The organism is Mameliella sp. LZ-28, from assembly GCF_012274245.1.
In the GTDB taxonomy this organism is placed as follows: domain Bacteria; phylum Pseudomonadota; class Alphaproteobacteria; order Rhodobacterales; family Rhodobacteraceae; genus Antarctobacter; species Antarctobacter albus.
The window spans coordinates 55,378-286,063 of record NZ_JAANYX010000022.1 but is presented as its reverse complement, the minus strand read 5'-3'; the positions used below and the strand labels follow the sequence as shown (position 1 = coordinate 286,063).

General features: G+C 65.0%; 207 protein-coding genes, 1 tRNA gene, 1 pseudogene and 1 riboswitch (2 of these 210 running past the window's edge). Of the genes and pseudogenes, 106 read left to right on the top strand and 103 right to left on the bottom strand.

From position 1 onward, the window contains the following. Both G9Q80_RS13865 and G9Q80_RS13860 read left to right on the top strand, forming a co-directional pair. On the top strand, positions 1–1,046 hold the 3' portion of the coding sequence (locus G9Q80_RS13865; protein WP_074622210.1) for a selenium-binding protein SBP56-related protein. The gene continues 355 nt to the left of window position 1, outside the view; 1,046 of the gene's 1,401 nt are visible here — the last part of the coding sequence; its start codon lies off the left edge, out of view; it ends in the stop codon at positions 1,044–1,046. Positions 1,047–1,048: 2 nt separating this feature from the next. Beyond that, positions 1,049–1,711 carry a hypothetical protein gene (locus G9Q80_RS13860; RefSeq protein ID WP_088714355.1) on the top strand — a complete coding sequence of 221 codons (663 nt, stop codon included), beginning with the start codon at positions 1,049–1,051 and terminating at the stop codon, positions 1,709–1,711. A gap of 79 nt (positions 1,712–1,790) precedes the next feature. Here the strand turns inward: G9Q80_RS13860 and G9Q80_RS13855 are convergent, their stop codons facing one another. Beyond that, a complete protein-coding gene (locus G9Q80_RS13855; RefSeq protein WP_043136925.1) occupies positions 1,791–2,681 on the bottom strand; it encodes a LysR family transcriptional regulator in 891 nt (296 codons plus the stop codon). 99 nt (positions 2,682–2,780) lie between these two features. On the opposite strand from G9Q80_RS13855, the gene G9Q80_RS13850 reads away from it, so the two are divergent. Together G9Q80_RS13850 and G9Q80_RS13845 are read left to right on the top strand one after the other, a co-directional pair. Further along, entirely contained in the window at positions 2,781–4,340 is a 1,560-nt protein-coding gene (locus G9Q80_RS13850; RefSeq protein ID WP_088714354.1) for a proton-conducting transporter transmembrane domain-containing protein, read from the top strand. Further along, the gene (locus G9Q80_RS13845) at positions 4,337–6,694 is read left to right on the top strand and encodes a YbcC family protein (protein ID WP_088714353.1); all 2,358 of its coding nucleotides are present in this window, start codon (positions 4,337–4,339) and stop codon (positions 6,692–6,694) included. The genes G9Q80_RS13850 and G9Q80_RS13845 overlap by 4 nt, the downstream gene beginning before the upstream one ends. Before the next feature lie 42 nt (positions 6,695–6,736). Here the strand turns inward: G9Q80_RS13845 and G9Q80_RS13840 are convergent, their stop codons facing one another. The 8 genes from G9Q80_RS13840 to G9Q80_RS13805 all read right to left on the bottom strand — a co-directional run bounded on the left by G9Q80_RS13840 (position 6,737) and on the right by G9Q80_RS13805 (position 15,033). Then, positions 6,737–7,300 (bottom strand): cupin domain-containing protein, encoded by a 564-nt coding sequence (locus tag G9Q80_RS13840; protein WP_088714352.1) that lies wholly within the window; start codon positions 7,298–7,300, stop codon positions 6,737–6,739. 72 nt (positions 7,301–7,372) lie between these two features. After that, on the bottom strand, positions 7,373–8,491 hold the full coding sequence (locus tag G9Q80_RS13835) for a substrate-binding domain-containing protein (protein ID WP_043136934.1): 1,119 nt from the start codon (positions 8,489–8,491) through the stop codon (positions 7,373–7,375). 44 nt (positions 8,492–8,535) lie between these two features. After that, entirely contained in the window at positions 8,536–9,510 is a 975-nt protein-coding gene (locus tag G9Q80_RS13830) for an ABC transporter permease (RefSeq protein ID WP_088714351.1), read from the bottom strand. Further along, positions 9,507–10,493, bottom strand: a complete 987-nt coding sequence (locus tag G9Q80_RS13825; RefSeq protein WP_088714350.1) for an ABC transporter permease — start codon at positions 10,491–10,493, stop codon at positions 9,507–9,509. The genes G9Q80_RS13830 and G9Q80_RS13825 overlap by 4 nt, the downstream gene beginning before the upstream one ends. Then, entirely contained in the window at positions 10,490–12,001 is a 1,512-nt protein-coding gene (locus tag G9Q80_RS13820; RefSeq protein WP_088714349.1) for a sugar ABC transporter ATP-binding protein, read from the bottom strand. Before G9Q80_RS13820 ends, G9Q80_RS13825 begins: the two co-directional genes overlap by 4 nt. Next, a complete protein-coding gene (locus G9Q80_RS13815) occupies positions 11,998–12,846 on the bottom strand; it encodes a sugar phosphate isomerase/epimerase family protein (RefSeq protein WP_088714348.1) in 849 nt (282 codons plus the stop codon). Before G9Q80_RS13815 ends, G9Q80_RS13820 begins: the two co-directional genes overlap by 4 nt. Further along, positions 12,843–13,973: a Gfo/Idh/MocA family protein gene (locus G9Q80_RS13810; RefSeq protein WP_184757115.1), complete on the bottom strand. Its 1,131-nt coding sequence runs from the start codon at positions 13,971–13,973 to the stop codon at positions 12,843–12,845. Before G9Q80_RS13810 ends, G9Q80_RS13815 begins: the two co-directional genes overlap by 4 nt. Next, on the bottom strand, positions 13,966–15,033 hold the full coding sequence (locus G9Q80_RS13805; RefSeq protein ID WP_043136943.1) for a sugar phosphate isomerase/epimerase family protein: 1,068 nt from the start codon (positions 15,031–15,033) through the stop codon (positions 13,966–13,968). The genes G9Q80_RS13810 and G9Q80_RS13805 overlap by 8 nt, the downstream gene beginning before the upstream one ends. 118 nt (positions 15,034–15,151) lie before the next feature. Between G9Q80_RS13805 and G9Q80_RS13800 the strand changes: the two genes are divergently transcribed. Continuing rightward, on the top strand, positions 15,152–16,162 hold the full coding sequence (locus tag G9Q80_RS13800; protein WP_088714347.1) for a LacI family DNA-binding transcriptional regulator: 1,011 nt from the start codon (positions 15,152–15,154) through the stop codon (positions 16,160–16,162). Here the strand turns inward: G9Q80_RS13800 and G9Q80_RS13795 are convergent, their stop codons facing one another. After that, positions 16,163–16,825, bottom strand: a complete 663-nt coding sequence (locus tag G9Q80_RS13795) for a flavin reductase family protein (RefSeq protein ID WP_232786241.1) — start codon at positions 16,823–16,825, stop codon at positions 16,163–16,165. Continuing rightward, the gene (locus tag G9Q80_RS13790; RefSeq protein ID WP_043136946.1) at positions 16,822–17,508 is read right to left on the bottom strand and encodes a GntR family transcriptional regulator; all 687 of its coding nucleotides are present in this window, start codon (positions 17,506–17,508) and stop codon (positions 16,822–16,824) included. Before G9Q80_RS13790 ends, G9Q80_RS13795 begins: the two co-directional genes overlap by 4 nt. A gap of 167 nt (positions 17,509–17,675) precedes the next feature. On the opposite strand from G9Q80_RS13790, the gene G9Q80_RS13785 reads away from it, so the two are divergent. From G9Q80_RS13785 to G9Q80_RS13750, 8 genes are read left to right on the top strand one after another with little or no spacing between them, the layout of a single operon-like run. Continuing rightward, positions 17,676–19,253: an ABC transporter substrate-binding protein gene (locus tag G9Q80_RS13785; protein ID WP_088669359.1), complete on the top strand. Its 1,578-nt coding sequence runs from the start codon at positions 17,676–17,678 to the stop codon at positions 19,251–19,253. Between the two features lie 56 nt (positions 19,254–19,309). Then, the gene (locus G9Q80_RS13780) at positions 19,310–20,302 is read left to right on the top strand and encodes an ABC transporter permease (protein WP_088714346.1); all 993 of its coding nucleotides are present in this window, start codon (positions 19,310–19,312) and stop codon (positions 20,300–20,302) included. After that, on the top strand, positions 20,295–21,272 hold the full coding sequence (locus G9Q80_RS13775; protein WP_232788153.1) for an ABC transporter permease: 978 nt from the start codon (positions 20,295–20,297) through the stop codon (positions 21,270–21,272). The genes G9Q80_RS13780 and G9Q80_RS13775 overlap by 8 nt, the downstream gene beginning before the upstream one ends. Before the next feature lie 4 nt (positions 21,273–21,276). After that, entirely contained in the window at positions 21,277–22,452 is a 1,176-nt protein-coding gene (locus tag G9Q80_RS13770; protein WP_088714345.1) for an amidohydrolase family protein, read from the top strand. Next, positions 22,449–23,879: an amidohydrolase family protein gene (locus tag G9Q80_RS13765; protein WP_232788152.1), complete on the top strand. Its 1,431-nt coding sequence runs from the start codon at positions 22,449–22,451 to the stop codon at positions 23,877–23,879. Before G9Q80_RS13770 ends, G9Q80_RS13765 begins: the two co-directional genes overlap by 4 nt. Further along, a complete protein-coding gene (locus tag G9Q80_RS13760) occupies positions 23,876–24,844 on the top strand; it encodes an ABC transporter ATP-binding protein (protein WP_088714343.1) in 969 nt (322 codons plus the stop codon). The genes G9Q80_RS13765 and G9Q80_RS13760 overlap by 4 nt, the downstream gene beginning before the upstream one ends. Beyond that, positions 24,841–25,803 (top strand): ABC transporter ATP-binding protein, encoded by a 963-nt coding sequence (locus G9Q80_RS13755; protein ID WP_088714342.1) that lies wholly within the window; start codon positions 24,841–24,843, stop codon positions 25,801–25,803. Before G9Q80_RS13760 ends, G9Q80_RS13755 begins: the two co-directional genes overlap by 4 nt. After that, positions 25,796–26,296: a nucleoside deaminase gene (locus G9Q80_RS13750; protein ID WP_074622194.1), complete on the top strand. Its 501-nt coding sequence runs from the start codon at positions 25,796–25,798 to the stop codon at positions 26,294–26,296. The genes G9Q80_RS13755 and G9Q80_RS13750 overlap by 8 nt, the downstream gene beginning before the upstream one ends. A gap of 3 nt (positions 26,297–26,299) precedes the next feature. On the opposite strand, the gene G9Q80_RS13745 is transcribed toward G9Q80_RS13750, so the two are convergent. The 6 genes from G9Q80_RS13745 to G9Q80_RS13720 form a co-directional block, all read right to left on the bottom strand. Beyond that, positions 26,300–27,628, bottom strand: a complete 1,329-nt coding sequence (locus G9Q80_RS13745; RefSeq protein ID WP_088714341.1) for a TRAP transporter large permease — start codon at positions 27,626–27,628, stop codon at positions 26,300–26,302. Then, positions 27,625–28,188 carry a TRAP transporter small permease subunit gene (locus G9Q80_RS13740; RefSeq protein WP_074622193.1) on the bottom strand — a complete coding sequence of 188 codons (564 nt, stop codon included), beginning with the start codon at positions 28,186–28,188 and terminating at the stop codon, positions 27,625–27,627. The genes G9Q80_RS13745 and G9Q80_RS13740 overlap by 4 nt, the downstream gene beginning before the upstream one ends. A gap of 75 nt (positions 28,189–28,263) precedes the next feature. Then, positions 28,264–29,316 (bottom strand): C4-dicarboxylate TRAP transporter substrate-binding protein, encoded by a 1,053-nt coding sequence (locus G9Q80_RS13735; RefSeq protein WP_043136966.1) that lies wholly within the window; start codon positions 29,314–29,316, stop codon positions 28,264–28,266. 42 nt (positions 29,317–29,358) lie between these two features. After that, positions 29,359–31,740, bottom strand: coding sequence for a xanthine dehydrogenase family protein molybdopterin-binding subunit (locus G9Q80_RS13730; protein WP_088714340.1), 2,382 nt, complete (start codon positions 31,738–31,740; stop codon positions 29,359–29,361). After that, positions 31,737–32,237, bottom strand: coding sequence for a (2Fe-2S)-binding protein (locus tag G9Q80_RS13725; RefSeq protein WP_088714339.1), 501 nt, complete (start codon positions 32,235–32,237; stop codon positions 31,737–31,739). Before G9Q80_RS13725 ends, G9Q80_RS13730 begins: the two co-directional genes overlap by 4 nt. After that, positions 32,234–33,067 carry an FAD binding domain-containing protein gene (locus G9Q80_RS13720; protein ID WP_088714338.1) on the bottom strand — a complete coding sequence of 278 codons (834 nt, stop codon included), beginning with the start codon at positions 33,065–33,067 and terminating at the stop codon, positions 32,234–32,236. The genes G9Q80_RS13725 and G9Q80_RS13720 overlap by 4 nt, the downstream gene beginning before the upstream one ends. Before the next feature lie 137 nt (positions 33,068–33,204). On the opposite strand from G9Q80_RS13720, the gene G9Q80_RS13715 reads away from it, so the two are divergent. After that, on the top strand, positions 33,205–33,849 hold the full coding sequence (locus G9Q80_RS13715) for a TetR/AcrR family transcriptional regulator (RefSeq protein ID WP_043136977.1): 645 nt from the start codon (positions 33,205–33,207) through the stop codon (positions 33,847–33,849). A 9-nt stretch (positions 33,850–33,858) separates the two neighbouring features. On the opposite strand, the gene G9Q80_RS13710 is transcribed toward G9Q80_RS13715, so the two are convergent. Next, positions 33,859–34,749: a DMT family transporter gene (locus tag G9Q80_RS13710; RefSeq protein ID WP_069211018.1), complete on the bottom strand. Its 891-nt coding sequence runs from the start codon at positions 34,747–34,749 to the stop codon at positions 33,859–33,861. A gap of 143 nt (positions 34,750–34,892) precedes the next feature. Between G9Q80_RS13710 and G9Q80_RS13705 the strand changes: the two genes are divergently transcribed. The 6 genes from G9Q80_RS13705 (at position 34,893) to G9Q80_RS13680 (ending at position 41,286) form a co-directional block, all read left to right on the top strand. Beyond that, complete coding sequence (locus tag G9Q80_RS13705; RefSeq protein WP_088714337.1) at positions 34,893–35,789, top strand: LysR family transcriptional regulator; 897 nt, start codon at positions 34,893–34,895, stop codon at positions 35,787–35,789. Between the two features lie 151 nt (positions 35,790–35,940). Further along, on the top strand, positions 35,941–36,894 hold the full coding sequence (gene ytfQ, locus G9Q80_RS13700; protein WP_088714529.1) for a galactofuranose ABC transporter, galactofuranose-binding protein YtfQ: 954 nt from the start codon (positions 35,941–35,943) through the stop codon (positions 36,892–36,894). Between the two features lie 105 nt (positions 36,895–36,999). After that, positions 37,000–38,523 (top strand): sugar ABC transporter ATP-binding protein, encoded by a 1,524-nt coding sequence (locus tag G9Q80_RS13695; RefSeq protein ID WP_088714336.1) that lies wholly within the window; start codon positions 37,000–37,002, stop codon positions 38,521–38,523. Next, positions 38,520–39,569 carry an ABC transporter permease gene (locus G9Q80_RS13690; RefSeq protein WP_088714335.1) on the top strand — a complete coding sequence of 350 codons (1,050 nt, stop codon included), beginning with the start codon at positions 38,520–38,522 and terminating at the stop codon, positions 39,567–39,569. Before G9Q80_RS13695 ends, G9Q80_RS13690 begins: the two co-directional genes overlap by 4 nt. After that, a complete protein-coding gene (gene yjfF / locus G9Q80_RS13685) occupies positions 39,566–40,558 on the top strand; it encodes a galactofuranose ABC transporter, permease protein YjfF (protein WP_198544008.1) in 993 nt (330 codons plus the stop codon). The genes G9Q80_RS13690 and yjfF overlap by 4 nt, the downstream gene beginning before the upstream one ends. After that, positions 40,555–41,286: a FadR/GntR family transcriptional regulator gene (locus G9Q80_RS13680; RefSeq protein WP_043136991.1), complete on the top strand. Its 732-nt coding sequence runs from the start codon at positions 40,555–40,557 to the stop codon at positions 41,284–41,286. The genes yjfF and G9Q80_RS13680 overlap by 4 nt, the downstream gene beginning before the upstream one ends. Before the next feature lie 8 nt (positions 41,287–41,294). On the opposite strand, the gene G9Q80_RS13675 is transcribed toward G9Q80_RS13680, so the two are convergent. Next, on the bottom strand, positions 41,295–42,173 hold the full coding sequence (locus G9Q80_RS13675; protein WP_088714334.1) for a MurR/RpiR family transcriptional regulator: 879 nt from the start codon (positions 42,171–42,173) through the stop codon (positions 41,295–41,297). Between the two features lie 150 nt (positions 42,174–42,323). Between G9Q80_RS13675 and G9Q80_RS13670 the strand changes: the two genes are divergently transcribed. The 11 genes from G9Q80_RS13670 to G9Q80_RS13620 all read left to right on the top strand — a co-directional run bounded on the left by G9Q80_RS13670 (position 42,324) and on the right by G9Q80_RS13620 (position 54,186). Continuing rightward, a complete protein-coding gene (locus G9Q80_RS13670; protein WP_069210988.1) occupies positions 42,324–43,088 on the top strand; it encodes an N-formylglutamate amidohydrolase in 765 nt (254 codons plus the stop codon). Beyond that, the gene (locus G9Q80_RS13665; protein ID WP_088714333.1) at positions 43,081–43,677 is read left to right on the top strand and encodes a TRAP transporter small permease subunit; all 597 of its coding nucleotides are present in this window, start codon (positions 43,081–43,083) and stop codon (positions 43,675–43,677) included. The genes G9Q80_RS13670 and G9Q80_RS13665 overlap by 8 nt, the downstream gene beginning before the upstream one ends. Further along, positions 43,677–44,999 carry a TRAP transporter large permease gene (locus G9Q80_RS13660; protein ID WP_088714332.1) on the top strand — a complete coding sequence of 441 codons (1,323 nt, stop codon included), beginning with the start codon at positions 43,677–43,679 and terminating at the stop codon, positions 44,997–44,999. Before G9Q80_RS13665 ends, G9Q80_RS13660 begins: the two co-directional genes overlap by 1 nt. 50 nt (positions 45,000–45,049) lie before the next feature. After that, the gene (locus G9Q80_RS13655; RefSeq protein ID WP_043137003.1) at positions 45,050–46,087 is read left to right on the top strand and encodes a TRAP transporter substrate-binding protein; all 1,038 of its coding nucleotides are present in this window, start codon (positions 45,050–45,052) and stop codon (positions 46,085–46,087) included. A gap of 98 nt (positions 46,088–46,185) precedes the next feature. Beyond that, positions 46,186–47,547, top strand: coding sequence for a glutamine synthetase family protein (locus G9Q80_RS13650; protein ID WP_088714331.1), 1,362 nt, complete (start codon positions 46,186–46,188; stop codon positions 47,545–47,547). Positions 47,548–47,578: 31 nt separating this feature from the next. Continuing rightward, entirely contained in the window at positions 47,579–48,961 is a 1,383-nt protein-coding gene (locus G9Q80_RS13645; protein ID WP_088714330.1) for an aldehyde dehydrogenase family protein, read from the top strand. Continuing rightward, positions 48,958–50,103, top strand: a complete 1,146-nt coding sequence (locus G9Q80_RS13640; protein ID WP_088714329.1) for an iron-containing alcohol dehydrogenase — start codon at positions 48,958–48,960, stop codon at positions 50,101–50,103. Before G9Q80_RS13645 ends, G9Q80_RS13640 begins: the two co-directional genes overlap by 4 nt. A 163-nt stretch (positions 50,104–50,266) precedes the next feature. Next, entirely contained in the window at positions 50,267–51,328 is a 1,062-nt protein-coding gene (locus G9Q80_RS13635; RefSeq protein WP_043137015.1) for an extracellular solute-binding protein, read from the top strand. A gap of 56 nt (positions 51,329–51,384) precedes the next feature. Continuing rightward, positions 51,385–52,476 carry an ABC transporter ATP-binding protein gene (locus tag G9Q80_RS13630; RefSeq protein WP_088714328.1) on the top strand — a complete coding sequence of 364 codons (1,092 nt, stop codon included), beginning with the start codon at positions 51,385–51,387 and terminating at the stop codon, positions 52,474–52,476. Continuing rightward, positions 52,476–53,333, top strand: coding sequence for an ABC transporter permease (locus tag G9Q80_RS13625; RefSeq protein ID WP_088714327.1), 858 nt, complete (start codon positions 52,476–52,478; stop codon positions 53,331–53,333). Before G9Q80_RS13630 ends, G9Q80_RS13625 begins: the two co-directional genes overlap by 1 nt. Before the next feature lie 4 nt (positions 53,334–53,337). Next, positions 53,338–54,186 (top strand): ABC transporter permease, encoded by an 849-nt coding sequence (locus G9Q80_RS13620; protein WP_088714326.1) that lies wholly within the window; start codon positions 53,338–53,340, stop codon positions 54,184–54,186. A 6-nt stretch (positions 54,187–54,192) separates the two neighbouring features. Here G9Q80_RS13620 and G9Q80_RS13615 read toward each other — a convergent pair whose 3' ends face one another. The 11 genes from G9Q80_RS13615 to G9Q80_RS13565 form a co-directional block, all read right to left on the bottom strand. Next, the gene (locus G9Q80_RS13615) at positions 54,193–54,975 is read right to left on the bottom strand and encodes an ABC transporter ATP-binding protein (protein ID WP_088714528.1); all 783 of its coding nucleotides are present in this window, start codon (positions 54,973–54,975) and stop codon (positions 54,193–54,195) included. Continuing rightward, the gene (locus G9Q80_RS13610; protein WP_088714527.1) at positions 54,972–55,910 is read right to left on the bottom strand and encodes a FecCD family ABC transporter permease; all 939 of its coding nucleotides are present in this window, start codon (positions 55,908–55,910) and stop codon (positions 54,972–54,974) included. Before G9Q80_RS13610 ends, G9Q80_RS13615 begins: the two co-directional genes overlap by 4 nt. Before the next feature lie 44 nt (positions 55,911–55,954). Continuing rightward, the gene (locus G9Q80_RS13605; RefSeq protein WP_088714325.1) at positions 55,955–56,983 is read right to left on the bottom strand and encodes an iron ABC transporter substrate-binding protein; all 1,029 of its coding nucleotides are present in this window, start codon (positions 56,981–56,983) and stop codon (positions 55,955–55,957) included. A 27-nt stretch (positions 56,984–57,010) separates the two neighbouring features. Continuing rightward, positions 57,011–57,490: a tRNA (N6-threonylcarbamoyladenosine(37)-N6)-methyltransferase TrmO gene (tsaA, locus tag G9Q80_RS13600; RefSeq protein ID WP_088714324.1), complete on the bottom strand. Its 480-nt coding sequence runs from the start codon at positions 57,488–57,490 to the stop codon at positions 57,011–57,013. Positions 57,491–57,569: 79 nt separating this feature from the next. Then, entirely contained in the window at positions 57,570–57,773 is a 204-nt protein-coding gene (locus G9Q80_RS13595; RefSeq protein ID WP_043137026.1) for a formate dehydrogenase subunit delta, read from the bottom strand. Beyond that, the gene (gene fdhD, locus G9Q80_RS13590) at positions 57,763–58,584 is read right to left on the bottom strand and encodes a formate dehydrogenase accessory sulfurtransferase FdhD (protein ID WP_088714323.1); all 822 of its coding nucleotides are present in this window, start codon (positions 58,582–58,584) and stop codon (positions 57,763–57,765) included. Before fdhD ends, G9Q80_RS13595 begins: the two co-directional genes overlap by 11 nt. Then, on the bottom strand, positions 58,581–61,478 hold the full coding sequence (gene fdhF, locus G9Q80_RS13585) for a formate dehydrogenase subunit alpha (protein WP_088714322.1): 2,898 nt from the start codon (positions 61,476–61,478) through the stop codon (positions 58,581–58,583). The genes fdhD and fdhF overlap by 4 nt, the downstream gene beginning before the upstream one ends. Continuing rightward, on the bottom strand, positions 61,475–62,983 hold the full coding sequence (locus G9Q80_RS13580; protein WP_088714321.1) for an NADH-ubiquinone oxidoreductase-F iron-sulfur binding region domain-containing protein: 1,509 nt from the start codon (positions 62,981–62,983) through the stop codon (positions 61,475–61,477). The genes fdhF and G9Q80_RS13580 overlap by 4 nt, the downstream gene beginning before the upstream one ends. After that, the gene (locus G9Q80_RS13575; RefSeq protein ID WP_088714320.1) at positions 62,980–63,453 is read right to left on the bottom strand and encodes a formate dehydrogenase subunit gamma; all 474 of its coding nucleotides are present in this window, start codon (positions 63,451–63,453) and stop codon (positions 62,980–62,982) included. The genes G9Q80_RS13580 and G9Q80_RS13575 overlap by 4 nt, the downstream gene beginning before the upstream one ends. 89 nt (positions 63,454–63,542) lie before the next feature. Next, complete coding sequence (locus G9Q80_RS13570) at positions 63,543–64,427, bottom strand: LysR family transcriptional regulator (RefSeq protein WP_043137034.1); 885 nt, start codon at positions 64,425–64,427, stop codon at positions 63,543–63,545. Between the two features lie 69 nt (positions 64,428–64,496). Then, complete coding sequence (locus G9Q80_RS13565; RefSeq protein ID WP_043137036.1) at positions 64,497–65,093, bottom strand: TetR/AcrR family transcriptional regulator; 597 nt, start codon at positions 65,091–65,093, stop codon at positions 64,497–64,499. 185 nt (positions 65,094–65,278) lie between these two features. Between G9Q80_RS13565 and G9Q80_RS13560 the strand changes: the two genes are divergently transcribed. The 7 genes from G9Q80_RS13560 (at position 65,279) to G9Q80_RS13530 (ending at position 70,201) form a co-directional block, all read left to right on the top strand. Continuing rightward, the gene (locus tag G9Q80_RS13560) at positions 65,279–65,827 is read left to right on the top strand and encodes a carboxymuconolactone decarboxylase family protein (RefSeq protein ID WP_074622169.1); all 549 of its coding nucleotides are present in this window, start codon (positions 65,279–65,281) and stop codon (positions 65,825–65,827) included. 86 nt (positions 65,828–65,913) lie between these two features. Continuing rightward, entirely contained in the window at positions 65,914–66,378 is a 465-nt protein-coding gene (locus tag G9Q80_RS13555; protein ID WP_069210971.1) for a nuclear transport factor 2 family protein, read from the top strand. 11 nt (positions 66,379–66,389) lie between these two features. After that, the gene (locus G9Q80_RS13550) at positions 66,390–66,986 is read left to right on the top strand and encodes a pyridoxamine 5'-phosphate oxidase family protein (protein WP_088714319.1); all 597 of its coding nucleotides are present in this window, start codon (positions 66,390–66,392) and stop codon (positions 66,984–66,986) included. A gap of 73 nt (positions 66,987–67,059) precedes the next feature. After that, the gene (locus G9Q80_RS13545) at positions 67,060–68,154 is read left to right on the top strand and encodes an AraC family transcriptional regulator (RefSeq protein ID WP_088714318.1); all 1,095 of its coding nucleotides are present in this window, start codon (positions 67,060–67,062) and stop codon (positions 68,152–68,154) included. A 91-nt stretch (positions 68,155–68,245) separates the two neighbouring features. Next, positions 68,246–68,641 (top strand): hypothetical protein, encoded by a 396-nt coding sequence (locus tag G9Q80_RS13540; RefSeq protein ID WP_088714317.1) that lies wholly within the window; start codon positions 68,246–68,248, stop codon positions 68,639–68,641. A 178-nt stretch (positions 68,642–68,819) separates the two neighbouring features. Further along, positions 68,820–69,668: a cysteine hydrolase family protein gene (locus G9Q80_RS13535; RefSeq protein WP_088714316.1), complete on the top strand. Its 849-nt coding sequence runs from the start codon at positions 68,820–68,822 to the stop codon at positions 69,666–69,668. 50 nt (positions 69,669–69,718) lie between these two features. Beyond that, a complete protein-coding gene (locus G9Q80_RS13530) occupies positions 69,719–70,201 on the top strand; it encodes a YHS domain-containing (seleno)protein (RefSeq protein WP_088714315.1) in 483 nt (160 codons plus the stop codon). Positions 70,202–70,263: 62 nt separating this feature from the next. Here the strand turns inward: G9Q80_RS13530 and G9Q80_RS13525 are convergent, their stop codons facing one another. The 10 genes from G9Q80_RS13525 to G9Q80_RS13480 form a co-directional block, all read right to left on the bottom strand. Then, positions 70,264–71,088, bottom strand: coding sequence for a carbohydrate ABC transporter permease (locus G9Q80_RS13525; RefSeq protein WP_088714314.1), 825 nt, complete (start codon positions 71,086–71,088; stop codon positions 70,264–70,266). After that, positions 71,085–71,969, bottom strand: a complete 885-nt coding sequence (locus G9Q80_RS13520) for a carbohydrate ABC transporter permease (protein ID WP_043137058.1) — start codon at positions 71,967–71,969, stop codon at positions 71,085–71,087. The genes G9Q80_RS13525 and G9Q80_RS13520 overlap by 4 nt, the downstream gene beginning before the upstream one ends. Before the next feature lie 66 nt (positions 71,970–72,035). Beyond that, positions 72,036–73,313, bottom strand: coding sequence for an extracellular solute-binding protein (locus tag G9Q80_RS13515; RefSeq protein WP_088714313.1), 1,278 nt, complete (start codon positions 73,311–73,313; stop codon positions 72,036–72,038). A gap of 28 nt (positions 73,314–73,341) precedes the next feature. Next, positions 73,342–74,427, bottom strand: coding sequence for an ABC transporter ATP-binding protein (locus G9Q80_RS13510; protein WP_069210964.1), 1,086 nt, complete (start codon positions 74,425–74,427; stop codon positions 73,342–73,344). A gap of 46 nt (positions 74,428–74,473) precedes the next feature. Continuing rightward, positions 74,474–75,991: an arabinosylfuranosidase ArfA gene (gene arfA, locus G9Q80_RS13505; protein WP_088714312.1), complete on the bottom strand. Its 1,518-nt coding sequence runs from the start codon at positions 75,989–75,991 to the stop codon at positions 74,474–74,476. 60 nt (positions 75,992–76,051) lie between these two features. Next, a complete protein-coding gene (locus tag G9Q80_RS13500; RefSeq protein WP_083342265.1) occupies positions 76,052–77,038 on the bottom strand; it encodes a LysR family transcriptional regulator in 987 nt (328 codons plus the stop codon). Between the two features lie 139 nt (positions 77,039–77,177). Further along, complete coding sequence (locus G9Q80_RS13495) at positions 77,178–78,125, bottom strand: D-ribose ABC transporter substrate-binding protein (RefSeq protein WP_043137067.1); 948 nt, start codon at positions 78,123–78,125, stop codon at positions 77,178–77,180. 101 nt (positions 78,126–78,226) lie between these two features. Then, on the bottom strand, positions 78,227–79,291 hold the full coding sequence (locus G9Q80_RS13490; RefSeq protein ID WP_083242452.1) for an ABC transporter permease: 1,065 nt from the start codon (positions 79,289–79,291) through the stop codon (positions 78,227–78,229). A 16-nt stretch (positions 79,292–79,307) separates the two neighbouring features. Next, on the bottom strand, positions 79,308–81,629 hold the full coding sequence (locus tag G9Q80_RS13485; RefSeq protein ID WP_088714311.1) for a sugar-binding domain-containing protein: 2,322 nt from the start codon (positions 81,627–81,629) through the stop codon (positions 79,308–79,310). After that, a complete protein-coding gene (locus tag G9Q80_RS13480) occupies positions 81,629–82,282 on the bottom strand; it encodes a DUF2291 family protein (protein WP_088714310.1) in 654 nt (217 codons plus the stop codon). Before G9Q80_RS13480 ends, G9Q80_RS13485 begins: the two co-directional genes overlap by 1 nt. A 409-nt stretch (positions 82,283–82,691) precedes the next feature. Here G9Q80_RS13480 and G9Q80_RS13475 point away from each other — a divergent pair, with 409 nt between their 5' ends. The 6 genes from G9Q80_RS13475 (at position 82,692) to G9Q80_RS13450 (ending at position 89,552) form a co-directional block, all read left to right on the top strand. Next, positions 82,692–84,260 (top strand): FGGY-family carbohydrate kinase, encoded by a 1,569-nt coding sequence (locus G9Q80_RS13475; protein WP_088714309.1) that lies wholly within the window; start codon positions 82,692–82,694, stop codon positions 84,258–84,260. A 3-nt stretch (positions 84,261–84,263) separates the two neighbouring features. Then, a complete protein-coding gene (locus G9Q80_RS13470; protein WP_088714308.1) occupies positions 84,264–85,772 on the top strand; it encodes a glycerol-3-phosphate dehydrogenase in 1,509 nt (502 codons plus the stop codon). Position 85,773: 1 nt separating this feature from the next. Then, positions 85,774–86,706 (top strand): sugar phosphate isomerase/epimerase family protein, encoded by a 933-nt coding sequence (locus tag G9Q80_RS13465; RefSeq protein ID WP_088714307.1) that lies wholly within the window; start codon positions 85,774–85,776, stop codon positions 86,704–86,706. Positions 86,707–86,776: 70 nt separating this feature from the next. Then, a riboswitch (FMN riboswitch) is annotated at positions 86,777–86,915 on the top strand. 69 nt (positions 86,916–86,984) lie between these two features. After that, the gene (locus G9Q80_RS13460; RefSeq protein WP_088714306.1) at positions 86,985–87,422 is read left to right on the top strand and encodes a 6,7-dimethyl-8-ribityllumazine synthase; all 438 of its coding nucleotides are present in this window, start codon (positions 86,985–86,987) and stop codon (positions 87,420–87,422) included. 9 nt (positions 87,423–87,431) lie between these two features. Then, positions 87,432–88,571, top strand: a complete 1,140-nt coding sequence (locus G9Q80_RS13455) for an iron-containing alcohol dehydrogenase (protein WP_416045620.1) — start codon at positions 87,432–87,434, stop codon at positions 88,569–88,571. Between the two features lie 24 nt (positions 88,572–88,595). Then, complete coding sequence (locus G9Q80_RS13450; RefSeq protein WP_082024531.1) at positions 88,596–89,552, top strand: sugar-binding transcriptional regulator; 957 nt, start codon at positions 88,596–88,598, stop codon at positions 89,550–89,552. Positions 89,553–89,590: 38 nt separating this feature from the next. Here the strand turns inward: G9Q80_RS13450 and fsa are convergent, their stop codons facing one another. The 4 genes from fsa to tkt are packed head-to-tail and all read right to left on the bottom strand — an operon-like array spanning position 89,591 to position 94,335. Then, positions 89,591–90,244: a fructose-6-phosphate aldolase gene (gene fsa / locus G9Q80_RS13445; RefSeq protein ID WP_088714304.1), complete on the bottom strand. Its 654-nt coding sequence runs from the start codon at positions 90,242–90,244 to the stop codon at positions 89,591–89,593. A 22-nt stretch (positions 90,245–90,266) separates the two neighbouring features. Next, complete coding sequence (fba, locus tag G9Q80_RS13440) at positions 90,267–91,301, bottom strand: class II fructose-bisphosphate aldolase (protein ID WP_088714303.1); 1,035 nt, start codon at positions 91,299–91,301, stop codon at positions 90,267–90,269. A gap of 12 nt (positions 91,302–91,313) precedes the next feature. Beyond that, on the bottom strand, positions 91,314–92,318 hold the full coding sequence (locus G9Q80_RS13435; RefSeq protein WP_088714302.1) for a class 1 fructose-bisphosphatase: 1,005 nt from the start codon (positions 92,316–92,318) through the stop codon (positions 91,314–91,316). A gap of 4 nt (positions 92,319–92,322) precedes the next feature. Then, entirely contained in the window at positions 92,323–94,335 is a 2,013-nt protein-coding gene (tkt, locus tag G9Q80_RS13430; protein WP_088714526.1) for a transketolase, read from the bottom strand. Positions 94,336–94,473: 138 nt separating this feature from the next. On the opposite strand from tkt, the gene G9Q80_RS13425 reads away from it, so the two are divergent. The 8 genes from G9Q80_RS13425 (at position 94,474) to G9Q80_RS13390 (ending at position 104,324) form a co-directional block, all read left to right on the top strand. Next, on the top strand, positions 94,474–95,253 hold the full coding sequence (locus G9Q80_RS13425; RefSeq protein WP_088714301.1) for a DeoR/GlpR family DNA-binding transcription regulator: 780 nt from the start codon (positions 94,474–94,476) through the stop codon (positions 95,251–95,253). Then, a complete protein-coding gene (locus G9Q80_RS13420) occupies positions 95,250–96,017 on the top strand; it encodes a triose-phosphate isomerase (RefSeq protein WP_088714300.1) in 768 nt (255 codons plus the stop codon). Before G9Q80_RS13425 ends, G9Q80_RS13420 begins: the two co-directional genes overlap by 4 nt. A 19-nt stretch (positions 96,018–96,036) precedes the next feature. Then, positions 96,037–96,492, top strand: a complete 456-nt coding sequence (gene derI / locus G9Q80_RS13415) for a D-erythrulose-4-phosphate isomerase (RefSeq protein WP_088714299.1) — start codon at positions 96,037–96,039, stop codon at positions 96,490–96,492. 102 nt (positions 96,493–96,594) lie between these two features. Continuing rightward, complete coding sequence (locus tag G9Q80_RS13410; protein ID WP_088714298.1) at positions 96,595–98,133, top strand: FGGY-family carbohydrate kinase; 1,539 nt, start codon at positions 96,595–96,597, stop codon at positions 98,131–98,133. Further along, the gene (locus tag G9Q80_RS13405; protein ID WP_088714297.1) at positions 98,126–99,796 is read left to right on the top strand and encodes a glycerol-3-phosphate dehydrogenase/oxidase; all 1,671 of its coding nucleotides are present in this window, start codon (positions 98,126–98,128) and stop codon (positions 99,794–99,796) included. The genes G9Q80_RS13410 and G9Q80_RS13405 overlap by 8 nt, the downstream gene beginning before the upstream one ends. Positions 99,797–99,821: 25 nt before the next feature. Further along, on the top strand, positions 99,822–101,558 hold the full coding sequence (gene dhaL, locus G9Q80_RS13400; protein WP_088714296.1) for a dihydroxyacetone kinase subunit DhaL: 1,737 nt from the start codon (positions 99,822–99,824) through the stop codon (positions 101,556–101,558). 77 nt (positions 101,559–101,635) lie between these two features. Continuing rightward, a complete protein-coding gene (locus G9Q80_RS13395; RefSeq protein ID WP_168246488.1) occupies positions 101,636–102,610 on the top strand; it encodes an ABC transporter substrate-binding protein in 975 nt (324 codons plus the stop codon). A gap of 4 nt (positions 102,611–102,614) precedes the next feature. Continuing rightward, positions 102,615–104,324, top strand: a complete 1,710-nt coding sequence (locus tag G9Q80_RS13390) for an ABC transporter permease (protein ID WP_088714294.1) — start codon at positions 102,615–102,617, stop codon at positions 104,322–104,324. Between the two features lie 6 nt (positions 104,325–104,330). On the opposite strand, the gene G9Q80_RS13385 is transcribed toward G9Q80_RS13390, so the two are convergent. From G9Q80_RS13385 to G9Q80_RS13355, 8 genes and pseudogenes are all read right to left on the bottom strand, one after another. Then, the gene (locus G9Q80_RS13385; protein ID WP_088714293.1) at positions 104,331–104,849 is read right to left on the bottom strand and encodes an HD domain-containing protein; all 519 of its coding nucleotides are present in this window, start codon (positions 104,847–104,849) and stop codon (positions 104,331–104,333) included. Then, complete coding sequence (locus G9Q80_RS13380) at positions 104,846–105,877, bottom strand: ABC transporter ATP-binding protein (RefSeq protein ID WP_088714292.1); 1,032 nt, start codon at positions 105,875–105,877, stop codon at positions 104,846–104,848. Before G9Q80_RS13380 ends, G9Q80_RS13385 begins: the two co-directional genes overlap by 4 nt. A gap of 143 nt (positions 105,878–106,020) precedes the next feature. Then, positions 106,021–106,434, bottom strand: a complete 414-nt coding sequence (locus G9Q80_RS28235) for a M10 family metallopeptidase C-terminal domain-containing protein (RefSeq protein WP_088714291.1) — start codon at positions 106,432–106,434, stop codon at positions 106,021–106,023. Positions 106,435–106,465: 31 nt separating this feature from the next. Further along, a pseudogene (locus G9Q80_RS28750) lies at positions 106,466–106,723 on the bottom strand (hypothetical protein); the annotation flags it as partial. Further along, the gene (locus G9Q80_RS13370; RefSeq protein WP_133066365.1) at positions 106,668–107,105 is read right to left on the bottom strand and encodes a hypothetical protein; all 438 of its coding nucleotides are present in this window, start codon (positions 107,103–107,105) and stop codon (positions 106,668–106,670) included. The pseudogene G9Q80_RS28750 and the gene G9Q80_RS13370, both read right to left, overlap by 56 nt. Further along, positions 107,021–107,734: a hypothetical protein gene (locus G9Q80_RS13365; protein WP_088714289.1), complete on the bottom strand. Its 714-nt coding sequence runs from the start codon at positions 107,732–107,734 to the stop codon at positions 107,021–107,023. Before G9Q80_RS13365 ends, G9Q80_RS13370 begins: the two co-directional genes overlap by 85 nt. Before the next feature lie 59 nt (positions 107,735–107,793). Next, on the bottom strand, positions 107,794–108,672 hold the full coding sequence (locus G9Q80_RS13360; protein ID WP_088714288.1) for an SPM autocatalytic domain-containing protein: 879 nt from the start codon (positions 108,670–108,672) through the stop codon (positions 107,794–107,796). A gap of 54 nt (positions 108,673–108,726) precedes the next feature. Next, positions 108,727–108,936, bottom strand: coding sequence for a hypothetical protein (locus G9Q80_RS13355; protein WP_088714287.1), 210 nt, complete (start codon positions 108,934–108,936; stop codon positions 108,727–108,729). A gap of 310 nt (positions 108,937–109,246) precedes the next feature. On the opposite strand from G9Q80_RS13355, the gene G9Q80_RS13350 reads away from it, so the two are divergent. From G9Q80_RS13350 to G9Q80_RS13335, 4 genes are all read left to right on the top strand, one after another. Next, positions 109,247–110,251: an AraC family transcriptional regulator gene (locus tag G9Q80_RS13350; protein ID WP_088669411.1), complete on the top strand. Its 1,005-nt coding sequence runs from the start codon at positions 109,247–109,249 to the stop codon at positions 110,249–110,251. Between the two features lie 105 nt (positions 110,252–110,356). Beyond that, positions 110,357–111,178, top strand: a complete 822-nt coding sequence (locus G9Q80_RS13345; protein ID WP_074622136.1) for an NAD(P)H-binding protein — start codon at positions 110,357–110,359, stop codon at positions 111,176–111,178. A 28-nt stretch (positions 111,179–111,206) separates the two neighbouring features. Beyond that, complete coding sequence (locus tag G9Q80_RS13340; protein ID WP_088714286.1) at positions 111,207–111,638, top strand: DUF4345 domain-containing protein; 432 nt, start codon at positions 111,207–111,209, stop codon at positions 111,636–111,638. 66 nt (positions 111,639–111,704) lie between these two features. Next, positions 111,705–112,202: an anthrone oxygenase family protein gene (locus G9Q80_RS13335; protein ID WP_043137118.1), complete on the top strand. Its 498-nt coding sequence runs from the start codon at positions 111,705–111,707 to the stop codon at positions 112,200–112,202. Here G9Q80_RS13335 and G9Q80_RS13330 read toward each other — a convergent pair. The 9 genes from G9Q80_RS13330 to G9Q80_RS13290 all read right to left on the bottom strand — a co-directional run bounded on the left by G9Q80_RS13330 (position 112,199) and on the right by G9Q80_RS13290 (position 121,408). Beyond that, positions 112,199–112,843, bottom strand: coding sequence for a class I SAM-dependent methyltransferase (locus G9Q80_RS13330; RefSeq protein WP_088714285.1), 645 nt, complete (start codon positions 112,841–112,843; stop codon positions 112,199–112,201). The two genes, G9Q80_RS13335 and G9Q80_RS13330, sit on opposite strands and share 4 nt — an antisense overlap. A 4-nt stretch (positions 112,844–112,847) precedes the next feature. Beyond that, entirely contained in the window at positions 112,848–114,068 is a 1,221-nt protein-coding gene (locus G9Q80_RS13325) for a BtaA family protein (RefSeq protein ID WP_088714284.1), read from the bottom strand. Further along, positions 114,068–114,880: a UDP-2,3-diacylglucosamine diphosphatase gene (locus G9Q80_RS13320; protein ID WP_088714283.1), complete on the bottom strand. Its 813-nt coding sequence runs from the start codon at positions 114,878–114,880 to the stop codon at positions 114,068–114,070. The genes G9Q80_RS13325 and G9Q80_RS13320 overlap by 1 nt, the downstream gene beginning before the upstream one ends. A gap of 204 nt (positions 114,881–115,084) precedes the next feature. Further along, positions 115,085–116,605, bottom strand: a complete 1,521-nt coding sequence (locus tag G9Q80_RS13315) for an AMP-binding protein (protein ID WP_088714282.1) — start codon at positions 116,603–116,605, stop codon at positions 115,085–115,087. A 74-nt stretch (positions 116,606–116,679) separates the two neighbouring features. Beyond that, a complete protein-coding gene (locus G9Q80_RS13310; RefSeq protein WP_043137126.1) occupies positions 116,680–116,922 on the bottom strand; it encodes a MoaD/ThiS family protein in 243 nt (80 codons plus the stop codon). Then, positions 116,922–119,165: a xanthine dehydrogenase family protein molybdopterin-binding subunit gene (locus G9Q80_RS13305; RefSeq protein WP_088714281.1), complete on the bottom strand. Its 2,244-nt coding sequence runs from the start codon at positions 119,163–119,165 to the stop codon at positions 116,922–116,924. Before G9Q80_RS13305 ends, G9Q80_RS13310 begins: the two co-directional genes overlap by 1 nt. After that, a complete protein-coding gene (locus tag G9Q80_RS13300; RefSeq protein WP_088714280.1) occupies positions 119,165–119,647 on the bottom strand; it encodes a (2Fe-2S)-binding protein in 483 nt (160 codons plus the stop codon). Before G9Q80_RS13300 ends, G9Q80_RS13305 begins: the two co-directional genes overlap by 1 nt. Further along, the gene (locus G9Q80_RS13295) at positions 119,644–120,510 is read right to left on the bottom strand and encodes an FAD binding domain-containing protein (protein WP_088714279.1); all 867 of its coding nucleotides are present in this window, start codon (positions 120,508–120,510) and stop codon (positions 119,644–119,646) included. The genes G9Q80_RS13300 and G9Q80_RS13295 overlap by 4 nt, the downstream gene beginning before the upstream one ends. Positions 120,511–120,772: 262 nt before the next feature. Further along, positions 120,773–121,408, bottom strand: a complete 636-nt coding sequence (locus G9Q80_RS13290; RefSeq protein ID WP_083242449.1) for a TetR/AcrR family transcriptional regulator — start codon at positions 121,406–121,408, stop codon at positions 120,773–120,775. Between the two features lie 397 nt (positions 121,409–121,805). Here G9Q80_RS13290 and G9Q80_RS13285 point away from each other — a divergent pair, with 397 nt between their 5' ends. The 8 genes from G9Q80_RS13285 to G9Q80_RS13250 all read left to right on the top strand — a co-directional run bounded on the left by G9Q80_RS13285 (position 121,806) and on the right by G9Q80_RS13250 (position 129,217). Continuing rightward, a complete protein-coding gene (locus G9Q80_RS13285; protein ID WP_198549956.1) occupies positions 121,806–122,651 on the top strand; it encodes an ABC transporter ATP-binding protein in 846 nt (281 codons plus the stop codon). A gap of 36 nt (positions 122,652–122,687) precedes the next feature. Continuing rightward, on the top strand, positions 122,688–123,923 hold the full coding sequence (locus tag G9Q80_RS13280) for an ABC transporter substrate-binding protein (protein ID WP_157903787.1): 1,236 nt from the start codon (positions 122,688–122,690) through the stop codon (positions 123,921–123,923). Then, positions 123,920–124,741 (top strand): ABC transporter permease, encoded by an 822-nt coding sequence (locus tag G9Q80_RS13275; protein WP_198548528.1) that lies wholly within the window; start codon positions 123,920–123,922, stop codon positions 124,739–124,741. The genes G9Q80_RS13280 and G9Q80_RS13275 overlap by 4 nt, the downstream gene beginning before the upstream one ends. Positions 124,742–124,772: 31 nt before the next feature. Continuing rightward, positions 124,773–125,309, top strand: coding sequence for an OsmC family protein (locus G9Q80_RS13270; protein WP_043137138.1), 537 nt, complete (start codon positions 124,773–124,775; stop codon positions 125,307–125,309). Positions 125,310–125,395: 86 nt separating this feature from the next. Then, positions 125,396–126,496, top strand: a complete 1,101-nt coding sequence (locus G9Q80_RS13265) for an acyl-CoA dehydrogenase family protein (RefSeq protein WP_088714277.1) — start codon at positions 125,396–125,398, stop codon at positions 126,494–126,496. Positions 126,497–126,586: 90 nt separating this feature from the next. Further along, entirely contained in the window at positions 126,587–127,444 is an 858-nt protein-coding gene (locus tag G9Q80_RS13260; RefSeq protein WP_069210925.1) for a sulfurtransferase, read from the top strand. A 41-nt stretch (positions 127,445–127,485) separates the two neighbouring features. Continuing rightward, positions 127,486–127,938 (top strand): cyanase, encoded by a 453-nt coding sequence (gene cynS / locus G9Q80_RS13255; RefSeq protein ID WP_069210924.1) that lies wholly within the window; start codon positions 127,486–127,488, stop codon positions 127,936–127,938. 55 nt (positions 127,939–127,993) lie between these two features. After that, positions 127,994–129,217 (top strand): NAD(P)/FAD-dependent oxidoreductase, encoded by a 1,224-nt coding sequence (locus G9Q80_RS13250; protein ID WP_088714276.1) that lies wholly within the window; start codon positions 127,994–127,996, stop codon positions 129,215–129,217. 57 nt (positions 129,218–129,274) lie between these two features. On the opposite strand, the gene G9Q80_RS13245 is transcribed toward G9Q80_RS13250, so the two are convergent. After that, the gene (locus G9Q80_RS13245) at positions 129,275–130,507 is read right to left on the bottom strand and encodes a urate hydroxylase PuuD (protein ID WP_088714275.1); all 1,233 of its coding nucleotides are present in this window, start codon (positions 130,505–130,507) and stop codon (positions 129,275–129,277) included. Between the two features lie 100 nt (positions 130,508–130,607). On the opposite strand from G9Q80_RS13245, the gene G9Q80_RS13240 reads away from it, so the two are divergent. Continuing rightward, complete coding sequence (locus tag G9Q80_RS13240; protein WP_074622122.1) at positions 130,608–131,540, top strand: LysR family transcriptional regulator; 933 nt, start codon at positions 130,608–130,610, stop codon at positions 131,538–131,540. Here the strand turns inward: G9Q80_RS13240 and uraH are convergent. Beyond that, positions 131,525–131,881 (bottom strand): hydroxyisourate hydrolase, encoded by a 357-nt coding sequence (uraH, locus tag G9Q80_RS13235; RefSeq protein WP_088714274.1) that lies wholly within the window; start codon positions 131,879–131,881, stop codon positions 131,525–131,527. The genes G9Q80_RS13240 and uraH overlap by 16 nt on opposite strands. A 146-nt stretch (positions 131,882–132,027) precedes the next feature. On the opposite strand from uraH, the gene puuE reads away from it, so the two are divergent. The 4 genes from puuE (at position 132,028) to G9Q80_RS13215 (ending at position 136,769) form a co-directional block, all read left to right on the top strand. Further along, positions 132,028–133,440, top strand: a complete 1,413-nt coding sequence (gene puuE, locus G9Q80_RS13230; RefSeq protein ID WP_232788149.1) for an allantoinase PuuE — start codon at positions 132,028–132,030, stop codon at positions 133,438–133,440. Next, the gene (locus G9Q80_RS13225; RefSeq protein ID WP_088714272.1) at positions 133,437–133,922 is read left to right on the top strand and encodes an ureidoglycolate lyase; all 486 of its coding nucleotides are present in this window, start codon (positions 133,437–133,439) and stop codon (positions 133,920–133,922) included. The genes puuE and G9Q80_RS13225 overlap by 4 nt, the downstream gene beginning before the upstream one ends. A 50-nt stretch (positions 133,923–133,972) precedes the next feature. Next, complete coding sequence (locus G9Q80_RS13220) at positions 133,973–135,388, top strand: uracil-xanthine permease family protein (protein ID WP_088669427.1); 1,416 nt, start codon at positions 133,973–133,975, stop codon at positions 135,386–135,388. A 199-nt stretch (positions 135,389–135,587) separates the two neighbouring features. Beyond that, positions 135,588–136,769, top strand: a complete 1,182-nt coding sequence (locus G9Q80_RS13215; protein ID WP_088714271.1) for a S41 family peptidase — start codon at positions 135,588–135,590, stop codon at positions 136,767–136,769. Between the two features lie 184 nt (positions 136,770–136,953). Here G9Q80_RS13215 and G9Q80_RS13210 read toward each other — a convergent pair whose 3' ends face one another. From G9Q80_RS13210 to G9Q80_RS13195, 4 genes are all read right to left on the bottom strand, one after another. Beyond that, entirely contained in the window at positions 136,954–137,787 is an 834-nt protein-coding gene (locus G9Q80_RS13210) for a bifunctional allantoicase/(S)-ureidoglycine aminohydrolase (RefSeq protein WP_088714270.1), read from the bottom strand. Positions 137,788–137,961: 174 nt separating this feature from the next. Then, positions 137,962–139,389 (bottom strand): RtcB family protein, encoded by a 1,428-nt coding sequence (locus G9Q80_RS13205; protein WP_232788147.1) that lies wholly within the window; start codon positions 139,387–139,389, stop codon positions 137,962–137,964. A gap of 263 nt (positions 139,390–139,652) precedes the next feature. Beyond that, positions 139,653–139,729 (bottom strand) — tRNA-Pro (locus tag G9Q80_RS13200). Positions 139,730–140,046: 317 nt separating this feature from the next. Beyond that, complete coding sequence (locus tag G9Q80_RS13195) at positions 140,047–141,603, bottom strand: TROVE domain-containing protein (protein WP_088714269.1); 1,557 nt, start codon at positions 141,601–141,603, stop codon at positions 140,047–140,049. Positions 141,604–141,778: 175 nt separating this feature from the next. Between G9Q80_RS13195 and rtcR the strand changes: the two genes are divergently transcribed. After that, complete coding sequence (gene rtcR, locus G9Q80_RS13190; protein ID WP_088714268.1) at positions 141,779–143,353, top strand: RNA repair transcriptional activator RtcR; 1,575 nt, start codon at positions 141,779–141,781, stop codon at positions 143,351–143,353. Positions 143,354–143,362: 9 nt separating this feature from the next. On the opposite strand, the gene G9Q80_RS13185 is transcribed toward rtcR, so the two are convergent. Further along, a complete protein-coding gene (locus G9Q80_RS13185; RefSeq protein ID WP_088714267.1) occupies positions 143,363–144,133 on the bottom strand; it encodes a carbon-nitrogen hydrolase family protein in 771 nt (256 codons plus the stop codon). Positions 144,134–144,138: 5 nt separating this feature from the next. Beyond that, on the bottom strand, positions 144,139–145,404 hold the full coding sequence (locus G9Q80_RS13180; RefSeq protein ID WP_198549955.1) for a flavin-containing monooxygenase: 1,266 nt from the start codon (positions 145,402–145,404) through the stop codon (positions 144,139–144,141). Positions 145,405–145,604: 200 nt separating this feature from the next. Between G9Q80_RS13180 and G9Q80_RS13175 the strand changes: the two genes are divergently transcribed. From G9Q80_RS13175 to G9Q80_RS13130, 10 genes are all read left to right on the top strand, one after another. Then, a complete protein-coding gene (locus G9Q80_RS13175; RefSeq protein ID WP_043137651.1) occupies positions 145,605–146,021 on the top strand; it encodes a RidA family protein in 417 nt (138 codons plus the stop codon). A gap of 48 nt (positions 146,022–146,069) precedes the next feature. Further along, positions 146,070–146,744 carry a DUF1028 domain-containing protein gene (locus G9Q80_RS13170; protein WP_088714266.1) on the top strand — a complete coding sequence of 225 codons (675 nt, stop codon included), beginning with the start codon at positions 146,070–146,072 and terminating at the stop codon, positions 146,742–146,744. Positions 146,745–146,818: 74 nt separating this feature from the next. Then, positions 146,819–147,760, top strand: a complete 942-nt coding sequence (locus G9Q80_RS13165; protein ID WP_043137175.1) for a LysR family transcriptional regulator — start codon at positions 146,819–146,821, stop codon at positions 147,758–147,760. 87 nt (positions 147,761–147,847) lie between these two features. Further along, positions 147,848–149,917 carry an oxidoreductase gene (locus tag G9Q80_RS13160; protein WP_088714521.1) on the top strand — a complete coding sequence of 690 codons (2,070 nt, stop codon included), beginning with the start codon at positions 147,848–147,850 and terminating at the stop codon, positions 149,915–149,917. Beyond that, positions 149,838–151,250 (top strand): pyridoxal phosphate-dependent decarboxylase family protein, encoded by a 1,413-nt coding sequence (locus G9Q80_RS13155; protein ID WP_157903786.1) that lies wholly within the window; start codon positions 149,838–149,840, stop codon positions 151,248–151,250. The genes G9Q80_RS13160 and G9Q80_RS13155 overlap by 80 nt, the downstream gene beginning before the upstream one ends. Further along, positions 151,247–152,377 carry an acetylornithine deacetylase gene (gene argE / locus G9Q80_RS13150; protein ID WP_088714265.1) on the top strand — a complete coding sequence of 377 codons (1,131 nt, stop codon included), beginning with the start codon at positions 151,247–151,249 and terminating at the stop codon, positions 152,375–152,377. The genes G9Q80_RS13155 and argE overlap by 4 nt, the downstream gene beginning before the upstream one ends. A 210-nt stretch (positions 152,378–152,587) precedes the next feature. Next, complete coding sequence (locus tag G9Q80_RS13145) at positions 152,588–153,679, top strand: ABC transporter ATP-binding protein (RefSeq protein WP_088714520.1); 1,092 nt, start codon at positions 152,588–152,590, stop codon at positions 153,677–153,679. Next, on the top strand, positions 153,679–154,599 hold the full coding sequence (locus G9Q80_RS13140) for an ABC transporter permease (RefSeq protein ID WP_088714264.1): 921 nt from the start codon (positions 153,679–153,681) through the stop codon (positions 154,597–154,599). Before G9Q80_RS13145 ends, G9Q80_RS13140 begins: the two co-directional genes overlap by 1 nt. A gap of 2 nt (positions 154,600–154,601) precedes the next feature. Continuing rightward, positions 154,602–155,411, top strand: a complete 810-nt coding sequence (locus G9Q80_RS13135) for an ABC transporter permease (protein WP_074622111.1) — start codon at positions 154,602–154,604, stop codon at positions 155,409–155,411. 20 nt (positions 155,412–155,431) lie between these two features. Continuing rightward, the gene (locus tag G9Q80_RS13130) at positions 155,432–156,460 is read left to right on the top strand and encodes an extracellular solute-binding protein (protein WP_074622110.1); all 1,029 of its coding nucleotides are present in this window, start codon (positions 155,432–155,434) and stop codon (positions 156,458–156,460) included. Between the two features lie 54 nt (positions 156,461–156,514). Here the strand turns inward: G9Q80_RS13130 and G9Q80_RS13125 are convergent, their stop codons facing one another. After that, positions 156,515–157,231: a response regulator transcription factor gene (locus G9Q80_RS13125; RefSeq protein ID WP_157903785.1), complete on the bottom strand. Its 717-nt coding sequence runs from the start codon at positions 157,229–157,231 to the stop codon at positions 156,515–156,517. A 68-nt stretch (positions 157,232–157,299) separates the two neighbouring features. Here G9Q80_RS13125 and G9Q80_RS13120 point away from each other — a divergent pair, with 68 nt between their 5' ends. Next, positions 157,300–158,904, top strand: a complete 1,605-nt coding sequence (locus tag G9Q80_RS13120) for an FAD-dependent monooxygenase (RefSeq protein WP_088714262.1) — start codon at positions 157,300–157,302, stop codon at positions 158,902–158,904. After that, positions 158,901–159,086 (top strand): hypothetical protein, encoded by a 186-nt coding sequence (locus G9Q80_RS13115; protein WP_043137189.1) that lies wholly within the window; start codon positions 158,901–158,903, stop codon positions 159,084–159,086. The genes G9Q80_RS13120 and G9Q80_RS13115 overlap by 4 nt, the downstream gene beginning before the upstream one ends. Before the next feature lie 7 nt (positions 159,087–159,093). Here G9Q80_RS13115 and cysG read toward each other — a convergent pair whose 3' ends face one another. The 23 genes from cysG to G9Q80_RS13000 form a co-directional block, all read right to left on the bottom strand. After that, on the bottom strand, positions 159,094–160,485 hold the full coding sequence (gene cysG, locus G9Q80_RS13110; RefSeq protein ID WP_088714261.1) for a siroheme synthase CysG: 1,392 nt from the start codon (positions 160,483–160,485) through the stop codon (positions 159,094–159,096). A gap of 13 nt (positions 160,486–160,498) precedes the next feature. Beyond that, entirely contained in the window at positions 160,499–161,443 is a 945-nt protein-coding gene (locus G9Q80_RS13105) for a glycosyl transferase family protein (RefSeq protein WP_088714260.1), read from the bottom strand. Beyond that, a complete protein-coding gene (locus G9Q80_RS13100) occupies positions 161,440–164,061 on the bottom strand; it encodes a nitrate reductase (RefSeq protein WP_088714259.1) in 2,622 nt (873 codons plus the stop codon). The genes G9Q80_RS13105 and G9Q80_RS13100 overlap by 4 nt, the downstream gene beginning before the upstream one ends. Then, positions 164,061–164,393, bottom strand: coding sequence for a nitrite reductase small subunit NirD (nirD, locus tag G9Q80_RS13095; RefSeq protein ID WP_043137201.1), 333 nt, complete (start codon positions 164,391–164,393; stop codon positions 164,061–164,063). Before nirD ends, G9Q80_RS13100 begins: the two co-directional genes overlap by 1 nt. Beyond that, positions 164,390–166,822, bottom strand: coding sequence for a nitrite reductase large subunit NirB (gene nirB / locus G9Q80_RS13090; RefSeq protein WP_088714258.1), 2,433 nt, complete (start codon positions 166,820–166,822; stop codon positions 164,390–164,392). Before nirB ends, nirD begins: the two co-directional genes overlap by 4 nt. A gap of 5 nt (positions 166,823–166,827) precedes the next feature. After that, positions 166,828–168,513 carry an ABC transporter ATP-binding protein gene (locus G9Q80_RS13085; protein WP_088714257.1) on the bottom strand — a complete coding sequence of 562 codons (1,686 nt, stop codon included), beginning with the start codon at positions 168,511–168,513 and terminating at the stop codon, positions 166,828–166,830. A gap of 5 nt (positions 168,514–168,518) precedes the next feature. After that, positions 168,519–169,601, bottom strand: a complete 1,083-nt coding sequence (locus G9Q80_RS13080) for an ABC transporter permease (RefSeq protein WP_069210902.1) — start codon at positions 169,599–169,601, stop codon at positions 168,519–168,521. A gap of 103 nt (positions 169,602–169,704) precedes the next feature. Continuing rightward, positions 169,705–171,069: a CmpA/NrtA family ABC transporter substrate-binding protein gene (locus G9Q80_RS13075; protein ID WP_069210901.1), complete on the bottom strand. Its 1,365-nt coding sequence runs from the start codon at positions 171,067–171,069 to the stop codon at positions 169,705–169,707. A 278-nt stretch (positions 171,070–171,347) separates the two neighbouring features. Then, positions 171,348–172,520: an ABC transporter substrate-binding protein gene (locus tag G9Q80_RS13070; protein WP_088714256.1), complete on the bottom strand. Its 1,173-nt coding sequence runs from the start codon at positions 172,518–172,520 to the stop codon at positions 171,348–171,350. After that, complete coding sequence (locus G9Q80_RS13065) at positions 172,517–173,101, bottom strand: ANTAR domain-containing response regulator (protein WP_088714255.1); 585 nt, start codon at positions 173,099–173,101, stop codon at positions 172,517–172,519. The genes G9Q80_RS13070 and G9Q80_RS13065 overlap by 4 nt, the downstream gene beginning before the upstream one ends. Before the next feature lie 186 nt (positions 173,102–173,287). Further along, positions 173,288–174,619: a flagellin N-terminal helical domain-containing protein gene (locus tag G9Q80_RS13060; protein ID WP_088714254.1), complete on the bottom strand. Its 1,332-nt coding sequence runs from the start codon at positions 174,617–174,619 to the stop codon at positions 173,288–173,290. 347 nt (positions 174,620–174,966) lie between these two features. After that, positions 174,967–176,445 (bottom strand): mannitol dehydrogenase family protein, encoded by a 1,479-nt coding sequence (locus G9Q80_RS13055; RefSeq protein ID WP_088714253.1) that lies wholly within the window; start codon positions 176,443–176,445, stop codon positions 174,967–174,969. Further along, positions 176,445–177,215, bottom strand: coding sequence for an L-iditol 2-dehydrogenase (locus G9Q80_RS13050; protein WP_088714252.1), 771 nt, complete (start codon positions 177,213–177,215; stop codon positions 176,445–176,447). The genes G9Q80_RS13055 and G9Q80_RS13050 overlap by 1 nt, the downstream gene beginning before the upstream one ends. Then, on the bottom strand, positions 177,212–178,216 hold the full coding sequence (locus tag G9Q80_RS13045; RefSeq protein ID WP_069210896.1) for an ABC transporter ATP-binding protein: 1,005 nt from the start codon (positions 178,214–178,216) through the stop codon (positions 177,212–177,214). The genes G9Q80_RS13050 and G9Q80_RS13045 overlap by 4 nt, the downstream gene beginning before the upstream one ends. Before the next feature lie 13 nt (positions 178,217–178,229). Further along, positions 178,230–179,060 (bottom strand): carbohydrate ABC transporter permease, encoded by an 831-nt coding sequence (locus tag G9Q80_RS13040; RefSeq protein ID WP_043137225.1) that lies wholly within the window; start codon positions 179,058–179,060, stop codon positions 178,230–178,232. A 90-nt stretch (positions 179,061–179,150) separates the two neighbouring features. Further along, a complete protein-coding gene (locus tag G9Q80_RS13035; protein ID WP_043137227.1) occupies positions 179,151–180,017 on the bottom strand; it encodes a carbohydrate ABC transporter permease in 867 nt (288 codons plus the stop codon). A 105-nt stretch (positions 180,018–180,122) separates the two neighbouring features. Beyond that, positions 180,123–181,427 carry an ABC transporter substrate-binding protein gene (locus G9Q80_RS13030; RefSeq protein ID WP_043137229.1) on the bottom strand — a complete coding sequence of 435 codons (1,305 nt, stop codon included), beginning with the start codon at positions 181,425–181,427 and terminating at the stop codon, positions 180,123–180,125. A 116-nt stretch (positions 181,428–181,543) separates the two neighbouring features. After that, a complete protein-coding gene (locus G9Q80_RS13025; protein WP_043137231.1) occupies positions 181,544–182,575 on the bottom strand; it encodes a LacI family DNA-binding transcriptional regulator in 1,032 nt (343 codons plus the stop codon). 180 nt (positions 182,576–182,755) lie between these two features. Beyond that, complete coding sequence (locus G9Q80_RS13020) at positions 182,756–183,961, bottom strand: efflux RND transporter periplasmic adaptor subunit (protein ID WP_088714251.1); 1,206 nt, start codon at positions 183,959–183,961, stop codon at positions 182,756–182,758. A 4-nt stretch (positions 183,962–183,965) separates the two neighbouring features. After that, positions 183,966–186,326: an ABC transporter permease gene (locus tag G9Q80_RS28450; RefSeq protein ID WP_088714250.1), complete on the bottom strand. Its 2,361-nt coding sequence runs from the start codon at positions 186,324–186,326 to the stop codon at positions 183,966–183,968. Between the two features lie 4 nt (positions 186,327–186,330). Beyond that, on the bottom strand, positions 186,331–187,059 hold the full coding sequence (locus G9Q80_RS13010) for an ABC transporter ATP-binding protein (protein WP_088714249.1): 729 nt from the start codon (positions 187,057–187,059) through the stop codon (positions 186,331–186,333). Between the two features lie 119 nt (positions 187,060–187,178). After that, entirely contained in the window at positions 187,179–188,267 is a 1,089-nt protein-coding gene (locus G9Q80_RS13005) for a Gfo/Idh/MocA family protein (protein ID WP_088714248.1), read from the bottom strand. Continuing rightward, entirely contained in the window at positions 188,264–188,980 is a 717-nt protein-coding gene (locus G9Q80_RS13000) for a GntR family transcriptional regulator (RefSeq protein ID WP_269799294.1), read from the bottom strand. The genes G9Q80_RS13005 and G9Q80_RS13000 overlap by 4 nt, the downstream gene beginning before the upstream one ends. A 129-nt stretch (positions 188,981–189,109) precedes the next feature. Here G9Q80_RS13000 and G9Q80_RS12995 point away from each other — a divergent pair, with 129 nt between their 5' ends. The 7 genes from G9Q80_RS12995 to G9Q80_RS12965 all read left to right on the top strand — a co-directional run bounded on the left by G9Q80_RS12995 (position 189,110) and on the right by G9Q80_RS12965 (position 196,007). Beyond that, positions 189,110–190,264, top strand: coding sequence for an LLM class flavin-dependent oxidoreductase (locus tag G9Q80_RS12995; RefSeq protein WP_043137656.1), 1,155 nt, complete (start codon positions 189,110–189,112; stop codon positions 190,262–190,264). Next, a complete protein-coding gene (locus G9Q80_RS12990; RefSeq protein WP_088714247.1) occupies positions 190,264–191,148 on the top strand; it encodes an aldo/keto reductase in 885 nt (294 codons plus the stop codon). The genes G9Q80_RS12995 and G9Q80_RS12990 overlap by 1 nt, the downstream gene beginning before the upstream one ends. After that, the gene (locus tag G9Q80_RS12985; RefSeq protein WP_416045617.1) at positions 191,148–191,657 is read left to right on the top strand and encodes a flavin reductase family protein; all 510 of its coding nucleotides are present in this window, start codon (positions 191,148–191,150) and stop codon (positions 191,655–191,657) included. Before G9Q80_RS12990 ends, G9Q80_RS12985 begins: the two co-directional genes overlap by 1 nt. Before the next feature lie 77 nt (positions 191,658–191,734). Then, positions 191,735–192,331: a TRAP transporter small permease gene (locus tag G9Q80_RS12980; RefSeq protein WP_043137245.1), complete on the top strand. Its 597-nt coding sequence runs from the start codon at positions 191,735–191,737 to the stop codon at positions 192,329–192,331. Between the two features lies 1 nt (position 192,332). After that, positions 192,333–193,850: a TRAP transporter large permease gene (locus G9Q80_RS12975; RefSeq protein WP_088714246.1), complete on the top strand. Its 1,518-nt coding sequence runs from the start codon at positions 192,333–192,335 to the stop codon at positions 193,848–193,850. Between the two features lie 30 nt (positions 193,851–193,880). After that, positions 193,881–194,939, top strand: coding sequence for a TRAP transporter substrate-binding protein DctP (gene dctP, locus G9Q80_RS12970; RefSeq protein ID WP_088714245.1), 1,059 nt, complete (start codon positions 193,881–193,883; stop codon positions 194,937–194,939). 165 nt (positions 194,940–195,104) lie between these two features. Next, complete coding sequence (locus G9Q80_RS12965) at positions 195,105–196,007, top strand: diguanylate cyclase (RefSeq protein WP_133065660.1); 903 nt, start codon at positions 195,105–195,107, stop codon at positions 196,005–196,007. A 49-nt stretch (positions 196,008–196,056) separates the two neighbouring features. Here G9Q80_RS12965 and G9Q80_RS12960 read toward each other — a convergent pair whose 3' ends face one another. From G9Q80_RS12960 to leuS, 4 genes are read right to left on the bottom strand one after another with little or no spacing between them, the layout of a single operon-like run. Continuing rightward, entirely contained in the window at positions 196,057–196,644 is a 588-nt protein-coding gene (locus G9Q80_RS12960; RefSeq protein WP_088714244.1) for a glutathione S-transferase family protein, read from the bottom strand. Between the two features lie 22 nt (positions 196,645–196,666). Next, entirely contained in the window at positions 196,667–197,692 is a 1,026-nt protein-coding gene (holA, locus tag G9Q80_RS12955; RefSeq protein WP_043137253.1) for a DNA polymerase III subunit delta, read from the bottom strand. After that, positions 197,689–198,156, bottom strand: a complete 468-nt coding sequence (lptE, locus tag G9Q80_RS12950; protein WP_232788146.1) for an LPS assembly lipoprotein LptE — start codon at positions 198,154–198,156, stop codon at positions 197,689–197,691. Before lptE ends, holA begins: the two co-directional genes overlap by 4 nt. 7 nt (positions 198,157–198,163) lie before the next feature. After that, complete coding sequence (gene leuS / locus G9Q80_RS12945) at positions 198,164–200,755, bottom strand: leucine--tRNA ligase (protein ID WP_088714242.1); 2,592 nt, start codon at positions 200,753–200,755, stop codon at positions 198,164–198,166. A 181-nt stretch (positions 200,756–200,936) separates the two neighbouring features. Here leuS and G9Q80_RS12940 point away from each other — a divergent pair, with 181 nt between their 5' ends. Then, positions 200,937–202,196, top strand: coding sequence for a glycosyltransferase (locus G9Q80_RS12940; RefSeq protein WP_043137260.1), 1,260 nt, complete (start codon positions 200,937–200,939; stop codon positions 202,194–202,196). A gap of 95 nt (positions 202,197–202,291) precedes the next feature. On the opposite strand, the gene G9Q80_RS12935 is transcribed toward G9Q80_RS12940, so the two are convergent. Then, a complete protein-coding gene (locus G9Q80_RS12935; protein WP_232788145.1) occupies positions 202,292–202,804 on the bottom strand; it encodes a DUF3576 domain-containing protein in 513 nt (170 codons plus the stop codon). Positions 202,805–203,093: 289 nt separating this feature from the next. Between G9Q80_RS12935 and G9Q80_RS12930 the strand changes: the two genes are divergently transcribed. The 4 genes from G9Q80_RS12930 to pdxR all read left to right on the top strand — a co-directional run bounded on the left by G9Q80_RS12930 (position 203,094) and on the right by pdxR (position 207,979). Then, entirely contained in the window at positions 203,094–204,098 is a 1,005-nt protein-coding gene (locus G9Q80_RS12930; RefSeq protein ID WP_088714241.1) for a porin, read from the top strand. Between the two features lie 94 nt (positions 204,099–204,192). Beyond that, entirely contained in the window at positions 204,193–205,653 is a 1,461-nt protein-coding gene (locus G9Q80_RS12925; protein ID WP_088714240.1) for a tetratricopeptide repeat-containing sulfotransferase family protein, read from the top strand. Further along, a complete protein-coding gene (locus G9Q80_RS12920) occupies positions 205,644–206,297 on the top strand; it encodes a YggS family pyridoxal phosphate-dependent enzyme (protein ID WP_069210880.1) in 654 nt (217 codons plus the stop codon). The genes G9Q80_RS12925 and G9Q80_RS12920 overlap by 10 nt, the downstream gene beginning before the upstream one ends. A 206-nt stretch (positions 206,298–206,503) precedes the next feature. After that, on the top strand, positions 206,504–207,979 hold the full coding sequence (gene pdxR, locus G9Q80_RS12915; protein WP_069210879.1) for a MocR-like pyridoxine biosynthesis transcription factor PdxR: 1,476 nt from the start codon (positions 206,504–206,506) through the stop codon (positions 207,977–207,979). Here the strand turns inward: pdxR and G9Q80_RS12910 are convergent. After that, positions 207,972–208,469, bottom strand: a complete 498-nt coding sequence (locus G9Q80_RS12910) for a tetratricopeptide repeat protein (RefSeq protein WP_052244259.1) — start codon at positions 208,467–208,469, stop codon at positions 207,972–207,974. The genes pdxR and G9Q80_RS12910 overlap by 8 nt on opposite strands. Before the next feature lie 51 nt (positions 208,470–208,520). Between G9Q80_RS12910 and G9Q80_RS12905 the strand changes: the two genes are divergently transcribed. After that, the gene (locus G9Q80_RS12905) at positions 208,521–209,756 is read left to right on the top strand and encodes a cytochrome-c peroxidase (protein ID WP_416045619.1); all 1,236 of its coding nucleotides are present in this window, start codon (positions 208,521–208,523) and stop codon (positions 209,754–209,756) included. Between the two features lie 60 nt (positions 209,757–209,816). On the opposite strand, the gene fcl is transcribed toward G9Q80_RS12905, so the two are convergent. After that, positions 209,817–210,788 (bottom strand): GDP-L-fucose synthase, encoded by a 972-nt coding sequence (gene fcl, locus G9Q80_RS12900; protein ID WP_043137277.1) that lies wholly within the window; start codon positions 210,786–210,788, stop codon positions 209,817–209,819. Between the two features lie 43 nt (positions 210,789–210,831). Continuing rightward, positions 210,832–211,953: a GDP-mannose 4,6-dehydratase gene (gene gmd, locus G9Q80_RS12895; RefSeq protein ID WP_043137280.1), complete on the bottom strand. Its 1,122-nt coding sequence runs from the start codon at positions 211,951–211,953 to the stop codon at positions 210,832–210,834. A 433-nt stretch (positions 211,954–212,386) separates the two neighbouring features. Here gmd and G9Q80_RS12890 point away from each other — a divergent pair, with 433 nt between their 5' ends. The 9 genes from G9Q80_RS12890 (at position 212,387) to G9Q80_RS12850 (ending at position 225,429) form a co-directional block, all read left to right on the top strand. Further along, positions 212,387–213,046, top strand: a complete 660-nt coding sequence (locus G9Q80_RS12890; RefSeq protein ID WP_088714238.1) for a sulfotransferase — start codon at positions 212,387–212,389, stop codon at positions 213,044–213,046. Positions 213,047–213,300: 254 nt separating this feature from the next. Continuing rightward, on the top strand, positions 213,301–215,628 hold the full coding sequence (locus tag G9Q80_RS12885) for a LamG-like jellyroll fold domain-containing protein (RefSeq protein ID WP_043137284.1): 2,328 nt from the start codon (positions 213,301–213,303) through the stop codon (positions 215,626–215,628). Between the two features lie 284 nt (positions 215,629–215,912). Next, on the top strand, positions 215,913–217,778 hold the full coding sequence (locus G9Q80_RS12880; protein ID WP_088714237.1) for an acyltransferase family protein: 1,866 nt from the start codon (positions 215,913–215,915) through the stop codon (positions 217,776–217,778). A gap of 33 nt (positions 217,779–217,811) precedes the next feature. After that, positions 217,812–219,746 carry an acyltransferase family protein gene (locus G9Q80_RS12875; RefSeq protein WP_088714236.1) on the top strand — a complete coding sequence of 645 codons (1,935 nt, stop codon included), beginning with the start codon at positions 217,812–217,814 and terminating at the stop codon, positions 219,744–219,746. A 246-nt stretch (positions 219,747–219,992) separates the two neighbouring features. Then, on the top strand, positions 219,993–220,766 hold the full coding sequence (locus tag G9Q80_RS12870; RefSeq protein ID WP_133066362.1) for a sulfotransferase family 2 domain-containing protein: 774 nt from the start codon (positions 219,993–219,995) through the stop codon (positions 220,764–220,766). Beyond that, the gene (locus G9Q80_RS12865; RefSeq protein ID WP_074622076.1) at positions 220,763–221,995 is read left to right on the top strand and encodes a hypothetical protein; all 1,233 of its coding nucleotides are present in this window, start codon (positions 220,763–220,765) and stop codon (positions 221,993–221,995) included. Before G9Q80_RS12870 ends, G9Q80_RS12865 begins: the two co-directional genes overlap by 4 nt. Further along, positions 221,992–223,233 (top strand): lipopolysaccharide biosynthesis protein, encoded by a 1,242-nt coding sequence (locus tag G9Q80_RS12860; protein WP_088714234.1) that lies wholly within the window; start codon positions 221,992–221,994, stop codon positions 223,231–223,233. Before G9Q80_RS12865 ends, G9Q80_RS12860 begins: the two co-directional genes overlap by 4 nt. A 49-nt stretch (positions 223,234–223,282) precedes the next feature. Further along, positions 223,283–224,470 carry a glycosyltransferase gene (locus tag G9Q80_RS12855; RefSeq protein WP_088714233.1) on the top strand — a complete coding sequence of 396 codons (1,188 nt, stop codon included), beginning with the start codon at positions 223,283–223,285 and terminating at the stop codon, positions 224,468–224,470. Then, positions 224,467–225,429: a sulfotransferase family protein gene (locus G9Q80_RS12850; RefSeq protein ID WP_157903784.1), complete on the top strand. Its 963-nt coding sequence runs from the start codon at positions 224,467–224,469 to the stop codon at positions 225,427–225,429. Before G9Q80_RS12855 ends, G9Q80_RS12850 begins: the two co-directional genes overlap by 4 nt. Here G9Q80_RS12850 and G9Q80_RS28745 read toward each other — a convergent pair. Then, positions 225,353–226,135, bottom strand: a complete 783-nt coding sequence (locus G9Q80_RS28745; RefSeq protein ID WP_157903783.1) for a hypothetical protein — start codon at positions 226,133–226,135, stop codon at positions 225,353–225,355. The genes G9Q80_RS12850 and G9Q80_RS28745 overlap by 77 nt on opposite strands. Positions 226,136–226,662: 527 nt before the next feature. Next, entirely contained in the window at positions 226,663–227,421 is a 759-nt protein-coding gene (locus G9Q80_RS12840) for a metallophosphoesterase (protein ID WP_088714230.1), read from the bottom strand. 268 nt (positions 227,422–227,689) lie between these two features. Here G9Q80_RS12840 and G9Q80_RS12835 point away from each other — a divergent pair, with 268 nt between their 5' ends. Together G9Q80_RS12835 and G9Q80_RS12830 are read left to right on the top strand one after the other, a co-directional pair. Then, positions 227,690–228,736: a calcium-binding protein gene (locus G9Q80_RS12835; protein WP_088714229.1), complete on the top strand. Its 1,047-nt coding sequence runs from the start codon at positions 227,690–227,692 to the stop codon at positions 228,734–228,736. Positions 228,737–228,926: 190 nt separating this feature from the next. Next, a protein-coding gene (locus G9Q80_RS12830; RefSeq protein ID WP_088714228.1) for a DUF4214 domain-containing protein crosses the window boundary here: on the top strand, positions 228,927–230,686 show its 5' portion. Its footprint extends 1,555 nt past the window's final position; only the first 1,760 of its 3,315 coding nucleotides appear in the window; it begins with the start codon at positions 228,927–228,929; its stop codon lies beyond the right edge, outside the window.

Here is a 230,686-nt window from a genome sequence, read left to right as displayed (position 1 = left end):
AGATCATCGAACCCGAAGAGGTTCTGGCCAAGACCGGCTATTCGCGGCCCCATACCATCCACTGCGGCCCCGAAGGCATCTATGTCAGCACCTTGGGAGGCGGTGGCGCGGACGGCACCGACGGCCCTCCGGGCATCTTCATCATGGATTGTGAAACCTTCGAGATCCTGGGCCGCTACGAAATGGACCGGGGCAAGCAGGAAAAGCACTACGATTTCTGGTGGAACCTACCACGCGACTACATGGTCAGCAGCGAATGGGGCCTGCCGCCGCAGTTCGAAAACGGGCTGGTGGCAGAGGACCTTCTGTCGAACAAGTATGGCCACCAGATCCATTTCTGGAACCTGCGGCAGCGCAAGAACGTGCAGACCATCGACCTGGGCGAAAACCACCAGATGGCGCTGGAGATCCGGCCCGCCCATGACCCGGCCAAGGATTACGGGTTCTGCGGCGTCGTGGTGGACACGACAAACCTGCAAGGATCGATCTTCACCTGGTGGCAAAAGGACGACGGCACCTTCGAGGCGAAAAAGACCCTCACCATCGACCCGCGCCCGGAAAAGGCGGAAAATCTGCCCCCGCTGCTGCAAGGCTTCGAGGCGGTGCCGCCCCTGGTGACGGATATCGACCTGAGCCTGGACGACAAGTACCTTTATGTCGCTTGCTGGGGCCTGGGCGAGATGCACCAGTACGATGTCTCGGACCCGATGAACCCGACGCTGGCCGGCAAGGTCGAGATCGGAGGCATCGCGCGCGGCACGGCGCATCCCAACGGCAAACCCTTTGCCTACGGGCCGCAGATGGTCGAGATCAGCCGCGACGGCAAGCGCGTCTACTGGACCAACTCGCTCTATTCCACCTGGGACGACCAGTTCTATCCGGGTGCGAAGGGCGGACAGATGGTCATGGCGCATGTGGGCGAAAACGGCGGCCTGACCCTGGCCGAGGATTTCTACGTGGATTTCCCTGACGGCTATCGCAGTCACCAGATCCGCCTCGAAGGCGGGGACTGTTCGACCGACAGCTTCTGCTATCCCTCCGCCTGAGAATGGACGGACCGACCACCACAACGGCCCTCTGGGGGGCCGTTGTCGCGTCTGGACTATACCACGGGGTCAATCCGGGGATGGGGTGGCCTCTGGCTGTTTCCGCCGCGTTGATGGATCGCAGCCGGCGCAGCCTGTGGCGGGCATTGGGCGCCTTGGCACTGGGGCATTTGTTGGCCATCGTGGCGATCCTGTTGCCCTTCGGCGCGTTGCTTTTCCTGGCCGAATGGCAGCGGAACATCCAGATCGGCGCCGCCTTCCTGGTGATTGGGCTGGGGGTCTACCTGCTGATCAGCCCGCGCCATCCGCGTTTCCTGGCCCGCGTGCCCCCGTCGCGGCTGGCGCTGTGGTCATTTCTTGCGGCGTTGGCGCATGGCGCCGGGCTGATGCTGGTGCCAATCTACCTTGGGATCTGCCGCAGCGTCGAAACCGATACCGGCCATGCTGCGGCGGCGGACCTGATGACGGGCAATACTGGCGTGGCGGTGCTGGTTGCCCTGTCGCACACGGTTGCCATGTCCCTTGCGGGCGGCGCCTTTGCTTTCGCGGTCTATCGCTGGCTTGGCCTGAAGGCGCTGTCGCGAAGCTGGTTCAATCTGGACAAGGTCTGGGCCCTCAGCCTTGTGCTGGTCGGGGGAATTTCCCTGCTAACCCTGCACGGCTGACGTTTCATGGCCCTACGTCGCAAGCACCCTACGCCGGCAAAGGGGCCAAGCGTTCGCCCCCTCCCCTGAAACACGGGATTCAACCCGCTGAGCCATTCTCGGCCCCATCGGCCGGCGCGATCAGCCGTGCGACAAGCGGATGTGGAAAGGTGCGCGGCGCCGTGACCGCGTAAAAACTCTCGACGATGTCGAGTTCAAACGGGGCGCTGACCAGAAGGCCCTGCGCCAGTTCGTCAGCCAGGACAACGGCGGGTGTGATGGCCAGTCCCACGTCGTCGCGGGCCAGCAGCCGGACCATCGCCATGTCATCGACGACAGCCGCGATCCGGGGGGTGACGCCAAGCCGGGCAACCAGGCTGTCAAATCCCGTCCGGATCGAACTTTCGGTCGGCAAGATCACCGGTTCCGCAGACAGAAGCCCGGCCAGCGTCCCGTGACCAAGCCGCCGCGCGGTGCCGTGAATCGCCACGGGCTGTTCGTCGATGCGATGTGCCACGAGGTCCGGAAAGGTGTCGCGCGGCGGCGGGTCCGTCAACAAGACGACATCAAGCGCCAGATCCTCCAGCGCTCGCAACAGCCCCTGGCTGTTGCCGGACGACAGGACCAGGTCGGCGCCCGTCTCGGACAGGATCGGGCGAAGGAACTGCAACTGGAAATTGCGGGACAGGGTCGACAGGGCCCCGACGCGCAAGGGAGCCTTTACCCGGCCGGTCCCGGTCATCGTCGCGACGAGGTCTTCCCCGACATCGAAGATGCGCTCGGCATGGTCCAGTGCGATGCGTCCCGCCTCTGTCAGAATCATTGCGCGGCTGGTGCGTTCAAAAAGGGCGTGCCCGAACCGATCCTCCAGCTGTCGGATCTGGGTGGACAGGGCGGATTGCGACAGGTTCAACCGGGCCGCCGCATGGGTCAGGTTTCCTTCCCGCGCGACGGCCTGAAAGTAGTGCAGATGACGATAGTTCAGGCGCATAGCGTTCTGATTAATCGAACGATGTGATCCAAACAATATAATTTTTATTACGGCGTCAGCCGTCTAGATCGACCGCCGACACAGTTTCGGAGGTCCACGATGAGCTACCTGCTATTACTCTCGCCACTTTCGCTGGCGGCCGCCGCGCTTGCGATGGCCCTTTTTCCGCCTGCCCGCGCGCATTGGCGCCTGCGCCTGCCCGAGATTGCCGCCCTGGTAAGCCTGGGGCTTGCTGTTCTGGCGGCCATTGGCCTTGCGCTGTCGGGCCCCGGCACGACCCTGCTCCTTGGTCTTGGAGGTGTAGGTCTGTCGGCGCGCGTCGACATCGTCAGCGTGGCGATGACCCTGACCGTTGCCTTCGTCGGATGGATCGTCCTGCGCTTCTCGCGCGTGGCACTGGACGGCGAAGCGCGGCAACCCGCCTTCATGGGCTGGATGGCCGCGACCGTGGCCTGCGTCCTGCTGCTGGTTAGCGCGGGCAACGTCGTGCAACTGGTCGTCGGCTGGGTTGCGATCGGGATCACGCTGCACCGCTTGTTGCTGTTCTATCCAGAGCGCCCGCGCGCCCGGCGCGCCGCCCGCAAGAAGGCGACCAGCGGCCTGGTTTCCAGCGCCGCGCTGATCGCGGCCGCTGCCTTGATCGTGGCCAGCTTCGGCACTTCGGACATTGCGACGATCAACGCCGCCGCCCGCGCTGGTGAAGGCACCGGGCCTCTCTGGTTGGCGGCCTTGTTCCTGGCCGCCGCGGCCATCCTGAAATCCGCGTTGCTGCCGACACACGGCTGGCTGACAGAGGTCATGGAGGCGCCGACACCCGTGTCCGCCCTGCTGCATGCGGGTGTCGTGAATGCGGGCGGGTTCCTCTTGATCCGTTTTGCAGATGTGCTGCTGGCGGTGCCCGGGGTGCTGGCCTTCCTGGCCCTTGTCGGTGGTTTCAGCGCGCTGATCGGGGCCGCCGTCGCCCTGACCCAACCCGCCGCCAAGACCGCGCTGGCCTGGTCCACCTGCGCCCAGATGGGATTCATGGTGCTGCAATGCGGGCTTGCGCTCTTCCCGCTGGCATTGCTGCACATCGTGGCGCATTCGCTCTACAAGGCCCACGCCTTCCTGGCCTCGGGCGGTGCCGTGCGCGAGGTGGCCTCGATCCGCCGCCCCGGCCCGGTCGCCGTGCCCGGTCTTGGCGCCGTGACACGCGCGTTCGGCCTTGCGCTTGTGCTCTACCTCCTGGTCGGGCTGGCCTTCGGGATCATGTCGAAACCGCCGCAGACGGTGGCCCTTGGCGCGATCCTGATCTTTGGCGTGGTCTACCTGATGGCCCAGGGCCTGGCCGATCTGGCCCCCCGTGCCCTGACTTGGCGCACCGCCGCCATGTCCGTCACTGCGACTGTCGCCTATTTTGCGCTGCAACATGGCGCCACCTGGCTTTCGGTCGGCACCCTGCCCGCCCCACCCGCCCCCGACGGCCTGGTCTGGGCGACGATCGTCCTGGCCCTGGCAAGCTTTGCACTGGCCGCCGTGGCGCAGACGACCTTTCCGCTCTGGGCCGGGCATCCCGCCACGGCGGGACTGCGCGTGCACCTGATGAACGGCCTTTACCTCAACGCGGTGTCCGACCGGCTGTCCGGCCGCTGGACGCCCAAGCCCGGAGCGACCCAATGAACGCCCATGTCACCTGGCCCGGCCAAACCCTCGCACTCTTTGCCGCCGCAGAAGAGGCAATCCGGCAAATCCCCCCGGCCTTCCCCCTGGAGGCGACAGTGGCCGTCAACCCCTGGCTGGGACAAGCCAAAGAGGACCGCAGGACAGCAGCCGCAAGGCTGGCCCGTGTCGGCGGCGGCCGGATGTTCCTGCCCAGCGAGACCGTGGCCGCGATGATCGACGCGGGTGAGGTCACGGCAGAGGACCTGCGGGCCGCAGAGGCCGCTCACGGGATGGCTGCCGGCACTTTGCAACGGGCAACCCGGCAGGCGACGGCGAAAGTCGCCGTTCTTCCTGCTCTGGCGGACCTGGCGCAGGACCACAGCGGGGTCGACTGGCCTGCCTTCGTCGAGGATCGGATCGGTCTTTGGGCAGCGGCGCATTTCGATCGCGGTCAGGCCTTCTGGCCTGCGCCAGAGGGCAGAGCATGGACATCGTGGCGGACTTTCGCCAGCCGGGACCTGACCCCCGAACTGGCCGGGCTGCCGGGCTTTGCCGCGCGTATCGCGGCGATGCCCACCGATGCACGAGCGGCCTTTGCCGACGCCTGCCTGGCGTTGAACCTGACGCAGGAGGCGGCCCCGGTCTATTTCCACAGGCTGCTGGTGACGCTTGGGGGGTGGGCGCAATATGCACGTCATCTTGGCTGGACCGCCGAGCGCGACGGCGGACGGGACGAGACGCTCTTCGATCTGCTGACAATCCGCCTCACCTGGGAGGTTGCCTTGCTCGAGCAGGCCTCCGCACCGCGGTCGACCGCCTGGGACCAAGCATTGCAGGACTATGCCCGGCCTCTTGTCATCGACGATGACACGGCGCTGGACGCTGCCCTGCAAGAGGCCGTGGACCGAGCAGCGGAACGCCGTCTTGGCAACACGCTTTCGGGACAAACCGTGGCAGATCCCGACGCACGGCCCGCGATCCAGGCGGCCTTTTGTATCGACGTGCGGTCCGAACGCCTGCGCAGGGCGCTGGAGGCCTCGGACCCCGGGCTGCGAACCATCGGCTTTGCGGGCTTCTTTGGCCTTGCAGTCAGGCATCACGCCCATGCCTCCGACATTGTCGAGGCCCGGTCTCCGATCCTGCTGTCCCCCGGCGTCACCAGTGCGACCAGCGGCGACGACATCGGTACCCGCGTCCGCTTGCGGGCGGTCAGGGCCTGGGGCCGGTTCAAGCGTGCGGCGGTATCTGCCTTTGCCTTCGTCGAAGCGGCGGGCCCGCTGTATGTCGGCAAGTTGCTGCGGGACAGCCTGGGTCGCGGAACCCTGCCCCCGGTCGATCCGGCCCCGCACCTTGACCTGCCCTTGCCCGTGCGCATCGACATGGCCGAAAAGACCCTCAAGGCCATGTCGCTGACGTCGGGATTTGCGCGGCTGGTGTTGATCTGCGGGCATGGCGCCACGATCACCAATGCGCCCCACGCCAGCGCCCTGCAATGTGGTGCCTGTGGCGGCCATGCGGGCGACGTGAACGCCCGGCTGGTGGCCTTGCTGCTCAACGATGCCGCCGTCCGCGCGGGCCTGCAGGAGCGGGGGATCGAAATCCCGGAGGACACCCGGTTCGTCGCCGGGCTGCACGACACGGTATCCGACGAGGTCCGGCTGTTCGAAGACGGACTCCCCGCCGCCACCAGAGAAGACCTGGACCGGCTGAATGTCGCCTTGTCACGCGCCGCTGCCCTGGCGCGGGCAGAGCGCGCGGCCTCGTTGCCGCGAGGCAAGGCCGAAACCCTTGCGACGCGGGGCCATGACTGGTCGGAACTGCGCCCCGAATGGGGGTTGGCCGGATGCAGGGCTTTCGTGGCGGCCCCGCGCGCGCGCACCGCAGGGCGCGACCTGGACGGGTCCACCTTCCTGCATGACTACGACTGGCACCAGGATCCCGAGGCCGAGACGCTGGAACTGATCCTGAGCGCGCCCGTGGTGGTCGCAAGCTGGATCGCGCTGCAATACAGCGGCTCGGCGGTCGCGCCCGAGACATTCGGCGCCGGCAACAAGCTGTTGCACAACGTGGTCGGCGGGATCGGCGTGCTGGAAGGCAACGGCGGCGCATTGCGTGTCGGGCTGCCCTGGCAATCGGTGCACGACGGCACCAGGTTGCGCCATGTGCCGAGCCGGCTGGTCGTTGCCGTCGAAGCCCCCGAGGCCATGATCGGCCAGGTCCTGCAGCGGCAACCGGATGTCCGCGCGCTGTTCGACAACGGGTGGCTGACCCTTGTCAGCATCGACGGAGAGACAGGACTCTGCCGGCGCTACGACCGCGGGGCCTGGATTGCCGGCGCCTCGTCCTTGACCTCCGTTGCCATCGCGGCTTGACGCAGCAAACCACCGCGCGGACCATCCGCGCGGTGATCCCTGTCAGCTTGTTGCGTCCAGGCCGTCGCGAAACTCGTTCCAGCCCGCATCCACCGATGAAGGCGTGTCCAGCCATTGGGTCAGCGGCCCACCCGTCACCGGGTCCGTCGCCGGGATCGGCAGGGACATGATCAGTTTCGCGGCGGCCCGGAAATCGTCCTCACTGACGAACGCCTCCTGGATGTTGTCCCAGTCGCGTCCCTCGGGATAGCCGCCGATCACCATCACGTCGTCGGAATTGCCGATCATGGCATGTGACACGCCTGCCGGCATGACGACCACGTCGCCCGCCTCGACCCGGACCTGCGTGCCGCCCTTGCCGAACAGCTCCAACTCCATCCAGCCTGACGCGACGCCAAGGCATTCATGCGTGGTGGAGTGGAAATGGTGGTACAGGTAGATCCCCGGATAATTCCAGTTGTTGAGCCAGCCGGTCTTTTGAAACTGGGCCCGCACCGCGTCCATGCCGCCCCCCGGCACACCGCTGCGATGGATCAGCAGGGGAAAACGGCTGTTGGGCACGCGTCCGTTGGGTTTGGAAAACAGTTCTTCCGTGGGTCCGGTCATCTTGGTCCTCCCTGGTCCGGTTGCCGTTGTGCAAACGAGAAAGGGGCGGCCCGCGCCGCCCCTTCCGAAGGATCAGTTGCCGCCCCAGGCCTGGGGATAGTCGGCCATTTCCTCGCATCCGCACATGGCGTAGTGCAGCGGCGGCATCGCCGGGTTGACGTAGTCGTCCAGGTTTTCCTGCACGATGGCAGGCTGCGGCAGAACCCATTCCGGCCCCGGCAGCGGCTCTCCCTCGATCACCCGCGCGGCCGCAATGACCGCCGTGCGCCACTGGTAGGTGGGATAGGTCGGCGCGATGGCCGTCAGCCCCTCGTCCTGCCACTTGCGCAGGAAGTCCTGCTGGTCCTCGCCCACGAAGACGGGGATGTCATAGCCGGAATCCTCGAAGGCCTCGATCGCGGCGACGGCAGTGGCGCCCGCGTCCATCCAGACCGCGTCGATGCTGCCGCGCATCAGGTAATCCTCGACGATGGATTTTGTCTTGGCATTGTCGCCGTCCGTGAACTCGGCCCCGACGATGTTCATGCCCGCCTCTTCGAGAATGCGGCGCCCGGCGGAATAGCGAGTTTCCAACACGTCGACCCCCGGCAGGATGCGCAGCATCAGCACGTTGGCGCCTTCGTCCAGCTTGCTGGTGATGAACTCTGCGCCCTGGATGCCAAAGCCATAGCCGCCGACAGGGTGGATGAAGGAGACCGGGCAATCGGTGTTCACGCCCCGGTCGAAGACGATGACAGGCATCGCCTCGCAGGCCCGTTCGACCGCAGGCGTCAGCGCCGCCGTGGTGTTGGGCGAGACGATCATCACGTCGCAGTCACCGCCCGCCAGCAGGTCGTCGATATCTGCAATCTGCTTGTCGTCGGAGCCTTCGGCGTCGACATGGATGAAGTCGGCGATAGAGGCGTGGTTCTTCAGCTCTTCGACCATGTTGGTATAGCCCACGACCCGCCAGGGGTTGTTCACACCGGCGTTCGAAAAACAGACCGTCGCCGGGGCCTCCAATCCCAGCGCGGCGGTGTCGACCATGTCGCCACCGATGTACTGCAGCCAGGGCTGGCCTTCGGGGCCCATCGGCTCTGCCTGCAGCTGGTCCCGCTGCTTTGCGAATTCCTGGGGATCGTCGAAGTTCTGGGCGTAGAGCGGCGTCAGGCTGAACGCCAGCGCCCCTGCCGCCATCAGGATATGTTTCATGTCTCTCTCCCTATCGGTTGAAAGGATGCGTTTTCCGCGCCCTTTCAGGTTCCCGTCTGTCTCCTTCGGTGCATGGCGAACGCGACGGCCGCGATCAGGATTAGGCCCTGCACCACCTGCCGGACGGGTTGCGGCAGGCCGAGGAAGTTCAAGAGCGTGAAGATGGCGGTCAGCGCCAGCGCGCCGCCAAGGGCCGCCGGGACCGATCCCCGACCGCCGAGAAGTTGCGCGCCGCCCAGAACGGCGGCGGTGATCGCCTGCAATTCATAGCCCGAGCCGACATCGGTCGAGACACCGGCAAAGCCGCCCAGCAGGATGCCCGCGATGGCCGCAGACAGGCCCGACAGCATGAAGGCGGTGATGCGCACGCGGTTGACGGCCACTCCGGCCAGACGGGCCGCGACCGGGTTGTCGCCGATCGCATGCACCTGGCGGCCAAGGTTGGTGCGATGCATCAGCCAGGCCAGCAGGCCGACGACGACGACCAGCACGATGACCGAGACGGGGATGAACCTGACCAGGGGCACATCTCGGATCAACTCTCTCCCGAAAAAGCGGAAGGTGTCGGGCAGGTAGCCACGCGGGGCGCCGCCCGACCACAGGAAGGCCAGCCCGTTCAGCGTGATCATCATGCCCAGCGTGGCGATCAGCGAGGGCACGCGCAGGAAGCACACGACCAGCCCGTTGACCGCCCCCACGCCCAGCCCCATCGCCAACATCAGCGGGATCACCCAGTAGGTCGCCGTGGGATCGTTGTTGGTCAGCATCGAGGAACCGACGACGACCAGCGTGATCAGCGAACCAACCGACAGGTCGAACCCACCCGAGGTGATGACATAAACCTGCCCCGCGGCCAGGATCGCCAGCGGCGCGGCGCGCTTGAGGAAGTTCATGTAGCCCGTCGGCTCGATGAACCGCGGGTTCATGAAGATGATCGCCACGACCAGCACAGTTAGCAGCACCCAGACCGGGTCGATCTGCGGCAGGCGGCGCTTGGGGGCGGTGGCGCTGTCACTCATGCCACGATCCTCTTTGAACGGATGGCGTAGAAGGCGACGGCGGCCACGATGATGATGCCGCGCAGAACCTGCTTGGCGAAACTGTCGACCCCCGCGATGTTGAAGACGGAGTCGATCAGCGAAAAGATCAGCATCCCCGCCATCGTCCCCCAGACGCCGCCGCGCCCGCCCGCCAGCACCGTGCCGCCGATCACCACGACGGCGATGCTTTCAAGGTCATAAACCCCGTCGGACCCGATCCAGGGCGCGCCCGAGCGCAGCCGCGAAGCAAGGTAGAGCCCCGCAATGGACGCGCAGATCGAACAGATCACATGGCTCAGGATCACCACCCGGCCGGTCTTGATCCCGGCAAAGCGCGCCGCCTCTTCATTGCCGCCGACCGCGTAGATGTCCGATCCGAACTTTGTGAACCGCAGCACCGCCCAGGCCATAACGGCCAGAAGACCCAGGAACAGCAGCGCCACCGGGAAGGGGCCCAGCTCTCCATAAGCGAACATCTGGAAGGCGGCCGGCACCTCGCCCGCAAAATTCGACACGAAGGCCGACAGGCAGCCCTGGATGATCAGGCTCATGCCCAGCGTGGCGATCAGGGGATTGACCTTCAGCCCGCTGACCACCAGCCCGTTGGTCAGCCCGACAAGCCCACCCAACACAATCGCGGCAAGGATTGCGGGCAGGATCATCGCTGGAGACCCGTCCATCACCACAGAGGCCAGGACCGCCGTGGCCGAGATCAGGCTGGCAACGCTAAGGTCGATCGAGGCCACGAGGATGACAAAGGTCTGCCCGATGGCCGTGATGCCCAAGGCAATGGACCGGCCAAGGATGGCGATCAGGTTGTCGAATGTCAGGTACTGGGCCTGTCCGGTGACAAGGGCGACGACGACGTAAATCGCCAGGGCGCCGCCCAGCAGGATCAGCGGGGCCCAGCGTTCGAAACGGAAACCAGCTTTTCGGCGGGGCGTATCCTCGGCGATGCTCATGCGGCCACTCCTGTCTCGCCGGTGGCGGCGTGCATGATGTCCTGTTCCGTGGCGCCGTGGGGGAACTCTGCGGCGATCCTGCCTTCCTGCATGACCAGCACGCGGTCCGCCGCGCCGATCACCTCTGGCAGGTCGGACGAGATCATCAGGATACCGGCCCCCTCGCGGGCAAGGTCGCGCATCAGGTGATAGATGCCGGCCTTGGAATTGACGTCGATGCCTCGGGTGGGTTCGATGAAGATCAACAGCTTGGGCCGCATGGACAGCCAGCGGGCCACGATGGCCTTTTGCTGGTTGCCTCCCGACAACGCGCGAATGTCCTGATCATAGGAGGCCGCGCGGATTTCCATGTGGTTCAGCAGGCCGTCCATGCGCGCCCTGTCGGTAAAGGCGTTCCGGCGGTCACTGGACCAGAGCGGCGCAAAGGCGCGCGAAGTCAGCATGCCGTTGTCGCGTACCGACTGCATCAGCACCAGCCCCTCGCTTTTCCGGTCGCCGGGGAGCAGCCCGATACCGCCGAGGATGGCGCTGCGCGGAGTCTGGAACGAAACGCTCTCTCTGTTGAGGGTCACCTGGCCATGCTCGAACGGGGTTTCGCCGAACAGCGCCATCGCCAGCGCAACACGCCCGGCGCCCTGGATGCCCGCCAGACCGACGATTTCCCCCGCGCGGACGTCAAGGTCGATCTGATGCAACTTGGCGTTGCCCGCGCCGCGCACGGTCAGGACCGGATCACCAATTTCCTCCGGCGTTGCGGGCGGCGCGTAGAAATCGGCGATGTCGCGGCCCACCATCGCGCGGACGATGGCATCCGGCGCGGGGACCTCGTCAAACCGGGCGGCCACCTCGCCGTCTTTCAGTACCGTCACGCGATCCGCCAGCCGCGTGATCTCTCGCATCCGGTGGGTGATGTAGATAATGGCGACGCCGCGCGCGCGCAGCGTGTCCACGGTTGCAAAGAGTTCCTCGCATTCCGCCTCGTTCAGCGCCGCGGTCGGTTCGTCCATCACCACCACGCGGGCACCAGTGGACACCGCCTTGGCGATCTCGACCACCTGCTGCGTGGCCACGTCCAGCTCTCCAACCGTCCGGTCCGGGTCGATCCGGCCCGCCGCAGCGAAGAGCGCCAGAACCTCGCGCGTGTCGGCGCGCATCTTCGCGCTGTCGATCAAACCAAAGCGCGTTCTGGGCTCCCTCCCAAGGAAAAGATTCTGCGCCACGGTTCGTTCCGGAAGCAGCGAAAATTCCTGGTAGATCACCGCGATCCCGGCGCGCAGCGACTCGACCGGATGAACGAAATGCACCGCCTCGCCGTTCATCCGCACCTCGCCGGCGTCGGCCTGGTAAACACCGGAGAGGATCTTGATCAGCGTGGATTTCCCTGCGCCGTTCTCGCCCACCAGCGCCTGCACCTCGCCGGGGCGCACACCGAAACTGACGTCGGACAGGGCGCGGACGCCGGGAAAACTCTTGGTGATGCCCTTCATCTCGATGACAGGGTCGGTCATGCGGCCTCCCACGTCCTGCGGATGAAGTCATGGGACTCCGTGAACAGGGTTTCGAAGTCGGGAAAGAGCGGTCGCCAGACGCGGGTTGCGGCGGCCAGTTCGGGCAGGCCCGCCCCGAATGCCTCGACCACCACATGCCCGTCGAACCCAGCGGCCTTGGCGGCCCGGAACACGGCGGCAAAATCGATCTGCCCCCGCCCCGGCACGCCCCGGTCGTTTTCCGAAACATGCAGCACATGCATCCGATCACCCAGGTGGGCGATGGCCGCGGGCTGATCACGTTCCTCGATATTGGCATGGAACGTGTCGTACATGATGCCAAAGGCTGGATGATCGACCCGGTCGGCATAGGCACGTGCCTGGTCCATCGTGTTCAGGAAGTAGGTTTCGAACCGGTTGAGATGCTCCAACGCCAGCTTGTAGCCGCCTCGCGCGGCACGTTCCGACATGTTTCGATGCGCGCTCACGCCGCGTTCTATTTCGGCCTCTGTCGGCCCCTGCCCGGTGAAATGGCCAATCGGCGCATGGAACGGCCCGCCCACGGTTTCCGATCCCAGAGCTTCGGCGCAATCCTGTATCCAGGACAGGTGATCCAGCCCGCATTGCCGCACCGATGCATCCCCCGACAGCGGGTTGGCATCGACATCCGGCACGATGGAGGTCTGCGCGCGGCCAAGTCCCAGCGCGGCCAGCTGTCCCCCCAGCCAGGCATAGTGATCCGGGCTGCCCCGCATCACCGGCACCTCGACATGGTCAAAACCGATCTCGGCAAGGCGCTGCAAGTACGGCAGGTGACTTTCGTCGATGTGTCCCGCGAGGCACAGCAGGTTGATCCCCAGTTTCATGGCGACACCCAGGCGCTGTCCTTCGACGAAGAACGCACACAGGCCTCGATGAACCGCATGCCCTCCATGCCGTCCTGCAGCGTCGGGAACAGCAGGTCACCCGGCACCGTCTCACCGCGCCTGTGTGCATGGATGGCATGGGCGGCCTCGGTGTAGAGGTTGGAAAAGGCCTCCAGGTAGCCTTCGGGATGGCCGCCGGGCACCCGGCTCATGGCCGTGTTGCCCGTCGTCGCCCCCGCCCCGTTGCGGGTCAGCAGGCGCTTGGGTTCGCCGAAGGGCGTGAACCACAGCTTGTTCGGCTCTTCCTGTTCCCAGTCCAGCCCGCCCTTGTCGCCGTAGACCCGCAGGCGCAGGGCGTTTTCATTTCCCGGGGCCACCTGGCTGCACCAGAGCATCCCCTTGGCGCCGCCCTGCCAGCGCAGCATGACATGGGCATTGTCGTCCAGCGTGCGCCCGGCGCCAAAGGCATCCAGGTCGGCGGCCAGACGGTCCAGCCGCAGCCCCGAGACGAAGCACGCCAGGTTATAGGCGTGGGTGCCGATGTCCCCGATCGATCCGCCCGCGCCAGAGCGCGCGGGATCGACCCGCCATTCGGCCTGCTTGCCCTCGGCAGGGCCGGTCATCCAGTCCTGCACGTATTCCACGTTGACCAGCCGCAAGTTGCCGAGATCCCCGGCCGCGATCATCTCGCGCGCCTGCCGGATCATCGGGTAGCCGGTGTAATTATGCGTCAGCATGAACAGCGCGTCCGAGGACCGCGCCACCTGGGTCAGCCGCTCGGCATCCACCATCGTCGAGGTCAGCGGCTTGTCGCAAATGACGTGGATTCCGCGTTCCAGAAAGGCGATGGCGGCATCGGCATGTACATGGTTGGGGGTCACGATGGCGACCGCCTCGATGCCTTCGTCCCGGTCGGCCTCGGCCCGCGCCATCTCGACATAGCTGTCGTAGCTGCGCGGCAGGCCCAGCGTCTCGGCGCTGGCCCTTGCCTTTACGGGGGTCGCGCTCAACGCGCCGGCGACAAGGGCATAATGCCCGTCCAACCGAGCCGCGATGCGGTGGACACCGCCGATAAAGGCATCCGACCCGCCGCCAACCATGCCCAGCCTGATCGGTGCCTCAGCCATCTCGGCCCTCCAGTCCAAGCATCCGCCGGTTGGCCGCGTCATCCGCGCCGCCATCCGCGAAATCGTCAAAGGCGCGTTCGGTCACGCGGATGATGTGGTCACGCACGAATTGCGCGCCCTCGCGCGCGCCATCCTCGGGGTGTTTCAGCGCGCATTCCCATTCGACAACCGCCCAGCCGTCAAAACCCATCGTCGTCAGCTTGGAAAACACCGCGCCGAAATCCACCTGCCCGTCGCCAAGGCTGCGGAAGCGGCCCGCGCGGTCGGCCCAGGACTGGTAACCGCCATAGACGCCCTGCCTGCCGGTCGGATTGAATTCGGCATCCTTGACGTGGAACATGCCGATCCGCTCGGCGTAGTCGTCGAGGTTGGCGATGTAATCGAGGCATTGCAGCACGTAGTGCGACGGATCGTAAAGCATCCTTGCGCGCGCATGTTGGTCGACCCGGTCAAGGAACATCTCGAAGGTTGCCCCGTCATGCAGGTCTTCGCCTGGATGGATCTCGAAACAGATGTCGACACCCATGTCCTCGGCGTGATCGAGGATCGGACGCCAGCGGGCCGCCAGTTCGTCGAATGCCGCCTCGACCAGCCCCTCGGGGCGTTGTGGCCAGGGGTAGACATAGGGCCAGGCGAGCGCCCCGGAAAAGGCGCCCATGGCATTCAGACCAAGGTTGCGCGATGCCTCCAGCGCCATGCGGACCTGGCGGACCGCCCAGTCCTGCCGGGCCTTGGGATCGCCTTGCACGGAGGCATCGGCGAACCCGTCAAAGGCGATGTCATAGGCCGGGTGAACGGCGACAAGCTGCCCTTGCAGATGGGCCGAAAGCTCTGTCACGGCGATGCCGTTTTCAGCCGCCCGGCCCTTGAAATCGTCGCAATAGTCACGCGATCCCGCCGCAGTTTCGAGGTCGAACAGCCGCTTGTCCCAACTGGGAACCTGGACACCTTCATACCCGCAATCTGCGGCCCAGCCGGTGATATTGCCCCAGTCATTGAACGGGGCATCGTCCGACGCGAATTGCGCCAGGAAAAGGGCCGGGCCCTTGATCGTCTTCATGAGTCCTCCCACGGCGCCGTCCTCCCTGGCGCCTTGTGAAATCGATTACACGTGATTCACGCCGCGTTTGCAATGAAAAATGTAATCGATTAACAAGCTGCAATATCCAGGAGACAAGATGACGGCCCGGACAAGAGTGAAGATCAAGGACGTGGCCACGCTTGCAGGGGTGTCCACGGCCACCGTCAGCCGGGCCCTGTCCGCGCCGGACTCCGTCGGGCCGGCCACGCGCAAGAAGGTCATGGAGGCGGTCAAGGCCACCGGCTACCGGATCAACTCTGCCGCCCGCGACCTGCGCCAGCGCCGCGCGCGGTCCCTGCTGATCCTTGCCCCGAACCTGTCCAACACGTTTTTCAGCCGCATCTTCGCAGCGGTCCAGGAAGAGGCGAGTTCGGTCGGCCTGACCGTCCAGATCTCGGACAGCCGCATCGGGCGCGACCGGCTGTTGTCACTCGGGTATGACGGGCGCGCCGACGGGATCGTTTTGCTGGACGGCGGCCTTGATCCCGAGGTGGTGAATGGATGGCGCCTGCCCCTGATCCAGCTCAGCGAATGGAATGACGCCTATGACGCCCCGCGCCTGGGCATCGACAACCACGCCGCCGCAGGGCTGGCCGTCGATCACCTGGTCGGACTGGGGCATCGCAGCCTCCTGCACGTCAACGGGCCAGAGGAAAACGTGCTGGCGATCACCCGCAGGCAGGGTTTCCTGGACGCCGCATCGCGAAATGGCGCCGAGGCAACCGTGTTCCCCGGCGATTTCACACTCGAGTCCGGGGCAGAGGCCGCCCGGCGGTGGGCAGGGCTGGACAACCGCCCGACCGGGGTGTTCTGCGCCTCGGACGAATGCGCGCTCGGCTTTGTGTCCGAGTGCATTCGCCTTGGCTGCGACGTGCCCGGTGATGTGTCCGTCGTGGGTTTTGACGATATTGATTTCGCGGACCGTTTCGTGCCCTCTCTGACGACCATCCACCAGCCGCGCCTTGAAATGGGGCGCGCGGCCGTCAAGCAGGTCGTGGCGATGATGCAGGGTACGCCGAAGGCCGAGGCTGACGCGACGGGCACCCCGCCCGAACGGATCGAGGCCACGCTGGTCGAGCGCGCCTCGACAGGTCCGGCATCAGCCTGATCAGGCCCGGCGCGCCTTGCGTGCAGACAGGACCTCGGCGGCAGAGGGGGTCGGAAGGTCGAAATAATCCATCGTCCCGGCATATCCGTCGCCCCCCATGCGGCCCAGCGCATCCAGCGCGGTATGGGTCGAATAGTAGGTGTCGAGGTCGATGATGTCCTCGCGGACGTGGGCCATGACGATCTGGCCAAGAATGATCTCGCGCGCCGAACTGATCTCGATCCCCAGGTAGCGGCGGCATTCAAAGGCAACGGGCGCTTCCTTGATCCGCGGACAGGCGACCATCTCGCCGGCTGCCGCCGTCAGGCCCGCCATCTCCAGCTCATCCACCTCGGGCGCAAACCCCGCCGCCGTCACCGACATTGCCTCGACATTGGCGCGGTCGACGATGTTGACGGTGAAACACTCGGTCATGCGGATGTTGAAGGCGGTGTCCTTGAAACTGCGGTCGGGTTTGTTCTCGACGCCCAGCGCAAGGATCGGCGGATCGGCCGACAGGCAGTTGAAGAAGGAATAGGGCGCCGCATTCACCACCCCATCGGGGGAGATTGTCGTCACCCAGGCGATGGGGCGTGGCACGATGGTCCCGATCATGACCTTGTAGGCCTCGCGCGGGGTGAGCTCTGCAAAGTTCAGCGCGTGGTGTATCCGCCTATCCGTCACTGGGCGAGTTCCTTGCCATAGTGAGACAGGATCGAAGAGACGCTGTCCGGTTTCTTTTCCAGCTCGGCCCGACCGGCAACCGCGCCAAGGTGGTGATCCATCAGCGTCATCGCCCTGTCCGCATCCCCCGTCCGGATCGCCTCGATGATCTGGGAATGCTCATCGACGGCACAGTCCGACGAATGGGTCCGGGCATACATCGCCATGATCAGGGAACAGCGCAGAACGACCTCTGACACGTAGCGGGACAGAACCGCATTGCCGGTCAGCTCCGCCAACAAAGTGTGGAATTCACCCGCAAGGCGAATCGACACCGGCCCGTCCTTGCCCTTGACGCTCTGCTCGCTGCGGACATGCGCCTCGAGCTGGTCGAAGCCACTGTCCGGCAGACGCTCGACCAGAATGCGAATCACCTCGCGCTCCAGCGCGCGCCGCACCTCGAATATCTGCTTGGCCTCTTCCAGCGAAGGTTCAGCGACAAAAGCCCCGCGATTGCGCCGCGTGACAACCAGCCCTTCGTTCTGCAACCGCACCAACGCATGACGCACGATCGTGCGCGACACACCGAACTGTTCGCCCACCGTGTCCTCGGGCAGGCGCATGCCTGGCTTCAGGGCCTGCTCGATGATCGCCCGCTTGAGAAGCGTGTGAACGGCATCCGTCAGGGTGGTCTGGTCACTCATGACTCGTCTTCTTGTCTGTTCTTTGTGCAATCCTGATAACGTATCCAAACATCGACGTCAATTGGATACAATTTTCTTGCCAAGTGGGAATCAATCCCGCATCAAGATCACATCGTATCCAATCCTACCGATTCCCAAGTACAATCCAACAACAGGGACCAGACGATATGACGATCAGAAAACTCCTGCTTGCTTCTGCAGCACTTGCCTCTCTCGCGGGCGGTGTGCAGGCCGAGAATGTCCTGAAATGGGGTGCCAACCGCGACATCGGCTCGCTTGACCCTTACTCCTACGGTGACAGCTTTACGATCAACGTGCTGAACCACGTCTACGAGGGCCTCGTGCGCTATGATGCCGACCTCAAGATCGAGCCTGCGCTGGCGGAAAGCTGGGAGATCCTCGAAGACCAGGTGACTTGGCGCTTCAAGCTGCGCGAAGGCGTGACCTTTCACGACGGTGCACCCTTCACCGCCGATGACGTCGTCGCCTCGCTGGAGCGGGTGAGCCACGAGACCTCGCCGCTCAAGGGCAACCTGCCGGCCTATGTGTCTTCGGCCGTGGTGGATGCCCATACCGTCGACATCACCCTGAACGGCACCTATCCTCTGCTGCTCAACGACCTGACGAACATCCATATTTTCGACAAGGAGTGGATGGAGGCAAACGACTCTCTGCTGCCGACGGACATCGGCTCGGGCAAGGAGGGCTTTGCCACCTACAACGCGAACGGCACCGGGCCTTTCATCGTCGAAAGCCGCCAGCCGGACGCCAAGACGGTGTTCGTCGTCAATCCCGCCTGGTGGGACGACCCCCAGCACAACCTCGACCGGATCGAGCTGACTCCGGTGACCTCGGCCGCGACCCGCGTCGCCGCCCTGCTTTCGGGCGAAATCAACTTTACCAATGACGCGCCGGTGCAGGATCTTCCGCGCCTCGAAGCGGCCCCGAACGTGAACGTGCTGGAAGGCGTCGACCTGCGCACCGTGATGATCGGTTTCCCCTTCCGCGACACACTGACGACGGGCGAACCCAACCCGTTCAAGGACAAGGCCGTGCGCGAGGCGCTCTACAAGGCCATCGACCTCGACCTGATCCACCAGCGGGTGATGCGCGGCAAATCCCGGATTGCAGGCGCAACCGTCGCGCCGCCGATCCCCGGCTACGCCGAAGAACTGGATACGGTTCCCGGATACGATCCCGACGCCTCGAAGAAACTGCTGGCCGAGGCCGGTGTGCCCGAGGGGCTGACCTTTGAGTTCAACTGCCTGTCCGACGGGCTGGTGAACGAGGAACAATTCTGCCAGGCCATCGCCTCGATGTGGTCGCGTATCGGGCTGGCGCCCAAGCTGGACGTGGCGCCGCGCGCGGTGCAGACTCCCAAGCGCACCCAGGGCAAGACCGACATCTACACCCTGGGCTGGGCCACCCTGCCGATGCTGGACGCCTATTCGCCGCTGCTGCAGATCTTCCACTCCAAGGAAGGCAACTCCGGCGTGTTCAACTGGGGCGGCTGGTCCTACCCCGAGCTTGACGCCCTGATCCAGCAGGCCGGTATGGAACTGGACCTCGACAAGCGCCTGTCGCTGGAAACCGAGGCCCTGGGGATCGTCAAGGACGAGATGATCATGATCCCGCTGCACCAGCAGCCGATGGCCTGGGCCGTGACCGAAGAAGTGGCCGAGATGCCGCTGTTCCCGGACAACAAGCCGCGGCTCTGGTTCGCCCGCGTCGCCACCGACGACTGATCCGACAGGACCGGCTGCGGGGGTCTCCCCGCAGCCCCCATCAGACCGGAGTTCCCATGCTCGCCTTCCTTATCAAGCGCACCGCCAACGCGGCCTTCGTCATGCTGGCGGTGGCCCTGCTGGCCTTCACCATCTTCCGGTTCTTCGGCGACCCGGTCGAGATGATGGTCAACGAACAGGCGACACAGGCCGACCGCGCGGAACTGCGTGAACGCCTGGGCCTGAACGACGGGTTCATCACGCAATACACCCGCTTCGTGACCAATGCGGTGCAGGGGGATTTCGGCATTTCCTACCGCAACCAGCAGGACGTGATGGTTCTGATCGGAGAGCGGTTTCCCGCAACCTTCGAGCTGGTGCTGGTGGCCACCTTCATTTCCCTCGTCGTGGGCATCCCTCTGGGTGTCATCACCGCCGTGCACCGTAACTCGCCACTGGCCAATGCCTTGCAGCTTGGGTCCATCGTGGGCGTCTCCCTGCCCTCCTTCGTGGTGGGCATCATGTTGATCCTGGCCTTTTCCGTCTCTCTTGGCTGGCTGCCTGCCTTCGGACGCGGAGAGACAGTGGACATCGGATGGTGGTCTACTGGGGTGTTGACCCCTTCGGGCCGGGCCGCACTGGTGCTGCCGGCGATTTCATTGTCGACCTTCCAGATCACCCTTGTCATGCGCCTGGTCCGGGCAGAGATGCTGGAAACCCTGCGCACGGACTACGTCAAGTTCGCCCGCGCGCGCGGCGTGCCCGTCGGGCGGGTCAACTGGGTACATGCGCTGCGCAACTGCCTGATGCCGGTCATCACCCTGACGGGCATGCAGATCGGCAACCTGATCGCCTTCGCGCTTGTCACCGAGACGGTCTTTCAATGGCCGGGCATGGGCCTGCTCTTCATCCAGGCCGTGACCTTCGTCGATATCCCGGTGATGGCCGCCTACCTGATGCTCGTCTCCTTCATCTTCGTCGTCCTCAACACGGTTGTGGACGTGACCTATGCCTGGGTCGACCCGCGCCTGCGCGACGACGCCGCCAAAGCCGGAGGGGCCAATGGCTGACCTGTCCATGACCACCGAGACCGACACAAAGAGCGACACGCCCCCCCTGCCCGCCCGCCGGGCACGCCTGGCGGCGATCCGCGACAGCGACCTGTGGTATTCCTTCCGCACCCACCCCAGCGCGGTCTTCGCTGCCTGCCTGCTGGCACTTGTGGCACTGACGGCGCTCTTTGCCCCCTGGATCACGCCGCAGGACCCCTATGACCTGGCCGCGCTGGAACTCTGGAACTCCGAGATCCCGCCGATCTGGAACGAGGCGGGACAATGGCCCTACATCCTGGGCACCGACACCCAAGGGCGCGACATCCTCTCGGCGATCCTCTACGGCTCGCGCATTTCGCTGATCATCGGCTTTGCCTCTGTCATCGCGGCGCTCTCCGTCGGGCTAAGCCTGGGGTTGATCGCGGGCTATTTCGGCGGCTGGATCGACAACGTGATCATGCGCCTGGGCGATGTCCTGTTGTCGATGCCCTTCATCCTGATCGCCATCCTGATCACCGCCGTAGCCACCGCCTCCTTGCCGACGGGGCTGAAGGACGTGCTCGCCGCACCGATCCTGATCCTTGCCATCGCCGTGCCCAGCTGGGTCCAGTACGCGCGGACTGTCCGCGCCAGCGCGATGGTCGAGCGCAAGAAGGAATACGTGCAGGCCGCGCGGCTGATCCGGGTGAAACCCTGGCGGATCATGCTGCATCACATCCTGCCCAACTGCCTGACCCCGATCCTGGTCGCGGCCACGCTGAACTTTGGCCTGGCGATCCTGTCGGAGGCAACGCTGTCCTTTCTCGGCGTGGGAATGCCGCCGGATCAACCCAGCCTCGGCACGCTCATCCGGATCGGCAACCAGTACCTGTTTTCCGGCCTGTGGTGGATCGTCGTGTTCCCCGCCGTCCAGCTGTGCCTGATCGTGCTATCCGTCAACATGATCGGCGACTGGCTGCGCGATGCCCTCAACCCCAAACTGAGATGACCCCATGAAGACCCTCAAGAACTGCCGCCCGATGGGTGGCCCCGCAACGGACCTGCACATCGCCGACGGCGTTTTCGTCGAAACCGCCCCCGACGGCGCCGAAACCATCGACTGCGGCGGACGCATCCTGATCCCCGGCCTGGTCGAGGCCCATACCCACCTGGACAAGTCCCTGCTGGGCATGCCCTGGTATCGCAACGAGGTCGGCCCGCGCCTGATCGACAAGATCACCAACGAGCGCGAGGTGAAGGTCTCGCTGGGGCTTGACCCGCAGGTGCAATCGGAACGGCAGGCGATCCTGTCGGTCAGCCACGGCACGACACAGATCCGCAGCCATGTCGACGTCGACACCCATCACGGGCTGGCCGGCATCGAAGGCGTCATGGAAACCCGCGACAAGCTGAAGGACATCGTCGACATCGAGATCGTCGCCTTTCCGCAATCCTCGATGATGCCGCGTCCCGGCACTGTCGAGATGATGGACCAGGCGTTGGCCCTGGGGGCCGATATCGTCGGCGGGATCGACCCCTGCGGGATCGAGCGTGACCCCAAGGGGCATCTCGACGCCGTGTTCATGCTCGCGGAAAAGCATGGCAAGCCGGTCGACATCCACCTGCACGAACGCGATGCCCTGGGCGGTTTCTCGATGGAAGAGATCATCGCCCGGACCAAGGCACACGGGATGCAGGGCAAGGTCACGATCAGCCATGCCTTCTGCCTGGGCATGATGGACCGCGCCTATGTGGCCGACCTGCAGGCGCAACTGGCCGAAAACCGCATCCACATCATCACCACCGCTCCCGCCTCTGCCCCGGTCCCGGCGGTCAAGGAGCTGAAGGCGGCGGGCATCCTGACCGGGTCTGGCTCGGACGGCATCCGCGACACCTGGGGCCCCTACGGCAATGCGGACATGCTGGAGCGCGCCATGTTCATCGGTCAGCGCAACAACCTGCGCCGGGATGACGAGGTCGAGCTTGCGCTGGACATCTGCACCTTTGGCGGCGCCGCGATCATGGAAACCGAAGGCTATGGCCTGGGCATTGGCGACCGCGCCGATGCGGTCCTAGTCGAGGGTGAGACACTGGCCGAGGCCGTCGCCCTGCGTGCCCCCCGCAAGATGGTGCTGAAGGCCGGGGCCGTCACGGCGCGGGACGGTGCCTGCGTGGTGGCTGCGCCGTGAGCCGGACCCGTCTTTCCGCGCGCTGGGTCGTCGGGCATCGGGACGGCGCACATGTTGTCTTCGAGAACGGCTGTGTCGTGATCGAGGGCACACGCATCCTGCATGTCGGCGCCAGCTTCGACGGCGATGCAGATGCGCACATCGACTATGGCGAGGCGATCCTGTCGCCCGGATTCATCGACCTCGACGCGCTGTCCGATCTCGACACGACGATCCTGGGCTACGACAACGGCCCGGCCTGGAAAAAGGGGCGGGTCTGGCCGCAAAGCTATGTCGATGCCGGCCCCTACGAGATGTATTCGCCAGAGGAACTGGCCTTCCAGAAACGCTTTGCCTTTGCACAGCTGATCCGCAACGGGATCACCACAGCCCTGCCCATCGCCTCTCTGTTCTACCGCGCGTGGGGGGAAACGGTTACGGAATTCGATGCCGCCGCGGCCGCGGCCGAGGATCTGGGCCTGCGCGCCTACCTTGGCCCGGCCTACCGGACCGGCGGGCAAGTCACCGACGAGACCGGCACCATCCGCGCGACCTATGACGAGGCGCGTGGCCTGCAGGATCTGGCCGAGGCGGCAGACTATGCGCAGAGGATCGACGGCATCGCGGGCGGGCGCATCCGCGCCATGTTCGCCCCTGACCGGATCGAGACCTGCACCGAAAGCCTGCTGCAACGCACCCATGCGATTGCCGCGGAAATGGGCGCCCCCGTGCGCCTGCATTCCTGCCAATCCCCGACCGAGATCAGGTTGGTGCAGGAACAACATGGCACCACGCCCATCGACTGGCTGAATAGCATCGGTGCCATTGGGCCGAACTGGCTGCTGCCGCACGGCACTCAGGCGACGGAACGCGATTTTGCGCTGATGGCCGAACATGGCGCGACGCTGGTGCATTGCCCGCTCGTGGCCGCCCGACATGGCGGCCTGCTGCGGTCCTTTCCGGAATGTCGCGGCAGGGGCATCAACATCGGGCTGGGCACCGACACCTGGCCGCCGGACATGATCCTCAACATGCAACTGGGCATGATGACCGCCCGGTTGGCCAAGGGCATGGACGCGATCCGATCCGAGGCACTATTCGACGCGGCAACCCTTGGCGGCGCGCAGGCGCTTGGCCGGGACGATCTGGGGCGCCTGGCCCCCGGCGCCTGCGCCGACATCACGGTGATCGACCTGCGCGGCACCTTGCAGACGCCGGACCCGATCCAGACCCTGATGACCTCGAGCGCGGGTAGGGACGTGCGGGACGTCTGGATCGACGGGCGCCAGGTCATGGCCGACGGAGAGATCCCCGGGTTCGACGCGGTTTCGGAAACCGCGCGCGCGCAGGCACAGTTCGACGGCCTGATCGCCAAGTACCCCGACCGCACGGTGGACCACCCGCCCGTGACCGAGATTTTCACCCCCAGCTACCGGAGGGCACGATGACCCAACCCGTTCTGGACGTGCAGGGCCTGCGCGTCGAATTCCCGACCCGGCGCGGCACGCTGACCGCGGTCGACGATATCTCGCTGACCATCGGCAGAGGCGAAATCCTGGGCGTCGTCGGAGAATCCGGCGCGGGCAAGTCGATGACCGGCATGGCCATCCTGGGCCTGCTGGAACCGCCGGGCCGGATCGCTGCCGGCAAGATCCTGTTGTCGGGCGACCGGATCGACACCCTGACCGAACAACAGCTTCAGGCCGTGCGCGGGCGCCGGATCGGGGCAATCTTCCAGGACCCGCTGACATCGCTCAACCCCTTGTTCAAGGTCGGCGACCAGCTCGTCGAGACGATCCGCCTGCATACGCCGATGACCCGCGCGCAGGCCCGCAGGCGCGCCATCGAACTGATGCAAGAGGTCGGCATTCCCGCCGTCGAGGAACGCATCGACAACTACCCGCACCAGTTTTCCGGCGGAATGCGCCAGCGCATCGTCATCGCCCTGGCCCTGTGTGCGGAACCGGAACTGATCATCGCGGACGAGCCGACAACCGCGCTTGACGTGTCGATCCAGGCGCAGATCACGGCCCTTTTGAAACGGCTCTGCCGTGAACGCGGCACGGCGGTCATGCTGGTGACGCATGACATGGGCGTCATCGCCGAAACCGCCGACCGCGTGGCGGTGATGTATGCCGGGCGCCTGGCCGAACTGGGCACGGTCGAGGACGTGGTCCGCCGACCGCAACACCCCTACACCGTCGGGCTGATGGGCTCGATCCCCTCGCTGCGCCGGGACGAGAGCGAGCTTCAGATGATCCCTGGCGCCATGCCGCGCCTGAACAGCATTCCCTCGGGCTGCGCCTTCAACCCGCGCTGCGCACAGGCGGGACCGAAATGCAGCCGGGACATCCCGCGCATCCACGGAGAAGGCGCTGCCTGCTGGCTGGCCCTTGAAGGAGCAACCGCATGATCCGCCCCATTCTCGAAGTCGACGCGCTGGAACGGCGTTTCGACGTCTCTGCCCCCTGGCTGAACCGGCTGCTGGAACGCAAGCCGCGCCGCACCCTGCGCGCTGTCGACGGTGTGGATTTCGACATCCTGCCCGGTCAGACATTGGCGCTGGTTGGCGAAAGTGGCTGTGGCAAGTCCACCATCGCCAAGCTGGTCACCGGGCTGCATGCCCCCTCGGACGGCAAGATCCGCTTCAACGGCGATCCGACCAAGATGCAGATGATCTTTCAGGATCCCTTTGCCTCTCTCAATCCGCGCTGGCGCGTGGGACGGATCGTGGCCGAACCCCTGCGCACCCTGTTTCCCGAAACCACCGATGCGCAGGCAGAGGCCCGGGTGGGAGAATTGCTGAAGACCGTCGGCCTGTCGCCCGCCGATGCCGCCAAGTACCCGCATGAGTTTTCGGGCGGCCAGAGGCAGCGTATCTCGATCGCCAGGGCGCTGGCGGGAGAGCCCGAGTTCCTGGTCTGCGACGAACCGACATCCGCGCTGGACGTGTCCGTCCAGGCGCAGGTGCTGAACCTGATGAAACGTCTGCAGCGCGAGATGGGCCTGACCTATCTCTTCATCAGCCACGATCTCAGCGTGGTGCGGCACATGGCCGATGTGATTGCCGTCATGTACCTGGGCCGGATCGTCGAAATCCAGCCGACCGCGGACCTCTTCGCGAACCCGCTGCACCCCTACACGCGGATGCTGCTGGACACGATCCCGGATCTGGAGGCCCCGAAACGCGACCGGGCGCCGATGGGCGGAGAGGTTCCCTCGCCCGTGTCGCCGCCATCGGGCTGCACCTTCCATCCGCGCTGTCCGCTGGCCTTTGACCGATGCAAGCGCGAGCTTCCGAAACGCACCCCAGACGTTCACGACCGACGGGTCGCCTGCTTTGCAGCCGCAGAAGGAAAAACCGATGTATGATCCCGCATTCATGCGCCGCGCGCTGGAGATTTCCGCCGAGGCCCTGACGACCCCCGGAACCGAACCGTTCGGCGCCGTGGTGGTCAAGGACGGCAAGATCGTTGGCGAAGGCATCAACCGGTCGGTGATGAACCACGATCCGACGAGCCACGGAGAGACGGAGGCCATCCGCGATGCCGCCCGCAACCTTGGCACCGTCGATCTGCGCGGAACCGCGCTTTATACCAGTTGCGAGCCCTGCCCCCTGTGCGTGGCCGCCATGCTGATTGCCGGGGTGAGCGAGCTGTACTATGCCGCCGACATGGCGCAGGCCGGGCAGGCGCTGGGTCAGCTGCCGGAAAGCGCCCGTTTTCCCATCGACGTGGACCACATGCTGGCGCAATGCGGCCTGCCCGCGCCGGCGCGCAGCATGGTCAGCGCCCAGCATTCGGCAGAGGACGCCGCCGACATCCTGGAACGCTGGGCCGCCAAGGTGGGCGAACCCGGCGCGTGATGCCTAGAGGAACAGGGTCACGGTCGCCGGAAAGAATGCCACGATCACCAGCACCAGCAGCATCACCGCGATGAATGGCAGCGTGGCGCCGAAAATCTGTTCGACCGAGACCGCCGGATTGTTCAGCGTGTTGTGCACGGTAAAGACCGATATGCCGAACGGGGGCGTCAGCAGGCCGATCTCGACCGCGATGACCGTCACGATCCCGAAATGCATCAGGTCGATCCCCAGGCCCTGCGCGATGGGCGCCGCGATCGGCACCATGATCAGCAGGATGGAGGTACTGTCGAGGATCATGCCCATCAGCAGGATGATCAGGGCATAGAAGAACAGGAACCCCATCGGTCCGAACCCGGACTCGGTGACCAGTCCGGCAATCGCGTTGGGCAGGCCCGCAATGGCCAGCATCCGCGAATAGAAAGAGGCCGCAATCAGGAGCAGCAGGATCGAGACCGAGATCACCCCGGTCTGCTTCATCACCTGCCACAGCTTGTGCCGGTCCAGGCTGCGCCGCGACAGGGCCACCACCAGCGCCCCGAAGGCCCCGACGCCGCCGGCCTCGGTCGGGGTGAAATATCCGGTATACAGCCCGCCCAGGACAAGGATCACCAGAAGGACGATGGGGATCAGCTTGAGCAGCATCCGGTCCAGCGGCATCGGCTTGAACTCGCTGTCCAGCCGCCGCGCCCGGACGCTGTCGGGATCCTCCAGGACAAAGCGCGGGAACAGCATGGTGATGCCAATCAGCATGGCCACGAACCCGCCCGCCAGCATCAGCCCCGGGATGATGCCCGCGATGAACATGCCACCGATGGACACCTCGGCCAGCACGCCGTAGATGATCAGCAGCAGGCTGGGCGGGATCAGCATGCCCAGGACCGAGGACCCCGCAACGGTGCCCGCCGAAAAGGCCGGGCGATAACCGTGGCGCGTCATCTCGGGCACCGCGACCCGGGTAAAGACCGCCGCCGAGGCGATGGACACGCCGGTCACGGCGGCAAAGATCGTGTTGGCGGCCACGGTGGCGACGCCCAGGCCGCAGACCATGCGCCGAAGCAGTTCCTCGGCCACCTCGAAGGTGTCGCGCCCGACGTTGGACACGCTGACCAGCAAGCCCATCAGGACAAAAAGCGGGATCGTGGCAAAGAGGTAATCGGCGATGCCGGAATAGGCCGTCAGCTCCAGCATCCGGAAGGCCAGGCCGATGTTGTCACGGATCAGCCAGATCCCGACAAAGGCGACGCCGAACAGCGCATAGGCGATCTGCATTCCCATCAGAACCAGCAGGACAAGAACGCCGATCAGGACGAAACCGAAAGCAAGCGTGGTCATTTCGTGGCCCCCATGCTGCGCAATTCGACAACCGCCCGATAAAGCGCGGCCAGGACGGCGGTGAAGGCCCCCAGCACGGTGATCGCGCGGAAAGGCCATGTGGGGATGGTCCAGACGCCCTGGACGCCAAAGAACTCGGCGCTGTGCCAGCTCTGGATGAATTTTGGCCAGGAGGCCCAGAGCACCAGCGCAAAGACCACCGCCCCGGCAATGCAAAAGACCGCCTCGAGCACGGACACTGCCGACGGCGAGGCGCGTTCGATCCGACGCACCAGGAAATCGGCCCGTGTCAGGCGCTTTTGCAGGATCGCGGCGGGCACCTGCAGAAAGACGATGGCTACCACGGACCGCGCTGCGATCTCGGCCACGCCGGTGATCGGCATGTTCATGAAGTTGCGCCCGATGACATCGGCCACGATCAGCAGCATTAGTGCGCCAATGGCCGCCGTGCCGACTGCGGACATGGCCGCCGCGACCGCGCCCAACGCTGCGCCCAGCGGCGCCTCGGAAAAGGACGGGACAAACCCGTCGTCGAACTCGGCCGTGTTGTCTTCGCTCATGCCCCGATCCTGCCTTCAAAAGCGCACCCGCCCGGCATCAGATTGCCGGGCGGGTGCCGTGCTGTCACGTTCCGATCAGAGACCTTCGTCCCAGTCCCGCAGCGGTGTTGCCCCGCGTTCGCGCAGGGCCGCGAAATAGGCCTTGAGGACGGTCTTGCCCGCCTCGCCGGTCTGTTCCAGCCAGGGTTCGATGATGTTCGGCAGGCCCTCGACCCACTTGGCCTTTTCTGCATCGGGCAACTGGTGGATGGTCAGCCCGGCTTCCTGCATCTCGTCAAGCGCGCGCGCGGCCAGGTCGGCGACATAGTCGCCATGCGCGATCGAGGTCGCCTGGGCCGCCTCGCGGAAGGCCTCTTGCACCGGGGCGGGCAGCCCTTCGAAGAAGTCCTTGTTGGCCGCGATCCCGCCGAAATACATCGAGCCGATGCCGACGCGGGTCAGTTCCGGGGCCACCTCGTAGACGCGGGTCGGCAGGATGCCCGAGGCAAAGGACAGGGTGCCCTCGGTCACGCCGGTCTGGATGTTGGTGTAATAGGTGGTCAACGCGCCATCGACCGGCGTTGCCCCGGTTTCGCGCAGCCAGTTGGCCGAGGTGCCCGGCGCGTTCAGTTTGCGGTTTTGCAGGTCATCCATCGAGGAGACCGGGAAGGTGGCATAGATGTCGTAGCTGTCGGTGATCAGCGACGACAGGTGCACCATGCCGTTCTGCGCCCAGCTGTCTTTCAGTTCGGGCAGGTTCTCGGACAGGTCATCGAAGATCTCGATGATCATGCGGTGATCTTCGGTGGCGAAGGGGGTGAAATAGGTCACGTTCTGCAGGGGCATGTTGGCCCCTTCCCAGACCGTGCCCACCATGCCCACGTCGACGATGCCGTCCATGACGGCCTCGCGCGTGTCGGTGAACTTGTAGAGCGTGCCCGCGTAGCTCTCGACCCAGTTCACGGTGTATTCGTTGCCTCCCTCGGCCAGGATGCGGTTCACTTCCGGCTGAAAGGTGTTCTTCATCGCGTAGACCCAGATGTTGGCCTCCGGATGCGACGAGCCGATGTTGACGGTGATCGTCTGCTGGGCATAGGCCGTGCCGCCCATCAGGATCGCGGTGGCGGCTGCCATTGCGGTGATCTTCATGTGTTTCCTCCCTTGGTCGAGGCGCCTCCCGCGCCTGCTGGTTCAGTCGTCGATCTTGCCCAGGGCACGCAGGATGCGTTCCGGCGTGAAGGGCATTTCCGTCACCTGCGCGCCAAGCGGACGCAGGGCATCGTTGATGGCATTCATGACGGCCGCGGGGGCGCCGGCGGTGCCGGCCTCTCCGGCCCCTTTCGCGCCCAGTTCGCTTTCGCCGGTGGGCGTCTCGACATGGCCGATCTGCATGTCCGGCATTTCGCCCGCCATCGGCACAAGGTAATCCGCCATCGACCCGTTCAGCAGCTGGCCGTCCTCGTCATAGTGGATCTCCTCGTAGAGCGCGCCGCCCAACCCCTGGACGATGCCGCCCCGGATCTGTTCATCCACAAGCTGCGGGTTGATGACGCGCCCGCAATCCTCGACACACCAGTGTTTCAACAGGGTCACGACGCCGGTGTCTGTGTCCACCTCCAGATAGCTGGCCTGCACACCGTTGGTGAAGGCAAAGGGATAGTCCATCGTGATGAAGTGCCGGGTCTGCACCAGTTCGCGGGGCAGATCCTTGGGCAGGGTGTCGCCCCGGAAATAGACGATGCGGCCCAGTTCCTCGAGCGGCATGCGCTCTTCGCCGCTGTCGGCATCGACCACCTGGCCCGCACGAATGTCTAGCTTGGCCGCATCGGCCTGCAGCATGGACGCCGCCACCTCGAGGATCGAGCCGCGCAATGCGCGCGCCGCCTGCAGCGCCGCCTCGCCGCCAATTCCCGCCCCGCGCGAAGCCCAGGTGCCCCCACCATAGGGTGTCACCTGCGTGTCGCCGGTGATGATGCGCACCTTGTCCGGGGTCACGCCAACACCTTCGGCCACAACCTGGCTCAGCATCGCCTCGGTGCCCTGGCCCTGTTCCGTCACGCCGGACAGCGCCACGACCGAGCCGTCCGGGTCCATCCGAACGGTGCAGCCATCCTGGGCCGAGATCCGCGCCCCGCCGATGCCGTACATGAAGGGCGACGGGTTGGTCAGTTCGATGAAACTGGCGATCCCGATGCCGCGATGCTTGCCCTGCTTGCGCGCCTCTTCCTGGTCGGCACGCAGCGCGTCATAGTCGATCATCTCCATGAGCTTGTTCATCGAAGCGTGGTGCGACAGCCCCTCGAACCGCATTTTGGCGGGCGACGCGACCGGGTAGGCGTCGTCGGCATACATGTTGCGGCGCCGGATCTCGACCGGGTCCATGCCGATGGCGGCCGCAGCCATGTCCACCAGCCCCTCGGTGATCGCCACGGCGATGGGATGGCCCACGGCGCGATACTGGCAGGTCGGCGCCTTGTTCTGAAAGACGACCGTGGTCTGCGCGCGGTAGTTCGCGAAATCGTAGGGTCCGCCGCAGAGGTTCACCACCTGGTTGCCCTCGATGGCCGAGGTCCGCGGATAGACCGAATAGGGGCCGATGCCGGTCCAGTCGTCCACGTCAATGGCCAGGATCTTGCCATCCTCGGCCACGGCAATCTTGGCCTCGATCTCGTGGTCGCGGGCATGGATGTCAGAAGTGAAACTCTCCAGCCGGTCGGCGACGAACTTGACCGGGCGCGCCATGACCCGTGAAATCGCGGCGGTTGCCACCTCGTCGGGGTAGACGTGCACCTTGATCCCGTAGGAGCCCCCCACGTCACCGCAGATCACGCGCACGCGGCTTTCGGGAATGTCGAGATGCGTGGCCAGCACCGTCTGCATCATGTGCGGCGCCTGCGTGGCATGGTACGCGGTCATCTGCCCTTCGGCCGGGTTCCAGTCGACAAGGATCGACCGAGGCTCCAGCGTGACACCGGTATGACGCGCGGTGCGGAACCGGGCAGAGACGACCTTGTGCGCATTGGCCAGCGCGGCGTCCACGTCGCCCTCTTCGTGCAGACGGCGAAAGGCGAGGTTGTCGCCCAGGTCGGGGTGGATCACCGGCGTATCCGCATCCAGCGCCGTCATCGTGTCGGTCACCGCCGGCAGCGGATCATAGTCGACCTCGACCAGCGTTGCGGCCTCTTCGGCCGCGGCGCGTGTCGTGGCAACGACGGCCACCACCGGCTCTCCGACCCAGCAGGCGCGGTCGACGGCCAACGCGTGCTGCGGTGGGGATTTCAGCCCCTTGAGATGCGCCAGCACGCCCACCCAGGGGGTGCAAACCTCGGCCAGGTCGGCGCCGGTAAAGACCCGCAGCACGCCCTTGACCGCCTTGGCCGCCACGGCGTCGATGCCGATGATCCGGGCATGGGCCAGCGGCGCGCGGACAAAGGCCACATGCACCATGCGCGGCAGGGTGATGTCGTCGACATAGCGCCCACGCCCCTGCACCAGTTTCTCCGCGTTGGGACGCGGCACCGTCTTGCCGATGTAGGAATTGGGCCGGTCAGGATTTCCGAATGCGATGGTCATGTCGCCCCCTTTCCGGCGCGCGCCTGCGCCACACCCTCGACCGCGTCCACGATGGCCTCGTAGCCGGTGCAGCGGCAGTAATTGCCCGACAGATGCTCGCGGATTTCGGCGCGCGTGGGCACGCCGCCCCGCGCCAGCAGATCCTCTGCAGCGACGATCATGCCCGGGGTGCAGAACCCGCATTGCAGGGCGTTGCGTGCCACAAAAGCCTGTTGCAGGTCGCGGCTACTGCCCTGTTCGGTCAGCCCCTCGACCGTCCAGACCTCTGCCCCGTCGGCCTGGGCGGCCAGCATCAGGCAGCCGCGCACGGCCTGGCCGTCGACACGCAGGGTGCAGGCGCCACAAACGCCATGTTCGCAAGAGGCATGCGCCCCGGTCAGGCCCAGGGTCTGCCGCAGGAAGTCCACCAGGTGCTGGCCTGCAGGAACGCGGCCCTCGACCGGCTCTCCGTTCACGGTCAGTGCAATGTCCACCTTGTCCGAAAAGACTTTTGTCATGCCTGTTGCTCTCCGATCCGGGCCACGGCCCTGCTCAGCAGAACCCCGGCAAGATGTTTGCGATAAGCCGCGCTGGCCTGCGTGTCCGATGGCGGGTCGAGTGCATCCTTGAGGGCCGCTACGGCCCCATCCATGTCGCCCGCGTCCAAAGCCGTCATCGCATCCGTTGCCAGCAGGGGCGTCGGCCCGACGGAAAACACTGCCAACCGGTGCCCCGCTGACCGTTTGACCAGGCACATTCCCGCCAGCGCATAATCGCCGGACCGGCGCGCGACCTCTTCGAGAACCTGCACCTCGCCCGTTTCCGCCTTGGGGATGGTGACGGCGGTCAGGATCTCGTCCTCTGCCAGGGCCGTCGTGAACACGTCCTGGAAAAAGTCCTCTGCCGCGATCTCGCGCGTTCCCTCCGGGCCTTCGGCGTGCAGCGTGGCGCCCAGCGCAAGGATGCAGGCGGGGAACTCGGCCGCGGGATCGGCGTGGGCCAAGGCCCCGCCGATGGTGCCCCGGTTGCGGATGGCCGCATGGGCGATGTGATCGACAGCGGCGGACAACAGGGGAGCATGCGCCCGGACCAGCGGATCGGCCCCGACATCCGCATGGCGCGTCAGGGCACCGATGCGCAGCACAGCGCCTTCGTCGGTGACGCCGGCCAGCCCGTCTATGCGCGAGATATCGACCAGCATGTCCCCCTCGGACAGGCGCATGTTCATCGCGGCCACCAGGCTTTGTCCGCCCGCCAGGATCCGGCCCATGCCGTCCGACGCGGCCAGCAGGTCAAGCGCGTGCCGCACGTCCCTGGCCCGGGCATATCCGCCCGCCGATGCCTTCATGGCGATCTCCTCCCATCTGGTCCTTGCGCCTCTCCCTGACGCAATTGAGCAGTTGCTCACTTTTGTTGATCGTATGATCTATAAAAAGATGAACAGTTCAAGTAAAAACTGCTAAACGGGGTCACAGAGGCAAAACGATGGACGGTCGGTTGGACAGCGAAAACGCAGAATCCGAGGCAGGAACGGCGCGCCGGCGCCTGCCCCCGAAAGAGCGCCGCGCGCAGATCGTGAACGAGGCTGTGCGCTTCTTTGCGGAGGTCGGGCTGGAGGGGAACACGCGCCAGTTGGCCAAGCGGCTGGGCGTCACGCAATCCCTTCTTTTCAACTACTTCGCGACCAAGGACGAGCTGCTGGAAGCGGTCTATGAAAAGGTCTACCTGGATCGTCTGTCCCCGGATTGGCCCGACCGGCTGACAGATCGCACCGTCCCCCTGCGTGCCCGGCTGCTGGCCTTCTACACCGAGTACAGCGGGCTGATCTTCGAGCGGGACTGGATGCGGATCTTCATGTCCTCGGGCCTGGCGGGCGCAGTTCTGAACCGCCGCTACCTGATGCACCTCGGCGATGTGATTCTCCGCCCCGTGCTGGCCGAAACAGAGGCCCTGGCACAAGGTGACACCCGGCCAACGATGGAAGACATCTGGAACCTGCACGGTGGGATCGTCTACATCGGCATCCGCACGCATATCTACGGCATGCCCGGCCCCGACGATCCGGAAACCGTGATTGCGCAATCCATCGACAAGTACCTGCTGTATTTCGGGATCGGACCAGAGGACTGAGGCGCCGCGTCACCCCTGCGATAGGTCGACCCTGCGTTCGCGCCAGATCACATAGAGGCCGCTGGCGATGATCACGCCCGCACCGTAGAACGCTGCGCGGTCAGGCACCTCGGCCCAGATCAGCCAGCCAAAGGCGGTGGCCCAGACAATCGCGGTGTAGTCCATCGGGGCGACAATCGCGGCCGGGGCCAGGCGAAAGGCCTGTGTCATCATCGTCATGCCCGCCGTGCCAAACAGGGCAATCGCCGCAAAGTACCACAGGTCGCCCGGCTGAACCGGCACCCAGACAAAGGGCACGATGAAAGCGCTCAGAAAGGCGCTGGCCCCGGTCAGGTACAGCAGCATTGTCCAGACGCTTTCCCTTGCATCGACCCAACGCGCGCTGAGCATCAGCAAGGCATAGAGAAAGGCAGTCAGCACGGGCAACATGGATGCAGGTTGAAACGCCGAGGCCCCGGGGCGGATAACGATCAGCACCCCGACAAACCCGACGCAGACCGCCAACCAGCGCCTGGGCCCGACCCGCTCTTTCAGGAAGGCCGCCGAGATGGCGGTGATGAACAGGGGCGCGACAAAGATCAGCGCCGTGGCCTCTGCCAGGTCGAGATAGATGAAACTGGTGAAGAACAGGAGTGTCGCGCCAATCCAGAGCACGCCCCGCACCAAATGCGCCGCCGGCCGCCTCGAACGCAAGGCCCCTGCGCCCCCCATCTTCAGGGTCAGCAGAATGGCAAAGGGCAAGGCGATCACGTTGCGCAGGAACAGGATTTGCAGGGGCGAATAGTCCGAAACCAGGAACTTGGCGAGCGCGTCATTGGCGCTGAGACTTGCGACGCCCACGCACATCAGCACGATCCCGGCCGTGGGGTTGCCCTCTGTTCTCGTGACGACGCCCTGCATGAAAACCTCCTCACTTTCCACATTCACCAGTCACGTCACGTCTCAGTCACGCTGGCCCCGGCAGGCTAGGCAAGATTAAGATTTCTGTAAAATATATAGAAAATGGCCAACTAATTCACACAGCATATCAGAAGGGTGGTGGAATGGACCTTCGGCAAATCAGGCAATTCATCGCGGTCGCCGAGGAATTGCACTTTGGACGGGCCGCGCAACGGCTCAACATGACACAACCGCCACTCAGCATGTCGATACGCGCGCTTGAGGAGTCCCTGGGCGTTCAGCTGTTCAACCGCACGCGCAAGAGCGTGACCCTAACCCCTGCCGGGACGATCTGGCTGGGCCATGCGCGCCAGGTCCTGGCAGAGGCAGAGCGGCTGCCGGCCATTGCCCGGCGTGCCGCACGGGGAGAATTGGGAGAGCTGCGGCTCGCCTTTGTCAGCATCGCCAGCTACGGCCTGCTGCCGAACCTGGTGCGCCGCTTTCGCGATGCCTTTCCCGACGTTCGGGTCGACCTGCGCGAGGCCACCAGCGACATGCAGTTCGAGGCGCTGGCACACGGCGACATCGACGCGGGCATCATCATCCGGCCCGGCGAGGCCTTCCGGCCCTCGCTGTCCCATCACCCCCTGCCTAGCGAACCTCTGGTTGCCGTGGTCCCGGACCGCTGGGCGCCACCGGACGCGATTGCCGCCGGTTCCATCAGCTTCGACCGGATCGCCGATGCACCGCTGATCTTCTTTCCCCGCCATGTGGCACCCGCCTATTACGACGCGGTGGCAGATCACTACGCCGCACACGGGAGAGCGCTGCGGATTCACCAGGAAGCGATCCAGATGCAGACCATCATCGGTCTTGTTGCCGCCGGATTGGGGGTTTCCCTCGTCCCGCGCTCGATGACCGAGATGTCCCGCAAGGGCGCGCATTACCTGAATCTGGAGGGGACCCCGCCCCGAATCGAGGTCTGCATGATCTGGAAAGACGGCCATGATCAGCCTGTGCTCAAATCATTCTTGAGCCTTCTGGACAGTCCGGATCACTGACGGCCAGCACCGCCAAATGCCTGCCACAGGGCCAGAAACCAGCCTGTTCAGGGCCGCGACAGGAGCCAAACCAAAGCCGGTTTACAAAAATGATAAAATAATACTTAATAATCTCGTGGCGGTCATGGACCGCACAGAATGGGAGGACATCATGAAACTCAGACAGACCCTTCTTGCGGGGGCGATCGCCTTTGCGCCGGTCACCGCATTCGCCGCTGATCTTACCATTGGCTTTTCGCAGATCGGCTCGGAATCCGGCTGGCGCGCCGCGGAAACAACCGTGACCAAGCAGGAGGCCGCGGACCGAGGCATCAACCTGAAATTCGCGGACGCCCAGCAGAAGCAGGAAAACCAGATCAAGGCGATCCGCAGCTTTGTCGCCCAAGGCGTCGACGCGATCCTGCTGGCCCCCGTGGTCGCCACCGGCTGGGACGAAGTGCTGGAAGAGGCCAAGGACGCGGATATTCCCGTCGTCCTGCTGGACCGCACGGTTGACGCACCCGACGACCTTTACCTGACCGCCGTGACCTCTGACCTGGTGCACGAAGGCCGCGTTGCCGGTCAATGGCTGGTCGACGAGATGGCAGGCGCCGACTGCCGCATCGTCGAGCTGCAGGGCACCACCGGGTCGTCGCCCGCCATCGATCGCAAGACCGGCTTTGAAGAGGCCATCGCCGGACACGACAACCTGGAAATCGTGCGCTCGCAGACCGGCGATTTCACCCGGTCCAAGGGCAAGGTCGTGATGGAAAGCTTTCTCAAGGCCGAGGGCGGCGAGAACATCTGCGCGCTGTATGCCCATAACGACGACATGGCCGTCGGCGCGATCCAGGCGATCAAGGACGCGGGCCTGAACCCGGGTGACGACATCCTGATCGTCGCCATCGACGCGGTTCCGGACGCGCACCTGGCCATTGCCAACGGCGACATGAACGCCACGATCGAGCTGACGCCGAACATGGCTGGCCCCGCACTGGACGCGCTCGAGGCCTACCTGGCTGACGGAACCACGCCGCCGAAGTGGATCCAGACGGAGTCCAAGCTGTTCACTGCCGCCGACGACAACCAGGCGATCTACGAGCAGAAGAAAGACCTGGGCTACTGAGCCATCGGTCACACAGGGCCGGGCGTTCCTGACGTCCGGCCCCTGATTTTCGACCAGGCCGGGACGCGGACTTGCAATGCCGCTCTCCGCCGACAAGAGTCAGCCATGACACATGACACGGGCCCTGTGCTGCACGCCAAGGGCATTTCCAAGTTTTTCCCCGGCACCATCGCCCTGGACGAGGTGGACCTGCGGCTGGAACCCGGCGAGGTGCACGCCCTGCTGGGGGAGAACGGCGCCGGAAAATCCACCCTCATCAAGTGCCTGACCGGCGCCTACCAGCGCGACGGCGGCAGCATCCACCTGGACGGGCAAGAGGTTTCGCCTCAGTCCACCGCCGACAGCCAGCGGCTGGGCATCGGCACGGTCTACCAGGAGGTGAACCTGTTGCCGAACCTGACGGTGGCCGAAAACCTCTACCTGGGCCGACAGCCGATGCGCTGGGGCCTGATGGCGCGGCGCCGGATGAACGCGATGGCGCGCGAGACACTGGCGGGCTACGGGCTGGACATCGACCCGGCGGAACCGCTGACCGCCTATTCGGTGGCGATCCAGCAGGTTGTCGCCATCGCCCGCGCGGTCGAGATGTCGGGCAAGGTCCTGATCCTCGACGAACCGACCGCCAGCCTTGACCGGGATGAGGTACAACTGCTGTTCTCTGTGATCCGGCAGTTGCGGGAACGCGGCCTGGCCGTGGTCTTCATCACCCATTTCCTCGACCAGGTCTTTGAGATTTCCGACCGCGCCACGATCCTGCGCAACGGGCGCGTGGTCGGCACGCGGGTGCTGGCGGACGTGTCGCAAAAGGACGTTGTCACGCTGATGTTGGGCCGCCAGTTGGAGGCCCAGGTACATGAGCGCAAGCCGGCCAAGGCGGGGAAAACGCTGATCGAGGTCGATGGCCTTGGCAAGCGCGGGATGCTGGAGCCGCTGTCTCTGGCTCTGCGCGAAGGCGAGGTCGTCGGCCTGGCCGGGCTGCTGGGGTCCGGACGGACGGAGACGGCCAACCTGATGTTCGGCGCCGTCCCCGCCGATCAGGGCCGGATGTTGCTACGCGGCAAGGCAATTTCTGTCTCGACCCCGCGCGAGGCGGTGAAGCATCGTTTTGCCCTCTGCCCCGAGGACCGCAAGACCGAGGGCATCGTTGGCGACCTGTCGGTGCGCGACAACATCATCCTTGCGCGTCAGGCGAGCCAGGGCTGGATTCGCCCGATCCCCCGCGCCGAGGTCAACGCGATCGCCGAGCGGTACGTCAAGGCGCTGGACATCCGGCTGGCCAGCCTCGACATGCCGATCCGGCTGTTGTCCGGTGGCAACCAGCAAAAGGCGCTGCTGGCGCGCTGGCTGGCGACAAACCCGGATTTTCTGATCCTCGATGAACCCACGCGCGGCATTGACGTGGGCGCCCATGCCGAGATCATCGCCCTGATCGAACAGCTGCGCGCGGACGGCATGGCGCTGTTGGTCGCCTCTTCCGAACTGGAGGAACTGGTGGCCTATTCCACGCGCGTCATCGTCTTGCGCGACCGCAAGCAGGTGCGCGAACTCAGCGGTGCCGAGATCACGCCGGAAAACATCGTCCACGCCATTGCCGAGCACGACGCCCCGACCAAGGAGGTCGCCCAATGATCGGCCCCAAGCATTCCACCTTCAAACGCATCCTGCCGCAACTGTTGATCCTCGCCGCGGCGCTGGCGATCAACCTCGTCGTCTTTCCCGATTTCTTCGACATCGACTTTCGCAACGGGCGGCTCTTTGGCAACCTGATCGACGTGCTGAACCGCGCGGCCCCCGTGGCGATCCTTTGTGTCGGCATGACGCTGGTCATCGCCACGCGCGGCATCGACCTGTCTGTGGGCGCGGTCATGGCCATCGCCGGGGCGACCTCGGCGGCGGTGGTGGTCGAAGGCCACGGCTGGGGTACGGCGCTTTTGGCCGGGCTGGGCGCCGGGGCGATCTGCGGGCTCTGGAACGGTATCCTTGTCGCCGTGCTCAAGATCCAGCCTATTGTTGCCACGCTGGTGCTGATGGTGGCCGGGCGCGGGGTTGCGCAGCTGATCACCGAGGGCAAGATCCTGACCTTCTCGAACGAGGGGCTGATCCACCTTGGCGCTGGCGTTGTCGCCGGTGTGCCAACGCCGATCCTGGTCTGGATGGCCCTGGGCGCGCTGGTGATCTTCGTGGTCCGCCGGACCGCGCTGGGGATGCTGATCGAGGCCATCGGCATCAACGAACGCTCGTCTCGGCTGGCGGGGATCAACAGCCGGGTTCTGTTGATAAGTGTCTACCTCGTCTCGGGCCTTTGTGCCGCGCTGGCAGGGGTGATCGTAGCCGCCGACATCAAGGGCGCGGATGCGAACAACGCCGGGCTCTGGCTGGAGCTGGACGCGATCCTGGCCGTGGTGATCGGGGGCAACTCGCTGCTGGGCGGGCGCTTTTCCATCCTCGCCTCGCTGATCGGCGCGCTGATCATCCAGTCGGTCAACTCTGTGATCCTGCTGTCCGGCATGCCGCCCGAGTTCAACCTGGTCATCAAGGCCCTGCTGATCCTGGCGATCCTCGTGATCCAGAGCCCACGCATCAGCACCCTGGTCTATATGTTGCGCGCCTCGGGGCCGCAGCCGCAACCCGACACGGCCCCCTTGCCCAAGACGCAGAAGGAAGAGGCGCAATGATCCGCTCCACCCACCTGCCGCTGCTGGTCACGCTGGCGACCTTCGTGCTGGCCTATGCGCTCTGCGCCTCTGCCTACCCGTCGATGCTGTCGACGCGGGTCGTGGCGAACCTGCTGACCGACAACGCCTTTCTGGGGATTGCCGCGGTCGGCATGACATTCGTCATCCTCTCGGGCGGCATCGACCTGTCGATCGGGTCGGTCATCGCCTTCACCGGTGTTTTCCTGGCCGTCGTGCTGCGCGATACCTCGATGCATCCGCTGCTGGCCTTCGCGCTGGCGCTGATGATCACCACCGCCTTTGGCGCCGCGATGGGCGCGCTGATCCACTACCTTGAAATGCCGCCCTTCATCGTCACCCTGGCGGGCATGTTCCTGGCGCGCGGCGCGGCCTATGTCCTGTCGACCGAGAGCGTGCCGATCACGCATGAATTCTACGATGTCCTGCAGGGGCTCTACTGGAAGGATCCCTCGGGCGGGCGGTTCCGGCTGATCGGCGGGATCATGGTGCTGACCTTCCTCGTCGGCATCCTGGTGGCGCACCGGACGCGGTTCGGACAGAATGTCTACGCCCTTGGCGGCGGCGGTCAGACCGCCAAGCTGATGGGCCTGCCGCTGGCCTCGACCACCATCGGGATCTATGCAATTTCCGGCGGGCTGGCCGGGCTCTCGGGCATCGTCTTTTCGCTCTACACCTCGGCGGGCTATTCGCTGGCCACCGTGGGTGTCGAACTGGACGCCATCGCGGCCGTGGTCATCGGGGGCACCTTGCTGACGGGCGGCTACGGCTATGTCGCGGGCACCTTTTTCGGCATATTGATCATGGGACTGATACAGACCTACATCGTCTTTGACGGGACTTTGTCCAGCTGGTGGACCAAGATCGTCATCGGGGGGCTGCTCTTTGCCTTCATCGTGCTGCAGAAAGGGCTGACTTGGGCGACGCAGGCAAGACGACGAACAACGACTGGCTCCGCCGCTCACTCATGACGCTTGTCCACGGCGGGGCCGACCGCGCGAGCAATCACACGAGCTTCGTGGTCGACCAGCTGGGCTTTGCCATCGTCGCCGGGGAATACCCGCCCGAGACGATGATCCCGCTGGACCCGGATCTGTGCGAGATGTTCGGCGTGTCCCGGACCGTGGTCCGCGAGGCCAAGAAAACCCTGATCGCCAAGGGGCTGATCCAGTCCAAGGCCAAGGTCGGCACCCAGGTGCGCCCGGCGGATGGCTGGAACATGTTCGACCAGGACGTGATGCGCTGGCATGCCTCGGTCAAGAACCCGACGCGCTATTACGAGGAACTGTTCGAGATCCGGATGATCTTTGAACCCGCCGCCGCCGCGCAGGCTGCCGGGCGGGTCAACCAGATCGACTGCGACGGTCTCTTTTCGCTCTGTGACGCGCTGGAAAAGGCCGAAAGCCGGGCGGATTTCGCCCTGGCGGACTACGAGTTCCACAAGCAGGTGCTACGCCTCTCGGGAAACCGGTTTTTGCAGTCTCTGGGCGATCTCGTGCAGACCGCGCTTTATTCCCTGTTCATGTCCGAAAGCGTCGCCACCTTTCCCGAGCGGCGCAAGACTGTCGTCGACCGGCACCGCACCGTCGCGGCGGCCATTGCCTCCGGCGCACCAATCGAGGCACAGGAGGCCATGCGCCGGGTCATCAACGACGGCTATCGCAACGCCTTGTCCGACAAGGCGGCGCCCGCGTCGTAGCCCGCGCCCTAGGTTCCGCCCGGCTTGCGGAACAGCCGTGTCTGCTCGAACAACCTGTCCAGACGTTCGTACCTGTCCTTGGTGTTCGGCCAGGCCTCTTCCTGGGTTGCGGAAATCAGCGCCTCCAGCAGCATCAGCGTCGAGACATTGGAGTCCCAGGCCGAGGGGATTTCCACCCAGCAGTTGAAACTTTGCGTCGCGATCTCGGCCACGGGGCTGGACCATTGATCGGTGATCAGCACCACCGCGACGCCGCGGTCCCGCGCCAGTTCCGCCAAGCGCAACAGGTTGGACTCGTATCGCCGGATGTCGAACATCAGCAGCGTATCGCCCTTTTCCATGTCCAGCAGGTAATGCGGCCAGGTTGCCGAGGACGACGTCAGGTGGATGACCCGGGGCCGCACCGCCTGCAGGTGGGTAAAGGCGTAATCCGCCAGCGCATGGGTGATCCGCCCGCCGACGATGAACAGCGTATGATCCGTGTCCGCCAGCAGGTGCGCCGCAGCATCGAAGGCCTCGCTTGGCACGTTGCTGAAGGTGGTCTGGATGTTCTGCGTGACCGCCTTGGCAAAGCGGTTCAGCAGGTGCGACTCGGGTGCCTCTGTCGCCCAGTTCGCGCGCCGTTCTGTCGGGCCGGAGACCTTGGCCTGCAATTCCTTGAGCAGCGCCTTGTGGAACTGCGGAAACCCCTTGAACCCCAGTTTCTGCACCATCCGCGCGATTGTGGGCGTCGACACCCCGGTCTGCCCCGCAACGATGGTGATGGAGGCAAGCCCCGCCGCCGGGTAGTTTTCCAGAAGGGCATTGGCAAACTTGCGCTCTGACTGCGTCAGGTCCGAATAGTGCTGCCGGATCAATTCCCGGACGGTCGAACTGGGCTGTGTCACGGCTCACTTCCTTGCATCGTCAACGCTGCATTTTGGGCGAAACCTGTCTCGATGCGTGTCAACCGCATGAATCTGCCCGCCGCCTTGTGAAGAAATATTGACACAACCTGCGTGGATGTGGAAAATTTTTTTCAGAACGGGGAGACGTGAATGTCGGAAAGCGACCACGGCGGCAACGAAACCGCCGTCAGCGTGATCAATGCCGAAGGCACGGGCGCCGCCCTGCTGCTGTGTGAGCACGCGTCGGCCTATATACCCGGGCGCTACGGCGATCTCGGGCTGCGCCCCGAGTGGCGGCAAAGCCATGCCGCCTGGGACCCGGGAGCGCTGGCGCTGGCCCGCATGTTGTCGACGGAGCTTGATTCGCCCCTGGTGGCCGGACGCGTGTCGCGGCTGGTCTATGACATCAACCGCCCGCCAGAGGCCGAGGCCGCGATGCCTGTGCGTTCGGAAGTGGTGGAGATCCCCGGCAACGCAAACCTGACGCCGGCGCAAAGGGCAGAGCGGGTCGAGACCGTCTATCGCCCCTTCTGCGAGGCCGTCGACAGGCTGCTTGCCGACAGGCCCAGGGCCATCGTCACCGTGCACAGCTTTACCCCGGTCTACCACGGCGAGACCCGCAGCACCGAAATCGGCATCCTGCACGACAGCGACAGCCGGCTGGCCGACGTGATGTTGGCCCAGCCCGCCGAAGACGGCCGGCAGGTCGACCGCAACAAGCCCTACGGCCCCGGGGACGGCGTCACGCATTCGCTGAAACTGCACGGCATCTCGCGCGGATTGCCCAACGTGATGATCGAGGTCCGCAACGACCTGCTGACCACGCTGGAGGACGTGCAGGCCATCGCCACCGAACTGCTGGCAATGCTGCGCCCTGCGCTGGCCGCCATTCCCGCGGAGGTGACGGATGCCTAGGATCATCACCGGGTTCGTGCATGGCGTCGATGCGATGAACCGCTTCATCGGGCGCATCGCCATGTACCTGATCTTTGTGCTGGTGGGCGTGCTGCTGTGGTCCTCGGTGTCAAAGGTGGCCTTCCTGCCCTCGCTCTGGACGCTGGAGACCGCGCAATTCGTCATGGTGGCCTATTACATCCTCGGTGGCCCCTACTCGATCCAGCTGGGCTCGAACGTGCGGATGGACCTGTTCTATGGCGGCTGGTCGGTCAAGACCAAGGCCTGGGTCGACGCCTTCACCGTCTTCTTCCTGATGTTCTACCTCGTCGTTCTGCTCTACGGCGCGCTTGGCTCGCTCGCCTATGCGATGGGCTATTTCGGGATGCAGCCGCTGGATTATTTCGCCGAGTTCTTCGGGGCGCTTTTCACCGGCGGCTTCGAGGCGGCGGGCGAGAAACTTGGCTATCTCGAACGGTCCTCGACCGCATGGCGGCCCTTCCTCTGGCCGGTCAAGCTGATCCTGGCCTTCGGCATTTTCCTGATGCTGCTGCAAACCCTCGCCGAGTTGTTCCGTGACATCGGCCGCATCCGCGGGGTGGAGATCTGATGTCCTATGAAATGATCGCCATCCTCATGTTCTCGGGCATGATGTTGATGCTGCTGACCGGGCAGCGCGTTTTCGGCGCCATCGGCTTTGTCGGCGCGCTGGCCGGGCTGCTGCTTTGGGGGACAGGGGGTGTCGACGTACCCTTTGCCGCCGCAATGAAGCTGATGAAATGGTATCCGCTGCTGACGCTGCCGATGTTCATCTTCATGGGCTACGTCCTGTCGGAATCGAAGATCGCAGACGATCTCTACCGGATGTTCCATGTCTGGATGGGGCCCGTGCGCGGCGGCCTGGCCATCGGAACCATCGGGCTGATGGTGCTGATTTCCGCCATGAACGGGCTGAGCGTGGCCGGCATGGCCATCGGCGCCACCATTGCGCTGCCGGAACTGCTGCGCCGGGGCTATGACAAGATCATGGTCACGGGTGTGATCCAGGCGGGCTCGTCGCTGGGCATTCTCGTGCCGCCCTCCGTGGTGCTGGTCCTGTACGCCATGATCGCGCGGCAGCCCGTGGGACAGTTGTGGCTGGCAGGTGTGATCCCCGGCCTGATGATGGCCACGATGTTCATCATCTACATCTACATCCGCTGCCGGGTGCAGCCCGAGCTTGGCCCGCCCCTGCCCGCGGAGGAACGCAATGTCAGCCGGGCCGAGAAGCTGCGCCTGCTGCGCGCGGGCATCCTGCCGCTGGTGATCTTCGCCGTGATGATGGTGCCTTTCGTCAAGGGCTGGACCAGCCTGGTCGAAAGCTCTGCCATCGGCGCGATGGCGGCTTTCGTCGCGGCGATCCTGAAGGGCCGCATGACCCGCGAGGTCTTCGAGACCTCGGTGCGCCAGACGCTGGCCATTTCCTGCATGTTCATGTGGATCATCCTGGCCGCCCTGGGCTTTGGCGCGATCTTCGACGGGCTGGGAGCCGTGCGGGCCATCGAGTCGCTGTTCACCGAGCAGCTGGGGCTCAGCCCCTGGATGATCCTGATCCTGATGCAGCTGTCCTTCATCATCATGGGCACCTTCCTGGATGACACCGCCATGCTTGTCATCGTCGCACCGCTGTACGTGCCGCTGGTGGGCGCGCTGGGGTTCGACCTGATCTGGTATGGTGTGCTGTACACGATCACCACGCAGATCGCCTACATGACCCCGCCCTTCGGCTATAACCTCTTCCTGATGCGCGCGATGGCGCCTCCGGAAATCGGCCTCGGGGACATCTATCGCTCGATCATCCCCTTTGCGCTGGTGATGGTTCTGGCCCTGTCGCTGGTCATGATCTTCCCGCAGATCGCGCTTTGGCTGCCGGACCTCGTTTACGGAAAATAACCCCTCAGAAGCCTCGAAAAGAGGACAGATTTTCAACAAGGAGAACGGATATGACGACTTCGAGAAGAAAGTTTCTGAAAACCGCCGGTGTGGGCGTTGCCGCCGCACCCTTGGCCGCTCCGGCCCTGGCGCAGTCCACCATCACCTGGCGGATGCAGACCTACGCGGGCGCCGCGCTGGCGGAACACGTCGTGAAACCGGCCATCGACCGTTTCAACGCCATCGCCGGCGACCGGATGCAGATCGAGCTGTTCTACGCCGACCAGCTGGTGCCAACGGGCGAACTGTTCCGCGCCATGCAGCGGGGCACCATCGACGCGGTGCAATCGGATGACGACTCGATGGCCTCGCCGACAGAGGTGACGGTATTCGGCGGTTATTTCCCCTTCGCCTCGCGCTATTCGCTCGACGTGCCGGTGCTGTTCAACCAGTACGGCCTGAACGAGATCTGGGCCGAGGAATACGCCAAGGTCGGGGTCAAGCACATCAGCGCGGGCAGCTGGGACCCTTGCCACTTCGCCACCAAGGACCCGATCAACAGCCTGGCCGACCTGCAGGGCAAGCGCGTCTTCACCTTCCCAACCGCGGGCCGCTTCCTCAGCCAGTTCGGCGTCGTGCCCGTCACCCTGCCCTGGGAGGACATCGAGGTCGCCGTGCAGACCGGCGAGCTGGACGGCATCGCATGGTCGGGCATCACCGAGGACTACACGGTGGGTTGGGCTGACGTGACCAACTACTTCCTGACCAACAACATTTCCGGCGCCTGGATCGGGCATTTCTTTGCCAACATGGGCCGCTGGGAAGAGTTGCCCGAGGATCTGAAACTGCTGCTGGCCACCTGCATGGAGCAGTCGCACTACTACCGCCAGTGGTGGTACTGGGGCGGCGAGGCGCGACTGCGCGTCAACGGCGAGAAAATGCAGCTGACCTCGATCCCCGATGCCGAATGGGACACGGTCGAAGAGGCCGCCCGCACCTTCTGGGACGAGATCGCGGCAGAGTCCGAGACCAAGGCCAAAGTCGTCGAGATCTTCAAGCAGTACAACGCGGACATGGCCAAGGCCGGCCGCCCCTATCGCTACGGCTGATCGCCGTCCTCCCCGGCCCGACCCGGGGACATTTCCAAAGCCCCGGCGTCAACCTGCGCCGGGGCCACCCCTTTGACAGACAACAAAAGGACTGCCCGATGCCCGGCCCCATGACATTCGATGACCTCAAGGCGCAGGTCTCCTCCGGCGAGGTGGACACCGTCCTGGCCTGCATCGTGGACATGCAGGGCCGCCTGATGGGCAAACGGTTTCACGCCGCGCATTTCGTGAACAGTGCCTGGGAAGAAACCCACTGCTGCAACTACCTGCTGGCGACAGACCTGATGATGGCGACCCCCGAGGGCTATGCCGCCACCTCCTGGGAAAAGGGCTATGGCGACTACGTGATGAAGCCGGACCTGGCCACCCTGCGTCCGATGCCCTGGCTCGAAGGCACGGTCATGGTGCTGTGTGACGTGCTGGATCACCACACGCATGAAGAAGTGTCGCATTCGCCCCGTGCCATGCTGAAAAAGATGGTCGCCCGGGCCGAGGCGATGGGATTCACCCCGATGATGGCGACGGAACTGGAGTTCTTCCTCTTCGAGAAAAGCTTTGACGAGATCCGCAAATCCGGGTTCCGCGAGCTGGCGACGCTGTCGGGCTACAACGAGGATTACAACATCCAGCTGACCAGCCGCGAAGAGCACGTGATGCGCCCGGTGCGCAATCATCTCTACGCCGCCGGTCTGCCGATCGAGAATTCCAAGGGCGAGGCGGAGACCGGGCAGGAAGAGCTGAACATCAAGTACGCCCCCGCCCTCGACACCGCCGAGTACCACACCATAGCCAAGCACGCGGTCAAGGAGATCGCCCACCAGCAGGGTCATGCCGCCAGCTTCCTGCCGAAATGGCACCAGGACAAGGTCGGCTCGTCCAGCCATGTGCACCAGTCGCTGTGGAAAGATGGCCAGCCCGTCTTCTTTGACGCGGCGGACGCCCTGGGCATGTCGGCGCTGATGAAGACCTATGTCGCGGGATTGCTGAAATACGCGCCGGACTACATGGTTTTCCTCGCCCCCTACATCAACAGTTACAAGCGCTTCCAGGTCGGCACCTTTGCCCCCACGCGCATCATCTGGTCCATCGACAACCGCACCGCCGGGTTCCGCCTCTGCGGCGACGGATCCAAGGCGGTGCGCATCGAATGCCGTGTCGGTGGGTCGGACATGAACCCCTATCTGGCGATGGCGGCCATGCTGGCGGCGGGCCTCAAGGGCATCGAAGAGGGGCTGGAACTGGCCCCGGCCTTTTCCGGCGACGCCTACGCGGGCGACGCGCAGGAACTGCCGACCACCCTGCCCGCCGCGCGGGAGGCGCTGATGCAATCCGACCTGCTGCGCGAGGCCTTTGGCGAAGAGGTCGTGGCCCACTACGCCCGCGCGGCAGAGGTGGAAATCGAGGACTTCAACCGCGTCGTGACCGACTACGAGATCGCGCGCGGGTTCGAGCTTGCCTAGGGGCCGACCGGCCCGATCCATAGAGGACAGAATGAGCAATACTTTGAAATGCATCTCCCCCATCGACGGCTCGGTCTTTGCCGAACGCCCCACGCTGTCGCTGGACGAGGCGAAGACCGCCGCCGCCAGGGGCCGTGCCGCGCAGGCGGCCTGGGCCGCCCGCCCCTTGCAGGAACGGGTCGACCTGGTCATGGCCGGTGTCGCCGCCGTGGGCGCAATGAACGACGAGATCGTGCCGGAACTGGCGCATATGATGGGCCGCCCGGTGCGCTTTGGCGGCGAATTCGGCGGCTTCAACGAGCGCGCATCCTATATGGCAGGCATTGCGGAACAGGCGCTGGCCCCCATCGAGGTCGGCGAGGACGCGACGTTCAAGCGCTACATCAAGCGCGTGCCGCTGGGTCTGGTGCTGGTCGTGGCGCCCTGGAACTATCCCTACATGACCGCCATCAACACGGTGGCCCCTGCGCTGATTGCTGGCAACACCGTGATGCTGAAACACGCCACGCAGACCTTGCTGGTCGGCGAACGCATGGCCCGCGCCTTCCACGAGGCGGGCGTACCCGAGGACGTGTTCCAGAACGTCTTTCTGAGCCACGACACGACCTCTGACCTGATCGCCGCCAAGGCTTTTGACTTCGTGAACTTCACCGGCTCTGTCGGTGGCGGCAAGGCGATGGAGCGCGCGGCGGCGGGCACCTTCACCGGCATCGGGCTGGAACTGGGCGGCAAGGACCCGGGCTATGTGATGGAGGGTGCCGACGTGGATGCGGCGGTCGACACGCTGATCGACGGCGCGATGTTTAATTCCGGCCAGTGCTGCTGCGGGATCGAACGGATCTACGTGCATGAATCGCTCTACGACAGCTTCCTTGAAAAGGCGCTGACCGTGGTCCGGGGCTACAAGCTGGGCAACCCGCTGGAGGCGGAGACGACCATCGGTCCGATGGCCAACGCCCGTTTCGCCGCCGAGGTCCGCGCCCAGATCAGCGAGGCCGTCGAGGCCGGCGCCACCGCCCATATCGACACTTTCCCCGAGGATGACGGCGGCACCTACTTGACGCCGCAGATCCTGACCGATGTGACCCACGACATGCGCGTGATGCGCGACGAGAGCTTTGGCCCCGTGGTGGGCATCATGAAGGTCAAGGACGATGAAGAGGCCATCGCTCTGATGAACGACAGCGATTTCGGCCTGACCGCCTCGCTCTGGACCAATGACCTGGCGCGCGCCGAACGGGTCGGTGACCGGATCGAGACGGGCACCGTTTTCATGAACCGGGCCGACTACCTCGACCCTGGCCTGTGCTGGACCGGCTGCAAGCAGACCGGGCGCGGCGGCGGCCTGTCGATCATCGGCTATCACAACCTCACACGCCCCAAATCCTATCACTTGAAGAAGGTGACGAAATGAGCCTGACCGGAAACTGGTCCTACCCCACCGCCATCAAGTTCGGCGCGGGCCGCATCTCTGAACTGCCGGGTGCCTGCGCGCAGGCGGGCATCTCGCGCCCGCTGCTGGTCACGGATCGCGGACTGGCCGACCTGCCGATCACGTCGCAGACACTGGACGTGCTGGAACAGGCGGGCCTTGGCCGCGCGCTTTTTGCCGATGTGGACCCGAACCCCAACGAAAAGAACCTCGCCGCCGGGGTGAAGACCTATAACGACGGCGGCCACGACGGCGTGATCGCCTTTGGCGGCGGTTCCGGCCTGGACCTGGGCAAGATGGTCGCCTTCATGGCCGGTCAGACGCGCCCGGTCTGGGATTTCGAGGACATCGGCGACTGGTGGACCCGCGCGGATGCCGACGTCATCGCCCCCATCGTCGCCGTGCCGACCACCGCCGGGACGGGCTCGGAGGTGGGGCGCGCCAGCGTCATCACCAATTCCGAGACACATGAAAAGAAGATCATCTTTCACCCCAAGGTTTTGCCGCAGGTCGTGATCTGCGACCCGGAACTGACTGTGGGGATGCCGGGCTCTATCACCGCGGGCACCGGCCTTGATGCCTTTGCCCATTGTGTCGAGGCCTATAGCAGCCCGCATTACCACCCGATGAGCCAGGGCATCGCGCTGGAAGGCATGCGGCTGGTCAAGGAGTACCTGCCCCGCGCCTTTGCCAACGGCCAGGACATCGAGGCCCGCGCCCAGATGATGAGCGCCGCCATGATGGGGGCAACTGCCTTTCAGAAGGGCCTTGGCGCGATCCATGCCATGAGCCATCCCATCGGCGCGCATTTCAACACCCACCACGGCACGACCAACGCGGTCTGCATGCCGACCGTGTTGGCGTTCAACGCGGACGCCATCCGCGACCGTTTCGACACGGCGGCGGCCTACCTGGGGATCGAAGGCGGCTTTGACGGGTTCCGCGCCTTCGTGCAGGATCTCAACGACAGCCTGAATATCCCGCGCCGCCTGTCCGATCTCGGTGTGACCGAAGAGGCGATCCCGAAGCTGGTCAAGGGCGCGATCATCGACCCGTCTTGCGGCGGCAACCCGATCGAACTGACCGAGCAGAACTTGACAGCGCTGTTCAAGGCTGCGCTCTGACCCCTGTCCCGGCGGGATTTCCGCCGGGGCAACCTTCTGGAATCACGCTGATTTCATGTAAACGTCAAACAAGAGGCCCATAAGGCTCAAATCGTCCCGGGCACGCCCTGCCCTTTTTTCGGCAGAGCCCGGGACAGAACCACGACCCGACAGAGGAGAGACCATGTCCAGAACCATCCTTTTGACCACCACATTGATCGCGGGGATGGCCACCACGGCCTCCGCCGACACCCTGCGCCTGCTGACCTGGGGCGGCTACGCGCCCGATGAGGTCATCGAACTGTTCGAGCAGAAGACCGGCCACACCGTCGAAGTGACCAAGTCCAACAACGAGGAAATGATCGCCAAGCTGCGCGCCACCGGCGGCGGCGGCTTTGACCTGGTCCAGCCCAGCCAGGACCGCGTCATGGGCCCGCAGATGGAATTCGGCATCTACAAGCCGATCGACATGTCGAAAATCGACGAGTCGCTCTTCATCCCCTCGATGCTGATGGCGACGATGGCCAACACCACCGTGAACGACGAAGTCTATGGCGTGCCGCACGTCTGGGGCACCTCGGGCCTGGTGCTGAACACCGCCGAGGCGGGGGACACCGTCAAGGATTACACCGACCTCTGCGACCCGGCCGTCGCAGGCAAGGTGACCTACCGCCTGAAGCGCCCGACGCTGATCGGCTTTGCCTTTGCAATGGGCGAAGATCCCTTTGCCGCCTACGGCGACGAGGAAAAGTACAAAGAGATCATGGGCAAGGTCGAAGCCAAGCTGACCGAGTGCAAAGCCAACGTCAAAACCTACTGGGGTGGCGGCGACGAGCTGATGAACCTTGTCCGTTCGGGCGAAGTCACCGCCTCGATGGCATGGGACACCGGCGGCTGGAAGCTGAACGACGACAACGCCGACATCACCTTTGTCGCCCCGGCATCGGGCGCACTGGGCTGGATCGACACCTTTGTCCTGCCTGCCAAGGGCCAGGCCGACGACGTCGCCTATGAGTGGATCAACTTTGTCATGCAGCCGGAAATCGCGGCCATGATCACCGCGGCAGCCGGCAACTTCACCGCCTCCGCCGGGGCCGACGAATACGTCGAGGACGGGTTGAAGGCCAAGTACCAGAACAGCTTCCCGCAGGAAGCCATCGACAACATTAAATGGTATCCGCCGGTTCCCGCCGGTCTGGAGACCATCGAGGGCGAAGTTCTGGACCGGGTCCAGGCCGCCAACTGATCTGACACGGGCGGCACCCGGTTCTCCGGGTGCCGCCAAATGAACGGACTTCCCGCATGACCCCTGATCTCGAATGCGCCGACCTCGTCAAACGGTTCGGTGAGACAACCGCCGTCGACAACGTCTCCTTCTCGGTGCCGCCGGGCAGTTTCTTTTCGATCCTGGGTCCTTCGGGCTGCGGCAAGACAACGATCATGCGGATGATCGCCGGGTTTCTCGATCCGACCTCCGGGGATATCCGGATCAAGGGCAAATCGGTTCTGAACACGCCGCCGAACAAGCGTCCGGTGAACATGGTGTTCCAGCACTTGGCCCTGTTCCCAATGATGAGTATCGCCGAAAACATCGGCTACGGGCTGCGGCGCCAGAAGATGCCCAAGGACCAGATCGCCCGCAAGGTGGATGAAGCGCTGGACCGTATCGGCCTGCCGGGGATTGGCGGGCGCAAGGTCGATGAGCTTTCGGGCGGTCAGAAACAGCGCGTCGCCATCGCCCGCTGCATGGTGTTGGAGCCGGACGTTCTGTTGCTGGACGAGCCTTTGGGCGCGCTGGACCTGAAGCTGCGCGAACACATGAAGGTGGAACTCAAGGCGCTGCAGGCGGCCTTTGACACCACCTTTGTCTACATCACCCACGACCAGTCCGAGGCTCTGGTCATGTCCGACCAGATCGCCGTCATGAATGCCGGGCGGTTCGAGCAGGTCGGCACCGGGCAGGATCTGTATTACCGCCCCGACACGCCTTTTGTCGCCGGGTTCATCGGGGAATCGAACCGCTGGAAGGGCCGAATCGATCGCGTCGAGGGCGAGGCCCTGCAGATGCGCACCGACAGCGGCCTGGCCATGCGGGCAACGGCTGCGGGTCCCTTGGCCGCCGGTGACACCGCAGAAATCTTTGTCCGCCCGGAATCCATTCGCCTGGCCGCCAGCGCCGAGGCGCTCTCCGGTTTCGACAACCAGCTGCAGGGCAAGGTGACAAGCATCCTGTTCAACGGCGCGGCCTCGCGCGTGCTGGTGCAGGACGACGCGGGCGAAACTCTGGAAGTCACCCTGCCCCAATCCGGCGAATTCGCCGCGCTGAAACGGGGGGATGCGGTGCATATCGGCTGGGGCGCGGCGCAAGCGACCTGTTTCAAGGGGGCGGCCTGATGCGCGCGCATACCCGGATCGGTTTCATCCTGCTGCTGACACCCCTGGTGCTGTGGCTGGGCCTGCTGATCATCATTCCGCATATCGACATGTTCCTCATCTCGATCCGCGAACGCATCAGCTTTGGCGTCTACGAAACCAGCCTTGCGCAATACGAAAAGGCCCTGACAGAACCGCTCTACCTGCGGACCTTCTGGCGCACGGCGGTGATGTCGGTGCTAGCCACGGCGATCACGCTGGTGATCGCCTTTCCGGTCTCCTACTACATCGCCAAGATGGCCAAGGGGCGCCTGCAACAGGTGCTGTTCATGCTGTGCCTCATTCCCTTCTACGTTTCGGAACTGGTGCGGACATTCGGCTGGATGATCCTGCTGCGCGAAACCGGGCTGGTGTCAAACCTGCTGCAATGGGCGGGTCTGGCCGATCAGCCGGTCGAGATGCTGTACAACGACGCCGCCATGATGGTGGGACTTGTCTATACCTCGATGCTGTTCATGGTGGTGCCGCTGGTCACGACATTGGAAAGCCTCGACGACAGCGTGATCGAGGCCGGTTATGACCTTGGCGGCAGCGGGCTGTCTGTGCTGCGCGAAATCATCATCCCCCACGCCATGCCAGGCATCGTCTCCGGCTGTATCGTCGTCTTCATGCTGTCCTTGGGCAACTACCTGACGCCGACGATGCTGGGCGGCAAGGACAGCCTCTGGTTCACCGAGATGATCTACAACCAGTTCATCGTGCGCTCGAACTGGGAGCTGGGCGCCGCCTTCGGCTTTATGCTGCTGGTGCTGTCCTCGGTGATCGTCTGGGGGATGCTGCGCCTGACCGGCCGCACCCTGCAGGAAACGATGGGATAAGCCAATGATCCCCACGATCCCCCAATCCCGAGGCTTTCGCCTGATCTACGGCGGCTACGTGCTGCTGTTCTTCCTCTACCTTGCGCTGCCTCTGACGGTGGTCGCGGTCTTCGCCTTCAACGACAGCCAGTTCCCCTCGCTGCCCTGGGAAGGGTTCACCTGGAACTGGTTCTTTGGCGAGGACCGCCCGCAGATCGGCGTGTTCCACGAACGCGGCATCCTGCGGGCCGTGGGCACCTCGGCCTTTGTCGCCGCCTGCGTCGCGCTGCTGTCGGTCTGCGTCGGCACCACGAATGCCTTTCTCTTCAATCGTTACGAGTTTCGGGGCAAGGGCCTGCTCTATGTCCTGATGTTGTTGCCACTGGTCATTCCGGGCATCGTTCTGGGCATCTCGATCCTCGTCTTTTCCTCGACCCTTGCGAACGGGATCTGGGACCTGGCGCAGATGGACGTCCAGGCCCTGCGGCCCGGCTTGTTGCTGGTGATCCTTGGGCAATTCAGCTTCATCACCACCATTGCCACGCTGGTCATCACCGCGCGCTTGCAAAAATTCGACCGCACTCTGGAAGAGGCGGCGCTGAACCTGGGCGCCACGCGGCTGGTGGCGGTGCGGACGATCACCATTCCCTTCCTGATGCCGGCAATGATCGGCGCGGTGGTCGTGGCCTTCCTCATGAGCTTCGAGAATTTCAACACCACACTGATGCTGGTCGGCTCTGACGCGCCACTGACCATCGCCATGTTCGACCGTCTGAAAGAGGGGTCGACGCCGTTGCTGAACGCGGTGTCCCTGCTGCTGATGCTGGGCTCGTCGCTGCTGGCGCTGGTGGTGATCCTGTTCCAGCGCCGCTGAGTGCCCCTAGGACACGGCGGGCAGGCAGACCCTTCGCCCGCTGGTCGTGGTCTCGACCGTGATCGGCATGTCATAGACAGCACTCAGGCGCGGGCCGTCCAGGATCTCCGAGGCCGCGCCCTGGGCCAGGATACCCCCCCGGTGCATCAGCACGACCCGGGCATCCAGCGCAAAGGCCTGGTCGGGGTCATGAGTCGACAGGACGACACTGCGCCCGTCCTCTACCGCGCCTGACACCAGCGCGGCGATACGCGACAGGACCTGCGCCTGGTTGCCGAAATCGAGGCTGGCGGTGGGTTCATCCATGACGATCAGCGGCGCCTCCTGCGCCAGGGCGCGGGCGATCAGGACCAACTGGCGCTGCCCGCCGGACAGTTGCGCATAGTTGCGCCCCGCCAGGTCGGCAATCCCAAGGTGATCCATCGCATCCAGCGCCGTCGCCTGGTCGGTCCGGCCCGGTTGGCCAAAGGCGCCCAGACGCGCGGTGCGGCCCATCAGGACCACCTCCAACGCCTCAAAGGGAAAGGGGGGTGCGTGGGCCTGCGGCACATAGGCGATACGGCGGGCGATCTCGGCCCGGGTCCGGGTCGAGATCGGTCGGTCTCCCAGGAAAACCTGCCCGGCAAGCGGTGGCAGCAGGCCCATCAGGGTCCGGAACAACGTGGTCTTGCCACAGCCGTTCGGGCCCAGCAGGCACAGAACCTCGCCCGGCGCCACGCTGAGCGTCAGACCGCTGCCGACAAGGGTCTTACCGTGGCCGATGGACAGGTTGCGGGCCTCCAGCATCATGCCCATCCCCGGCGCCCGCGGGCCAGAAGCACCACGAAGAAGGGCGCGCCGATCACCGCCGTCAGGATGCCCAGCGGCACCTCGACCGGGGCGATGGTTCGCGCCAGCGTGTCCACCGCCAACAGGTAGCCCGCCCCGATCAGGGCCGAAACCGGCAACAGCCGTCCGAAGCCCGGCCCGACCAGCATCCGCGCCACATGCGGGATCACCAGCCCGACCCAGCCGACGACACCGGCCAGCGCGGTCACGCTGGCGGTGACCAGCGTCGCGGCGGCGATCACCAGGAACCGGGTGCGCCCGGCCTCGACCCCCAGCGCGCGGGCCTCTTCGTCGCCCATCGACAGCACGTTGATCTGCCAGCGCAACAGGGCCAGGGGTACAAGCCCGACAAGTACGGCGGGCAAGGCAGGCAGAATGTCGGCAGAGGTGACAGAGGCCAAGGACCCAAGCAGCCAGAAGGTGATCGCCGGGAGCTGATCGTAGGGATCGGCCAGCACCTTGAGCAGCGAAGTTGCCGCCCCGGCCAGCGCCCCGATCACCACCCCCACAAGGACCAGCGTCAACGTCCGGTCCGCGCCCCTCACCGCTGCCGCGACCAGCGTCACCACACCCACTGCGGCCATGCCCCCGACAAAGGCAGAGGCCTGGATTGCCGCCACCGGCAGGGACAGGAAAATCCCCGCCACAGCCCCCAGTCCCGCGCCCGCCGATACGCCCAGGATATCCGGCGAGACCAGCGGATTGCGAAACAGCGCCTGGTAGCTGGCCCCGGCGGCGGCCAGCGCCGCGCCCACCAGCAGGGCGGCGGCGACGCGCGGCAGGCGGATGTTCCAGATCACGATTGTCGCCTGCGGATCGCCCTGCCCGACAAGCGTCCGCAGGACATCGCCCGGTGACAGGCCGAAAGGCCCCACCATCACGGCCCCGAAAGCCATGAGCACCAACGCAAGCGCCAGCAGCAGGGGCAGCGCGGGCCGGATCACTCTGGCGGACGCTCTTCGGCCCACTCCAGCAGGCGGTCAAGCGCGTCATCGGAGAGGTCGACGTGATACCATTGCGCGTAGAACTCCCGCGCCTCCTCGCGCAGGTCTCCCTGCCAGCGATCAGGATACATCAGCCCCGCCATCCAGGTGAGCCCCATCATCCGGTTCAGCGAAGGCGGGCGGTCGATCCAGCCAAAGGGGGCCGTGGGCGAGAGGTAGACACGCCGCTGTTGCACCGCATCGACCCCCTGCCACAGGGGGTCCTCCCAGACCCGGTCAAAGAAGGTGCGGTCCCAGGTCACTACCAGGTCGGGGTTGGCGACGATGACCTGCTCCATGGAGGCCCGGACCAGCCCGCGCGTCGTACCGCCGTCATCGGCCACGTTGCGCCCGCCCGCGCGTTCGATGATCTCGGTGTTGATCGAACCTTTCATGCCGGTCTCCAGCCCATCCGGCCCACGCGCCAGGTAGACGCGGGGGCGCGCCTCCTCCGGCACCTCATCCAGCAGCGCGTCGATGCTGGCAAAGCGCGCCTCGGCATCTGCCGCAAGCGCCTTGCCCCGGTCGGGCACCCCCAGCGCCTCGCCCAGGATGCGCAGGGCCTCCGGCGTGTTCTCGAACCTGCCGTCGATCAGAAGATAGGGAATGCCCGTCTGCGCCTGCACCCGGTCCGCCAGGTCGATGTAGGTATCGCGGACAGAGCCGAAATCGACGATCAGGTCCGGCTTGATCTCCAGCACGCGTTCCAGGTTGGCCTCGCCCCCGCGCCCGGTCAGACGCCCGGTTTCGGGCAGGTCGCGGTAGGGTTCGGCGATATAGTCGCGCTCTTCGGCCCGCAACGCTCGCGGCCAGCCGGTCAGGGCCTCGGGTTTCAGCACGTAGACCAGGACAGAGGCGGGCGGCCCGGCGGCAAAGACGGTGGTCACATCGTCGGGCACCTCGACCACGCGGCCCGCGCTGTCGGTGATGGTGCGCGCGGCAAGCGGGGTGGCCAGCAGCGCGAGGAACAGGAACAGAAATCGCAAAATGCCCTCCTTGGTAGAGCGTGATCGTCAAATGTCGCCCGGTTTTGGCGGCGCCTTGGGCGTGAACAGGCAGCGGTCCGGCTTGAGGTCGATCAGTGGCGTGCCATCGACGCAATCCAGCCCGCGCACGATGAGATCCGCCCCTTCGATCCGCAACAGTTTCACCATCGACGCACCGATGGGATTGGGCCGCACCGGAGAGCGCAGGGCGAAAGTGCCAAAGACCTGCCCATCCCTCTTCGGACTCTGGGTCAGCAGGTCACGCCGCGCCAAACCCAGCCAGTAGAGAACTTCGATACTGGCATAGGCGTCGAGCCCGGCAAGCGCGGGCTGCCATTCCGGGTCCAGGCGGATGCGACACTCCGGCCCGTCCAGCTGCCCCTGTCGCGGGCAGGCATCGCGATCGGGCCAAGGCGTGTGGATCGTGCCGATGAAGCGCAACGCGGCATCCCCCGCCGGGCCGAGATCAAGCGCGCGCTCTCCTGCGCGAATGGTGGTGTCCGTCATGCCGCGCCCTTTCCGTCGGCGCGACTGTCCGACAGGGCGGTGCAGAGATCAAACCCGCCCGTGCCGGGCCGGACCGCGGTCATATCTGCGCAACGGCCCGGACAACCACCTCGTCCAGCCCGTCACCGCCCTGGGCAACATGGCTGCGCAACTGGTCGCGCATACGCGGCTCCCAGAAGTCCGAGATATGCGCCGCGACCCGCGCGGGGGCATCCTCGTTTGGCTGGGTCTTGAAGAAAGTGGCGATCTGGTTCGCCATGCGGATCATCTTGTCAGGCGACATGCGGTGCCTCGTCGGTGATGCGGTGAGGATGGGAATAGATGTCGAAACCGCCGCTCCGGGCAAAGGCGGCCAGGGTGATGCCCGCCTCTTGCGCCAGGCGCACGGCGGCGCCGGTGGGGGCGGACACGGCAACAAGGACCGGGATACCGGCCAGGGCACATTTCTGGACCAGCTCGATCGACAGCCGAGAGGTCATGACAGCCGCGCCCTGCGACGCGTCGAGGCCCTCATGCGCCAGCGCGCCGATGAGCTTGTCCAGCGCGTTGTGCCGGCCCACGTCCTCGCGCGCCATGAAGACGCTGCGCCCCGAGGTCATGAAACCCGCCGCATGGGTGGCGCGTGTCATGTCGTGCAGGCGCTGGTGTCGGCGCAGCGCGTCCGTAGCGCGGGCGACCTCGGCCACCTTAAGCCGCAGGTCAGAGGTCACGCGCGGCACGCGGCGCAAGGCCTGGTCCAGGCTGTCGATCCCGCACAGTCCGCAGCCCACCGGCCCGGCCATGAAGCGCCGACGCTCGGACAGGGCCTTGGCACGACCGTCCTCCAGCAGAAAACGCGCCTCGATGCCCTGCGCATGTTCGACGATCTCGAAGTCGTCGACCTGCGAGGGGTCGGTGACGATGCCCTCTGTCAGAGCAAAGCCGAGGGCGAAATCCGCCAGGTCAGCGGGACTGGCCATCATGACCGCCTGCGTGGTGCCATTGAAGACCAGCGCCACCGGCATCTCTTCGGGCAGGGTACGATGGATCGCCAGCGTGCCCTCGGACTGGTGCGACCGGCCCGAGGCGCTGACGGTTGCGGCGCGCGCGTTCATTCCGCTGCCGGAAGGATACGGCGCGACCGTTCGGCCTGTGCGGCGTAGTCCTCCTGCCAGTCGGTCGGCCCGTTCGAGGGCGCGACCTGCACCGCCGTCACCTTGTATTCCGGGCAGTTCGTGGCCCAGTCGGAGTAATCCGTGGTGATGACGTTGGCCTGGGTGTCCGGGTGGTGGAAGGTGGTGTAGACCACGCCGGGGCTGACCCGATCCGTCACCTGCGCCCTCAGCGTGGTTTCACCCGACCGAGAGGCCAGCCGCACCCAGTCGCCATCGTTTAGGCCGCGATTCTCGGCGTCATGCGGATGGATTTCCAGCACGTCGGCCTCATGCCAGACCACGTTTTCCGTGCGCCGGGTCTGCGCGCCCACATTGTACTGGGACAGGATGCGCCCGGTGGTCAGCAAGAGCGGGAAACGCGGGCCGGTCTTTTCGTCGGTGGCGACGTATTCGGTGACGATGAACCGTCCCTTGCCGCGCACGAACTCATCGACATGCATCAGCGGCGTGCCTTCGGGATGCGCCTCGTTGCAGGGCCATTGCACAGATCCCTTTTCCTCCAGCAGGGCATAATCCACCCCGGCGAAAGAGGGTGTCGTGGCGGCGATTTCCTCCATGATCTGGCTGGGATGGGTATAGGACCAGCCCGCCCCCATCGCATTGGCCAGCAGTTGCGTCACCTCCCAGTCGGCATAGCCGTTCTTGGGCGCCATGACGCGGCGCACGCGGTTGATGCGGCGTTCGGCATTGGTGAATGTGCCGTCCTTTTCCAGGAAGGTCGACCCGGGCAGGAAGACATGGGCATAATTCGCGGTCTCGTTCAGGAAGAGGTCATGCACGATGACGCATTCCATCGCCGCAAGCCCCGCCGCGACATGTTTCGTGTCCGGATCCGATTGCAGGATGTCCTCGCCCTGACAGTAGAGCCCCTTGAAGGTGCCCTCGACCGCCGCGTCCAGCATGTTGGGAATGCGCAAACCCGGTTCCGGGTCGATCTCGACACCCCAGGTCGTTTCGAAAATTTCCCGCACCTCAGGCAGTTTCACATGGCGGTAGCCCGGCAGTTCATGCGGGAAGGACCCCATGTCGCAAGACCCCTGTACGTTGTTCTGGCCGCGCAACGGGTTCACGCCGACGCCGGGCCGCCCGACGTTGCCGGTCAGCATGGCAAGGTTGGCGATCCCCATGACGGTGGTCGACCCCTGACTGTGCTCGGTCACGCCAAGGCCATAGTAGATCGCGCCGTTGCCGCCCTGGGCAAAGGTCCGTGCGGCGGCCCGCAGCTCCTGCGCGTCGACGCCGGTCAGCAGGGCGGTCGCCTCGGGCGAGTGGCGCGGATCGCTGACGAATTCTGCATAGACCTGGAATTCGTCCCAGTCGCAGCGGGTGCGGATGAACGCCTCGTCCATCAGTCCCTCGGTCACGATCACATGTGCCAGCGCCGTGACCACGGCGACATTGGTGCCGGGCTTCAGCGCCAGATGATGCGCGGCCTCTATATGGGCGGATTTCACCAGGTCGATGCGGCGAGGGTCGATGACGATCAGCTTGGCCCCGGCCCGCAGGCGCTTTTTCAGGCGGCTGGCAAAAACCGGGTGGCCATCGGTGGGGTTGGCACCGATAACGATGACCACGTCGGTCTGTTCGACACTGTCGAAATCCTGCGTGCCGGCGCTGGTGCCGAAGGTCTGGCCAAGCCCATATCCGGTGGGCGAATGGCAGACGCGGGCGCAGGTGTCGGTGTTGTTGTTGCCAAAGACCGCGCGGGTCAGTTTCTGCACGAGGTAGGTTTCCTCGTTGGTGCAGCGGCTGGAAGTGATGACACCGATACTCTTCTTGCCGTGCTTTTCCTGCAGGGCGCGCATGCGGCCCGCGGCAAAGCCCAGTGCCTCGTCCCAGCTGACCTCGCGCCAGGGCTCGTCGATCGAGTCGCGGATCATCGGGTTCAGGATGCGGTCCTTGTGGTTGGCATAGCCATAGGCAAAGCGTCCCTTGACGCAGCTGTGGCCGCGGTTTGCCTTGCCGTGCTTGTAGGGCACCATGCGGACCAGCTCGTCGCCCTGCATTTCCGCCTTGAAGGAACACCCGACACCGCAATAGGCGCAGGTGGTCACGACGGACCGATCCGGCGTGCCCATCTCGATCACGGATTTTTCCTGCAGGGTCGCGGTGGGGCAGGCCTGAACGCAGGCGCCGCAGGACACGCAGTCCGAGGCCAGGAAATCGTCCCCGACGCCGCCCGCCGACACGCGGCTGTCGAACCCGCGCCCCGAGATCGTCAGCGCGAAGGTGCCCTGCACCTCTTCGCAGGCACGGACGCAGCGGTTGCAGACGATGCACTTGGAGGGGTCGTAGGTGAAATAGGGGTTGCTGTCGTCCTTGGGCAGCCATTCGGGGTTGGCCTCGCCGGATGTGTTGCGGGCCTCGAAATGGTTGGCCAGCCCGCCCTGTTCCGGCGCCTTGTAACGCACGTCGCGCAGACCGACGGCCCCGGCCATGTCCTGCAACTCGCAATCGCCGTTGGCCGCACAGGTCAGGCAGTCCAGCGGGTGATCCGAAATATAGAGCTCCATCACGCCCTTGCGGATCTTGCGCACCTTCTGCGACTGCGTGTCCACGACCATGCCCGGCGCCACCGGCGTCGTGCAGGAAGCGGGGGTGCCGCGACGGCCCTCGATCTCGACCGCGCAAAGACGGCAGGAACCGAACGCCTCGAGGTTGTCCGAAGCGCAGAGCTTGGGCACCGAGATGCCGATCTCGGCGGCGGCGCGCATGACGCTGGTGCCTTCGGGGACGGTGACTTCGAAGCCGTCGATGGTCAGGGTGACGGGCGCGCCCTGGCGGGCGGGGGTGCCCATGTCACGGTCGTCGGTTGGCAGGATGAAATCCTTCATTCGGCGGCCTCCTTCTGGCGGGCGAAATCATCGGGGAAATGGGTGACGGCAGACATGACCGGGAACGGCGTGAAGCCCCCCAGCGCGCAAAGCGACCCGTCCGTCATCGTCTCGCAGAGGTCGGTCAACAGGGGCAGCGCGGCGGCGTCGCCCTCTGCGATCCGGTCCAGCGTCTCGACACCGCGGACGGCGCCGATCCGGCAGGGCGTGCACTTGCCACAGCTTTCCACGGCGCAGAACTCCATCGCGAAGCGCGCCATGCCCAGCATGTCGGTCCGGTCGTCGAAGACGGTCAGGCCCGCGTGGCCGATCAGCCCGCCCGCCTGGTCGAATTCCTCGTAGCCCAGCGGCGTGTCGAATTTCGACACCGGCATGTAGGCCCCCAGGGGCCCGCCCACCTGCACCGCCTTGACCGGGCGGCCAGAGACCGTGCCGCCGCCAAGGTCATTGACCACCTCGCCCAGCGAGATGCCAAATGCGGTTTCGAACAACCCGCCCCGTGCCACGTTGCCCGCGATCTGCAGGGTCACGGTGCCGCGCGACCGGCCAAGGCCGAAGTCTGCGTAATGCTGTGCGCCCTTCTCGAAAATCACCGGCACGGTCGCCAGGCTGATGACGTTGTTCACCACCGTCGGACGACCAAGAAAGCCCTCCAGCGCCGGCAAGGGCGGCTTGGCCCGCACCACGCCACGCTTGCCTTCGAGCGAGTTGAGCAGGGAGGTTTCCTCACCGCAGACATAGGCGCCCGCGCCCTTGCGGATCTCCATGTCGAAGGCACGGCCGGACCCCAGGATGTCATTGCCCAACACGCCCGCGGCGCGGGCCAGCTCCACCGCGCGTGTCATGACGGCAATGGCATCCGGATACTCGGACCGCAGGTAGACGTAGCCCCTGGTCGCACCGACACCCAGCCCCGCGATGGCCATGCCCTCGATCAGGGTAAAGGGGTCGCCTTCCATCACCATGCGGTCGGCGAAGGTGCCGCTGTCGCCCTCGTCGGCGTTGCAGACGATGTATTTCTGCGGCGCTTCGGCGTCATGCACGGTCTGCCACTTGATGCCGGTCGGGAAACCCGCCCCACCGCGACCGCGCAGGCCGGAGGTCTTGACCTCGTCGACGATCTGCTGGGCCGAGAGGTCGAGCGCGACGCGCAGCCCCTTCAGCCCGCCGTGCGCCTCGTAGTCGTCAAGCGACAGAGGGTCGATCACGCCGACGCGGGCAAAGGTCAGTCGGGTCTGGCGCTTCATCCACTCCAGATCCTCGACAGGGCCAAGCGCCTTGGCACTGGTGCCGTCGAGGATCGCGGCCGCATCGGACGGTTCTGCCGGGCCAAACCCGTGGCGCACCCCGTCGATTTCCACCTCGACCAGGGGTTCCAGCCAGATCATCCCGCGCGTGCCAGTGCGGATGATGTCCGCATCAGGCGCTGCCGCAAGCAGAGCCGCAACCACATCCTCGGCCCCAAGCGCCTTGGCGGCGCTGTCCATCGGAACGTAGATCTTCATGCGCCCGCCTCCGCCAGCAGTGTGTCCAGCCTGGCCGCGTCGAGGCGGCCGACCACACGGTCATCCACCATTGCCGCCGGCGCACAGGCACACAGGCCCAGGCAGTAGACCGGCTCGATCGTGACCGCGCCGTTCGGCGTCGTCCCGTGCCAATCCAGTCCCAGTCTTGACAGCAGGCTCTCGGCCAGTTCGCTCCCGCCGACGGACTGACAGGCCTCGGCACGGCAGATCTTCAGAACATGGCGGCCTGCCGGAGCTTCGCGGAAGTCATGGTAAAAGCTGATGACCCCATGCAGTTCGGCCCGGGTGATGTTCAGCGCGTCGCAGATCGGCGCGTGCGACTCGGCCGGAATATGACCAAAGCTGTCTTGAATGGCGTGCAACATAGGCAGCAACGGCCCTTCCAGAGACCGGTGTGCGTCGATGATGAGTTTCAGCTCGGCTGCGTCGAAATCGGCGCTGGCAGGCATGTTGTGGTCCTCCTGAATTGGCGCCAACTGGCACATTCGGAGGGGGTCCCTTCAATAACGCTGTTCCGTCAGTCGATAGGAATTTTCGATCAAATCGGGGGCAGCTTGCGCGCCTCTTTCAATAGCGCCTCCAGAACCGGCGTGCGCGGATCCCGGTGAGGCAGGATCAAACCAACCTTGTGATAACGCCCTGCCCCCTGCAGCGGGACCAATGCAATCTCTTTGCCCGCGGCAAGGAAGCGCGCGAGATCTCCGGGGAGAACCGTGACGCATTGCGCCTGGATCACGCTGGCAACCAGCGCGATGACCGAGTTCGATTCGATGCAGGTACTGGGCCTGACGCCGTTCTTGATGAACAGGCGATTGATGATCCTCCGGTTCTGCATGTCGGGAGTCAGAAGCGCCAGTTGCACCCCGCTGAGAGCCGACCAGTCGACGCTGTCCCGCCCGGCGAATTCAGACGACTTTGCGCAGACGAGCATGTAGCTTTCTTCGTACAGTTCGGCTGTATCGACCCGCCCCAGCGGCTCGTTGTCGAGATAGGAGATCCCGGCGTCCGCCTCGAAATCATCCATCAGTTGCAGGATCTCGCGCGAGTTGCGGGACAGGATTCGGAAACGGACATTGGGATGGCGGGCCGCGAAAACCGTGCAGAGGTGCCCGGCCCAGGACTGGGCCGTGGGGATCACGGCAAGCCGCACCTCACCTGCGAGTCCCGTCCGGCTCATCCGCATCTCGTCACGCAGCTGGCGGGCATCGCCGGTGATCCGCTTGGCCCATGTCAGCGCGGTCTGGCCTTCCGGGGTCAGACCCCCGAATCGGGAACCGCGATAGACCAGCTGAACGCCAAGCTGCTCTTCAAGCTGCTTGATCCCGGCCGACAATGTGGGTTGCGCAATGTTCATGCGCTCTGCGGCCCGCCCGAAATGGCCCTCACGGGCAAGGGCGATGAACATTTCCAACTTGTCGAGCATGATCCCACTTTCCTATTGCAGACCACGCTTTCGATCCCGAATTCCGATGGAAATGTCCAGAGGCACGGCTCAAGCCTTCGGCTGGCCACCCCTTGCCCTGGCCGCTTCGATCAGGACGCGCGCCATCTTTTCGGCGGTGCGGGCCGCCTCGGGCATGTTGCGGACATGCGCCGTGGCAATGGCCCCTTCCTTGAGAAGGGCTAGCTGTTCGGCCAGATCTTCCGGATCGGGCAGCCCGGCGTCGCGGCACAGCTCTGACAGGTAGTCGACGATCCGCCGCTTGTGCTCAGCCGCCAGACGGTGCGCCGGATGGGCCTGGTCCCCAAACTCGCCCGCCGCATTGATGAAGGCGCACCCCGAAAATCCCAACCCCTTGAACGCCTTCCCCAGGAACCATGTTTCCAGCGCCGGGAACATGGATAACAGCCGTTCTTCGGGATCAGTCGAAGACTTCTCCATCTCGGCCATAAGCCAGTTGCGAAACCTTTCGTCGCGCAATTGCAAGGCGGCCAGGATCAGTTCGTCCTTTGAACGGAAGTGCTTGTAGAGGGTCATCTTGGCCACGCCCGATTCGGCCAGGATCCGGTCGATACCGGTCGCGTTGAAGCCGTGGATGTAGAAAAGTTTCAGTGCAGTTTCGACAAGGTCGTCACGACGCGACTTCAAGACCTTCCCTCCTGTTATCAGACAGTTCTGTATACTTATCCCGTTTTTTCAGCGACCTTTCAATGCGAAAGCGTGATCGCAGGTTTTCACAGCCTGGTGATAGGGGTTTGACAAATATACAGACCTGTCTGTTTTATAAGGGGCGCACAAAGCGCGTTCACATGAACCACACCAAGAGAGATCCCATGACCCGCATTCCCCTTCCGGCCACCATCGACGACGCCCCCATCGCCTCGCGTCCGCTGCTCGAGGCGGTCAAGACCTCGCTCGGCTCGGTGCCCAACCTCTTTCGCTTGACAGCCAACAGCCCCGCCGCCCTGGGCGGCTACCTCGAACTGAGCGGCGCCTTGTCGAAGGGCGACCTGCCCGCCGCAACGCGCGAAGGTATCGCCCTGGCCGTCGCGCAGGTGAACGGCTGCGACTATTGCCTGTCGGCTCATGCCTTCATCGGCAAAAACATGGCCAAGCTGGACGACGCCGAGATCGCGGCCAACCGGCGCGGCGGTTCGACCGACCCCAAGGCGGATGCCGCCGTCCGCTTTGCCGTGTCGCTGGTCAAGGCACGCGGCAACGTGACCGAGGCCGAAGTCTCTGCCGTCAAACTGGCCGGCTACAGCGATGCCCAGATCGTCGAGATCGTGGCCCATGTCGCGCTGAACACGCTGACCAACTACCTCAACGAGGCCTTCGGAACCCCGATCGACTTTCCGGTCGTAAGCTCTGACGCCGCCTGATCCCCCAGGACCCCCCAGGGCGTCCCGGCACACTCCCTGTCCCTTCTCCCCCGCCGGGGCGCCCGCCTTTGCCCGAGGAACCCAAGATGACCCGACCGCCGATCCCCCCTTTCGACAGTGAAACCGCCGCGCAGAAGGTCCGCATGGCCGAGGACGCCTGGAACAGGCGACAGCCCGAAAAGGTCGCGCTGGCCTATACGCCTGACAGCCAATGGCGCAACCGGGCCGAACGTTTCGCAGGCCGCGACAACATCGTCGACTTCCTCACGCGCAAATGGACGCGCGAGCATGACTATCGCCTGATCAAGGAGCTCTGGGCCCATGAGGGCAATCGGATCGCCGTGCGCTTTGCCTATGAATACCGCGACGACAGCGGCGCGTGGTTCCGCGCCTACGGCAACGAGAACTGGGAGTTCGCACCCGACGGCCGGATGCAGCGCCGTATTGCCTCGATCAATGATTTGCCCATCCGCGAGGACGAACGCCTGATGCACTGGCCGCAGGGCCCACGCCCGCAGGATCACCCCGGCCTGACCGACCTCGGACTATAAGGAGAGAGATCATGGCCAATGCCTATGCCCGGATCGCCTTTACGCCCACCGTGCGCGCCGAACAGCACCAGCACGGATCGGCAGAGATCTACGCGCGCGTCCTCTCGCCCGAGCGGACCGATGGCGCCGAACTGACCGAACGCGAAGCCGCCTTCATCCAGGCCCGCGACGGCGTGTTCCAGGCGACAGTGTCCGAGACCGGATGGCCCTATGTCCAGTTTCGCGGCGGCACGCCCGGGTTTCTCAAGGTGATCGACCCGCAGACCATCGCCTATGCGGATTACAGCGGGAACAAGCAGTACATCAGCACCGGCAACCTGCGCCGGAATGATCGCATATCGATCCTTGCGGTGGATTTCGCACGGCGCAAGCGGCTCAAGCTGCTGGGGAATGCCCGGATCACCGAGGATCCGTCGGTGATTTCCCATCTGAACGGTCCGGACGCGCCGGTTGCAGAACGCGCCATCGTGATCCGCGTGGCCGCCTTTGACTGGAACTGCCCGCAACACATCCCGGTGCGCCGCACCGATGCCGAATACGGCGAGGAAATCCGCCGTTTGCGCGAACGCATCGCCGAACTGGAACAACAGCGTTTCGCCGGGGCCTGACGCGGCCCCGCCACCGCCCCCGGATCCTCTCCGGGGGCGGTTTTCATTTACCTGCAAAGAATTGGAGCCTGCCATGCCCACCGTCACTGCAGCCTTTGTCCACGCCCTCACCGCAGCCGCCAACCTTGCCCTGACCCCGGACGGAGAAATCCTCTCCGGCGGGGTCGTGGTTCATCAGGTTGCCCCCCTCAAGGACGGGCAATTGGACGACCAGAGCTTTTTCGATCTCATCTGCTGGATCGCGCGGCGCCATCCCGACCGCGTCAGCCTGATGGCCGCCTATGCCGAAGCGATCCGGATGGATGACCTCGGCGTTCTGGGTCTCGCGCTCAAGACGGCGCCGACCCTGCGCGCCTCTCTGGTGCGGTTGGAACGCTATTTTCGCCTGCTGACGGATACGGCTGTCTACCGGCTGGACAGCAGCGTAACGCCTGCGCGGCTGGTGCTCGAAGGTCGGACGCCGGATCATCCGGCGCTCACCCTGCGCAACGAATGCGCACTGGCCGGGTTTGCCCGCAACGCGCGGGACTTCGTCCGCGACGGGCTGCGGCTGGAGTTCGTCACCTTCAGACACAGATGTTCCGATGATCCCGCGCGCTACGAGGCGCATTTCGGCTGCCCCGTCCTCTTTGGCGCCGACCGCGATTCCATCGCCCTCTCGGCGCATTCGCTGGACCTGCCCAATCGACTGGGCGACAAGGCTCTGTCGGATTTCCTGACCAGCCACCTGGACAAGGAGTTGGGTCCGACCGAACCGGAACCGCCACTGCGCGCGGACCTGTGCCGCCGCCTGTCCACAGCGCTCAGCACCGGGATTCCCCGCGCGGCCAGCCTGGCCCGTGACATGGGGATGAGCGAACGGACCTTCTTTCGCCGCCTCTCGGACGAAGGCACCACCTACCGCGACGTGGTTCGCGAGGTACAGATCAAACTTGCACGCGACCTGCTGGAACACAGCGAGTGCAGCATTGCCGAGGTCGCCTTTCTCACCGGCTTCGCCGAGCAGAGCGCCTTTGGCCGCGCCTTCAAACGTTGGGTCGGGCAGGCCCCGGCGCAGTATCGGAATCGCGCTTGCGACGTGCCGCACCTGCCCCAGGGCGCCGTCATGGCAGGGAGTGCCCAAAGGCTGGCAGGCGGGGCCGATACGGTCGGGGCCGTGGCGGTTTAATCTCTTTTCATCAACAGGATGAGGCGCTGCTCCTCATCACGGACAATCGGGGCCAGCGCCCCGGGCAACGCGAACACGAAAGGCCCAAGACATGGAACTGACCTGCGCCCCGGCCCGCCCGGGATCCGACACACCAAGCTATCGCCGCGCGACCGTCGCACACGCGTCGCAAGGATCGCCCTGGATACGCGGCCTGCGCGAGATGACCTCGCTGTTGATCGCGGCGGTGGCCGGCGCCCTGGCCACCGGCGTCCTGGCCACGCTCATCATGATGTCCGCCCCGGCCTATGCCAGCGGCACAGCCGAAGGCCACGCCCTCGGCAGTCCGCAACTCATGGCCCGCCTCCCGCGAGAAACCGACGAGGCCGACTGGCGCGCCGCGCGCATCCTGCCCGAGGATCTCCCCGACCTCGCCCCGCTGCCCGGACCGCAGGCCCTGACGCCCCCGCCGGTCTGTACCTGCACCCTGCCGCCCGCGGTGGACTGACCCCATTCCCGGGCGGCCCTAGCTGGCTCCCCGGTCCCCAAGGACAGCGAAAGACACAAGGACCAACGCGGCACGCCAAGCGCCGCGACCGGCACCGCCGTGCGGCGCACCCACTTTCGCGGCCCTGGCAGCGCGATTGCGCTGTCCCCACCCCGCTCTGACCTGAAGGAGAGAGACCATGAAACACGACGACCACGACACCTGCGGTTGCAACGTCACGCCTGAACAGGTGGACACCGCGCGCCGCCGCCTTTTGGCCGGCGCCGCCGCCACCGGGGCCGCTGCCATTGCTGGCTCGGCGGCCCATGCTGCCACCCCGGAGGCGCGCGCGCTCTACGCCGATCCGGCAGACCCCGGCCTGCCGCAGATCGACATGGAGATCACGCCCGGCCGGACCGCGCTGGTGGTGACCGACCCGCAGATCGACTTCCTGTCCGAGGACGGCGTGACCTGGGGCGTCGTGGGCGAAAGCGTGACCGAACAGGGCACCGTCGACAATATCGAGCGCCTCTTTGCCGCCGCCAAGGCCGCGGGCATGCCCGTCTTCATCTCGCCCCACTACTACTATCCGCATGACCACAAGTGGCAGTTCGAGGGAACGCTGGAAAAAACCATGCACGCCATCGGCATGTTCGACCGTCCCGGCGCGCTTTCTCTGGACGGGTTCGAAGGCTCCGGCGCCGACTGGATGCCGCAGTACAAGACATACATCGAGGACGGTGAAACCATCGTCTGTTCGCCCCACAAGGTCTACGGCCCGGCGCAGAACGACCTGAACCTGCAACTGCGCAAGCGGGGCATCGACAAGGTCATCCTGGCCGGCATGTCGGCCAACCTCTGCACCCAGGCGCATCTCTACGAGCTGCTGGAGCTGGGCTACGAGGTCGCCGTGGTGCGGGACGCCACCGCCGGGGCCAAGGTGCCCGAGGGCGACGGATACCTCGCCGCCATCATCAATTTCCGAATGGTCGCCAACGGCGTCTGGTGGACAGACGACGCTGTGACCCGCATCGCTCGCGGCGCGTAAGCGGCGCAGCACTCCCCCCTGAAAACTCCCTGAAAACAAGGATCAAGACCATGACCAAACTGACCTTTGCTGCCGCCGTCTCCGCATCGCTGATCGCGCTGGCATCGGCCGCCTTTGCCGCCGACGAATACAACGTGTCCAACGGGCTGACTCTGACGGGCAACCCTCTGGGCATGCACGGCTTTGACCCGGTGTCGATGTTCAAGGCCGACGCACCGGAAATCGGTGACGCGGAATTCACCTCGGAACACGACGGCGTCGACTACTACTTTGCCAATGCCGAGACCAAGGCCGCCTTCGACGCCGATCCGGCGGCGATGCTGCCTCAGTTCGGCGGGTTCTGCGCCTTCGGCGTCTATGTCGGCAAGAAGCTGGACGGCGACGTGCGCTATGCCGACATCGTCGACGGCAAGCTGTATCTCTTCGTGAACAAGGCGATCTTCGACAAGTACCTCGAAGACCGGGAAACCGTGATCTCCGGCGCCTTTGCCAAGTGGCCCGAAATCATCGAGACCCCGATCGGCGATCTCTGATCCCGGTACTTTCGCAAACAGGGCGGGCCGCGGGACATGCCTGCGGCCCGATCCCGTCAGGCCTAGCCCTTGACCCCGGCCGAGATCATCACCGCTTCGGTCACGCGTTTCTGGAAGACCAGGTAGCCGATGATGACCGGCGCCGCCGCCAGCAGGGCCAGGGCCATCATCCGGGCGTAGGCGACACCGAAACTGTCGTTGACCTGCGTGATGCCGACGGGGATCGTCATCATGTTCTCGCTGGTGGCGATCAGGAAGGGCCAGAAAAAGTTGTTCCAGGCCGAGATGAAAGTGATGATAGCCAGCGCCGCCGTGATGCCCCAGTTGAGCGGCAGGTAGAGCTTGAACAGCAGCGTGAACTCTCCGCCCCCATCCAGCAGCACAGCCTCGCGCATCTCGCGCGGGATGGCGTCAAAGAACTGCTTGTAGACGATCACGACCACCGGAACGATCAGCTGCGGCAGGATGATCCCCCACCAGGTGTTGACCAAGTTCAGGTCGCTCATCAGCACGAATTGCGCGACGTAGAGCGCAGGAACCGGCACCATGAAGCTGGCCACAACCACGAGGTACAGCATCTTGCGCCCGGGAAAGCGCAGCTGCGACAGCGCGTAGGCACACATCATCCCGGTCACCAGTACGATGACGGTGATGATAAGCGAGGTTCCGACCGAGTTGAAATACCACATCGGCAGTTTCGAGTTGGAGAGCACGGAAAGATAAGCGGAGAAGTTCAGCTCGTCGATGATCACACCGGCATCCGACACGATACGGTTTTCGCTGCGAAGGGACGTGGTCAGCGCCCAGTAGAGAGGAAAGATCCAGATCGCGGCGGCAATCAGCACGATGCCGGAAAAGGCAAGATCCCTGGCGCGTTTGACGGTCATTTGCGGCCTCCGATGCGCAAGAGCTGGAATTGCAGGACCGAGACGATCACGATGAAGAGGAACAGCACCATCGCGATGGCCGAGGCATAGCCCCCGTTGTTCAGCTGGAACGCCTCTCGGTACATCTGCATCAGGACGACGTAGGACTGGTTGAAGGGGCCACCGTTCGACAGCAGGTACACCTGGTCAAAAAGCTTGAGTTGCAGGATCAGTTGCAGTGTCAGGACCAGCGCGGTGATCGGCCAGAGCAGCGGCCAGGTCACCCGCCAGAACCGCTGCCAGGGTGTCGCCCCGTCCAGGGCCGCCGCCTCGTAGAGGTCGGGCGGGATATTGCGCAGACCGGCGATCAGCAGCAGCACGTTGAACCCGTTGGTCCACCAGATCGTGACCACGGCAATCATGGGCATCACCCAGTAGGGGTTCTTGAACACCGGCACAGGCTTGCCCGTTATGGCAGCGATCAGCGGTTGCAGGATGCCGAACTGGAAATCCAGCATCCAGGCCCAGATCATGGTCACGACAGAGACGGGCAGGACATAGGGCAGGAAAAAGAGGGTCAGCACCAGCGCCTGCATCCGCCCCTTCAGCCTGCTCACGGCAAGGGCGATCAGCAGGGCGATCACCGTGGTCGGGATCACCGTCAGCAGCACGAAATAGAGGTTGTTCCAGAGCGAGGTGTAGAACAGCCGGTCGTTCAGCAGCTTGGCGTAGTTGTCCAGGCCGATCCACTGCCCCTCACCGATCAGCGGCGCATCGGTAAAGCTGAGCGCGATCACACTGAAGGTGGGGTAGAGGAAAAAGACGATGAAGATGAACAGGAATGGCGCGGTCATCAGGAATGACGCCCGCAACTCGCGGCGTCGGCGCTTCGGTATCGACATGAGGGCCTCCCTTTCCGCTCACCTGTGTATCCCCGGGCCCGCCGCGCAGGCCCGGGGCAATCGACGTCAGTCCAGCAGCGCTTGCAGCTGCGCTTTCATCTGCTCGGCCGCATCCTCGGCGCTGAGGAACCCGTGCACCGCCGGGGCGATCAGGTTGTCCACGGCATCGTAGACCGGCGAGGCCACGCCCGCGATTTTCGAACGCGGGTCAAAGGCCGCGTTGTCCGCCAGCGAGGCATAGGTCGCATTGGGCTGCAGCGCCGCATAATCATCGCTTTCGACCGTGGGCTTGTAGGCGGGGATATGGCCCGCACCGGCCCAGGCCAGCGAATGTTCCTGCATCCAGCCGATCACTGTCAGGACAGCCTCGCGCTTTTCGTCGGTCATGTCCGGGTCATTGGGGATCGCAAAGGCGTGGGAATCCGCCCAGGTGGCGGGCATGTCCATCATCTGAGGCACTTCATTGGCAAACCATTCAAAGCCCAGTGAGCCGTCGTCGGTCGAGTCCTTGAACGTCGGCACTTCCCAGACGCCATTGATGTGCAGCACCGATTTGCCGCCCGAGAAAAGCGCAACCGAGGCCTCATAGGCGGCCTGCTCGGGAATCAGTCCCTCGGCGCGCCAGTCGGCCAGGGTCTGGATCGCGGTCACGGCCTTGTCCATGTTGTCGCCGGCCAGGACCTCGCCGTCGGTCAGCATCTCACCGCCTTGCTGGCGCAGGAGCGTGTAGAACATCCGCCAGGTGCCGCCCCCGCCTTCGGACTGAAAGCTTAGCGGGTCTGAGAAACCTTCGCCTTTGGCCCAGGTCAGCAGGTCAGTCATGTCCGCGATGGAGGAAATGCCGGTCAGGTTGCCGTCCGCGTCCAGCCACTTGGTCCCGTCCAGCGCCGTCCGGTTGTAGTGCACAACGACGGCGTGAATGTCGAAAGGCACGGCCATCAACTGCCCGTCATCGGTCGATGCGGCGGTGATCGACGCCTCGAAGAAATCCCCTTTCGACAGTCCCGCAGCCTCGAGGTCTGCATCGCTGATCGGCGACAGCACGTCCTCTTCCAGCGCCAGCGGCAGGCGCGACAGGTGATAGGTCATGATGTCGGGACCCTGTCCAACCGCAACCGCAGTGCGCACCTTTGTGTAGAAGGGCAGGCCCCACTCCAGCGTCGTCCCGCTGATCTGGATTTCAGGATGTTCCTCGTTGAACTGGTCGATGAGCGCCTTCATGCGCACGCCGTCACCGCCAGCCAGAAAGTCCCACCACTCGACTTCGACCTGGGCCCAGGCCGGACCGGAGAGTCCCAGCGCCACCGCGGTTGCCGCGGCCAGCTTGCCAAACTTCATAGTCATTTCAGTCCTCCTCCTGACTGTCATTGCCTTATCGAATGCGGTCGCCTTCAGCGTCGAAGACGAAGATGCGCCCGGGGTCGGGCGTCACCGTCTGTATCGTTCCGTGCATCCCGTGACGGGCGCCGGTCTGTTGAAAGATCACCGGCTCGCCGCCGTCCAGCGTGCCGTGCTGGTAGGACACGCCGCCCAGTTCCTCGGCCACGTCCACCGTGACCCGCAGGCCCTGTCCCTCTGTCACCTGAAGATGCTCGGGGCGCATCCCCAGCGCGATCCGTGCGCCGTGCGCGGGTTTGTCCACCAGGGGGATGTCAAAGCTGATGTCCGGCTGGCCGGTCAGCGTGGCTGTCACGCCGTTGTCCCCGTGCCCGGACACCGTCGCATCAAGGAAATTCATCGACGGCGACCCGATAAAGCCCGCGACGAAGCGATTTGACGGATCGTCGTACAGGTCCAGCGGCGCGCCGCTTTGCTGGACGTAGCCGCCCTGCAGCACAAAGATCGTGTCGGCCAGCGTCATCGCCTCGACCTGGTCATGCGTGACGTAGATCATCGTGGCGCCCAGCGCCTTGTGCAGCCGCGCCAGTTCCAGCCGCATCTGCACCCGCAGCTCGGCGTCCAGGTTGGACAGAGGTTCGTCGAACAGGAACACCTCCGGCGCGCGCACGATGGCCCGCCCGATGGCCACCCGCTGACGCTGCCCGCCAGAGAGTTGCGCGGGCTTCTTGTCCAGGTGCTCCACCAATTGCAGGATACCGGCGGCCTCGCGCACCTTTTCGTCCACCTCGGCCTTTGGCCGCTTGGCCAGGCGCAGGCTGAACGCCATGTTTTCATAGACGGACAGGTGCGGGTACAGCGCGTAGGACTGAAAGACCATCGCCACGCCGCGATCCGCCGGATCCTCGTGCGTCACGTCGCGGTCGCCGATGGCGATCTGGCCATCGCTCGTATCCTCCAGTCCGGCAATCATCCGCAGGAGCGTGGACTTGCCACATCCGGACGGGCCGACGAAGACCGCGAATTGCCCGCGCTGGATGTCCATGTCGACACCACGGATCACGTCGATGGCGCCAAAGCTCTTCTTGATCCCTCTCAGATGAACGCCCGCGTCCTTCATCGTGCCTCCCCCTTTTTTCGTTTCACCTTGGCCGGGCATCTCCGCCTCAGCCGACCGAAAGCCGGATCATGCTGTAGGAAAAGGCCGGCAATTCGCCCTTGAGCGCACCCTCGCCCACGGCCAGCCTGTCGCCCTTGCGCGGGGTTACCTTGTTCGGTTCGGCACAGGTGTTGGCCACGCGGGCCAGGCTGCTGTCCCCGCCCATCACCTGATGGTCGATCAGCTTGGGGTTGTCAAAACCATGCAACGCCAGGTCAAGCTCCATCGCCTCGTCCGGGCTGCGGTTGATGGCGAACACCGTGATCGACTTGCCGTCCGGCGCCAGCACCGCGGCCACGTCCAGGTAATTCACGTCTTGCGCCACCGCCTCGTCATAGCGTGGGCAGTCCACCGCGACGTTAAGCGCGGTACCGCGGCCATAGAGGCTTGCGAACTGGTAGGGATAGTAGATCGAAGTGGCCCAGGCCTTGCCGCCGCGTTCGGTGCGGATCGGGGCGATGACGTTCACCAGCTGCGCGATACAAGCGATCTTGACCCGGTCGGACCGGCGGATGAACTCGTTGAGCAACCCGCCGACAAAGATCGCGTCCTCGAGGTTGTAGTCCTCTTCCAGCAGCGCCGGCGCCTCGGGCCAATCCCAACTGTGCCAGTTCCTCGAGTCCTCTTCGCGGTTGTGATACCAGACGTTCCACTCGTCAAAGCAGATATAGATGTCGTTCTTGGCCCGTTTCTTGGCCTTCACATAGTCGATCACCCCGGCGATCGACTGAATATAGCGCCCGGTCTCCTCGACCTTGGCAAAGTAGTTCAGGCTGTTGCGGCTGTTGTTGCCGAAATACTTGTGCAGCGAGATGTAGTCGACATTCTCATAGCACTCTTCCAGCACCTGCCGTTCCCAGTCCGGGTAGGTCGGCATCTGGTCGTTGGACGAACCGCAGACCACCGTCTCGATCCCCTTGCCGAAGGCCTTGACCGCCTTAGAGGTTTCGTCGGCAAGGCGCCCGTATTCCTTGGCCTCCATGTGGCCGATCTGCCAGGGGCCGTCCATCTCGTTGCCGAGACACCACATGTTGACGCCATAGGGGTCTTCGACGCCGTGACTGCGGCGCAGATCGCTCCAGTAGGTGCCCGAGGGGTGGTTGCAGTATTCGACGAAGTTGCGCGCCTCCTCGATCCCGCGGGTGCCGAGGTTCACCGCCAGCATCATCTCGATCTCGGCATCCTTGGCCCAGCGGGCAAATTCGTTGATGCCCACCTGGTTGGTTTCCTTGGACCGCCAGGCCAGGTCCAGCCGGACAGGACGATCCTCTTTCGGGCCAACGCCGTCTTCCCATTTATATGCCGAGACGAAATTGCCACCCGGATATCGGATCGCCGGGATCTTGAGATTGCGCACCAGGTCCAGCACGTCATTGCGGAACCCGTCAGCGTTTGCGGTGGGATGATCAGGCTCGTAGATGCCGCTGTAGATGGCCCGCCCCATGTGTTCGATGAACGCCGAATATAGACGGTCATCGATCTGCGCGATGCTGAAATCCCGATGTATCGAAGCGCGGCCCTTCATGTCCCCTCCCAGGTGCGAATGTCGTGTTGGGGGAACAGTAGGGTCGCCGCGCGTTTACATTCAATTTACATCTCGGTCTATCGCGTTGACAGAATTGGTAATACAGTTCGGATCCGATTGCCCCTTACCCAGCCGCTTTTCGACAAGCCCAAGCAGCCGTCGGGCCGCCGCCGACATCAGGCGATCCCGTGGACAGAGGATGTGGTAGGGTTCGATCGGGATGGGCCGGATCGTGTCCAGAAGGACCAGATCGGCGCAATAGGGCGGCGACAGCAGCAGGTCGGCAACCTCCTGCGTGACCACCGCGATGACGTCGGAATCGCGCAGCAGGGCCATGATGGCCACCACGGAGGCAGTCTTGATCAGATTGTCGGGCAGGTCCGTGCCTTCCTCGTGAAAGGCGATTTCAAGCGCGTGCCGGATCGGCGCCCCACGGTCCTGCATCGTCCAGAGTTGGTCTGACAGGTCAGCCAGCGACACCCGGCCCGCCTCTGCCATTGGGTGCCCCCGCCGCACCATCAGCAGGACCTCCTCGTCTCGGGCGGGCTGGATGTCGAAATCCCGCGAATAGTCGTGCGGGCCGACCCGGCTCAGCGTGAAATCATAGTCGCCGCGTTCGAGCCCCCACATCAACTGCGACGACGACGAGACATCCAGCGACACGTCGATCCCCGGCGCCAGGGACTTGAGGTCGAGGATCGCGGGGATCATCGCGGCCAGCGCCCCGCCGGTCACGGCCCCCACACGCACCGACCCGCCCATGCCGCCCAGATGAGCAGAGAAATCCTGCGACATCCGGTCGATGTCATGCACCAGCTTGCGCGCATGGGTCACCAGAACCGTTCCCTCGGGCGTCGCGCGCATCCCCTTGGGCGTCCGTTCGAACAGGGCAGAGCCGATGTTCTCTTCCATGTCGGCCAGCATCCGCGACGCGGCCGGCGTGGTCATCCCGCAGACATCCGCCGCGAGCCGCAGTTTCCCGTGACCGGCAATCGCGCTGATGAGGCGCAGCTGAACCGGCCGGAGTGAGCGAAGGTAGTGTGACACGGCCGCAGCCCCCAAAACGCACCCGACCGCCGCGCCGGGCATCTGCTGCCAGACTCTTCCTGCGTCCCCGGTTTAGCAACCCCGTAAAGGAAAGGGCGCGCCCGAAGGCGCGCCCCGCTTTGTCACATCCGTGCCGGGATCACTCGGACAGAGTGAAGGGCGCAGTGTACTTGTCGACGTTGTCCGGGGTGATCAGGGCGCAGTCGAACAGCTGCTTTTCCTGGGCCACTTTCGGTTCGCCGTTCTTGATGTAGTAGTCCGCCTGGATCACGGCCTCACGCGAGAATACGGCAACCGGCTGAAGAACGGTATAGGCCATCTCGCCTGCGCGCACGGCCTCGACCGCGTCGGGCGAGCCGTCGAAACCGCCGACGATGGTGCCTTCAAGCTTGCCGGCCTCCTTCAGCGCGACGATGGCACCCAGCGCCATTTCGTCGTTGCCCGAGATGACGGCATCGATGACCGGGTTGGCCTGGATGATCGACTGCATCTTGGTATAGCCTTGGGTCCGGTCCCAGTTGGCCACTTCCTGCGCGACCTTCTCGAGGTCCGGATACTGGCTCAGCACGGTGTTGTACCCGTTCGAACGGGTGGCAGCGTTGTTGTCGGCCGGGTTGCCGAAAAACTCGACATACTTGGCCTCGTCGCCGACCAGTTCTTGCCAGGCAACGGCGCCCAGCGCTGCACCCTGGGCGTTGTTCGACACCAGCTGCGCGATGGCGATGCCGGATTCGTTGATCTCAGCGTTCACGAGGAAGACCGGGATGCCGGCCTCGGTCGCCTTGCGCACCACGCCGACGGACCCGTCCGCGTTGGCAGGGTCAAGGATGATCGCCTTGGCGCCATTGGTGATGGCCGCGTCGATCAGGTTGGATTCCACGTTGGTGTCGCCCTTGTGCGCGGCAACGGTGGCTTCGTAACCCAGCTCTTCTGCGGTTGCCTTGGCGACTTGGCCCTCGGTGAACCAGTAGGGGTTGGCCGGGTCTGTCACGATGATGGAGATCAGGCCCTCGGCCCAGGCCGAGCCTGCCATCAGGGGCAGCGAAGCGGCGGCGGCCAGCAGGGCGCGTTTGGTGAACTTGATCATGAGAATTCTCTCCCTTGGGTTGGTGATTGCCGGGGTCCGGCGGGACTTCGCGTCGGGCCTCCTCTTGCCCGGGAAACCGCGAAACTTGGGTGGGGGCGGGCCTAACCTTTCTTGGCCTTGCCCCCGTATTGGATCGAGTTGAGCATCACAGCGAGGACGATGACCGCGCCGGTGAAAACGGTCTGCCAGTAGGACGAGACGCCAATGATCACGAGGCCGTCCGACAGGAAGCCGATGACGAAGGCGCCCAGCAGCGTGCCGCGCACGGTGCCGCGTCCGCCCATCAGGCTGGCGCCGCCCACCACGACCGCAGCGATGGCCGTCAGTTCGTAGGTGGTGCCCGCGGTGGGTCCGGCAGAGGTCAGCTGCGAGCTGAGGACGAGGCCCGCGATGGCCGCGCACATGCCCGACAGGACGTAGACGGTGATCTGCACCTTCTTGACCGGCACGCCCGACAGTTCGGCGGCGCGTTCGTTCCCGCCCGAGGAATAGAGCCAGCGGCCAAAGGCAGTGCGCGACAGCAGCAGACCGGCGGCAATCGCGACCACGGCCAGGATGATGACCCCGATCGGAACACCGCCGATACGGTTGAAGCCAAGCCAGTCAAAGCCGGTGTTGCCAAGGCTCTCGTTGCCGGACAGGTTGTTGAAGGTCAGGCCATTGGTCATCAGCAGCGCGACACCGCGCGCCACGTAAAGCGAACCCAGCGTCGCCACGAAGGCCGGCACTCGGAAATAGGCAACCAGCACACCGTTGACCGCGCCGACGAAGGCGCCCAGACCCAACGTCAGGACCACGACAGCCCAGACCGGCGGATACAGGATCACCCCGGCGGCCTCCAGCTCGACCCCCTGCATCAGGAAGCCCGCGAAGACCCCGGTCAGGCCCAGGACAGAGCCGACGGACAGGTCGATCCCGCCATTCAGGATCACCAGCATCATGCCGACGGACAACAGCCCGAAGATGGCAACGTGGTTGGCCATGATGAGAAAGTTCGACACGGTCGCATAGTTCGGCGACAGGATCGAGAAGATGATGATGATCGCGATCAGGGCAAAAAAGGCACGGCCTTCCAGCAGGATCTGAACGAGGTTGGCATTTTCGCCAAAGATCGAGGCGATCAGCCCGCCTGACCCCTGCTTCTTGTTGGTGGTGACATCGGTCATTTCCGCGATCTCCAGTTCAGTGCTGCGCCGTGTCGGGCTTGTCCATGTCGACAATTGCCCGGGCTGTGTGTTCGTCGATGATCAATCCGCTGAGCAGCCCGCTTTCGAGCACGGCCTTGATCGCCTGTGTCTTGATTTCGCCCCCGGCCACGGCGACGATGCGACGGCCTTTCAGCCGCTCCAGCGGCTGGGTCAGGATGCGGTCGGTGATCTCGCGGCCCACGGGTTTGCCCCGCTTGTCGAAGAAATGACCCAGCATCTCTCCGACGCCGCCGGCCTCGGCGATGCCTGTCATTTCCGCCTGCTCGATCATGCCCGTCGTGACCAGCTCTGCCTGTGCCCCAGTGGTGCCGATGCCCACGATCATCAGATCCGCTTGACCGGCCAGCTCCGCCGCCTGCTGCGCGGCCTTCTGGCCCAGCAGCACGTCGCGGTCGGCGGTGGAATTGGCGATGAAAGGCACGGGCATCGAGGCCGCCTCGGCCCCTGTCTTGTCGGCCAGGCGTGTGACAACCGCGTGCGGGTTCACATCCGCCCCGGTGGTCAACGCCCCCATCAGGGACACGACTTTCAGGTTCGGTGCCGATTGCGGCGCCAGATTCTCGACGCAGGCCAGCAGGGTTCGCCCGTGCCCAACCCCGATGACATTCGCCTGGCCGTCGGCGATGACCGAGGTCAGGAAACGGCCCCCCGCCGCGCCAAGCGGGCCAAGCGCCAGGTCTTCCTGGTGCAGGTCGGTGACAACCTCGCAATGATCCAGGCCAAAGGCCGCGGTCAGGCTTTGCTGCAGGTCCACCTCGCCCGAGGCGGCCATGATCTGTTCCTTGGTGGCGTCCGGCCCGAAGGTGGCCGAGATCTTGCCCTTGTGCATGACGATGATGCGATGCGCGATGGACAGACATTCGCTGACCTCGGAAGTCGAATAGACCACGGCAAGGCCCTCTTTCGCGCCCTCGGACAGCAGGCGGAACACCTCTGCCTTGGCGCCGATGTCGATGCCGCGGCTGGGTTCGTCCAGCAGTACGACCGACGGCTTGGTGGCCAGCATCTTGCCGATCACGACCTTCTGCTGGTTCCCACCGGACAGCGAGCCAATGGCAGCGCCGCCGCCGTCGGTCTTGATCGTCACCTCACGGATCGAACGTTCGATGATTTCCTGCTCATCCGCCTTCGACGTCAGCAGGCGCCGGGTAAAGGCCCCGATCGAAGCCAGCGACAGGTTCTGTCCCACGGTCATGGTCTGGACCAGCCCGTCGCGCTGGCGGTCTTCGGGCGTCAGGACAAGGCCCGCCTCGATCCGCTGCGCAATGGTCATCCCGGCCAGGTTGCGCCCATGCAGCCGGATCGTGCCGCCCGAGGCCGGCAGGCGGCCCGCGACACATTCCATCAACTCGGTGCGCCCGGCGCCCATCAGCCCGTAGATGCAGACGATCTCGCCCTGCCGCACGTTCAGCGACAGACGATCCACGACCGAATAGCCGGAGCCGCCCGGCGCGGGCACGCTGAGCGCCTCGATCGACAGGGCGGTTTCGCCAAACTCGTATCCCGTCGGCGGCGAGCCGAGGTCAAAGTTCTCACCCACCATGTTGCGGACGATCCATTCCAGGTCGATTTCCGCACGGGGGGCATAGGCCGTCATCACCCCGTCACGCAGCACGACCGCATGGTCGGTGATGGTCAGCGCCTCTTCGAGGTGGTGCGAGATGTAGACGATCGAGACGCCGCGCGCCTTGAGGTCATGAATCACCTTGAAGAGCACCTCGACTTCGGCCGCCGACAGCGCCGAGGTCGGCTCGTCCATGATGAGGATGCGGGAATTGACCGACAGCGCACGCGCGATCTCGACGATCTGCTGCTGGCCCAGGCGCAGGTCCTCGACCGGGGTCAGGGGGTCGATGTCCTCCTCCAGCTCTTCCATCAGGATACGGCACTGGCGCTCTTCCTCGGCGAAGTTCACGCCGCGCGGCCCCATGATCTCGCGCCCCAGAAAGATGTTGTCGCGCACGTTCATGTTGGGCGCGAGAGACAGTTCCTGGTGGATGATGGAAATCCCCAGTTCGCGCGCCTCGACGGTCGAGCGAATTTCGACCGGTGCACCGTCCAGGATCAATTCACCCGTCGTGGGCATGTGCACGCCGGACAGGATCTTCATCAGCGTGGACTTGCCAGCGCCGTTTTCGCCAAAGAGCGTCGTCACCTGGCCGCGGTGGACGTCGAAGTTCACCCCCTTCAGCGCGTGAACCGCGCCAAAGCTCTTGGTCACGTCGCGCGCGGCCAGAACCACCTCGACCTTGTCCGGCGCGGCGGTCGGCGTTTCGTCATGCACGGGCACCTTCATCACTGCACCTCGAGCGCGACGGGCGTGACCAGCCAGTTCTTCGGGTTGATCATGGTAAAGGCGCCGGTCACGGAGATCGTCTTGCCCTGCAGGTTGTCGCGGTCGAGATCGGTCAGCACGTCGGCAGACATCGCCCGGTTGATGCCCGCGCCCGCGTCCTGGTACTCGATCTGGTTCTTGAAGGCGCCGAACTCGATGTCGCCGACGATATCGCGCAACTCGGTCCCGTTGATCGCCGGGCCGGTCTGAACACGGATCCGCGTTCCCTCCGGCATGTCCGGCACGTCGATGTTGAAGATACCGGACTTTCCCTCGCCCACGGTGCCGGTGAATTTCACCGTCATCACCGGAAAGGCCCCCGCCATCGTACCGTAAGCTGCGGTTGCCGCCGACTTGTCCTCGGCCAGTTCGCGGGCCAGGTCCGCTGCCTCGGGGGCGCGGCCCGTGACGAAGTCGCGGATGCGGGGGAACTCGCCGACACCAAAGCGGTCAGGGTCAAAGGCCTGCTGCCGCAGGTCCTCGTCGCCGCCGATGGCCACGACCTTTGTGTCGAACGCGATCGCGCCCAGCAACACAACCCCCGCGATAGCGGTGATTACATTCCTGCGCGTAGCCTTGCTGGCGCTGGCAGATACTGTGCCGGTGGTTGCCATGTCGGGCGTGCCCCCTCTTGCGATTCTGCCCGGCGGACCAGGCTGTTCCGTTTCTTCCTGCCAATCGGCAGGAACCTGTCTGTCGCGGGAATGGCAACCAACTGAAGTTGCTTTATTCCTCCCCTTTCGCCGTGCCCGGAACCCCTCAATTCCCTGGATGGGTCGACGATTCGCCGCCGTGGTAGCACTGCGACCGTTTGCGCCAACCATATGTGAAAAAAATTACGTTGTCTGCAAAAAAAATCACTACGTCGAGATTCTTTGTGTTACACCAAATGCAACCGGACGCAGTGCGGACAGGCCAAAGACCGCCCTGAACACGCGTCGCGCGGACCTGCCCCGAGGGCGGGAAAATACAAGCGTTACAAGGGGGAGGCCGAGGTGACCCACAAGGAAAAGGGAAGCGGTGATGCCCGATTCGTCTGACGTGATCATCGGCGTCGATGCGGGCACCTCCGTGATCAAGGCCGTCGCCTTCGATCTTTCGGGACGCCAGCTGGCCGCGTCATCGGTTCGCAACAGGTACGTGATGGGTGCGGATGGCTCTGCCACCCAGTCCCTGCCGCAGACATGGGTCGATTGCGCCACAGCCCTGCGCGGACTGGCAGAAAAGATACCCGCGCTCGCCCAGCGGACCGCCGCGCTCGCCCTGACGGGCCAGGGTGACGGCACCTGGCTGGCAGGCAAGGGCAATGCGGCGGTCAGCGACGCCTGGCTCTGGCTTGACGCGCGGGCGGCGCCCACGGTCCGGCGACTGTCTGCGGGCGCAGGCGAACGCGCGCGGTTCGAGGCAACGGGAACCGGGCTGAACACCTGCCAGCAGGGCAGCCAGCTTGCCCATATGGCCGCGACCTGCCCGGAGCTTCTGGACCAGGCCGAGGTCGCCCTGCACTGCAAGGACTGGCTGTTTCTGAACCTGACCGGCGTGCGCGCGACCGACCCTTCAGAGGCAAGCTTTACCTTCGGGGACTTCCGCAACCGGCGCTACAGCGACACCGTGATTTCCGCTCTCGGGCTACAGCGGCACCGCTATCTCCTGCCGGAGATCATCGACGGCGCGCAGGAAACCCGTCCCCTGACACCAGAGGCGGCAGAGGCCACCGGGCTGCTGGCGGGGACGCCGGTTTCGCTGGGGTATGTCGACATGGTCATGACCGCGCTTGGTGCGGGCGTGCACACGGGCGACGCAGGCGCGGCCTGCTCCACGGTCGGGTCGACCGGCGTACACATGCGCGCCGTGACATCGGACCAGGTGCATCTGAACGCCGAGGGCACAGGCTATGTGATCTGCCTTCCGGTGCCGGACATGGTGACCCAGGTGCAGACCAACATGGCCGCGACGCTGAACATCGACTGGGCCCTGGCCCTGGCCGAAGAGTTGATCGGCGAATTCGGCGAAGCGCCGTCACATGCCGATCTTGTCGGCCGGATCGACGGCTGGATGGACAGGTCACGCCCCGGCGCCCTGGTCTATCACCCCTATATCTCCGAGGCCGGAGAGCGCGGCCCCTTCGTCAATGCCGATGCGCGGGCGAGCCTGGTCGGACTGAACGCCGCGCACAGGTTCCCGGACGTGATCCGCGCCGTGGTCGAGGGCCTCGGGATGGCGGCGCGGGATTGTTATGCCGCGATGGGTGAGATGCCCAGCGAACTGCGGCTGACCGGCGGCGCGGCACGTTCCGGCGCCCTGCGCCGTGTCCTCGCCGCCTCGTTGAACACTCCCGTCCGCGTCTCCTCGCGCGAAGAGGCCGGTGCCGCGGGCTGCGCCATGATGGCCGCCGTGGCGATCGGCGCCTATGCCGACATGGACGCCTGTATCGCGCAATGGACAACGCCCATGCTGGGCGGGTCCGAGGCGCCCGATCCGGGCCTCGTGCCCGTCTACGACACCTTGTTCACCACCTATCGCCAGGCACGCGACGGTCTTGCCCCCGTATGGGACGGGCTGGCCGCGGCGCGTGCGGCTGAAGGAGCTTGAGAGATGACAGATATTTCCAAGGTCGACCTCTTCGTGATTGGCGGCGGCATCAACGGCGCGGGCATTGCCCGCGACGCTGCCGGCCGGGGCCTGAGCGTCGTGCTCTGCGAAAAGGACGACCTGGCCGAGGGCACCTCGTCCCGGTCCGGCAAACTGGTCCACGGCGGATTGCGCTACCTTGAATACTACGAGTTCCGGCTGGTGCGCGAGGCGCTGATCGAACGCGAAGTGCTGATGAAGAACGCGCCGCACATCATCTGGCCCATGCGCTTTGTCCTGCCGCACAGCCCCCAGGACCGGCCTGCCTGGTTGGTGCGGCTGGGCCTGTTTCTTTACGATCACTTGGGCGGGCGCAAGAAACTGCCGGGCACCCGAACGCTGGACCTGCGCCGCGACCCCGAGGGCGCGGCGATCAAGGACACCTATACACGCGGCTTCGAATACTCGGACTGCTGGGTCGATGATGCGCGGCTCGTGGTGCTGAACGCGGTCGACGCGGCGGAACGCGGGGCCGAGGTCCTGACCCGCTCGCCCTGCATCTCGGCGCGACGCGAAAACGGCGCATGGCGGGTGACGACGAAAAACTCCGTCACCGGCGAGACGCGGGAATTCGAGGCCAAGCTGCTGGTCAACGCCGCCGGCCCCTGGGTGACGGATGTGGTGACACGGGTGGCCGGTTCGAACAGCGCGCGCAACGTCCGGCTGGTCAAGGGCAGCCACATCATCGTGCCCAAGTTCTGGAAGGGTGAGAACGCCTACCTGGTCCAGAACCACGACAAGCGGGTGATCTTCATCAACCCCTACGAGCGCGACAAGGCCCTGATCGGCACCACCGACATCGCCTATGACGGCCGGGCAGAGGACGTGACCGCCGACGAGAGCGAGGTGCAATACCTGATCGACGCCGTGAACCGCTACTTCAAGGAAGAGCTGACGCGTGACGACGTGGAAACCACCTTTTCCGGCGTGCGACCGCTGTTCGATGACGGGCAGGGCAACCCCTCTGCTGTGACACGCGACTACGTCTTTGACGTGGACGAAACCGGCGGCGCGCCGCTCCTGAACATCTTTGGCGGCAAGATCACCACCTTCCGCGAACTGGCAGAGCGCGGGATGCACAAGATCGAAAAGTTCTTTCCCAGGATGGGCGGGGACTGGACCGAAAATGCCCCCCTGCCCGGCGGCGACCTGAAAAACGCCGACTACGAGCAGTTCCGCAACACGATGAAGCAGGACTATCCCTGGATGCCGCGCGAGCTGCGCCGCCACTACGGGCGCTGCTACGGCAGCCGGGTACGCCAGATCGCCGGCGATGCGACCTCGCTGGAGGGGCTGGGGCAGCACTTTGGCGGCCAGCTTTATGAGGCCGAGGTAACCTATCTGGTGAACCACGAATGGGCGCAGACCGCCGAGGACATCCTGTGGCGGAGAACAAAGCACCGCCTGCACCTGACAGAGGCCGAGCAGGCCGCGTTTGCCGCCTGGTTCGATGCCCGGCAGGAGGCCGCGTGACATGGCGCTGACGCTTTCACTGAACACCAACCCGCTGGTGAACCGTTTTGCCGAACCGGACGACCTGATCGACGCCATCGCGCGCGACATCCGGATCAGGGACATCCAGCTGACGCATGAGTTCATCAACCCCAGCTGGCCCGCCTCCGTGATCCGGCGTCTGACCCGGCAGATGGGCGCCGCACTGACGCGCACCGGCGCCCGCGTGACCAGCGGCATGACCGGGCCTTACGGGCGGCTCAACCACTTTGGCCATCCCGACCGCGACGTGCGGCGCTATTACGTCGACTGGTTCAAGACATTTGCCGATATCATCGGCGACCTCGGCGGCACCTCCGTCGGAACGCAATTCGCGATCTTCACCTATCGGGACTACGACGACCCCGCCCGGCGCGAGGAGCTGTTGCAGATCGCCATCGATTGCTGGGCCGAGGTGGCCGAACACGCCAGGGCCGCAGGTCTCGACTATGTCTTTTGGGAGCCCATGAGCGTCGGCCGCGAATTCGGCGAAACCATCGCCGAATGCATCAAGCTGCAGGATCGCCTGACTGCCGCGAACATGGCCGTCCCGATGTGGATGATGGCCGACATCGACCACGGCGACGTGACCTCGCCCAACCCGGATGACACCGATCCCTACGCCTGGGCCCGCGCGGTGCCGAAGGTCAGCCCGATCATTCACATCAAGCAGTCGATGATGGACAAGTCCGGGCACCGCCCCTTTACCGCCGAGTTCAACGCCAAGGGCGCGATCCAGCCCGATCCGCTGCTCAAGGCCTTTGCCGAGGGCGGCGCCGTCGACAATGAGATCTGCCTTGAACTGTCTTTCAAGGAGCGCGAGCCGAACGACCGCCAGGTGATCCCCCAGATCGCCGAAAGCGTGGCCTTCTGGGCGCCGCATATCGACAGTGGGGTGAATGACCTGAATGTCTGATCCGGGTCGCCGATATCGCGAACCTGTCGCAAAGATGCTTGCCTTTTCCGCCGCATGCCGCCAAACCTTGCCGCGTTCTCAGGGCGGGGTGCAATTCCCCACCGGCGGTGACAGCCCGCGAGCGCCTTTCGGGGAAATCCGGAAGGGTCCAGCAGACACCGGTGAAATTCCGGGGCCGACGGTAATAGTCCGGATGGAAGAGAACCAGCCGACGGGCCATCCGGCCTGCGCGGATGGCATCGCCTTGGGACCATTTGTGAAACGCAAAGGATGGTTCCATGTCTGAAACACTGAAAATCGCCTTCATCAAGGCCCGTTGGCACGCCGATATCGTCGACCAGGCGCTGACCGGGTTCGAGCAACGTATCTCGGAGGCCGGAGTGCCCGCCGAGGTCACGCCCTTTGACGTGCCCGGCGCCTTCGAGATGCCGCTCTTGGCCAAGAAGCTGGGGCAGAGCGGCACGTATGACGCCGTGGTCTGCGCCGCGCTTGTGGTCGATGGCGGCATCTACCGCCATGACTTCGTCGCCCAGGCGGTTGTTGACGGGCTGATGACGGCCCAACTGGAAACCGGCGTCCCGACCTTCTCGATCTCGCTGACGCCGCATCACTTCCAGCCGACCGAGGAACATGTCGGTTTTTACCGCGACCATTTCGTCAAGAAGGGCGCGGAAGCGGCGGATGCGGTCCTGATGATTGCCAAGCTAGAGGTCTGAACCATGTCCCTGCCCGCCTTCTCCTTTGCCACGGCCACGCAAATCCGCTTTGGCCGGGGCGAGGCCGGGCGGGCGGTGCCCGACCTGGCCGCCCGGGGACAACGCGTGCTGCTGGTCCAGGGCAGCACCCCGGCGCGGGCCGACTGGCTGTCGGCCGCGCTGGAGGCTGAAGGCTGCTCCGTCGACCGTCTCAGCGTCGCGGCAGAACCCGACCTTGCGATGATCGAGGCGGGCGTGACAGCCGCCCGCGCCAGCGCTGCGCAGGTGGTCATTGCCCTTGGCGGCGGCGCCGTCATTGACGCGGGCAAGGCCATCGCGGCCCTGGCCCCCGCCACGCGCCCCCTGCTGGATCACCTGGAGGTGGTCGGCAAGGGCCTGCCGCTGAACGCCGCCCCCCTGCCCTTTGCCGCCATTCCGACCACCGCCGGAACCGGCGCCGAAGTCACCCGCAACGCGGTGATTGCCGTGCCGGAGGCACAACGCAAGGTCAGCCTGCGGGACGCGCGCATGTTGCCCTGGATGGCGATTGTCGATCCCGCGCTGACTGATAACTGCCCGCGCAGCGTGACGCTGGCCTCGGGGCTGGATGCGGTGACGCAGGTGATCGAACCCTATGTCTGCACCCGCGCCAACCCGATGACCGATGCGCTATGCCGCCCCGCGATTGTCTCGGGGCTGGCGGCATTGATGACGCTGATGAGGCACGAGGACCCGGACGCCCGCGACCAGCTGGCCTGGACCAGCCTGTGCGGCGGGCTTGCACTGGCCAACGCGGGGTTGGGGGCCGTGCATGGCCTGGCCGGTCCGCTGGGCGGCCTGTCTGGCGCGGCGCACGGGGCGATTTGCGGCATCCTGCTGCCACATGTGCTGGAGGAAAACGCAGCCCGGGCAACGGGCGACGCCGCCCGCCGCCTTGCGGACCTGCGCGATGACCTTGGCCGGGTTCTTGGCACGGACCCCGCGCGGGCCTTTGCCGCGCTGGCCGATTGGTCGCGGAAGGCCGGTCTGCCCGGACTGGACGCGCAGGGTGTGAACGGGGAACATAGGGCCGAGGCCGCCCGGATGGCGGCCAGCTCTTCCTCGATGAAAGCCAACCCCGTCCCCCTGGACGCCGAGGCGCTGACCGGGATCATGGAGCGGGCGCGCTAGGCGCCGGAGTGTGGAGGACATGAGATGGCCAAAGATCGGATGTCGGGCGATGCCGAGCATTCCTTGTCGATCCGCGCCGCATGGCTGCACTATGTCGGCGGAATGCGACAGGCCGAAGTGGCCAAGCGGCTGGGCGTGCAATCGGTCAAGGCGCATCGCCTGATCGCCCGCGCCGTGGCCGAAGGCGCCGTCAAGGTCAGCATCGAAGGCGAGATCATCGAGTGTATCGAACTGGAACAGGCGCTGTGCCTGCGCTACGGGCTGGACACCTGCGAGGTCGCCCCGGACCTGGACGAAGAGGGCCTGCCCCTGCGCACGCTGGGGATCGCCGGCGCATCGCGACTGCGCCGCTGGCTGGAAAGCGGCGAGGAATTGACCATCGGCATCGGCCACGGTCGCACCCTGGCCGAGGCGGTGCGCGCCATGCCCCGTTTCCACACCAACGGGTTGAGCTTCGTCTCTCTCCTGGGCGGGCTGACCCGTAACTTTGCGGCCAACCCGCATGACGTGATGCATCTGTTGGCCGAAAAGACCGGCGCGCGGGCCTATGTCATGCCGGTCCCCTTCTTCGCCAACACCACCGAGGACCGCGAGGTTCTGCTGGCGCAGCGTGGCGTGGCCGAGGTCTTTCAGCTTGCCGAAACGGCGCCGCTCAAGATCGTCGGCGTCGGCACGGTCGAGGCGGAAACCCAGCTTGTCACCTCCGGCATGATCGAACCCTCCGAGATCGAGGCGATTTCCGAGGCGGGCGGCGTGGGTGAGATGCTGGGCCATTTCTTCGACCCCGAGGGCAAGGCGCTGGAAACGCCGCTGACCTCGCGGACGCTGGCGGTCTCGCTGGATGAAACCCGTGACGACCGGATCATCGCCCTGGCGGGCGGACCCGAAAAGGTTGCCGCGATCCGGGCCATCCTGAAAAGCGGGCGCCTGTCGGGCCTCATCACCGATGAACGTACCGCCAAGACCCTGATGGAGGAATAGGCAGGCCCGCCGCGACAGCGCCGGACCCGCCAAATGGCTCACAGGATCGATTGTCCGGTCGCGGCCCAGTCCTTGGCGAACTGGTCCAACCCCTTGTCGGTCAGCGCATGAGCCGCCAACCCCTTGATGACGCCCGGCGGGATCGTCGCCACGTCGGCGCCCGCGATGGCGGCCTCCTTGACGTGGTTGGCCGAGCGGATCGAGGCCGCCAGGATTTCCGTCTTGAACCCGTAGTTGTCATAGATGGTGCGGATCTCGTGGATCAGTTCCATCCCGTCGATGTTCAGGTCATCCAGCCGCCCGACGAAGGGCGAGATATAGGTCGCGCCCGCCTTGGCCGCCAGCAACGCCTGGTTGGCCGCGAAGCAGAGCGTGACATTCGTCTTGATGCCCTTGGCCGTGAAATGGCGGCAGGCCTTCAGCCCGTCCAGCGTCAGCGGCAGCTTGATGACCACGTTGTCGGCGATCTTCGCCAGATGCTCGCCCTCAGCGACCATCCCGTCGAAATCCATCGCCGCGACCTCGGCCGAAACCGGCCCTGCCACGACCTTGCAGATTTCCGCGATGACCTCCTTGAAGTCGCGCCCGGACTTGGCGATCAGCGAGGGGTTCGTCGTCACGCCATCCAGCAGTCCGTAGTCGTTCAGCTCCTTGATGTCGTCGATGTTGGCAGTGTCCACGAAGAATTTCATAGCTCGGTCTCCTTTCGGGGGATCAATAGGCCAGGGCCATGTCGGCCAGCGAACGCGTGCGGATGCGCTCGGCCTGGCCGGCGGTGCCGAATGCCTCGAATTTCTCGACGCATTGCGCCTTCATGCCGTCCATGGCCGGCTTCAGGTACTTGCGGGGGTCGAATTCGGCGGGCGCGCTCATCAGGGTCTTGCGGATCGCCGCCGTGGCCGCCAGCCGCAAGTCGGTGTCGATGTTGACCTTGCGCACGCCGTGGCGGATGCCGCGCCGGATCTCCTCCAGCGGCACGCCCCAGGTCGGCTTGATCTCGCCACCGTACTCGTTGATCAGCAGGCGCAGCTCCTCGGGCACCGAGGAGGATCCATGCATGACCAGGTGGGTGTTGGGTAGGCGCTGGTGGATCGCCTCGATCACGTCCATCGCCAGCACGTCCCCATCCGGTTGACGGGTGAACTTGTAGGCGCCGTGACTGGTGCCCATCGCCACCGCCAGTGCATCGACGCCGGTGTCGGCCACGAAACGCTCTGCCTCTTCGGGGTCGGTCAGCAACTGGTCATGCGACAGGGTGCCCGTCGCACCATGCCCGTCCTCCTGGTCGCCCTGCCCGGTTTCCAGAGATCCGAGCACGCCCAGCTCTCCCTCGACCGACACGCCGGCGGCATGGGCCATCTCGACCACGGCGCGAGTGATCCCCACGTTATAGGCGTAATCGGCGGGCGTGGTGCCGTCTTCCTTCAGCGAACCATCCATCATGACAGAGGTGAACCCGTGCTGGATGGCGGTGACGCAGGTGGCAAGGTTGTTGCCGTGATCCAGGTGCATGCAGACCGGGATATGCGGGTAGATTTCCACCAGCGCGTCAATCAGCTTGGCCAGCACCGTGTCATTGGCATAGCTGCGCGCACCGCGGCTGGCCTGCAGGATGACCGGCGACCCGGTTTCATTGGCCGCGGCCATGATCGCCAGCCCCTGTTCCATGTTGGACATGTTGAAGGCCGGCACGGCATAGCCGTTCTCTGCCGCGTGATCGAGCAGCTGGCGTAGGGTGATACGGGGCATCTCGGGCTCCTGTCAGTCGGAGGGGGAAAGGTAGTCGCAGAGCGTCGCGACCTCGTCGCGGCTGCCGAAGATCAGCGGCACGCGGTCATGCAGGTGGGCGGGCGACAGGTCCAGAATGGCAGTCTGTCCATCGGTCGCCGCGCCGCCCGCCTGTTCGATCAGGTAGGCGATCGGGAAGGCCTCGTAGGCGAGCCGCAGAAAACCGTCCTCGTAGCCCGGGCGTGTATCGCCGGGGTACATGAACAGCCCGCCCCGGCGCAGAATGCGGTGCAGATCCCCCACGGCGGCGGCGATCCAGCGCATGTTGAAATCGCGCCCGCGCGGCCCCTCGGCCCCGTGCAGCAGGTCCTCTGTGTAGCGCTGCAGCCCCTCGGGCCAGCGTCGCCGGTTCGAGGCGTTGAAGGCCACGGTCGAGGTCTCCGGCTTGATCGTGACGGCCGTGGTGTCGACGTGAAAGACCCCTGTCACCGGGTCCAGCGTGGCGATGTCGACGCCCGCGCCGGTGCTGAAACCGAAGTCGACCGAATGTCCGAAGGACACGTAGCAGGCCGCGATCATCTCTCGCCCCTTGCGCAGGAAACCGTCACCTGCCGGGAAGATCGCGAAGAGCGCCCCCAGCGGTGCGCCGATGCCGATACTGCCGGAGCCGTCGATCGGGTCCATCGCCAGGTCGAATGTGCCGTCCGGGTCGATGGTCTCAACCTCCTCGGCCTCTTCGGACAGGACCCGTGCCACCGACATGTCGCGCAGGACCCGGATGAAATGGTCATGAGCGCCCATGTCCAGCGCCTTCTGCTTGTCGCCGGAATCGTTGGTGCCGATCACATGTGTCGGGTCGCCGGTCAGGTGTCCCTGTGCCAGCCGCGCGGCCAGCGGCAGGCTGGCCTCCGCGAGACGGATCAGAAGTGCCGCCAGCGCGCGGCGCGCGGGGTCTTCGCCCGCCCAACCCGCCAGATGCGCGGCCAGGGTGGGGGCGGTGACGGCCGTGTCGCCGTCCAGTTTCAGGGGCGCCTGCATGGGCTTACGCCTGCCCGTTCAGCAGAGCATCTGCCTTGGCGACGATGGCCTCGCGCGTGATGCCGAAGCTGCGGTAGAGGTCCTCTGCCGGGCCGGAGGCGCCAAAGCCCTGCATCCCAATCACGTCCTCCTCGGAGGCGACATAGCGGGTCCAACCGTAGGTGCTGGCCGCCTCGACGGCGATACGGGGCGCAGAGCCCAGAACCTCGGCGCGATATTCTGGCGGTTGCGCCTCGAACAGCTCCCACGACGGCATCGAGACGACGGCAACGCCCAAACCCCGTTCCGCCAGCGTCTCGGCAGCCTCGACCGCAAGGCTGACTTCGGTGCCCGTGGCCAACAGGGTCAGGTCGCGCCCCTCACCGTAACTGCGCAGGACATAGGCGCCCTTCGCGCTCAGGTTTTCGTCCCCGGCTTCCAGCCGCAGCTGCGGTACGCCCTGGCGGCTGAGCGCCAGCAGCGACGGGGTCCCGCGCGACCGGATGGCGATATCCCAGCATTCCAGCGTCTCGACCGCGTCGGCGGGTCGGAAGGTGTAGAGGTTCGGGATCGCGCGCAGCGAGGTCAGATGTTCCACCGGCTGGTGCGTCGGGCCGTCCTCGCCCAGGCCGATGCTGTCATGAGTCATGACATAGATCGTGCCGACGCCCATCAGCGCGGACAGGCGGATCGCGTTGCGGGCATAGTCCGAAAAGACAAGGAAAGTGCCGCCGTAGGGGATCAACCCGCCGTGGGTGTTCATCCCGTTCATGGCCGCCGCCATACCGAATTCACGCACGCCGTAGCCGACGTAGCGCCCCGGCTCCTGGCGTGAGAACTGACTGTCCACCGCCGGAACCCGGGTGAGGTTGGAGCCGGTGAGGTCGGCCGACCCGCCGATCAGCTCTGGCAGCGCGGGGGCGAGCGCCTCCAGCGCGACCTGGCTGGCCTTGCGGGTGGCGATCTTTTGCGGCTCCGCGAAGAGCGCCGCGCGCGCCTGCGCCACCGCCGCGTCATATCCGCCGGGCAGCTCGCGCGCGATACGGCGAGAGAACTCCGCGCGGTCGGAGGAGGCGGCAAGCCGGGCTTCCCAGTCCTTGCGGACGGCCCCGCCACGCGCCCCGATGGCCCGCCATTCGGCGGCGAGATCGGCGGGCACCTCGAAGGGGGCAGCCTCCCAGCCCAGCGCCGCCTTGGCGGCGGCGGCCTCTTCGGCGCCCAGCGGCGACCCGTGCGCCGAGGCTGTGCCCGCCTTGGAAGGTGCGCCAAAGCCGATGGTCGTCTTCATGGCGATCAGCGTCGGCTTGCCGGTTTCCCTCTTGGCCTCTGCGATGGCGGCAGACACCGCCGGAACATCATGACCGTCACATTCCAGCACATGCCAGCCACAGGCCCGAAGGCGCCCCGGCACATCCTCGGAAAAGGACACCGAGGTCGGCCCGTCGATGGTGATCTGGTTGTCGTCGTAGAGCATGATCAGCTTGCCCAGACCCAGGTGACCGGCCAGCGAGATCGCCTCCTGGCCGATGCCCTCCTGCAAACAGCCGTCACCGAGGAACACATAAGTGTGGTGATCGACAAGGTCGGCACCGAACTCGGCGCCCAAGGCGCGTTCGGCCATCGCCATGCCGACGGCATTGGCAATGCCCTGACCCAGCGGCCCGGTCGTGGTCTCGATCCCCTTGGCATGGCCGTATTCCGGATGCCCCGCGGTGCGGGCGCCAAGCTGGCGGAAGTTGCGCAGTTCCTCGATGGTCATGTCGGCATAGCCGGTCAGGTGCAGAAGCGAGTACAGCAGCATCGACGCATGGCCGTTGGACAAGACCACCCGGTCGCGATCCGGCCAGTCGGGGGCCGAAGCGTCGAATTTCAGATGATCGCGAAACAGCGCGGTGGCCGCATCGGCCATGCCCATCGGCGCACCGGGATGGCCCGATTTCGCCACCTCGACCGCATCGATCGAAAGGGCACGGATACAGTTGGCCAGGGCAAAGCCCTTGGGGTCCAGCGCGGCTTTGGCGGCAATCGCCTGCGGCATCGAATCTTTGGGCATCATGTCCTCCTGCGTTGACCCGGTGTTACGGGATCCCGCGGAAAATCACAATAATTAATCCCAAAATAACACAATTGACGATATTTGTGTGATGTGAGATGTTACGTTTCAGGAGGAACCGGGGTGAAGAGAGACGACAGACAACAAGCGATCATGGACCTGCTGGTCACGGATGGAGAGGTAGAGCTCGACGCGCTCGCCGATCGGTTTGCCGTGTCCCGGATGACCATTCACCGCGACCTCGACGACCTCGAAGGCGCGGGTCTGCTGCGGAAAATCCGTGGCGGCGCCACGATCCGCTCCGGCACCCAGTTCGAAAGCGATTTCCGCTTTCGCGAACGGCAGGGCACGACGGCCAAGATGGCGATGGCCCGAGCCGCGCTGCGCCTTGTCGAACCGGGCATGACGGTCATGATCAACGATGGTTCGATGGCCGCGATCCTGGGCCAGCAGCTTGCCGCCTGCCGACCGTTGACCGTGATCACCAACAACGCGGCGGTCATGGATGCCCTGAAGGCGGAGGCAGGGATCACACTGATCGCCCTGGGCGGCGTCTATTCCGCCAAGTTCAACGCCTATCTCGGCAAGGTGACAGAGGATGCGCTGGCGCATCTGCGCGCCGACGTTGCCTTTATCTCCGCTCCCGCCGTGTCGGGGCTGGAGGTGTTTCACATGGACGAAACCGTGGTCCGGTCCAAGCAGGCAATGATGCGGCAAGGGGCGTGCCGTGTGCTCCTGGTCAACCACAGCCGCTTTGGCAACGCCGCCCTGCACCGTCTGGCCGCTCTGTCCGAATTCGACCACATCATCACCGACCAGCCCCCCGCCCCCGAGGCCCGCGCGGCCCTGGACGAGGCCGGGCTGACCCTGACAATCGCAGACCCCCAAGAGGCCGAGGCATGACACACCCACAGTTCTGGATCGGAACCAGCTGGAAGATGAACAAGACGCTGGCAGAGGCGCAGGCCTTTGCCACTGCCCTCGCAGGGGCCGACGCGGACCGCGATCCGCGCATCCAGCGGTTCGTGATCCCGCCCTTCACCGCCGTGCGCGAGGTCAAGCAGATCCTCGCGGACAGTTCGGTCAAGGTCGGCGCGCAGAACATGCACTGGGCCGACCAGGGCGCCTGGACGGGTGAAGTCTCTCCGCTCATGCTCACCGATTGCGGGCTGGATATCGTCGAGCTGGGCCATTCCGAACGGCGCGAACATTTCGGCGAGACCGACGAGACCGTCGGCCTCAAGACAGAGGCCGCCGTGCGCCACGGGCTGATCCCGCTGATCTGCATCGGCGAGACCCTGGCCGAACGCGAGGCCGACCGCGCGCAAGAGGTGCTGGAGGCACAGGTGCGCGGTGCGCTGGGCAAGCTGGGCGACACTCAGAAAGCCGCGCCGATCCTGCTGGCCTACGAACCCGTCTGGGCCATCGGCGAGAACGGCATCCCCGCCACATCGGACTACGCTGACGACCGTCAGGGTGAGATCATCGCAGTTGCCGAAAACGTCCTCGGGCGCCGGGTGCCCTGCCTCTACGGCGGCTCGGTCAACCCCGGCAATTGCGAGGAACTCATCCAATGCCCGCATATCGACGGGCTCTTCATCGGGCGCTCGGCCTGGACCGTCGAAGGCTACCTCGACATCCTTGCCAAATGCGCCGCAGCCCTCTGAACCCGAAAGGACAAATGTCATGAAAATTGCAGTTGCAGGCGACAGCGCCGGCGAAGGCCTTGCCAAGATCCTCGCCGACTACCTGAAGGACAAGCACGAGGTTTCCGAGATCTCGCGCACCAGCGAAGGGCCGGATCCCTTCTACGCCAACATGTCGGACCGCGTGGCCACCGCCGTGATGGCCGGCGAATACGACCGCGCCATCCTGATCTGTGGCACCGGCATCGGCGTCGCCATGTCGGCCAACAAGATCCCCGGCATCCGCGCCGCCCAGTGCCATGACACCTATTCGGCGGGCAAGGCCTCGACCTCGAACAACGCGCAGATCATCACGATGGGCGCGCGCGTGATCGGGGCGGAACTGGCCAAGGACATCGCCGATGCCTTCCTCTCGACCTCCTTCGATCCCGAGGGCCGCTCGGCAGGGAACGTGAACGCGATCAACGAGGTCGACGCGAAGTACAACAAGGGCTGAAGGCGGCGCGCCTGCGGGCGCACGTCATTCACGCCACCTCCGGAGCCCGGCCTTCCTCCCCCGGGCTCCGACCTTTTTCCGGACAATCCCGAGAGGCATGACATGGACCGGATCCTGGCCATCGACAGCGGTCTGACCGTGACAAAGGCGGTGATCTTCGACCTGAAGGGGACACAGCTGGCTGTCGCGCGACGCAACGTGACACAGCTGAAACCCGCGCCCCGCCGGGTCGAGCGGGACATGAGCGATCTCTGGCGACAGACCGCCTCGGCCATCCGGGACGTGCTGGAAACCAGCGGGACCGACCCGGCGCGTATCGTCGCCGTGGCCGCCACCGCGCATGGCGACGGGATCTACCTGCTGGACAAGGCAGGCAAGCCGCTGGGGACCGGCATCCTGTCGCTGGACAGTCGCGCCTTCCAGATCGTCGAGGACTGGCAGACCGACGGGACCGACCAACGGGCGCTGGCCCTGACTGGACAGGTGCCGCATGTCTCGGCCCATTCCGCGCTGCTTGGCTGGGTGCAGCGCCATGAGCCGGACCGTTTCGCCCAGATCGGCCATGTTCTTGCCTGCAAGGATTGGCTGTGCTTCTGCCTCAGCGGGCGCATCGGCACCGATCACACCGAGGCCAGCACCTCTTTCACCGACGTGCAGTCGCAAACCTGGTCACAAGAGGCGCTGGAGCTGTTCGGCCTTGGCGATGTGCAGGGCGCCCTGCCCCGCGCCGACCATTCCGCCAGCGTGGTCGGGGAGGTCACGCAAGCGGCCGCGGAGGCGACGGGCCTGCGCCCCGGCACGCCCGTGGCGGCGGGTCTGCATGACGTGACCGCCTCGGCGTTGGGGATCGGCGCGCATCGGCCTGGTGTCGTGGGGATCGTCGCCGGCACCTATTCGATCAACGAAAGCGTCTCGACCCGGCCGATCGTCGATGCCCGCTGGTTCTGCCGCAATGCCATCGACGCGGGACAATGGAACAACATGTCCATCTCGCCCGCGTCGACCACGAATTACGACTGGTTCCTCGACACTTTCTGCGCCGTGGAGCGTGCGCAGGCACGGGCCGAGGGCCAGGACATCCATGCCCTTCTGCGCCCCGAAATCGACGCGGCGCTGAGCCGCCCCTCCTCGATCCTCTATCACCCCTATCTCTTCGGCTCTCCGATGGGCGCGGCGCCCAGCGCGGGCTTCCTGGGTCTGCGGGGCTGGCACGAACGCGGCGACCTGCTCGCCGCGCTGTTGGAGGGGGTGGCCTTCAACCACCGCGATCACGTCGATGCGCTGCGCGGCAGTTTCGGTGGCAGCGAGGCCCGGCTGACCGGCGGGGCCTCACGCAATCCGTCGGTGGCACAGCTTTTTGCCGATGTGCTGGAGATGCCCGTCACAGTCACCGACACGGACGAGGCCGCCGCCTGGGGCGCCGCGCTGTGTGCCGGGGCCGCGGTGGGCGCCTTTGCGGGCTGGAACGCCGATCCGCGCGATCTCGCCGCGCTGGAAACCACCTATCTGCCGACACCAGAACGCGCCGCGCATTATGCCCGGCGCTACGCCATCTACCATGAGATCGCCGAAGGCATGGGCGCGGCCTGGGATCGCCTGAACAGCCTCGAAACCCTCGCCCGGGGCACCGCAAATGACTGAGCCTGCCGCAGAAGACCTTGACGTGCTGGTCATCGGCGCCGGGGTGAACGGCGCCGGCGTGTTCCGCGATCTCTGCGCGCAGGGGCTGAAATGCATGATCGTCGACAAGGGTGATTTCGGGTCGGGCACCAGCGCGGCACCGTCACGCCTGATTCACGGCGGACTGAAATACCTCGAAACCGGGGAATTCCGCCTTGTCGCGGAATCCACCTATGAACGGAACCTGCTGCTCAGGAACGCGGCGCACCTGGTCCACCCCCTGCCCACCGTGATCCCGATCCAGTCCTGGACAAAGGGTGTCTGGGCCGCGCTGCGGACTTTCTTCGGCTCGAAGACGGCGCCGCGCAGCCGTGGGGCGCTGCTGATCAAGGCAGGACTGGCGATCTACGATTTCTACGGCGCAAAGGCGCGCCAGATGCCCCGGCACAGCATGTTGGGCCGGGCGCGCGCCCTGGCCCAGATCCCGGCCCTGACGCCCCGGATCGTCGCCGTCGGCACCTATTACGACGCCACCGTGACCGCCCCGGAACGGCTGGTGATGGAGCTGACCTCTGACGGGGTCGCCCTGTCACCCGCGTCAGAGGCGCTGAACTGGACCACGGTCGAGGGACAACAGGACGGCACCGTGTCGCTGCGCGGACCGCAGGGCCAACACCGTGTCGTTCGCCCGCGTTTCGTGGTCAATGCCGCCGGCCCCTGGATCGACAAAGTGAATGCATCGCTGGGGCTGGACACCCGGCTGATCGGGGGAACCAAGGGATCGCATATCCTGCTGGATCACCCCGAGTTGCTGGACCAGCAGGATGGGCGGATGATCTATTTCGAAGGGGACGACGGACGCATCCTGCTGGTCTTTCCCTTTCACGGCAAGGCGCTGGTCGGGTCCACCGACATCCCGGCGAAAGACCCCGATGCCGTGATCTGCACCGAGGCCGAGACCGCCTATTTCATCCAGAGCCTGCGCGATCTGCTGCCCGGACTGCACTTTGATCACGACCAGATCGTCTATGCCTACGCGGGCATTCGCCCTTTGCCCAATTCCGAGGGCGTGGCGCCGGGGCTAATCAGCCGCGACCATTCCGCCCCGCTGGACCCGGCGACGCCGCAGCGCGCCTTTCCGGTGATGTCCCTGGTCGGCGGCAAATGGACCACCTTCCGCGCCTTTTCGGCAGAGGTCAGCGACCGGGTGCTGGCCGAGCTTGGCATGTCCCGCCAGCAGAAGACCGACGAGATGCCCATCGGCGGTGGACGGGACATGCCCCGAACAACGGAGGCACGGCAGGCGTGGATCAAAGACGTCGCGGCTGAGACCGCCGTTGCGCCGGACCGCGTGGCCGTCCTTCTGGACCGCTACGGAACCACCGCGCGCAATATCGCCGCGCATGAGGGCCATGATGCCACCCCCCTGCCTGACGCGCCGGACCACACCGACCGCGAGATCGACTGGATCGCCGGGCACGAGGCGGTCCAACACCTGTCCGACATCCTGCTGCGCCGCACGTCACTGGCCATCAGCGGGCGCCTGACGCCTGCCCTGTGCCGCGCTGTCGCGCGGATCGCGGGCGGCGCGCTAGGTTGGGGCCCGGATCGGGAGCAGCGGGAACTGGCGGAGCTGGCGAAACTCCTGTCCGAAAGGCATGGCGTTCACCTCGACTTGCGCTAGCCTGCGCCGAAAGGGAGGCCGCATCATGTCGCAGAAGCACCGCAAGCTGATCAACGATCCCGACAACCTGATCGAGGACCTGGTGGCCGGCATGGTTTCAGCCCATCCCGACCTGATCTGCGTCGAGGGCGACACCGGCCGGGCCATCGTCGCGTTGAACGGCCCGCGCGACGGCAAGGTCGGCATCGTCATTGGCGGCGGCTCGGGTCACGAACCCGCCTTTGCGGGCTATGTCGGCAAGGGGCTGGCCGATGCGGCGCCGCTTGGGAACATCTTTGCCTCGCCCTCGCCCGCGCAGATCATGGACGCGGGATTTGCCGCCGACGGTGGCGCAGGGGTGTTGTTTCTCTACGGCAATTACACCGGGGACGTGATGAATTTCGGCATGGCAGAAGAGGGGCTGGCCGAACAGGGGATCACCGCGCGCTCTTTCGTCGTGACCGATGACATCGCCTCGGCCCCGCCCGAACGGGCCAGCGAACGGCGCGGGATCGCCGGGGATTTCTTTGTCTTCAAGGTGGCGGGGGCGGCCGCGGATCTGGGCCTGAGCCTCGACGAGGTCGAACAGGCCGCCGCACGCGCAAACGCGGCAACACGAACGATGGGCGTGGCGCTCTCTGCCTGCATCCTGCCCCAGACCGGGCGTCCGAATTTCGACCTGCCCGTGGGCGAGATGGAAATCGGCATGGGCATCCACGGCGAGCCGGGCATCGAACGCGGCCCTGCCGAGGGCGCCGACGCGGTCGTGGACCGCCTGCTGCCGCCGATCCTCGGGGAACTGGCCTGCACGGCAGGCGACCGGGTGGCCGTTCTGGTCAACGGGTTGGGCTCGACCAGCCTGCTGGAGCTTTACCTGCTGCACCGGCGTGTCGCGCAATTGCTGGAAGACCGGCGGATCACGATCCACCACAGCTGGGTCGGCGAATACTGCACCTCGCTGGACATGGAGGGCGCCTCGATCACCCTGATGAAGCTGGATGCGGACCTGCAGGCATGGCTGGACCATCCCTGCGAGACGCCCGCGCTGCGCGTCGGCAAACCCGATGTCACCCGCACCGCCCGCCCGCGCAGACATAGGGACAGGGTTGCCCCAGTGGCGCACTCTGGCGACCGCACCGACCTGCGCACCGATGGCGAAGTCACCCCGGCAGAGTTTCGCACCATGATGCAGGCCGGGGCCGAGGCGATCTTTGGCGAGGTGGACAGGCTTTGCGCGCTCGACGGCGAAATCGGCGATGGCGACCACGGCGTGACAATGGAAATCGGCTGGAAGGCCGTGATGACCGCGATAGACGCGGCAGACCGGGACATGACGATCACCGATCTCTGCAGGGTGATCGCCGATAGCTTTCTCTCTGCCGTCGGAGCCTCTGCCGGGCCGCTCTATGCCTCGGGGTTCGGCGCGGCCGGGCGGGCCGTGTCCGACCGTTGGGCCCTGGACACCCGCGCGCTGGCCGCCTGGCTGGATGGCATGGCGCAGGGCATCGCGGGACGCGGCGGTGCACGGCCCGGCGACAAGACCATGCTGGACGCCTGGATGCCCGCCGCTGAGGCCGCTGGCGTCGCGGCCCGCGAGGGCGCCACGCTGCAGGACGCGCTGTTCCGCGCGCGCGACGCCGCCCGGCATGGCGCCGATGCCACCGCACAGATGCAAAGCGGCAAGGGCCGGTCGCAGAAACTGGGCCAGCGGTCCATCGGTCACGTGGACCCCGGGGCGGCCTCCGCAGCCCTTTTGCTGGCCGCCTGGTCGGATGCGCTGTAGCACCGATCCGACCGTTGAAAGACTGTCACATTGCTCTGATAGCCCTTCGCCGATGTAACCAAATCATGGAGACCCTCATGCGTTTCGCCCTTTCCGCGCTTGCTGCCGCGCTGCTTTCGACTTCGGCGATGGCCGAGGTGTCGGGCAAGCTGGTGCTGTATACCTCGCAGCCCAATGCCGATGCCCAGCAAACGGTCGACGCCTTCCAGGCCAAGTACCCGGAAGTCGAGGTCGAATGGATCCGCGACGGCACCACCAAGGTCATGGCCAAGCTGCGCGCCGAATTCGCCGCCGGCGCCCCGCAGCCGGACGTGCTGCTGATCGCCGACATGGTCACGATGGAAGGGCTGGAGGCCGAAGGTCGCCTGATGGCTTACCCCGAGGCCGACACCAGCGCCTATGACCCATCCCTGATGGATGCCGAAGGGCACTATTTCTCGACCAAGCTGATCACCACCGGCATCGTCTACAACACCGGCGCCGAGATGGTCCCGACCTCCTATGCCGACCTGCTGAAAGAGGCCGCAAAGGACAAGCTGGCGATGCCCTCGCCGCTGACCTCGGGCGCGGCGACCATCCACATGGCCGCCATCACCGCGCATCCCGACCTGGGCTGGGATTTCTACGAGGGCCTGGCCGCGCAGGGCGCCATCCCCGAAGGCGGCAACGGTGGCACCTACAAGGCCGTCGCGGGCGGCGAGAAACTCTATGGGTTCGTGGTCGACTTCCTGCCGATCCGCAACAAACTGGACGGCGCCCCGGTCGAGTTCGTCTTCCCAGAGGAAGGTGTCTCTGCCGTGACAGAGCCGGTGGCGATCCTGTCGACTACGCAGAACCCGGACGCCGCCAAGGCCTTTGTGGACTTCCTGATCTCGGAAGAGGGCCAGCAACTGGCCGCCGACATGGGATACCTGCCCGCGCATCCCGCCATCACCCCGCCCGAGGGGTTCCCGGCACTGAACGACATCAAGCTACTGGATTTCGACCCGGCCAAGGCGCTGGCGGACGACCAGGCCAACAAGATGAAGTTCACCGAGATCTTCGGCGGCTGACCACTTGCGGCTGTTGAACTTCCTGCGCAGCGGCGAGGGCCTGACCCTTGCCGCTGTCATCTTTTTCGCGCTGGCCCTGCTGGTCTTTCCGCTGGGCCTGCTGGCGCGTGTCGGCGTGACACAGGACGACGTCTTTTCGCTGGCGCCGCTGTCGGATGCGCTGTCCTCGCGCTCGGTCTGGCGCGCCTTCACGCATTCGCTGGAAAGCGCCTTTTTCTCCTCGCTTATCTCGCTGGTCGCGGGCACGGGGATCGCGCTGGCCATCGGGTTGACCGACATTCGCTGGAAGGGTGTCTTCACCTTTCTTCTGCTGATCCCGATGATGATCCCGCCGCATGTGACGGCGATTGCCTGGATCCAGGCGATGGGGCCATCCTCTCCGATCCTGCGCAGCCTGGGGATCGCCCCGGAACTGGGCACCACGCACCCCCTGTACTCCCCCGGCGGGTTGATCTTCCTGCTGGGCGTCCAGCACACGCCGCTGGTCTTTCTTGTTGTGCTTGCCGCTCTCCGCGCCCTGCCGCGCGAGATGAGCGATGCCGCGCGGATCGCCGGGGCCGGTGGCGGCAGGTTGCTCCGGCGCATCATCCTGCCGCTGTTGGCTCCCACCCTGATCGCCGGCTATGCGCTGGCCTTCGTCTCGGCACTGGGGAATTTCGGGATCCAGGCGCTGCTGGGCATCCCCGCGCGCTACATCACCCTGCCCGTGCTGATCTGGCAGCGGCTGGCCAGCTTCGGTCCCTCTGTGCTGACCGACGTGGCGGTGATCGCCTCGATCCTGGCGCTCTTGGCGGTGGCGGTGATCCTGGTGCAGATGCTGTTGCTGCGGAACGCCCGCAGCACGCTGATCGGCCCCCCGCAGCCGCCACTGCACATCCGCCTGGGCCGAATGCGCGGCTGGACCGAGACCGGGCTGGCTCTGCTGGTGCTGGGCACGCTGGTCCTGCCCATCGCGGCGCTGGTGGCGACGGCGCTGGTGCGCACCTATGGGTTGCCCCTGAACGCGGACACGATCACGCTGGACAATTTTGCCGAGATCCTGTTCCGGCAATCCGTCACCGCGCGCGCCTTTCTGAACTCTTCCCTGACCGCCGCCACGGCTGCGGGGATCATCGCCCTGGGCAGCATCCTTGTCGCGCATTTCATGTCCTCGCCCCGGCGCACCGTGCGCAGCACCGGCCTGGGCATCGCGACGCTGAGCGAGATGACCTATGCCATTCCGGGCCTCGTGATCTCGATCGCCTTCATCCTCGCCTTTCTCAAACCCCTGCCGCTGTTCAACGTCTCGCTCTACAACACGCTGGGGATCATCCTGATCGCCTATCTCTGCGCCTTCTTCTCCATCGCACTGAAACCCGTCAGCGCCGCCTTCGTGCAGTTGGACCCGGCTTTGGACGAGGCCGCCCGGATCTCGGGCGCGTGCTACGGGCTCCGGATGCGGCGGATCTTCCTGCCGCTGATCGCCCCGGCGGCGGCGTCGGGCGCGATCCTCGTGTTCCTGACCGCCTACAACGAGGTCACCGTGTCAGCCCTGCTGTGGTCCAGCGGGAACGAGACCATCGGAACGACGATCTACAACTACGAAGATGGCGGTTACACCACCCTTGCCGCCGCGATGGCCAGCGTGACGGTGGTGGCCACGGTCCTTCTGATGGCCGCGCTGGACCGGCTGGGGCGACAGGCGCCGCGCGGCGTGGTGCCCTGGCGGATGTAACCCGCCTCAGGACAAGAGCGGCGCAAACTCGGCGTCGATCCGTTCGAACAAGGGCAGGTAGTTTGCCGTCGTCTCCAAGAGCGCGGGGTTGCCCGCGTGCCTTTGGCGTATGTCCGCGATCCGCTCGGACAGGGTCAGGGCCTCTCCGTTCGGGCCAGAGCGATTGTCGCAAAAGGTCAGCGCCCGGCTGAGGCGGGTATCCATCATCCGGCAGGCCGGCCCGTAGTGCCCGGCAAGGTCAGGGCGTGTCCGCAGGCAGAGACCACGGGCGCCGGAGTGATGCAGCACCGCGTCCACAACCACGGCATCGCAGCCGTCGGCCCGGGCCAGAATGGCCCCGTCGACCGGGTGAAAGCCCGTTTCGGCAAAAGCCCTGGCATAGCCGATGTCGTGATAGGCCGCCGCATTGACCAGCCGCCCGCCGAAATCCTGCCGCGCCTCGACCACCTGGGCCACGCGCATGACTTGACGGATATGGGCAAGCCGGGGCGCATCGGCTGGAAACCAGTCTTCGGGCGCCTTCATCCCGGCAAGACCCAGGCCCGCTTGATCCGCAGGGCCAACCTGTCCCCAACCCGCATCGGCGCGTCATGAGCCACCGTCAGAACGGCCCCGGCATCAAGGGCCACCACAGCCTCCCAGATCCCGCCGCGATAGAGGACACTGCGCACCGTGCCGGTCAATTGCCCTTCATCGCAGACCACAATGGCCTCCGGGCGCACCAGCGCCTGCGCCGGTCCTTCCGGCTGTCCGGGTGTGGTGGTGACGTCAAATCGGCAGCCCGCAAGCTCGGCCATACCGTCGCGATAGAAAACCTCCACGACGCTGCCATGACCGATGAATTCCGCCACCTCGACGGATCCGGGCCGTTCGTAAATCTCCTGTGGCGTTCCCACCTGCAGAAACCGCCCGCCTTTCATCACCGCCATGCGGTCCGCCAGGGCCATCGCTTCGGGCTGGTCATGGGTGATATACAACGTGGTCGCCCCGGACGAGCGGTGAAAATGCAGCAGTTCCCGCTCCATCGTCCCGCGCAGGTGCGGATCGAGATTGGCCAGCGGTTCGTCCATGAGGATCGTCCGCGCCCCGCCTGCAAGGCAGCGCGCAAGGGCCACCCGCTGACGCTGGCCGCCGGACAGCGCCTCGGGTTTGCGCCCCGCCAAGTCCTGCAAGGAGACGGTTTCAAGATGCGCCTCGACAGAGCGCGCCGCCTGCTTGCGCGACATGCCGCCAGCTTCCAGCGGAAAGGCCACGTTGTCCCGTACTGTCATGTGCGGCCAGAGCGCGTAGGACTGAAAGACGAACCCCGTGCCGCGCTGTTCCGGCGGGACCATCGTGCCCTGACCTGCCACTCTGTCGCCGTGCAGCAGGATCTCTCCGCGATCCGGGGTTTCAAGCCCCGCGATCAGGCGCAACAGCGTGCTTTTGCCGCAGCCGGATTCCCCAACGATGACAAAGAGCTCACGGTCGGCCACCGTGAATGAAACCTCGGCGACGGCCGGTTTCCCGGCATAGTCCTTGCCGATACCACTGACCTCGATGCCCGTCGTCATTCGCCTGCACCTCGCTGCGTCGGGAACCCGGTCTTGCCGGGGTGTCCCGCCCCTGTCGGCGGGCACCGGCGCCCGCTTTGCAGGTCGATCCTTACGACCGGGACGGGCGGAACCGCAACCCGGTGCCAGGGTCCAGCACCCTCCTAGAGGACAAAATCCCCGGCCGTCAGCCCGGTTACGGCGGCCACCCGGATCTCTTCGTCTATGGTGCCATCGCCATCGCGGTCCAACTGCACGATGGCCGAGTCGCTGGGCGTTTCGAACAGGCGCAGTTCAGGGCCCCGCGCCGCGGAAAACGAGCTGGTTCCGCAGAACGTGAAACTCGACGGCACCAGTGCCGCCAGGTTGATCACGTCAAGTCCCTGTTCAAAGTCCCGGATCTGCTCGCGTTGCGCACCGATGCCGGTTTCGGCCACCGAGGCGAAGGCAAAGGTATCGGCATCCGCGCCACCCGTCAGGTGATCTGCCCCGGGTCCGCCGATCAGCAGGTCCTGCCCCGCGTCGCCGCGCAGCACATCCGCTCCGGCATCGCCACGCACCGCCCAGCAGCGTGTCATCGCCGCCGCGGCCGATCAGGGCATCATTCCCCCCCAACCCCTGCAGCAGGTTGTCCCCTTCATCCCCCCGCAACACGTCACCAAAGGCACAGCCAAAGAGGTTTTCGATCGACAGGTTGCTGTCGTCGCGCGCCTCGCCGGTGTTGTGCGTGGAATTGGCCAGATCCGCGGTCAACCCGCCCGGCGCGTCGGCATAGACCGCCGTGTCGCGGCCCGGCTCTCCGTACAGGGCGTCATAGGGCGTCGCCGCCCGGTCCGCCGTCCAGCAGGTCGTTGACGTCAGAGCCATAAAGCTCGTCGTCTCCCTCCAATCCACTCAGGATGCGGGTCAGACCTGCAAAGCCCTGCAGGTAATCCAGCCCCGGCATGCCCTGGATGGCGAACGGTCCCAGCAGCGAGAGGTGGCTGCCATTCGCGACCTCCGCCCGCTCTACGACCGACCCGGCCATGTCGAACTGGCCGCTCAGGGTCAATGTCTCGCCACCCACATGCACGTAGAGGCTGTAGCCGTCGAGGTTGAAACTCAGATCCCCCGGCGCGATGCCCGGACCAAAGCGGATCGCGTCCGTGCCGCCGGTCTCGTCGATCAGGTCGGCCCCGTCCCCAGGGTTCCAGATGCAAGTGTCGTTGTCCTCGCCTCGGTACAGCTCATCACTGCCGCCCTCGCCCATAAGGGTATCCTCCCCCTCGTTGCGCTGACAGCACTGGCCAGCCAGGCGGTCTGTTCGGGGACAAGTTCGTCTCCGGGACCGGCAAATGCGATGATGCGCGCCACTTCCATCCAGAAGCCATTGGGATCGGCAAGCGTGGCGGCAATGTCGGCCAATTCCGAAACCATCGCCTGATCTATGCCTTGGCGGGTCAGAGTGGCTGAGCGGAATTCATAGAGGCCCGCCGAGGCTCCGAACAGGAACTGGCCGCCGACCTGCAGGATCAGCTGCACCTTCACAAGGTTCAGAAACTGTTCATAGGCTGCCTCGACCGCATCGGCCTGCCAATTGCCTTCGGGGTCGCGGACCTCCAACCCGGCGGTCACACCAAAGAGGTTGCCGCTGAGCATTTCCATCGTTTCCAGAACACGCGCGTCGATGTGCGGCCCGCGCGACCCGGCTGCCACGTACTGCACCCCGGCCCAGCGCTGGACGATCTCTTCGGCCAGCGCATCAAGGGCCGCAGGGTCTCCGAGCACCTCCCAGGACCAGTTCACCTTGAACGCGGCCACCAGATCCAGCAACGCCTCGTCCAGGCTCATCGCGACATGCAGGTCTGTCAGGTCGCCAAATCCGCGCAAGATCGGCAAGGCCAGGACGCGTGCGTCAAGCAGGTAGTCACCGCGATCGATCGTATCCAGATCGTCGTTCAGGAACCAAAGGTCGGTGATCGTGCCGGCAAACCCGTCATGACCACGGAAATCGCCAAAATGTCGTAGTCGTCCAGCGTATGCAATTCGTCGGCATCGCTGACCCCGTCGCCATTCGAGTCGATCCACAGCTGCAATTCGGAAAAGGCGGCGTCGCGGGCATTGACCCGGCCATCTCCGTTGCTGTCCAGCGCCGCGAGGTTGTCAAAGCCCGTTTCATACACCTCCGTGACGCAGAACATCTCTGTCTCGTCGTCGATGATGCCGTTGCCGTTCACGTCCCGAACCAGAAAGGCGTCATCCCCGCCGGTGCCCGTGTTGTTTGTCTGACCCTCGGGCAGAATCCAGGCCGTACGCTCGGCGAAACCGTCGCTGTCGAGGTCGAGATAAACATTGGACCCGGTCGCCGCCGTAAGACCAAGCGCTGTGACCACGATTCCGTCACCGTCAAGGTCCAGTATCAGCGGACAGGTCTGCAGCGGAGCGCCGTTGGTCGATCCCGCCGGCCCCAGGATAGCCGCCGGAGGAGAGCTAAGCGGCGTCCGGGCGGACGGGTTTTCAGGATCGGCCGGTCCGGTGAGATCCTCGGGCACGGCGGGCGGAGCATGGGGGTCGGCGAAGTCCTTGATCGAAACCGGAGGCTGCCCCGGAAGCTCCAGCAGGATGCCACCGTCGGGTCCGCGTGAAAGATGTTCCGGGTATTGGTCGATCAACGCGTCCAGAAGGACCTGCCCCTCGTTGAAGGTTTCGAACATCATTTCGGCAAGCTCGGTCGGAGAGCCTGTCATCCAGGGCGTAAACTGCTCGATGATCTTGAACAGGATCACCGCTTCTTTCTGAGCCGCGTTCAGCTGCGAATTGTCAGCGATCGCACGCACGTCGTTGACGAATTCGACGACCTCAAGCGTCTTGGAAAAGGCTTCGCCTGCTGCCTAGAACAAATCGCTCTCTCCGATGGGCAATTTTTCGGCGATGATTTCGGCGATTTCTTCGAGCGGCTCACCGAAGGTATCGCCAAGGATGTCGGACAGTTCCGATTTTGCCGCGTCCGTCATGGAGGCTCCGATGGCGTCGTCGACCACGTTCCCGGCCCAGACCTTGGTTCCCGTCTCGACAATGACTTCAAGAATGCCGTCGCTCATGATTCACCGCGGAAACTCAAATCCAACACGCCGAAAATGACAGCGCCCGGCAAATCTATCTCCATCTTTTGGTCCCCGCTAAGGGCATGATTTGCCAAGGCCGCTTTTGCGGACTTCCCGAGCATCTTCGGCCGCTCGGGGCGCGAATTTGAATCGACGCGTGCTGAAAATCAGGATGAAATGGGTTTTCATGCCAATTTCCAGAATGCCCGGCATGGCGTGGCACGGCTGCACGGGCGGATGCCCCTTGTGCGCCAGAGGGACGGCAAGGATTGGACCGCGATGCCGGACAAGGGGTAGTCTGCGCGTCATGGGGTACGTGACATCGCTTTTCCCGCGCAAGGTGATCGCGGCGGTCGGACCAGTGGTCGACGGCCCAAACCTGCTGCGCGGGCTGGGCCTGGACCCCGACGACCCCTGGGACCCCAAGATCATGGTGCCCGTGACTGTCTATTACGACATGCTGGAACGGATCGCCGAGACGGTCGACCCGACCGACCTGCCGCTGAAGGTCGGCGCCTCCATGCGCTGTGACGAATACGGGGCGCTTGGCCTGGCCTGGAAGGCCGCCCCCGACCTGATGGGATCGCTGGCGCGGATTGAACGCTATGCGCGGGTCTGGACCAGCGTGGTGGAATACGAATTGCGGCCCGATCCGCGTGGCGTCCTGCTGGTCCTGCAACGGGCCGGGGCGCGGCGGCTTGGTCTCAGGCTCTCGAACGAGACGTCGCTGGCCAGCGCGGTGTCGATTGCCCGGCAGGTCAGCCCGGTGCCCTTTGCGCCGCTCGAAGCGCGGTTTCAACATCCACCGCCGCGTACCCTGTCCCACCACGAAAGCTGGTTCGGATGCCCCGTCCATTTCGGCAATGACATGGACGCGCTGCTGATTTCCCACGAGGCGGCCAGACAGCCGAACATCCTGGGGGATGAGGGGATCACGCGCTTCCTGATCTCGCATCTGGACGAGGAGCTGTCCGAGATTGCCGGGGAGGATACGCTGGAGACGCGGTCCAAGGCCGCCATCGCCCGTGCACTCAGCGAGGGCCTGCCAAAAATGGCCGATATCGCCCGGGGCCTTGGCCTCAGCGCGCGCAGCTTTCACCGGCGGCTGTCCGAACAGGGGCTGAGCTTTCAGACACTGACCGCCGAGACCCGTCGCGAACTGGCCGAAGGGCTACTGCGCGACGAGAGGTATTCGCTGGCAGAGGTCGCCTTCCTGACCGGCTTTTCCGAGCAGAGTTCCTTTACCCGCGCGTTCAAACGTTGGGTCGGGCGGACCCCTGCCAGCTACCGCAAGGTGCACGGCACGGGCTGATCCCGCATTGGCAACAACTGTCAAAACGCTGGCGATGGCGGTCAATACCCGGCGCCCGCCAACGGTCTATCCCTCTGTCATCATGTTCAGACAAGGAGACAGACCATGCACCCCATTCTCGTCATCGGCGCCAACGGAAAGACAGGTTCGCGCGTTGCAAGCAAATTGCAGGCGCTTGGCCATGCAGTGCGCCTAGGGTCGCGCAATGCCCCGATCCCCTTCGACTGGGAGGCGCCCGAAACCTGGGCAGCGGCCCTGTCCGGTGTCCGCGCCGCCTACATCACCTATTTCCCCGACCTCGCCTTTCCCGGCGCCGTCGAAAAGCTGGACGCGTTGTGCCGCACGGCCCGCGCAGCCGGTGTGGGCCACCTGGTCCTGCTGTCGGGCCGGGGGGAGCATCACGCCCGCCTGGGTGAAGAGGTCGTGCGCAATGCCGGTCCGGATTTCACCATCGTGCGCGCCGCCTGGTTCGCGCAGAATTTTAGCGAAGGCTACCTGCGCGATCCGGTGCTGGCCGGCGTCCTGCCGATGCCTGGCGGTGACGTCGTGGAACCGATCATCGACGTGGACGACATCGCCGACGTCGTGGTCGCCGCACTGACCGAGGGCGGCCACGAAGGCGAGTTGTACGAGGTGACGGGCCCCCGCCTGATGAGCTTTGCCGAGATGGCCGGGGAATTGTCCACCGCCATCGGCCGCCCGATCCAATACCTGCCGATTTCCTTCGAGGAGTTCCACGCCAACGTGGCCAGCGCCGGGGGCGATTTCGTCGCCGACGTCTTTACCGCCATCGCGCGGGAAACCCTAGACGGACGCAACGCCAACCTCGGGGACGGTGTGCAGCGCGCCCTTGGCCGGGCGCCCCGTGACTTCGCCGACTTTGCGCGCGCGGCAGCCCAGGCCGGCAAATGGCCGCTCGCGGCCTGACCGCCCCTGTTTCAGGAAAGGACCAGACATGACACTTTCGCTCTTGCAGAAGATCACGCTCGGGCTCGCGGGCATTACGGCACTGGTGATCGGCCTCTGCATCCTTGCCGTTCCGCGCCAGTTCTACGCCAGTTACGGCATCAGCCTGGCAGATGACGCCAGCCTGCTGAGCGAGCTGCGAGCACCCGGGGCCGGGCTGGCCGTGCTGGGCGGCCTGATGCTGTGGGGAATGGTGAAGCGCACCATGCGCCAGGTCGCGCTGGCAGCGGCGCTGACCGTCTACATCGCCTTTCCCGCGGGCCGGCTGGTCGGGTTGCTCGTAGATGGAATGCCCTCCGGCAGCATCCTGGGTGCGCTGGCCTTCGAGGTCGGGATCGCCGCGCTTTGCCTTCTGGCCTTTCGCCGCGGGTCCCGCCCCCCTGCGCCGCAAGGCAACAGCAGCCACGCCCCCGCGGCCTGACAACCAACGCGCGGGACGGTGCAAGCCGTCCTGCCCCGGCATCCGCATGACAAAAGGACTCCCGACATGACGACGATCTTTCTTGCGCTCCTGCAGGGCGCCATTCTTGCCTATGCTCTCCTGGCCGGCGTTTTCCTGGCCTTCTCCGATTTCATCATGCGGTCACTTGCGCGGACCAGCGGCAGTGGCGGTGTCGAGGCCATGCAGGTCATCAACCGCGAAGTGTTCCGCTGGGTCTTCATGATCCTCTTCATGGGCATGGCCCCGGTGTCGCTGCTGCTGTCGGGATTTGCCGCGATGAACCTGGAGACCCCTGCCGACAGGCTGATCCTGCTGGCGGGGCTGGTCTACCTCGCCGGGTGTTTCGGTGTCACCGTGATCCGCAATGTGCCGATGAACGAGCGGCTGGCCGCAATGGAACCGGCGACCGCGACGGCGCGGGACTACTGGGCCGGGACCTACCTGCCCCGGTGGACCTTCTGGAACACGGTGCGGACCATAGCCTGCGCGCTGTCCTCTGTCCTGTTGATGACCGCAGTGATCTGGAAGGCCGGGGCGCTCTAACCCTCCGGCTGGCGCGTCAGACGACCGTAGACCGCGTAGCCCCGGTACAGGTCTTGCCCGCTCAGGGCTGCCGCGCCCCCTGCCATCTCATACAAAGCCGCGCCTAGCGTATCGCGGGGCGTGACGTGGAACCGGGCCAGCCAGGCGCGCAAGCCAGCTTTGAACCACCCCGGCAGGCCCGCCTGGTCGCCGAAATCCACGACATGCAGGGTGCCGCCCGGGGCCAGGTGGCGGATGCCCTCGTCCAGCGCCCCCTGCCAGTCGGGGATCATCGACAGGCTGTAGGAAAACACGATGTGATCGAACTGCGCCTCGCCGAACAGCGCCTCGGGATCGAAGGAACAGGCATCCGCCTGCGCCAGGCGCGCCGCGCCGTCCAGCTTGCGGCGGGCGGAAATCAACATCTGGTCCGAGATATCCAGCCCGAAGAGCAGCGCGCGGGGATGCCGCTTGCGGATCGCAGCCAGGTTGCGCCCGGTGCCACAGGCCACTTCCAACACCCGGTCGCCGGGGTGCACCGCCATGTTTTCGATCAGATGGTCACGCCCCAGCAGGTAGTACTTGCGGGTGATGTCATAAAACAGGCGCTGGTAACGATAGACATCGTCCATCAACCGCCCGTGATCTGCCACATCGCTCATCGGCTCAGCCCTTCCGGCGATAGAGATGGACACCGCCGTAGATCGCCGAGCGGTCCTCGGCAAAGGCGCGTTCGGACGCTGGCGCATCGTAGGCCCACTGATCCAGCAACTCCGCTGGGACGCGTCCGGGCAGGATATCCGGCCCCCCGCCGGTGCGGAACAGGACCCGCGCGCCTGGCATGGCCGTCCGGGTGATCTCGCGCCACAGCGCGGCCAGCTGGTCGTCCGTCATCCAGTCCTGCGCGTCCAGCAGGACATAGACCGATTTCGACGCCGCAGGGGCCTCTGCCAGCACATCGGTGATCGAACGGTTCAGCACCGTCGCGCGGCCGGCCGCGGCGCGCAGCGCCTCGAAATTCTGCTTTTCCAGGTAGGGGGGCACTGGCCCGGTCCCGTCTTCCTTGTAGGCCCGGTTGGCGGCCTGCCAGGCAAAGTAGTTCTCGCCGATCGGGAAGTCGCAGAACAGCTTGCGCGTGCGCTCCTCCAACACCTTGACGATATCGCCATCGGCATCGGCGGCCAGCTTGTCGTATTGCGCCGGGGGAATGCCCAGCCCGAACAGCGAGGCCCGGCGGCGCGCGGCAAACCGGACAAGGCGCGAACGATAGAGCGGCTTGATCTCATCTTCGAAAAACGCGCGCTGGTCCTCCAGCGTCCGGGCGCCCAGGAGCCGGGTGAAATCCACGCCGCCGATCCGCGCCACGAGGTGCACGGCCCCCAGAAAGGTGCCCAGCACGCCGAAACGGTAAAACCCGCGCGCGAACATGGACTTGCGGCGGCGGAAGCGCTCGCGCCCGTTCCAGAAGGCCCGCGCCTGAGGGTTCAGGTAGGGCAGCACGTAACGGTCCAAAAGTGCCACGTTTTCCGCTTGGTCAGCATTCCCGAACAGCGCGTAGAAACTGGCATGATCCGGCAGGCGCTGCGCGGCCTCCAGTTTCAGCCGATTCAATTCGACATGCCAGGGCGACAGGTCCACCGCCGTGACCGAGGCCGGGCGCGCGGTCAGGTAGCTCATCATGTTGCAGCCGCCCGAGGCGATGCAGAAAACGTGATCCTCGCGACCAAGGCCCAAGGCGGTCATGTCGCAAACCGGGTCTTCCCAGATCTGCGGATAGACCAACCCCCGGAACAGCCGCGCAAAGACCCGGTCGGACAGGGAAGCGAAGGAGAAGGACCTGTTCTGGTAGACCGCTTCGCCGATCAAGTCGCTGGTCGTGTCGCTCATCATGCTTCCTGTCTGCTCTGTTTCTTCTGGTTGCTGCGGGCGCGCCGCTTGGCGCGCTGTTTCAGCATGTGCTGACGGTTGTTCCGGGCTTCCCAGTCGATCAGCCGCATCTCGCCTTCGTGGTTCTCGATGATCGCGGTGCAGCTCTCGACCCAGTCTCCGGTGTTGATGTAGCGGATCTCGCCGATGTCTCGGATCGCCGCGTGGTGGATGTGGCCGCAGATCACCCCGTCAAAGCCCTTTTGGCGGGCGTCCTGGGCCAGCACCTCTTCGAACTTGCAGATGTAGTTGACCGCCTGCTTGACCTGCTGCTTGCTCCATTTCGAAAGCGACCAGTAGCGGCGGGACCACAGGCGGCGCACCCGGTTGATCCTGGGGTTCAGCCAGATCAGCAGCGCATAGGCGCGGTCGCCCAGGTGGGCCAGCCACTTGGCGTTCATCACCACCGCGTCGAATTCGTCGCCATGCGTTACAAGGTATCGCTTGCCGTCGGCGGCGCGGAAATCGTCCTGGTTCTTGACCTCGATGCCGCCGAAATGGACGCCGAAGTAATTGCGCATGACCTCGTCATGGTTGCCGGGGATGAAAACGACGCGGGTGCCCTTGTGCGCTTTTTCCAGCACCGCCTGCACCACGTCATTGTGTGCTTCCGGCCAATGCCAGCCGCGCTGCAGCCGCCAGCCGTCAAAGATGTCGCCAACGAGGTAAAGCGTTTCGGCCTCGTGCCTGTTCAGGAACTCGACAAGCAGCCCGGCCCGGCAGCCCCGGGTGCCAAGATGCACGTCGGAAATGAAAATCGTTCGGTCGGACACCGCGTTGCCAGCTTGTTGTTCGCGTTTCGACAGCGCCTAGGCCGTCCGTGCTTCACCGACATGACGATTTTGTTTCAATCCTATGAACCCTGCGCGGTCGCGGCGATCTGTCCATCCAATCGCCTGCGGGCTTCGGGCCGGCCTGCCTCCCGCCCCTTCCCCGTCGTGGCATCGATCCGGACGGACAGTTAGATTGACCCCAACTCACCCTTCCTTGTTGCCAAGCATTCGCCGTAGCTCGGTCTTGAGGACCTTGCCATAGTTGTTCTTGGGCAGCTCCTCGGCAAAGTGGTAGGTTTTCGGCCGTTTGAACCGAGCGATCCGATCGAGGCAAAGCGCGTCCAGCTCGGCCGCGTCCAGGGCATGTCCAGGTTGACAGACGACAAAGGCCACCACGACCTCTCCCCACTCCGGATCCTGCTGACCTACGACCGCAACCTCGTTGACCAGGGGATGCGACAGCAGCACCTCCTCGACCTCGCGCGGGTAGATGTTCGACCCGCCAGAGATGATCATGTCCTTGGACCTGTCGTGCAGGGTGACGTAACCTTCGCCATCCATGCGCCCCATGTCGCCGGTCCAGAGCCAGCCGTCGCGCAGCGTCTTGGCCGTGGCCTGAGGGTTGCGCCAATAGCCGGGCATGACGGTGGCGCCTCGCACCGCGATTTCCCCTACCTCGCCCACGGGCAATTCCGCGCCCTCGCTGTCGAGGATCGCGACCTCGACGAGGCTTTGCGCCCGCCCGACAGAGTTCAGCCGTTCGCGCCAGCCCGGCGTGTCCCGGTCGGCCACGTCCGCGCGCGGCAGGGCGGTGATCCCCATCGGGCATTCGCCCTGCCCGTAGATCTGCACGAAACGCGGCCCCGTTTGCTGGACCGCCTCCAGAATATCCGCCTCGTACATCGGCCCCCCGGCATAGACCACGGTGCGCAACCCCTCGCCTGTCTGTCCTGTCGCCTTGGCCACGTCCACAAGCCGCCGCACCATCGTGGGGGCGGCGAACATGGAAACCGGGCCAATATCCGGTGCGATCCGCAGGATCTCCGCGGCGTCGAACCCGCCGCTGTCCGGCACCACATGGCGCGCCCCACGCAACACATGCATGAAGTTGTACAGCCCTGCACCGTGGCTCATCGGGGCGGCATAGAGGATCGCGTCCTCCGCATGTACCTCGTCCACATCCGTGAAATAGCTCATCGTCATGGCGGCGATGTTGCCGCAGGAAATCATCACGCCCTTGGGACGACCCGTTGTGCCGGACGTGTAGAACAGCCAGGCCATGTCGCCCTGGGCCAGGGATGCAGGGTCACCAGCGGAGACCCTTTCACGCATCTCGCGAAAGGCGTCTCCCTCGGTCGAGATCAGTGGCCCGGAGGTCAGATCCCCCAGCGCACTGGCGCTTTTATCGTCCGCAAAGACCAGCGCCACCTCCGCATCCTCGATGATCCAGGCCGCCTCGCGCGGGTGCAGCTTGCCGTTGATGGGCACAGCCGCCGTTCCGGCCCACCAGATGCCATAGAGCGCCTCGAGGTACTCGGTCCGGTTTGCCATGAAGAGCGCGACCCGATCCCCCCGGCCAATTCCGCGCGCGGCAAGAGCCGCCCCGATGCCCGCGGCCCGGGCCGCAAAGGCGCCGTAATCCGCGTCGCAGGTCTTCCCCTTGAACAGCGCCGGACGGGCAGGCCAGCGGGTTGCCGTGCGGCTCAGCCATTCAGCAGGGTTCATGCCTCGGTCTCCATCATCAAACGAAACGCCCCCGCCGGATCGCTCCGGCGGGGGCTTTTTCCCGGCAGTTTGGATCAGCCGCCCTTGAGCCGCTGCATCAGGACCACCTCGGCCCCCTGGGGCACCTTGGTGTGGCGGTTCGGCGCGATCTCACCGTCGACCACGACCGAAACGCCGGCCTCGATGATCGGGCCAAGTCCTGGATGGGCGGCAACCAGCCCATCCAGCGCTCCACCGACCGTCTCGGCCTCTACCTCGACCACGCGGGCGCCCTCGGTAAAGCGCGTCAGGCTGGACCAGAGGTTGATGGCAACCATCAGCCCCCCTTTGCCTTGATCGCCGCCAGCACCTTGGGCGGCGACATCGGCAGTTCGCACAGGCGCGCGCCGGTCGCTTCCTGGATCGCGTTGGCGATGGCGGGCAGCGGCGGCGTGATGCCGGTTTCGCCCACGCCGCGCACGCCATAGGGGTGGCCCGGGTTCGGCACCTCGACGATGACGGTGTCGATCATCGGCAGGTCCGAGGCCACCGGCACGCGGTAGTCCAGGAAGACAGAGTTCTGCAGACGCCCGTCCTCGCCATAGATATAGGCCTCGTTCAGCGCCCAGCCGATGCCCTGCGCGGCCCCGCCCTGGTACTGTCCTTCGACATAGGCGGGGTGGATGGCGCGACCTGCGTCCTGCACCACCAGGTAGCGCAGGATCGTGGTGCGGCCGGTTTCCGGGTCGACCTCGACATCGACGACGTGACAGCCGAAAGAGGCGCCGACCCCGTCAGGAACGGATTCATGGTGGCCCGAGATAGGCCCGCCGGTCGATCCCATCTTGCCGGCGATCTCGGCGATGGTCATGGGCGGGAATTTCCCCGCGTTGTCGCCGGCCGGCTGCGCCGCACCGTCGACCCATTCCACGGCCTCGGGGTCGATGCCCCATTCGTTCGCGGCACGCCTGCACATCTCGGTGATGGCGTGGCCCGCCGCGACCACCGCGGCCTTGCCGCTGGCAAAGGTCGCGCGGCTGCCGTGGGTCGGCTCGTTCACACCCAAAGCACCGGTTTCCACAACGTTGACGCGCACGTCCTCGTAGGGGATGCCCAGCGTTTCCGCCGTCATCAGTGCAATCGAGGCGCGGCTGCCGCCAATGTCCGGCGTGCCGACCGACACCTGCGCGGTCCCGTCCTCGGAAATCGCCAGGCTGACCGAGGTCTCGCCATTGTGGTTGAACCAGTACCCGGCGGCGATGCCGCGCCCCTGGTTCGGTCCCAACGGGATCGACAGGTTCGGGTGCGCCTTGGTCGCCTCCAGCGTCTCGACCAGACCGATGGACCCGTACTTCGGCCCGTAGCTGGCGGTATCACCTTCGCGCACCGCGTTTTTCAGGCGCATGTCCAGAGGATCGACACCCAGTTCGCGGCACATCTCGTCCAGCAGGCTTTCAACCGCGAAGGCCCCCATCGGCGAGCCCGGCGCGCGGTATGCGGCACATTTCGGGCGATTGGCCAGCACGTCATAGCCGACGTGTTCGACGTTCTTCAGCTTGTAGGGGGCAAAGCAGCAGTACAACGCCATGTCGACAGGCGAGCCGGGGAAGGCCCCGCCCTGCATCCGGAACTCTGCCCGGGCGCCGGTGATGGTGCCGTCCTTTTTCATGCCGATCTTGACGTCCATCGAGGCCGAGGCGGTCGGCCCCGTGGCGCGCAGAACTTCGGAGCGGCTCATGACCAGTTTCACCGGTTTGCCGCCTGCCTTCTTCGACAACGCCAGCGAGAGCGGCTCCATGAAGATGGTGGTCTTGCCGCCAAAGCCGCCGCCGATTTCGGACGGGGTCACGCGCAGTTGCGACGTTTCCAGGCCCAGGACGGCGGTGCACATCTTGCGGATGAACCACTGGCCCTGCGTGCAAACCCACATCTCGCCTTTGCCGTCGGCGCCCAGTTGGCCCATGCAGGCATGCGGTTCGATATAGCCCTGGTGCGTGGCCTCGGTCTTGTAGGTCTTTTCCATGACCAGATCGGCCTCGGCAAAGCCCGCCTCGACGTCGCCGCGACCGAATTCCATGTAACGCACGACGTTGGGCGGCATGCCCTCGGGCACGGTGGCATCGGCGGCGCCTTCGCGGATCACCGGCGCGTCGGGCTTGATCGCGTCATCCACGTCGATGACATGGGGCAGGACCTCGTACTCGACCTCGATCAGGCGCACGGCCTCTTCGGCCCGCAGCTTGGACGTGGCGGCAACGGCGGCGACGGCATGGCCGTCATAAAGCGCGCGCTCCCCCGCCATCGTGTTTTCCTGCAGGTTCCAGTCCTCTCCGGTCAGTCCGGTGGGAAAATCGGCCCGCGTGATCACCGCCTTGACGCCGGTCAGCGCCTCGGCCTTCGACGTGTCGATCCTGACGATACGCGCATGGGCGTGCGGGCTGCGCAGCACCGCTGCCCACAACATCCCCGGCGCCGAAATGTCGGCGCCGTAACGCGCGCGGCCCGTGACCTTGTCCAGACCGTCCGGGCGATCGGGGCGCGTGCCGACCAGCTTGAATTCCTTGAACTCGTCCTTTGCCATCACGCGGCCTCCTGCCGAAGTTCCGCCGCCGCATCCATGACGGCGCGGATGATCTTGTCATACCCGGTGCAGCGGCAGAGGTTACCCGCCAGCCAATAACGGACCTCTTCCTCTGTCGGGGTCGGGTTGGTTTCCAGCAACTTCTTGGCCGCGACCAGGATACCAGGCGTACAAAAGCCGCATTGCAGGGCCGCGTGTTCGATGAACTTGCGCTGCAGCGGGTGCAGCTCGGCCCCATCCGCCATGCCCTCGATCGTCTCGACGCGCTTGCCGTCGGCCTCGACGCCCAGGACCAGGCAGGAACAGACCAGCGTGCCGTCCAGCGTGACCGAACAGGCGCCGCAATCGCCGGTGCCGCAGCCCTCTTTCGACCCGGTCAGGCCGATGTGATCGCGCAGGCAATCCAACAGCGTTTCGCGCGGATCGGCCAGGAATTCGACCTCGTCTCCGTTCACGCTCGTGGTGACATGGACCTTGCTCATGCGGTGTCTCCTTTTGCCCGGGCCTTGGCGATCAACGCCGCCCGTTTCGTCAGCACGCCGGCCACTTCCGTCCGGAAGGCGACCGTGCCGCGTTTGTCGTCGATGGGCGAACAGGCCGCGCTGGCCGCCTTGGCCAGCGCCTCCAGCGCGGGATCGTCCAATGTTGTGCCGATGATGGCCTCTGCCGCCTCGGGCACCAGCTTGACCGTGGGAGCAACAGCGCCCAGCGCCACGCGGGCCTCGGTCACGGTGTCGCCATCCAGCCGCAGGCTGACCGCGCTGCCGACCACGGCGATGTCCATTTCGGTGCGCGGGATGAACCGCAGGTAGGCGTCGCCCGCGTTCTGGCCACGCGGCGGCAGCAGGATCGCCGAGATAAGCTCGCCGGCCTTGAGCGCGGTCTTGCCGGGGCTGACGGGGATCTCTTCAACCGGCACGGTGCGCGTACCGCCCGGACCGGTGATTTCGACCGAAGCGCCCGCGGCAACCAGCCCCGGCACCGAATCCGCCGCCGGAGAGCCATTGCAGAGGTTGCCCGTCAGCGTCGCGCGGCCCTGGATCTGGGTCGAGCCGACAAGCTCCATACCCTCGACCACGCCGGGCCAATCCGCGCACAGCCCTTCGTGCGCGCTCAGTGCGATGCCGGGAACCGCCACGCCGATACGCCAGCCACCGTCGTCAGTGCGGGTGATTTCGGCCACGCCCGCGATCTTCTTGAGGTCGATCAGGTCGTCAGGCTGCACCATGCCGGCCCGCATCTGGACCAGCACGTCAGTGCCCCCGGCCAGGAACCGTGTCAGCCCCTTGGCCTGTGCGGCCAGTTGCGCGGCATCCTCGAATGTCGTTGGTGTGTGATATCGCAAGGTCACCTCCCTTTGTCGGTTGCCGCGGCGCTATGCATGACCGTCGCGGGTATGCCGGGGGTCGCGCCGTTTTCGCGCCCACCGTTCATGGCTGTCAATTACAAGGTCTAAGCACCCATTCGGTTCGCCGCCAGTTGGAATTCACCAAATGGGCGAAGGCCGGGCGGCCCCGGCAATCGTCTCAGCTGCAATGTTATGCAGTCCACGCACCAAAGGGCAAGGCGCCGCAAGCAGGGAAATCCGCCGCGTCACGCCAAAGGCTTCAGCCCGCCCGGCCCAGAACCGTATCCAGGTGGCATTCCGCCAGCCGCCGTGCGGTGCGGGCAAAGCTGGGGTCACCGGAATGCTGGGCTGCAACGATCGCGCCGTCGATCAGGATCGCGATGCTGCGCGTGGTCTCGACAACGTCCGAAACCTTCATCTCCATCATCTGGGCCTTGAGCCAGGTCAGCAGGTGATCCTTGTGCCGTTCCGCCGCCTGGCGCACCGCATCGTTGCCGGTGTCGAACTCGGCCACGGCGTTAATGAAGGGGCAGCCATAGAAACCGGGATCGGCAAACCAGTCCTCCAGCACGTCGAAGACGGCAAGCACACGATTGCGCGCGGGTCCTTCGACCTGGGACAGCCGCCCGAAGAACCAGTCGCGCCAGGTGTCGCCCTCGGCCTGCAACACCGCCGAGATCAGCTCTTCCTTTGATCGAAAGTGATGATAGAGCGTCGCCTTGGCCGTGCCCGCCCGATCCAGGATCGCGTCGATCCCCGTGGCGGCGAAACCGTGGTTGCAGAAAAGATGCGAGGCCGCGCTCATGATACGGTCCCGCGCGTTCCTTGCCGGCATCGACGCAAAACTCCAGCCGCCGCCGTCATCCAGGCAGACCTCGTTCAGACCATCATCCATTGCGGCACCTTTCCATTGTGGCCTACGCCTGTCGCGCGGGCAGGCCCTATATTGGTGTCCCGCATCCAGAGGCAAAAAACAAGACTGATCAGTCCGATTTTACACTGACGTTGCAAGAGAGATTCTTTTCTCGGCAACTGGATGATTCCCGTAGGAACGCCCCTGAGAAACCGCCTTAACAGCCTCATCACTCGTACGATCCGCTCAAAAATTCCGCGTTTTTATCCAACTTAAAATTGCCTTGGCCCGAATACGGGCAGTCTACCTGAATTCCTGTCCAAAAATTCACCCATCTGAATATCTCGGTGTTTTTCTGCTGCGCAGCGTTGACCGTTCAGCCCGGGCGCTGCTGAAATCAGACAGAACGGTTCGTTCGAAATTTGAAAATGAGAAAGCGATGGTTGTGACACGGTTCAAGACGGAGAGCAGCGCCCCCAAAATACCCAAGGCACCTGCGGTCAAACCCGTGCGTGGCGCCCATGTCGCCGTCCGCGGCCTGTCGCATACCTACAGGCGCGCCGATGGCCCCGTATTGCAGGACCTCGATTTCGAAATCCGCCAGGGCGAGGTCGTGGCGCTGCTGGGCCGGTCCGGATGCGGAAAGTCGACCCTGCTGCACATGCTGGCGGGCCTGTCGCACCCCAGCACGGGCGAGGTCGCCATCAACGGAAACGAGGTGCGCGGTCCCAGCCCCCGCTGGGTGATGATGTTCCAGGCCCCGTCGCTCTATCCCTGGATGACGGTCGCGCAGAACGCCGCCCTGGGACTGAAATTCGCCCGGCGCAGCCGCGAGATCGCCACCCGCATCCCCGACGTGCTGGATCTCGTCGACCTGACCAGCTTTGCCGGCCGCAACGTGCAGGACCTGTCCGGCGGACAACAGCAGCGTGTGGCCCTGGCCCGCAGCCTGGCCACCAGCCCCCAGATGCTGCTGCTGGACGAACCGTTTTCGGCGCTCGACGCCTTTACCCGGCGCAGCCTGCAACGAGACGTCCGCGACATCGCGAGAACGCTGGGCATCACGATGGTGCTGGTCACGCATGACGTGTCCGAGGCCGTGCTGATGGCCGACCGCGTGCTGGTGCTGGACGCCAACCCAGGCCGCGTTGCCCATGACGTCGCCATCCCGCTGGAGGACGCGGCGCGCAGCACGGGCTCGGAGGCGTTCCAGCGCGAACAGGCCCGGATGATGCAGCTCTACACCGATGTCGCCCACGGCGACGCGACCACCCCGCTGACCTGACACAGACCGAAGATCCGCCAGAGAGGACCTGAGATCATGACCAAAGACACCTGGGACGACGAAGAATACTTCGCCTCCGATTTCAGCCGGCGCCAGACGCTGGACATGCTGGCCAAGGGCGGGCTGTTTGCCTCGCTGGCCACGATGCTGGGTGGGATGCCCAACATGTCCTACGCGCAGGAGGACGAGGTCGTGCGCATCGGTTACCTGCCAATCACCGATGCCACCGCACTGCTGGTGGCACACGGCATGGGCTATTTCGAGGACGAAGGGCTGGAGACCGAAAAGCCGACGCTGATCCGCGGCTGGTCGCCGCTGATCGAAGGCTTTGCCGCCAACAAGTTCAACCTGGTGCACTTCCTCAAGCCGATCCCGGTCTGGATGCGCTACAACAACAATTTCCCGGTCAAGATCATGTCCTGGGCGCATACCAACGGCTCTGGCCTGGTGGTGGGGCGGCACACGGACATCACCGATTTCAGCCAGCTTGGCGGCAAGCAGGTGGCGGTGCCCTTCTGGTATTCGATGCACAACGTCGTGCTGCAATACGCGCTGCGCGAGTCCGGTGTGACCCCGGTCATCAAGGCCCAGGGCGAACCGCTGGCCGCCAATGAGTGCAACCTGCAGGTCCTGCCGCCACCAGAGATGCCGCCGGCGCTGGCCGCGCGCAAGATCGACGCCTACATCGTGGCCGAGCCGTTCAATGCGCTGGGAGAGCTGAAGGCCGGCGCGCGGATGCTGCGCTTTACCGGCGATATTTGGAAGAACCATCCCTGCTGCGTCGTCTGCATGCACGAGGAGGTGACCGAAAAGAAACGCGAGTGGACCCAGAAGGTGATGAACGCCGTGGTCCGGGGCGCGATCTATTCCAGCCAGAACAAGGCCGAAGTCGCGGGCCTGCTGTCCAAGGACGGCTGGGGCTACCTGCCCGCGCCCGCGCCGGTCGTGACCCGCGCCATGACCCATTACGACGACGAGGATTACACCACAATCGGCGCCAACAAGCACGTCGCCGACTGGCAGAACGGCCGCATCGACTTTCAGCCCTGGCCCTATCCTTCGGCGACCAAGCTGATCGTCGAGGAGATGAACAAGACCGTCGTTTCCGGTGACGCGACCTTCCTGGCCGATCTGGACCCGCAGCATGTCGCCGACGACCTCGTGAACTACGAATTCGTCAAGGCCGCGCTGGACAAGTACCCGGAATGGCAGAACGATCCCTCGGTCAACGCGGGCGACCCGTTCAACCGGGACGAGGTCCTGGAGCTGTGACCGCGATCCCCGACACCCCGGCAGGCGGTTTCCGCCTGCCCCGGCTGGGCCGCCTGCGGGGCATCGCAAATGCGGCCCTGGGCATCGCCGCGCTGATGCTGCTGTGGTGGCTCGGCGGCCTGGCGGTGGCAAACGATCCCGACATGTTCGCCTTTGCCGATTTCGCCCCGGCGCCCACACTGGCCGCGCTGCAGGACATCGTCACCTCGGGCGAAGTCTGGCAGATGTCGGGGCCCTCGCTCTATCGCGTGGGCTATGGCATGGGGATCGCGGCCGCCATCGGCGTGCCCGTGGGCATCGCTATCGGGCGCATCCCCTTCCTGCGCGAGATCACCAACGTCCCGTTCCAGTTCCTGCGGATGATCTCTCCGCTGTCCTGGATGCCCATTGCGGTCATGGCCTACGACACCTGGGACGGCGCCATCGTCTTCCTGATCGCGGTGGCGGCGATCTGGCCGATCCTGTTCTCGACCGCCGCGGGCGTGCGCCGGATCGACCCCAGCTGGCTCAAGGTGGCGCGCAACCTCGGCGCCAACCCGTTCCACATGCTGTTCGTGGTGATCCTGCCCGCCATCGCCGTCGACATCCTGACCGGCCTGCGGCTGGCCTTGGGCGTGGCCTGGGTGGTGCTGGTGCCGGCGGAATACCTCGGCGTCACCTCGGGGCTTGGCTACGCGATCAACGATGCCCGCGACACGCTGGACTACTCGCGGCTGGCCGCCGTCGTCGTGGTGATCGGCGTCATCGGCTTCGCGCTCGACTGGCTGTGCATGCTGGCGATCAAGAAATTCAACTGGGTGCGCGACACCGCGCACTGACCCCAAGACAGACAACCAGAGGAGAGACCCCATGTCTGAACCCGCAACCGTCCTGACAGGCTGCCTGGCCCCCATCGACAAGACCGGCCTCGACGGGCTGATCGCCAAGGGCAAGGAAAACCCCCAGGCCGTCAAGACACTGACCTGCAAGACAGTGGCCGAAGGCAAGTTCCGCCACGCCAACTATATCCGTGACCTCGAACCCTACATCGTGGACGAACCGCCGGCCCTTCTGGGCGACGACACCGCGCCCAACCCCTCTGAGGCCTCGCTGGCCGCGCTTGGATCCTGTGTCGCCGTCGGCCTGCATGCCAATGCTGTTGCCCGCGGCATCACCGTCCAGAAACTCGAGCTGCAACTGGAAGGTGATCTGAACATCACCGCCGTCTGGGGCACCGGTGACACCAGCGAAAAGCCGGTGGGGTTCACCGACGTTCGCATCAAGGTCGACATGGAGGCCGACTGCCCGCAGGAGGAAATCGACGCCCTGGTCCAGCACGTGATCCAGTGGTCGCCGGTGTTCAACACCTTCTCGCGCCCGGTCAACATGGTCGCCGAAACCATGTGATCCACCGCCTGTCCCGGATGCGCGCCGCGCGACGCGCGGCCGGGACGGGCCTGCCCCTATTGCCACAGTTTCAAGGACAGCCCGCCATGAATATCGCGACTCCCGTTACGACCGTCGACCTGAACGCGGTGGACCAGATCGCCGCCAGCGACCTCACCTCGATGGTCCGCACGATCGACGATGAAAAGACCTATCCCGAAGCGATCATGCGCGCGATGGGCGGCACCGGCGCCTATGGCACCCACCTTGCCGGGCCCGACGCGCCCTGCGACCTGGGCCCCTCGGTGCTGGCGATGGCGCGGGCCTCGGAGATCTGCCTCTCAACCGGGTTCTGCATCTGGTGCCAGGACGCGCTGGGGTGGTACATCTCCTCATCCGAAAATGCCTGGCTGAAGGAAAACATCCTGCCCAGGGTCGCCACAGGCGAGATCCTCGGCGGCACCGGGATGTCGAACCCGATGAAGGCAATCGCCGAGATCGAAAAGCTCAAGCTCAAGGCGGTCTGTGTCGAGGGCGGCTATCGCGTCAAGGGCGTGCTGCCCTGGGTGTCGAACCTCTCGGCCGATGGCTGGTTCGGCGTGATGTTCTCGGTCGAAGGCGAGGACAAGACCGTCATGGCCATTGCCCACGCCGACGAGGCCAAGGGCGTGAAGCTGAAGCTGGACCACGATTTCGTCGCGATGGGCGGGACCGCCACCTGCCAGGTGATGTTCCGCGACGTGTTCATCCCCGACGAACAGGTGATCGGCGACCCCGCACCCGCATTCATCAAGCGCATACGCGGCGGCTTCGTCCTGCTGCAATGCGGGATGGCCGCGGGCATGATCCGCAGCTCGATTGAACTGATCCGCAAGATGGAAGGGCCGCTGGGCCATGTGAACCAGTATCTCGAAAAAGGTGCGGACGATCTGGAGGCCGAATACGACGCGCTGGTCACCGAGGTTCTGGAGCTTTGCAAGACCCCCTATGACCTCTCGGACGCCTTCTGGAAACGCGTGTTGCAGGCACGCCTGACCGGCGGCGAACTGGCGGTCGAGGCCGCGCATTACGCCATGCTGCACAGCGGTGCACGCGGCTATGTCTCCGGCGGTGAGGCGCAGCGCCGCCTGCGCGAGGCCTATTTCGTGGCCATCGTGACACCGGCCACCAAACATCTGCGCAAGATGCTGGCCTCACTCGACACCTGATCCGCACCCAAGCTGACGACCCATGAACGACGGCGACCCGATGCAGGCCGCCGCACCCACTCACTTTGCCAACTGGAAAGGACTGATCTCATGGAAAGCGCACTGATCTCACCTGCCGAACTGCAGACCCTCATGACGGGCGGCAACATCGTCCTGATCGACACCCGCGACCCCGAAAGCTTTGCCGCGGGCCACATCGAAGGCGCGGTGAACATGCACGACATCTTTACCTACCTCGCCACATCGGACGCCGAGGGCATGGCCACGCTGCGCGACAAGTTCGCGGCCGAATTCGGCGCCGCCGGGCTGGACGGGACAAAGACCGCGGTCATCTACGAGGCCTCGATGAACACTGGCTTCGGCCAGTCCTGCCGCGGGTTCTTCCTGCTGTCCTACCTGGGATACCCCAGGATCAAGGTCCTGCACGGCGGCTATGCCGCCTGGGACGCCGCCGGCCTGCCCGTCTCGACCGAAACCGTCGCGCCCACACCTGGCGGGTTCGAAATCGACGAGTCCGCCGCCGAGATCATGATGGATCTCGACGACATGAAGGCCGCGCTGGCGGAGGAGGATGCCGTGATCCTCGACGTGCGCGACATCGACGAATGGATCGGCACGTCCTCTTCGCCCTACGGCGTCGACTTCTGCCCGCGCAAGGGCCGCATCCCCGGCGCCGTCTGGATCGAATGGTACCGCATGATGAAGCCGGGCGCCGACGGCCCGATGATGAAATCCCGTGACGAGGTGCTGGCCGAATGCGCCACCGTGGGGATCACCCCGGACACGCCGGTCAAGCTTTACTGCTTCAAGGGCGCGCGCGCCTCGAACACCTTCCTGGCCCTCAAGGAGGCCGGGGTGAAGGATGTCGCGCTGTACTTCGGATCCTGGAATGAATGGTCCCGCGATCCCGCCCTGCCGATCGAGGAAGGCCTGCCCTTCCCCGCCTGACCCGGTTTTTCCACCCCCTGACAAGAACGGAGACTGAAACCATGACAACCCGCGCCGAACTGACCGAGAAGATCATCGCGCACAAGACATTCACCGGCGTGAAATGGGCCGACGTGGCCAAGGAGGTCGGCCAGTCCAAGGAATGGGTGACCGCCGCGCTGATGGGCCAGCTGTCCATGACCAGGGAGCAGGTCGAAAAGGCCGGCAACGCGCTGGGGCTGAACTTTTCCGACGAGGAAATGGCGCTCTTGATGATGGTGCCCTACCGTGGCTCGATCCCGACGCAGGTCCCCGCCGACCCGTTGATCTATCGCCTGTACGAGGTCGTGGCCGTCTATGGCACCACGATGAAGGCGCTGATCGAAGAGGAATTCGGTGACGGGATCATGTCGGCCATCGACTTCACGATGGACATTTCGCGCACCGAGGACCCCAAGGGCGACCGCGTGAAGGTCATCCTCGACGGCAAGTTCCTGCCCTACAAGATGTACTGACCCTGCTGGCGGGCGCGCCTTGCCGTGCCCGCCGCCGCCAACAGGACCTTCCCCAATGACCCATATCGCCATCATCGGCGCCGGCCAGGCAGGCGCGGCGCTGGCCGCGAAGCTTCGCGCGCTTGGCTATGACGGGCGGCTGTCGCTGTTCGGCGCCGAACCCGTCGCGCCCTACCAGCGCCCGCCCCTGTCCAAGAAATACATGCTGGGCGAGATGGCACTCGACCGGCTCTTTCTGCGGCCCGAGAGTTTCTACGCCGAGCAGGAGATCGACCTTTTCACCGATACCAGAGTGGCGTCACTGGACGCCAAGACCCGGCGCCTGCGCCTGGCAGATGGCCGCGAGATCACCGCCGACAGGATCGCCCTGACCACCGGCGCCGACCCGATGCGCCTGCCCGGTGCCATTGGCGGCGACCTGCCCGGCGTCTACACCATGCGCAGCCTGGCCGACGCCGATGCCGCAGCGCATGAATTCCGCGCCGGGCGCCGCGCACTAATCGTCGGCGGTGGCTACGTCGGCCTGGAGGCGGCGGCGGTCGCGGCGCAGCAGGGCGTGCAGGTGACGCTTGTGGAAACGGCGCCGCGTATCCTTGCGCGCGTGGCCTGCGCCGAAACCGCCACCTGGATCAAGGCCCTCCATGCCGCGCATGGCGTCGATATCCGCGAAGGCTGCGGGCTGGACGGCCTGAACCAGCGCGGGGACACCCTCTCCGCCAGGCTGTCCAACGGCAGCACGCTGGAGGTCGATTTCGTCATTTGCGGCATCGGCGTGCGCCCCGCCACGGCTCTGGCCGAGGCGGCGGGTCTGACCATCGACAACGGGATAGCGGTGAATGTTTTAGGCCGCACCAGCGCCGAGGGCATCTATGCCGCCGGGGATTGCTGTTCCTTCCCCTGGAAGAACCGCCGCATCCGGCTGGAAAGCGTGCCCAATGCCATCGACCAGGCCGAGGCCGTCGCCGCCGCGATGCTGGGACAGCCGCACCCTTACGTCGCCAAACCCTGGTTCTGGTCGGATCAATACGCGACCAAGCTGCAGATCGCCGGGTTGAACACCGGCTATGACCGGGTCGTCACGCGCCCCGGGGACAAGCCGGGTACGCAAAGTCACTGGTACTATCGCGGCTCCGAACTGCTGGCCGTGGACGCGATGAACGACCCGCGCGCCTACATGACCGGCAAACGCCTGATCGAGAGTGGCAAGTCCCCCCTGCCCAAGGCCGCGGCCGACACGGGCGTACCGCTCAAGGACCTGGCCCTTATCCCCGCCACATGAACGGCAACACCCCGGGCAGGAGGTCCTGCCCGGGGTGTTGCCGTCATTCCTTGCGCCTTAGCGCGTCGCGTCGCGATACCATGCAATGATGGTGGCCCGGCTTTCCGCATCCATCGTCGAGATCGCGTTGGGCGGCGGCATCGCGTGACTCACCCCGGACTGAAGGAAGATCTGCTTGGCATGGCGGGCCACGTCGGACTCCGTCTCCAGCACCACGCCCTTGGGCGGCCAGAGCACACCCTCCCAGACGGGTTCGCGCGAATGGCACATCGAGCAGTTGCCCAGCACCACGTCATAGGCATCCGAGAACCCCTCGGCCGAGGCGAATTGCTGTTCGTAGGGCGACAGCGGGCGTGCCTCTGCCTCGTCGTAGGTGTCCAGCATCGGCGCGGTCGACAGCCAGGCGATGACGATGAAGAGGATCACCGTGACGGCCCAGGTCCAGTTCGGCTGGCCTTTGCGGGCGTGCATCGAGTTGAAGTAGTGCCGGATCGTCACCCCCATCAGGAACACGAGACTGGCAATGATCCAGGCGTAGTCGGTGCCGAAGGCCAGCGGGTAGTGGTTCGACAGCATCAGGAAGATGACCGGCAGGGTCAGGTAGTTGTTGTGTGTCGAGCGCAGCTTGGCGATCTTGCCATACTTGGGATCGGGGGTCCGGCCCTCTTGCAGGTCCTTCACCACGACGCGCTGGTTCGGCATGATGATGAAGAACACGTTGGCCGTCATGATCGTTGCCGTGAAGGCACCCAGGTGCAGCAGGGCGGCGCGGCCCGTGAACACCTGGTTGAGACCCCAGCTCATCACCACGATGATGACAAACAGCACCAGCATCATCGCGGTCGGATAGTCACCCAGCTTCGACTTGCAGAGGAAGTCGTACAGCAGCCAGCCCACACTGATCGTCGCGGCCGAGATCAGGATGCCCTGCCACAGCGACAATTCCGCCTTGGTCGGATCCAGCAGGAACAGCTCTCCGCCGACCCAGTAGACGATCATCAAGAGACCCGCACCCGACAGCCAGGTGGCATAGCTTTCCCATTTGAACCAGGTCAGGTGGTCCGGCATCTGTTCCGGTGCGACCAGGTATTTCTGGATGTGATAGAAACCGCCGCCGTGGACCTGCCATTCCTCGCCATGCGCGCCGACCGGCAGATGCGGCACCTTTCGCAGGCCCAAGTCCAGCGCGATGAAGTAGAACGATGAGCCAATCCAGGCGATTGCGGTGATGACATGCAGCCAGCGGACGGCAAAGGCCGCCCAATCCCACATGATGGCCAGATCGTACATGGCAAGCCTCCTAAAGGGTCGAATCCACGGCACACTATGCGGATGAGAATTGTTCTGGTATCGCTGCTCAATACCAAGCAGCATCAAAAATTGCAGAACAATGTCCTATCTCGACAATATCCGAACTTTTGTGCGTGTCTATGAACTTGGCAGCATGTCGGCAGCGGGTCGGGACCTGCGGATTTCGCCTGCGGTCACCTCTTCGCGAATCTCCCAGCTTGAGGAACACCTCAGCGTGCGGCTGTTCCAGCGCACCACGCGCAGCCTGACCCCCACCGAACATGGCCGGGCCTTCTACAGCGGCGCCTGCGAGATCCTGGAATCAGTCGAGAATGCCGAGGCGCAGGTGGTCAGCATCACGGAGAATCCCAAGGGATCGCTGTTCGTGGCGGCGCCTCTGGGCGTCGGGCGGCGGTTGATCGCGCCGCAGGTGCCGGATTTCCTGGAGACCTACCCAGAGGTCAACGTGCGGTTGCGCCTGACCGACCGCAAGGTCGACCTGACGACCGAGGGGCTGGACCTGGCGTTCTTTCTTGGTCAGCCAGAGGACAGCAACCTGCGCATCCGCAAGATTTCAGATGTCGAAAGGGTGCTTTGCGCCGCGCCGTCCTACCTTGAGGCGCGCGGGACACCGATGACCGGCGACGAGATCCTGGAGAAGGGACACGAGTGCCTGAACCTGCGCTTTCCCGGCGCGACGGAATTCCAATGGCGGTTGAAGACCCCGGAGGGTGTGCGGAAATTCCCGATCACGGGCCGCTACGAATCCGATGACGGGGACGTTCTGACCGACTGGGCCCTGGGCGGGCATGGAATCGCGCTGAAACCGATCTTCGAGGTCGCGGATCACCTCGAAGCGGGCCGGCTGGTTCCCGTCGCGACGCAGACGCCGCCAGAGCCCATCCAGATGGCCTGCCTGTTCACCCATCGGCGCAGGCAGGACCCCAAGACCCGGATGTTCATGGAATTCGTGATAGATCGCATCGGCGCCGTCGTCCGCGACGCCGAAAAGCGGGTTCAGCTGCCGCGATAGGTGCTCATGCCGAAAGGCGACAGCAGCAGCGGGACATGATAATGGGCGTCGGGATCCGACATGCCGAAGCGTATCGGAACTTGATCCAGAAACAGGATCTCGTCATTTGCCTGTCCGGTGCGGCGAAGGTAATCGCCCGCAAAGAAAACGAGCTCGTAGGTACCAGTCTCGAATTGCTCGGCCGGAAGAATCGGCGCATCGGTGCGGCCGTCGTCATTGGTTACGGTCTCGGCGATCTTGCGGTGCGAGTTTCCCGATACCCGGTAAAGGGCGATCGTGATGCCCTTTGCGGGGCACCCGCGCGCAGTGTCGAGAACATGGGTGGTCAGGTATCCGGCCATTGCTGCAAACTCCCTTGCTTGACGTCTTATAGGGCGGGTTCGCGCCCCGGTGCAAAACCTGCGGGGCTAAAGGCACCTTCAAACGTTTTTTGAAAAACTCCCCGATTATTCTGGTTTATAAATGCCCAAATTCGATGAGGGCAGACGTGACACGTTATCCAAGAGACATGACCGGCTATGGCGCGACGCCACCCGCCGCAAACTGGCCCGGCGGCGCAAGGATCGCCGTCCAGATCGTTCTGAACTACGAGGAAGGCGGCGAGAACTGCACCCTGCATGGCGATGCCGCCTCCGAGGCCTTCCTCTCCGAGATCACCGGCGCCCAGCCCTGGCCGGGACAGCGCCACTGGAACATGGAATCGATCTACGAATACGGCGCGCGCGCCGGGTTCTGGCGGGTGCACCGCGCCCTGCGCGACCTGCCGGTGACCGTCTACGGCGTCGCCACGGCACTGGCGCGGGCCCCGGAACAGGTCAAGGCCATGAAAGAGGCCGGTTGGGAGATCGCCAGCCACGGGCTGAAGTGGATCGAACACAAGGACATGACCGAGGCAGAGGAACGCGCGCAGATTCGCGATGCGATCGCGCTGCACACCGAGGTCACCGGCACACCGCCGCGCGGCTGGTACACCGGGCGCTGCTCCATGAACACGGTCGATCTGGCCGCAGATGAGGGTCAGTTCGCCTATATTTCAGACAGTTACGCAGATGACCTGCCCTATTGGCACCGGGCGAATGGCCGCGACCAGCTGATCGTGCCCTACACTATGGATTGCAACGACATGCGCTTTGCGATCCAGGCCGGGTTCACACACGGCGACCCGTTCGAGGCGATGCTGAAGGATTCCTTCGACATTCTCTACGCCGAGGGCTCAGAGGGCGCCCCCAAGATGATGTCGATCGGCCTGCATTGCCGCCTGGTCGGCCGGCCCAGCCGGATGGCCGCGCTGAAACGCGCGCTGGCGTACATGCAATCCCACGAGGGTGTCTGGTTCGCCACGCGCCTGCAGATCGCCGAACACTGGACAAAAGAGCACCCGCCGATGACCCGACAACGCCCCTCCGAGATGGACCGCGACAGCTTTGTGGCAGAATACGGTGGCATCTTCGAGCACAGCCCCTGGATCGCCGAGGGCGCCCATGCGCTGGAACTGGGTCCGACCCATGACACCGCCACGGGCGTGCATTCGGCGCTGGCACGCGTGTTCCGCGCCGCGGACGAGGACAAGCGCCTTGGCGTGCTCACCGCGCACCCCGACCTTGCCGGCAAGCTGGCCGAGGCCAAGCGGCTGACGGCGGAATCGACGGCAGAACAGGCCTCTGTCGGGCTTGATGCGCTGACCGACGAGGAACGCGCCACCTTTACCGAGTTGAACACCGCCTACACGGACAAGTTCGGCTTTCCCTTCATCATCGCGGTCCGCGACAACACCAAGGCCACGATCATGGAGGCCTTCAAACGCCGGGTCGCCAACGACCGCGAGACCGAATTCGCAGAGGCCTGTCGCCAGGTGGAGCGCATCGCCGAGCTGCGCCTGGAAGAGAAGTTCGCCGCATGAGCCGCAGCATCGTCGCAGAGCCCCTGACCCGCGAGGCCTTTGCCGGTTTCGGCGACGTGCTCGACACGGCGGGCGAGGCAGACAAGCTCATCAACCAGGGACTTTGCGGCCGCTACCACGACCGCGCGCGGCTGGACTTTGCCGACGCGCGCGCAGGCGTCAGCCTGTTCAAGGCAGAGCCGCGCAGCCTGCCGCTGAAACTGGACATGGTCGAACGGCATCCCGACGGCAGCCAATGCTTCATTCCCATGAGCATGGATGGCTTCCTGGTTGTCGTCGCCGGGGACGAAGGCGGCAAACCGGGCACCCCGCGCGCCTTCCTGAGCGCCCCCGGGCAGGCCATCAACTTTCACCGCGGAACCTGGCACGGCGTCCTGACGCCGCTGGTGGCGCCCGGTCTTTTCGCGGTGGTGGACCGGATCGGAGAGGGTCCGAACCTGGAAGAACACTGGTTCGAGGCGCCTTACGAAATCAAAACCTGAATGGGCAGTCGGAGGAGGAGCCGGCACCCGTATTCATTGGAGGAAAGAACATGGCCGATACATCCATCGGGACACCGGAGCAGCTCCGCGACCCGAATTACACACCGCCCATCGCCAAGGCGGTGCCACTGGGGATCCAGCACGTCCTGGCCATGTTCGTTTCGAACGTGACCCCGGCCATCATTGTCTGCGGCGCGGCGGGCTTTGGCTTTGGCTCGAATTCGCCCGACTTTCCGCAGATGATCTACATGATCCAGATGTCGATGTTCTTTGCCGGGATCGCGACGCTGTTTCAATCCATCGGACTTGGCCCCATCGGGGCGCGGCTGCCGATCGTGCAGGGCACGAGTTTTGCCTTTATCCCGATCATGATCCCGCTCGTCGCTGGCAAGGGCGTGGATGCCATCGCCGTGCTGATGGGCGGTATTCTGGTCGGCGGTTTGTTTCACGCAACGCTGGGCCTTTTCATCGGCAAGATCCGCTTTGCCCTGCCGCCGCTGGTCACCGGACTGGTGGTGACCATGATCGGTCTGGCGCTGGTCAAGGTCGGGGTTCAGTACGCGGCGGGCGGCGTTCCGGCCATCGGCACGCCCGAATACGGATCGGGCATCAACTGGCTGATGGCGGGCACGGTGATTTTCGTGACGCTGGGGCTGAAGTTCTTTGCCCGTGGCATGCTGTCGGTTTCGGCCGTACTGGTGGGCCTGCTCGTGGGCTATGCGCTGGCCTTCGCGCTGGGTCAGGTGAACCTGGGCAACGTCGGCCGCGCCGCGCCTTTCGCACTGCCGAACCCGCTGCATTTCGGCCTTGAGTTCTCTGTCGCGGCGGTTGTCGGCTTCTGCCTGATGTCCTTCGTCTCGGCAGTGGAAACCGTAGGCGACGTGTCCGGTATAACCAAGGGCGGCGCGGGCCGCGAGGCGACGGACAAGGAAATCCAGGGCGCGACCTTTGCCGACGGTGTCGGCACGGCGATCTCTGGCCTGTTCGGCGCCCTGCCCAACACCTCGTTCAGCCAGAACGTCGGCCTGATCGCCATGACCGGCGTCATGAGCCGGACCGTCGTCACCATCGGCGCCTTTTTCCTGATCCTCTGCGGCCTGGTGCCCAAGATCGGCGCCATCATCTCCTCGGTCCCGATCGAGGTTCTGGGCGGCGGCGTGATCGTGATGTTCGGCATGGTGGTCGCGGCGGGTGTCTCGATGTTGTCGGACGTGCACTGGAACCGTCGCAACATGGTGATCTTTGCCATTGCCCTGTCGCTGGGCCTGGGCCTGCAGCTTGAACCCGACGCGCTGCAGTACCTGCCCGGAACGGTCAAGGTGCTGGCAACCTCTGGCATCCTGCCCGCGGCCCTGATCGCCATCGTGCTGAACCTGGTCCTGCCGCACGAACTCGCCGATGAGTCCACCGAAGAAGTCTCGGGCGGAATGGCCGGCCACGGGGACGGATCGCTCAAGCAGAGTTGATCTACTCCATGAGAAACGACCAAGGCCCGCTGTTGTCCAGCGGGCCTTTTTGCATCATCTCCCGGTTGCCATTGCACTTCCCATGCGAAGGAGTCTCCACGGCAACCAAAAGCTCCCGACCGGATGTGTTGTCAGCCCCTGCAACGTCTGTTCCGAGGCCATCTTGGACAATGCGGCACACATGACTACACAGTGACGTATGACGATGATCCATGACCTAGAGCAGATAGTAACCTCGGTCCTTCCGGCCGACCCCAGCTTCCGACTGGTCGGACGCGAGGAGTTGGAATTTCACATCACCGAAGCCCGGCAAAGTGCACTCGCGAACTCGAAGGATGCGTTCCTGCTTTCCCTGATGCGCCTTCTGGCTTTGCCGGGGAACGGTCACACGCGCCTGATCCCAAACGATGCCATCTTGGTTCTCCCTCTAAGGTTCGCAACCATCGGCACCACTGTGCGCCTGCTCGACGCCGCGTCGGGTTTCTCTGATGCGATTGGGGGCGATTTGATATCCATCAATGGTGTTCCCGTAGGCGAAATCGAGGTTGCCGCAGAGAAACTTCTGGCGGGGACGCCGCAACGAAAACGCGTCATCGGGCCAATCCTGTTTGCATGGCCAAGTGCATTGCGGCACCTGGGCGTTCTTTCGGGCGGCGACGCAATCGAATACCGGGTACGAAGCCGGACGGGGGAGCTCAGCGAACTACTTCTGAATCCCGCGAATTTGGTGCCCGGCTCCACGCTCTATCCTCGCGGTGAACACGGAAAAGCCGACGCATCCTGGACGCCCAAATCCTTTCTGAGGACGAAAGACTTTGGTCAACCCGGGATCTTATTGGTCCTTCCGAGCTTCTTCGACCCCGGCGAAACGGCACTTCCACTTGCGGTTTCCGAGGCTGCAGACGTGGTAAGATCGCGCCCGGGCACGCCCCTGATCATTGACGTTCGCGGAAATACAGGCGGGGACTTTCTTCAGACCATGCCTTTGATCGACGCGATCTCTGAGGGTGCGGAAGGCCGGCGGGTCGGTTTGCTCATCGACAAATTCACCTTCTCTGCCGCTATCGTCTTCACCGCCATCCTGAAGCACCGCCTGGGAGAACGGCTCGTCCTGATCGGGGAAGAGATGGGGGATGGGCTGACATTCTTTGCGGAAGGGGGAACAATCGGCCTCTCGTCCAGCGGAGCGGCCGTGCGATATTCCACAGCATTTCATGATTGGGCCGGTGGTCGCACCGACGACACCACTCCGACCGAAATCGCGGAGAGACTTGTCCCGACTGGTACACTGGAGCTGGACCGCGCCTGGGTCGCGCAATCGGACGATGTTGAAACGCTGGATCGGTTCAGCCTGGAGGTTCTGGACAGTCTGAACACCTAGGCGAACGGCAGCAAAGGCCCGCATACCCGACACTTGAAACGAAAGCGCCCTCGCTGTTTTCCGCGAAGGCGCTTGACCACCAACAGTTCACGCCCGCCGTGCCAGCGGACCGGTGACGCAACGCATCTGCTTGCGCACTTATGGAAAGCATACCGGCCCTTTTGATGGCCTGCCTTGGGGCCGGTCAGCCGCGGGGCGTCAACCGCAACGGCATATGCCGGTTCACGTCCTTGTAGAGCAGGTAGCGGAACCGCCCCGGCCCGCCCGCATAGCAGGCCTGCGGGCAGAAGGCGCGCAGCCACATGTAATCCCCGGCCTCGACCTCGACCCAATCCGTGTTCAGCCGGTAGACCGCCTTGCCTTCGAGAACGTAGAGGCCGTGTTCCATCACGTGGGTCTCGGCAAAGGGGATCACGCCGCCGGGTTCAAACGTCACGACGGTCACATGCATGTCATGGCGCAGGTCGGTCTGATCGACGAACCGCGTGGTCGCCCATTTGCCGTCCGTGCCCGGCATGGCGGCGGGGGTGATGTCCTTTTCGTTGGTCACGAAGGCCTCGGGCGCGGGCAGTCCCTCGACCGCCTCGTAGGCCTTGCGGATCCAGTGGAATTTCAGCAGCGCGTCACCGGTGTTCCGAAGGGTCCAGTCGGTCGCGGGCGGCAGGAAGGCAAAGCTCCCGGGTTCCAGCGGATGGGCCGTCCCGTCGATGGTCAGCGTGCCGGTGCCTTCGACAACGAAAATCACGGCCTCGGCGCCGGGATCGGTTTCGGGCCGGTCAGACCCGCCGCCGGGCGCGACTTCCATGATGTACTGGGAAAAGGTCTCGGCAAAGCCGCTCAGCGGACGCGACAGCACCCAAAGACGCGTACCCTCCCAGAACGGCAGAAAGCTGGTGACGATGTCGCGCATCGTGCCCTTGGGGATCACCGCGTAGGCGTCGGTGAACACGGCGCGGTCCGTCATGATCTGCTCTTGAGGAGGATGCCCCCCCATCTGTGCATAGTAGCTTGCGGTCATATTGGCCTCTGGGACATTGGGGTTCCCCCGAACCTAGCCTGACGCCCGGCGCCGGGCCAGCAAGCGGTTGCCGACAACTCTATTCCGAAAAACTTGAAAATGGGACGGATTGCCCCGGCTGAGCAGGATTGTCAGCGGGCCGGGCTGATCGCGCCGGCCCGCCTTCTGGACCCGTCAGGCACCGCGCCGGGCACCCTTCTTTTTCTTGGCCCAGAACGGTGGCACGTCGCCCGCCATGATGCAGCCGTAAGGGTCGATGTAATCCTCGATCTCGGCCAGCCCGTAGGACTTGATCTGCGCCACGACGCTGTCCGCATCCTTGTAGCTGGACGGCAGTTCCGAGGCATCCACCGCCCCGGCGTGAAACCGGATGTCCAGCCCCTCTGTCTCGGCCTTCAGCATCTGGTCGGGCGTGACCGACCCCATGCGGCGGCGGTGCTCGGAACGGGAAAAGTTGCGCCCGGCCCCATGCGGGCTGAACCCCAGCCCGCTTGCCGCATCCAACCCGCGCGTCACCAGGACCGGCTGCGCCATGTTCAGCGGGATCAGCGTCAACCCGCTGGCGTCATCGGCATAGTCCCTCCAGGCCGGTGTCGCGCCCTTGCCGTGAAAGTAGAGATCGCCACGCTTGAAGACGAAGTTGTGCTCGTTCCAGTAGCGGTCTCCCACCTCGGCCCCGGCAACCGCCGCCGTCGCGTCGTGGATCATCGCGTGGTTGGTCTTGGTCCACTGGCGGATGATCTGCAGGGCGTCCCAGTAGTCCTGCCCCTCTTCGCTGTCCGCCGGAATCCAGGCGTTCTGCTTCAGCGTTTCGGGCGACAGCTCTCGGCGAAAACGTTCCGCCGCGATCATCCCCTCCTTGTAGAGCACCGCCCCCGGACCGCGAGAGCCGTGGTGCGTCACCATCGCCGTGCGCCCGGTCTTGCGTGAACGTCCGACGAACAGGAAATGATTGCCATCCCCCTGCGTCCCCAGGTGCGCCTGCGCCATGCCCAGGATCTTCTGCGTGCAGAGGAAGGAGTTGTAGCGAATCTCGTCCAGCAGATCGACCGGCAGGCTATAGCGTTTGCCCTGCGGGCGCCCGCCGGGTCCGAAATGCGTGACCGACTGCGCGGCATCCAGCACCGCCCTGGGATCGGCCATCCCCATGTCCGAGATCATGACCGAACAACAGATGTCGGCCGAATGCATCCCCGGGTGGATCGCGTTTCTTGCAGCCGCCACGCCCCCGACCGGAATCGTCCCTTCCGGCCCTGCCGGGCAGGCGTCCGGCATGATCGCCCCGGCCTCGATCGTTGGCGTGCGCATCAGTTCGCGCATGGTGGCACGAACCTTGGCGACGTTCTCCTGCTCGTCGGGATGCGAAATCTCGATGTTCTCGGAAAAGGCCATTTCGCCGGGCGCGCGCAGCGCCAGCGTGTCCGGCTCTGGCGGGGCCATTCCATCCAGTTCCTGGCGGATGCGCAAAAGGCCATAACCCTCGGCACGCATCGCGTTCGCCTTTTCCAGCAGAACGGGGAAATGCTTGCCAGGGCGATGGCCCCAGTCCTTGAGGTGGTGCCCGGTGACCGGGTCAAACGTGGCTTCATCCGACATCGTCATGAAAACATCTCCTGAAATGGCCCCCGGCGACAAGGGTGAAGAAACATGTCCGGGACCCGCCCCGCGCGTGACGCGCGTTTGCCGTCTGGGCGATTGCCAAAGGCGGAATCGAACCGCCTGGTGACCCGGTCTGGTTGGAGGCATGTAGTTCCTTCGGCATTCGCCGGGGATTTCCTTTCGAATTTGGCCGGGAGGACAAGGAGTTGCGAGGTGTGGCATGTGTGAAAGACAAGTAACCCCGCAGGCATTCCTCCCGGATGAATTGGTCAGGGATGAAGGATTCGAACCTTCGGCTTCCGCAGTCCGGGTGCGGCACTCTGCCAAACTGAGCTAATCCTTGGCAATTTGTCCCGGCGACAAAGGGGTGGCGAAACATGACCTGCTCTTCCGTTGAGCTACGCGGCCATAGTCCCCGTTGGGGCACCGATCCGACAGGCGGGAATACCCTGCCCGTGAATGGTGTGTGGCGACCGCGACGGGATTCGAACCCGCAACCTGGGCGTTAACAGCGCTGTAGTTCCGCCGGCATTCGCCGGGATTGAATCCTTTCCGTTCCATGTTCCGATGGGTCAGGCGGACAAGAAAATGACGAGACAGGTACATGTCCTGAAAATGTAGTCCCGTCGGCATTCCGCCTGACCCTTTGGTGTCAGATGCTCAGAGCTCGATCTTCTCGATCTCCTGCACCCAGTGCTCGGACCCTTGCCGGCCCTTCACGAAATCCGCGATCCGGTCAAAGACCGCGTCCGAGAACCCGCCGATGTTCAGCACGTCCTCACGAGTCTGCGCCTGCGTCGTGCCGTAGGGCGCGATGTCGATACAGACCAGCTTGGCCTGCGGGTTGCGCCGTTTCAGCGCCGCCCATTCGTGCATCATCGCCGTCGACTGGCGCCCGCCCCGGGCATCCACCCAGGACTGGTTATCGGACACGAAGACCACAAGGTCCGGTGCGTGACGACGCTCGTTAAGCTGACGCAGCGGTGCCGAACAGTTGGTCCCGCCCCCGGCCAGGGCCGACAGGCGATCCGCGTTGGTCAGGATCGTGTCGCGCGGGTTCAGGCGTGCGTTGCGCACCGTCACCTCGAACGGCAGAACCTGGCACTTGCGGTTCACTCGCATGAACGACGCCGCAACCAATGCGGCCACGTCCACGTGACGCACCGCCGAGCTCGCGCCCTTGCGGTAGCCGGTCACCGGCCATGTCATTGACGCCGAGACGTCCGGGCAGACCACGACCTCGCCAGAGACCTTCGGCACGTTTCGCACCGCCAACTCCATCGCGTCATGCAAGGCATCCACGATCTCGCGGGGCATCTCGTCGCTCGCGTGCTTGGCCGCAACCATCATCTGGTACGGAAAGGCCCGCGCCTTCGAGACCGCCTTGGGGTCTCGCAGCTTTGCTGCGACCTGTTCCACCATCCGCGCATCGGCGAAGACGCCCTTGCGCAGGAAGGTGTTCAGGTTCTGGCGCACCATCTGCCACGAGCCCTTGCGCGCGATCTGCGCCCAGTGGTCCGCGGTCAGCGGCAGTTGCGTCAGCATCTGGAACGGCACGTCGGGCAAGTCCCCGTCGGCCCCTTCGTTGAAGGTCATCCAGTCCTGCACAGCCTCCGGCAGTTTCGACACGTCGCAGGGACGCCCGACGATCCAGGCGAACAGCGCCTCGCGCTCTGCCGTCTCCGGCTTCGGGTGCACCATCCTGATCACGTCCTTCAGCGACGGATCGTTGCCGATATTGGCGTTCAGGATGGCCCGGTCCGAGGCCGTGTTCAGCCAGTGCTGCACCATCGCCTTGGGCGCCGAACCCAGCGACTTGCGCCCGGTCTGGCCCGACCGCACGATCTGCACGAAGGTCCGCAGCATCTTGCCGTGATCCACCACGCGGCCAAAGACCGCCCGGAAGAGCGCCGGATCGCGCCGCGCCAGCACCGCCAGAAGCATCGCCGGCATGTCCTTCATGTAGCCCGACTGGCGGGCATAGATCGCCGTCTGCGCCAGGAAGGCCGGTTCGACCTTTTCTGCAAGCGCGACCACACGGGTCAGTTCATCCTGGGCGGACTGGTAGAACAGGCCACCGAATGTGCCTGTGGCCGCCAACTGCGCCAGGGCATGTGCATCGGAATAGGCGTAGGCCGGCGCGCCTTCGGCGTTCACGGTGGTTGCCTTGGGCAGCAACCGGCCCCGGATCGATGCAAACACGGATTTGTTTGCCATTGCTCTGTTCCTTCGTTGTTGGTGAGGATGTTTTGCCATGAGCAAGGCGGCCGCCCGAGGAAAAATGAAAATCCAATCAAGACACTGAATTCAAAGGACTAATCTGGGTATTGCCGGAATCCCCCCGCCTCGTTACGATACAGGAAGATACTAACTTATCTATCCGGATAACCACATGCGCAACGTCGTCCTCGGATTCCTCGGAACGCAGCTCGACATGGGGCGCAGGCGGCGCTGGAAGCCCACGGTGAGTCTGGTCACGCATGACGGCTTCCCCGTCGACCGGCTCGAAATCCTCTATGACATGCGGTTCAGGGATCTTGCCGACATCGTCCGGACCGAGGTGCAGGAAACCAATCCGCAGACAGAGGTCATGCTGCGCAACCTCGACCTCTCCGACCCCTGGGATTTCCAGGAGGTCTACGGCAAGCTCTTCGACTTTGCCCGCGGCTACGGATTCGACGAGGACCGCGAGAGGTATCACGTTCACCTGACCACAGGCACGCATGTGGCGCAGATCTGCTGGTTCCTGCTGACCGAAAGCCGCCACATCCCAGCCCGGCTGATCCAGACCGGCCCGCCGGGCCGGGAAGAGGACAAGGCCAAGTTCGACCTCATCGACCTCGACCTCAGCCGCTACAACGCGCTGCAACAGCGGTTCGATCAGCTGTCCCGCGAATACAGCGACCAGTTGAAAGGCGGGATCGCGACCTCGAACCCCGCCTACAACGCGTTGATCGACCGGATCGAACTGGTGGCCAGCAATTCCAATGAGCCGATCCTGCTGCTGGGGGAGACCGGCACCGGCAAGACGCAGCTGGCCGAGCGCATCTATTCGCTGAAACTGGACAGGCGTCGTCTCAAGGGACGGCTGGTCCATGTCAACTGCGCCACGCTGCGCGGCCAGGATGCGCGGGCCACGCTGTTCGGCCAGCGGCGCAGCTTTACCGGGCAGGCAGGGACCGAACGCAGCGGGTTCCTGCGCGAGGCGGACGGAGGGGTGCTGTTCCTCGACGAGGTGGACGAACTGGGCCTCAAGGAGCAGTCGATCCTGTTGCACGCCATCGAAAGCGGGCGATTTTATCCGCTGGGGTCCGATAGCGAAGTGACAAGCCGGTTCCAGGTCATCGCGGGCGCGAACCGTGACCTGCGCACTTTAACGGCTGAGGGGCTGTTCCGTCCCGACCTGCTGGCGCGCCTGAACATGTGGAGTTTCCGCCTGCCAGCCCTGCGTGAGCGGCGAGAGGACATCGAGCCCAACCTGCGCTTTGAACTGGACCGGGCGGAAAAGGACCTGGGCAACCGCGTGGGCTTCAACACCGATGCACGCGACCGTTACCTGAGGTTTGCCTCCGATCCGGGCACGCCCTGGCCCGGCAATTTCCGCGATTTCGGCGGGTCGATCCGGCGGTTGTGCGTGCTGGCCCCGCGGGGGCGGATCACGCTTGCGATGGTCGAGGATGAGATCACCACTCTGCAGGCCGACTGGCGCAGCGCCGAGGCCGATGGCGATGCAAGGCTTGTCCGGGAGGTTCTGGGCGAGGCCGCCGCCGAGATCGACCGTTTCGACCTGGTGCAACTGGCCGAGGTGATCCGCTGTTGCCGCAACTCTGCCAGCATCAGCGCGGCGGGCCGCAGCCTCTTCGCCGCCTCACGGGCGAAACGCTCCTCGACCAATGATGCGGACCGGCTGCGCAAGTACCTTGCGCGGTTCGGACTGGATTGGGCGGCGGTCAGCGACGGCGAATAAGACCCCTGCCTACTCGATCTCGCGCCGATCCCGGTTCTGGGTGCTGAGAAAACCGGAATCCAGCCTGTCGCGATGCCCGAGATCGGCGATCAACAGCGCCTCGCCCGCCCCGCCCCGCGCCAGCACATTGCCGTCCGGCCCGACGATGGAAGAGTGACCACCAAATTCCAGGCCTGCCTCGCTGCCGTCGTAATTCGCATAGACCACCGTCATCGCGTTCTCAAAGGCGCGCGCGGGCACCAGCACGTCGGCGACATTCTCGAACCCTGCCGGGTTTGCCGTCGGAACCAGCAACAGGTCGACACCGCGCCGGGACAGCGCCGTGACGTGATGGGCAAATTCCACGTCGTAACAGATCAGCAGTGCGGCCCGGAAACCGCCCAGGTCGAAGGTGCAATAGGCCCCGCCCGGCGCGAAACTCGCCGCCTCCATCGGACCGAACAATTGCAGCTTGCGGTAATGTGCCAGTTTCGCGCCGGTAGGGTCGAAACAGCTGGCGGCGTTGAACACCGTATCGCCATCGCGTTCAGCCCAGCCCAGGGTCAGCCCGACCCCCGCCGCCCGGCACAGATCGGCAAGGCGGCGTTCCCAGTCACCGTCCTGTTCCTGTGACAGGGCGGAATGCAGGTCGGGGCGGTTGTAGCCGGGCAGGAACAGTTCGGGGAAGACGGCCATGCGCGCCCCCATCGCGCTGGCCGCAGTCAGGGCACGTTCGATGCGGTCAAAGGCGCCCTCGATGTCGCCATCGGTGGGCGCCCCCTGGTACAGGGCCAGTTTCATGGGCGTCAGGCATCCTCTGTCACGCGGCGGGCATTGCCCTGATATGCCATGTAGCCGCGCTGGATGTCGATCTGGTCGGCGATGAACTTGGCATCGTGCCAGACACCCCAGATAAAGGAGGACCCCCGGCGGCTCTGCCAGGGCAACCCGACGAAATAGAGCCCCGGCTCCTCGGACACGCCGCGCTGGTGGATCGGACGGCCGCGATCATCGAAGGTATCGGCCTTGATCCAGCCGAAGTCGAAGGCATAGCCCGTCGCCCAGAGCACCGTGCCGATCCCGGCCTCGGCTAGGTCCAGCTCAAGGATCGGGTCACGCACGCAGGCGGGGTCGTCCGGGATGATGCGCGCCTCCGGCTCTTCCGGCAGATCCAGTCCATGACGGGCGATATAGGCATCCGCCTCGTCCAGGACCGAAAGGTAATTGGCGTCGCCCTTGTCGAGGTTCTCTTTCAGATCCGGCGCAAACCGCAGCTTGCCGTTCTCATAGCCCGCGGTCATGCCCAGCAGGGTCATGCCCTGTTCCGCCAGCTTGCGGAAATCCACTGTCTTGCCGCCCTCGGCGCCACTGACCGCGATGGTGACATGCTCGGTCCCCGGGCCGGGCGAATCCGCGTTCCACTTGCCCAATACACCCAGCCACCAGACGTTGTCGCGCCCACGATAGCGGCGCGGCGGACGGTCGTGCGGACCCATAGAAAGATAGACGCGGCGCCCCGCCTTCATCAGTTCCTCGGCGATCTGCACACCGGAGGACCCGCCGCCGACGACCAGCACCGCGCCTTCCGGCAGCTGGTCGGGATTGCGATAGGCGTTGGAGTGCATCTGCATCGGTCCGGCATCCTCGGGCAGGATCGGCGGGATGGCGGGGCGCTGGAACGGGCCGGTGGCCGCCACGACATGCCGCGCCTCGATCACACCTTGCGAGGTCTCGACCCGGAACCCGGGTCGCCCGTCCAGCGCGGTGACGGAGGTCACCTCGACGCCGGTCCGCAGCGGCGCGCCGATCTTCTTGGCATAGGCGACGAAATAATCGGCCACGCTTTCCTTGTCCGGGAAGGCATCGCCGTCGCAGGCGAACTCCATGTTCGGGAAACGGTCATGCCAGGCCGGACCATTGGCCACCAGCGAGTCCCAGCGCCCGGTGCGCCAGCGTTCGGCGATGCGATCACGCTCCAGCACGATATGGGGCACGCCCAGCTTGCCCAGGTGCTCGCTCATCGCGATGCCGGCCTGACCGCCGCCAACGACAACCGTATCCGTGCTTTCCATTCCCGCGGTCCTCCGATCCATCATTGCCGGGCACCCTAGGGCCGGTGATGGCACCCCCGAAACACGGTTTTCGTGAAGCCTTGCTTGGGGTCAGGCTAAGCGCGGTTAGGGGTGCCCTAAGCGACGATGAGGCTATCGGTTCTTTCCGCCGGACCCTGCGCAAGGGGATGTTCGCCGCGATGCATCGACAGGAGACCGACATGGCGCACAAGCGCATCCGCACGTTCAACACGCGCGACACATACCCGGAACAGAGCCTGGACAACGACCTGTGCCAGGCGGTCGTCACGCGTGGCGGCAGCACGGTCTGGATGCGCGGTCAGTGCCCGCAGGATCTGGACACGGCCAAGAACATCGACAGCCACGATCCGGCAGAGCAGACCCACAAGGTGATGCAGAACATCCGCCAGCTTGTCGAGGAAGCCGGGGGCGAGATGGGCCATGTGGTCAAGCTGGTGGTCTATATCACCGACGTGCGCCACCGCGAGGCGATCTACCGGGTCATGGGGGAATACATCAAGGGCGTCCACCCGGTCTGCACCGGTCTTGTCGTGCAGGCGCTGGCGCGGCCCGAGTGGCTGGTCGAGATCGACGCCACCGCCGTCATTCCCGATTGAGTCCGAAGAGTTGGGTATTTTCACCAAGAAGAAACACAGGGGGCGGGAATGACCTTTTCACTTGTCGCAAGATGCGCCGACACGGGCATGTTCGGGGTGGCGATTTCGTCGTCTTCCCCGGCGGTGGCGGCACGCTGTTCCTATGCCCGGGCCGGCGTCGGCGCCGTGGCTTCGCAGAACGTGACCGATCCGACGCTGGGGCCGCTGGCGCTGGACCTGATGGCGGGCGGCATGAGCGCGGCAGAGGCCCTGGCCGAGGTGCAGAAGCGCGGCAAGTTCATCGAGTACCGGCAGGTGCTGGCGGTGGATTCTTCCGGTGGCACGGCGATCCATTCGGGGCCGAACTCGCTAGGGATATGGACGCAGGCGCAGGGGCGTGACGTGGCCTCTGGCGGGAACCTGCTGGACAACGACGGCGTGCCGGCGGCCATCGTCGCAGGGTTCGAGACGGCCCAGGGCCACCTGGGTGACAGGCTGATTGCCGCGATGCGCGCAGGGCTGGCGGCGGGCGGTGAGGCCGGACCGGTGCATTCGGCGGGGATGATGCTGGTGAACAAGGTGCCCTGGCCCGTTGCCGACCTGCGCTGCGACTGGACCGAGGATTGTCCGATAGAGGCGGTGGCGACCGCCTGGGAGGTCTACAAACCGCAACTGGACGCCTACGTCCAGCGCGCGCTGGACCCGCGCGAGGCGCCCTCCTACGGGGTCCCCGGGGACGAATGAGCCGCGCGCAGCGCGCTTGCAACCCCGGGACGCTTGGACAAAGCTTGAACAGGCCAACTGTTCAAGGACGCGGAATGCTGCGCTACACCCTCCGGCAACTGGAATATTTCGTCGCCGTGGGCGAGGCGGGCAGCATTGCGCGCGCCTCTGAGCGGATCAACGTCTCTTCGCCGTCGATTTCCGCCGCCATTGCCCAGCTGGAACAGGAATTCGGCCTGCCACTTTTCGTACGCCAACACGCGCAGGGCCTGTCGCTTACGCAGGGCGGGCGGCAGATGATGGAACAGGCGCGGCTGGTGCTGCGCGAGGCGGCAGCGATGAACGACATCGCCGGGGACATCGCGGGAAAGGTGCGCGGACCCTTGTCGGTCGGCTGCCTTCTGACCTTTGCCCAACTGGTCCTGCCGGGGCTCAGGCGCGGGTTCGAGGCGCAGTACCCCGAGGTGCGGTTGCGGCAGGTTGAATTGAACCAGGTCGAGCTGTTCAGCGCCCTGCGCCGATCCGAGATCGACCTGGCGCTGACCTATGACCTGGACGTGCCCGCCGACCTGCAGTTCACCGGCCTCGTCCGCCTGCCACCTATCGCGCTGATGGGCACCGGGCACCCGTTGGCGGGGCGCGACGCCGTGTCGATAGAGGAACTCAAGGATCACCCGATGGTCCTGCTGGATCTGCCGCTGAGCGCCGATTACTTCCTATCCTTCTTCGACGCCGTCGGCGGCAAGCCAGTGATCGCCGAACGCACCCGCGACATGGCGGTGATGCGCAGCCTTGTCGCCAATGATTTCGGCTATTCCATCGCCAATGTCCGCCCGCTGAGCGACAGCGCGCCGGACGGCAACCCGGTGCGCTGCGTGCCGATCACGGGCGCCGTCCGGCCCCTGCGCATGGGGTTCCTCACGGCGCAGGACGCGGACCGGTCGAACGCGGTGCGGGCCTTCATCGAATACGGCAGCGACCTGGTGCGCGCTGGCAAGCTGGCCCGCATCGGCGGCGAACCCATCGTCCCGGCTTAGCGCCTTCCTAAGCAACGCTTTCGCAGGGCGGACTTTCGGGCCCTTGCCCGATGGGTATCCTGCGCCCGACAGATGATGGAGCAGACCTTGCGCGACCCCCGTTACGACATTCTTTTCGAACCGCTGGCCATCGGGCCGGTGACCGCGAAAAACCGGTTCTACCAGGTGCCGCATTGCAACGGGGGCGGCTATCGCGACCCCTCCGCCGCCGCCGCCATGCGCGGGATCAAGTCCGAGGGCGGCTGGGGCGTGGTGTTCACCGAACAATGCGAGATGCACCACACGTCCGAGATCACGCCCTTCATCGAGCTGCGGCTCTGGGAGGACAAGGACATCCCGATGCTGGCCAGGATGGCCGGCAAGATGAAGGAACACGGCGCGCTGGCAGGCATCCAGCTGGCCTATTCCGGGATCAACGGGCCGAACCTTTATACCAAGGAGGTGCCGCGGGCGGTGTCGCCGGGACCGATCCGGACCTTTACCAATGACCCGGTACAGGCGCGCGCCCTGTCCAAGGGTGAAATCAAGGACCTGCGCCGCTGGTTCGTGAACGCGGCCAAGCGGTCCAAGGCGGCCGGGTTCGACCTGATCTGCCTGTACGGCGCGCATGGGTTCGGCATCTTTCAGCACTTCCTCAGCCGCGCCACCAACATGCGCGACGACGAATACGGCGGCTCGCTGGAAAACCGCTCGCGGTTCGCGCGCGAGGTGATCGCGGACTTGCGCGAGGCGGTGGGCGACACCATGGGGATCACGCTGCGGGTCTCGCTGGACGAAACCATCGGCGACCTGGGCTTTTCCAACGCCGAGGTGCGCGACTTCGTCGAGATGAACAAGGACCTGCCGGACCTCTGGGACCTCGCGCACGGCACCTGGGAGGATTGTTCCGGCCCAAGCCGGTTCAAGGAGGAGGCCGCGCAAGAGGCGCTGGTCAAGGGCATCCGCGAGTTGTCGTCGAAACCGGTGGTTGGGGTCGGGCGGTTCACCTCTCCGGACGTCATGGCGCGGATGATCCGGCAGGGCACGCTGGACGCCATCGGTTGTGCGCGGCCCTCGATTGCCGATCCCTTCCTGCCGAAGAAGGTCGAGGAAGGGCGGATCGACGACATCCGCGAATGCATCGGCTGCAACATCTGCATCACCGGCGACATGACCATGTCGATCAGCCGCTGCACCCAGAACCCGACCTTCATGGAGGAATGGCGCAAGGGCTGGCACCCGGAACGGATGAACGCCAAGGGGGCCAGCCAGTCGGTGCTGGTGGTCGGCTCCGGCCCCGCCGGGCTGGAGGCGACGCGCGCACTGGCCGAACGCGGCTATGACGTGGCGCTGGCCGAGGCGGGCACCGCCTTGGGCGGGCGCGTGGCGCGCGAGAGGCTGCTGCCGGGCCTGTCGGCCTGGGGACGGGTGGCGGATTACCGCGAATACCAGATCAGCCAGAAACCCAACGTACAAAGCTATTTCGACAGTGAACTGGACGCGGAGAGCATTCTCGAGTTCGGCTTCGAACACGTGTGCCTGGCCACCGGCGCCAGGTGGCGCCGCGACGGGGTCAGCCGCCAGCATGTGGTGCCGATGCCGATGGACGACAGCACGCCGATCTACACGCCCGATGACATCATGGATGGCAAGCGCCCCTCGGGCCATGTCGTGATCTACGATGACGACCACTATTACATGGGCGGCGTGCTGGCCGAACTGCTGCGGCAGGAGGGTTGCGAGGTGACCATCGTCACGCCTTCGGCCTATCTGTCGGACTGGACGGTCAACACGCTGGAACAGCACACGATCCACAAGCGGCTGGCCGAAATGGGGGTCGAGATCGTGCTGAACCGGGGCGTCACCCGGATCGGCAAGGGGCATGTCGTGACCAACTGCACTTACACCGACCGCACCTCAGAACTGGGCTGTGACGCGGTGGTTGTCGTGGCCTCGAAACTGGAAAGCAATCAGGTCTATGCGGACCTCAAGGCGCGCGAGACCGATTGGGCCGATGCGGGCATCAAAACGGTCCGGATCATCGGGGACGCCGAGGCGCCCGGCCCCATCGCCTGGGCAACCTACGCGGGACACCGCTATGCGCGCGAACTGGACGGAGAAGACATCGGCGACGCTCTGCCCTTCCGCCGCGAAATCACGGAGTTGGCAGCAGAGTGAGCGACGATCCCGTTCCCTTCGCGCCCGAGGCGACCCGCGCGTTCCTCGACTGGACCGAACGGCGCATCGCCGAGGGGCCGGACCCGAAACACGGCGCGCAGGCTTTTGCCGCGCTGGAGCCCGTGCCGGGCGGATCAATCACCGCCGACGGCATCGGCGCGGAACAGGCGTTCGGCGTGTTCTCGGACAATATCGTGCCGTCGACCCGGCCTTTCGGTCACCCGACCAGCCTGTCCTTTGTCGCCTCGGCCCCCAGCCGCGCGGCGCTGAGTTTCGACGCGGCGCTTGGCGCGGCGGGAATCTTTGCCGGCAACTGGGACGGCGGTGCGGGCGCCATCCACGCGGAAACCAGACGCTGCGCTGGATCGCGGACCTTGCCGGCTGGCCGGCCAGCGCGGGCGGCGTCTTTGTCGCGGGCGGCACGCTGGGCAACCTTTCGGCCCTGCACGCTGCGCGCGAATGGCACCGGCGCAACCGCCCCGGTGAGGGGCGCGGCGCCATCCACTGTTCCTCCGAGGCGCACAGCTCGATCCAAGCGGTCGCCCGGGTCATGGACGTCGCGGTCATTGTGGTCGAGGCGGACGAGACCGGGCGCATGACCGCGCAGGCCGCCATCCCGCATCTCACCGAGGCGGTCTTTGCCATAGTCGCCAATGGCGGCGCGACCAACTGCGGCGCGGTGGACGACATCGCCGGGTTGGCGGATCTTGCGCAGGAACATGGCCTCTGGCTGCATGTCGACGGTGCCTATGGCGGCGCGGCCCTGGCCGATCCCGCGATGCGGCCCGCCTTCGACGGGATCGAACGGGCAGACAGCCTGATTGTCGATCCGCACAAGTGGCTGTTCGCCCCTTACGACAGTTGCGCGCTGCTCTATCGTGACGCCGGCCACGGCGCGGCGGCGCATGGGCAACAGGCAGTCTACCTCGACACGGCGGACAAGACCCACTGGAACCCGTCCGATTACGCGCTGCACCTGACCCGGCGGGCCCGGGGCCTGCCGCTCTGGTACTCTCTGGCGGTGCACGGGACCGAGGCCTATGCCGAGGCCATCGCCACGACCCGGCAGGTCGCAGAGGACATCGCCAAAGGCATAGACGCCACGCCGGGGCTCGACCTGCTGCTTGGCCCGCAGTTGACAGTGATCCTCTTCCGCCCGCAGAACATGGACGAGGCAGAGATGATCGCATGGGGCGAGACGCACCGCCGTTCAGGCGCGCTGCTCTGCCTGCCGACGCGCTGGCGGGGCGAGATGGTCTTTCGCCTCTGCATCGTCAACCCGGCCACCCGCGCGGACGAGGTGCTGGCAATCCTGGAGACGCTCACCCGATGACGCAGACGCTGGAGATCCTCGACAGGCTTGTCGCCTATGACACGGTCAGCACCCGGTCCAACCTGGAACTGATCGCCTATGTCGAGGACTTCCTGAAGTCGCGCGGCTTTGCCGTGACCCGCGTGGCGGACCCGTCCGAGCCGAAGGCGGGGATCTATGCCAGCATCGGGCCTGAGGGCGCCGGCGTGATGCTCTCGGCGCATACCGATGTCGTGCCAGTCGAGGGGCAGGAGTGGACGCGCGACCCGTTCAGGCTGACGAGCGAGGGCGACAGGCTGTTCGGGCGCGGCACCACCGACATGAAAGGATTCCTGGCCTCGATGCTGGCGGCGGCAGACCGGGCATCGCAAGCCCCGCTGCGCGAACCCCTGAAACTGGCGATATCCTATGACGAGGAGGTGGGTTGTGTCGGGATCGCGCGGATGATCGACGCGCTGGAACCGGCCATCGGCCTGCCTCGTGCCTGCATCGTGGGCGAACCGACAGAGATGCGGGTGGCCGTGGGGCACAAGGGCAAGCAGGGGCTGCGCGCCATCTGCCACGGCGAGGCCGGGCATTCGGCGCTGGCGCCACGGTTCACCAACGCGCTGCACCTTGCGGCGGACCTTGTCACCGGCCTGCGCGGGCTGCAGGACGATCTGGCCCGGCACGGCGCGCGGGACGCAGATTATGCCGTGCCCTACAGCACCGTTCATGCCGGTGTGCTCAAGGGCGGCACCGTGCTCAACGTCGTGCCCGACCGGGCCGAGTTGTTGTTCGAGTTCCGCCACCTCGCCGCCGATGCGCCAGCGAACCTCGTGGCGCGGATCAGGGCGCTGGCCTCTCAGATCGCAGAACGGCACGGCACCGCCATCGACCTGCAAGAGGTCACGGGCTATCCCGGCCTCGACACCGCGCCGGATGCCGAGGTCACGCGGCTGACCCAACGGCTGGCCCGGACGCAGGACCTGACCAAGGTCGCCTTTGGTACCGAGGCGGGGTTCTTCGACGCCCTGGGCATCCCCACCGTTGTCTGCGGACCGGGCAGCATGGAAGGCCAGGGGCACAAGCCCGACGAATACCTGGAACGCGGCCAGCTGACGGCCTGCGACTCGATGATGGACGCGCTGCTCGACGAGCTGCGCTGATCCTCAAATTTACAGTTCGCCCTTATTTTACCCAGATGCGCCCATCTTTTGGGCGCACCCCTCAACACCTTGGGAAAACACCGCGAAATCCGCTGTTTCCCGGCCGATTAGGCTGAGGCTAAGGCGCGCTGAGGCAGTCGTTTCTTCTGGCATCCGGGCGCATATCCCTATGCTCTGCCGCAGGGAAACGGACACTTGGGCGGGACAGGCGTGACCAGAAAGACAAACGACGCGATCGAGGTGCGAAACGCCGTCAAGCGTTACGGCACCTTCACGGCACTCAAACAGGTGTCACTGACGATTTCGGACAATGAATTCTTTACGCTGCTCGGCCCCTCGGGCTGTGGCAAGACCACGCTTCTGCGGATGATCGCCGGGTTCGAGGACGTGACCGAAGGCGGCATCTTTCTCTTCGGCGAAGAGATCGAGGGCCTGCCGCCGCACAAGCGCCCGATCAACACCGTGTTCCAGAACTACGCGCTGTTCCCCCACATGACGGTCCTCGACAACGTGGGCTTCGGGCTGGAGATGCTGGGCAAGAGCAAGTCAGAGGCCCGCAAGCGCGCCGGCGAGGTTCTGGAAATGGTGCAGCTGTCGCAATTCTCGGCCCGCAAGCCATCGCAGCTGTCCGGCGGCCAGCAACAGCGCGTCGCCCTGGCCCGCGCGCTGGCGCCACGGCCCAAGGTGCTGCTGCTGGACGAACCGCTGAGCGCGCTGGACCTCAAGCTGCGCAAGGCCATGCAGATCGAGCTGAAGCACCTGCAAAAGGAAACCGGGATCACCTTCATCTTTGTCACCCACGACCAGGAAGAGGCGCTGACCATGTCCGACCGCGTCGCCGTCATGTCGGCGGGCGAGGTGCAGCAACTGGGCGATGCGCGCGAGATCTATGAACGCCCGCGCAACATGTTCGTGGCGGATTTCATCGGGGAGACCAACCTGCTGGAAGTCACGGTGGACCAGATCGACGCGGGCCGCGCGGCCTGTCATCTGGGCGGCGGCCACCGGCTGACCTGCGACGCCGTGGACGGGATCGGCGCCGGCGCCAGGGTGCATATGTCGCTGCGTCCCGAACGGCTGTTCCTGTCGTCCGAACCCACCGAAAGCGAAAGCCTGAAGGCCCGCGTGCGGGAAAACATCTTCATCGGCACCGACATATCGACCATCCTCGACCTCGACGACGGGCCCGAGTTCCGGGTGCGCGCCTCCAACTCCAGCCGGGGCACGTCCCGCGTCTTTGATCCGGGCACAGAGGTTTTCGTCAACATGGAGCGGGGGGCTGCGCGCCTCCTGGTGGACTGATGGCGGGCGGTGCGGCAACGGGCGGATCCTCGACCAGCGACACCTATGCAGAGGCGCGCACATGGCTGCTGCTGCCTGCCTGGGTGACGCTGGGCATCCTGGTGCTGGCCCCGGTGGCGATCATGCTGGTCTATTCCTTCCTGACCAAGGAATTCCGCGGCGGCGTGATCTGGGAATTCAGCCTGGGCGCCTATGACCAGTTCTTCTGCAATCGCGGCCTGTTCGGGGATGAACCCTGTTCCATCGAATGGACCTACATCCAGATTTTCTGGCGCTCGATCTGGCAGGCATGGGCGGCGACCCTTCTGAGCCTCGCGATCGGGTTCCCGACCGCCTATTTCATCGCCACGCGCCCCCCACGCCAGCGCACGCTCTGGGTATTCCTCGTGACGATCCCCTACTGGGTTAACCTGCTGATCCGCACTGTCTCGATGAAGTTCCTTTTGCGCGACGAGGGGCCGCTCAACGATTTTCTGACCGGCACCGGCATCCTGAGCGAACCGCTGGCCATCGTGAACACCAATTTCGCGGTGCAACTGGGCCTGTTCTATTCCTATCTGCCCTTCATGGTGCTGCCGATCTATGCCGCCGTGGAACGCTACAACTTTTCTCTCTCCGAGGCTGCCTCGGACCTTTATGCCCCGCGCTGGACCGTGCTGCGTCGCATCCTGCTGCCCTCGGTCAAACCGGGGATCGTGGCGGGCTGCATCCTGGTCTTCGTGCCCTCGCTGGGGTCCTTCCTGGCGCCTGACCTGCTGGGCGGGGCAAGGAACTTCATGATCGGCTCTCTGATCGAGGAGCAGTTCAAGGGCAACGCGGGCAACTGGCCTTTCGGCGCGGCGGCCTCGATGATCCTGCTGACGATGGTTCTGATCATCCTGCTGATCTTTGCCCGCCAGCAAGCCAAGGCGGAGGGCTGATCATGGCAAAGGGAAAATACGACCTGCGTGTCTACCCCGGCTTCCGCGCGATCACGCTCCTTTGCCTGGTGATCCTCTATTCCCCGCTCATCGTGGTCATGGTCTACAGCTTCAATGCCTCTCCTTCGATCACCAACTGGGAAGGGCTGTCGCTGCGCTGGTACGCCGATGTCTTCACCGGCCCGGAAAGCGCCAAGTTCAAATCTGCGGCGCGCAACAGTTTCGTCATCGCGCTGATCGCCGCCACGGTCGCCACCACCATCGCCACGCTTTCGGCCACCGCCATCCTGCGCGGCGGCAAGTTCCGGCTGCGCACCCTGTCCTTCGGCCTGATCTCCCTGCCGCTGATGGTGCCTGAGATCGTGACCGCCGTCGCCACGCTGATCTTTTTCAACGCCATCGGTTTCGACCGCGGGTTGCTGACGATCCTCCTGGCGCATATCGCCTTCTGCATCCCCTTTGCCTACCTGCCGATCTCGGCCCGGATGCAGGGGATCGAGGCGACTTATGAACAGGCCGCGATGGATCTTTACGCCACCAGGCGACAGGCCTTTACCCGCGTGCTGCTGCCGCTGATGGCGCCGGGCATCGTCTCGGGCTTCATCCTGGCCTTCATCGTCTCGCTGGACGATTTCATCATCACCAATTTCGTCAAGGGCGCGGGCGTCGAAACCCTGCCGACGGCGATCTTCGGCGCGGTCAAACAGGGCATCAAGCCCAACATCATGGCCATTTCCACGATGCTGCTTGGCGTCTCGGTGGTCATGGTGACACTATCATGGCTGATCAGCCGCAAGGACCGGAAGACCTGATCCAACAGAGGGGAAAACACATGAAAAAACTCGTCACCACAGCCGCCGCACTGGCCCTGACCGCAGGCATGGCCTCGGCCGAGGGCAAGCTCGTCATCTATCACTGGTTCGAATACATCCCGCAGGACCTGCTGGACAAGTTCGCAGAAGAACACGACGTCGAGGTGGTCATGGACACCTACGACAGCAACGAGGCGCTGCTGGCCTCGCTCAAGGCGGGCGCCATCGGCACTTATGACGTGGCCGTTCCCGGCGACTACATGGTGCAGATCATGGCCGGTGAGGGCCTGCTGGACACCATCGAAGAGGGGGAGCTGGCCAACAAGGGCAACATCCAGCCGGAATGGGCCGATCCCTCCTTTGATCCGGGCCGCGCGCATTCGATCCCCTACCAGTGGGGCTCGACCAGCTTTGCCGTGAACCGGGACGATTTCGATGGCCCCATCGACAGCACCGACATCCTGTTCAACCCGCCCGCCGCGCTTTCGGGCAAGATCAACATGCTGGACAGCCAGGGTGAGGTCATGGCGATGGCCGCGCTGCACATGGGCATCCCGCAGTGTTCCACCGACCGCGAACAGCTCAAGGCGCTGAACGCCATGCTGCAGGAGGCAAAACAGCACTGGGCCTCGTTCAACTCGGACACCGCGAAAGAGGTGCTGGTCTCGGGCGATGCCTCTGTCGGGCAGATCTACGACGGCTTCGCCGCCAAGGCCCGGCAGGAAGGCGCGAACATCGAATACGCCTTCCCGAAACAGGGCTATATCGTCTGGATGGACAACGTTGTGCTGCTCAAGGATGCGCCCAACCGTGAGAACGCATTGAAGTTCATGGATTTCCTGCTGGAGCCCGAGAACATCGCCGCGGTGACCAACTACGCGCGCTACGTCGCCGGTGTCGATGGCGTGGGGCCCTTCCTTGACCCGGAACTGGCCAAACAACCGGAGTCCAATCCGCCCGCCGACGCCGGCAAAGGTGTCTTCATCGAGGTCTGCGACCAGCAAACGCAAGAGGTCTACGACCAGATCTGGACCAACCTGAAGAAGTGAGGCACCGGGTCCGTCGATCCGAGAGGGGAGCGCGCCGCGCTCCCCTTTTTGCGTTCAGGCCCGACACAGCGCGAACAGCGACCCGCGCGAAGATATGCCCAGTTTCTCATAGGCCCTGGTCCGATAAGTCGCGATGGTCGACACGGCGACGCCAAGCTCACCGGCGATTACCTCGGCCTTCTTTCCTGACAGGATACCAAGGCAGACGTCCCGCTCGCGCTCGGACAGGACGGCCAGCGGGGCGGGATAGCCGCTTTCGGCGCGGGCCTCGAAATGCAAGAGTGCAAGCCTCGCCAGGACGCGTATGGCTGTCTCTGCTCCGCCATCCCCGGCCTCTGGCCAATAGAAGTTCACCGCAAGGCATAGCGCAGGCCCACGCACCAGAACGGCCGTCTTTCCATCCAGTCCCGGACGGGCATAGAACCGCGCGCGATACTCGCCGGTCATCCCGCCGATGACGGCCCCACTTTCGACCACCTCCAGCGTGCCGGTTTCCAATGCCAGGGCACGATGAAACAGCGGATCCTGCCGAAACCACCCTCCAAGATAGTCCTCGGCCAGGCGCGGCCCCAGGGCCGCGCTGCGAAAGTTGCGCGACAGCAGGCAGGCGGCGCTGTCCGCACGGTAGGAAAACACCATGACCTGCGCCGCCCCCGTGGCGGCCACGCAGGGGACAAAGGCATCTGTCCAGGCATCCCGCCCGGTCAGCGCAAGGCAGGTGTCGATCCCGGCCAGCAGGTCATCCATCCCCGGTGTCGGCTTGTCCTTCATTTTGCAGGACATAATCCACCGGCGCGCTCTGGTACACATCCCACAGGACAAGACGAGGAGGACGGGACATGCGCCCCAGTGGACGCGGCGAGCTGGATTCGCTTTACTTCGACTACCCGCATTTCGACCCGCCGGCGCGACCGGAGGTCGAACCGCAGACCCCGGTCGCCGTGGTTGGGGCCGGGCCGGTCGGCATGGTCGCCGCGCTGACGCTGGCCCAGCACGGGGTGCGCAGCGTCCTGCTGGACGCCAAGGACACCTTCAACGACGGCAGCCGGGCCATCTGCATCTCGCGGTCCAGCTATCACATTCTGGACCATCTGGGCATCGCGGCGCCCTTCCTGGAAAAATCGCTGGGCTGGACCAAGGGGCAGTCCTATTATCGCGGGCGACAGATCCTGGAATTCGACATGCCCGACAGCGCGGACGAAAAGTTCCGCCCGATGTACAACCTTCAACAGCAATACATCGAGGCCTTCCTGTGGAAGGCGGTCGCCGCCTCACCGCTGATCGAGACGCGCTGGCAAAGCCGGGTGACGGGGCTGGAACAGGCCCCGGAGGGCGCGGTGCTGACGGTCGAGGACCCGAACGGCAGCTATGACCTGCCCGCGCGCTGGGTGATCGCCGCCGATGGCGCGCGCAGCGCGATGCGCGGAATGTGCAGGCTGCGCCTGAAGGGAGAGAACTACGAAGGCCGCTATGTCATCGCCGACGTGAAGATGGCGCATGACTATCCCACCATCCGCCGTGCGCTGTTCGATCCGGCCTGCCGGCCGGGCGGCACAGTGCTGATCCACCGCCAGCCCGATAACATCTGGCGCATCGACTACCAGTTGCGCGAGGACGAGACCAACGAGGAGGCCATGCGCGAAGAGAACGTGCGCGCCTCGGTCGAAGGGGTGCTGGCCGAGATCGGCCACGATGGCGGCTACGACCTTGAGTGGTGGAGCGTTTATTCCGCCAACACCCTGCTTTTGGACGACTACCGGCAGGGCCACGTGTTCTTTGCCGGGGACAGTGCTCATATCGTGCCGATCTTCGGCGTGCGCGGGTTGAACAACGGCATCGCGGACGGGCACAACATCGGCTGGAAACTGGCCGCCGTGCTGAACGGGGACGCTGGTGAGAGCCTGCTGGACAGCTACACGCCCGAACGGCGCGGGGCGACACTGGATGTCTTTGCCAATGCCACCAAGAGCACGCGTTTCATGACGCCGCCCACGCATGGCTGGCGGGTGATGCGGGATGCGGCGCTGTCACTGGCGCTGAGCCGACAGAGCGCCGGGCACCTTGCCAATCCGCGCCAGATGACGCCGCATACCTATGCCGACAGCCCGGCAACCACGCCGGACGATCCGGGCTTTGACGCCGGGCCAATCCCGGGCGCGATGATCCGGGACGTGGCGCTGGAGGATGGTTTCCTGAGCGAGCGGCTGGGCAAGGGCCTGACCCTGCTGGCCTTCGGCGACGCGGGTTTCGACGTGCCGCCGGGCCTGTCTGTCCTGCGCCTGCCGGCCGATGGCCCGGTGGCCCGGGCCTATGGCGCCGTGCAGGGAAGCGCATACCTGGTGCGCCCCGATCTGCATGTCGCGGCGCGCTGGCACGGCGTCACGGCGGAAAAACTGGCCGGGGCCTTGGGCCGCATGGCGATCAGCGAGGAGGAAACCGCATGACCCAGGCAGAGCTGGAACGCGTCTACGAGGCAATGGCAGTGGCAATCGACGACGTTGGACCGGACCAGGGCGAGGTCTTTCTGGCCAAGCTGGCGCTGGCCCTTGCCGAGGACCTTGGCCGCACGGAACGGGTGCTGGAAGTGATCGCAGAGTGCCGTTCCGGGCTGGAACGCCGGGACTGATACAGGGTCAGGCAGCACATGTCTCAGCCGCCGGAACGGCAGGCACCGCTGCCTCGGACCAGGTGACAAGGATCACCGCACATCCCTTGCATCCGACCTCTTGCAGGCGTTCTTCCAGCGAGACCAGGGGGCAAGTCAATAGGTGCTCGCCGGGTTTGGACACCTCGATCGCGACGCGCACGGGGGCCTGAGGCGGCATCCCGCGCGCCATCAAGTCGTCGCGAATGCGCGCCGCCTGCCCCACCGACATGTAAAAGGCCGAGGTGGTTCCCGGCGCCGCGTGCCGCGTGCTGTCCGGCAGCGCCGCGCCTTCGCGCGACATGCCGGTGGTCAGGATCAGCGTGTCCGAAATGCCCCGTTCGGTCAGAGGCTCACCCAGTGCGGCCGCCGCGGCAGAGGCCGCCGTGATGCCCGGAACCAGCTCCACCGCAATACCTGCGGCGCGCAATACGGCGATTTCCTCGCCCGCGCGGCCAAAGACCCCGGGATCACCGGATTTCAGCCGCACCACCCGCTTGCCCTGACGCGCGGCGGCCAGGATCACAGCGTTGATGCGATCCTGCGGCCAGCTGTGCGCGCCAACGTGTTTTCCGACAAACACCCGTTCCGCGTCGCGCCGCGCCAGTTCCAGCACCTCGGGGTCCACCAGCCGGTCGTAAAAGATCACGTCGGCCTCTTGCAACCGTTCCACCGCACGCAACGTCAGCAGGTCACGCGCCCCCGGCCCGGCGCCGACAAGGGCGACATGGCCGTGCGCCGCCTCATTGGGCGCGCCGCCCGATGCGATGGCAGACTTGATGGCCTGTGCGGCCTCGCGTTCGCCGCCCCGGGCCCATGTCGCGCGGGGCGCCCCCTTGAAGACCCAGGCCCAGAAGGCGCGGCGTTGGCTGCGCGGCACCCGGGCATTGACCATCGGGCGCAGCCGCCCGGCCAGGGCCGCCAGCCCTCCCAATGAGGGGGACAGCATTTCTTCGAGGCGGGTCTTGATCTCACGGGTCAGGACCGGGGCGGTGCCTTCGCTGCCGATGGCGATGACGACCGGATCGCGATCGACAAGCGCGGGCGTGGTCAGGTCGCAAAGGTCGGGGCGGTCGACCACGTTGACCGGGCAGCGCATGGCCCTGGCCAGCGCATGCGCCGAGGCGTCGAGTGCCGGGCAACCCGTGGCGACGAAACCCATCGCGGCATCCGCGAACACCTCGGGGGTCAGCCGGTGCTGGTGACGGGCGCGGCCTTCGGCAACCAGCGCCTGCAATTCCGGTTCAAGTTCAGGCGCGACCAGAAGGATCCGGGCGTCGGTCTTGAGGATCAGCCGCGCCTTCTGCGCCGCCTGCTCGCCGCCGCCGACGATGGTGACGCACCGGCCCGTTGTACGGATGAACATGGGAAAGCTTTTCATGGCGGGTCTCCTGTCAGGCGGTCTGCAGAACGGGGCGCGCCTGCCACAGCGCGGATAGGTCGGGGGCTAGGTCCAGCGTGGCAAAGGCCAGCGCGGCGGTGCCAAGGACGATCTGGCGGGCGAACTCCGGGCCCTCGTCACTGTTCCAAAGCACGGTGAGCGCCTCGGCGGACAGGGTCAGATCCGACAGTCGGCGATGATCCCCTGTCAGGGCCGGAAAACTACCTTGCCATGCTGCGCCTTCTCGCAGGCCGAAACCGGCGATCTCCATGCCCGGATGGCGTTCGAATTCGCCCCCGCCGCCCTTTATGACGGTCAGGTTGCGCCAGCCCAGGCGCTGCGCCGCGTCGGCCTGCAACTGCCGGTAAGAGGGATGAAAGACCCCTTGCACGCTGGCGGATGCGCGACCCGGGTTCAACATCCGGCAAACCGTGTTGATGCAGGAGCGCAGGCCAAGGGTCCGGCGCAGGTCGAGCAGCTGGAACAGGGCGGGATGCGCGTCTTCCAGAGGTACATAGGCGATGTTGCCCGCCTTCAGCACCCGGGCGGCCTGCGCCGGGCTGCGGACCTGCGGGATACCCAAGGCAACAAGCCCGTCGCGGATCGCCTGATCCGGCCCGTTCCAGCCGTGCAAGAGAACACGCTGGCCGCTGGCCGCGACCAGTCTTGCGGCCAGGAGAAACCAGGGCAGACCACGGCTGCGACCGGCGGCGTAACACGGCCAGTCCAGATCGGCGCAGGGCCAGTCGGCCAGCGGGGCCTGCGCAGCACGGGCGAACCCTGCAATTTCCTCGCATGTCTCGCCCTTCATCCTCAGCAGCATCAAAAGCGCACCGACCGACTCGGGCGCGGCGCCTTCCAGCATCTGCGACATGGCCTCGACGGCCTCATCCTCCGTCAGGGAACGCGACCGGCCCGGGCCACGGCCCAGCGTGCGCACATGGACGGCCAGGCTCATTCCGCGGCCTCCTTCTGCTGGACGGAGGCGAGGAGGTCGGCCAGTTCCGGCCGGCAGGAGCCGCAGTTCGTGCCCGCTTGCAAGGCCGCGCCGATGGCCTCGACGCTCAGCAACCCGTCGGCCTCGATGGCGCTCAGGATCGTGTTCACGCCAACCCCGAAACAGGAACAGAGGATCGGCCCCGGGTCCGGAACATCGGCGGGCGACCGGCCCGAGAGCAGGCTCTGGTCCGGCTGATCCGGCAGCGTGGCCAGGTAGTCGCGCATCACGGCGATGGGCGTGGACGACACGAACAGCGCCGCAACCAGTTGCCCGTTTTCCCGAAAGGCCAGACGTGCATTCCCCTGCCCCGGCCCCGTGACCGAGGTCAGTTCGGCTGTCGGCAGATCGAACAGCGCGCGCGCTTCGGCCTCCCAATCCTCCGGCGTGTCCAGCCCGGCAAGCTCGGCGCGCTGCCCCGAACGGGTGACGCTGCGCGCCCAGTAGGCGGCCTTTGGCGTCATCGGCCGGGCGGACACCGCGAAACCGTACCATGCCGCGTTGAGCCGCATGACATTGACCACGCTGGCCTTGCTTTCCGGCTGGCCCGAGACGGGGTCGGTCACCGCCGCCACCAGCGCGTCGATCCGCGCCGAGGGTGCGGTCTCGCCGGTCCAGTGCATAGGCGCAAAGACCTGCCCGGGACGAACGGCATCGGTGATGCGAGCGCGCAGGATGGCACTGCCCTGCGGGCTGTCGACCCGAACAAGGTCGGCCGACCCGATGCCCTTGGCGAAGGCATCGGCGGGATGGATTTCCAGGAAGGGCTCTGCCAGATGCGCCGAGAGCCGTGCCGAAAGCGCCGTCCGCGTCATCGTGTGCCACTGGTCGCGTGTGCGCCCGGTGTTGAGGCGGAACGGGTAGCGCGGGGCGGTCTTCGCGACCGGCGGACGCCATGACACCGGGACCAGGCGGGCCTTCTGGTCGGCATGAAAGAACCGGCCATCGGAAAAGAAACGCCCGCCTTCGCTCCTTGCACTGACCGGCCAGCGGGTCGGCTGCAACGCGTCGTAGTCCTCGCCCACAAGGCCAGAAATATCGAAATCGCGGCCAAAGGACCCTGCGATGCCCGAAAGTGCGGCGTATTCGCGAAAGATCTCTGCCGGGGACTGGTAGTCGAAGGCTCCCTGCCAGCCCATGCGACGGCCGACCTCGGCAAGGATTTCCCAGTCGGGGCGGGCGCTCCCGGGCGCTGGCAAGGCTGCGCGCTGGCGGCTGATCGTGCGGTCGGAATTGGTAACGGTGCCGTCCTTTTCCGCCCAGGCGCTGGCGGGCAGCAGCACGTCGGCCAGCCGCGCGGTATCGGTCTCGGCGGTGATGTCGCTGACGACTGTGAAATCGCACCCCGTGATGGCGTCGCGCACACGGTCCGCATCGGGCATGGAAACGGCGGGGTTGGTGTGGATGACCCAGAGCGCCTTGATCCGCCCCTCGCCCACTGCGTCGAACATATCGACGGCCTTGAGACCGGGTGCATCGGGAACAGTGGGCGCCGCCCAGAAATCCCGCACAGCGGCGCGGTGATCGGCTTTTTCGAGGTCGAGGTGACAAGCCAGCATGTTCGCCAGCCCCCCGACCTCGCGCCCGCCCATCGCGTTGGGCTGGCCGGTGACCGACAGAGGCCCGCAGCCGGGCTTGCCGATGCGGCCCGTGGCGAGGTGACAGTTGAGGATCGCGTTGACCTTGTCCGAGCCAGAGCTGGACTGGTTCACGCCCTGGCTGAAGATGGTGACGGTCTTTTCGGTGCCGATCCATTCGGTACAGAAGGCGGCGATCTGCGCCTCGCTCAGCCCTGTCGCCGTGCCATCCTCGGCGCGGGCCTGTTCCAGCGCGGCGTCAAATCCCGTGGTGTTGCCCAGGAAATCCGCGTCGACCGCGCCACGCGCGTCGATTTCCGCCAAGAGCCGGTTGAACAGGGCGACGTCCGATCCCGGCTCCAGCGCCAGGTGCATGTCGGCGCCGTCGCAACTGGCGGTGCGGCGCGGGTCCACGACGATAATCCGCGTGCCGCGCGCCTTTCGCGCCGCAAGAACACGCTGGTACAGGACCGGATGACACCAGGCCAGGTTCGATCCGACCAGGACCACCAGGTCCGCGTCCTCGATGTCCTCGTAGGTGCCGGGGACCGTATCTGTGCCGAAGGCGCGCTTGTGCCCCGCCACTGTCGAGGCCATGCAAAGACGAGAGTTCGTGTCGATGTTGGCCGAACCGATGAAACCTTTCATTAACTTGTTGGCCACGTAGTAGTCCTCGGTCAGCAATTGCCCGGAGACGTAGAAGGCAACGCTGTCCGGCCCATGTTCGGCAATGGTGGAGGCAAAGCGTTCGGCCACGGTGCCGAGGGCGCTGTCCCAGCTGACCTCCCGCCCGCCAATCCGCGGCGTCGGAAGGCGGTGGCCCGTCCCGACCGTCTCGCCCAGCGCAGAGCCTTTGGAACACAGGCGCCCGAAATTGGCCGGGTGGTCCGGGTCGCCGCGCACGTCCAGACCTCCGTCCGGCTGCGGGGTCAGCAAGACGCCGCAGCCCACCCCGCAATAGGGGCAGGTGGACCGGACAGTTTTCCGCCCTGCCCCCGCCATCACGCCGCGCTCCGGTTCTGGAGCGCGCTGATCTCCAGCAGGATGCGCCCCGCCTCGATCCGCACGGGGTAGACCGCGATGCGCCCCTCGTCGGCCCCTTGCGCCTCGCCTGTGTTCAGGTCGAAAACCCAGTTATGCAGGGGACAGGTGACTTTCTGCCCGTGCACGATGCCCTCGGACAATGGCCCCTGCTTGTGCGGGCAGGCGTTCGAGGCGGCAAAGACCTCGTCCTCGGCGGTGCGGAACACCGCGATGCAACCCGCCTGGGTCTTGACCAGGCGCGCACCGCGCAGGGGAACATCCGTGACGGCACCAATGTCGGTCCAGTTCATTCTGCTGCCTCCAGTGTGAAATCGGCCAGCGGCTGAAAGCCTTGCGCCACGTCCGGGCGGGCCCGTTCGGCCCAGGGATCGGTCTGGTAGACGCTTTGCGAGAGGTCGAAACGGTCAACCAGCGCCGCGCGTTCCGCAGGGTCGGCCAGCACCTCCTGCACCCAGTCCAGCCCGACCTTGGCGAGCCATTTGTAAGCCCGGTCGAGATACTTGCCGTTCTCGCGGTAAAGCTGGACAAAGGCGACGGTCCATTCGATCGCCTCTTCCTCGGTGGCGACGTCCACGAGGCGTTCGACCTCCTTGACGTCCATGCCCGCGGCGCCGCCAACCCCGATCTGGTAGCCAGAGTCGACACAGACGATGCCGATGTCCTTGCAGGTGGCCTCGGCGCAGTTGCGCGGACAGCCCGAAACACCCAGCTTGACCTTGTGCGGTGTCCAGGACCCCCAAAGCCGCTTTTCCAGCTTGATGCCAAGGCCGGTGGAATCCTGCGTGCCGAAACGACACCAATCCGAACCGACGCAAGTCTTCACCGTGCGCAGCCCCTTTGTATAGGCATGGCCGGAGACCATGCCGGCCCTGTTCAGATCGGCCCAAATCGCGGGCAGGTCTTCCTTGCGCACGCCCAGCAGGTCGATCCGCTGGCCGCCGGTGACCTTGACGGTCGCGCCGTATTTCTCGGCCGCCTGGGCGATGGCCACCAGTTCCTGCGGCGTGGTCATGCCACCCCACATGCGCGGCATCACGCTATAGGTGCCGTCCTTCTGGATGTTTGCGTGGTTGCGCTCGTTGACGAAGCGGCTTTGCGGGTCGTCGGTATAGTCCAGCGGCCAGTCCGCCAGCAGGTAGAAGTTCACCGCCGGGCGGCAGGTGTGGCAACCGTTGACCGTCTTCCAACCCAGTTCTTGCCAGACGGCCTCTTGCGATTTCAGCTCCTGGCTCTTGATCAGGCGACGCACGTCCTCATGGCTGAGATCGGTACAGCCGCAGACCGGCTGGGCCGTGGGCGTCTCGAACCCGTCGCCAAGCGTCACCTGCAACAGTTGTTCCACCAGTCCGGTACAGGTCCCGCAGGAGGCGCTGGCCTTGGTCGTGGCCTTGACCGCGCCGAGATCGGTGGCACCGCCTTCGATGGCCTGGACGATCTGACCCTTGCATATGCCGTTGCACCCGCAGATCTCTGCCTCAGGCGGCAAGGCTGCAACGGCTGAGAGAGGGTCCGCTTGACCGCCTCCCTGATAGGCGGGGCCAAAGATCAGCGTCTCGCGCATGTCCGAGATGTCGGTGCCGTCCTTGATCAGGCCGAAGAACCAGTTGCTGTCGGCGGTGTCGCCATACATCACCGCGCCGACCAGCCTGTCGCCCTCGATCACCAGGCGCTTGTAGACGCCGCGCGATGGGTCACGGAAAACCACGTCCTCACGCCCCTCGCCCTCGGCGAAATCCCCTGCGCTGAAAAGATCGCAGCCCGTGACCTTCAACTTGGTCGAAAGCTCCTTGGGCACGAAGGCCGCCTCTTCCCCGATCAGGGTTGCCGCGACCACCTTGGCCTGATCGTAGAGCGGCGCAACAAGGCCAAACAACTGCCCGTCAAGTTCGACACATTCGCCCACGGCCAGCACGTCCGGGTCCGAGGTCATCATCTGTGCGTTGACCTCGATCCCCCGCGCCACCTCCAGATGGGCATCATTGGCCAGCCGGGTTTCCGGGCGAATGCCCACGGCCATAACCACAAGATCGGCGTCCAGTACGGTGCCGTCCTCCAGCAGCACGGCCTCGACGCGATCCTCGCCCAGAATGGCCTTGGTCGCCGCCTTGGTCATCACCGTGATGCCTCGGTCCTCCAGATCTTTTTTCAGCAGGTAGCCCGCTGCCTCGTCCAGCTGGCGTTCCATCAGGTGGCCCATCAGGTGCAGCACCGTGACCTCCATGCCGCGCAGGGCCAGCCCCGCCGCCGCCTCCAGCCCCAGCAGGCCGCCGCCGATCACCACGGCCTTGCCGCCCTTGGCCGAGGCCTCGACCATCGCGTTGGTATCGTCCAGGTCGCGGTAGGCAATCACGCCGGGCAGATCCTTGCCCGGCACCGGGATGATGAAGGGGGCCGAGCCGGTGGCGATCAGCAGCTTGTCATAGCTGATCGCGCCGTTCTGGCCCGTGACCGTTCTGGTGTCGCGGTCGATGCCCACCACATGCTCGCCAAAGCGGCAGGTGATCTCGTTCTGCGCATACCAGTCGTCGTCATGGGTGACGATTTCCTCGTAGGTCTTTTCGCCGGACAGCACGGGCGAGAGCATGATGCGGTTGTAGTTGCCACGCGGTTCGGCGTTGAACAGCGTGATGTCATATTGGTCCGGGGCCTGCTCTCGCAGGTGTTCCAGCACCCGGCCAGAGGCCATGCCAGCGCCGATGACGACAAGTTTCTGTTTCATGGGGATTACTCCGCCGCGATGGCCCGCGGCGCTTGGGCCTTGGGCTTGGGTTTGGCGCCGTGTTCGTATTCCTCCAGGAAATCGAGCACCTGGGCGCGGTAATCGTAGTAGTCGGGGTGTTCCAGCAGCGCCTTGCGGGTACGCGGGCGCGGCAGGTCGACGTCGACGATCTTGCCAATCGTGGCCTGCGGCCCGTTGGTCATCATCACCACCCGGTCGGCCAGCAGGATCGCCTCGTCCACGTCATGGGTGACGCAGATCGCAGTGACCTTGGTCCGGTCCCAAACCTCCATCAGCACTTCCTGAAGTTCCCAGCGCGTCAGGCTGTCGAGCATCCCGAAAGGTTCATCCAGCAGCAGCAGCTTGGGCGAGAGCGCAAAGGCCCGCGCGATGCCGACCCGCTGTTTCATGCCGTTCGAAAGCTCGCTGGCCGATTTGTCCATCGCATCGGCCAGCCCGACCCGTTCAAGGTAGTATTCCACCACGTCCTGACGTTCGGCGCGGCTGGCCTTGGGATAGACCTTGTCCACGCCCACGGCGCAGTTTTCGCGCGCCGTCAGCCAGGGAAACAGCGAGGGCGACTGGAAGACAACGGCCCGCTCCGGGTCGGCGCCCTCGACATGGCGCCCGTCCAGCTTGATCGCGCCCTTGGAAATCTCGTTCAGACCGGCGGCCATCGTCAGCACAGTGGATTTGCCGCACCCGGAATGGCCGATCAGCGAGATGAACTCGCCCCGGTCCATTTTCAGGTTGAAATCCTCGACCACGGTCAGCGGGCCCTTGGGTGTGGCGTAGACCTTGTGCAATTGGCTGAAATCGAGGAAGCGTTCGTCGATCAGCCCCTGCTGCGCGTCCTTGACCGCCTGCGGCACGCCGTGGATCGGGGTCACGTCCGGCAGCACCTTGCTGCCTTCGGATTTCGCTTCGATGCCCACGTCCATCAGGTATTGCGTCACCTGCGCGCGCAGTGCCTTGAACCCTTCGTCGTGGTTCATGGCAGAGCGGTCACGCGGGCGGGCGATGTCGACCTTGAACTCTTCGCTCAGCGTGCCATCCGGATTCAGTGCGATGATGCGGTCGGCCAGCAGGATCGCCTCATCCACGTCATTGGTAATCAGCACGCAGGTCTTCTTGTTCGCCTCCCAGATCCTCTCGATCTCTTCGGCGAGGTTGGCCCGGGTCAGCGCGTCGAGCGCCGACAGCGGCTCATCCAGCAGCAGCACCTCGGGCGACATGGCCAGCGCGCGAGCGACGTTCACCCGCTGACGCATGCCCCCCGACAATTCCGCCGGGCGGCGCGTGGCGGCATGGCTGAGGCCGACCATCTGGACGTAGTGGGCAACCTTGGCGGCCTTTTCCGCCCGCGGCATTCCCGGGAAAACCGTGTCCACCGCCAGCCGTACATTGCCTTCGACCGTCAGCCAGGGCATCAGCGAGTAGTTCTGAAAGATCACCCCGCGTTCACGGCCCGGTCCCTTGATGGGTTTGCCCTGAAAGGAAACGCTGCCCTGCGTGGGCATTTCCAGCCCGGCCATCAGGTTGATGAGCGTGGTCTTGCCGGTGCCGGAAAAGCCCAGGATCACCAGGAACTCACCTTCCTGCACCTTGAGGTCGATGTCCTTGAGGACCGGCGTGGCATGGGTGCCCTCGCCGAAACTCTTGGAGACATTGTTGAAATCGATCACTGCCATGTCGCTCACCGCTGGTTCGAGAAGGTGAAGAGGGACTGCAGGGCGAACATCACGCGATCCAGCAGGAAGCCGATGATGCCGATGGTGAAGACGGCGACCATGATCTTGGCCAGCGACTGGCTGGACCCGTTCTGGAACTCATCCCAGACGAATTTGCCCAGGCCGGGGTTCTGCGCCAGCATCTCTGCCGCGATCAGGACCATCCAGCCGACGCCGAGGCTTAGCCGCAGTCCGGTGAAGATCAGCGGCAGCGCCGAGGGCAGCACCAGCTTGGTAATCTTGGTGTATGTGTTCATCTTCAGGACCTTGGAGACGTTCACCAGGTCCTTGTCGATCGAGGCCACGCCCAGCGCGGTGTTGATGATCGTCGGCCAGATCGAACAGAGTGTGACGGTAATCGCCGAGATCAGGAAGGATTTGGCAAAGAGCCCGTCATTCGTGACGTAGACCGCCGAGACGATCATCGTGACGATGGGCAGCCAAGCCAGCGGAGAGACCGGTTTGAAGATCTGGATCAGCGGGTTCAGCGCGGCATTGGCGGTGGGCGAAAGCCCCGCCATGATGCCCAGCGGAATGGCCACGACCGTGCCGACGAAAAAGCCGAAGAAGACCGTCTTGATCGAGGTCCAGATCTGTTCGTAGTAGCTGGGCGCGCCGGTATAGGCGATGTCCTTGACCTTTTCCGGCTGGCCCGCGTCGATGAACTTCTGGTTGCGCTTGGCCACCATGGCCTCGAACTTTTCGCGCTTGGCGGCCTTGGCCCCGGCATCGGCGTGCAGGTTCACGGCCTCCTCCCAGACCGCGGCCGGGCCGGGCACGGCGCCCAGCGAGGTCTGTACCTGCGGCGCCAGCGTGCCCCAGAGCAGCAGGAACCCGGCTATGGCCAGCAAGGGGACTCCCAGAAGGCGCCAAAGGTCCTTCAATTGCGCCCTGGGGTTGTCGCCTGCGGCAGCCTTGAGCGCGGGCGTGACCCAGCTCAGTCCCAGCACCTGGAACCATTTGTCGGCGGCGTTGATGCGGGTGAAGAGGCGGGCGCGCCGGGCCTCTCTGGCGGCGCTGTCGGAGAAATTCGGGTCGACGGTGGTCATGTCTTGCGGTCCTCGATCGGAGGGAGGGAGTGGGGGTCTGCGCCCGGAGCGCGCGTAACAGGGAGTGAAAGACGCGCCCCGGGCTAGGTCCAAAGCCCGGGCGTCAGCCCTTGACCTCGGTTCCGACGACTGTCTGGTCGGCCTTCAGCCCAATGGGCAGGCTGTCGAGATAGGCATTGGGCGTGCGCCCGTCGTAGGGAATGCCGTCGATGATGTCGGAGGCCGGGGTCGGCGCCTTGTAACCATCGCTGTCCCAAGGGAAATCCGCCTCGTTCGCCAGCCCCTCGTCGACCAGAATGCGCGCGGCTTCCAGGTAGATGTCCGGACGATAGACCGACCGCGCGACCTCGTCGTACCAGCTGTCCGGCTTCGCTTCGGCGATCTGGCCCCAGCGGCGCATCTGGGTCAGGTACCAGACCGCGTCCGAGTAGAAGGGATAGGTGGCGTTGTAGCGGAAAAAGACGTTGAAGTCCGGAACGTCGCGCTTGTCGCCCTTCTCGTATTCGAAGGTGCCGGTCATCGAGTTGGCGATCACGTCATAATCGGCGCCGACGTATTCGGGCCGCGACAGGATCTCGACCGCGTCGGGACGGTTGGCGTTGTCGTTCTCGTCCAGCCACATGGCGGCACGGATCAGCGCCTTGGTCACGGCCAGCGTGGTGTTGGGGTATTCCTCGGCAAACTCGGCGGTGATGCCGAATACCTTTTCGGGGTTGTTCTTCCACAGCTCGTAGTCGGTGATGACCGGCACGCCGATGCCCTTGAACACCGCCTGCTGGTTCCACGGCTCACCGACGCAGTAGCCATAGATCGTGCCCGCCTCCAACGTGGCAGGCATCTGCGGTGGCGGCGTCACTGACAGCAGGACGTCAGCGCCGATCTGGCCGGTGATGTTTTCGGGGCTGTAGTAGCCAGGGTGCAGGCCGCCCGCAGCCAGCCAGTAGCGCAGCTCGTAGTTGTGTGTCGAAACCGGGAAGACCATGCCCATGTTGAAGGGCTTGCCTTCAGCCTTGTACTTTTCGACCACCGGCGCCAGCGCCTCGGCCGAGATCGGGTGCACGGGCTTGCCGTCTTCATGCGGAATGTTCGGCTTCATCTGGTCCCAGATCTCGTTCGAGACGGTGATGCCGTTGCCATTCAGGTCCATCGAGAACGGGGTGATGATATGCGCCTCGGTGCCGAAGCCGATGGTCGCCGCCAGCGGTTGACCGGCCAGCATGTGCGCACCATCCAGTTGCCCGCCGATCACGCCGTCCAGCAGCACCTTCCAGTTGGCCTGCGCCTCCAGCGTGACGAAAAGACCCTCGTCGAGGAAATAGCCCTGTTCATAGGCCACGGCGAGCGGCGCCATGTCGGTCAGCTTGATGAAGCCGAAGGTCAGCTCGTCCTTTTCAAGCTCGAGCATCTGCGCCAGCGCGGGGCTGACAAGGGCGGTGGTGGCCGCGAGGCCGAGGAGGAAAGACTTCATGAGGTCGGTTCCTTTTCCAGGGGCCCGGGTCCTTCACGAAACGCCGGGCAAGACAAAAAGCCGCAAACACGCTTTGTCCGGTGACAGACAAAGAGTGAGCGGCGTTGCTCGGATGATCCCGGTCTATGGGAGGTATTTCGCGCGACGTACGCCATTGCACGTCGATGGGTTTATCCTGCGTCAGCGATCTGGGGCGCGGCAACGTTTTTCTGCTGCACTGCGGCGCCAGATTCGGAAATCACCCGAACTGGCACGCTGCACTGCCGCATAATTGTGCATCATATGCGGTCAGGGTCAAAAACGCGCCCATCAAAGAACGCATCTGGCGGCAGCAGCAGACCACCTTTCCGCGAGGCGACGGCGGTTTCCTCGCGAATCGCGCCTTCGAGTTTCTCGGACGCACCGGGCAGATCGGCCCCCGTGGACGCCATCTGTGCGCGGTAGATATCGCTGCGAAAGACCTCTGCCGCCCGCGCGCGCGCCTGGGTCTCGTCCAGCCCCAGGCGCCCGGCAAGCCGATGCGCGATCCACTTGGCTTGGCTGCGCCAGGGAAAATTCGCAGCCCCTTCGTGGAAGGCGACGAAACCATCGACAAGGCGCTGTTCGGCATGGCTCGAAATCGTCAGCCGCCCGGAAAGGGCGCGATCGACCACCTCGGACGGCAGGTCGAGATAGGGTTTCTGAGCCAGGATCTCTGCCGCCGAGGTGCGGTGCCCCGGCGCATCCAGCCAGCGCCCCGCCCGCCAGACCGCGCGCATCAGCTTGCCCAGCAGGTGAGGTTCTGTCTCGGCCCAGTCGGTGCGCACGGCCAGCACCTTTTCCGGCGCAAAGGACCAGACCGCCTTGCCCGGCAGCAAGAGCGCCCCGGCCCCGGCCTCGACCGCAGCCGACCCCCAGGGCTCGCCCACGCAAAAGGCATCCACGTCCCCCTCGGCGAGGGCGCGCACCATCAGCGGCGGCGGCACGGTGCGCACCTCGAACCCCTTTTCGGCGAGGCCGGAGGACTCCAGCCAGTAGTGCAGCAGTTCGACGTGCATGGAGAAGGGGAAAGGCACACCGAAGACAAGCGGCCGATCCGCAACGGCGACAAGGGCGCGGGCCGCGCCTGCCGCATCATGGAAATCGAACCCGTATCCCGAGGCGCGCAGCCGGTCCTCCAGTGCGCGGCTGACGCCGATCACGTTGCCATTGACCGACAGGACTGAGACCGCCGACACCGGCTGTGTCACCCCGCCCAGCCCCAGAGCCATCGCGACGGGCACAGGGGACAGCAACTGCGCCGCATCCACGCGGCCAAAGGCCAGCATGTCGCGCACCGACGACCACGAGGGCGCCGCGATCAGATCCAGCGCGATTCCTTCTTCGCGGGCAAACCCCATCTCCTCGGCCACGATCAGTGGTGCCGCGTCAACCAGCGGCACAAATGCCGTGGGCAGCCTGACCATCTTCATGACAAGAGCCCCGATGCCGTGACCAGAGCCTCGGCCACCTCGGCCACGCGGCGCCCCTGGTCCATCGCGGCCTTGCGCAACAGGGCATAGGCCTCTTCCTCTTCGATGCCGCGGGCCTTCATCAGCAGCCCCTTTGCGCGGTCGATAACCTTGCGTTCCTCCAGCGCACGGCGGGTCTCGGCCAGTTCCCGGCGCATCTGGCGCATCATCTGGAACCGGGCGATGGCGGCGTCGAGAACAGGTTTGAGCCGATCCGGCTGCATCCCGTCGACGACATAGGCCGACAGGCCCGCCTCGACCGCCTCTCGCGCCAGACCGCTTGCGGCTCCCGAGACGAACATGGCAACAGGACGTTCCAGCGGGCCGGAGGCCAACGTCAGTTCCTCAAGCATGTCACGGGTCGGGTTGTCGATGTCGATCAGCACGACATCGGGGGCCAGAGCGCCGATCCGGCGCGCCAGGCTGGACGCATTGCCTATGACATGCACGTCATAAGGGCCCGAGGCGCGCAGCGCATCGACGATCGAGATCGCGCGCTCGCGGTCTTCCTCGACGACGACGATGGTGATCCGATCCGACATGAGGTCTTTTCACCACTGGCGCGGCGCAGGGCAAGCGCTGGCGCCCCCGGATGCCCGCCAACCCGGCATGACGCCCAAAAATTGGGCAACCTTTTGCGCTCATCCGACAACGGCAAAGGGGCGGCGCAGATGCGCCGCCCCTTCGAGAGCAAAGCCTTTGCGGCCCCCAAGGGCCTCAGGCGCGGGTCAGCCCTGGAACAGCGACAGCAGCGACTGCGGCGCCTGGTTGGCAATCGACAGCGCCTGGACACCCAGCTGCTGCTGGACCTGGAGCGCCTGCAGACGGGCCGATGCCTCTTCCATGTCGGCATCGACCAGCGCACCGATGCCGGATTTCAGCGCATCGGTCAGCTGCGAGACGAAATCCGCCTGGGTCTCGATCCGGCCCTGGGCCGAACCAAAGGCCGATGCCGAGTCGATGGCGATCTGGATCAGTGTCTCGACCTCCAACAGGGCGGCATCGGCGCCTTCCTGCGTTGTCACGTCGATATCCGCCAAGGCCTCGAGACGGCCACCGATGGTCGCGTCGCCCAGGTCATAGCTGCGGACCTGGACCGAGAAGTTGTCGCCTGCGTTGTTGGCACCGGTAAAGTCGATCTGGTTCGCGTTGGTGGCGTTCACCGCAGCCGCGATGCCGAGGCCCTCGGTGATGTCGGAATTGTCCGCCACATACTTGTTGAAAGCTGCGACAAGTCCGGCCGTGACATCCGCCTCGGTATCGCCGTCACGGGCGACATAGGTGATTTCCTGCGCGCCGGCGGTGGCCGTGGTGTTGAACGTCGCGAGACCCGCCGCGCCGCCCGTGATCTCGATCGAGAAGCCGGTTCCGGCGGCCACGGTCGCAGTGCCCGCACCCGCGGCCTGACCGACGACAGCGGCGGTGGTCGGCTGTGTCGCGTTGCCGGTCAGGGCAACGGCAGAAGTGTTGGCCGCACCCGACAGAACGTCCGAGGCCGCTGCCGTGGCCGAGGCCGAGGCCACGTCGATCGAGGCCGCGCCAAGCCCAAGGTCCTGTTTCTGCACCGTGATGTCCGAGGCGGTCACACCGGTGCCCGATCGATCCAGCGAGGCCAGGATGTTGACCGACCCGGTGCCTGCGGTGGTGTCCGTGTTCGACAGCAGGTTCAGACCGTTGAACTGCGCCGCGCCGACGACGCCGACGATCTGGTTGCGCAGGGCGTCGATGTCCGCCTGGATCTTGTCGCGGTCGACGTTTTCCTCTTGCGCGGCGACGATGCGGGCCTTGATCTCGGTCAGCAGTTCAGTCGTGGTTTCCGCAGCCTGGCGGGCGACGGCGACGGTGGACTGGCCCAGGTTGAGGCTGTCGGAAATCCCCTTGAAGCCCTTTACGTCCGCTTCCATCACCTTGGAGATGGCCCAGACGGCCGAGTTGTCCTTGGAGGTCGCGACACGCTTGCCCGTCGAGATTTCCGACTGCGTGTCCAGAAGGTTGGAGTTGATGGATTTGAGGGTTTGCAGCGCGACCATCGCGCCATTGTTCGTCAGGATGCTAGACATATTCTTGCCCTTGCTGTTCGAAAGCGCATTTTGGCGCCGGTTTCATTTGCCGCGATCGGCTTTGCTGACGTCGTTCTGACGGATGCAGGCCTTGGTATCGGTCTGCGCCACCGCTTCAGGTGCGCCGCCAACCTCACCGCTGCGGATGAACAGAAGGCTAAAACCCTCTTCTTGCTTGCCTATAATTTGTCTGAAACCGGAAATGTTGTTGAAGCAAGGGGTAGGACAAAGGGGCCGAAAACGAGGAAACCCGGCGCACAGGCACCAGGTCTCATGAGATGAGGCATTGCCAAACGCCGCCTTACCACCTTGATTTCAATTCAAAAATCAAGAATTACGCTGAGCCGTCAGTCCAGGTAGGCGCGGATCGCTGCCTCTGTTCCTTCGGCCCAGACCCGGGCCAGCGCCTCGGAAAAAGCCGCCGCGAAACCCGCGTCATCTGCCAGCGCGCCATAGAACTGACGCTGGTCCAGCCAGGCCTGCGGCCTGTCTTTCGCGGCGCGCGCCGCCAGCACCAGGTCGCCCCAGACCGGATCGTTGGGCACGATCTCCGACCCGTCCTCGCGGGTGCCAGCACACATCCTGGCCCAAAGCGCCTGCGACAGGGCCAGTCCGTCCAAGGGGGTGCCCGACGCCACCGCGTCGCGGATCACCGGAAGGACCGCCCCGGTATGACGCGACGAGCCATCAAAGGCCACGCGGCGCACGGTGTCGGCGATCTTCGGGTTGGAAAACCGCGTATCGATCAGGTCGACATAGGCCTCCGGCGTCATTCCCGGAACCGGATGCACATGCGGCGCCATTTCCTCCAACGCCACCTTGCGGAACAGGCCCCGGATCAGCGGGTGGGCCATCGTGTCGTGGATCGTCTCGATCCCCAGGATCTCGGCCGGATCGGCAATCACCTGGTGGCCACCGTTCAGGATGCGCAGCTTCATCGCCTCATAGGCGTGCACATCGTCCGACATGGTCGCCCCCACCTCTTCCCAGGGCGGGCGCCCGGCGCAAAAGCGATCCTCGATCACCCATTGGCGGAAATTCTCATGGGTGACGGGCACGGCGTCGTCGATGCCGAAATCCCGCACCAGCGCCAGTTCGCGCGGGCCGGTCGCCGGGACGATGCAATCCACCATCGAGTTGGGAAAGCTACATTCCGCCGCGATCCAGTCGGCCAGCGCCGGATCCGCGAGGCGGGCAAGGCCCAGGATGACCTCCTCCAGCTTGGTCCCGTTGCCGGGGAGGTTGTCGCAGCTCTGGCAAGTGAACGGACCGGCGCCGCTGTCGCGACGGCGCCTCAGCGCGGCGATCATGGCGCCAAAGGCGGTGCGCGGCGCATCCAGGTTGGCGGCGTCATAGCGCATGTCGGGGTGCGCAGGATCAAAGGCCTTTGTCGCCGGATCCAGGTAGTACCCGCCTTCGGTAACGGTCAGCGCGACAATCTGGATCGCCGGATCGGCCATGCGCTCGATCAGGGGGCCGTTGCCCTCGACGATGGGCACATAGTCGATCATCGAGCCGACCACCTCGGCAGACGTCCCCTTGGGGTCCAGCTCGATCAGCGTGGTCAGGTAATCCTGCTCTGCCATCTTCAACCGCTGCGCCTCATCGTAGGGGCGGACACCCGCCCCTACGATGGCCCAGTCTTGCGCCATGCCCTGTTGCATCAACCGGTGCAGATACCAGGCCTGGTGCGCCCGGTGAAAGTTGCCCAGACCGATATGCACGATCCCGGGCGTCAGCGCGTCACGGTCGTAGGTGGGCGCGGACACGCCCCCAGGCAAGTCCACCAGTGCCGCATTGCTCAGTTTGACAAGGCTCCCGGTCATCAGCTCATCCAGTTCCCGCCATCGACATTCAGGCATTGCGCGGTGATGTAGCGGGCCTCGTCTGAGGCCAGGAAGACGCAGGGGTCGGCCACCTCTTCGGGTGTCCCCATATGGCCCAGCGGCACCGCCTCGCCCACTTCGCGTTTCTTCTGGCCCCTGGGCTTGTTCTCGTATTCGGCGAACAGCCCGTCGACGACCTCCCACATGGGGGTGTCGATGACGCCGGGCGCGATGGCGTTGACCCGGATGCCGTCCCCGGCCAGTTCCAGCGCCAGCGACTGCGTGACCGAGATCACCGCCGCCTTGGTGGCACAGTAGACGGCGATGTTCGGCTCTCCGCGGCGTCCGGCCTGCGAGGAAAAGTTGATGATCGCCCCGCCGCCGCATGCCTTCATCCCCGGCACAACGGCTTGGATCGCAAAGAGCGTGCCGCCGACGTTGACGTCGAACTGGCGGCGATAGTCCTCTGGGGTGATCCGGTCGATCGAGGCCATGTTGAAGACACCGGCGTTGTTCACCAGCACGTCGATCCCGCCCCATTCGGCCTCGACCTGTGCAACCCCCTTGGCGATGGAGGCCGGATCGGTCACGTCCATGCCCAGCGCCATGCCAGTGTCGCCCAGCGTCGCGGCACACTCGCGGGCCTCGTCTGCCATCAGGTCGGCCACGGCAACCCGCGCCCCCTCGCGCGCATAGGCCTGGCAGATCGCGCGGCCTATGCCGCGCGCGCCGCCGGTGACCAGCGCCACCTTTCCCGTCAGCCGTGTCATTGGATGCGCAGCCCCTCGGCATCAAAGCGGTGCAGGTGATCCAGGTTCGGGTTCAGAAAAACCGTGTCGCCGTGATGCACCGGGATTTCACCCCCCACGCGGACGGTCATCGGGTCACAGCCCGGTACGCCGTGGACATGGATGAAGGTGTCGGACCCCAGGTGTTCGGCCACGCCAACCTTGCCCTGCCACAGCCCCTCGGAGGTCGAGACCTCGATATGTTCGGGACGGATGCCGATGGTCTGCGCGTCGTGCTTGGCCGCCTCAGGGCCTTCGATGAAATTCATCTTGGGTGAGCCGATGAAACCAGCGACGAACTTGTTGCGGGGGCTGCGGTACAGCTCCAGAGGGCTGCCCACCTGCTCGATCACGCCCGCCTGCAGGACCACGATCTTGTCGGCCATCGTCATCGCCTCGACCTGGTCGTGGGTGACGTAGATCATCGTCGTGTCCAGCTTCTTGTGCAGTTCGCTGATTTCCATCCGCATCCCCACGCGCAGGGCAGCGTCGAGGTTGGACAGCGGCTCGTCGAAGAGGAAGGCCGCCGGTTCCCGCACGATGGCCCGCCCGATGGCGACACGCTGGCGCTGGCCGCCGGACAGCTGGCCAGGACGCCGGTCCAGGTAGTCGGTCAGGTTCAGGGCTTTCGCGGCAGAGGCGATGCGGCGCTCCTGCTCGGCCTTGTCCATGCCCGCCATCTTCATCGGGAAGGCAATGTTCTTGCGCACCGACATGTGAGGGTAGAGCGCATAGGACTGGAACACCATCGCCAGGCTGCGCTTGGCCGGCGGCAGCGCTGTGGCATCCTTGCCGTCGATCTCGATCACGCCGTCGGTGGTGTCCTCCAGCCCGGCGATCAGCCGCAGCAATGTGGACTTGCCGCAGCCCGAGGGGCCGACGAAGACGGTGAACTCTCCGTCCTCGATGGTCAGGTCCAAGGGCGGGATCACGGTCACGTCGCCAAAGGACTTCTTGACCTGCTTGAGTTGAATACGTCCCACGGGTCTCTCCCCCTTATTTCACCGCGCCGAAGGTCAGGCCGCGGACGAGTTGTTTCTGGCTGAACCAGCCCATGATCAGGATCGGCGCGATGGCCATGACCGACGCCGCCGAAAGTTTCGCGTAGAACAGCCCTTCGGGGCTGGAATAGCTGGCGATGAACGCGGTCAGCGGGGCCGCCTTGGCGGCGGTCAGGTTGAGGGTCCAGAAGGCCTCGTTCCACGCCAGGATGATGTTGAGCAGGATGGTCGAGGCGATGCCCGGCACCGCCATCGGGGTCAGCACGTAGAGGATTTCCTCACGCAGGCTGGCGCCGTCCATCCGCGCCGCTTCCAGGATCTCTCCGGGAATTTCGCGGAAGTAGGTGTAAAGCATCCAGACGATGATCGGCAGGTTGATGAGCATCAGCACGATGACCAGCCCGATCCGCGAGTCCAGCCAGCCCAGCTTGATGAAGAGCAGGTAGATCGGGTACAGCACGCCGACCGCGGGCAGCATCTTGGTGGACAGCATCCACAGCAGGATGTCCTTGGTCCGGCGCGACGGTACGAAGGCCATCGACCAGGCGGCGGGAATCGCGATGATCGTGCCGAGGATCGTGGACCCGCCGGCGATGATCACCGAGTTCCACAGGAAGCGCATGTAGTCCGAACGTTCCTGCACCACCGCGTAGTTTTCCAGCGTCCAGTCGAAGAACAGGAAGACCGGCGGATCGCTGATGGCCTGGGCCTCTGTCTTGAAGCTGGTCAGGATGGTCCAGAGGATCGGAAAAAAGATCAGCAGACCGACGGCCCAGGCCAGCGTGGTGTTGATCGCCTTGCGTTGTGTCGTAACGGCGCGTGCCATGTTCAGAGCCTCCCGTTCCGGGCTTGCCCCGGAACCTCTGCGGTTGGGATGGGGCCCCGGGTCAAGCCCGGGGCGCGGCGGAGATGAAGGTCAGGCATCGAGGTTCTTCCCGACGATGCGCATCAGGAACAGCGCGACGATATTGGCCAGGATGATCGCATAGACCCCGCCTGCGGACCCCAGTCCGACGTTCTGGCTTTCCAGCACGCGCTGGAAGATCAGGTAGGTCAGCGTCTTGGTCCCGAACGAACCCTGGGTGGTGACGAAGATCTCGGCAAAGATCGACAGCAGGAAGATCGTCTGGATCAGGATCACCACGGTGATGGCCCGGCTCAGGTGCGGCAGGATGATGTGGAAGAAACGTGCCAGCGGCGGGGCGCCGTCCATCTCGGCGGCTTCCAGTTGCTCGCTGTCCAGCGACTGGATCGCCGTCAGCAGGATCAACGTCGCAAAGGGCAGCCATTGCCAGCTGACGATCATGATCAGCGACTGCATCGAGGCCTCTGACAGCCATGAAATCGGCTCGGCCCCGAAGAACTTCCAGAGATGCGCGAAGAGGCCGTTCACCGGGTCCATGAACATGTTCTTCCAGACCAGCGCCGACACGGTGGGCATCACGAAGAAGGGCGCGATGACAAGGATGCGCACCACGCCCTGCCCCCACATCGGCTGATCCAGGAGGATCGCCAGCAGCACGCCCAGAACCACCGTCACGACCAGCACGCCGCCGACGATCAGCAACGTCGTCATCACGCTGGGCCAGAAGGCACTGGAGGTCACGAAACGAACGTAGTTGTCGAAGCCTGCCCACCCCAGGTCCCCGCCGCGCAGCGGCAGGTACTTGCGGAAGGAAAACCAGAGGGTCATGGACAGCGGAACAAGCATCCAGACCAGAAGCAGGAAAACCGCGGGTGCCATCATAAGACGGGCTGCGGATCGCGAATGCTGGGTCGCCATGACGCGTCTCCTCCCTTGGCGACTGCGGGGCCGCCGTGTTCATGTCTGTTGGAAATTCAGGAACCGGAGGGCGGTTGCCCCCGCCCTCCGGCCTGGGAGGAGGCCTCAGTATCCTGCGGCTTCCATTGCGTCGACGACCAGCGCCTGCGCCTTGGCAAGGGCCTGCTGCGCGGTCTGCTGCCCGGCCAGCGCGGCCGAGAATTCCTGGCCCACATCGGTGGCAAAGCCCGCGAATTCCGGGATCGCCACGAACTGCACGCCGACATAGGGAACCGGGTCGACGGTCGGGTTCAGCGGGTCAGCCGAGTTGATCGACTTCAGCGTCATTTCGGCAAAAGGCGCCTCGGACAGGTAGGTCTCGTTCTGATAGAGCGAGGTGCGCGCACCCGGCGGCACGTTGGCCCAGCCTTCGTTCGCCGCGACCAGCTCGATATAGGCCTTCGAGGTCGCCCACTCGATGAACTCCTTGGCGGCGTCCTCTTTCTGGGTGCCCGCCGGGATGCCCAGCGCCCAGGCCCAGAGCCAGTTGCCGCGCTTGCCCTTTCCGGTGTCCGGCGCCAGCGCGAAACCGACCTTGTCGGCCACGGTGGAATCGTTGGGGTTGGTCACGAAAGAGGCCGCCACGGTGGCGTCGATCCACATGCCGCACTTGCCCTGCTGGAACAGCGACAGGTTCTCGTTGAACCCGTTGGTCGAGGCGCCCGGAGGGCCCGCGTCATTCATCAGGTCCAGATAGAAGGTCAGCGTCTCTTCCCAGGCGGCACTGTCGAACTGCGGGGTCCAGTTCTCGTCGAACCAGCGCGCACCAAAGGAGTTGGCGGTGGCCGTCAGGAAGGCCATGTTCTCGCCCCAGCCGGCCTTGCCGCGCAGGCAGATACCGTAGATCTCGTTTTCCCTGTCGGTGATCTTCCGGGCCGCGTCGGCGACGAAATCCCAGGTCGGCGCCTCGGGCATTTCCAGCCCTGCGGCCTCGAACAGGTCGGTCCGGTACATGATCATCGAGCTTTCGCCGTAGAACGGCGCCGCATAAAGCGTGCCGTCATGGCTCAGGCCGCCGCGCATCGCTGGCAGGATGTCGTCGGCGTCGTAGTCCGCCGACAGGTCGTCCAGCGGCACCAGCCAGCCGTTGGCGGCCCAGATCGGCGTTTCGTACATGCCGATGGTCATGATGTCGAAGGCACCGCCCTTGGTGGTGATGTCGGTGGTCACGCGCTGCCGCAGCACGTTCTCCTCCAGCGTGACCCAGTTCACCTCGTGGCCGGTCTTGGCGGTAAAGTCGTCGGTCAGCTTCTGCATCCGGATCATGTCGCCGTTGTTCACCGTGGCGATGGTCAGGACCTCGGCGGAAAGCGCGCTCGCACTCACCGACACAAGTGCAGAAGCCGCAAAGAATGCGCCTTTCAAAGTCATCCAATTTCCTCCCTTGGAGTGCTCGTTGCACGGTCAGAGACTGCGCAAGACCTCCAGGCGAGTCAATCAAAAACTTTACGGGGGTAAAATTTAAAATTGCCGCGACGCAGAAATTTCTAGGCTGACTGCCGCATCACCAATTTTCCTTCGAAAAAGATTTCATCGCGGTTTTCAGCACGTTCCCCGCTTTCGACAAGGCTGAACAGGCGCTCGACACTGCGTTCTGCGATTGCAGTGTAGTCCTGCGAAACCGTGGTCAGCGGCGGGCAGGTATAGCGCGAGAACGGGTGGTCGTCATGCCCGGCAACCCGCAGGGCGGCGCCGGCGCCCAGCCCGACTCGCAGCCCTTTCTGATAGGCTGCCGCCAGGAAACCGATGGCCAGGCGGTCGTTCGAACACAGGATCGTGTCGGTCGGCAGGCTGTGCTCCTCGATGACTTTCGTGCCACCTTCCAGCCCGATCTTCTCGAAGTCCCAGCCGCCCCCTTCGGCCTGCAACAGGTGAACGGGGTGGCCCATGCGCTCCATCGCTTCGCAATAGGCGTTGCGGCGGCGATAGGCGTTCGGGTTGGTCGGAGTGCGCATCTCGAAAAAGGCCGGGGGCTGGCCCGTGCGACAGAGGTATTCGCAGATCAGCTTGGTGGCCTGGATGTTGTCATGCCCCACAAACGCCTCACCCATCCCACTGATATGACTGTCAAAAAGAACCGAAGGCACGGCCTTGCAGAACCTCTCGACAGCCGCCTTGTCCGAGGCGCGACCAAGCGGCGCCAGCAAGGCGCCTGCGGGTTTGATCGCGCGCAGGCTCTCGAAGTTGTCATTCTCCTGCGCGGTGGACCCGTGCGAGCTGAGAAGGATCGGATGATAGCCCGCCGCGATCACCAGCATTTCCAGGTTCCGCGCGATCTCGGCAAAGAAGGGATCGGCGAGGTAGGGCACCACGATGCCGATGTTCTTGGTCAGCTTGCGGTTCTGGTTAATGGCAAAGATGTTGGGGCGATAGTCGTATTGCTCCAACGCGCTTTCGATCCGCGCGCGGGTCGATTTGCGCACGCTGTCGGGATCGTTGAAATACTTGGACACGGTCGGACGCGAGATCCCGCTGACCTCGGCGAACTCCTCCATGTTCCGGATCTTCCGGCCGGTCATGAACCCTGTCTCCCCCTCCGGCATCGGACGCCACGCCCGCCGCACCCGCAGATAAACTTTACGCGCGCAATATTATCAAGCTGGGTGCCGCGCCCGCATTCGTCAAGATTAAGTTGGACGCGCGTCAAATCACAAGCCCCGGTCGGGAGGTTTTCGGGATTGGTCGCGAGAGGGCCGCGCCTATTGCCAGTCGCGCTCGACCACTTCGACACCGTCCCCCACCGTGTCCGGCGGGTGCAGGATCACCCGGTCGCCCGCCTTGACGCCCGCCAGAACCTCGGCGCTGCGCCCGTCGCGGCGGCCGATCTCGATCGAGATCTCATGCGCGGTGCCATCGGCCAGGACATAGGTGAACCATTGCCCTTCACGCCGAAAGATCGCCGACAGGGGGATCAGCAGCGCGCCCTCGGTGCGCCATTCCTCGATCCGGACAAAGACCGCAAAGGCTTGGCCCAACCCTGCACGCATCTCGGGCGGCGAGGTGAAATCCAGCACCGCATCCACGCGCTGTTCCTCGATCCCGAGGGCCGAAACGACAGTACGCGCCGCCGGTTCGATCAGCCGCAATTCCGCCGCCAGCGTGCCCTCGCCGCCCCAGCGGTCCACTTCGACAGAGGCGCCGGGCGCAAGGCGGGTCGCCTGAGAGGACAAAAGATCGACAACGATTTCCAAATCGTCCGGATCGCCGATGCTGAGCAGCGGCGCACCGGCCATCACGGGGCGCGCGCTTTCCCCCTCGACCGAAAGGACAACGCCATCGGCGGGCGCCAGGATCGGCAGGCAACAATCGCCGTCGCCGGGCGCCTGCTCGGGTTCCGCCAGCACCGCCTGCGCGCTTTCCAGCGCCGCCCGCGACATCGCCAGGCGCGCCTCGGCGCTCAGCTTGTCCGCCTCGGCCAGTTGCAGCTGCTGGGCCGCCGTCTCCAGCGCGGTCAACGAGGCGGTGCCCCGATCCGCCAAGGCCTTGGCCCGGTCGAACTGCGACTGGGCATAGGCGCGCTGCGCCTCTGTCCGGGCCACCTCGGCCTCGGCGAATTTCACGCTGGCCTCGGCCTCGTGCAGGGCCGCTACCGCCTGCGCCCGGCTGCGCGCATCCAGCAGCGTGGGCACGGCGGGCTGCACCTGCGCCACCACGGTCACCCCCTTGGCGACCGGATCGCCCACCGCAACCGGCAGGCGCAAGACCGTGCCCGCGATGGGAGAGGAGACCTCGTAGACCTCCCTGATCCGTGTCTTGCCATCCGCGTCCACCGTCACGCTCAGCGCGCCGCGCACCAATGGCGCGGTATCCACCGGGATCGGATCTGTGCGAAAGGCGGTGATCGCCAGCCCGCCCACCAGGGCGAGACCGACAGCCGAAAGTCCTATCGTACGCAGGGACCACATGTCCTCACTCCCTCGTTTTCATGACGGCAATCAGGTCGAGACGCCCCAGCCGGCGCGCCACCAGCGCCACCGAGACCGCCGCGGCCCCCAGCACGATCAGGCTGGCCCGGGCAAAGGTTGCCGGCTCCAGCACCAGCGGAATGGCGTAGAGATCGCTGGTGAAGCCTTCGGTCATCAGCCGCGCCACGCCATAGCCGATCACCCAGCCCACCGGCTGCGCCAGGACCGCCAGCAACAATACCTCGCCGGCCAGGATATAGGCGACCTCGCCCTTGCCAAAGCCCAGGATACGCAGGCAGGCCAGCTCTCGCGCCCGTTCCGACAGCTGCACCCGTGCGGCATTGTAGGCGACGCCGACCGTGATGATCATGCCAAGAATGCCGTAGACAGTGGTGGCGATCAGGATGTTCTGGCTCAACGTCTCCATAAAGCTGAGGCGGTTCTCGGTCATGTTGATCGTGCCCATCAGCCGGGGCACGTCCTTGATCCGCTCCTGAAAGGCCTCTGCCGCCTGTGGGTCGGCCAGCGTCACGTTGACATTGGATACGCGCGGGCTTTGCCGGAACATGGCGTTCAGCGTGTCATGTGCGAAATAGGCGCCCAGGCCAAAGAACTGGGTGACGATGCCGGTCACGGGCACCTCAAAGGTCTCTCGGCGACCGCTCTCGAAGCTGACGGTCAGGGTATCGCCCACCTCGACATGCAGCGCCGCGGCCAGCCGGTCCGACAACAGGATGCCAAAGGGATCCGGCGCGATCACCTGCCCGTTGCCATCCACAACGCGTGCCAGATCCGCCGAGTTGGCCACGGTCGAGACCGGGACCTGCTTTTCGTAGGAGCCATAGATCAGGCGGGCGGCGTGGAACTGCTGCGGCTCCACCTGCAGGACACCGGGCAGGCGCCTGACCTCTTCCAGCGCAGTTTCGGGCGCGTCCGGATCGAAGAGCAGCAGCATGTCTTGCCGGTTCGACTGGTAAAAGGCGGTGTCGATGATCTCGTCCATCGCGTCGGGAAAGAAGTTCGACGCCACCAGCACGGAAACCGCCAGTGCCATGCCCAGCATGGTCATTCCGGCGCGCAGCGGCCAGCGCAGCAGGCTGCGCAGGATCATCCGCGTCGGCTGCCCCAACCGCAGCAGATCCGCCAGCCGGTCAAGCGTGGACCCGTGGAAACTCGGCGGCGCCGGCGGGGCCATCGCCACCGCCGGCGCCAGCCGCGCCGCGCGCATGGCGCTGCTCAAAGCCCCCGCGCTGGTCGCCGCCAGCCCCAGCATCGCCGAGAGCGCATAGATGCTGAGCGGCACGCCGAAAACGAGGAAGGGAAAGTCGAAATACTTGGCGTAGAGCTTTGACATGGCCTGCGCCAACCAGGACCCCACGCCCCAGCCGATACCGACCCCCAGGAAGGCGATCAGCGCCGCCAGCATGAGGTAGTGCAGCCCGATTTCCCAGTTTGTGTAGCCGACAGCCTTCATCAGGCCGATCTCGGACCGTTCCAGCTGCACGATCCGGCCCATGACCATGTTCACCAGAAAGACGGTGATCCCCAGGAAGACCGGCGGCAGCACCCAGGCCATCACCTCCAGCGACTGGATTTCGGCATCCAGAAAGGCGTTCGACTGCTGCGCATCGCGCCCCACCGGCGTGGCCGCACCGTAAGGGTCCAGCAAGGCCTTGACCGCGTCCTTGACCGGCTCCAGCGGCGTGCGCGGCAGCACGGTCAACGCCACAGTGTTGAAGGCGCCCGCCATGCCGAACCCCGCGTCCAGCACCTCGGCCTGCATCCACAGGATGCCGAATGTCTCGTTCTGCGGCATCAGGGCGCCGGGGCCGATGGTATAGACGAACTCGGGTGATAAGGCGGTGCCGGTGATCGTCACCGCGCGCTTGCGTCCGTTCAGGTTGACAGAGATCGTGTCGCCGGGGAGGAACCCGTTGGCCTCTGCAAAGGGTTCGTTCACCACCGCCTCGCCCGCGCTTTCGGGCCAGCGCCCCCGGCGCAGCAGCGGCACGTTCAACAGCGGCTCGCCCAGTTCAGGACGAGAGATCAGCAGCCCTGTCGCCGGTTTGGCCCGCCCGGGAATATCCAGGATCGCATAGGACCGGACCTGTGTTTCCACCTGCGCCACCCCCTCGATGTCGCGCAACTGCGAAATCAGGCTGTCAGGCGCCCGGCGGGCCGAGGCAAAGACATGGGCAAAGCGGTTGCTGTCGTAATAGGCGCTGCGGGTCTCGTTCAGGGCCCGGCTCATCCCCACCGACATGATGATGACCGCGATGCCCGCCGCCAGCACAAGGGCGATCGCCACGCCCTGTACCCAGAGCCGGCGAAAGTCGCGAAACAGCTTGAGATCCATCGCATGCATCGGATCACCAATGGATCTCTGATGCGGCAAGGCGACTGTTGTTCTCCTCGATCCGGTCGATGCGCCCGTCCTGAAAGCGGATCACCCGATGCGCCATCAACCGGATGGCGGCATTGTGGGTGATGACCGCCGTGGTGGTGCCGAACTCATCGTTGATCCGCTGCAGGGTCGACAGGACCTGCGTGCCGGTGTGGCTGTCCAGCGCGCCGGTGGGTTCATCGCACAACAACACGTCGGGCCGTTTGGCGATGGCCCGCGCAATGGCGACCCGCTGCTGTTCCCCGCCGGACATTTGCGCCGGAAAATGATCCATTCGGTGGCCAAGCCCCACCAGCTCCAGCGCCTCGGCGGGTTTCATCGGGCGTTTCGCCACGTCCGTGACCAGCTGCACGTTCTCGCGCGCGTTCAGCGAGGGGACGAGGTTGTAGAACTGGAAGACAAAGCCGACGTGATCGCGCCGGTAGCGCGTCAACTGTCGGTCGCTGGCGCGGGTCAGCTCCGTTTCACGGAACCAGAACCGCCCTCCACTGGGCCGGTCCAAACCGCCCAGGATGTTCAACAGCGTAGACTTGCCGGACCCGGACGGGCCCAGCAGCACGGTCAGCTCCGACCCGTACAGTTCCAGGTCGACACCCGCCAGCGCATGCACCTGCACCTCGCCGGTGTCATATGTCTTGGTCAGCCCCTGGGTGCGAAACACCACCTCGCGGGTCCTGTCATCGAGTCGCGCCATGAGCCTCTCCGCGTTTCCCGCGCAAACTGCGCGGGAAGTGTCTCAGGCGTCATGATCCGTATCAAGGTCCGGCAAATAACCTTTCGGAAAGTCTCGGGCTGCCTGCCGCAAGGGCGTTGTTACAGCAGCACAGCCTGCCCGGTCCGCGCGCTTTCCTGCGCCGCCAGCCCGATTCGCACGGCGGCCATGCCGTCGGCCAGCGTCACCTCTGGCGCGCCTTCGCCGCGGACCACGGCATTGAACCCCTCATGCTGGTAAAAGGACGACCCGTTGTGATCGCCGGCCGCCAGCAACTCTGCCTCCACCGGAACCTCGATCACGCGCGGCCCCTTGGGAACGCGCGGAGAGACGATCACCTGCGGCACCGGCGCCTCGCCCAGGTGTGCCGGCCAGAACCGGCCAGGCCCTGGCACCAGCGCCTCGATCTTGCCGCTGGGACCAAGGGCGCAGATCTCTTCCTGGTAGCGCGATCCCTCGGCGAACATGCAAAGCTCCAGCATCGCCCGCGCGCCGCCCGCGAAATCCAGGATCACATAGCCGTTGTCCCAGATGTCCGGCGCGCGCCCGTCATAGGTTTCGTCCTTGTGGTTCACCGCCTGCCCGGCGCTGGCCATGACGCGCACCGGTTCGTCCCGCAGGATCAAGCGCATGAGATCGAAGAAATGACAGCATTTCTCGACCAGCGTGCCACCGCTGCGCGCGTTGAACCGGTTCCAGGCGCCGACCTTGGGCAGAAAGGGAAAACGGTGTTCGCGGATCGACAACATGGAAATCCCGCCCGTCGCCCCGATCACTTCCTGCCGCAACAATGCCACGGGCGGCATGTAGCGATATTCCATCGCCACCCAGACCGGCGCCGGATAGCTGCGCGCGAGTTCGGCCAGGAAAACCTCGTCTTCCGGCGTGGTATAAAGCGGCTTTTCGCACAGCACGGGCAGCGGACGGGTCGCCGCGATCTGGCGCAGCTGCGGTACGTGGCAATCGTTCGGACTGACCACCACCAACGCGTCCAGCCCCTCGACCGCCAGCAGATCGTCCAGCGTGGTGCAGACCTGCGCGCCGCCCGCCAGCTCTGCCGCGCTCTGCGCCAGGTCGGTGACCGGATCAAAGACCGCGACCACCCTGCCCTGCGGCAGAAGATTGATGTTCTGGATATGCTCGCGGCCCATCATGCCGCAGCCGATCACGCCGTATCTGACCACGCTCATCCCCTGCCGATCCTGTTGATATAAGTGACGGTTTCCGCGTCGAACCAAGTCCGCGAGTATTCGACCGGCGTGCCTGCCTTGTCCCGGGCGATACGTTCGACATACCCCGCCGTATCGCCCACCTCCGGCGGAAACCGGGGGTCGCGCCACGCAGGCACCGGCGCAAAGCCGACCCGATCCTCTGCCGAGAGGATCACCAGCCCCAGCCGCTCGCGATAGAAGAGGTAGAGCGATTCAAGCACGTCCTGCGCCGCGACATGCGCGGCCTGAGCCCCGTCCAGCCAGATCTCTTCCATCGCTGCCGGAACGCCGCCCAGGAACCGCAGGCGCCGGAACCGCCACCCCTCGGGCGAGGGACCGAAAGCCGGCGCATCCGTCGGTTTCGTCAGCCGCTCCACCCCCAGCAGCTCCGCCGTGGGCAGCCCGCCGCCGGCCTTCAGTTCCAGCCGCAGCATGGAATAGATCGAGGCCACGCCGTCCCGTGCGCGGACGTAGTTTCCAGAGCCCTGCACCCGGTCCAGCAGCCCCGTGGTCGCCAGCGCCTCCAGCGCCTTTCGCAGGGTGCCCACGGCGATGCCCAGCTGTTCGGCCATCTCGCGTTCCGGCGGCAGTCGCGCCCCATCCGCCAGCCGTCCGGCCGCAATGTCACGGATCAGCATTTCGCTGATCTGGGCGTGCTTGGGCAACGCCGCCGAGCTTCTTCCCCGCGCCAAGTCGGCCTCCTCCCGCCGCGGTCCCGTTCGCGTCGCGGCAAAATTAATACACTATTGATGCATGATTATCCGGATGCTACGCAAGAAGAAATCGACGCCGAATCCGGCGCACTTCCGGGAGGCCCTGAAATGACCGTCGTGCCCGTCACATCCCGCGATCTCGATGCGTCCGAGGTCAGCTGGTTCTCGGCCCTCTGTTCGGATGACTACCGTTACCTGGGCGTGCCCGAAGGCGATCTGCGCTCTTCTTTCGAACATTGCCGCGACATCGTGCTGGAGGCGGAAAAGCAGGGCTTTCGCAACATCCTGGCGCCCTCCTCCTACCAGGTGGGTCAGGACACGCTGAGCTTTGTCGCGGGCATGGCGCCGTTGACAGACCGGATCAACATGCTGGCCGCCATCCGCTGTGGCGAGATGCATCCGATCATGCTGGCCCGCACCGTCGCCACGCTGGATCACATGATGAAGGGACGGCTGACGCTGAACGTGATCTCGTCTGACTTCCCCGGCGAAAAGGCCGACAGCGCCTATCGCTACCAGCGCTCGCGCGAGGTGGTGCAGATCCTGAAACAGGCCTGGACGCAGGACGAGATCAATTTCAGCGGCGAGGTCTACGATTTCGCGGGCCTTACCACCGATCCTGCCAAACCCTACCAGACCGGCGGACCGCTGCTGTACTTCGGCGGCTATTCCCCTGCCGCGCTGGAGCTTTGCGGCGAACACTGCGACGTCTACCTGATGTGGCCCGAACCCAAGGACCAGTTGGCCCAGCGCATGACCGACGTGAACGCCGTGGCCGAACGTTATGGCCGTACGCTGGATTACGGGTTGCGGGTGCACATGATCGTCCGCGACACAGAGGCCGAGGCACGGGAATACGCCGAAAGCCTGGTGTCGAAACTGGACGACGAATACGGGCGCCTGATCCGCGACCGCGCGCATGACAGCGGCTCCCTGGGCGTCTCTCACCAGTCCCGCGCCCGCGAGCTGGCCGACCAGTTCGGCTATGTCGAGCCGCATCTCTGGACCGGGATCGGGCGCGCGCGCTCGGGCTGCGGCGCGGCGCTGGTGGGCTCTGCCGACCAGGTCCTGAGCCAGATCGAAGAGTACCGCAAGATGGGCATCCGCGCCTTCATCTTCTCCGGCTACCCGCACATTGACGAATGCCGCCATTTCGGCAAGCTGGTCATGCCGGAGCTGAAAACCTGTTCGCTGCCACATGCATACGGCCGCGTCCCCGACGAAACACCGGCAACGCCCCTTGGCGTGGGAGAGCGCAAGTAATGGACCGCGTAGATCTTCAAGAGGGGCTGAGCCTCAGCCGCATCGTCTATGGCATGTGGCGCCTGGGCGACGATGCCAACACCGCCCCCGACCACGTCCGCAACAAGATCGCCGCCTGCCTGGATCAGGGCATCACCACGCTGGACCAGGCCGACATCTACGGCGGCTACATGGCCGAGGAAATCCTTGGGGCCGCGATGACGCCCGACCTGCGCAAACAGGTCGAGATCGTCACCAAATGCGATATCGTGGCCCCGGTGGGCCGCTACGCGGACGCGCGGGTGAAATACTATGACACCAGCCGCGCGCATATCATGGCCTCGGTCGATCATTCACTCAGCCTCATGGGCATCAACGAGATCGACCTGCTGCTGATCCACCGCCCCGATCCGCTGATGGATCACCGCGAAACGGGCGAGGTACTGGACGAGCTGGTCGGCTCGGGCACGGTCCGCGCCGTGGGTGTGTCGAACTTCAAGCTGCATGACTGGACCCTGCTGCAATCGGCGATGAAGACGCCGCTTGTGACCAATCAGATCGAACTGAGCCTGTCGGCGCACGAGGGCTTTACCAACGGCGACGTGGCCTTTCTGCAGGAACGGGGCATTCCGCCGATGGCCTGGTCGCCGCTGGGCGGTGGCGCGCTGATGACAGAGGACACGCACCTGACGCAGCTCATGGACCGCGTGGCCGACGATTTCCTGGCCGATCGCGCGGCGGTGGCCGTGGCCTGGCTGCTGGCGCACCCTTCGGGCATCCTGCCGGTCATGGGCACCAACACGATCGAGCGGATCAAAGCGTTTGCCAAAGCCTTCGACATCGAGATGAGCCGCGAACTCTGGTTCGAGCTTTACACCGCCGCACTGGGCCACGAGGTGCCCTGATGGACGGGGACCTGAGCCAATCCATGCAGACATTCGACCCGGCCGAGGACAGCCGCGCCTTTCGCGAGGCGCTTGGCAGCTTTGCCACCGGCGTGACCGTGGTGACGGCGCAGGGGCCCGATGGCCCGGTAGGCATTACCGCCTCCAGCTTTGCCAGTGTTTCGCTGGACCCGCCGCTGGTGCTGTGGTCGCCGCAGAAATCCTCGCGCCGCTTTCCGCTGTTTCGCGATGCGCGCCACTACGCGATCCACGTGCTCGATGGCCACCAGCAAGAGATATGCCGGGCCTTCACGCGCGAAGCCAATGCCTTTCACGCCTGCGACTGGACCGAGGACGCAAACGGCGTGCCGCAGATCGCCGGATGCCTTGCCCGCTACGACTGTACGCAAGAGATCGCCCATGACGCGGGCGATCACCTCATCATCATTGGCCGCGTGACCAGCGCGGCTTTCCGGCCCGGCCTGCCCCTGCTGTTCCAGGGCGGCCGGTTCGTCAGCCTCAAGGGCTGAGACCACAGGGACCGGGGCGCCCAAGATCCCGGCCTGAAGAACAAGGGGCAAAAAGCCCCATCATAGGGAGGAGCGCCATGCCGGTGCTGCTGACACTGCTTTGGCCGCTGGAGCGGCTGAACTCCGGCCTGCTTGCCGTGGGCCGCGTCATCGCGGTGCTTGCGCTGGCGGTGATGGTCTGCCTGATCCTCGGCCAGATCTTCTGGCGCTACGTCCTGAATGACGCCCCCAACTGGACAGAAGAGGCCGCCCGCTTCGGGATGCTGTGGCTGGTGGGCCTGATGGCGCCGTTGGCCTACCGGCAGGGCGGTTTCGTCGCCATCGACATCGTCGAACGCGCCCTGCCCCGGATCGTCGCCGTGCTGCTGTCACTCTTGCTGCTGGGACTCTCGCTCTGGGTGCTGCTGATCGCTTGGGACAAGGGGCTGAACAACCACGTCGACAGCCTGTCCGGGCGCGGCTGTTCCTCGTCGCTGCGCTGGCCCTTCGGGATCGAGATCGGCAAGTGCAAGGCCAAGTTCGCGAACCAGTACCAGTATGCCGCGCTCTGGGTTGGCGTGAACCTGCTGATCCTCGTCAACGTCGAGTTGATCCTGCGGCAGGTCATTACGCTTCTGGGCGGCGGCGACCGGCTGAAACCGCTGCACCACGACACGATGGCGGGGGCGGACTGAGATGCTGATCTGGTTCCTGCCCGTCTTCCTGGTGCTCATTCTGATCGGGCTGCCGGTGGTCTTTGCCCTGCTCGCCGCGCCCTTTGGCCTCTTGGTCATGGACGACCAGAGCCGCCAGCTCTCGGTTCTCTACCGCAACCTCTACAACGGCATGGACAGCTTTCCGCTGATGGCGCTGCCCTTCTTCATGCTGGCGGGCGAGATCATGAACCGCGGCGGCATCACCATCCGCCTGGTCGAGTTCAGCCAGGCCATCATGGGCCACCTGCGCGGCGGGCTGGCGCAGGTCAACATCCTCTCCTCGATCCTCTTTGCCGGGCTTTCCGGGTCGGCAGTGGCGGACACCTCGGCGCTGGGATCGACCCTGATCCCAGCGATGGAAAAGAACGGCTATTCCCGCCGCTTCGCAGCCGCGATCACCGCTGCCAGTTCCGTCATCGGCCCTATCATCCCGCCCTCGGGGATCATGATCATCTATGCCTATGTCATGGGCGAAAGCGTGGCCGCATTGTTCCTTGCCGGCATCGTACCGGGCATCCTGGTGGGTGTCGGGCTGATGGTCATGGTTCGCCTCATGGCCGACCGCTATGACCTGCCCAAGGCGGAACGCATCGTGGTCAAGGGCCAGACGATCAGCACCACGGAATATTGGGTCAGCCTGATCCTCGTTCGCATCAATCTTGCGGGTCTGTTCTACGCCGTGGCGGCCGTAATCCCCGGCAATTCCGGCGGCTGGGCGGTCTACCTTGCCATGCTGGTTCCGGCGCATTTCCTGCTGATGTACTGGCGCCGGCAGGTCAGCCATGATTTCCGCATCGTCTGTAAGAAGGCCGTCGCGCCGCTGCAGACGCCGATCATCATCCTTGGCGGCATCCTTATCGGCGTCATGACCCCGACAGAGGCCAGCGCGGTCGCCGTGGCCTATGCGCTGGTGGTCAGCTTCCTGGTGCTGAGGTCCATGACGTTGAAGGACCTCTACGAGGTGCTGGCCCGCTCGGCCCTGTCTACCTCGGCCGTGCTTTTGCTGGTCGGCGCGGCGGTGGCCTTCAAGACCGTGGTCTCGCTCTCCCACGCGCCGCAGATCCTGACAGAGATCATCCTCGGCCTGTCGGAAAACCCGCTGATCCTGCTGTTTCTCATCAACATCCTGCTGTTCATCGTGGGTATGTTCCTGGACGCGGGCCCGGCGATCATCATCCTCGGCCCGATCCTGGGCCCTATCTTTGTCGAACTGGGCGTGCACCCGGTGCATTTCGCCATCATCATGAGCGTCAACCTGACCGTGGGCCTGGCCACACCGCCGATGGGACTGGTGCTTTTCGTGGCCTCGACAGTCAGCCGCGAGCGGGTGGAAACCATCGCCCGCGCCATTCTGCCCTTCCTCGCGGTGGAGATCCTGGTGATCTTCCTGATCACCTACGTGCCGCAAATCTCGATGACCGTCCCCTACCTGACCGATTTCATCCGCTGCCCGCCCGATACAGGCTACCTGGCCTGCATCAGTCCGGAGCCGCGATAACGACAGACACCAGCAAACGGGAGGAACCAAATGCTGAAACACCTATTCTCCGCGGCCGCCTTCGCCGCCGTCACCCTGACCGGGGGCACGGCCCTCGCCCAGGACCCGATCAAGCTGGTCGCCACCGCCAACTCGAACGAGGCGGATGAAGACTATGCCGGCTTGATCGTCTTCAAGGACTTCGTCGAGGCCGCGTCGAACGGCGCCATCGAGGTCGAAATCTACATGGGCACCCAGCTGTGTTCGACCGGGGCGGAATGCATCGAGGGCGTGGCCGAAGGCTCGATCGACATCTACATCTCGACCTCCGGCGGCGCGGCGGGGATCTTTCCCTATGTCCAGGTGCTGGACCTGCCCTACCTTATGGCCAATGATCGCGTGGCCGAACATGTCCTGTCGGGCGATTTCGTGCGCACCATGCGGGACATGGCGCTGGACGACAGCGACAACACCGTGCGCCTGATGACCATCGGCAACACCGGCGGCTGGCGCAACTTCGCCAATACCCAACGCCGGATCACCTCGCCCGCCGACATGGAGGGCCTGAAGATCCGGACCGTGGTCGCCGATCTGCCGCAGGAGCTGGTCAAGGCACTGGGGGCCGCGCCGACTCCGATCCCGTGGCCCGAGCTGTTCACCTCGTTCCAGACCGGGGTCGTGGACGGCTCCAAGAACGGCATCACCGACATCATGGGCATGAAGTTCCCCGATGCTGGCCTGCAGTACATCACGCTGGACGGGCACGCCTACATGGGCGCCCTGTGGTGGATGAACAACGAGAAGTTCCTGAACATGGACCCGGCGATGAAGCGCGTCGTGGTTGATGGATTCTATGCGTTGCAACAGGCCACCTTTGCCGCACCGAAACGCGGCGCCATCCAGGCTTATGCGGATTTCGTCGACGGCGGCGGTGACATCTACGTGCCCTCTCCCGAGGAAAAGGCCGCTTTTGCCGAGGCCGCAAAGCCGGTGCAGGACTGGTTCCGCGAGAACGTCGACGGCGGAGACAAGATCCTCGATGCGCTTATCGAAGCGGTCGAAAAGGCAGAGGCCGACCTTCAGGCCGCCTATGACGCCGATCTGAACTGAGCTGGCATTTTCCTGAACACGGGCCGGGCAGGCAATGCCCGGCCCTTTTGATATTCCGGGACCGTGCGATCCGCTGTCCATTTCCGGGATATTCACCGCAGGGACAGTAACCAGCTGTTAACATCTATTAAGGATATTTATTTGAAACCCAACAAGGGACGTTTCATGTTTTTCTATCTGTGGCTGAACCGCTTGTTCCCCAACAGCTTCACGGCAAAGGTCTTTTTCGTCGCCTTCATCGGCACCCATGTGCCGCTGATCGCGGCAGTCTTCTATGCGTTGGCACGCACCGGCGGGCTGGCGGCTCATCTGGATGTGCTGGGCCTCTTGCTGGCCGCAACACTGGTTGGATGCGGCGCTACGCTGGCTGGTCTCTGGGCCCTCCTCACTCCGACGCGGCGCATTCACGCCACCCTGACCGCCATCGAACGTGGAGAGGCACGCGCGCCCCTGCGCGAAGACATCCGGGACGAGATGGGGCTGTTGATGCGGGGCACCAACGCGATGGCCGCGAGCATCGAACGCCGTCAGGCACAGGACCAGGTCGCAATCCTGACCGATCCGCTTACAGGGGTTGCCAATCGACGTGGCTTTGACGCGCATGTTCCGGACACCGGCACCGGGGCCGTCGTCTTTATCGACTTGGACCATTTCAAGCGGATCAACGACACGCTGGGCCATGCCACCGGCGACGCGGTGCTGAAGGAAACCGCTCGCGTGATCGCGGGCGAGGTACGCCAGCGCGACGTGCTGGCCCGTTTCGGCGGCGAAGAGTTCGTGATCTGGCTGCCCGAGGCAAGTTCAGAGGATGCATGGCGGGTGGGCGAACGTGTCCGCGCGGTAATTTCCGAAACGCTGGATGCCGGCGGGCAACCGGTGACCGCCTCCGTCGGGCTTGCCGTCGGCGAAGGCCCCACAGCGATCAAGGCGCTGCTGGATCGGGCGGACGAGGCGCTGTATGCGGCCAAGGACGGTGGCCGCAACAAGGTGGTCGAAAGCATTTCGGGGCCTGCGGAAACCGGCGGTTTCACTTTCGCGCCCGCGCCTCTGCAACACGCGGCAGGCTAGGCCGAGGGTCAGACCTCGCGATCGGAACGGCCGACAGCACGGACCGGCACTAGGATGCCGCAGCCACCTGAAAGGCCGGACGCGCCCGCAAACGCGCGAGGTAGTCCGCAAAGGCCGCGCCTCCGTCGGGGAATTTCGCCACCTGCGCCCAGGTCCCGCAATGGCCAAGGATGATGTCCGGCACCAACGGCGAGTCACCCATCAGGTAAGGCCCCTCGGCCTCTTCCATGATGCATGTGATATTGCGGGCATATTCCGCCGCACAGGCCGGTTTGACCTCGGGGACGCGCTCTGCCTCGGGCAGGACGAAGGTGTGCTTGGACGCGGTCCAGAGCAGTGATTCCACCTCGTCCAGGATGCGGAAGGTCCAGGCATCCTGCTGTGCCCGCGCGATCGTACCGGCAGGATGGGTGAACCCGCCGTGCTTGTCCGCGAGATAGGTCAGGATCGCGGTGGAATCGCGCAACACGGCGTCCCCCTCGACCATGACCGGGATCTTGCCCAACGGGCTGATTTTGCGGATCTCCTCGGATTGGGGACCGGCGGGCACATGCGAATAGTCGAGGCCAAGTTCCTCCAGCAACCAGAGAACCCGGAAGGCCCGACTGCGAACCGCCCCGTAGACCGTATACGTCATCTGATTATCTCCCCTGTCTCGATCAGCGCCGGCCAAGATAGGCAAGCCGGACGAAGGCGCGTTCGACCAGCGCCATCTGCGGCGCCTTCTGACCGGCAGACCGCAGCGTAAGATCCGTATCCATGAGCAGTTTCAGCGCCTCTTCCAGTCGCGCGGACGACCAGCTTTGTGCCTGGCGCAGCATCCGGTCGCGGCGCGGACCAAAGATCGGCGGACGCAGTTTGCCGATCCCCTGCGCCGGGCCGCCCGGCGCCGAGGCGATGGCGAACAGCGTCCGGAAATGCCGCATCCCCATGATCAGCAGGGTCACCGGCGCCACGCCCTGTGCCGTCAGCCGCTGCATGACCGGGGCAATGTCGCCGGTACGCCCCTCGGCAAGGACATGAAAGATCTCGTCCATCTGTGCCTCGATCGAGGCGGGCGCATTCAGCGTGACCTCGTCCGGGGTCAGCGGCGCCTCGTCCCCGAACTTGTAGAGCGCGATCTTTTCAAGGGTCTGGCGGAAATCGCCCGGCGTCAGGTCGCGCGCAAGATGTTCCAGCGCTCCCATCGCCTCGCGGTCGATGTTCTTGAGACCGGCGCGGGCCAGTTCGGCCTCGATCTCTGCCCGCCCCATCGGATCGTTGTAAAGGGCTGCCGCATAAGCGTTTTTGGCGCCTTCGAACAGCTTCCGCAAGGATGAGCGCGCCGTCAGTTGCCCGGCCGTCGCGATGATCTGCGCATCGCCTTCGCGCCAGTCGCCAAGCGCTGATTTCATTGCTGCGCTGATACCGTCAGCCGCCTCTTCGACCAGCACCGCACGGGGGCCGGGAAAGAAGCCCTGCGCCTTGACCGCATCCAGCAGTTGCGCCGGATCGCGGCGCAGATCGCCACCCACCAGCCGGGTCAGGCGCATTTCGGCCTCGCCCTCGGGGCCGACAATGGCGGCGACGACCTCCTGCCGTTTCATCGCCACGCGCATCACGTCCTCGCCATAGATCAGCAAGCCCGCAACGCCCGGATCGGGCTTGCGGAAAAACGCATTCGCATCGCGCGGCGAAAGCTTCATGAAGAGGTGATGTCCGAGAGCAGCAGGTCGTCGATCACCTGGTCCGCCAGCAGGAACATCAGGCGTTTCAGGGCGTCGGTTTCCGCCGCGCGGGTCGCCACGGTCGAGCCGGTGCTGGAATAGCCGGTAAAGGCATTGGTCCGGCCCTGCAGCAAGGTCTTGGCGGTTCCGGCCTCGACCAGCGTGTAAAAGACGCGACCGATCAGGCGATATCGTGTCGTTGTCCCGGCCGAGGTCGACCCCATGTCCTGTTCATCCGTCTGGATGCGGATATCCAACCGGTAGGGGGCAGACGGACCCCCACGGCCCAATCGCTCTTCGAACCGGCTGTTGAAGTGATAACCCTTGTTGTCGTTCGGGTCCGGCAGCGCCACCGCGTTCAGCAGCGCCCCACCGGCCCCCTGCGGTCCGTAGACCGGGGTGAACCCGCAGGCGCCGAGGGCTGTCGCCCCCAGCAGGATCATTCGCCTGTCATACAACCACATTCACGATCCGCCCCGGCACCACGATCAGCTTTTTCGGCTGGCCCCCGTCGAGGGCCCTCACCACAGCTTCGTGTGCCAGCGCCAGCTTTTCAACCTCTTCCTTGGGCAGGTCCTTGGGCACCTCGATCTCGCCCCGGCGCTTGCCGTTGACCTGGATCGGCAGGGTCACCGTGTCCTCGACCAGCAGCGCCTCGTCCGCCTTGGGCCAGGGGGCGTCTGCGATCAGCCCCTCGCCGCCCAGCATCTGCCAGATTTCCTCTGACAGGTGCGGCGTCATGGGCGACATGAGCTGCGCCAGCGTTTTCGCGGCGAATGTCTTGGTCTCCTTGCCGGCACGCGATTTCGACAGCGCGTTGGTAAAGGCATAGAGGCGCGCGATGGCCGCGTTGAAGCCAAAGCTTTCGACCCCCATCGTGACATCATGGATGCACTTGTGCGTCTCTTTCAGCAGAGCGGCATCCTCGGCGGTCTCGGGCGCCTCATTGGCGGCGATCTCGGCGGCGATACGATAGACACGGCCAAGGTGCTTGTTGGCCGCCTCGGCCCCGCTGGCGGTCCATTCCACGTCCCGTTCGGGGGGCGAGTCCGACAGCACGAACCAACGGGCCGTGTCGGCGCCGTAGGTGGCGATGATGTTCATCGGGTCCACCACGTTGCTCTTGGACTTCGACATCTTGGCCGACGGAATGATCTCGACCTCTTCACCGGTTTCCGTCAAGAAAGCCTTCCCGTCACGAAGCTCTACTTCTTCAGGATAGAAGTAGTGTTGCCTCCAGATACCTTTCGGATTCTCGTCACTTCCCGTGGGTTCCAAGACCCATTTGCAGTAGATCGCGTGGGTGACCATGCCTTGCGTAAAGAGCGCGTTGAACGGTTCGGCACTCTTTTCCGGCAGATGTCCGCACTCGATCATCGCGCGAGCGAAGAAGCGCGAGTAGAGCAGGTGCAGGATCGCGTGCTCGATGCCGCCGATGTACTGATCGACGTTCATCCAGTAGGCGGCTTCCTCCATGTCCGTCGGCGTGGTCGCGTGCGGAGCCGTGAAGCGTGCGAAGTACCAGGACGAATCGACGAAGGTGTCCATCGTGTCGGTTTCACGTTTCGCGGGCTTGCCGCAGGACGGGCAGGCACAGTCGCGCCACGTCGGGTGGCGGTCGAGCGGGTTACCCGGAATGTCAAAGCTGACATCGTCGGGCAATTCGATCGGCAGGTTTTCCTTTTTCTCGGGCACCACGCCGCAATCGTCGCAATGCACCACCGGAATCGGGCAGCCCCAGTAGCGTTGCCGCGAAAGGCCCCAGTCGCGCAGGCGGAATTTCTCGACCCCCTTGCCCAGGCCCTTGCCTTCCATGAAGTCGATGGTGGCCTCGATGGCCTCGTCACCTGTCGCCTCGTCGAGGCCCGCGAAATGGTTGAGCCATTTCACCTTTTCCGTCTTGGGCGGCACAAAGGCCTCGGTCTCGACCGGCTTGGGATCATCGAGCGCCAGGAAAGTGTCGATCACCGGCAGATCGTACTTGCGGCAGAAATCGAGGTCGCGCTGGTCATGTGCCGGGCAGGCAAAGATCGCGCCGGTGCCATAGTCCATCAGGATGAAATTCGCGACCCAGACCGGGATTTCCCAGCTGGGATCAAGCGGGTGCTTGACCGTCAGCCCGGTGTCGCAGCCCAGCTTTTCGGCCTTTTCCAACGCCTCGGCAGTGGTGCCGCCCTTGCGCATCTCGGCCACGGCGGCGGCCAGCTTCGGGTCATCCTTTTCCAGCGCCTTGACCAGCGGGTGATCCGGAGACACGCCAAGGAAGGACGCGCCCATCAGCGTGTCGGGGCGGGTGGTGTAGACCTCGAGGCTGTCAAACCCATGCGTGGGCGTGCCCAGCTGCCACGAGAACTGCAACCCGCGCGACTTGCCGATCCAGTTCTGCTGCATCAGCTTGACCTTGGCGGGCCATTCATCCAGCCCGTCGATGGCGTCCAGCAACTCTCCGGCCATGTCGGAGATCTTGAAGAACCATTGCGTCAACTCGCGCCGCTCGACCTCTGCGCCTGAGCGCCAGCCTTTGCCGTCGATCACCTGTTCGTTGGCCAGAACCGTCATGTCGACCGGGTCCCAGTTCACCACCGCGTTCTTGCGATAGACGAACCCCTGTTCAAGGAAATCGAGAAACAGCGCCTGCTGCTGGCCGTAGTATTCCGGATCGCAGGTGGCGAACATGCGCGACCAGTCGAGACCGAAGCCAAGCGGCTTCATCTGGCCGACCATCGTGTCGATGTTGTCGTAGGTCCAGGTCTTGGGATGCCCACCCGATTTCATCGCCGCGTTTTCCGCCGGCATCCCGAAGGCATCGAACCCCATGGGATGCAGGACGTTGTGTCCCGTCGACAGTTTGTACCGCGCGATCACGTCACCCATCGTATAGTTGCGGACGTGGCCGATGTGGATGCGACCCGAAGGATAGGGGAACATCTCCAGCACGTAGTATTTCGGCTTGTCGCCGGTGCGGCGCGCCTTGAAGGTCTCGGCCTGATCCCAGGCCTCTTGCCATTTCGGCTCGATCGTAGCGGGGTCGTAACGCGACATGTGTCTCTCTCCGGCGGGCGGCTGTCGGGCCGCGTGATAGGGTGCTGAGCGGTCAAGGTCCAGTGCCAGCGCAAGATGGGTCGGACTGCAGTGCCCGGAACGCGAGTGATTCCCTTTTCCGCACCCGCCGACTAGGATGCCCCCGAAGGCTGCCCGCCAGAGGCCGCAAGAGGACGCGCAGATGAAGATTCTCCTGATTCACCAGAACTTTCCGGGCCAGTACAAGCACCTTGCCCCCGCGCTTGCCGCGCAGGGCCACCAGGTCGTTGCGCTGACCTGCAAGGTGAAGGAGGCACAGACCTGGCAGGGCGTCCGCATCATCCCCTACGAGATCAAGGGCGCCTCGACCAAGGGCATCCACCCCTGGCTGGCGGACTTCGAGACCAAGATCCTGCGCGGCACCTCCTGCTATCGGGGCGCATTGGGACTGAAGGAACAGGGATTCGAGCCGGACGTGATCTGCGCCCACCACGGATGGGGCGAGAGCATGTTCCTCAAGGACGTCTGGCCCAAGGCGCGGCTGGGGCTCTACTGCGAGCTCTACCACCTGACCACGCATCCCTTCGTGGACTTCGATCCCGAATTTCCCAGCCAGAACCCGGCTGGGGACAAGCTGCGAATCCGGATGAAGAACCTCAACAACCGGCTGCACGAAGAGGTCATGGACGCCGGCATCTCTCCCACCCGCTTCCAGGCCGCGACGTTCCCGGATCACTGGCAGGACCGGCTGACCGTGGCGCATGACGGGATCGACACCAACCTGGTGCGCCCGAATCCGGGTGCGCGATTGGAGATCGAGAATGGCCCGACGCTGACCCGCGACGACGAGGTCATCACCTTCATCAACCGCAACCTCGAACCCTATCGCGGCTACCACGTCTTCATGCGCGCCCTGCCCGACCTGCTGAAGCGCCGCAAGAACGCGCATGTTGTGATGCTGGGCGGCGACAGCACCTCCTACGGGTCGAAACCGCCCCAGGGAAAGACCTGGAAACAGATCTTCATCGACGAAGTGCGTGGACGAATCCCCACGCCGCACTGGAACCGCGTGCATTTCCTGGGGCGCGTCCCCTACGACCGGTTCCTGGCGATGATGCAGGTCAGTCGCGTGCACGTCTACCTGACCTACCCCTTCGTCCTGTCATGGTCGCTGCTGGAAGCGATGAGCGCCGAGGCCGCGATCGTGGCCAGCGACACGGCGCCGGTGCGCGAGGTCATGACCGAGGGGGAAACCGGCCTGATGGTGGATTTCTTCGACCGCGCCGCGCTGGTGGACCGTATCGACGCCCTGCTGGACGACCCCGACACGCGAGCGCGCCTGGGGGCGAACGCGCGGGCGCTGGTGCGGGAACAGTACGACCTGCACAGCGTCTGCCTGCCCCGCCACCTGGACTGGGTGCGGCACCTTGGAGACCTGCCCGCGCGGCCGCCACGCGACTGAACGCCGAGCCCTCGGCCAACGCCGGAGAATTCCAAAGAAAAAGGCCGGCACCCGAGGGGCCGGCCCGATATTCGGTGGCGGTCAGAGCATCAAGATCAGAGCCGGCTGTCCTGCCTGCGAAGCTGGCGGGCGCGGGTCAGGATCGCATCCTCGATCGCGCGCACGGTGGCCGGATCGACCGGACCGGACCGGGTGTGCAGCGCCAGGTTCAGCGACCGCGCGTCCAGCGCCGGATCGCTGATGAGAATCGTTGCCCGGTAGGCCCGACCACCGCCCGGCGGTGTGCCATACCCCGTGGTGATGACGCCCGAGAAGGGATCGACCGTCTGCACCGGCAGGAAATCCAGCACATCCAGCGAGGCATTCCATATGTACCGGTTGACCGCGCCGACACGGCCCGGATCCTCACGCTTCTTGAAGATGTCCCAGACCGAGCTTTCAGACCGCACTCGGCCCTTTTCCGCTTCTAGATCCCGAAAGATCTCTTCGGCGGGCGGCGTATCGACCGGCTGGCGCGGTTGACCGTTGCCCCCGAGGGATCCGCAACCGGACGTCGCCAGCATCACCGCACACAGCGAGGAGCCGATAAGGATTCGCGACGTGGTCATGGCAGTCCCTCTTGCGTCAACAACACTGCCGCCCTCCATACAAGCGGTACGAACCTGCGGCAAGCACGGATCATGAGCGGGTTTCTGCCCAACATTCTGCGCAAGACGCTGCAATAGCGCATAAAGATGGGGCTGGGCAAAAACCCTTGTGGCAATATCGCATCACTGGATTGCTTGTTGCCGAGTAGCTTTCCCGATGGCTTGCATTGCCGCCCCCCAAAGCGCATAGAAACCCCATCAAGGCCGGGCAATCGGCTTGGTACGTGCCTTTGAACACATGAGGGAAACAATGAAAAAGATCCTGTTCGCGACCACTGCACTGGTTGCAACCGCAGGCGTCGCCGCAGCCGAAGTTTCGCTGACCGGCTTCGCTGAAATGGGTGTGGTCGACGGTGACCACCTGTCCACCGCCCAGTTCCACAGCGACATCGACGTCACGTTCAACCTGTCGGGTGAAGCTGACAACGGCCTGAGCTTCGGCGCCACCATCGATCTGGACGAAGCGATCGACCCGAACTACTGCTCGAATCCGCTCGCAGGCGGCACCAACACAAACTTGCCGAACCCGGCTTGCGGCGAGTCCGACATGTCGGTCTGGATTGCTTACGGCGGCGCACGCCTGACCATGGGCGACACCGACGGCGCTCTGGACTGGGCCATGACCGAAGTGGGCATCGGCGGCGCAATCGCTGACGACCACACCACCCACGCCGGCTTCAACTTCAACAGCGGCCTGGACGGAACCTTCGACGGTCAAGTCGTTCGTTTCGACTATGCCTTCGACGCATTCTCGGTCGCCATCTCGACCGAAATCGACGACTCCGGCACCTTTGACCCGGTCTGGGGCATCGGTTTCCGTTACTCCGGCGAGCTGGCCGGCCTGGACCTCGGCGTTGGCCTCGGCTACCAGACCGTTGACCTCGGCGCAGACGTCGACGTGGTTGGCCTGTCGGTCGACACCACCTTCGACAACGGCCTGCAGGCCATCGTGAACTACTCGCAGTGGGACATCGGCGGCGTCGACGTTGACCACTGGGGCCTGGGTCTGGGTTACACCATGAACGCCCTGACCCTGTCGGCAAACTACGGTGAGTACAGCTTCCCGGGTTCGGCCAAGGACAGCGGCTTCGGCCTCGCAGCCAACTATGACCTGGGTGGCGGTCTCGTCGTTCAGTTCGGCTACGGCTCGAGCGACCTCGGCCCGTCGGCGTTCGGCATCGGTGGCGGTCGCTTCGCTGGCATGCCGGCTGACGACTACGACAGCTACTCGCTGGGTCTGGCAATGTCCTTCTAAGGACACCAGCCAACTGGCTTAGGGAAGAGCGGGCGCTTGCGTCCGCTCTTTTCTTTTGGTTGAACGACCTTCGTAGCGGACAAGAGAGCATGTGATGACGCCCCAGCAGATCAAGACGCAGTTCGGTCGCGCGCTTTCGCAAATCAGCAAGGGGCAACTCGACCCCGCAGAGGTCACTCTGAAATCCCTTCTGCTGCCCACGAAAGGCGCACCGGAGGTGCATTTCCACCTGTCCCGCATCGCGGAGGCGCGGGGAGACACCAAGGCGCAGGCCCTTGAACTGGATCGAGCGCTTGCCAAGAAGCCCTACGAAAAGACGCTGCTCAAGTCCGCGATCGAGGCGTATTCGCGCCTGGAGGCCTCCGACAAGGTCCTGGGCCTGTATGACCGCCTGATCTCGGCAGACCCGAAATCCAATCAACCGCGCGGTGAAAAAGCCGTCTACCTTCAGCATCTTGGCCGCTTTGACGAGGCGGAAAAGATCCTGCGCTCTCTCGTGAAACGCGTCCCCCGAAACGGCGAAATCTACCGCGTGCTCGGCTCTGGCCGCAAGATGCCCAAGGGCGACCCGCTGCTGGAGCAGATGCTGTCGCTCTGGAAGGATGACCAACTGCCCGAGATGTCGCGCATGCACCTGGGCTTCGCCCTGGCAAAGGCGGTGGAGGATATCGGCGCGACCGAAAAGGTCTTTGTCTACCTCAACCGGGCCAATGCGTTGCAGCGCCAACAGGCCCCATATGACCCGGCGGAACGGGAGGCGGAATGGCGCGCCTACCTGGACGCCCAGGAAAGCGACGACTACACGACGCTGGGCCATGATCAGGCGCCCCGCGCGGTCTTTGTCACCGGGATGCCGCGTTCGGGGACAACCCTTGTCGAACAGATCATCGCCAGCCACAGCCAGGCCCATGCGGGCGGCGAAATGGGCCATGCCCTGAAACAGGCGGTGGCACAATTCGGACCGGCACAGAAGATGACACCGCTGGCCAAGCTGTCCGAGGCCAAGCTGTCCCACTGGGCCGAGGCCTACACGCGGCTGGTGCGCCGCGACACGGGGCAGACAGAGGGCGTCGTGACCGACAAGTCGATCCAGACGCACATGGTCTTTGGCCTGATCGCGCGCGGCTTGCCCGGCGCGCGGATCATCGTGGTGCATCGTGATCCGCGGGACACCGCGCTGTCGATCTACAAGAACCATTTCAAGCTGGGCACGCACCGCTATGCCACCGACCTGGCCGACATCGCCGATGCGATCAAGATGTTCCGCCGGTCCGTAGAGCATTGGAAGCAAAGGATTCCCGACCGAATCCACGAAGTGCGCTACGACGACCTGGTCTCTGATCCCGAGCCCAACGCGCGGGCTCTGGTGGATGCCGCCGGACTGGACTGGGAAGAGGCCTGCCTGAACTTCCACAACTCGAAATCCGGGGTGAAGACGCTGAGCCTGATGCAGGTCCGGCAGCCGATTCACGCCGGGCGGCGCGAGGCCTGGCGCAAGTACGAGCGCGAATTGGCGCCCTTCATCGAAGCCTGGGGAGACGAACCGTGGGATTGAGCGAGATACAGGACAGGATCGCCAAGGCCTGTACCGAGGCAGGGCGCGATACGAGCGAGGTCCAGCTGATCGCGGTTTCCAAGGTTCAGCCGCTGGACCGGGTCGAGGCCGTGCTGGAAGAGGGCCACCGCCTGTTCGGTGAGAACCGCGTGCAGGAGGCGGCGGGAAAATGGCCGGATTTCAAGGCCCGCTTCGGCGGAGTCTCGGTCCATCTGATCGGCCCCCTGCAGACCAACAAGGCACGTCAAGCCTTTGAATTGTTTGACGCGATTCATTCCGTGGACCGGCCCAAGCTGGCCCGCACGATCGCGCGCATCGCGCAGGAAGAGGGGCATTGCCCCGAGCTGTTCATCCAGGTGAACACCGGCGAAGAGGAGCAGAAGGCCGGGGTGCTGCCCGCCGATGCGGATGGGTTCATCGCGGACTGCCGCGAGATGGACTTGCCGCTGCGCGGGCTGATGTGCATTCCCCCGGTCGAAGAGACGCCAAGCCTGCATTTCTCGCTGCTGAGGAAGATCGCGGAACGCAACGGGCTGGACGGCTTGTCGATGGGGATGAGCAGCGATTTCGAACAGGCCATCGCGCTGGGAGCGACCCATGTGCGGGTCGGGTCGGCCATCTTCGGGGACCGGGTCAAGACCTGATACGGGGCACCGGCAGTTTGTACGTTTTGTACAAAACGTACGGGCTTTCCAGCATTTTGTACAAGCCGTCAGGGTCTTGTTAACCTGGGCCTTTTCGGGACTGCGCGCGCCATTGTTGTTTCCGGTCCGGAAACGAGTCACATGCGCCCGAAGTCGCGGCTAAGTCCAGATTGCACCCCGCATCGGTCCAGCCTACTCTGCGCCGCATGGCAATCCCGGTCGAGACCTTTCACCTGTCCCCCAGCGCGCAGGGCACGCTGCAGGCGCGCATTCAGCAAATGGTGGCCGAGGGCATCCTGGACGGACGGTTCCAACGGGGCGAAAAGCTGCCCTCAACCCGCAAGCTCGCCCGGCACCTGGGCGTCAGCCGGATCACGGTCACGCTGGCCTATACCGAGCTTCTGGCGAACGACTATCTCGCCTCGCGCGGGCGATCGGGGTATTTCGTCTCTGACAACGCGCCAGAGCCGCCGGATTTCGGCACGCCGCCGGACCGGACCGACAGGGTCGACTGGGACGAGGCACTGGCGCAGAGATTCGCCGACGGGCCGCCTCTGGGCATGGGCAAACCCGCCGACTGGACGCGCTACAAATATCCTTTCATCTACGGGCAGGCTGACCCGACGCTGTTCGATCACGCCAACTGGCGGTTGTGTGCGATGCAGGCGCTGGGGGCGCGGAACTTCGACGCGCTGACGCAGGACCAATTCGACGCGGACGACCCGCAACTGGTCAGTTTCATTGCGCGCCACACCCTGCCCCGCCGCGGCATCCTGGCCCGCCCGTCGGAAATCCTGATCACGCTGGGCGCGCAGAACGCGCTGTGGCTGGCGGCGCAGATCCTGGCCACCGGGCGCGACGTGGCGGTCGAGAACCCCTGTTACCCGGCGCTGCGGCAGATCCTGCGGCAGGCACGCAGCCGCTTGTCGCCGGTGCCGGTGGACGAGGAGGGGCTGCCGCCCGAGGCGGTGCCGCGCGGCACGCGGGTGATTTTCACCACGCCCAGCCACCAGTGCCCGACCTCGGCCACGCTGCCCCTGCCGCGCCGCAAGGCCCTGCTGGACCGGGCGGCGGAGCTGGGGGCACTGATCGTGGAGGATGACTACGAGTTCGAGATGTCCTACCTGACGCCCCCCAGCCCGGCTTTGAAAAGCCTCGACGAGGACGGGCGGGTGATTTACGTCGGCTCGTTTTCCAAGTCGCTCTTTCCGGGGCTGCGGCTGGGCTATCTCGTAGGGTCCGAGCCCTTTATCCGCGAGGCGCGGGCGCTGAGGGCCAGCGTTCTGCGCCATCCGCCCGGACATGTGCAGCGCACCGCCGCGCACTTTCTGAGCCTTGGCCACTACGATGCCCTAGTGCGGCGCATCGGCAAGGCGCTGGCGGCACGCCGGGCCGTCATGGAAGAGGCGGTTGCGCGGCATGGGTTGCGGGTGGCCGGGCGTGGCGCGCATGGCGGGTCAAGCCTGTGGATGGAGGCGCCCGAAGGTGTGGACAGCGGCAAACTGGCCGAACGGCTGCGTGCCGAAAGCGTGCTGATCGAACCCGGCGCGCATTTCTTCGCCGGCGACCGCGCGTCGCAACGGTTTTACCGGCTGGGCTACAGCTCGATCCCCTCGGAGCGGATCGGGGACGGGGTGAGCCGCATTGCCGGGATGCTGGACAGCGGGACCGGCCTTACCTGAACGGGTACATCCAGACGCGGTAGTCCTCGACCAGGACCTCGGCCCGCTTGCGCTGTTCGCGGGTCATGCGCGGGGTCAGTTCCTCCAGAGAGTCCGGCGCATCCACGTCGCCGCCGATGGCCGACAGCGCGTACCAGAGGTAGGCGCGCACCAGGTCCGGTGCGGGCAGGCCCTGCCCCAGTTCATAGTACCAGCCCAGGCCCGACTGGGCGCCCGGATGCCCCTTGAGCGAGGCGCGCAGATACCATTCAAAGGCCCGTTCGGGATCTTTTTCCACCCCGAGACCAAGCGCATACATGACGCCGATCAATTCTTCGGCATCGGCGTTGCCCGACCGGGCAAGAACGCGAAACTGGTCCATCGCGGCGGGAAAGTCGCCCGCCTCCATCAGGTCGCGCGCCTCTTCGAGGTCGGCGGCAAGAACGGGGTTTGAGAAGCCCAGCAAGCCTGCCAGAATGACCGCATGCGCGCCTTTCGCCCTGCCCTGCATGTGCTCTGCCTCCTCTGGCTTGCTGTCGCGGCCCGCGCCGAGCCGGTGTCGATGGAGGATTTCATCGACACGGACCCCGCGCAAGCCCGGCTGGGCCAGTTGCTGTTCTACGATCCCATCCTCAGCGGCAACCGCAACATTTCCTGCGGCACCTGCCACCATCACAGCCTGTCCAGCGGCGACGGGCTGAGCCTGGGGATCGGCGAGGGCGGCGAGGGGCTGGGGCCAAAGCGCAGTCCCGGCACCGGCGCTGACATGATCCGCAAGCGCATCCCCCGCAACGCACCGGCGTTGTGGAACCTTGGGCACAGGTCGGTGCGGGTGATGTTCCACGACGGGCAATTGGAAGTGTCGGACCAGTTCGGCAACGGGTTTGACAGCCCGGCCGAGGAATGGCTGCCGCAGGGGCTGGACAACATACTGGCCGCACAGGCGCTTTTCCCGCTGACGGCACAGTTCGAGATGGCGGGAAACGTGGGCGAGAACGCGGTGACGGGCGCCGTGCATGACCGGATCGACCTTGGCTGGCCGGTGCTGGCGAAACGCGTACGGACGATTCCCGAGTATGGCGCGCTGTTCGTCGAAGCCTTCGATCACATCGACCACCCCAGCGAGGTCACGATCGTCGAGATCGGCAATGCTCTGGGGGCGTTCATCGCCGCCGAGTGGATCAGCATCGACAGCCCCTGGGACGACTGGCTGCGCGACGGCAGGCCCCTGCCCGCCCCGGCCGAACGGGGGCGGCAGTTGTTCTTTGGCAAGGCCCGCTGCGGCACCTGTCATTCCGGTCCGCTCTTCACCGATCAGGGGTTCCACGCCCTTGGCCTGCCGGCCTTCGGTCCGGGGCGCACGCGGGTCTTCGATCCGATGCCGCGCGACGTGGGCCGGATGGGAGAGACCGACCTGTTGGAGGACGCTTATCGCTTTCGCACGCCGTCCCTGCGCAACGTGGCGCTGACCGCGCCCTATGGGCACAACGGCGCCTTTGCCACGCTGGAAGGGATCGTGCGGCACCACCTGGACCCGGATGCCAGCCGGGCGGCCTGGCAAGAGGCCGAGGCCCGCCTGCCCCGGGTGCCCTGGCTGGCCGCCGGGGATTTCGCGATCCGGCAGGATCGGATCGAGATGGCGCGGCAGGCGCGGGCGCTGGACATCGTGCCGGTGGCGCTGAGCGATGCCGAAGTCGCGGATCTGCTGGCCTTCCTTGAAGCGCTGACCGGGGCGGGCGTGGATCGGCGGCCAATGGGGCGGCCGGAGCGGGTGCCCTCGGGGCTGCCGGTGGATTGAGCCCCGAAAACGCAAACGCGCCGGGCAAAGGCCCGGCGCGTCGGCAGTTAAGTAGGCGGATCAGCGGCGGAAGCTGTCCTGGTTGTCGAGGAACCACTGGTAGGTCTCGCGCACGCCGTTTTCCAGGTCGATCGAGGCTTTCCACCCCATGTCGGCCAGGCGGCTGACATCCATCAGCTTGCGCATGGTGCCGTCGGGCTTGGTCCGGTCCAGTTCGATCTTGCCCTGGAAACCCGTCACCTCGGCCACCATCTGCGCCAGTTCCAGGATCGAGACATCGACGCCGGAACCCACGTTGATATGGCTCAGCTGCGGCTGGGTGTTGGCATCGTAAGTGGCCTTGTCCAGGTCCAACACGAAAAGCGAGGCCTCTGCCATGTCGTCGACGTGCAGGAATTCGCGCCGGGGCTTGCCGCTGCCCCAGATCACCACCTCGTCCTTGCCCTCTTGCGCGGCCTCGTGGAAGCGTCGGATCAGGGCGGGCAGGACGTGGCTGTTTTCCGGGTGGAAGTTGTCGCCGGGTCCATAGAGGTTGGTCGGCATGACCGAGCGATAATCCACGCCGTACTGGCGGTTGTAGCTTTCGCAGATCTTGATGCCGGCGATCTTGGCGACGGCATAAGGTTCGTTGGTGGGTTCCAGCGGGCCGGTCAGCAGCGCGGCCTCGCGCATGGGCTGCGGCACGGCCTTGGGATAGATGCAGGACGACCCCAGTTGCAGCAGCCGTTCCACCCCCGCCTCCCAGGCGGCGTGGATGACGTTACACTGCACCATCAGGTTGTCGTAGATGAACTCTGCCGGATAGCTGTTGTTGGCCAGGATACCGCCGACCTTGGCCGCGGCCAGCACGACGATGTCGGGCTTTTCCTCTTGCATGAAGGCCTTGACCGCCGCCTGGTTCGTCAGCTCCAGCTCGGCATGGGTGCGGGTGACGAGGGTGATGTCCTCCCCCGCCTCCTGGCGCTGCTTAAGCTTGCGGGTGATGGCCCCGCCCACCATACCGCGATGGCCTGCGACGTAGATCTTGGGCATAATGTGCCTCCTGACTTCGAATGGCGATCGCGCGAGAGGGAACTCAGCCGTTTTCCAGCGCGACGGGAATATCGTAACCGTGTTCTTTCAGAAGTGCATGGCGACGCGCGACCTTGTGGTCGGCGGCGACCATTTCGGCGCACATTTCCTGGGCCGTGATTTCTGGCACCCAGCCCAGCTTTTCCTTGGCCTTGGTCGGATCGCCCAGCAGGGTTTCCACCTCGGCGGGACGGAAATAGCGCGGGTCGATGCGCAGCACCACGTCGCCCGGCTTGACCGCCGGGGCCAGGTCACCGGTCACGGCTGCGACGGTGGCGATCTCGTTCACGCCCTCGCCGGAGAATTCCAGCTCGATCCCCAGTTCCTTGGCGGTCCACTGGATGAACTCGCGCACGGAGTATTGAACGCCGGTGGCGATGACGAAATCGTCGGCCACCTCCTGTTGCAGCATCATCCACTGCATCCGGACATAGTCCTTGGCATGGCCCCAGTCGCGCAGCGCGTCGATGTTGCCCATGTAGAGGCAATCCTGCAGGCCCAGGGCGATATTGGCCATGCCGCGGGTGATCTTGCGGGTCACGAAGGTTTCGCCGCGGCGCGGGCTTTCGTGGTTAAACAGGATGCCGTTGCAGGCGTACATGCCATAGGCTTCGCGGTAGTTCACCGTGATCCAGTAGGCGTACATCTTGGCCACCGCGTAGGGGCTGCGCGGGTGGAAAGGCGTCTTTTCGGTCTGCGGGATTTCCTGCACCAGGCCGTAGAGTTCCGAGGTCGAGGCCTGGTAGAACCGGGTGGTCTTTTCCATGCCCAGGAAGCGGATCGATTCCAGCAGGCGCAGGGTGCCGGTGGCATCCACGTCGGCGGTGTATTCCGGGGCCTCGAAGCTGACCGCCACATGGCTCTGCGCGCCGAGGTTGTAGACCTCGTCGGGGCGCACCTCGGACAGGATACGCGTCAGGTTCGAGGTGTCGGTCAGGTCGCCGTAATGCAGGGTGAAGTTCTTACCGCTGGTGTGCGGATCGTGGTAGATATGGTCGACACGCTCGGTGTTGAAAAGCGAGGCGCGGCGCTTGATGCCGTGCACTTCGTAGCCTTTCTCAAGAAGCAGTTCCGCCAGGTAAGAGCCATCCTGACCAGTCACACCCGTGATAAGAGCTTTCTTCATCAATCAACCATTCTTTGCTGAGGCGGCCGCATAATCGACCGGTGTCCGCGTCGGCGTCCGCATATCGTAGTTTCCCACGGAGGCGCAACTTGAAAGCGGCCACCTGGCCGGGGGGCCGGAAGACGGGCGAAAAAGCGCCAAAAATTTGCACGCGGGCGCTGTTCGGGCAAGGCGTTCCTGCGCTCCCGGCAGGGGTGTCGGCGAGCCCGGAATGACCTGCACAGCCACCTGTGACGGGCGTCGCGGCGTGGAAACGACCATCAAAGAGGCAGCCGCCCGGCGATGACCCGCCGCGCGGTTTCCGCACCGTCATGATCGCTGGACCGATCCCGCCGAGTCGGGTAACAGGCGCCCGTGAATTGACGCACGTGACCCGGAAAAACGGACGATGCCAGGCATGGCCCGCCCTCCCGGAAACAGACTGGAACATTCTATGAAGCCGCGATTTTTCCAAGTTGGGTTCAACCGCTGCGGGACGACATCCATTGCCGACATGCTGGAACGCCAGGGCCTGACGGCGGTTCACCATTCCTACCTGCGCGACGGCGAGAAGCGGAACATCGCCCTGACCATCGCCGACAACCTGGAACAGGGGCGGCCGCCGCTGGACGGAATGGACGATATCGACGCCTTCACGGACGTGGAATACACCTCGGAAGAGCGGATCGTCGAAGGCTACAAGCATTTCCGCGAGATCGCCGCCGCCTATCCCGAGATGAAGTTCATCCTCAACATCCGCAAGCGCGACGACTGGATCAAGTCCCGGCTGGGCTTTGCCAATTACCTCGAACGCTATGCCGCCTGCTATGGCCTGACGCGTGAGCAGGTGATCGAGAAGTGGGAGCGTGACTGGGACACGCATCTTGCCGCCGTCCGCGCCGAGATCCCGGCGGAGCGGCTTTTGATCATGGACATCGACGCGCCGGACCCGGAGGCGGTCAACGCCTTCTTTGACTTCGACGCGGGATCGGCTTTTCGCCGCCGGAACAAGTCGATCAACGGGCCGCTGGCAAAATGGGCGCAGAAAGCGCTGCCCAAGGGGTTGGTCAAGGCCGTCCCGAACCGCTGGAAGAACTATCTCAAGGACTTCTGACCCAGCGCCGGTCACGTGACCGGCCGGGCCGTGACACGCCGCCAGCCGTTGCCTGAACGCCCGGGCACCGGACTGTGGCGCAGGCCGCTGTTTACCGGACCAGCCAATAACCTTGTCGCTCTCGGGAAGACCGAAGGACGGGCCAAGCCACGGAAACGCTGTTGAACGCAGTGCGGGTGACTGGCGCCTGTCCGGCCTCGGCTTCCCCCAGGAAACGCTGACTTTGAACAGTCACTCTCAGACGAGGTAATTCAATGGGACTCCTGAACCTGGAATCGGCGAGCATCGCCCTTGACCACAACAGCACCCCGGTCGCCCACGCCAAGAAATACATCATGTGGGCCGGCACCGACCAGGCCTGCCCGGTCTACAGCGACGTGGGGCTGACCACGATGATGGCCAACCCGTTGGTGGCGGACGAGAACGGGCAGTTCGAGCTGTGTTTCCTGGTCGACGGCGACTACAAGGTCGTCATCACGACCGACCGGGACAAGATCCTGTTCAGCCAGGATGACATCTCGGTCACCTCGCCGCTCTCCTTTGGCACGGCCAAGACCTTCAACACCGTCTCGCAACTGCTTGCGGACCGGGTTCTGGGCTACGGGGTTGCACTGGGCCGCCGGCGGGTGTCGCTGGGCGAGAACATCACTGTCAACGAGTGCGGCTTTACCTACCGCGTGCTGTCGCCCAGCGCATCTGCCCCGGACGTCATCACCGCAGGCGGGGTCAAGCTGAAGGTGGTCGCGACCGGAAACGGGTTCGACGTGCGTGCCTTTGGCGCAGTGGGCGACAACGAGGCCGATGACGGCCCCGCCATCCAGAAGGCGCTGGATGCCGCCTCTGTCGACGGGGGCGGCTGCGTGATCCTGCCGGTCGCGCCCAAACGCTGGTTGACGACACAGACGCTGATCGTGCCGCCCTCGGTCTCTCTGATCGGGTCGGCGCGGACCGGCGGCACCCGTGGTGGCGGGACGTCGAACCACGCGGTGACGCTGAACTACACCGGCACGGGCGCGGCGATCCAGTTGGGCACCGGGGCCGTGACCTGCGTGTCGGCGGCGGTCGAGGGATTGGCGATCGTGTCGGAGCCGGGCTATCCGAACTACCGCAACTTCGTCGGCATCCTGGCGTATGACTTCCGCAAGTCGCACCTTCGCAACATCTATATCGAAGGGGCAGAGACGGCCTTCTGCTTTACCGGTGAAGGCGGGGCCGTGGCCTATGTCGACACCGACAACCTGAATGCCTACGACTGTGTCAAAGGTGTCGAGATCGAATGCCCGACGCCGCTGGGACAGGTTTCGCCCTTTATCCAGGCGCTGCACCTGGGGGTGCGGGAAATCAACGGCTGCGGCACCGGAATCCGCCTGGGCGGCGGACAGCAGAACCACAGCCGGATCGAGCTGCGCGCGGCCGAACTGGGCGCTTGTGACATCGGAATCCTGGTGGATGGCGACAGCGGCGGCAAACGCCTGACGTGGCAGATCGACGGTCAGGCCTGGTTCGAACACAACACCAACGGCAACATCGTGCTGAATGCCGGGACGCTCTATGTCTCGGGCGACATCACGCAGCAGGACAGCAACGTCAGCGGCGGCTTCATCCAGAACGGCGGCCGCCTGATCCCGCTGGGCCGCGCCGCCTTCGAGGATTACTCGATCCATTTCACCGGCTTCACCTCGCGCGGGCTGGTGCGCGCCTGGTCCTTCGTCGATGAGGGTGACGACCATTTCCACTGTCCGATCAGCGGCGCACGGGCCGAGGTGATCGGCGGCGGCAGCAAGACCGGCACGCACACCCGTTACGGCGATGGCGTCGCAGGTGACGGATCCGGCGGCGGGGTGATCATCAACGACACCAGCATCGACTGGACCGCGGACTGGACCGTGGGCTTTCTGTGCTACAACACCACCAACGGCAACCACCTGGCCTTCAGCATCGAGGACAGCGTCACGGACAGCTCGCTGGACCTGTCGCCCCGCCCCGGCTACCTGCGCGTGCGCACCGAGGACAACGGCGGCGGCCGGGTGAGCGACGACCTGGGCAACGTGCAGGACAACTACCTGCGGCAACCGGTCTGGTACGTCATCAGCCACGATGCCACCGCCGGGACGATCCGTTTCCACGCCCCCAATGGCGAGGCGATCAACGAGGTGACGCGTGCGGTGCCCCCGGCCCTGACCTCTGGCGGATACACCGACTGGAAGCTGAACGGCGGGCAGAATTCGACCGTGGTGATCGACGAGGTGCTGGTCTATGACCGGCTGCTGTCCCCGGACGAGATCATGGCCCTGGTCGAGTTGCGGACAAACGCGGTGGCGGCCCTGGGCCGCGATCCGCGCGGCGGCATCAACCGACGCGGCACCCTGCAGACCAGCACCGACGCCAATGGCGAGATCACCTTTGCGCATGGCCTGCTGAGCCAGCCGGACTTTACCGCGGCGCAGATCACCGGCGACAACGACTACCGCGCCAAGACCAAGCTCTTTGACGCGCAAAACATGACGGTCGTGGTCAAGGACGGAGCCGACCTGCCGCTGGCCAGCACCCCCGTCACCCTGTCCTGGCGGGCCGAGATCTGACCGAACGCGCCGGGTGATGCCTGTCCGGCGACGGAGCTGACCGGGGCCTTGGGGCGGATGGATTTCCATCCGCCCCTTTCTTGTGCAACTGCCCGCCTCCCCCCCTGAGCGGACCAAGTTTCCGTTCCCCTGGGTCGGCAGTGCAGGTATTGATCGCTGCAAGGGCAACTGGTAGGGAAAGCGCGGTGGGTTTCCGCGCAAGTTTCTGCGCAACTAATTGATTTTGCTTCCACCTATCGACTCGAAGAGCAAGTTATTGACCGTCAGTGAGGTTGGCGCCCAACATGAGCACGGACAGTAGTCCCGGAACGGGCGGGTTTTCGGTTTCCTACCGCCGTGACATTGACGGCCTGCGCGCAATCGCCGTCGGATCGGTCTTTGTCTTCCATCTCGATCCGCATTGGTTGCCGGGCGGTTTCATCGGGGTCGACATCTTCTTTGTGATCTCGGGATTCCTGATCACCAGCATCCTGATGAACGACCTGGAACGCGACGGCATCCGCCTGGGCACGTTCTATCAAAGGCGGGTCGCGCGCCTGTTCCCGGCGATGATCGTCGTCGTCGTGGCGACGCTGATCGCCGCCCGGTTCATCTACATCGCGCAGGAATACGCCTCGGCCGGGGTCAATTCCGCCGCCGCCCTGCTGTCCGTCGCCAACATCAAGTTCTATTTCCAGGGCAACTACTTCGACATCTCGCCCGACTCGCAGCCCTTCCTGCATTTCTGGTCGCTCTCGGTCGAGGAACAATACTACCTGATCTACCCGCTGATGCTGATGATGCTGGGCCGGTTCGGAGCAAGTGTCATCGCGCGCGTCCTGTTGGTGATCACGGCACTGAGCCTGGCGGCCTGCATCGCCATGACCTTCGTCAACGCGAAGGCGGCTTTCTTCCTGCTGCCGTTCCGGGCCTGGGAGCTGGGGCTTGGCGGCCTTGCCGCCTTTGTCGCCAACGGGCGGATGGGCCACCTGCCGCCAGCTCTGCGACCCGGTCTGGCGCTGGCGGGGCTGGCCGCGGTCGCCGCCAGCCTTGTGGTCCTGCACGAGGGCTTGGCCTTTCCGGGCTATGTCGCCCTGCTGCCGGTCGCCGGAACCGCGGCGCTGCTGCTGGCCGGCACCCGCGGCGCCTATCCCGGCCAGCGGTTGCTGGCCTCGGGCCCAATGGTGGCCATCGGCAAGATTTCCTATTCGCTCTACCTCTGGCACTGGCCGGTCTTCAGCCTTGTCGACTATGCGCTTTTTGCCGAAAGCGACCTGTTGCGCCATGGGCTGAAAGTGGTCGTTACGCTGGCCCTGACGCTGGCGACCTACGCGCTGCTGGAAACGCCTGCGCGGCGGACCCTGAACCGACCGGACCTGCGGCTGCCGGTCTTTGCCGGGTTTGCCGTGGTGCTGGCGCTGTCGGTGCCTGCCGGGCTGTGGATCCGCAAGGAATTCTACGTCAACAGCAGCGTGACCGAGGCCGCCGAGGGGGGCAAGCTTTACCCGGGTCCGCAGGGCGCGCCCACCGTGGTGCTGGCCGGGGACAGCATCGGGTCGAACTTTGGCCGTACGCTGCGCGACATGTGCCATGACCTTGGCTGCACGCTGCATGTTCTGAGCGTCGCGGGCAAGAACAGCCTGCCGGTGACCGAGGGCAAGGACCCCGCGCTCTGGCGCAACAGCCTGGGGTTCATCGAACGGACGCGGCCCGATGTCGTGATCCTGGCGAACCACTGGTCAGGCAAGCTGTCCGGCGGGCAGGAAGGCCGCGCCGACCTGGCCCTGCAAAAGCTGCTGCCCCATGCCGGACATGTGGTGATCCTGGGACAGTTACCCGCATTGCCGCCCGACGCCACGCGCGCGGCAATGCGCGACGGCGCCCGCCCGCCCTTTGCCGAGCCGGAGGCCGACCGCCTGCGCCGGTCCGAGGTCAATGCACATCTCTCGGGCCTGGCCGGCGAGCGTGTCACCTATGTCGACGTGGCCAGCCCCTTTGTCCGCGAAACCGGCGAGGTCCTGTTCCTGGACGCCCAGGGCAACCAGATGTTCCGGGACGAACGGCACCTGTCCGATCTTGCCACAACCCGGCTGCGCAACCGGATCGAAGCGGCCTACCGCCAGGGTCTGACCGATGCGGCCCGCGCAAAGACCGCCCGCGTCGCCGACTGACACGGGCCAGCACATGACGACAGGACTGCAGGTATGAGCATCAGATACCGCCCCGAGATCGACGGCCTGCGCGCCGTGGCCGTGTTGAGCGTGCTTGTCTACCACCTCAAGATTTCGCTGGGCGGCGCGGTGCTGTTCAAGGGCGGCTTTCTTGGGGTGGACATCTTCTTCGTGATCTCCGGGTTCCTGATCACCCGCATCCTGATCGCCGAGTTCGAGCGCGAGCGGCGCGTCTCTCTGGCCGGGTTCTACCTGCGCCGGGTCCGCAGGATCATGCCGCCCCTGCTGCTGGTCATGATCTGCAGCCTGCCGGTCGCCTTCTTTCTGCTCCTGCCCAGCGAGATCGAGCGCTTTGCCCAGTCGCTGATGGCGGCCCTTCTGTTCTTCAGCAATTTCTTCTGGTTCTTCGAGCTGAAGGAATACGGCGCGCAATCCGGGCTGCTGCAGCCCTTCCTGCACACCTGGAGCCTGTCGATCGAGGAGCAGTTCTACCTGTTCTTTCCCGCCTTCATGGCGCTGGTTCTGCCGCGCATGTCGCGCAGGGGGCTGTTGAGCGTCCTTGTCGCACTTTTCGTTGTCAGCCTGGCGCTGTCCGTGGCAACCACTCAGGTCCGGGCCGATTTCTCGTTCTTTTCTCCGGTCAGCCGGGCCTGGGAACTGCTGGCCGGGGCGATCATGGCCATGATCCCGGCCCGCCAGCAGGACGGGCGCGGATCCGTGGCGCGGATCGTGCAACCGCTGGCGCTGGTCTTTCTGGTCGGGTGCATGCTGGCATTCGACCTGGCGGGCCTGGCCCATCCGGGTCTGCCGACGGTGCCCGTGGTGCTGGCGACCTGTGCGTTGATCTACTGCGCGGGGCCCGGCCTGATCGTCACCCGCCTGCTGTCCAGCGGACCGATGGTCTGGGTTGGACGCCTGTCCTACTCCTTGTACCTCTGGCATTTCCCGATCTTCGCCTTCGGGCGGCTGAGCAGCGTCGAAACACCCGGCGCCGCCGACATGGCCCTGTGGATCGCACTGACCTTTGCGCTGTCCTGGATCGGTTATCGCATCGTCGAAACCCCGTTTCGCCGGACGCTGGGATCGCGGGCCTTTGCGCTGTCGATGACCGGCGCGGTGGCCCTGGTCGCGGGCTTTTACGGGTTGAGCGAGCGCACGACCCTGCTGACCCAGGGCCGCGCCGCCGAGCTGGCAGAGATCTACGGGCCCAACGATTTCGACAACGAACGCCTGCGCGACGTGTCCTGGACGCCGCTTGCACAGCTTGCCGGCGGTGAAGAGATCGGCGCCTGGAACGCACATGAACCGTCACGCAACGAGGCCACGCAGCTGTGGTTCGGCGATGACGCGCGGCGCAACGTGCTGGTGGTCGGGAACTCTCACAGCAAGGACATGTTCAACGCGCTCTACCTGAACCGCGCCCTGTTCCCGGGGTACGAATTCGCCCGCTTTGGCCTGGACGGTCGGTTCCCGGCGGAGCAGATGCAGGAACTGACCGATGCGCCGAACTACAAGGCCGCCGACATCATCCTGCTGGCGCCGCGCTACAATACCGAGTTCGAGACCCTGCTGCCGCCGGTGATCGAGCGGATGAAGGCCGATGGCAAGGAGGTGATCGTGGTCGGCAACACGGTCGAGTTCATCTCTCCGGGGGAGCAGCCGATCTTTGACTGGTACATGCTGCAGTACCACGGCAAGGGCAACCTCGACCGGGCCAACGAGATCGCTTTCGGGGCCCAGGCCACCCAGGTGCGGGACCGGAACGCGCGGCTGCGGGACCTGGCCGGCGCGCTTGGTGTCACCTACCTGTCACGTCATGACCTTATCTGCGAGGACGCGGCCAAGACCTGCGCCATCGCGACACCGGAGGGCATGAAAACCATGTATGATTACGGCCACTGGACGATCGAAGGCGCACAGCATTTCGGCCGTGTCGCGGCCGAGCGGAACTGGCTGCCGGTGAACTGAAGATCGGCAAGGGCTTGCCGGTTGGCGGCCTGCTCTGCCAAACTCTTGGGCGCCGGGAGCCGCGAGCCGCGGAGTGGGGCGCCAGCGACGTTGCGGCAGCTTGCCGGGCCATTCGATCCGTGTTGAGTGACGCTGGAAAAGAAATAATTGCCGGGACGATTCGACCCGGGCCGGCAGGGCGGCGGACAGGCATCGACCGCAACACCGGTTTCGGGTTTTGACAACCAAGAGGCTTTGTTCGCCAAGATGATTTCGCACGAAGCGCGCTGCATTTTCGTCCACCAGAAAAAGGCCGCCGGGACCTCGGTCAAACGGGTGTTCCCGGACTTCGAGCTGGGCAGCCGGAACAGTTCCTACCTGAGCGACGGCCTGCTGTCGAAGGAGTGGAACACCGCGCCCGAGGTTCGGGAGTATTTCAAGTTCACCATCGTGCGGAATCCCTGGGACCGGTTCGTTTCCGGCTGGCTTTACTGCAAGCGTACGAAACACCGCCCGATCAAGGATGTCCTGCGCTGCCTGCCGCAGGAAACGATCAGCCTGCGCAACGTCTTTCTGCCGGATCAGAGCATGGCCGCACGCCGCGCGCATGCGGTGGAATTCGGCAGCCGCGGGGCCCGCAACCTGTCCTGGGCGCTCAAGGGCGTGTCCGCGCAGCGGCGTGACTGGCTGGGGCATGACTTCGTTCATATCGTCCGCCAGCAGCACAGCCTGATCGCGCATGAGGACGGACGCCTGGCGGTGGACCGCATCCTGTTCTACGAGGAACTGGACCAGGGGCTTGCCGCGCTTCTCGACCATCTTGGCCTGCCCAGGCAGGAAATGCCCAAGACCAACATGAACAAGAAACGGCGCGACTACCGCGATTATTTCGACGCCGAGGCGCGCGAACTTTTTGAGGCGGCCTTTGGCGAGGACATCGCCTTTTTCGGCTATGACTTCGAAAGCGGTCTGCGCACCCGGCGCTGGCCCTGGGACGATCCCGAACCGGCGCGGGCCGAACCCGCCGCCGCGCAATCATGAGACCTCCGGCCGCGATAGCCGGCCCCGGTGACGGCCCCGCCCCTCGACCGGACGGGCGCAACCGCAACCTGGCGGCCGACATCTTTGGCACCGCCTTTCTGTTCATCACCTTCACCCAGTCGGTCCTGGGCGGCGCCACCGGCTATCTTCTGTATTACACGCCGTTGGCGCTGATCTGCCTGGTGCTGCTGAACCTGGCCGATCCGCCACGCCGGATGCGGCTGCGGAAGGACGCCTACGTGGTGATCTGCACCGTGGTGTTCCTTGCCTGCCTGTCGATCAACGGGTTGCAATACGCGGTGGTCTTTACCCTTTTCGCGGCACTCTTCCTGCTCATCCCGATCGAGCCGCTGATCCGAAACCTGCCAAAATATGCCTATTACGCGGCGATCTTGAACGTCGGGCTCTACTATGGCGAGATCATCCTTGCCGGGCAGCTGGGTCTGCCCTTCGATCCCACGGTGTTCAACTATGGCGGCGCTGGCCGGGACGAGACGACCTATACCTGGGGCTTTGCCCGCTACGCAGGGCACCAGGCAGAGCCCGGCAACTTTGCCGCCAATCTCGCCGCGCTGGCGGTGCTGTCCATGCTGGGCGACCGCAAGCCCAACTGGTTCCACTGGCTGACCGTGGTCACGCTGACCAGCACGCTGTCGCTGACCTCGGTGGTGATGGCGATGATCCTGACCATCTCGATCCTGCTGGCCAACCGGCTGAACGCCAAGAACCTGATCATCTCGGTCCTGGCCCTGGTCGGCGCCGCTTTCCTGCTGATCCAGGTGGGGCCGATGATCGGGCTGCCGACGCTGGATTACCTGATCTACCGGCTGGACACGCAGGGCGCCTCGGACGGCAGCATCCTGTCCAAGGGGCGCCTGATCGGTGACGTGACCGGGCGCAATGTGGTCGATACGCTCATCGGCAACCGCCATGACGTCTGCGACTATTGCGGTTATGCCCAGTCGCTTGGCTTTGCGTTCTACATGGTGTTTCACGGCGGGCTGACCGGCGCGCTGGCAGTGTTTCTGATCACGCTGATCGCCTGGCGGCGGCTGGGTCGCCGGGGCCTTGCCCTGGCGATGGTCCTGCTGCTGCTGCGCAGTACCTTCTACTTTCCGCAGGCCGTCTTCATCTTTCTCGTGATCGCGGTCATGCCGGGGCAGACCAGCCCGAGGGACAGACCCGTCCCCGCGCCATCCCGCGTCGTCGGGCAGGGATATTCCGCATGAAGAAAATGATTGGTTTCGCGACGCGGATCCTGTCGTTGCGCCTGGTCATCATCACCCTGTCACTGGCCCAGACGACGCTCTGGGCAACGGCCCTGGGCACCACCAGCTTCGGTCTCGTCTCGACCTATCTCAGCGCGCAGGTCTTTACCTGCCTGATCGCGCGGCTGGCGGCGGACAACATCCTGGTGCGCTATTACAAGGTCAGCCCCGAGATCCTGCGCGAGAAGTTCCTAGACTACCTGCTGTCGGCGCTGTTGACCTCTGTCCTGGCGGGGGGCGTGGCGCTGGCGCTGATCGGCGGGTTGATCCTGCGCAGCTGGCCGCCGCTGGAAAGCCTGATCTTCCTGGGTTTTGTCACCGCCTTCAACTGTTCGATGATCCTGTCGCGTATCCTGCTGGCCCAAAAGAAACAGGTGCAGGTCTCGCTTTTTGCCAATGCGCTGCCGGTGGGCATCAGCGTGGCGCTCTTCGGGCTTTCGGTCCTGTTCGAAAGCAAGTTCGGCGAAACCGGCCATTTCGCGGCGCTGGCCTTCCTGACGCTGGGCTACGTGGCCTCGTCCGTGGTCTTTGCCCTGCTGCTGCGCCCCTTCCTGGCCGAGTGCCGCGCCGCACGGGCGCCCGGGTTCCGCTACCGGCTGTTGCTGGGCAGCGACCAGTGGCACGTCCTGGGTTACCAGACGTTGAGCTCCTTCAACGGGCACGGCACGACACTGGCCATCGCGGCGCTGTTTGGCCCCACGGTCACCGGCGTCTTTGCCCTGGCCAACCGTTTTGGCAGCCTGCTGACCTATCTCAACGAACCGGGCCGCGTCTACGTCATGCCCATCGTGCCGGGCAAGAACGCACGCCAGCTGCGCAATCTCTACCGCCGGATGCTGGTGTTCAGCCTGGCACTGGGACTGGCCGGGGTCGCCTTCCTGCTGCTGGCCTATGCGCTGGTGCCGCTGCCCTTTCCGACGGACCCGCCGTTCGAACTGTTCGCGACCATCATCATGGTCGGGGCCGCGGTGCATGTCTTTGCCGGGCCGGTCGGCGCCATGCTGGCCATGAGCGGCAACGAAAAGAAGAACCTGATCGCAAATCTCGCCGGTTTCGCGGTCGCCGTGCTGGCCATCGGGTTGGCGGCCGTCATGGCCGATCCCATCTACGCGGTGATCGGTGTCGCCGCCTCCATGTCCACCATGAAGCTTGTGAACACGTTCAGTTTTTTCGGTTACCTGCGCCGCCAGTCCGGTTGATGCCCCATGCCCGCGCCAGTATAGGGGCGCCAGAACGAAAGTGTATTAGATGAGCCAATTCGAGAGCATATCGGGCTTCGACCGGATACGGGTCGTGACCCCCGTTTTCCCGCATCCCCGGCACCCCGAACGTGGCCGTTTCCTGGCCAACCTGACCGACGCCTGGCGCGCGACGGCCCGCCAGATCGACGTCTTCAGCGTGGAAACCCTTGGCTTTCGGATCAAGCGCGCGTTGCGCCCCGCGCAGGATGTCTCTCAGCCCGGCATCAAGGTCACCTGGGCCCCGACCCTTGGGCAGCCGTTCGGCGGGGTCTTGCCGCAACGGGTCCGCCGCAGGATGCGACGTTACAACCACCGGCGCGTCGTCGCCGCCATGACCGGCGCCGAGCGCGGCGCCTTCATCTATGCCAAGTTCATCTCGGCCGGGGCGATGGCGCGCAAGGTTTCGAAAATCACCGGCGAGCCATATTTCGTCGACCTGGGCGAGAGCAAGACCTTGCTGACCGGGCCGAAACACATCCTGGCCGAGCGGCGCGCGGTCATGGCCGACGCGACGGGCGTGGTCTGCGTTTCGCCGCGCCTGCGGGACGAGGCCATCGAGCTGGGCGCCGATCCGGACAAGGTGCAACTGATGCCCAACGCGCCCGATCCGGCACTGTTTCACCCGCGCGACCGTGCCGCCTGCCGGGCAGAGCTGGGGCTCGATCCCGAGGCATTCCTGGCGCTTTACGTCGGGCGGTTTTCGGACCGCAAGGGCGTGCTGCGCGTCGACGCGGCGCTCAAGCAGATGCGCACGCCGGTGCAGGTCGCCTACTTGGGCAGCGGAGAGCTGAAGCCGGATTTCGCGGGCAAGGTGTTTCAGGGCAGTGTCGGCCACGATCAACTGCCCCTGTGGATGAACGCGGCGGATGTGCTTGTCCTGCCGACACTGGCCGAGGGCTGCTGCAACGTGATCGCCGAGGCGATGGCCTGCGGGCTGCCGGTGGTCAGTTCCGACATCGACGACATCCGCTGGCAGGTGCCCGCGGAGGGCGTGGTGCTGGTCGATCCGCGCGACCCCGCCGCGATTGCCGCCGCGCTGGACGACCTCGCCTCTGACAGCGACCGCCTGGCGGGGATGCGCCGGGCGCTGGCAGACCGGGCGGCCCTCACCGATGGCGACGGGCGCAGCATGCAGGTGCTGAAATGGATCGCCACGACCCTGGACCGGTCCCCATCCGAAAAGGTCTGCGCATGACAGCCTGCCCGCTTCGCCCCGTCTTTATCGGCGCCTGCCCGCGCAGTGGCACGACCTTTCTGGGCGAACGGTTGGGCGCGCTGCTGAACGGTCGTGTCACCCCGGAGTCCCAGTTCAAGCGGGACCTGCTGGCCGCCTTTGCCAAGGGCCGCACGGACAAGCTGCAAGGCATCCTCGACAAGAGCTTTTACTACCGGCTCTGGACCGACCGCCCCGACCAGGCGGCGCTGGACGCCGCCGCTGCCGAAGGGGTCGAACCCTATTTCGCGCGGCTGGTCTTTCCCGAGGGGATCGACACCCATCCGACCGGCATCTGGGTCGATCACACGCCGGTCAACTTCAGCCTGTTCAACATCCTGCGCGACAGCTTTCCGCTGGCGCGTTTCGTGCATATCGTCCGCGACGGGCGCGCGGTCTATGCCTCGGTCCAGAAACTCAGCTGGGGTCCGAACAACCCGGTCGAGGGCGCCTGGTGGTGGCGGGCGCAGGTCTCCGCCGGGCTGGCCGCCAGCCAGATGTTCCCCGACACCTGCATCACCGTTACCTACGAACGGCTGGCCAGCGGAGATCTGGCGGAATGGACACGGCTGATGCGGTTCCTGCGCGACGATTCCGACCTGACCCTGACCGAGGCCGATATCAATGCCCAGGGCAATTACGACGTCCCCGAGTTCACGAGACACCAGCATTCGCTGGTCGGCGCCGGAATCGCCTCCGTGCGCACCGAGGCCTGGAAGACGGAGCTGAGCGGGCGCGAGATCGAGATCTTCGAGGCCAATGCCAACAGTCTGCTGGATCCGCTTGGGTACGAACGGCTTTACCCCCATGCCAAACACGCCTCGCGGCGCGAAAAGCTCGCCTTTGGCGAATGGCCGGTGCGGATCAAGGCGGCACCGCTTCGGACCCTGCGGTCCAGGCTGCGCCGCGCCCGCGTCGCCTCGCCCGGAAAGGCCGGTTGAGATGAGCAGCCTGGGCCGCACCAAGGACAAGATCCTCGCCCGGATGGGGCCGCGCGCCAATCTCTGGCCGCGCCTGCGGGCGCGCGCCAGCGGCGGGCGCCCCTTTGCCTATCACGGCATCCAGCGGTCCGGCACCAACTACTGCCTGAAGTCCCTGCGCGCGCTTGGCACGCTGCCGGTCAACATGTTCGACGGCGCCCGCAACGCCCCCACGCACAAGCATTTTCGCTGGCAGCCGGACAAGACCAGCATCACGCTGGAACCGCGCTTTGCCAACAGGCTGACCGCCGGGACACTGGCCGAGTTGAACCGCACCGCCGGCTACCCCGAGGGCACCCGCCACCTGGTGATGCAGAAGCGGATCGACGGCTGGGCGGTCTCGATCGTGAACTGGGGGCTGTTCTGCCGCTGGTGGCCCGACGTGGAAACCGCGCTGGCCGACCGCCAGCGCATCTTTGAGGAATACCACCACTACAACACCTTCTGGCACGGTATGGCGGCGCAGGCGCCGGATGACGTGGCCATCCTGGATCTGAACACGGTTCTGGACAGCAAGGGGCAGGCGCTTGTCTCTGCGCTCGACCGGCTGGGGGTCGCGGCCCATGCGGGGCTGCACGAAAAACAGCGAGCCCTTGTTGTAGAACGGGTTCAGGATGAGGATGAGCACCGCAAGCACGGCAAGAACCGGCAGAAGGAGGATACTCATGAAAATGTCGAAGCTTCGCTTCGTGGCCCGGAAAACCCTGGCCCTGGCAAGGCCGCCTTCCTGGTAGGACAATCCGGCGGAAATTGCCGTCTCATCCAGAGTCCTAACGTCAAACATATCGCCCCCAAGAGGTATAATGTCAGATTAAACGCTGCACCTGCACAGTCACACTTATTGATATCTGATGTAGGGTAGCGTCAGTCGCAAAGTCAATTAACAAAACCTTAAAGGTCCCGGGCTGAGTCCCAAACGGCACGTTTTCGCCAGAATTTGAAGCAAGCTAAGGAAGACATCTAAGATTCAACAGCTTGACATGTTTTGGCCTGCTGCTTTCGCAATCATTCCATTCGGGAAAAGGCGCAGGCAATCTTCAACCTCAGGGGGAAATTCAACCGCTATCCGGGTGTTTGCACCTGCAGAAAAACCAGCCTGATCCGCGACTTCTCTAGCCCTGTCAGATGCCTGGTCAGCGCCCCGGCAACCCCCGGAGGATCGCCGCGGAAATCGCTCTCGGATTCGCCGCGAAACTATGCGTGGATGTAGGTCACGCCATCCGCCTCGACCAGGGCGGCGGACAGGACACCGGTGGCATAGGCACCGGTGTCGGTCGGGATACGGCCCTGCTCAACCTTCGGCGACTCGGCGATCGTATGCCCATGCACCACCCAGAGGCCGTCGGCCCGGGGCTTGCGGCGGAAATCGGGATGCCCCCAAAGGAAATTCCCGCGTTCCTGCCCGGCTATCGGCAGGGCTGGGTCCGCGCCCGCATGGACGACCACCACGTTGCCGGTCTGCCAGGTCAGCGGCAGCCCGCGCATCCAGGCGATCGTGGCCTCGCCCAGCGCCTCGGCCAGGCGGTCCCGCATCTCGATCCACTCGGCCTCGGGGCGTTCGCCAAGGACGGGCGGCACACGATAGCTGGCCAGTGTCTGCAACCCGCCATAGCGCAGCCAGCGCGGTCCGTTGGCAACCGGGTCATCCAGAGTGTCCAGCAGCATCTTTTCATGGTTGCCCATGATGCAGTGCATCAGGTCGCCTGCCGCCTCGCTCAGCACCGTCATGCGGCGCAGGACACGCGCGGTTTCCTCGCCCCGGTCGACGTAGTCGCCGACCATGACCAGCAGTGCCTCCGGATGTCCCAGCTTGTCCAGGCGATGCAGCAGGCGATCGAGAAGTCGGTCACACCCATGCACATCGCCAATGGCGAAAAACGGGGTTTCGGGACGAAGCGGCTCTTGGGGAAGGTCCGGTTCCTGGGACGGCTGTTTGCGGCTGCGCAGAATCATGTTCCAAGATGTAAGTGTTTCCACCCGAACGGCAAAGCAGGAAGCGAACCACGGTAAATGCCTTTGGCAGCCTTTCGGCGTCGCTTTGCCGCTGTTTGGCGCGATTATTCCCGGCAGGCGGGTTTCCCGACAGGCCGGTTCGCCGCATGATCGTAGCGGCGCCGTGCTTCAAAGCTGGCGTTAACCGCAGGAGACAAGAACATTTGCCTTGCACGGCCAGGGTCGCGACACTCCTTGCGCAAAACGACAAGAGAAACGAGGCAGAGCCATGATCTTTCTGACCGGCCTACTGGGCATGATGGCGATCGGATCGCTGGCCTTCCTCGGCATCGGGTCCGGTGACGACGGCGACGAAGACGACGATTTCGCCAGGGTCCCCGAAGAAGACGCCGTCGGGGACGCCCCTGTCGATACCCTGGACGACTTTCCCCTGCCGGACACGTCTCCAACCGATACCGCCCCAGCCGATACCGCCCCCGAGGCGGCCGAAGGACCCGCCCCCGCCGGCCCCGTTTCCGAAGACACCGCGCCGGACGGAACTGGTGATCTGTCTGACTTCGAGGGAACCGATGACTTCGACCTGCGCACGGGCACGGCGGGTAACGATCTCCTGCGCGGCGACGTCGGGGCTGACCGGCTGGATGGCGGTGATGGCGACGACAGCCTGGAAGGCCAGGCCGGGCCTGACGACCTGTACGGTGGCGCCGGCGATGACCTGCTGTCCGGCGGCAATGGCGAGGACAGGCTGAATGGCGGCGAGGGCGCTGATTATCTGCGCGGCGGCGCGCATGACGACGCGCTGCATGGCCGCGACGGCGACGACACGCTGATGGGGGACAAGGGAGAGGACACGCTGTTCGGCGGCGCGGGCAACGACCTGTTGTCCGGCGTCCACCTGGACGAGACGGGTGAGGATGACGACGCGGGCGATTTCCTCAACGGCGGCACCGGGGACGATACGGTGATTGCGGGCGAAGGCGACGTTGTCTCGCTGGGCGCCGGGGCAGATGTGCTGGTCCTTGGCGAATGGATGACAGAGAGCGGCGCCGACATCCTCGATTACGATGAAGAGGAAGACCAGTTGATGGTCGTCTACAACGACAGCCTGCACGGCGATGAGCCGGACCTGGACATGCGCCCCAATGCCGAGAATCCGTCACTGACCGAAATCCTGCTGGGGGACGAGGTTCTGGCCACCCTGCCCACCGAAGACGCTCCGGACATGGACCAGATCGTCCTGATCGCGGAAAGCGCCCTGACCGACCTCGGGCTGGATATGGGGCCCGATATCGCCCAGGTGCGGCAGGCAGGCTGAGGACCCCATCTTATGCCCGGTTCGGCCCGCGCCACCTGCGCGGGCCTTTTTTCATGGCCGTGCGACCCGCCGATCATCCGACCACATAAAAATCATTTAAAATAGAGCCTTAAGTCCAATTTTTTGCCACACCCCGGCCCCGGACAAGGCGCGCAACAGGTCGAGTCTCCCCCGGAAAGAGGGGTGAGTCATGGCGGCATTCAGCATGTCCCTGGCATCGGCGACGGCCACTGGGACGTTTGTTCAGGACTATCATTTCGGCACCAACGCGCTGCACGAAATCAACATCGCCACCGATGGGGACATGCTGCCCCATGACGGCTTCGTTGCGGCGGTCGATGCGCTGGACCTGACGCATCTGCGGTATCCCGGCGGCCATGCCGAGAACACGATCGACATCACCCGCCTGGACAACGGCCAGCTGCGGGCAGAGGTGCGGGCCTTCATGGACTGGGTGGTTGCCAACAGCTCGCCCGGCCACATGATCCAGGTCACCTTCGTGCTGCCGACCAAGGTGGACATCCCCGCCGCGCAGATCGAGGCCTTCGTCTACCTCCTGCTGGAGGAATACGGCGACCATGTCTCGGGGCTGGAGATCGGCAACGAATATTCCATCGGCAAGCGTGTCGACGGCTTTGACCGCAGCACCCACCCGGAGGACAACCCGAACAGCGATTTCGTCTCGTCCATGAACGAGACCGAATACGGAATCGCCGCGAACCGGGTCATCAATGCCGCTCAGGATGCCATAGATCGGCTGCAACGCGATCACCCCGAGCTGGGCCACGACCCGGCGATCCTGATCCAGCTGGGCGACATCAGCGGCGCGGGCAGCGCCTACAAGGGCAACGGCAACTGGGACGAGGCGAACGAGGCGATCCTGTCCTGGCTGGACCAGCGCGCGCTGGACGCGATCGACGGTGCCGTTGCGCACTACTACTACAACATCCAGCACGATGACTCGGTTGTCTTCGAGGACAGCAACCAGACGGGCCGCAGCATCGACCTGCGCATCGACAACTTCAACATGCACCTCGGCCGCGATGTGCCCGTCTACATCACCGAATGGAACGTCCTGAATTCCAACGCGAACCAGCAGGGTATGGCTGCCGCCTCGACCCTGGTCGAGATGTTCGAGTTCATCGTTCAGACCGAAACCGCCGATGCCTTCATCTGGCCGCTGCAGCACCGCACCTCGAACACCATCGCCGGCAACCGCAGCGCCGAGGACATGGACCTTTCCGCCGGCGGCGGCGCCTTCCGGATGATGGCCGACAGCCTGCGCCCGGAAACCAGCGCGGAAACGGGCCATGTCGAACGCTTTGAAAGCATCGAGACAGAGTGGAACGGGAGCAGCGGCGAGGTCGAGATAAACTACTACGCCAGCCCCTACCACGACGTGATCTATGTCTCTCTGCGCGATCTCGATCCCGGGACGGTCACGCTGGACCTTGCGCCTTTCCTCGACGAGGCCACAGGCGTGACGGTTACGCGGCTGACGATGGATCCCGCCTCTTCGGACGGGCTGAGCGACCTCGCGGACGACGACGGGCTGAACCGGATCGGGCGCCGATACATCGACGCCGATGAACTGGCGATCCTGTCGCAACTGGCCTTCTTCGACGAGACCAACAAGAACCATGTTCAGGACCTGGGAGGCGGCCAGTACCGCACCTACCTTCCGACCGCGACAGGCATCGTGGCGCTGGTCGCCAATCCGCAGGGCATCTCGGACTACTACTTTGCCACAGAGGTCGATGTGGCACCGATGTTGGTGGATGTGACGGGCGATCACCTGAACAGGGGCAGCGTGGGACTGTCCATGCTGCCCTACGACGTGGTCCAGATCGTGATCGAAAAGAAATGGGTCCAGGAAGGCAGTGCCGCGGACGACCGGCTGACCGGCGGCCTCGGCCAGGATGTCGTCCTGGGACGCGAGGGCAATGACAC

Coding starts and splice junctions, on each gene's coding strand:
- G9Q80_RS13270 (WP_043137138.1), top strand. CDS start 124,773: ATGTCTGAACCCGCAACCGTCCTGACAGGCTGCCTGGCCCCCATCGAC.
- G9Q80_RS13800 (WP_088714347.1), top strand. CDS start 15,152: ATGACGGCCCGGACAAGAGTGAAGATCAAGGACGTGGCCACGCTTGCA.
- G9Q80_RS13355 (WP_088714287.1), bottom strand. CDS start 108,936: ATGAGCGACGGCATTCTTGAAGTCATTGTCGAGACGGGAACCAAGGTC.
- G9Q80_RS13155 (WP_157903786.1), top strand. CDS start 149,838: ATGCGCGCGAACTGGACGGAGAAGACATCGGCGACGCTCTGCCCTTCC.
- arfA (WP_088714312.1), bottom strand. CDS start 75,991: ATGAAGGGCCGCGCTTCGATACATCGGGATTTCAGCATCGCGCAGATC.
- G9Q80_RS13310 (WP_043137126.1), bottom strand. CDS start 116,922: ATGGTTGCCATCAACCTCTGGTCCAGCCTGACGCGCTTTACCGAGGGC.
- G9Q80_RS13370 (WP_133066365.1), bottom strand. CDS start 107,105: ATGGGCGAGGGCGGCAGTGATGAGCTGTACCGAGGCGAGGACAACGAC.
- G9Q80_RS13805 (WP_043136943.1), bottom strand. CDS start 15,033: ATGAAGACGATCAAGGGCCCGGCCCTTTTCCTGGCGCAATTCGCGTCG.
- G9Q80_RS13030 (WP_043137229.1), bottom strand. CDS start 181,427: ATGACTTTGAAAGGCGCATTCTTTGCGGCTTCTGCACTTGTGTCGGTG.
- G9Q80_RS13690 (WP_088714335.1), top strand. CDS start 38,520: ATGATCGGCCCCAAGCATTCCACCTTCAAACGCATCCTGCCGCAACTG.
- G9Q80_RS13285 (WP_198549956.1), top strand. CDS start 121,806: ATGGTTGTGACACGGTTCAAGACGGAGAGCAGCGCCCCCAAAATACCC.
- fdhD (WP_088714323.1), bottom strand. CDS start 58,584: ATGAACGCGCGCGCCGCAACCGTCAGCGCCTCGGGCCGGTCGCACCAG.
- G9Q80_RS13725 (WP_088714339.1), bottom strand. CDS start 32,237: ATGACAAAAGTCTTTTCGGACAAGGTGGACATTGCACTGACCGTGAAC.
- holA (WP_043137253.1), bottom strand. CDS start 197,692: ATGAAGCTTTCGCCGCGCGATGCGAATGCGTTTTTCCGCAAGCCCGAT.
- G9Q80_RS13195 (WP_088714269.1), bottom strand. CDS start 141,603: ATGGCAAACAAATCCGTGTTTGCATCGATCCGGGGCCGGTTGCTGCCC.
- G9Q80_RS13615 (WP_088714528.1), bottom strand. CDS start 54,975: ATGATGCTGGAGGCCCGCAACCTGTCCATCGGCCACGGTAAGACCCTT.
- G9Q80_RS13645 (WP_088714330.1), top strand. CDS start 47,579: ATGAGCAATACTTTGAAATGCATCTCCCCCATCGACGGCTCGGTCTTT.
- G9Q80_RS13250 (WP_088714276.1), top strand. CDS start 127,994: ATGACCCATATCGCCATCATCGGCGCCGGCCAGGCAGGCGCGGCGCTG.
- G9Q80_RS13125 (WP_157903785.1), bottom strand. CDS start 157,231: ATGAAGGACAAGCCGACACCGGGGATGGATGACCTGCTGGCCGGGATC.
- G9Q80_RS13470 (WP_088714308.1), top strand. CDS start 84,264: ATGACAGATATTTCCAAGGTCGACCTCTTCGTGATTGGCGGCGGCATC.
- dctP (WP_088714245.1), top strand. CDS start 193,881: ATGCTGAAACACCTATTCTCCGCGGCCGCCTTCGCCGCCGTCACCCTG.
- G9Q80_RS13010 (WP_088714249.1), bottom strand. CDS start 187,059: ATGGCGCGACTCGATGACAGGACCCGCGAGGTGGTGTTTCGCACCCAG.
- G9Q80_RS13580 (WP_088714321.1), bottom strand. CDS start 62,983: ATGAAGATCTACGTTCCGATGGACAGCGCCGCCAAGGCGCTTGGGGCC.
- G9Q80_RS13135 (WP_074622111.1), top strand. CDS start 154,602: ATGGCAAAGGGAAAATACGACCTGCGTGTCTACCCCGGCTTCCGCGCG.
- G9Q80_RS13750 (WP_074622194.1), top strand. CDS start 25,796: ATGTATGATCCCGCATTCATGCGCCGCGCGCTGGAGATTTCCGCCGAG.
- G9Q80_RS13495 (WP_043137067.1), bottom strand. CDS start 78,125: ATGATCAAGTTCACCAAACGCGCCCTGCTGGCCGCCGCCGCTTCGCTG.
- G9Q80_RS13655 (WP_043137003.1), top strand. CDS start 45,050: ATGACGACTTCGAGAAGAAAGTTTCTGAAAACCGCCGGTGTGGGCGTT.
- G9Q80_RS13530 (WP_088714315.1), top strand. CDS start 69,719: ATGACCAAACTGACCTTTGCTGCCGCCGTCTCCGCATCGCTGATCGCG.
- G9Q80_RS13245 (WP_088714275.1), bottom strand. CDS start 130,507: ATGTACGATCTGGCCATCATGTGGGATTGGGCGGCCTTTGCCGTCCGC.
- fdhF (WP_088714322.1), bottom strand. CDS start 61,478: ATGAAGGATTTCATCCTGCCAACCGACGACCGTGACATGGGCACCCCC.
- G9Q80_RS13420 (WP_088714300.1), top strand. CDS start 95,250: ATGACACACCCACAGTTCTGGATCGGAACCAGCTGGAAGATGAACAAG.
- uraH (WP_088714274.1), bottom strand. CDS start 131,881: ATGGCCGGATACCTGACCACCCATGTTCTCGACACTGCGCGCGGGTGC.
- G9Q80_RS13020 (WP_088714251.1), bottom strand. CDS start 183,961: ATGTGGTCCCTGCGTACGATAGGACTTTCGGCTGTCGGTCTCGCCCTG.
- G9Q80_RS13215 (WP_088714271.1), top strand. CDS start 135,588: ATGACGATGATCCATGACCTAGAGCAGATAGTAACCTCGGTCCTTCCG.
- G9Q80_RS12880 (WP_088714237.1), top strand. CDS start 215,913: ATGAGCACGGACAGTAGTCCCGGAACGGGCGGGTTTTCGGTTTCCTAC.
- G9Q80_RS13485 (WP_088714311.1), bottom strand. CDS start 81,629: ATGAAGGTGCCCGTGCATGACGAAACGCCGACCGCCGCGCCGGACAAG.
- G9Q80_RS13005 (WP_088714248.1), bottom strand. CDS start 188,267: ATGAGCGTGGTCAGATACGGCGTGATCGGCTGCGGCATGATGGGCCGC.
- G9Q80_RS13595 (WP_043137026.1), bottom strand. CDS start 57,773: ATGTCGCCTGACAAGATGATCCGCATGGCGAACCAGATCGCCACTTTC.
- G9Q80_RS13610 (WP_088714527.1), bottom strand. CDS start 55,910: ATGGCTTTCGGGGCCGTGATGGTGGGGCCTTTCGGCCTGTCACCGGGC.
- G9Q80_RS13100 (WP_088714259.1), bottom strand. CDS start 164,061: ATGGCGGGGGCAGGGCGGAAAACTGTCCGGTCCACCTGCCCCTATTGC.
- G9Q80_RS12985 (WP_416045617.1), top strand. CDS start 191,148: ATGGACGGGGACCTGAGCCAATCCATGCAGACATTCGACCCGGCCGAG.
- leuS (WP_088714242.1), bottom strand. CDS start 200,755: ATGTCGCGTTACGACCCCGCTACGATCGAGCCGAAATGGCAAGAGGCC.
- G9Q80_RS12860 (WP_088714234.1), top strand. CDS start 221,992: ATGAAGAAAATGATTGGTTTCGCGACGCGGATCCTGTCGTTGCGCCTG.
- G9Q80_RS13820 (WP_088714349.1), bottom strand. CDS start 12,001: ATGACCGACCCTGTCATCGAGATGAAGGGCATCACCAAGAGTTTTCCC.
- G9Q80_RS13240 (WP_074622122.1), top strand. CDS start 130,608: ATGTCCTATCTCGACAATATCCGAACTTTTGTGCGTGTCTATGAACTT.
- G9Q80_RS12875 (WP_088714236.1), top strand. CDS start 217,812: ATGAGCATCAGATACCGCCCCGAGATCGACGGCCTGCGCGCCGTGGCC.
- G9Q80_RS13260 (WP_069210925.1), top strand. CDS start 126,587: ATGGAAAGCGCACTGATCTCACCTGCCGAACTGCAGACCCTCATGACG.
- G9Q80_RS12990 (WP_088714247.1), top strand. CDS start 190,264: ATGGACCGCGTAGATCTTCAAGAGGGGCTGAGCCTCAGCCGCATCGTC.
- G9Q80_RS13055 (WP_088714253.1), bottom strand. CDS start 176,445: ATGACCGGGAGCCTTGTCAAACTGAGCAATGCGGCACTGGTGGACTTG.
- yjfF (WP_198544008.1), top strand. CDS start 39,566: ATGATCCGCTCCACCCACCTGCCGCTGCTGGTCACGCTGGCGACCTTC.
- G9Q80_RS13280 (WP_157903787.1), top strand. CDS start 122,688: ATGACCAAAGACACCTGGGACGACGAAGAATACTTCGCCTCCGATTTC.
- G9Q80_RS13385 (WP_088714293.1), bottom strand. CDS start 104,849: ATGAAGGCGCCCGAAGACTGGTTTCCAGCCGATGCGCCCCGGCTTGCC.
- cynS (WP_069210924.1), top strand. CDS start 127,486: ATGACAACCCGCGCCGAACTGACCGAGAAGATCATCGCGCACAAGACA.
- G9Q80_RS13835 (WP_043136934.1), bottom strand. CDS start 8,491: ATGAAACATATCCTGATGGCGGCAGGGGCGCTGGCGTTCAGCCTGACG.
- argE (WP_088714265.1), top strand. CDS start 151,247: ATGACGCAGACGCTGGAGATCCTCGACAGGCTTGTCGCCTATGACACG.
- tsaA (WP_088714324.1), bottom strand. CDS start 57,490: ATGACGGACACCACCATTCGCGCAGGAGAGCGCGCGCTTGATCTCGGC.
- G9Q80_RS28745 (WP_157903783.1), bottom strand. CDS start 226,135: ATGAGTATCCTCCTTCTGCCGGTTCTTGCCGTGCTTGCGGTGCTCATC.
- rtcR (WP_088714268.1), top strand. CDS start 141,779: ATGCGCAACGTCGTCCTCGGATTCCTCGGAACGCAGCTCGACATGGGG.
- G9Q80_RS13175 (WP_043137651.1), top strand. CDS start 145,605: ATGGCGCACAAGCGCATCCGCACGTTCAACACGCGCGACACATACCCG.
- lptE (WP_232788146.1), bottom strand. CDS start 198,156: ATGATCCTGCTGGGGGCGACAGCCCTCGGCGCCTGCGGGTTCACCCCG.
- G9Q80_RS13035 (WP_043137227.1), bottom strand. CDS start 180,017: ATGGCGACCCAGCATTCGCGATCCGCAGCCCGTCTTATGATGGCACCC.
- G9Q80_RS13840 (WP_088714352.1), bottom strand. CDS start 7,300: ATGACCGGACCCACGGAAGAACTGTTTTCCAAACCCAACGGACGCGTG.
- G9Q80_RS13745 (WP_088714341.1), bottom strand. CDS start 27,628: ATGACCACGCTTGCTTTCGGTTTCGTCCTGATCGGCGTTCTTGTCCTG.
- G9Q80_RS13715 (WP_043136977.1), top strand. CDS start 33,205: ATGGACGGTCGGTTGGACAGCGAAAACGCAGAATCCGAGGCAGGAACG.
- G9Q80_RS13210 (WP_088714270.1), bottom strand. CDS start 137,787: ATGACCGCAAGCTACTATGCACAGATGGGGGGGCATCCTCCTCAAGAG.
- G9Q80_RS13515 (WP_088714313.1), bottom strand. CDS start 73,313: ATGACTATGAAGTTTGGCAAGCTGGCCGCGGCAACCGCGGTGGCGCTG.
- G9Q80_RS12925 (WP_088714240.1), top strand. CDS start 204,193: ATGACGCCCCAGCAGATCAAGACGCAGTTCGGTCGCGCGCTTTCGCAA.
- derI (WP_088714299.1), top strand. CDS start 96,037: ATGAAAATTGCAGTTGCAGGCGACAGCGCCGGCGAAGGCCTTGCCAAG.
- G9Q80_RS13410 (WP_088714298.1), top strand. CDS start 96,595: ATGGACCGGATCCTGGCCATCGACAGCGGTCTGACCGTGACAAAGGCG.
- G9Q80_RS13860 (WP_088714355.1), top strand. CDS start 1,049: ATGGACGGACCGACCACCACAACGGCCCTCTGGGGGGCCGTTGTCGCG.
- G9Q80_RS13140 (WP_088714264.1), top strand. CDS start 153,679: ATGGCGGGCGGTGCGGCAACGGGCGGATCCTCGACCAGCGACACCTAT.
- G9Q80_RS13450 (WP_082024531.1), top strand. CDS start 88,596: ATGGCCAAAGATCGGATGTCGGGCGATGCCGAGCATTCCTTGTCGATC.
- G9Q80_RS13075 (WP_069210901.1), bottom strand. CDS start 171,069: ATGAAGTCTTTCCTCCTCGGCCTCGCGGCCACCACCGCCCTTGTCAGC.
- G9Q80_RS13225 (WP_088714272.1), top strand. CDS start 133,437: ATGAGCCGCAGCATCGTCGCAGAGCCCCTGACCCGCGAGGCCTTTGCC.
- G9Q80_RS13380 (WP_088714292.1), bottom strand. CDS start 105,877: ATGACGACGGGCATCGAGGTCAGTGGTATCGGCAAGGACTATGCCGGG.
- G9Q80_RS13205 (WP_232788147.1), bottom strand. CDS start 139,389: ATGACGATGTCGGATGAAGCCACGTTTGACCCGGTCACCGGGCACCAC.
- gmd (WP_043137280.1), bottom strand. CDS start 211,953: ATGAAGAAAGCTCTTATCACGGGTGTGACTGGTCAGGATGGCTCTTAC.
- G9Q80_RS13850 (WP_088714354.1), top strand. CDS start 2,781: ATGAGCTACCTGCTATTACTCTCGCCACTTTCGCTGGCGGCCGCCGCG.
- G9Q80_RS12850 (WP_157903784.1), top strand. CDS start 224,467: ATGACAGCCTGCCCGCTTCGCCCCGTCTTTATCGGCGCCTGCCCGCGC.
- G9Q80_RS13120 (WP_088714262.1), top strand. CDS start 157,300: ATGCGCCCCAGTGGACGCGGCGAGCTGGATTCGCTTTACTTCGACTAC.
- dhaL (WP_088714296.1), top strand. CDS start 99,822: ATGTCGCAGAAGCACCGCAAGCTGATCAACGATCCCGACAACCTGATC.
- G9Q80_RS13825 (WP_088714350.1), bottom strand. CDS start 10,493: ATGAGCATCGCCGAGGATACGCCCCGCCGAAAAGCTGGTTTCCGTTTC.
- G9Q80_RS13165 (WP_043137175.1), top strand. CDS start 146,819: ATGCTGCGCTACACCCTCCGGCAACTGGAATATTTCGTCGCCGTGGGC.
- G9Q80_RS12940 (WP_043137260.1), top strand. CDS start 200,937: ATGAAGATTCTCCTGATTCACCAGAACTTTCCGGGCCAGTACAAGCAC.
- G9Q80_RS13665 (WP_088714333.1), top strand. CDS start 43,081: ATGCCTAGGATCATCACCGGGTTCGTGCATGGCGTCGATGCGATGAAC.
- G9Q80_RS12835 (WP_088714229.1), top strand. CDS start 227,690: ATGATCTTTCTGACCGGCCTACTGGGCATGATGGCGATCGGATCGCTG.
- fba (WP_088714303.1), bottom strand. CDS start 91,301: ATGCCCCGTATCACCCTACGCCAGCTGCTCGATCACGCGGCAGAGAAC.
- G9Q80_RS13770 (WP_088714345.1), top strand. CDS start 21,277: ATGAAGACCCTCAAGAACTGCCGCCCGATGGGTGGCCCCGCAACGGAC.
- G9Q80_RS13185 (WP_088714267.1), bottom strand. CDS start 144,133: ATGAAACTGGCCCTGTACCAGGGGGCGCCCACCGATGGCGACATCGAG.
- G9Q80_RS13845 (WP_088714353.1), top strand. CDS start 4,337: ATGAACGCCCATGTCACCTGGCCCGGCCAAACCCTCGCACTCTTTGCC.
- G9Q80_RS13465 (WP_088714307.1), top strand. CDS start 85,774: ATGGCGCTGACGCTTTCACTGAACACCAACCCGCTGGTGAACCGTTTT.
- G9Q80_RS13330 (WP_088714285.1), bottom strand. CDS start 112,843: ATGAGCGATGTGGCAGATCACGGGCGGTTGATGGACGATGTCTATCGT.
- G9Q80_RS13535 (WP_088714316.1), top strand. CDS start 68,820: ATGAAACACGACGACCACGACACCTGCGGTTGCAACGTCACGCCTGAA.
- G9Q80_RS13340 (WP_088714286.1), top strand. CDS start 111,207: ATGACACTTTCGCTCTTGCAGAAGATCACGCTCGGGCTCGCGGGCATT.
- G9Q80_RS13345 (WP_074622136.1), top strand. CDS start 110,357: ATGCACCCCATTCTCGTCATCGGCGCCAACGGAAAGACAGGTTCGCGC.
- G9Q80_RS13855 (WP_043136925.1), bottom strand. CDS start 2,681: ATGCGCCTGAACTATCGTCATCTGCACTACTTTCAGGCCGTCGCGCGG.
- G9Q80_RS12870 (WP_133066362.1), top strand. CDS start 219,993: ATGATTTCGCACGAAGCGCGCTGCATTTTCGTCCACCAGAAAAAGGCC.
- fsa (WP_088714304.1), bottom strand. CDS start 90,244: ATGAAATTCTTCGTGGACACTGCCAACATCGACGACATCAAGGAGCTG.
- G9Q80_RS12980 (WP_043137245.1), top strand. CDS start 191,735: ATGCCGGTGCTGCTGACACTGCTTTGGCCGCTGGAGCGGCTGAACTCC.
- G9Q80_RS13720 (WP_088714338.1), bottom strand. CDS start 33,067: ATGAAGGCATCGGCGGGCGGATATGCCCGGGCCAGGGACGTGCGGCAC.
- G9Q80_RS13070 (WP_088714256.1), bottom strand. CDS start 172,520: ATGAAGATGGTCAGGCTGCCCACGGCATTTGTGCCGCTGGTTGACGCG.
- G9Q80_RS13740 (WP_074622193.1), bottom strand. CDS start 28,188: ATGAGCGAAGACAACACGGCCGAGTTCGACGACGGGTTTGTCCCGTCC.
- G9Q80_RS13680 (WP_043136991.1), top strand. CDS start 40,555: ATGACGCTTGTCCACGGCGGGGCCGACCGCGCGAGCAATCACACGAGC.
- G9Q80_RS13760 (WP_088714343.1), top strand. CDS start 23,876: ATGACCCAACCCGTTCTGGACGTGCAGGGCCTGCGCGTCGAATTCCCG.
- G9Q80_RS13325 (WP_088714284.1), bottom strand. CDS start 114,068: ATGAGCGACACGACCAGCGACTTGATCGGCGAAGCGGTCTACCAGAAC.
- G9Q80_RS13040 (WP_043137225.1), bottom strand. CDS start 179,060: ATGGCACGCGCCGTTACGACACAACGCAAGGCGATCAACACCACGCTG.
- G9Q80_RS13695 (WP_088714336.1), top strand. CDS start 37,000: ATGACACATGACACGGGCCCTGTGCTGCACGCCAAGGGCATTTCCAAG.
- G9Q80_RS13810 (WP_184757115.1), bottom strand. CDS start 13,973: ATGGCTGAGGCACCGATCAGGCTGGGCATGGTTGGCGGCGGGTCGGAT.
- G9Q80_RS13635 (WP_043137015.1), top strand. CDS start 50,267: ATGTCCAGAACCATCCTTTTGACCACCACATTGATCGCGGGGATGGCC.
- G9Q80_RS13105 (WP_088714260.1), bottom strand. CDS start 161,443: ATGAGCCTGGCCGTCCATGTGCGCACGCTGGGCCGTGGCCCGGGCCGG.
- G9Q80_RS13555 (WP_069210971.1), top strand. CDS start 65,914: ATGACCCGACCGCCGATCCCCCCTTTCGACAGTGAAACCGCCGCGCAG.
- G9Q80_RS13290 (WP_083242449.1), bottom strand. CDS start 121,408: ATGGATGATGGTCTGAACGAGGTCTGCCTGGATGACGGCGGCGGCTGG.
- G9Q80_RS13730 (WP_088714340.1), bottom strand. CDS start 31,740: ATGACCATCGCATTCGGAAATCCTGACCGGCCCAATTCCTACATCGGC.
- G9Q80_RS12930 (WP_088714241.1), top strand. CDS start 203,094: ATGAAAAAGATCCTGTTCGCGACCACTGCACTGGTTGCAACCGCAGGC.
- G9Q80_RS13670 (WP_069210988.1), top strand. CDS start 42,324: ATGTCGGAAAGCGACCACGGCGGCAACGAAACCGCCGTCAGCGTGATC.
- G9Q80_RS13065 (WP_088714255.1), bottom strand. CDS start 173,101: ATGTCGGATCGGATCACCATCGTCGTCGTCGAGGAAGACCGCGAGCGC.
- G9Q80_RS12975 (WP_088714246.1), top strand. CDS start 192,333: ATGCTGATCTGGTTCCTGCCCGTCTTCCTGGTGCTCATTCTGATCGGG.
- G9Q80_RS13545 (WP_088714318.1), top strand. CDS start 67,060: ATGCCCACCGTCACTGCAGCCTTTGTCCACGCCCTCACCGCAGCCGCC.
- G9Q80_RS13025 (WP_043137231.1), bottom strand. CDS start 182,575: ATGACCGGCCGGAAGATCCGGAACATGGAGGAGTTCGCCGAGGTCAGC.
- G9Q80_RS13540 (WP_088714317.1), top strand. CDS start 68,246: ATGGAACTGACCTGCGCCCCGGCCCGCCCGGGATCCGACACACCAAGC.
- ytfQ (WP_088714529.1), top strand. CDS start 35,941: ATGAAACTCAGACAGACCCTTCTTGCGGGGGCGATCGCCTTTGCGCCG.
- G9Q80_RS13625 (WP_088714327.1), top strand. CDS start 52,476: ATGCGCGCGCATACCCGGATCGGTTTCATCCTGCTGCTGACACCCCTG.
- G9Q80_RS28235 (WP_088714291.1), bottom strand. CDS start 106,434: ATGACACGCTGCTGGGCGGTGCGTGGCGATGCCGGAGCGGATGTGCTG.
- G9Q80_RS13630 (WP_088714328.1), top strand. CDS start 51,385: ATGACCCCTGATCTCGAATGCGCCGACCTCGTCAAACGGTTCGGTGAG.
- G9Q80_RS13620 (WP_088714326.1), top strand. CDS start 53,338: ATGATCCCCACGATCCCCCAATCCCGAGGCTTTCGCCTGATCTACGGC.
- G9Q80_RS13705 (WP_088714337.1), top strand. CDS start 34,893: ATGGACCTTCGGCAAATCAGGCAATTCATCGCGGTCGCCGAGGAATTG.
- G9Q80_RS13650 (WP_088714331.1), top strand. CDS start 46,186: ATGCCCGGCCCCATGACATTCGATGACCTCAAGGCGCAGGTCTCCTCC.
- nirB (WP_088714258.1), bottom strand. CDS start 166,822: ATGAAACAGAAACTTGTCGTCATCGGCGCTGGCATGGCCTCTGGCCGG.
- G9Q80_RS13510 (WP_069210964.1), bottom strand. CDS start 74,427: ATGAAGGACGCGGGCGTTCATCTGAGAGGGATCAAGAAGAGCTTTGGC.
- G9Q80_RS28450 (WP_088714250.1), bottom strand. CDS start 186,326: ATGCATGCGATGGATCTCAAGCTGTTTCGCGACTTTCGCCGGCTCTGG.
- G9Q80_RS13525 (WP_088714314.1), bottom strand. CDS start 71,088: ATGACCGTCAAACGCGCCAGGGATCTTGCCTTTTCCGGCATCGTGCTG.
- G9Q80_RS13170 (WP_088714266.1), top strand. CDS start 146,070: ATGACCTTTTCACTTGTCGCAAGATGCGCCGACACGGGCATGTTCGGG.
- nirD (WP_043137201.1), bottom strand. CDS start 164,393: ATGAACTGGACCGACATTGGTGCCGTCACGGATGTTCCCCTGCGCGGT.
- G9Q80_RS13220 (WP_088669427.1), top strand. CDS start 133,973: ATGGCCGATACATCCATCGGGACACCGGAGCAGCTCCGCGACCCGAAT.
- G9Q80_RS13080 (WP_069210902.1), bottom strand. CDS start 169,601: ATGACCACCGTCGACCCGAATTTCTCCGACAGCGCCGCCAGAGAGGCC.
- G9Q80_RS13115 (WP_043137189.1), top strand. CDS start 158,901: ATGACCCAGGCAGAGCTGGAACGCGTCTACGAGGCAATGGCAGTGGCA.
- G9Q80_RS13830 (WP_088714351.1), bottom strand. CDS start 9,510: ATGAGTGACAGCGCCACCGCCCCCAAGCGCCGCCTGCCGCAGATCGAC.
- G9Q80_RS13520 (WP_043137058.1), bottom strand. CDS start 71,969: ATGTCGATACCGAAGCGCCGACGCCGCGAGTTGCGGGCGTCATTCCTG.
- G9Q80_RS12960 (WP_088714244.1), bottom strand. CDS start 196,644: ATGACGTATACGGTCTACGGGGCGGTTCGCAGTCGGGCCTTCCGGGTT.
- G9Q80_RS12995 (WP_043137656.1), top strand. CDS start 189,110: ATGACCGTCGTGCCCGTCACATCCCGCGATCTCGATGCGTCCGAGGTC.
- G9Q80_RS12855 (WP_088714233.1), top strand. CDS start 223,283: ATGAGCCAATTCGAGAGCATATCGGGCTTCGACCGGATACGGGTCGTG.
- G9Q80_RS13335 (WP_043137118.1), top strand. CDS start 111,705: ATGACGACGATCTTTCTTGCGCTCCTGCAGGGCGCCATTCTTGCCTAT.
- G9Q80_RS13480 (WP_088714310.1), bottom strand. CDS start 82,282: ATGGCAACCACCGGCACAGTATCTGCCAGCGCCAGCAAGGCTACGCGC.
- G9Q80_RS13305 (WP_088714281.1), bottom strand. CDS start 119,165: ATGGCAAAGGACGAGTTCAAGGAATTCAAGCTGGTCGGCACGCGCCCC.
- G9Q80_RS12890 (WP_088714238.1), top strand. CDS start 212,387: ATGAAGCCGCGATTTTTCCAAGTTGGGTTCAACCGCTGCGGGACGACA.
- G9Q80_RS13475 (WP_088714309.1), top strand. CDS start 82,692: ATGCCCGATTCGTCTGACGTGATCATCGGCGTCGATGCGGGCACCTCC.
- G9Q80_RS13350 (WP_088669411.1), top strand. CDS start 109,247: ATGGGGTACGTGACATCGCTTTTCCCGCGCAAGGTGATCGCGGCGGTC.
- G9Q80_RS13790 (WP_043136946.1), bottom strand. CDS start 17,508: ATGAGTGACCAGACCACCCTGACGGATGCCGTTCACACGCTTCTCAAG.
- G9Q80_RS13575 (WP_088714320.1), bottom strand. CDS start 63,453: ATGCCTGCCAGCGCCGATTTCGACGCAGCCGAGCTGAAACTCATCATC.
- G9Q80_RS13180 (WP_198549955.1), bottom strand. CDS start 145,404: ATGGAAAGCACGGATACGGTTGTCGTTGGCGGCGGTCAGGCCGGCATC.
- G9Q80_RS13460 (WP_088714306.1), top strand. CDS start 86,985: ATGTCTGAAACACTGAAAATCGCCTTCATCAAGGCCCGTTGGCACGCC.
- G9Q80_RS13490 (WP_083242452.1), bottom strand. CDS start 79,291: ATGACCGATGTCACCACCAACAAGAAGCAGGGGTCAGGCGGGCTGATC.
- G9Q80_RS12865 (WP_074622076.1), top strand. CDS start 220,763: ATGAGACCTCCGGCCGCGATAGCCGGCCCCGGTGACGGCCCCGCCCCT.
- fcl (WP_043137277.1), bottom strand. CDS start 210,788: ATGCCCAAGATCTACGTCGCAGGCCATCGCGGTATGGTGGGCGGGGCC.
- G9Q80_RS13550 (WP_088714319.1), top strand. CDS start 66,390: ATGGCCAATGCCTATGCCCGGATCGCCTTTACGCCCACCGTGCGCGCC.
- G9Q80_RS13050 (WP_088714252.1), bottom strand. CDS start 177,215: ATGACACGGCTGACGGGAAAGGTGGCGCTGGTCACCGGCGGCGCGCGC.
- G9Q80_RS13300 (WP_088714280.1), bottom strand. CDS start 119,647: ATGAGCAAGGTCCATGTCACCACGAGCGTGAACGGAGACGAGGTCGAA.
- G9Q80_RS12965 (WP_133065660.1), top strand. CDS start 195,105: ATGTTTTTCTATCTGTGGCTGAACCGCTTGTTCCCCAACAGCTTCACG.
- tkt (WP_088714526.1), bottom strand. CDS start 94,335: ATGCCGCAGGCGATTGCCGCCAAAGCCGCGCTGGACCCCAAGGGCTTT.
- G9Q80_RS13560 (WP_074622169.1), top strand. CDS start 65,279: ATGACCCGCATTCCCCTTCCGGCCACCATCGACGACGCCCCCATCGCC.
- G9Q80_RS13640 (WP_088714329.1), top strand. CDS start 48,958: ATGAGCCTGACCGGAAACTGGTCCTACCCCACCGCCATCAAGTTCGGC.
- G9Q80_RS13405 (WP_088714297.1), top strand. CDS start 98,126: ATGACTGAGCCTGCCGCAGAAGACCTTGACGTGCTGGTCATCGGCGCC.
- G9Q80_RS13435 (WP_088714302.1), bottom strand. CDS start 92,318: ATGCAGGCGCCCCTGAAACTGGACGGCGACACGGCCGTCACCGCCCCC.
- G9Q80_RS13785 (WP_088669359.1), top strand. CDS start 17,676: ATGACGATCAGAAAACTCCTGCTTGCTTCTGCAGCACTTGCCTCTCTC.
- G9Q80_RS13755 (WP_088714342.1), top strand. CDS start 24,841: ATGATCCGCCCCATTCTCGAAGTCGACGCGCTGGAACGGCGTTTCGAC.
- G9Q80_RS13265 (WP_088714277.1), top strand. CDS start 125,396: ATGAATATCGCGACTCCCGTTACGACCGTCGACCTGAACGCGGTGGAC.
- G9Q80_RS12910 (WP_052244259.1), bottom strand. CDS start 208,469: ATGCAGGGCAGGGCGAAAGGCGCGCATGCGGTCATTCTGGCAGGCTTG.
- G9Q80_RS12905 (WP_416045619.1), top strand. CDS start 208,521: ATGGAGGATTTCATCGACACGGACCCCGCGCAAGCCCGGCTGGGCCAG.
- G9Q80_RS13660 (WP_088714332.1), top strand. CDS start 43,677: ATGTCCTATGAAATGATCGCCATCCTCATGTTCTCGGGCATGATGTTG.
- G9Q80_RS13130 (WP_074622110.1), top strand. CDS start 155,432: ATGAAAAAACTCGTCACCACAGCCGCCGCACTGGCCCTGACCGCAGGC.
- G9Q80_RS13775 (WP_232788153.1), top strand. CDS start 20,295: ATGGCTGACCTGTCCATGACCACCGAGACCGACACAAAGAGCGACACG.
- G9Q80_RS13815 (WP_088714348.1), bottom strand. CDS start 12,846: ATGAAACTGGGGATCAACCTGCTGTGCCTCGCGGGACACATCGACGAA.
- pdxR (WP_069210879.1), top strand. CDS start 206,504: ATGGCAATCCCGGTCGAGACCTTTCACCTGTCCCCCAGCGCGCAGGGC.
- G9Q80_RS12840 (WP_088714230.1), bottom strand. CDS start 227,421: ATGATTCTGCGCAGCCGCAAACAGCCGTCCCAGGAACCGGACCTTCCC.
- G9Q80_RS13085 (WP_088714257.1), bottom strand. CDS start 168,513: ATGGCAGTGATCGATTTCAACAATGTCTCCAAGAGTTTCGGCGAGGGC.
- G9Q80_RS13735 (WP_043136966.1), bottom strand. CDS start 29,316: ATGAAGATCACCGCAATGGCAGCCGCCACCGCGATCCTGATGGGCGGC.
- G9Q80_RS13710 (WP_069211018.1), bottom strand. CDS start 34,749: ATGCAGGGCGTCGTCACGAGAACAGAGGGCAACCCCACGGCCGGGATC.
- cysG (WP_088714261.1), bottom strand. CDS start 160,485: ATGAAAAGCTTTCCCATGTTCATCCGTACAACGGGCCGGTGCGTCACC.
- G9Q80_RS13570 (WP_043137034.1), bottom strand. CDS start 64,427: ATGCTCGACAAGTTGGAAATGTTCATCGCCCTTGCCCGTGAGGGCCAT.
- G9Q80_RS13780 (WP_088714346.1), top strand. CDS start 19,310: ATGCTCGCCTTCCTTATCAAGCGCACCGCCAACGCGGCCTTCGTCATG.
- G9Q80_RS13060 (WP_088714254.1), bottom strand. CDS start 174,619: ATGTCTAGCATCCTGACGAACAATGGCGCGATGGTCGCGCTGCAAACC.
- G9Q80_RS12935 (WP_232788145.1), bottom strand. CDS start 202,804: ATGACCACGTCGCGAATCCTTATCGGCTCCTCGCTGTGTGCGGTGATG.
- G9Q80_RS13315 (WP_088714282.1), bottom strand. CDS start 116,605: ATGAACCCTGCTGAATGGCTGAGCCGCACGGCAACCCGCTGGCCTGCC.
- G9Q80_RS12885 (WP_043137284.1), top strand. CDS start 213,301: ATGGGACTCCTGAACCTGGAATCGGCGAGCATCGCCCTTGACCACAAC.
- G9Q80_RS13395 (WP_168246488.1), top strand. CDS start 101,636: ATGCGTTTCGCCCTTTCCGCGCTTGCTGCCGCGCTGCTTTCGACTTCG.